At 61.5% G+C, this 227,747-nt stretch carries 220 protein-coding genes, 2 tRNA genes and 1 riboswitch (2 of these 223 running past the window's edge); of the genes, 104 read left to right on the top strand and 118 right to left on the bottom strand.

Features of this window, described 5'->3' with window-relative positions; all coding sequences use genetic code 11:
- Positions 1-477, bottom strand: the 5' portion of a protein-coding gene (gene pobA, locus RA25_RS16475) for a 4-hydroxybenzoate 3-monooxygenase (protein ID WP_052254279.1). It extends 705 nt beyond the left edge of the window; the window shows 477 of its 1,182 coding nt (coding positions 1-477); its start codon is at positions 475-477; its stop codon lies off the left edge, out of view.
- A 104-nt stretch (positions 478-581) separates the two neighbouring features.
- On the opposite strand from pobA, the gene RA25_RS16470 reads away from it, so the two are divergent.
- Positions 582-1,442 carry a helix-turn-helix domain-containing protein gene (locus RA25_RS16470; RefSeq protein WP_036762374.1) on the top strand — a complete coding sequence of 287 codons (861 nt, stop codon included), beginning with the start codon at positions 582-584 and terminating at the stop codon, positions 1,440-1,442.
- Positions 1,443-1,489: 47 nt separating this feature from the next.
- Complete coding sequence (locus RA25_RS16465; RefSeq protein WP_039173797.1) at positions 1,490-2,587, top strand: CaiB/BaiF CoA transferase family protein; 1,098 nt, start codon at positions 1,490-1,492, stop codon at positions 2,585-2,587.
- Positions 2,588-2,589: 2 nt separating this feature from the next.
- Here RA25_RS16465 and RA25_RS23040 read toward each other — a convergent pair whose 3' ends face one another.
- A complete protein-coding gene (locus RA25_RS23040) occupies positions 2,590-2,757 on the bottom strand; it encodes a hypothetical protein (RefSeq protein ID WP_019297169.1) in 168 nt (55 codons plus the stop codon).
- A 63-nt stretch (positions 2,758-2,820) separates the two neighbouring features.
- Positions 2,821-3,855 carry a uroporphyrinogen decarboxylase gene (hemE, locus tag RA25_RS16455; RefSeq protein ID WP_029204907.1) on the bottom strand — a complete coding sequence of 345 codons (1,035 nt, stop codon included), beginning with the start codon at positions 3,853-3,855 and terminating at the stop codon, positions 2,821-2,823.
- A 185-nt stretch (positions 3,856-4,040) separates the two neighbouring features.
- Here hemE and hemC point away from each other — a divergent pair, with 185 nt between their 5' ends.
- A complete protein-coding gene (gene hemC / locus RA25_RS16450) occupies positions 4,041-5,000 on the top strand; it encodes a hydroxymethylbilane synthase (protein WP_039173953.1) in 960 nt (319 codons plus the stop codon).
- Positions 5,001-5,128: 128 nt separating this feature from the next.
- Here the strand turns inward: hemC and RA25_RS16445 are convergent, their stop codons facing one another.
- The 5 genes from RA25_RS16445 to clpS all read right to left on the bottom strand — a co-directional run bounded on the left by RA25_RS16445 (position 5,129) and on the right by clpS (position 9,244).
- Positions 5,129-5,944, bottom strand: a complete 816-nt coding sequence (locus RA25_RS16445) for a glycoside hydrolase family 25 protein (protein WP_039173795.1) — start codon at positions 5,942-5,944, stop codon at positions 5,129-5,131.
- Positions 5,945-6,123: 179 nt separating this feature from the next.
- Positions 6,124-7,005: an oxygen-dependent coproporphyrinogen oxidase gene (gene hemF / locus RA25_RS16440; RefSeq protein ID WP_446720115.1), complete on the bottom strand. Its 882-nt coding sequence runs from the start codon at positions 7,003-7,005 to the stop codon at positions 6,124-6,126.
- Positions 7,006-7,029: 24 nt separating this feature from the next.
- Positions 7,030-7,833, bottom strand: coding sequence for an SDR family NAD(P)-dependent oxidoreductase (locus tag RA25_RS16435; RefSeq protein ID WP_019297174.1), 804 nt, complete (start codon positions 7,831-7,833; stop codon positions 7,030-7,032).
- A gap of 85 nt (positions 7,834-7,918) precedes the next feature.
- Complete coding sequence (locus RA25_RS16430; protein ID WP_039173793.1) at positions 7,919-8,908, bottom strand: methyltransferase; 990 nt, start codon at positions 8,906-8,908, stop codon at positions 7,919-7,921.
- Positions 8,909-8,920: 12 nt separating this feature from the next.
- Positions 8,921-9,244, bottom strand: a complete 324-nt coding sequence (clpS, locus tag RA25_RS16425) for an ATP-dependent Clp protease adapter ClpS (protein ID WP_036762377.1) — start codon at positions 9,242-9,244, stop codon at positions 8,921-8,923.
- Positions 9,245-9,350: 106 nt separating this feature from the next.
- On the opposite strand from clpS, the gene RA25_RS16420 reads away from it, so the two are divergent.
- The 3 genes from RA25_RS16420 to RA25_RS16410 all read left to right on the top strand — a co-directional run bounded on the left by RA25_RS16420 (position 9,351) and on the right by RA25_RS16410 (position 12,344).
- Complete coding sequence (locus tag RA25_RS16420) at positions 9,351-10,064, top strand: HAD family hydrolase (RefSeq protein ID WP_036762323.1); 714 nt, start codon at positions 9,351-9,353, stop codon at positions 10,062-10,064.
- Between the two features lie 43 nt (positions 10,065-10,107).
- Positions 10,108-10,434 carry a hypothetical protein gene (locus RA25_RS16415; protein WP_019297178.1) on the top strand — a complete coding sequence of 109 codons (327 nt, stop codon included), beginning with the start codon at positions 10,108-10,110 and terminating at the stop codon, positions 10,432-10,434.
- 260 nt (positions 10,435-10,694) lie between these two features.
- On the top strand, positions 10,695-12,344 hold the full coding sequence (locus tag RA25_RS16410; protein ID WP_039173791.1) for a D-alanyl-D-alanine carboxypeptidase family protein: 1,650 nt from the start codon (positions 10,695-10,697) through the stop codon (positions 12,342-12,344).
- Between the two features lie 91 nt (positions 12,345-12,435).
- On the opposite strand, the gene ccoS is transcribed toward RA25_RS16410, so the two are convergent.
- From ccoS to ccoG, 4 genes are read right to left on the bottom strand one after another with little or no spacing between them, the layout of a single operon-like run.
- The gene (ccoS, locus tag RA25_RS16405; protein WP_019297180.1) at positions 12,436-12,594 is read right to left on the bottom strand and encodes a cbb3-type cytochrome oxidase assembly protein CcoS; all 159 of its coding nucleotides are present in this window, start codon (positions 12,592-12,594) and stop codon (positions 12,436-12,438) included.
- Positions 12,595-12,624: 30 nt separating this feature from the next.
- A complete protein-coding gene (locus tag RA25_RS16400; protein WP_039173789.1) occupies positions 12,625-14,802 on the bottom strand; it encodes a heavy metal translocating P-type ATPase in 2,178 nt (725 codons plus the stop codon).
- A 5-nt stretch (positions 14,803-14,807) separates the two neighbouring features.
- Complete coding sequence (locus RA25_RS16395) at positions 14,808-15,272, bottom strand: FixH family protein (RefSeq protein ID WP_019297182.1); 465 nt, start codon at positions 15,270-15,272, stop codon at positions 14,808-14,810.
- 3 nt (positions 15,273-15,275) lie between these two features.
- Positions 15,276-16,706, bottom strand: a complete 1,431-nt coding sequence (ccoG, locus tag RA25_RS16390; RefSeq protein WP_039149432.1) for a cytochrome c oxidase accessory protein CcoG — start codon at positions 16,704-16,706, stop codon at positions 15,276-15,278.
- 409 nt (positions 16,707-17,115) lie between these two features.
- On the opposite strand from ccoG, the gene RA25_RS16385 reads away from it, so the two are divergent.
- A complete protein-coding gene (locus RA25_RS16385; protein ID WP_019297185.1) occupies positions 17,116-18,156 on the top strand; it encodes a radical SAM/SPASM domain-containing protein in 1,041 nt (346 codons plus the stop codon).
- 95 nt (positions 18,157-18,251) lie between these two features.
- On the opposite strand, the gene RA25_RS16380 is transcribed toward RA25_RS16385, so the two are convergent.
- The gene (locus tag RA25_RS16380; protein WP_039149437.1) at positions 18,252-19,049 is read right to left on the bottom strand and encodes a phytanoyl-CoA dioxygenase family protein; all 798 of its coding nucleotides are present in this window, start codon (positions 19,047-19,049) and stop codon (positions 18,252-18,254) included.
- 99 nt (positions 19,050-19,148) lie between these two features.
- Here RA25_RS16380 and RA25_RS16375 point away from each other — a divergent pair, with 99 nt between their 5' ends.
- Positions 19,149-20,081, top strand: coding sequence for a LysR family transcriptional regulator (locus RA25_RS16375; protein ID WP_039173788.1), 933 nt, complete (start codon positions 19,149-19,151; stop codon positions 20,079-20,081).
- On the opposite strand, the gene irrA is transcribed toward RA25_RS16375, so the two are convergent.
- Positions 20,046-20,462, bottom strand: coding sequence for an iron response transcriptional regulator IrrA (gene irrA, locus RA25_RS16370; protein ID WP_019297188.1), 417 nt, complete (start codon positions 20,460-20,462; stop codon positions 20,046-20,048). The two genes, RA25_RS16375 and irrA, sit on opposite strands and share 36 nt — an antisense overlap.
- Positions 20,463-20,677: 215 nt before the next feature.
- On the opposite strand from irrA, the gene fabA reads away from it, so the two are divergent.
- Genes fabA through RA25_RS16355 form a run of 3 tightly spaced genes read left to right on the top strand, consistent with a single transcriptional unit; the run spans position 20,678 to position 23,260 of the window.
- On the top strand, positions 20,678-21,187 hold the full coding sequence (gene fabA / locus RA25_RS16365; RefSeq protein WP_019297189.1) for a bifunctional 3-hydroxydecanoyl-ACP dehydratase/trans-2-decenoyl-ACP isomerase: 510 nt from the start codon (positions 20,678-20,680) through the stop codon (positions 21,185-21,187).
- Positions 21,188-21,232: 45 nt separating this feature from the next.
- Positions 21,233-22,462, top strand: coding sequence for a beta-ketoacyl-ACP synthase I (gene fabB / locus RA25_RS16360; protein ID WP_019297190.1), 1,230 nt, complete (start codon positions 21,233-21,235; stop codon positions 22,460-22,462).
- Positions 22,463-22,468: 6 nt separating this feature from the next.
- On the top strand, positions 22,469-23,260 hold the full coding sequence (locus RA25_RS16355; protein ID WP_019297191.1) for an enoyl-ACP reductase FabI: 792 nt from the start codon (positions 22,469-22,471) through the stop codon (positions 23,258-23,260).
- A gap of 89 nt (positions 23,261-23,349) precedes the next feature.
- On the opposite strand, the gene RA25_RS16350 is transcribed toward RA25_RS16355, so the two are convergent.
- A complete protein-coding gene (locus RA25_RS16350) occupies positions 23,350-23,778 on the bottom strand; it encodes an FKBP-type peptidyl-prolyl cis-trans isomerase (RefSeq protein WP_019297192.1) in 429 nt (142 codons plus the stop codon).
- 137 nt (positions 23,779-23,915) lie between these two features.
- Between RA25_RS16350 and RA25_RS16345 the strand changes: the two genes are divergently transcribed.
- The 9 genes from RA25_RS16345 (at position 23,916) to RA25_RS16305 (ending at position 32,349) form a co-directional block, all read left to right on the top strand.
- Positions 23,916-24,602 carry a haloacid dehalogenase type II gene (locus RA25_RS16345; protein WP_039149442.1) on the top strand — a complete coding sequence of 229 codons (687 nt, stop codon included), beginning with the start codon at positions 23,916-23,918 and terminating at the stop codon, positions 24,600-24,602.
- Positions 24,603-24,609: 7 nt separating this feature from the next.
- Positions 24,610-25,440, top strand: coding sequence for an alpha/beta fold hydrolase (locus RA25_RS16340; protein WP_039173787.1), 831 nt, complete (start codon positions 24,610-24,612; stop codon positions 25,438-25,440).
- Positions 25,437-26,414, top strand: a complete 978-nt coding sequence (locus RA25_RS16335; RefSeq protein ID WP_039173786.1) for a threonine ammonia-lyase — start codon at positions 25,437-25,439, stop codon at positions 26,412-26,414. The genes RA25_RS16340 and RA25_RS16335 overlap by 4 nt, the downstream gene beginning before the upstream one ends.
- Positions 26,415-26,459: 45 nt before the next feature.
- Positions 26,460-27,656: an endonuclease/exonuclease/phosphatase family protein gene (locus RA25_RS16330; RefSeq protein WP_039173785.1), complete on the top strand. Its 1,197-nt coding sequence runs from the start codon at positions 26,460-26,462 to the stop codon at positions 27,654-27,656.
- Positions 27,657-27,726: 70 nt separating this feature from the next.
- Entirely contained in the window at positions 27,727-28,518 is a 792-nt protein-coding gene (gene pcaD, locus RA25_RS16325; RefSeq protein ID WP_019297197.1) for a 3-oxoadipate enol-lactonase, read from the top strand.
- On the top strand, positions 28,511-29,221 hold the full coding sequence (locus tag RA25_RS16320; protein WP_019297198.1) for an alpha/beta fold hydrolase: 711 nt from the start codon (positions 28,511-28,513) through the stop codon (positions 29,219-29,221). Before pcaD ends, RA25_RS16320 begins: the two co-directional genes overlap by 8 nt.
- Positions 29,221-30,558, top strand: coding sequence for a lyase family protein (locus RA25_RS16315; RefSeq protein ID WP_039173783.1), 1,338 nt, complete (start codon positions 29,221-29,223; stop codon positions 30,556-30,558). The genes RA25_RS16320 and RA25_RS16315 overlap by 1 nt, the downstream gene beginning before the upstream one ends.
- A 124-nt stretch (positions 30,559-30,682) precedes the next feature.
- On the top strand, positions 30,683-31,789 hold the full coding sequence (locus RA25_RS16310; RefSeq protein WP_039173781.1) for a Zn-dependent alcohol dehydrogenase: 1,107 nt from the start codon (positions 30,683-30,685) through the stop codon (positions 31,787-31,789).
- 188 nt (positions 31,790-31,977) lie between these two features.
- Positions 31,978-32,349 (top strand): metalloregulator ArsR/SmtB family transcription factor, encoded by a 372-nt coding sequence (locus RA25_RS16305; protein WP_019297202.1) that lies wholly within the window; start codon positions 31,978-31,980, stop codon positions 32,347-32,349.
- A 76-nt stretch (positions 32,350-32,425) separates the two neighbouring features.
- On the opposite strand, the gene RA25_RS16300 is transcribed toward RA25_RS16305, so the two are convergent.
- Together RA25_RS16300 and RA25_RS16295 are read right to left on the bottom strand one after the other, a co-directional pair.
- Positions 32,426-33,277: a fumarylacetoacetate hydrolase family protein gene (locus RA25_RS16300; protein ID WP_019297203.1), complete on the bottom strand. Its 852-nt coding sequence runs from the start codon at positions 33,275-33,277 to the stop codon at positions 32,426-32,428.
- 23 nt (positions 33,278-33,300) lie between these two features.
- Positions 33,301-36,342, bottom strand: coding sequence for an ABC transporter transmembrane domain-containing protein (locus RA25_RS16295; protein ID WP_446720196.1), 3,042 nt, complete (start codon positions 36,340-36,342; stop codon positions 33,301-33,303).
- A 151-nt stretch (positions 36,343-36,493) separates the two neighbouring features.
- On the opposite strand from RA25_RS16295, the gene RA25_RS16290 reads away from it, so the two are divergent.
- Positions 36,494-36,886: a DUF3307 domain-containing protein gene (locus tag RA25_RS16290; RefSeq protein ID WP_039173779.1), complete on the top strand. Its 393-nt coding sequence runs from the start codon at positions 36,494-36,496 to the stop codon at positions 36,884-36,886.
- A 161-nt stretch (positions 36,887-37,047) separates the two neighbouring features.
- Here RA25_RS16290 and RA25_RS16285 read toward each other — a convergent pair whose 3' ends face one another.
- Positions 37,048-37,506 carry an Lrp/AsnC family transcriptional regulator gene (locus RA25_RS16285; protein ID WP_019297206.1) on the bottom strand — a complete coding sequence of 153 codons (459 nt, stop codon included), beginning with the start codon at positions 37,504-37,506 and terminating at the stop codon, positions 37,048-37,050.
- Between the two features lie 146 nt (positions 37,507-37,652).
- On the opposite strand from RA25_RS16285, the gene RA25_RS16280 reads away from it, so the two are divergent.
- Positions 37,653-41,075 carry an indolepyruvate ferredoxin oxidoreductase family protein gene (locus tag RA25_RS16280; protein WP_039173777.1) on the top strand — a complete coding sequence of 1,141 codons (3,423 nt, stop codon included), beginning with the start codon at positions 37,653-37,655 and terminating at the stop codon, positions 41,073-41,075.
- A 30-nt stretch (positions 41,076-41,105) separates the two neighbouring features.
- On the opposite strand, the gene RA25_RS16275 is transcribed toward RA25_RS16280, so the two are convergent.
- Positions 41,106-41,771: a TetR/AcrR family transcriptional regulator gene (locus tag RA25_RS16275; protein ID WP_019297208.1), complete on the bottom strand. Its 666-nt coding sequence runs from the start codon at positions 41,769-41,771 to the stop codon at positions 41,106-41,108.
- 423 nt (positions 41,772-42,194) lie between these two features.
- Between RA25_RS16275 and RA25_RS16270 the strand changes: the two genes are divergently transcribed.
- From RA25_RS16270 to RA25_RS16250, 5 genes are read left to right on the top strand one after another with little or no spacing between them, the layout of a single operon-like run.
- Complete coding sequence (locus tag RA25_RS16270; RefSeq protein WP_019297209.1) at positions 42,195-43,976, top strand: ABC transporter ATP-binding protein; 1,782 nt, start codon at positions 42,195-42,197, stop codon at positions 43,974-43,976.
- Complete coding sequence (locus tag RA25_RS16265; RefSeq protein WP_039173775.1) at positions 43,969-45,882, top strand: ABC transporter substrate-binding protein; 1,914 nt, start codon at positions 43,969-43,971, stop codon at positions 45,880-45,882. Before RA25_RS16270 ends, RA25_RS16265 begins: the two co-directional genes overlap by 8 nt.
- Positions 45,882-46,910, top strand: a complete 1,029-nt coding sequence (locus tag RA25_RS16260) for an ABC transporter permease (protein WP_039149464.1) — start codon at positions 45,882-45,884, stop codon at positions 46,908-46,910. Before RA25_RS16265 ends, RA25_RS16260 begins: the two co-directional genes overlap by 1 nt.
- A complete protein-coding gene (locus RA25_RS16255) occupies positions 46,907-48,061 on the top strand; it encodes an ABC transporter permease (RefSeq protein WP_019297212.1) in 1,155 nt (384 codons plus the stop codon). Before RA25_RS16260 ends, RA25_RS16255 begins: the two co-directional genes overlap by 4 nt.
- Positions 48,058-49,404, top strand: a complete 1,347-nt coding sequence (locus RA25_RS16250) for a CoA transferase (RefSeq protein ID WP_019297213.1) — start codon at positions 48,058-48,060, stop codon at positions 49,402-49,404. The genes RA25_RS16255 and RA25_RS16250 overlap by 4 nt, the downstream gene beginning before the upstream one ends.
- Positions 49,405-49,463: 59 nt before the next feature.
- Here RA25_RS16250 and RA25_RS16245 read toward each other — a convergent pair whose 3' ends face one another.
- Positions 49,464-51,941, bottom strand: a complete 2,478-nt coding sequence (locus tag RA25_RS16245; RefSeq protein ID WP_039173772.1) for a mechanosensitive ion channel family protein — start codon at positions 51,939-51,941, stop codon at positions 49,464-49,466.
- A gap of 390 nt (positions 51,942-52,331) precedes the next feature.
- Here RA25_RS16245 and RA25_RS16240 point away from each other — a divergent pair, with 390 nt between their 5' ends.
- The 7 genes from RA25_RS16240 to RA25_RS16210 are packed head-to-tail and all read left to right on the top strand — an operon-like array spanning position 52,332 to position 58,845.
- Positions 52,332-53,558, top strand: a complete 1,227-nt coding sequence (locus RA25_RS16240; protein ID WP_019297215.1) for a glycosyltransferase — start codon at positions 52,332-52,334, stop codon at positions 53,556-53,558.
- Positions 53,555-54,799 carry a glycosyltransferase gene (locus tag RA25_RS16235; protein WP_039173771.1) on the top strand — a complete coding sequence of 415 codons (1,245 nt, stop codon included), beginning with the start codon at positions 53,555-53,557 and terminating at the stop codon, positions 54,797-54,799. The genes RA25_RS16240 and RA25_RS16235 overlap by 4 nt, the downstream gene beginning before the upstream one ends.
- The gene (locus RA25_RS16230) at positions 54,799-55,893 is read left to right on the top strand and encodes a glycosyltransferase family 4 protein (RefSeq protein ID WP_039173770.1); all 1,095 of its coding nucleotides are present in this window, start codon (positions 54,799-54,801) and stop codon (positions 55,891-55,893) included. Before RA25_RS16235 ends, RA25_RS16230 begins: the two co-directional genes overlap by 1 nt.
- Positions 55,890-56,477: a histidine phosphatase family protein gene (locus RA25_RS16225; RefSeq protein WP_039173769.1), complete on the top strand. Its 588-nt coding sequence runs from the start codon at positions 55,890-55,892 to the stop codon at positions 56,475-56,477. Before RA25_RS16230 ends, RA25_RS16225 begins: the two co-directional genes overlap by 4 nt.
- Positions 56,474-57,610 (top strand): glycosyltransferase family protein, encoded by a 1,137-nt coding sequence (locus RA25_RS16220; protein WP_039173768.1) that lies wholly within the window; start codon positions 56,474-56,476, stop codon positions 57,608-57,610. Before RA25_RS16225 ends, RA25_RS16220 begins: the two co-directional genes overlap by 4 nt.
- Positions 57,607-58,365, top strand: coding sequence for a polysaccharide deacetylase family protein (locus tag RA25_RS16215; protein ID WP_039173767.1), 759 nt, complete (start codon positions 57,607-57,609; stop codon positions 58,363-58,365). Before RA25_RS16220 ends, RA25_RS16215 begins: the two co-directional genes overlap by 4 nt.
- Positions 58,366-58,845: a class I SAM-dependent methyltransferase gene (locus tag RA25_RS16210; protein WP_039149482.1), complete on the top strand. Its 480-nt coding sequence runs from the start codon at positions 58,366-58,368 to the stop codon at positions 58,843-58,845.
- 72 nt (positions 58,846-58,917) lie between these two features.
- Here RA25_RS16210 and RA25_RS16205 read toward each other — a convergent pair whose 3' ends face one another.
- On the bottom strand, positions 58,918-60,060 hold the full coding sequence (locus RA25_RS16205; protein ID WP_039149483.1) for an alpha-D-ribose 1-methylphosphonate 5-triphosphate diphosphatase: 1,143 nt from the start codon (positions 60,058-60,060) through the stop codon (positions 58,918-58,920).
- 50 nt (positions 60,061-60,110) lie between these two features.
- Between RA25_RS16205 and RA25_RS16200 the strand changes: the two genes are divergently transcribed.
- Positions 60,111-60,794 carry a DUF1045 domain-containing protein gene (locus RA25_RS16200; RefSeq protein ID WP_039149486.1) on the top strand — a complete coding sequence of 228 codons (684 nt, stop codon included), beginning with the start codon at positions 60,111-60,113 and terminating at the stop codon, positions 60,792-60,794.
- Here RA25_RS16200 and phnN read toward each other — a convergent pair.
- The 7 genes from phnN to phnG form a co-directional block, all read right to left on the bottom strand.
- A complete protein-coding gene (gene phnN, locus RA25_RS16195) occupies positions 60,776-61,336 on the bottom strand; it encodes a phosphonate metabolism protein/1,5-bisphosphokinase (PRPP-forming) PhnN (RefSeq protein ID WP_019297224.1) in 561 nt (186 codons plus the stop codon). The genes RA25_RS16200 and phnN overlap by 19 nt on opposite strands.
- Positions 61,333-62,016, bottom strand: coding sequence for a phosphonate C-P lyase system protein PhnL (gene phnL / locus RA25_RS16190; RefSeq protein ID WP_039173766.1), 684 nt, complete (start codon positions 62,014-62,016; stop codon positions 61,333-61,335). The genes phnN and phnL overlap by 4 nt, the downstream gene beginning before the upstream one ends.
- Before the next feature lie 10 nt (positions 62,017-62,026).
- Complete coding sequence (phnK, locus tag RA25_RS16185) at positions 62,027-62,797, bottom strand: phosphonate C-P lyase system protein PhnK (RefSeq protein WP_039173765.1); 771 nt, start codon at positions 62,795-62,797, stop codon at positions 62,027-62,029.
- Positions 62,797-63,654 carry an alpha-D-ribose 1-methylphosphonate 5-phosphate C-P-lyase PhnJ gene (locus RA25_RS16180; protein WP_039173951.1) on the bottom strand — a complete coding sequence of 286 codons (858 nt, stop codon included), beginning with the start codon at positions 63,652-63,654 and terminating at the stop codon, positions 62,797-62,799. The genes phnK and RA25_RS16180 overlap by 1 nt, the downstream gene beginning before the upstream one ends.
- A gap of 315 nt (positions 63,655-63,969) precedes the next feature.
- Positions 63,970-65,070, bottom strand: a complete 1,101-nt coding sequence (locus RA25_RS16175) for a carbon-phosphorus lyase complex subunit PhnI (RefSeq protein ID WP_039173763.1) — start codon at positions 65,068-65,070, stop codon at positions 63,970-63,972.
- 4 nt (positions 65,071-65,074) lie between these two features.
- A complete protein-coding gene (gene phnH / locus RA25_RS16170; RefSeq protein ID WP_039173762.1) occupies positions 65,075-65,659 on the bottom strand; it encodes a phosphonate C-P lyase system protein PhnH in 585 nt (194 codons plus the stop codon).
- Positions 65,659-66,111: a phosphonate C-P lyase system protein PhnG gene (gene phnG / locus RA25_RS16165; RefSeq protein WP_019297231.1), complete on the bottom strand. Its 453-nt coding sequence runs from the start codon at positions 66,109-66,111 to the stop codon at positions 65,659-65,661. The genes phnH and phnG overlap by 1 nt, the downstream gene beginning before the upstream one ends.
- Before the next feature lie 107 nt (positions 66,112-66,218).
- On the opposite strand from phnG, the gene phnF reads away from it, so the two are divergent.
- On the top strand, positions 66,219-66,932 hold the full coding sequence (phnF, locus tag RA25_RS16160) for a phosphonate metabolism transcriptional regulator PhnF (protein WP_039173760.1): 714 nt from the start codon (positions 66,219-66,221) through the stop codon (positions 66,930-66,932).
- A gap of 71 nt (positions 66,933-67,003) precedes the next feature.
- Here phnF and RA25_RS16155 read toward each other — a convergent pair whose 3' ends face one another.
- From RA25_RS16155 to RA25_RS16145, 3 genes are read right to left on the bottom strand one after another with little or no spacing between them, the layout of a single operon-like run.
- Complete coding sequence (locus RA25_RS16155) at positions 67,004-67,807, bottom strand: substrate-binding domain-containing protein (protein ID WP_039173758.1); 804 nt, start codon at positions 67,805-67,807, stop codon at positions 67,004-67,006.
- The gene (locus RA25_RS16150; RefSeq protein WP_019297234.1) at positions 67,804-68,514 is read right to left on the bottom strand and encodes an ATP-binding cassette domain-containing protein; all 711 of its coding nucleotides are present in this window, start codon (positions 68,512-68,514) and stop codon (positions 67,804-67,806) included. The genes RA25_RS16155 and RA25_RS16150 overlap by 4 nt, the downstream gene beginning before the upstream one ends.
- Positions 68,514-69,218, bottom strand: a complete 705-nt coding sequence (locus RA25_RS16145) for an ABC transporter permease (protein ID WP_039149502.1) — start codon at positions 69,216-69,218, stop codon at positions 68,514-68,516. Before RA25_RS16145 ends, RA25_RS16150 begins: the two co-directional genes overlap by 1 nt.
- Before the next feature lie 292 nt (positions 69,219-69,510).
- On the opposite strand from RA25_RS16145, the gene nadA reads away from it, so the two are divergent.
- The 3 genes from nadA to nadC are packed head-to-tail and all read left to right on the top strand — an operon-like array spanning position 69,511 to position 72,974.
- On the top strand, positions 69,511-70,563 hold the full coding sequence (nadA, locus tag RA25_RS16140; protein WP_019297236.1) for a quinolinate synthase NadA: 1,053 nt from the start codon (positions 69,511-69,513) through the stop codon (positions 70,561-70,563).
- A 3-nt stretch (positions 70,564-70,566) separates the two neighbouring features.
- On the top strand, positions 70,567-72,123 hold the full coding sequence (locus RA25_RS16135; protein ID WP_019297237.1) for an L-aspartate oxidase: 1,557 nt from the start codon (positions 70,567-70,569) through the stop codon (positions 72,121-72,123).
- Positions 72,120-72,974 carry a carboxylating nicotinate-nucleotide diphosphorylase gene (gene nadC / locus RA25_RS16130; protein ID WP_019297238.1) on the top strand — a complete coding sequence of 285 codons (855 nt, stop codon included), beginning with the start codon at positions 72,120-72,122 and terminating at the stop codon, positions 72,972-72,974. The genes RA25_RS16135 and nadC overlap by 4 nt, the downstream gene beginning before the upstream one ends.
- Before the next feature lie 64 nt (positions 72,975-73,038).
- Here the strand turns inward: nadC and RA25_RS16125 are convergent, their stop codons facing one another.
- From RA25_RS16125 to RA25_RS23130, 3 genes are all read right to left on the bottom strand, one after another.
- Positions 73,039-75,024, bottom strand: coding sequence for a CocE/NonD family hydrolase (locus RA25_RS16125; RefSeq protein WP_039173756.1), 1,986 nt, complete (start codon positions 75,022-75,024; stop codon positions 73,039-73,041).
- Positions 75,025-75,219: 195 nt separating this feature from the next.
- Complete coding sequence (locus RA25_RS16120) at positions 75,220-76,323, bottom strand: CaiB/BaiF CoA transferase family protein (protein ID WP_019297240.1); 1,104 nt, start codon at positions 76,321-76,323, stop codon at positions 75,220-75,222.
- A 10-nt stretch (positions 76,324-76,333) separates the two neighbouring features.
- Complete coding sequence (locus RA25_RS23130) at positions 76,334-76,621, bottom strand: hypothetical protein (protein ID WP_206539702.1); 288 nt, start codon at positions 76,619-76,621, stop codon at positions 76,334-76,336.
- Between RA25_RS23130 and zwf the strand changes: the two genes are divergently transcribed.
- The 3 genes from zwf to eda are packed head-to-tail and all read left to right on the top strand — an operon-like array spanning position 76,605 to position 80,576.
- Complete coding sequence (gene zwf, locus RA25_RS16115; RefSeq protein WP_039173754.1) at positions 76,605-78,065, top strand: glucose-6-phosphate dehydrogenase; 1,461 nt, start codon at positions 76,605-76,607, stop codon at positions 78,063-78,065. The two genes, RA25_RS23130 and zwf, sit on opposite strands and share 17 nt — an antisense overlap.
- Before the next feature lie 48 nt (positions 78,066-78,113).
- Positions 78,114-79,922 (top strand): phosphogluconate dehydratase, encoded by a 1,809-nt coding sequence (gene edd, locus RA25_RS16110; RefSeq protein ID WP_019297242.1) that lies wholly within the window; start codon positions 78,114-78,116, stop codon positions 79,920-79,922.
- A 3-nt stretch (positions 79,923-79,925) separates the two neighbouring features.
- Positions 79,926-80,576 (top strand): bifunctional 4-hydroxy-2-oxoglutarate aldolase/2-dehydro-3-deoxy-phosphogluconate aldolase, encoded by a 651-nt coding sequence (gene eda / locus RA25_RS16105; protein WP_039173949.1) that lies wholly within the window; start codon positions 79,926-79,928, stop codon positions 80,574-80,576.
- A gap of 37 nt (positions 80,577-80,613) precedes the next feature.
- Here the strand turns inward: eda and RA25_RS16100 are convergent, their stop codons facing one another.
- Entirely contained in the window at positions 80,614-81,672 is a 1,059-nt protein-coding gene (locus tag RA25_RS16100; protein WP_241477430.1) for a D-cysteine desulfhydrase family protein, read from the bottom strand.
- A 166-nt stretch (positions 81,673-81,838) separates the two neighbouring features.
- On the opposite strand from RA25_RS16100, the gene RA25_RS16095 reads away from it, so the two are divergent.
- On the top strand, positions 81,839-82,507 hold the full coding sequence (locus RA25_RS16095; protein ID WP_039173752.1) for a DsbA family oxidoreductase: 669 nt from the start codon (positions 81,839-81,841) through the stop codon (positions 82,505-82,507).
- Between the two features lie 46 nt (positions 82,508-82,553).
- Here RA25_RS16095 and RA25_RS16090 read toward each other — a convergent pair whose 3' ends face one another.
- Complete coding sequence (locus RA25_RS16090; RefSeq protein WP_039173751.1) at positions 82,554-83,882, bottom strand: aspartate aminotransferase family protein; 1,329 nt, start codon at positions 83,880-83,882, stop codon at positions 82,554-82,556.
- A gap of 2 nt (positions 83,883-83,884) precedes the next feature.
- Entirely contained in the window at positions 83,885-84,661 is a 777-nt protein-coding gene (locus RA25_RS16085) for a 3-keto-5-aminohexanoate cleavage protein (protein ID WP_152612222.1), read from the bottom strand.
- Between the two features lie 295 nt (positions 84,662-84,956).
- Between RA25_RS16085 and RA25_RS16080 the strand changes: the two genes are divergently transcribed.
- Entirely contained in the window at positions 84,957-86,354 is a 1,398-nt protein-coding gene (locus tag RA25_RS16080) for an aminotransferase family protein (protein WP_039173746.1), read from the top strand.
- 289 nt (positions 86,355-86,643) lie between these two features.
- Here the strand turns inward: RA25_RS16080 and RA25_RS16075 are convergent, their stop codons facing one another.
- The 3 genes from RA25_RS16075 to RA25_RS16065 all read right to left on the bottom strand — a co-directional run bounded on the left by RA25_RS16075 (position 86,644) and on the right by RA25_RS16065 (position 88,511).
- The gene (locus tag RA25_RS16075) at positions 86,644-87,675 is read right to left on the bottom strand and encodes a permease (RefSeq protein WP_019297249.1); all 1,032 of its coding nucleotides are present in this window, start codon (positions 87,673-87,675) and stop codon (positions 86,644-86,646) included.
- Entirely contained in the window at positions 87,668-87,979 is a 312-nt protein-coding gene (locus RA25_RS16070; protein WP_039173744.1) for an ArsR/SmtB family transcription factor, read from the bottom strand. The genes RA25_RS16075 and RA25_RS16070 overlap by 8 nt, the downstream gene beginning before the upstream one ends.
- Before the next feature lie 73 nt (positions 87,980-88,052).
- The gene (locus RA25_RS16065; protein WP_241477429.1) at positions 88,053-88,511 is read right to left on the bottom strand and encodes a hypothetical protein; all 459 of its coding nucleotides are present in this window, start codon (positions 88,509-88,511) and stop codon (positions 88,053-88,055) included.
- Positions 88,512-88,911: 400 nt separating this feature from the next.
- On the opposite strand from RA25_RS16065, the gene pdxR reads away from it, so the two are divergent.
- The 9 genes from pdxR (at position 88,912) to RA25_RS16020 (ending at position 100,258) form a co-directional block, all read left to right on the top strand.
- Positions 88,912-90,372 carry a MocR-like pyridoxine biosynthesis transcription factor PdxR gene (gene pdxR, locus RA25_RS16060; protein ID WP_019297252.1) on the top strand — a complete coding sequence of 487 codons (1,461 nt, stop codon included), beginning with the start codon at positions 88,912-88,914 and terminating at the stop codon, positions 90,370-90,372.
- Between the two features lie 266 nt (positions 90,373-90,638).
- Positions 90,639-92,411 carry a sulfoacetaldehyde acetyltransferase gene (gene xsc, locus RA25_RS16055; RefSeq protein WP_019297253.1) on the top strand — a complete coding sequence of 591 codons (1,773 nt, stop codon included), beginning with the start codon at positions 90,639-90,641 and terminating at the stop codon, positions 92,409-92,411.
- 4 nt (positions 92,412-92,415) lie between these two features.
- Positions 92,416-93,162 (top strand): sulfite exporter TauE/SafE family protein, encoded by a 747-nt coding sequence (locus RA25_RS16050; RefSeq protein ID WP_039149530.1) that lies wholly within the window; start codon positions 92,416-92,418, stop codon positions 93,160-93,162.
- A 43-nt stretch (positions 93,163-93,205) separates the two neighbouring features.
- Complete coding sequence (gene pta / locus RA25_RS16045; RefSeq protein ID WP_039173741.1) at positions 93,206-94,234, top strand: phosphate acetyltransferase; 1,029 nt, start codon at positions 93,206-93,208, stop codon at positions 94,232-94,234.
- 96 nt (positions 94,235-94,330) lie between these two features.
- A complete protein-coding gene (locus RA25_RS16040) occupies positions 94,331-97,153 on the top strand; it encodes a molybdopterin oxidoreductase family protein (protein WP_039173739.1) in 2,823 nt (940 codons plus the stop codon).
- A complete protein-coding gene (locus RA25_RS16035; RefSeq protein WP_039149537.1) occupies positions 97,150-97,914 on the top strand; it encodes a 4Fe-4S dicluster domain-containing protein in 765 nt (254 codons plus the stop codon). The genes RA25_RS16040 and RA25_RS16035 overlap by 4 nt, the downstream gene beginning before the upstream one ends.
- Positions 97,914-98,801: a dimethyl sulfoxide reductase anchor subunit family protein gene (locus tag RA25_RS16030; RefSeq protein WP_039173737.1), complete on the top strand. Its 888-nt coding sequence runs from the start codon at positions 97,914-97,916 to the stop codon at positions 98,799-98,801. The genes RA25_RS16035 and RA25_RS16030 overlap by 1 nt, the downstream gene beginning before the upstream one ends.
- 117 nt (positions 98,802-98,918) lie before the next feature.
- Entirely contained in the window at positions 98,919-99,380 is a 462-nt protein-coding gene (locus tag RA25_RS16025; protein ID WP_019297259.1) for a carboxymuconolactone decarboxylase family protein, read from the top strand.
- Entirely contained in the window at positions 99,377-100,258 is an 882-nt protein-coding gene (locus tag RA25_RS16020) for a sigma-70 family RNA polymerase sigma factor (protein WP_039173735.1), read from the top strand. The genes RA25_RS16025 and RA25_RS16020 overlap by 4 nt, the downstream gene beginning before the upstream one ends.
- Before the next feature lie 122 nt (positions 100,259-100,380).
- Here the strand turns inward: RA25_RS16020 and dapA are convergent, their stop codons facing one another.
- The gene (gene dapA, locus RA25_RS16015) at positions 100,381-101,253 is read right to left on the bottom strand and encodes a 4-hydroxy-tetrahydrodipicolinate synthase (protein ID WP_039173733.1); all 873 of its coding nucleotides are present in this window, start codon (positions 101,251-101,253) and stop codon (positions 100,381-100,383) included.
- Positions 101,254-101,392: 139 nt separating this feature from the next.
- Here dapA and RA25_RS16010 point away from each other — a divergent pair, with 139 nt between their 5' ends.
- A complete protein-coding gene (locus tag RA25_RS16010) occupies positions 101,393-103,351 on the top strand; it encodes a lytic transglycosylase domain-containing protein (protein WP_039173731.1) in 1,959 nt (652 codons plus the stop codon).
- Here the strand turns inward: RA25_RS16010 and RA25_RS16005 are convergent.
- Together RA25_RS16005 and mnmD are read right to left on the bottom strand one after the other, a co-directional pair.
- Positions 103,325-104,233: a DMT family transporter gene (locus RA25_RS16005; protein ID WP_039173729.1), complete on the bottom strand. Its 909-nt coding sequence runs from the start codon at positions 104,231-104,233 to the stop codon at positions 103,325-103,327. The genes RA25_RS16010 and RA25_RS16005 overlap by 27 nt on opposite strands.
- Entirely contained in the window at positions 104,230-104,898 is a 669-nt protein-coding gene (gene mnmD, locus RA25_RS16000) for a tRNA (5-methylaminomethyl-2-thiouridine)(34)-methyltransferase MnmD (RefSeq protein ID WP_039149552.1), read from the bottom strand. The genes RA25_RS16005 and mnmD overlap by 4 nt, the downstream gene beginning before the upstream one ends.
- Before the next feature lie 58 nt (positions 104,899-104,956).
- Between mnmD and RA25_RS15995 the strand changes: the two genes are divergently transcribed.
- The gene (locus RA25_RS15995; RefSeq protein ID WP_039173727.1) at positions 104,957-105,997 is read left to right on the top strand and encodes an NAD(P)/FAD-dependent oxidoreductase; all 1,041 of its coding nucleotides are present in this window, start codon (positions 104,957-104,959) and stop codon (positions 105,995-105,997) included.
- Between the two features lie 146 nt (positions 105,998-106,143).
- Here RA25_RS15995 and RA25_RS15990 read toward each other — a convergent pair whose 3' ends face one another.
- The 4 genes from RA25_RS15990 to RA25_RS15975 form a co-directional block, all read right to left on the bottom strand.
- Entirely contained in the window at positions 106,144-106,686 is a 543-nt protein-coding gene (locus RA25_RS15990) for an NADPH-dependent FMN reductase (RefSeq protein ID WP_039173725.1), read from the bottom strand.
- A 174-nt stretch (positions 106,687-106,860) separates the two neighbouring features.
- Positions 106,861-107,520 (bottom strand): OmpA family protein, encoded by a 660-nt coding sequence (locus tag RA25_RS15985; protein ID WP_019297267.1) that lies wholly within the window; start codon positions 107,518-107,520, stop codon positions 106,861-106,863.
- A gap of 138 nt (positions 107,521-107,658) precedes the next feature.
- Positions 107,659-108,348: a helix-turn-helix transcriptional regulator gene (locus RA25_RS15980; protein WP_019297268.1), complete on the bottom strand. Its 690-nt coding sequence runs from the start codon at positions 108,346-108,348 to the stop codon at positions 107,659-107,661.
- A gap of 270 nt (positions 108,349-108,618) precedes the next feature.
- The gene (locus tag RA25_RS15975) at positions 108,619-109,488 is read right to left on the bottom strand and encodes a methylated-DNA--[protein]-cysteine S-methyltransferase (protein ID WP_039173723.1); all 870 of its coding nucleotides are present in this window, start codon (positions 109,486-109,488) and stop codon (positions 108,619-108,621) included.
- A 157-nt stretch (positions 109,489-109,645) separates the two neighbouring features.
- Here RA25_RS15975 and nth point away from each other — a divergent pair, with 157 nt between their 5' ends.
- Positions 109,646-110,290 carry an endonuclease III gene (nth, locus tag RA25_RS15970; RefSeq protein WP_039173722.1) on the top strand — a complete coding sequence of 215 codons (645 nt, stop codon included), beginning with the start codon at positions 109,646-109,648 and terminating at the stop codon, positions 110,288-110,290.
- Between the two features lie 61 nt (positions 110,291-110,351).
- Entirely contained in the window at positions 110,352-111,344 is a 993-nt protein-coding gene (locus RA25_RS15965; protein WP_039149559.1) for an adenosine kinase, read from the top strand.
- 132 nt (positions 111,345-111,476) lie between these two features.
- Here the strand turns inward: RA25_RS15965 and RA25_RS15960 are convergent, their stop codons facing one another.
- Positions 111,477-111,962: a MarR family winged helix-turn-helix transcriptional regulator gene (locus RA25_RS15960; protein ID WP_019297272.1), complete on the bottom strand. Its 486-nt coding sequence runs from the start codon at positions 111,960-111,962 to the stop codon at positions 111,477-111,479.
- Between the two features lie 75 nt (positions 111,963-112,037).
- Here RA25_RS15960 and RA25_RS15955 point away from each other — a divergent pair, with 75 nt between their 5' ends.
- On the top strand, positions 112,038-112,907 hold the full coding sequence (locus RA25_RS15955) for an EamA family transporter (RefSeq protein ID WP_039173720.1): 870 nt from the start codon (positions 112,038-112,040) through the stop codon (positions 112,905-112,907).
- A 6-nt stretch (positions 112,908-112,913) separates the two neighbouring features.
- On the opposite strand, the gene RA25_RS15950 is transcribed toward RA25_RS15955, so the two are convergent.
- Positions 112,914-113,372 carry a hypothetical protein gene (locus RA25_RS15950; RefSeq protein WP_241477428.1) on the bottom strand — a complete coding sequence of 153 codons (459 nt, stop codon included), beginning with the start codon at positions 113,370-113,372 and terminating at the stop codon, positions 112,914-112,916.
- A 136-nt stretch (positions 113,373-113,508) separates the two neighbouring features.
- Positions 113,509-113,991, bottom strand: a complete 483-nt coding sequence (locus RA25_RS15945; protein WP_019297275.1) for an RNA pyrophosphohydrolase — start codon at positions 113,989-113,991, stop codon at positions 113,509-113,511.
- Between the two features lie 138 nt (positions 113,992-114,129).
- Between RA25_RS15945 and RA25_RS15940 the strand changes: the two genes are divergently transcribed.
- A complete protein-coding gene (locus tag RA25_RS15940) occupies positions 114,130-116,157 on the top strand; it encodes an NADPH-dependent 2,4-dienoyl-CoA reductase (protein ID WP_039149563.1) in 2,028 nt (675 codons plus the stop codon).
- Between the two features lie 136 nt (positions 116,158-116,293).
- Here RA25_RS15940 and RA25_RS15935 read toward each other — a convergent pair whose 3' ends face one another.
- The 3 genes from RA25_RS15935 to RA25_RS15925 form a co-directional block, all read right to left on the bottom strand.
- On the bottom strand, positions 116,294-116,638 hold the full coding sequence (locus RA25_RS15935; RefSeq protein WP_039173718.1) for an antibiotic biosynthesis monooxygenase family protein: 345 nt from the start codon (positions 116,636-116,638) through the stop codon (positions 116,294-116,296).
- Positions 116,635-116,970 carry an NIPSNAP family protein gene (locus tag RA25_RS15930; RefSeq protein ID WP_039149566.1) on the bottom strand — a complete coding sequence of 112 codons (336 nt, stop codon included), beginning with the start codon at positions 116,968-116,970 and terminating at the stop codon, positions 116,635-116,637. Before RA25_RS15930 ends, RA25_RS15935 begins: the two co-directional genes overlap by 4 nt.
- Positions 116,971-117,046: 76 nt before the next feature.
- Positions 117,047-117,490 (bottom strand): DUF4399 domain-containing protein, encoded by a 444-nt coding sequence (locus RA25_RS15925; protein WP_039149569.1) that lies wholly within the window; start codon positions 117,488-117,490, stop codon positions 117,047-117,049.
- A gap of 196 nt (positions 117,491-117,686) precedes the next feature.
- Here RA25_RS15925 and RA25_RS15920 point away from each other — a divergent pair, with 196 nt between their 5' ends.
- Together RA25_RS15920 and RA25_RS15915 are read left to right on the top strand one after the other, a co-directional pair.
- A complete protein-coding gene (locus RA25_RS15920) occupies positions 117,687-118,598 on the top strand; it encodes an AEC family transporter (protein WP_241477427.1) in 912 nt (303 codons plus the stop codon).
- 163 nt (positions 118,599-118,761) lie between these two features.
- Positions 118,762-119,673 carry a LysR family transcriptional regulator gene (locus RA25_RS15915; protein WP_019297281.1) on the top strand — a complete coding sequence of 304 codons (912 nt, stop codon included), beginning with the start codon at positions 118,762-118,764 and terminating at the stop codon, positions 119,671-119,673.
- A 286-nt stretch (positions 119,674-119,959) separates the two neighbouring features.
- On the opposite strand, the gene RA25_RS15910 is transcribed toward RA25_RS15915, so the two are convergent.
- Entirely contained in the window at positions 119,960-120,751 is a 792-nt protein-coding gene (locus RA25_RS15910; protein ID WP_019297282.1) for a class II aldolase/adducin family protein, read from the bottom strand.
- Between the two features lie 95 nt (positions 120,752-120,846).
- Between RA25_RS15910 and RA25_RS15905 the strand changes: the two genes are divergently transcribed.
- The gene (locus RA25_RS15905; protein ID WP_039173712.1) at positions 120,847-121,770 is read left to right on the top strand and encodes a GlxA family transcriptional regulator; all 924 of its coding nucleotides are present in this window, start codon (positions 120,847-120,849) and stop codon (positions 121,768-121,770) included.
- Between the two features lie 147 nt (positions 121,771-121,917).
- On the opposite strand, the gene RA25_RS15900 is transcribed toward RA25_RS15905, so the two are convergent.
- From RA25_RS15900 to RA25_RS15880, 5 genes are all read right to left on the bottom strand, one after another.
- Positions 121,918-122,841, bottom strand: coding sequence for an OmpA family protein (locus tag RA25_RS15900; protein WP_052254274.1), 924 nt, complete (start codon positions 122,839-122,841; stop codon positions 121,918-121,920).
- On the bottom strand, positions 122,832-123,404 hold the full coding sequence (locus tag RA25_RS15895; RefSeq protein WP_039173711.1) for a peroxidase-related enzyme: 573 nt from the start codon (positions 123,402-123,404) through the stop codon (positions 122,832-122,834). The genes RA25_RS15900 and RA25_RS15895 overlap by 10 nt, the downstream gene beginning before the upstream one ends.
- 5 nt (positions 123,405-123,409) lie before the next feature.
- Entirely contained in the window at positions 123,410-124,135 is a 726-nt protein-coding gene (locus RA25_RS15890; protein WP_039173709.1) for a GNAT family N-acetyltransferase, read from the bottom strand.
- Entirely contained in the window at positions 124,132-124,863 is a 732-nt protein-coding gene (locus tag RA25_RS15885) for a competence/damage-inducible protein A (RefSeq protein WP_019297287.1), read from the bottom strand. The genes RA25_RS15890 and RA25_RS15885 overlap by 4 nt, the downstream gene beginning before the upstream one ends.
- Before the next feature lie 64 nt (positions 124,864-124,927).
- Complete coding sequence (locus tag RA25_RS15880; RefSeq protein ID WP_039173942.1) at positions 124,928-125,464, bottom strand: TetR/AcrR family transcriptional regulator; 537 nt, start codon at positions 125,462-125,464, stop codon at positions 124,928-124,930.
- A gap of 97 nt (positions 125,465-125,561) precedes the next feature.
- Between RA25_RS15880 and RA25_RS15875 the strand changes: the two genes are divergently transcribed.
- Together RA25_RS15875 and sfsA are read left to right on the top strand one after the other, a co-directional pair.
- A complete protein-coding gene (locus RA25_RS15875; RefSeq protein WP_039173707.1) occupies positions 125,562-126,317 on the top strand; it encodes an SDR family NAD(P)-dependent oxidoreductase in 756 nt (251 codons plus the stop codon).
- A gap of 38 nt (positions 126,318-126,355) precedes the next feature.
- Positions 126,356-127,051: a DNA/RNA nuclease SfsA gene (gene sfsA / locus RA25_RS15870; protein ID WP_039173705.1), complete on the top strand. Its 696-nt coding sequence runs from the start codon at positions 126,356-126,358 to the stop codon at positions 127,049-127,051.
- A 27-nt stretch (positions 127,052-127,078) separates the two neighbouring features.
- Here sfsA and RA25_RS15865 read toward each other — a convergent pair whose 3' ends face one another.
- Positions 127,079-127,975 carry a mechanosensitive ion channel family protein gene (locus RA25_RS15865; RefSeq protein ID WP_039173703.1) on the bottom strand — a complete coding sequence of 299 codons (897 nt, stop codon included), beginning with the start codon at positions 127,973-127,975 and terminating at the stop codon, positions 127,079-127,081.
- Between the two features lie 144 nt (positions 127,976-128,119).
- Between RA25_RS15865 and map the strand changes: the two genes are divergently transcribed.
- On the top strand, positions 128,120-128,929 hold the full coding sequence (gene map, locus RA25_RS15860; protein WP_029204923.1) for a type I methionyl aminopeptidase: 810 nt from the start codon (positions 128,120-128,122) through the stop codon (positions 128,927-128,929).
- Between the two features lie 72 nt (positions 128,930-129,001).
- Here map and RA25_RS15855 read toward each other — a convergent pair whose 3' ends face one another.
- The 5 genes from RA25_RS15855 to RA25_RS15835 all read right to left on the bottom strand — a co-directional run bounded on the left by RA25_RS15855 (position 129,002) and on the right by RA25_RS15835 (position 132,253).
- On the bottom strand, positions 129,002-129,193 hold the full coding sequence (locus RA25_RS15855) for a hypothetical protein (RefSeq protein WP_019297293.1): 192 nt from the start codon (positions 129,191-129,193) through the stop codon (positions 129,002-129,004).
- A 24-nt stretch (positions 129,194-129,217) separates the two neighbouring features.
- Positions 129,218-129,880 carry an HAD family hydrolase gene (locus RA25_RS15850; RefSeq protein WP_019297294.1) on the bottom strand — a complete coding sequence of 221 codons (663 nt, stop codon included), beginning with the start codon at positions 129,878-129,880 and terminating at the stop codon, positions 129,218-129,220.
- Between the two features lie 154 nt (positions 129,881-130,034).
- A complete protein-coding gene (locus RA25_RS15845) occupies positions 130,035-130,361 on the bottom strand; it encodes a hypothetical protein (RefSeq protein WP_039173701.1) in 327 nt (108 codons plus the stop codon).
- Positions 130,362-130,478: 117 nt separating this feature from the next.
- Positions 130,479-131,045, bottom strand: coding sequence for a 16S rRNA (guanine(966)-N(2))-methyltransferase RsmD (gene rsmD / locus RA25_RS15840; RefSeq protein ID WP_039173699.1), 567 nt, complete (start codon positions 131,043-131,045; stop codon positions 130,479-130,481).
- Positions 131,042-132,253, bottom strand: a complete 1,212-nt coding sequence (locus tag RA25_RS15835; protein WP_039173697.1) for an NAD(P)/FAD-dependent oxidoreductase — start codon at positions 132,251-132,253, stop codon at positions 131,042-131,044. The genes rsmD and RA25_RS15835 overlap by 4 nt, the downstream gene beginning before the upstream one ends.
- A gap of 95 nt (positions 132,254-132,348) precedes the next feature.
- Between RA25_RS15835 and RA25_RS15830 the strand changes: the two genes are divergently transcribed.
- Together RA25_RS15830 and RA25_RS23125 are read left to right on the top strand one after the other, a co-directional pair.
- Positions 132,349-132,837 carry a peroxiredoxin gene (locus RA25_RS15830; RefSeq protein WP_039173696.1) on the top strand — a complete coding sequence of 163 codons (489 nt, stop codon included), beginning with the start codon at positions 132,349-132,351 and terminating at the stop codon, positions 132,835-132,837.
- 118 nt (positions 132,838-132,955) lie between these two features.
- Positions 132,956-133,288: a hypothetical protein gene (locus RA25_RS23125; protein ID WP_206539698.1), complete on the top strand. Its 333-nt coding sequence runs from the start codon at positions 132,956-132,958 to the stop codon at positions 133,286-133,288.
- Between the two features lie 23 nt (positions 133,289-133,311).
- Here RA25_RS23125 and RA25_RS15825 read toward each other — a convergent pair whose 3' ends face one another.
- The 6 genes from RA25_RS15825 to RA25_RS15800 form a co-directional block, all read right to left on the bottom strand.
- Positions 133,312-133,620, bottom strand: coding sequence for a 4a-hydroxytetrahydrobiopterin dehydratase (locus tag RA25_RS15825; RefSeq protein ID WP_019297299.1), 309 nt, complete (start codon positions 133,618-133,620; stop codon positions 133,312-133,314).
- The gene (locus RA25_RS15820; RefSeq protein WP_019297300.1) at positions 133,617-134,804 is read right to left on the bottom strand and encodes a GNAT family N-acetyltransferase; all 1,188 of its coding nucleotides are present in this window, start codon (positions 134,802-134,804) and stop codon (positions 133,617-133,619) included. The genes RA25_RS15825 and RA25_RS15820 overlap by 4 nt, the downstream gene beginning before the upstream one ends.
- Before the next feature lie 48 nt (positions 134,805-134,852).
- Complete coding sequence (locus RA25_RS15815) at positions 134,853-135,635, bottom strand: glycerophosphodiester phosphodiesterase family protein (RefSeq protein WP_039173694.1); 783 nt, start codon at positions 135,633-135,635, stop codon at positions 134,853-134,855.
- A complete protein-coding gene (locus RA25_RS15810) occupies positions 135,632-136,090 on the bottom strand; it encodes a RidA family protein (protein ID WP_019297302.1) in 459 nt (152 codons plus the stop codon). Before RA25_RS15810 ends, RA25_RS15815 begins: the two co-directional genes overlap by 4 nt.
- Before the next feature lie 103 nt (positions 136,091-136,193).
- Positions 136,194-137,498 (bottom strand): HlyD family type I secretion periplasmic adaptor subunit, encoded by a 1,305-nt coding sequence (locus RA25_RS15805; protein WP_039173692.1) that lies wholly within the window; start codon positions 137,496-137,498, stop codon positions 136,194-136,196.
- The gene (locus RA25_RS15800; RefSeq protein WP_039173690.1) at positions 137,495-139,228 is read right to left on the bottom strand and encodes a type I secretion system permease/ATPase; all 1,734 of its coding nucleotides are present in this window, start codon (positions 139,226-139,228) and stop codon (positions 137,495-137,497) included. Before RA25_RS15800 ends, RA25_RS15805 begins: the two co-directional genes overlap by 4 nt.
- A gap of 171 nt (positions 139,229-139,399) precedes the next feature.
- Between RA25_RS15800 and RA25_RS15795 the strand changes: the two genes are divergently transcribed.
- Both RA25_RS15795 and RA25_RS15790 read left to right on the top strand, forming a co-directional pair.
- Positions 139,400-140,152, top strand: coding sequence for an MlaA family lipoprotein (locus RA25_RS15795; protein ID WP_019297305.1), 753 nt, complete (start codon positions 139,400-139,402; stop codon positions 140,150-140,152).
- Positions 140,153-140,154: 2 nt separating this feature from the next.
- Positions 140,155-140,751 carry an MlaC/ttg2D family ABC transporter substrate-binding protein gene (locus RA25_RS15790; RefSeq protein ID WP_019297306.1) on the top strand — a complete coding sequence of 199 codons (597 nt, stop codon included), beginning with the start codon at positions 140,155-140,157 and terminating at the stop codon, positions 140,749-140,751.
- A gap of 259 nt (positions 140,752-141,010) precedes the next feature.
- On the opposite strand, the gene RA25_RS15785 is transcribed toward RA25_RS15790, so the two are convergent.
- Positions 141,011-143,221 (bottom strand): transglycosylase domain-containing protein, encoded by a 2,211-nt coding sequence (locus RA25_RS15785; protein ID WP_019297307.1) that lies wholly within the window; start codon positions 143,219-143,221, stop codon positions 141,011-141,013.
- Positions 143,222-143,491: 270 nt separating this feature from the next.
- Here RA25_RS15785 and RA25_RS15780 point away from each other — a divergent pair, with 270 nt between their 5' ends.
- Together RA25_RS15780 and RA25_RS15775 are read left to right on the top strand one after the other, a co-directional pair.
- A complete protein-coding gene (locus RA25_RS15780; RefSeq protein WP_029204925.1) occupies positions 143,492-143,830 on the top strand; it encodes a P-II family nitrogen regulator in 339 nt (112 codons plus the stop codon).
- Positions 143,831-143,856: 26 nt separating this feature from the next.
- On the top strand, positions 143,857-145,191 hold the full coding sequence (locus RA25_RS15775; protein WP_019297309.1) for an ammonium transporter: 1,335 nt from the start codon (positions 143,857-143,859) through the stop codon (positions 145,189-145,191).
- Positions 145,192-145,336: 145 nt separating this feature from the next.
- Here the strand turns inward: RA25_RS15775 and RA25_RS15770 are convergent, their stop codons facing one another.
- From RA25_RS15770 to sseA, 3 genes are all read right to left on the bottom strand, one after another.
- The gene (locus RA25_RS15770; RefSeq protein WP_019297310.1) at positions 145,337-145,594 is read right to left on the bottom strand and encodes a hypothetical protein; all 258 of its coding nucleotides are present in this window, start codon (positions 145,592-145,594) and stop codon (positions 145,337-145,339) included.
- Positions 145,595-145,825: 231 nt separating this feature from the next.
- Positions 145,826-147,010: an amino acid aminotransferase gene (locus tag RA25_RS15765; protein WP_039173688.1), complete on the bottom strand. Its 1,185-nt coding sequence runs from the start codon at positions 147,008-147,010 to the stop codon at positions 145,826-145,828.
- Positions 147,011-147,013: 3 nt separating this feature from the next.
- Positions 147,014-147,868 (bottom strand): 3-mercaptopyruvate sulfurtransferase, encoded by an 855-nt coding sequence (sseA, locus tag RA25_RS15760; RefSeq protein ID WP_039149617.1) that lies wholly within the window; start codon positions 147,866-147,868, stop codon positions 147,014-147,016.
- On the opposite strand from sseA, the gene RA25_RS15755 reads away from it, so the two are divergent.
- Positions 147,837-149,252 (top strand): leucine-rich repeat domain-containing protein, encoded by a 1,416-nt coding sequence (locus RA25_RS15755; protein WP_241477426.1) that lies wholly within the window; start codon positions 147,837-147,839, stop codon positions 149,250-149,252. The genes sseA and RA25_RS15755 overlap by 32 nt on opposite strands.
- Before the next feature lie 12 nt (positions 149,253-149,264).
- Here the strand turns inward: RA25_RS15755 and smpB are convergent, their stop codons facing one another.
- The 3 genes from smpB to RA25_RS15740 all read right to left on the bottom strand — a co-directional run bounded on the left by smpB (position 149,265) and on the right by RA25_RS15740 (position 151,285).
- Positions 149,265-149,747: an SsrA-binding protein SmpB gene (smpB, locus tag RA25_RS15750; RefSeq protein ID WP_039173684.1), complete on the bottom strand. Its 483-nt coding sequence runs from the start codon at positions 149,745-149,747 to the stop codon at positions 149,265-149,267.
- A gap of 44 nt (positions 149,748-149,791) precedes the next feature.
- Complete coding sequence (locus tag RA25_RS15745; RefSeq protein WP_039173682.1) at positions 149,792-150,646, bottom strand: DMT family transporter; 855 nt, start codon at positions 150,644-150,646, stop codon at positions 149,792-149,794.
- 78 nt (positions 150,647-150,724) lie between these two features.
- A complete protein-coding gene (locus RA25_RS15740) occupies positions 150,725-151,285 on the bottom strand; it encodes a helix-turn-helix domain-containing protein (RefSeq protein WP_039173680.1) in 561 nt (186 codons plus the stop codon).
- A 104-nt stretch (positions 151,286-151,389) separates the two neighbouring features.
- Between RA25_RS15740 and RA25_RS15735 the strand changes: the two genes are divergently transcribed.
- Both RA25_RS15735 and ilvD read left to right on the top strand, forming a co-directional pair.
- Positions 151,390-152,568: a benzoate/H(+) symporter BenE family transporter gene (locus RA25_RS15735; protein ID WP_039173678.1), complete on the top strand. Its 1,179-nt coding sequence runs from the start codon at positions 151,390-151,392 to the stop codon at positions 152,566-152,568.
- 133 nt (positions 152,569-152,701) lie between these two features.
- Positions 152,702-154,546, top strand: a complete 1,845-nt coding sequence (gene ilvD, locus RA25_RS15730) for a dihydroxy-acid dehydratase (protein WP_019297318.1) — start codon at positions 152,702-152,704, stop codon at positions 154,544-154,546.
- A 457-nt stretch (positions 154,547-155,003) separates the two neighbouring features.
- Here the strand turns inward: ilvD and RA25_RS15725 are convergent, their stop codons facing one another.
- Positions 155,004-155,351, bottom strand: coding sequence for a DUF6678 family protein (locus tag RA25_RS15725; protein WP_152612221.1), 348 nt, complete (start codon positions 155,349-155,351; stop codon positions 155,004-155,006).
- Between the two features lie 2 nt (positions 155,352-155,353).
- Complete coding sequence (locus RA25_RS15720; protein WP_019297320.1) at positions 155,354-156,172, bottom strand: sulfotransferase family protein; 819 nt, start codon at positions 156,170-156,172, stop codon at positions 155,354-155,356.
- Between the two features lie 142 nt (positions 156,173-156,314).
- Here RA25_RS15720 and RA25_RS15715 point away from each other — a divergent pair, with 142 nt between their 5' ends.
- Positions 156,315-157,892: a DUF5928 domain-containing protein gene (locus tag RA25_RS15715; protein ID WP_019297321.1), complete on the top strand. Its 1,578-nt coding sequence runs from the start codon at positions 156,315-156,317 to the stop codon at positions 157,890-157,892.
- Positions 157,893-157,933: 41 nt separating this feature from the next.
- Here RA25_RS15715 and rpiB read toward each other — a convergent pair whose 3' ends face one another.
- The 3 genes from rpiB to RA25_RS15700 all read right to left on the bottom strand — a co-directional run bounded on the left by rpiB (position 157,934) and on the right by RA25_RS15700 (position 160,849).
- A complete protein-coding gene (gene rpiB / locus RA25_RS15710) occupies positions 157,934-158,383 on the bottom strand; it encodes a ribose 5-phosphate isomerase B (protein WP_019297322.1) in 450 nt (149 codons plus the stop codon).
- Positions 158,384-158,523: 140 nt separating this feature from the next.
- Entirely contained in the window at positions 158,524-159,609 is a 1,086-nt protein-coding gene (locus RA25_RS15705) for a hybrid-cluster NAD(P)-dependent oxidoreductase (protein WP_039149637.1), read from the bottom strand.
- Positions 159,610-159,613: 4 nt separating this feature from the next.
- The gene (locus RA25_RS15700) at positions 159,614-160,849 is read right to left on the bottom strand and encodes an aromatic ring-hydroxylating oxygenase subunit alpha (protein WP_039173675.1); all 1,236 of its coding nucleotides are present in this window, start codon (positions 160,847-160,849) and stop codon (positions 159,614-159,616) included.
- A 107-nt stretch (positions 160,850-160,956) separates the two neighbouring features.
- A riboswitch (cobalamin riboswitch) is annotated at positions 160,957-161,155 on the bottom strand.
- 256 nt (positions 161,156-161,411) lie between these two features.
- Here RA25_RS15700 and RA25_RS15695 point away from each other — a divergent pair.
- Together RA25_RS15695 and RA25_RS15690 are read left to right on the top strand one after the other, a co-directional pair.
- Complete coding sequence (locus RA25_RS15695; RefSeq protein ID WP_241477425.1) at positions 161,412-161,963, top strand: dihydrofolate reductase family protein; 552 nt, start codon at positions 161,412-161,414, stop codon at positions 161,961-161,963.
- Positions 161,964-161,966: 3 nt separating this feature from the next.
- Positions 161,967-162,518: a TetR/AcrR family transcriptional regulator gene (locus RA25_RS15690; RefSeq protein WP_052254273.1), complete on the top strand. Its 552-nt coding sequence runs from the start codon at positions 161,967-161,969 to the stop codon at positions 162,516-162,518.
- A 73-nt stretch (positions 162,519-162,591) separates the two neighbouring features.
- Here the strand turns inward: RA25_RS15690 and RA25_RS15685 are convergent, their stop codons facing one another.
- The 12 genes from RA25_RS15685 to pssA all read right to left on the bottom strand — a co-directional run bounded on the left by RA25_RS15685 (position 162,592) and on the right by pssA (position 173,212).
- The gene (locus RA25_RS15685; protein WP_019297328.1) at positions 162,592-163,236 is read right to left on the bottom strand and encodes a DUF1523 family protein; all 645 of its coding nucleotides are present in this window, start codon (positions 163,234-163,236) and stop codon (positions 162,592-162,594) included.
- 11 nt (positions 163,237-163,247) lie between these two features.
- On the bottom strand, positions 163,248-163,514 hold the full coding sequence (locus tag RA25_RS15680) for a hypothetical protein (protein WP_019297329.1): 267 nt from the start codon (positions 163,512-163,514) through the stop codon (positions 163,248-163,250).
- Between the two features lie 174 nt (positions 163,515-163,688).
- Positions 163,689-165,050, bottom strand: a complete 1,362-nt coding sequence (locus tag RA25_RS15675) for a DUF6638 family protein (protein ID WP_039173671.1) — start codon at positions 165,048-165,050, stop codon at positions 163,689-163,691.
- Entirely contained in the window at positions 165,047-165,550 is a 504-nt protein-coding gene (locus tag RA25_RS15670; RefSeq protein ID WP_039173669.1) for a hypothetical protein, read from the bottom strand. The genes RA25_RS15675 and RA25_RS15670 overlap by 4 nt, the downstream gene beginning before the upstream one ends.
- A gap of 134 nt (positions 165,551-165,684) precedes the next feature.
- Complete coding sequence (locus RA25_RS22775; protein WP_152612220.1) at positions 165,685-166,050, bottom strand: hypothetical protein; 366 nt, start codon at positions 166,048-166,050, stop codon at positions 165,685-165,687.
- A 3-nt stretch (positions 166,051-166,053) separates the two neighbouring features.
- Positions 166,054-167,988, bottom strand: a complete 1,935-nt coding sequence (locus RA25_RS15665; protein ID WP_039173667.1) for an AAA family ATPase — start codon at positions 167,986-167,988, stop codon at positions 166,054-166,056.
- A gap of 462 nt (positions 167,989-168,450) precedes the next feature.
- Positions 168,451-169,572, bottom strand: a complete 1,122-nt coding sequence (locus tag RA25_RS15655; RefSeq protein WP_039173663.1) for a hypothetical protein — start codon at positions 169,570-169,572, stop codon at positions 168,451-168,453.
- A complete protein-coding gene (locus RA25_RS15650) occupies positions 169,569-170,033 on the bottom strand; it encodes a hypothetical protein (protein WP_039173661.1) in 465 nt (154 codons plus the stop codon). Before RA25_RS15650 ends, RA25_RS15655 begins: the two co-directional genes overlap by 4 nt.
- Positions 170,030-170,311 (bottom strand): hypothetical protein, encoded by a 282-nt coding sequence (locus tag RA25_RS15645; RefSeq protein ID WP_039173659.1) that lies wholly within the window; start codon positions 170,309-170,311, stop codon positions 170,030-170,032. Before RA25_RS15645 ends, RA25_RS15650 begins: the two co-directional genes overlap by 4 nt.
- Positions 170,312-170,560: 249 nt before the next feature.
- Positions 170,561-171,643: a hypothetical protein gene (locus RA25_RS15640; RefSeq protein WP_019297337.1), complete on the bottom strand. Its 1,083-nt coding sequence runs from the start codon at positions 171,641-171,643 to the stop codon at positions 170,561-170,563.
- Between the two features lie 173 nt (positions 171,644-171,816).
- The gene (locus RA25_RS15635; RefSeq protein WP_039173658.1) at positions 171,817-172,440 is read right to left on the bottom strand and encodes a class I SAM-dependent methyltransferase; all 624 of its coding nucleotides are present in this window, start codon (positions 172,438-172,440) and stop codon (positions 171,817-171,819) included.
- A gap of 25 nt (positions 172,441-172,465) precedes the next feature.
- Positions 172,466-173,212, bottom strand: a complete 747-nt coding sequence (gene pssA, locus RA25_RS15630; protein WP_019297339.1) for a CDP-diacylglycerol--serine O-phosphatidyltransferase — start codon at positions 173,210-173,212, stop codon at positions 172,466-172,468.
- Positions 173,213-173,533: 321 nt separating this feature from the next.
- Between pssA and RA25_RS15625 the strand changes: the two genes are divergently transcribed.
- Positions 173,534-174,763 carry a 50S ribosomal protein L11 methyltransferase gene (locus tag RA25_RS15625; RefSeq protein WP_039173656.1) on the top strand — a complete coding sequence of 410 codons (1,230 nt, stop codon included), beginning with the start codon at positions 173,534-173,536 and terminating at the stop codon, positions 174,761-174,763.
- 91 nt (positions 174,764-174,854) lie between these two features.
- Here the strand turns inward: RA25_RS15625 and RA25_RS15620 are convergent, their stop codons facing one another.
- Both RA25_RS15620 and RA25_RS15615 read right to left on the bottom strand, forming a co-directional pair.
- Complete coding sequence (locus RA25_RS15620) at positions 174,855-176,063, bottom strand: aminopeptidase P family protein (protein WP_019297341.1); 1,209 nt, start codon at positions 176,061-176,063, stop codon at positions 174,855-174,857.
- Between the two features lie 189 nt (positions 176,064-176,252).
- A complete protein-coding gene (locus RA25_RS15615; protein WP_039173654.1) occupies positions 176,253-177,038 on the bottom strand; it encodes an alpha/beta hydrolase in 786 nt (261 codons plus the stop codon).
- A gap of 181 nt (positions 177,039-177,219) precedes the next feature.
- On the opposite strand from RA25_RS15615, the gene RA25_RS15610 reads away from it, so the two are divergent.
- On the top strand, positions 177,220-178,692 hold the full coding sequence (locus RA25_RS15610; protein WP_039151248.1) for an NAD-dependent succinate-semialdehyde dehydrogenase: 1,473 nt from the start codon (positions 177,220-177,222) through the stop codon (positions 178,690-178,692).
- A 41-nt stretch (positions 178,693-178,733) separates the two neighbouring features.
- Here the strand turns inward: RA25_RS15610 and RA25_RS15605 are convergent, their stop codons facing one another.
- From RA25_RS15605 to RA25_RS15575, 7 genes are all read right to left on the bottom strand, one after another.
- Entirely contained in the window at positions 178,734-179,132 is a 399-nt protein-coding gene (locus tag RA25_RS15605) for a globin domain-containing protein (protein ID WP_019297344.1), read from the bottom strand.
- 209 nt (positions 179,133-179,341) lie between these two features.
- Complete coding sequence (locus tag RA25_RS15600) at positions 179,342-179,806, bottom strand: Hsp20 family protein (protein WP_019297345.1); 465 nt, start codon at positions 179,804-179,806, stop codon at positions 179,342-179,344.
- Positions 179,807-179,940: 134 nt separating this feature from the next.
- Positions 179,941-180,756, bottom strand: a complete 816-nt coding sequence (locus tag RA25_RS15595) for a trypsin-like serine peptidase (protein ID WP_039173652.1) — start codon at positions 180,754-180,756, stop codon at positions 179,941-179,943.
- A complete protein-coding gene (locus RA25_RS15590) occupies positions 180,753-181,511 on the bottom strand; it encodes a trypsin-like serine peptidase (RefSeq protein ID WP_152610586.1) in 759 nt (252 codons plus the stop codon). The genes RA25_RS15595 and RA25_RS15590 overlap by 4 nt, the downstream gene beginning before the upstream one ends.
- A 159-nt stretch (positions 181,512-181,670) precedes the next feature.
- Positions 181,671-182,993, bottom strand: coding sequence for a glycolate oxidase subunit GlcF (gene glcF / locus RA25_RS15585; RefSeq protein WP_039173649.1), 1,323 nt, complete (start codon positions 182,991-182,993; stop codon positions 181,671-181,673).
- 3 nt (positions 182,994-182,996) lie between these two features.
- Positions 182,997-184,124, bottom strand: coding sequence for an FAD-binding protein (locus tag RA25_RS15580; protein WP_082023087.1), 1,128 nt, complete (start codon positions 184,122-184,124; stop codon positions 182,997-182,999).
- 42 nt (positions 184,125-184,166) lie between these two features.
- Positions 184,167-185,615 carry an FAD-linked oxidase C-terminal domain-containing protein gene (locus RA25_RS15575; protein ID WP_039173647.1) on the bottom strand — a complete coding sequence of 483 codons (1,449 nt, stop codon included), beginning with the start codon at positions 185,613-185,615 and terminating at the stop codon, positions 184,167-184,169.
- A gap of 80 nt (positions 185,616-185,695) precedes the next feature.
- Here RA25_RS15575 and RA25_RS15570 point away from each other — a divergent pair, with 80 nt between their 5' ends.
- On the top strand, positions 185,696-186,418 hold the full coding sequence (locus tag RA25_RS15570; protein WP_039173645.1) for a DUF599 domain-containing protein: 723 nt from the start codon (positions 185,696-185,698) through the stop codon (positions 186,416-186,418).
- A gap of 35 nt (positions 186,419-186,453) precedes the next feature.
- Positions 186,454-186,810, top strand: a complete 357-nt coding sequence (locus RA25_RS15565; protein WP_039173644.1) for a hypothetical protein — start codon at positions 186,454-186,456, stop codon at positions 186,808-186,810.
- 85 nt (positions 186,811-186,895) lie between these two features.
- Here the strand turns inward: RA25_RS15565 and rlmH are convergent, their stop codons facing one another.
- The 3 genes from rlmH to RA25_RS15550 form a co-directional block, all read right to left on the bottom strand.
- Positions 186,896-187,366: a 23S rRNA (pseudouridine(1915)-N(3))-methyltransferase RlmH gene (gene rlmH, locus RA25_RS15560; RefSeq protein WP_019297353.1), complete on the bottom strand. Its 471-nt coding sequence runs from the start codon at positions 187,364-187,366 to the stop codon at positions 186,896-186,898.
- Between the two features lie 61 nt (positions 187,367-187,427).
- Complete coding sequence (gene rsfS, locus RA25_RS15555; RefSeq protein ID WP_039151226.1) at positions 187,428-187,799, bottom strand: ribosome silencing factor; 372 nt, start codon at positions 187,797-187,799, stop codon at positions 187,428-187,430.
- Positions 187,800-187,966: 167 nt separating this feature from the next.
- Positions 187,967-189,343: a mechanosensitive ion channel family protein gene (locus RA25_RS15550; RefSeq protein WP_029204929.1), complete on the bottom strand. Its 1,377-nt coding sequence runs from the start codon at positions 189,341-189,343 to the stop codon at positions 187,967-187,969.
- Between the two features lie 113 nt (positions 189,344-189,456).
- Here RA25_RS15550 and RA25_RS15545 point away from each other — a divergent pair, with 113 nt between their 5' ends.
- The 9 genes from RA25_RS15545 to RA25_RS15505 all read left to right on the top strand — a co-directional run bounded on the left by RA25_RS15545 (position 189,457) and on the right by RA25_RS15505 (position 196,769).
- Positions 189,457-189,951 (top strand): DUF3592 domain-containing protein, encoded by a 495-nt coding sequence (locus RA25_RS15545; protein WP_039151225.1) that lies wholly within the window; start codon positions 189,457-189,459, stop codon positions 189,949-189,951.
- An 84-nt stretch (positions 189,952-190,035) separates the two neighbouring features.
- Positions 190,036-190,134, top strand: a complete 99-nt coding sequence (locus RA25_RS15540; RefSeq protein ID WP_226429013.1) for an isopropylmalate isomerase — start codon at positions 190,036-190,038, stop codon at positions 190,132-190,134.
- A gap of 53 nt (positions 190,135-190,187) precedes the next feature.
- On the top strand, positions 190,188-191,591 hold the full coding sequence (leuC, locus tag RA25_RS15535; RefSeq protein ID WP_019297358.1) for a 3-isopropylmalate dehydratase large subunit: 1,404 nt from the start codon (positions 190,188-190,190) through the stop codon (positions 191,589-191,591).
- Positions 191,592-191,607: 16 nt separating this feature from the next.
- A complete protein-coding gene (locus tag RA25_RS22195; RefSeq protein ID WP_052254272.1) occupies positions 191,608-192,435 on the top strand; it encodes a hypothetical protein in 828 nt (275 codons plus the stop codon).
- Positions 192,435-193,040, top strand: a complete 606-nt coding sequence (leuD, locus tag RA25_RS15525; protein WP_019297360.1) for a 3-isopropylmalate dehydratase small subunit — start codon at positions 192,435-192,437, stop codon at positions 193,038-193,040. The genes RA25_RS22195 and leuD overlap by 1 nt, the downstream gene beginning before the upstream one ends.
- A gap of 373 nt (positions 193,041-193,413) precedes the next feature.
- Positions 193,414-194,250 (top strand): hypothetical protein, encoded by an 837-nt coding sequence (locus tag RA25_RS15520; protein WP_039173935.1) that lies wholly within the window; start codon positions 193,414-193,416, stop codon positions 194,248-194,250.
- Positions 194,247-195,290: an endonuclease/exonuclease/phosphatase family protein gene (locus tag RA25_RS15515; protein WP_039173642.1), complete on the top strand. Its 1,044-nt coding sequence runs from the start codon at positions 194,247-194,249 to the stop codon at positions 195,288-195,290. Before RA25_RS15520 ends, RA25_RS15515 begins: the two co-directional genes overlap by 4 nt.
- Before the next feature lie 125 nt (positions 195,291-195,415).
- Positions 195,416-196,519, top strand: coding sequence for a 3-isopropylmalate dehydrogenase (gene leuB / locus RA25_RS15510; protein ID WP_039151217.1), 1,104 nt, complete (start codon positions 195,416-195,418; stop codon positions 196,517-196,519).
- Between the two features lie 173 nt (positions 196,520-196,692).
- A tRNA-Pro gene (locus RA25_RS15505) sits at positions 196,693-196,769 on the top strand.
- Positions 196,770-196,862: 93 nt separating this feature from the next.
- Here the strand turns inward: RA25_RS15505 and RA25_RS22190 are convergent.
- The 7 genes from RA25_RS22190 to RA25_RS15470 form a co-directional block, all read right to left on the bottom strand.
- Entirely contained in the window at positions 196,863-198,068 is a 1,206-nt protein-coding gene (locus RA25_RS22190) for a PAS domain-containing sensor histidine kinase (protein ID WP_052254271.1), read from the bottom strand.
- 94 nt (positions 198,069-198,162) lie between these two features.
- Positions 198,163-199,083, bottom strand: coding sequence for a LysR family transcriptional regulator (locus RA25_RS15495; protein WP_019297365.1), 921 nt, complete (start codon positions 199,081-199,083; stop codon positions 198,163-198,165).
- 14 nt (positions 199,084-199,097) lie between these two features.
- Positions 199,098-200,141 carry an ABC transporter ATP-binding protein gene (locus RA25_RS15490; protein WP_019297366.1) on the bottom strand — a complete coding sequence of 348 codons (1,044 nt, stop codon included), beginning with the start codon at positions 200,139-200,141 and terminating at the stop codon, positions 199,098-199,100.
- Positions 200,138-201,133 (bottom strand): ABC transporter ATP-binding protein, encoded by a 996-nt coding sequence (locus RA25_RS15485; protein ID WP_029204931.1) that lies wholly within the window; start codon positions 201,131-201,133, stop codon positions 200,138-200,140. Before RA25_RS15485 ends, RA25_RS15490 begins: the two co-directional genes overlap by 4 nt.
- Positions 201,134-201,137: 4 nt before the next feature.
- Positions 201,138-202,088 carry an ABC transporter permease gene (locus RA25_RS15480; protein WP_019297368.1) on the bottom strand — a complete coding sequence of 317 codons (951 nt, stop codon included), beginning with the start codon at positions 202,086-202,088 and terminating at the stop codon, positions 201,138-201,140.
- Positions 202,085-203,065 carry an ABC transporter permease gene (locus RA25_RS15475; RefSeq protein ID WP_019297369.1) on the bottom strand — a complete coding sequence of 327 codons (981 nt, stop codon included), beginning with the start codon at positions 203,063-203,065 and terminating at the stop codon, positions 202,085-202,087. The genes RA25_RS15480 and RA25_RS15475 overlap by 4 nt, the downstream gene beginning before the upstream one ends.
- Before the next feature lie 145 nt (positions 203,066-203,210).
- The gene (locus tag RA25_RS15470) at positions 203,211-204,770 is read right to left on the bottom strand and encodes an ABC transporter substrate-binding protein (RefSeq protein ID WP_019297370.1); all 1,560 of its coding nucleotides are present in this window, start codon (positions 204,768-204,770) and stop codon (positions 203,211-203,213) included.
- A gap of 409 nt (positions 204,771-205,179) precedes the next feature.
- On the opposite strand from RA25_RS15470, the gene RA25_RS15465 reads away from it, so the two are divergent.
- The 4 genes from RA25_RS15465 (at position 205,180) to RA25_RS15450 (ending at position 209,874) form a co-directional block, all read left to right on the top strand.
- Positions 205,180-206,487, top strand: a complete 1,308-nt coding sequence (locus RA25_RS15465; RefSeq protein ID WP_039173639.1) for a hypothetical protein — start codon at positions 205,180-205,182, stop codon at positions 206,485-206,487.
- Positions 206,488-206,499: 12 nt separating this feature from the next.
- Entirely contained in the window at positions 206,500-207,624 is a 1,125-nt protein-coding gene (locus RA25_RS15460; protein ID WP_039173637.1) for a cytochrome-c peroxidase, read from the top strand.
- A complete protein-coding gene (locus tag RA25_RS22185; protein WP_052254270.1) occupies positions 207,624-208,364 on the top strand; it encodes an MbnP family protein in 741 nt (246 codons plus the stop codon). The genes RA25_RS15460 and RA25_RS22185 overlap by 1 nt, the downstream gene beginning before the upstream one ends.
- A gap of 280 nt (positions 208,365-208,644) precedes the next feature.
- Complete coding sequence (locus RA25_RS15450) at positions 208,645-209,874, top strand: tyrosine-type recombinase/integrase (protein WP_342586136.1); 1,230 nt, start codon at positions 208,645-208,647, stop codon at positions 209,872-209,874.
- 19 nt (positions 209,875-209,893) lie between these two features.
- Here RA25_RS15450 and RA25_RS15445 read toward each other — a convergent pair whose 3' ends face one another.
- Complete coding sequence (locus RA25_RS15445; RefSeq protein ID WP_039173636.1) at positions 209,894-212,482, bottom strand: DEAD/DEAH box helicase; 2,589 nt, start codon at positions 212,480-212,482, stop codon at positions 209,894-209,896.
- Between the two features lie 3 nt (positions 212,483-212,485).
- On the bottom strand, positions 212,486-214,615 hold the full coding sequence (locus RA25_RS15440) for a site-specific DNA-methyltransferase (protein WP_039173634.1): 2,130 nt from the start codon (positions 214,613-214,615) through the stop codon (positions 212,486-212,488).
- 199 nt (positions 214,616-214,814) lie between these two features.
- Between RA25_RS15440 and RA25_RS15435 the strand changes: the two genes are divergently transcribed.
- The 5 genes from RA25_RS15435 (at position 214,815) to RA25_RS15415 (ending at position 218,715) form a co-directional block, all read left to right on the top strand.
- Positions 214,815-216,038, top strand: a complete 1,224-nt coding sequence (locus RA25_RS15435; protein WP_039173633.1) for a hypothetical protein — start codon at positions 214,815-214,817, stop codon at positions 216,036-216,038.
- On the top strand, positions 216,035-216,847 hold the full coding sequence (locus RA25_RS15430) for a hypothetical protein (RefSeq protein WP_152612219.1): 813 nt from the start codon (positions 216,035-216,037) through the stop codon (positions 216,845-216,847). The genes RA25_RS15435 and RA25_RS15430 overlap by 4 nt, the downstream gene beginning before the upstream one ends.
- An 84-nt stretch (positions 216,848-216,931) precedes the next feature.
- Positions 216,932-217,147 (top strand): helix-turn-helix domain-containing protein, encoded by a 216-nt coding sequence (locus RA25_RS15425; protein WP_039173628.1) that lies wholly within the window; start codon positions 216,932-216,934, stop codon positions 217,145-217,147.
- Between the two features lie 7 nt (positions 217,148-217,154).
- Positions 217,155-217,571, top strand: a complete 417-nt coding sequence (locus RA25_RS15420; protein ID WP_052254268.1) for a helix-turn-helix domain-containing protein — start codon at positions 217,155-217,157, stop codon at positions 217,569-217,571.
- Positions 217,572-217,674: 103 nt separating this feature from the next.
- Positions 217,675-218,715, top strand: a complete 1,041-nt coding sequence (locus RA25_RS15415) for a tyrosine-type recombinase/integrase (protein ID WP_052254267.1) — start codon at positions 217,675-217,677, stop codon at positions 218,713-218,715.
- 103 nt (positions 218,716-218,818) lie between these two features.
- Here RA25_RS15415 and RA25_RS15410 read toward each other — a convergent pair.
- Positions 218,819-218,908 (bottom strand) — tRNA-Ser (locus tag RA25_RS15410).
- Positions 218,909-220,149: 1,241 nt separating this feature from the next.
- On the opposite strand from RA25_RS15410, the gene RA25_RS15405 reads away from it, so the two are divergent.
- The 5 genes from RA25_RS15405 (at position 220,150) to RA25_RS15390 (ending at position 227,500) form a co-directional block, all read left to right on the top strand.
- Complete coding sequence (locus RA25_RS15405; protein ID WP_152612218.1) at positions 220,150-220,563, top strand: hypothetical protein; 414 nt, start codon at positions 220,150-220,152, stop codon at positions 220,561-220,563.
- Between the two features lie 745 nt (positions 220,564-221,308).
- Positions 221,309-221,668, top strand: a complete 360-nt coding sequence (locus tag RA25_RS23120) for a hypothetical protein (RefSeq protein WP_206539696.1) — start codon at positions 221,309-221,311, stop codon at positions 221,666-221,668.
- 89 nt (positions 221,669-221,757) lie between these two features.
- On the top strand, positions 221,758-223,944 hold the full coding sequence (locus tag RA25_RS15400) for an efflux RND transporter periplasmic adaptor subunit (protein WP_036797408.1): 2,187 nt from the start codon (positions 221,758-221,760) through the stop codon (positions 223,942-223,944).
- The gene (locus RA25_RS15395; RefSeq protein WP_027236580.1) at positions 223,944-227,123 is read left to right on the top strand and encodes an efflux RND transporter permease subunit; all 3,180 of its coding nucleotides are present in this window, start codon (positions 223,944-223,946) and stop codon (positions 227,121-227,123) included. Before RA25_RS15400 ends, RA25_RS15395 begins: the two co-directional genes overlap by 1 nt.
- A 35-nt stretch (positions 227,124-227,158) precedes the next feature.
- Positions 227,159-227,500 carry a copper-binding protein gene (locus tag RA25_RS15390; protein WP_027236579.1) on the top strand — a complete coding sequence of 114 codons (342 nt, stop codon included), beginning with the start codon at positions 227,159-227,161 and terminating at the stop codon, positions 227,498-227,500.
- A gap of 204 nt (positions 227,501-227,704) precedes the next feature.
- On the opposite strand, the gene RA25_RS15385 is transcribed toward RA25_RS15390, so the two are convergent.
- Positions 227,705-227,747, bottom strand: partial view of a hypothetical protein gene (locus tag RA25_RS15385; protein ID WP_027236578.1) — the end only. It continues 641 nt past the right edge of the window; only the last 43 of its 684 coding nucleotides appear in the window; the start codon falls outside the window, past its right edge; it ends in the stop codon at positions 227,705-227,707.

The following is a 227,747-nucleotide window of genomic DNA, read 5'->3' as shown; positions in this document are numbered from 1 at the left end:
AACGATGAAATCGCACTCTGCCCGCTGCGCCTCTCCATTCTGCTCCCAAGTCACAAAGGGGCGCGCTTCGGTCAGGGCCTGCGGCTGCACATTCTGCGCCTCGTGAATGACCGCGCCGCCCATTGCGTCCCGCGCTTCATACAGGTCACGGGTCACTTCAGTCTGGCCGTAGACCACCACCGTGTCGCCGCCGGTGCGGCCTGCCAGGTCGATGCGGTCCAACTGTCCCTGATGGGCGATGAGAAAACCTTCGTGGATCTCCCCCTCGCGGTCCATGCGGGCGCCGCAGCCCGCCTCGCGCATGAGGTTGACGAAACCATGCTCCAGCACCCCTGCCCGGATGCGGCCCAGCACATGCTCCCGGGTATGCTTTTCCAGCACGATCGAGCCGATCCCCTTGCAGTGCAAGAGCTGCGACAGCAGCAGCCCCGAAGGCCCGCCGCCAATGATGACAACCTGCGTCTGATGCGTGGACATGCGCATTCCCCTGTTTGCTTTTTGCATTCGTGCACCAAAGATTATGCGATGGCCGCCCAGGCTTGCGAATGGACCAAGCGCGTCATTTCCTGTACATTTCGAACATGACGCCCAAACCTCGGATAGATAGCTACAACTTGTTCGGCGAAACAGCCGAACTGGCCGATGTGCTGCATATTGAGACGATCCGAGCCCGTTCAGAGCTGCACGACTGGGAATTGCGGCCGCACCGTCACGCGCGGCTGCATCAGCTTTTGCTTCTGAGCGAAGGCGGCGGCAGGGCTGAAATTGACGGAATCAGCCATTCCCTTGCCCCGCCTTGCCTGGTCAATGTGCCCCGCGGCGTGGTGCATGGCTTCAGTTTTGGCCCCTGCACCTCAGGCTGGGTCATGACCCTCGCTTCTGAGTTCCTGGATCAGAACCTGTTTCCAAGTGAGGGGCTACGCGCGCGGCTGGACCTGCCCGCTGTGCTGCCGCTGCCTGCCGGATTGCAAAACCTTGCAGAACAGCTCTACCGTGAATACGGCTGCCGGGACTTTGGCCACGCCCAGATGCTGCGCGGGCTGGCGCTTTCACTCACCGCTGCGGCGGCGCGCGCCATTGCCGACGATCAGGATGCAGCGTCACATTCGCTGGCCAGCCCCTTATTTGCACGCTTTGAGGCACTGGTGGAGCGCGATTTCCGCCAGCGCCGCACGCTTGCGGATTATGCCGGCGAACTGGCCGTTTCCGCCACCCATCTCAATCGCATTGCCCATCAGGCAACCGGGCAGTCCGCCTCTGCGCTGATCAAGGCCCGCGTTCTGCGCGAAGCGCGGCGGCTGCTGATCTACACAAACCTGACCGCCGCGCAGATCGCCTATGAGCTGGGCTTCAACGATCCCGCCCATTTCAGCCGGGTCTTTGCCAATGGTACCGGAATGCCGCCACGGAAATTCCGCCAGCAGCTTGCCCGAAACGCCTGAGCCGCCGCAGACTGGCCGGAACCGAACACCGCAAACAGGGGCACCATATGCTGCAAGGGATCCGCATTCTGGAAGTTGAAGGGCTGGGTCCTGGCCCTTTTGCCGCGATGACACTGGCGGACCTCGGGGCGGAGGTTATCTGCGTGCACCGGCCGTACACCGCCCGTACACCGGCCCGTGCACCGGGAATGCCTGAAACCTCGCTGCTGGACCGCGGCAAGCGGTCGGTAATGCTGGACCTGAAGGACCCGGACGGCGCCAAAACATTCCTGAAACTTGCCAAAAACGCACATGGGCTGATCGAGGGTTTCCGTCCTGGCGTGATGGAGCGGCTGGGGCTCGGGCCGGCAGAGTGCCATGCAGTGAACCCAGGCCTGGTCTATGGCCGGATGACGGGCTGGGGCCAGGACAGCCCGCAGGCCCATGCAGCGGGACATGACCTCAATTACATCTCGCTGTCCGGCGCGCTGTGGTACGCCTCGAACCCCGGCGATGCGCCGCTGACACCTGCCACGCTGGTGGGGGATATCGGCGGCGGCGCGATGTATCTGGTGGCGGGCATGCTGGCAGGTCTTCTCAAGGCTAAATCCACCGGCGAGGGCTGCGTGGTGGATGCCGCGATCTATGACGGGTCAGCCCATATGATGAACCTGCTGATGAGCATCCGCCAGGCCGGGAACTTTGGCGTCACACGTGGAGCAAACCTGCTAGACGGGCCGCATTGGTGCCGCACCTATGCCTGTGCCGATGGCGGCTATGTTTCCGTGCAATGCCTGGAGCCGAAGTTCTATGCGCTGTTTCTGGAGCAGCTGGGGCTGTCGAAGGATCCCGAGTTCCAGCAGCAGTTCAACAAGGTGCTTTGGCCCACGCTGACCGGCCGCCTGGCCGGACTCTTTGCCAGCCAGCCGCGTGATCATTGGGCGGCGCTGTTCGAGGGGTCAGATGCCTGTGTGGCCCCGGTGCTGAACCCGGAGGAGGCAATGGCGCATCCGATGAATGCACGCGGCACCTGGGTGGAGGCAGACGGTGTGCTGCAAGCCGCCCCTGCCCCGCGGTTTTCCAGCCAGCCGGAATGGACACCGCCGGAGATCCCCCGGCGCGGCCAGCACACGGAGAAAATCCTGGCAGAACTGGCCCGGACGTAGGGTCAGTCTTCTTTCTTGGCCTTTTCAGCCGCAGCTTTCATCCGCTTGAGCAGTTCGGTCTTGTCCGCCTGCTTGCCAAAAGGGTTCTTCTTGGTGCCCTTGGCGTTATGTTCCGCGTGGCGGGGCTTGTTGCTGCCCATGCGGGCGCCGCCCATTCTGCTGTAGTCCATCGTGAGACCTCTGGATGTATCCGAAGATGCGGCTATTGCCGCATCTTTCAGGCTAACACAAGATCAGCCGTTGCGGACGGTGTCGATCATCAGCTGCACGTTGTCCGGATTGGCATCCGGGGTGATGCCGTGGCCCAGGTTGAAGATGTGCGGGCCGTTCCTGAAGGCCTCGACGATGCGGCGGGTCTCGTCCACCAGTTCCTGCCCGCCGGTCACCATGTGGCGGGAGGCGAGGTTGCCCTGCACGCAGCCGTCCACCTGCAGATTGGCGGCAGCCCAGGCCGGATCAACCGCATTGTCGAGCGCCACGCAGTCGACGCCGGTCGCCTTGGCAAAACCCACGTATTTTTCACCCGCTTCGCGCGGGAAACCGATAACGGGGATGCCCGGGTGGCGCTCCTTCAGCGCTGCGGTGATCTGGCGGCAGGGTTCCAGCGCGTATTTCCGGAACGCCTCGCCCTTCAGCGAGCCGGCCCAGCTGTCGAATATCTTGACCACTTCGGCGCCGGCCTCGATCTGCTTGGAGAGGTAGTCGATGGTCGCCTCGGTAATGCGCGCCAGAAGTGCTTCGAACAGGGCGGTGTTTTCTTCACGCAAGGCGTGGGCGGGCCCCTGGTCCGGGGTGCCGCGGCCAGCGATCATGTAGGTTGCTACGGTCCAAGGTGCGCCGGCAAAGCCAATCAGCGTCGTTTCGGACGGCAGCTCGCGCGACAGGATGCGAATGGTTTCGTAAATCGGGTTCAGCGTCTCGTGGATGTCGGAGGCCGGACCCAGCTTGGCAAAATCCGCCTCGGTGGTGATGGTCGACAGCCGCGGGCCTTCGCCGGTCACGAACCACAGGTCGGCGCCTAGCGCCTGCGGGATCAGCAGGATGTCGGCAAACAGGATCGCCGCATCAAAGCCGTAGCGGCGGATCGGCTGCAGCGTTACTTCGGCAGCCAGATCGGAATTGTAGCAGAGCGACAGGAAATCCCCGGCCTCAGCCCGCGTGGCGCGGTATTCCGGCAGGTAGCGGCCCGCCTGGCGCATCATCCAGATCGGCGGCACATCCTGTTTCTCACCCGCCAATGCGCGCAGCAGCTTCTTTTGTCCGGCCATGGTCATCCTCTTTGTCAGCTGGCTCCTGAGGTCATGCCTGAGAGGCGGAATGTCAAGAGCAGGGGCGATGTGCCGCGCCCGGCGCGGTTGCGCCTTGTCCTATGTCAAGGCCCGCGCGCCCGGCCCGTGGGAGATGCGCAAAAACCGGTTTCCTCCGGGATGCAAACTGATTTATGGCTTTCTGCATGACACTGACCCTGCCCTCCCCCGCTTCGCCCCTGAAGATTGGCACCCGCGGATCGCCGCTGGCGCTGGCCCAGGCGTATGAGACCCGCGCGCGCCTGGCCGCGGCCTTTGATCTGCCGCTGGAGGCGTTCGAGATCGTGGTGATCAAGACCACCGGCGACAATCAGGCGCTGATTGCAGCGGACAAGCCGCTGAAGGAATTGGGCGGCAAGGGGCTGTTCACCAAGGAGATCGAAGAGGACCTGTTGTCGGGTGCCATCGACATCGCGGTGCATTCGATGAAGGACATGCCGGTCGCGCAGCCGGAGGGGCTGGCGCTGGACACCTATCTGCCGCGCGAGGACGTGCGGGATGCGTTTATTTCCCCTGCGCTGAAGTCCTTGCATGATCTGGCGGAGGGCGCGGTGGTCGGCACCTCATCGCTGCGCCGCCGGGCGCAGCTGCTCAATCGCCGCCCGGACCTGAAGGTGGTGGAGTTCCGCGGCAATGTGCAGACCCGCCTGCGCAAACTGTCCGAGGGCGTGGCGGAGTGCACCTTCCTGGCGATGGCGGGCCTGAACCGTCTGGCGATGGACGATGTGCCTGCCACCGCGATTGAGACCAGCGACATGCTGCCCGCGGTGGCGCAGGGCGCCATCGGCATCGAGCGGCGTTCGGATGACAGCCGCGCAGGCGACATGCTGGCGGCGATCCATGACCATGAGACGGGTCAGCGGCTGGCGGCGGAGCGCGCCTTTCTGGCCGCGCTTGATGGTTCCTGCGAGACGCCGATTGCGGGGCTGGCGGAGCTGGACGGCACCACCCTGCACCTGCGCGGCGAGGTGCTGCGGCCGGACGGGTCGGAGGCGATCAGTGACGACCAGACCTGTGCAGTCGAGGACGGTGCGGAGCTGGGCCGGGAGATGGCGGCCAAGCTGCTGGAGAAGGCCGGCAAGGGCTTCTTCGACTGGAAGGCCTGAAGCGAGGCGCTGCCTCGCGCTCCGGGGTAATTGGGGCCAGATGAATTAAGGATCCGCTCTTCATCCGGCTGAAAATATCCAGGGGGTGAGCGCCCAGGGCGCGAGGGGGCAAAGCCCCCTGCCCGGCGTCAGATCTGCCCGGACCACCTCAGCCAGCTTTCGGGGCTGCCGCGGAAGGTGTTGAGATCGACGTCGCCCGCAATCCCGGGCACCTCGCCAGTGCCAGAATACTGCCAGAAGCTCCAGGCCTTGCCCGGGTAGACCTTTTGCGGGTGGCCCGCGACGGAGCGCAGCCAGAACTCGGTGCCGCCAAGACTGCCGATGCCGGTGTCGCGGTAGAAATCCACCGTGGTGTAGACAACCGGGCGCTTGCCGTAGTGGCGTTCCAGGATGTTCAGGAACTTGCGCGCCTCCGCCCGCACTTTGGCACCGCCTGGCCGGGTGGTGCAGGTGCGGGAGCGGTGGTTCCACTCCATGTCCAGCACCGGCGGCAGCGCGTTTGCGTCCTTGGGCACATTGCGGATGAACCAGCGCGCCTGCTCCGCTGCCGGGCGGCAGAAGTAGTAATAGTGGTAGGCGCCGCGTTTCAGCCCCGCGGCACGCGCGCCGCGCCAGTTTTCGCGGAACTTGGCGTCTGTGTGGTCGCCGCCTTCGGTTGCCTTGATATAGGCAAAGGACACGCCTGAGCGGCGCACCTTGTTCCAGTCGATGGTACCCTGATAGCGCGAGACGTCGATGCCGTGCACCGGGTAGGACCAGGGTTTGCGCCCTTCCCAGTCATGCGGGTCGCGGTCGCCGAAGCGGGGATAGGTAGAGAGCCCGGCAAGCCGCGAATTGGCCGGTTCGGTGCGGGTGACTGCCGGGGTGCTGGTGTCCCTCTCCGGCGGCCCGCCGCAGCCCGCCGCCAATGCCAGTGCCAATGCCCCAAGAACCAGTCTGCGCATGTGATGTGCTCCCTGCCTCGCTGTGTGAATGCTGCTCTTTTCTTTGCCTGTTGCGTTTCATCTTAGCGCAGGGCGGCGCAATGTCGCGCCCCAAAGGGTTCGGATCAGCGTAAATCCGCCGCAAGAAAAATCGCGCCGCTTTTAAGCAGCGCGTTGTCAGCTTCAGGGCTGCCTGCGGTTCAGACCCATTTGGCCAGAGGCGGCAGGCTCATCAGAACCGCGTTGGCGTCATGGCCGGTTTCCAGACCGAACTTGGTCCCGCGGTCATAAACAAGGTTGTATTCCGCATAGAGGCCGCGGTGGATCAGCTGGGCGTCCTTGTCCGCCTCGTCAAAGTCCTGCACCCGGCGCTTTTCGACCAGCGGCACGAAGGCCGGCAGGAAGGCGCGGCCGATGTCCCGGGTCAGGGCAAAATCCGCGGCCCAGTCACCAGAGTTCTGGTCATCCATGAAGATGCCGCCCACCCCGCGGGCGCGCTTGCGGTGGGGGATGTAGAAATACTCATCCGCCCATTCTTTGAGCCGCGGGTAGAGCTCTGCGCCGTGCGGGTCTAAATGCTGTTTCTGGGCTCCATGAAAATGCGCTGTGTCTTCTGCGTATTCGATGCAAGGGTTCAGGTCCGAGCCGCCGCCGAACCACCAGGCGTGCGGGGTCCAGAACATGCGGGTGTTCATGTGCACGGCGGGCACATGCGGATTGCGCATATGGGCGACCAGCGAGATGCCGGAGGCCCAGAACCTAGGGTCGTCCCTCATGCCCGGAATGCCCTTGCGCGCCGCCATCGCGGCTTGGGCGCGTTCGCCCAGGATACCGTAGACCTCAGAGATGTTGACGCCGACCTTCTCGAACACCCGTCCGCCGCGCATCACGCTCATCAGCCCGCCGCCGGCGTCGGAACCGTCGTCCGAGGTCCGCTTGGTTTCCGTCACCTCGAACCGGCCCGGCTCCATATCCGCGAACGGGCCTTCGCTGTGGGTGTCCTCCAGCGCCTCAAAGGCCGCAACGATCTGGTCGCGCAATTCCCGGAACCAGGCAGCCGCCTGGGCCTTCTCGTCTTTCATTTCAGCAGTCACAGGTCTTTCCAATCAGTGCATCGGCGCGGACACCGGGTCCAGCAAAGTACGGCCGCCGTCCAGTGTCAGCACCTGCCCGGTCATGAAGCCGGAGGCGTCGGAGGCGAGATACTGGGCGGTCTGGGTGAGTTCGGTGGGAGAGGCGACCCGGCCCAACGGGGTGTGCGCCTCGATATCCTGCCGGAAGCTGCGGTTTTCCTTGAGTGTCGCCTGCATCGAGGCGCTCATCACGGACCCGAAGGCGATGGAGTTCACGCGGATCCGGTGCGGCGCCAGCGCTACAGCCAGGGAGCGGGTTGCCTGATCCAGTGCGGCAGAGGCCACGGAATAGGCCATCAGCTCCGGGTGGGTGCGGCGGGCGGCGATGGAAGAAAGGTTGATGATGCTGCCCAACGGGCCGTCACCCTCGCGTTCCTCCCCCTGCTTGATCATCCGTTTTGCCACCTGCTGCGACAGGCGCACCGACGGCAGCAGGCTTTGGTTCAAAAGCTGATCAAGGGTTTCATCCTGCGGGTCCAGCGCATCGGTTGCCACAACCTGGCGGGCGCCATTGACCAGAATGTCGATATCGTCAAAGGCGTCAATGGTGGCTGACAGCAGGTTGGCAATGGTCAGACGCTCGCGCAGATCGCCGGCAAAATAGCGGATGTTGCTCTCGTCGGCCTGTTCCCCCAGTTCATCGACCAGCTGAGCCTCATGCGTATCGGCAAACATCACATTGGCGCCGGCATCGGCAAACTGCTTGCCGATCGCAAGGCCGATGCCGCTGGCGGCGCCGGTCACAATGGCGGTTTTGCCGGAAATGGAAAAGGACATGAAAAGGGTACTCCCCTATAGCATTTGGCCTGCACGTTAGACCGCGCCTGCCGGTTTGGAAACCGCCATTGCGCCGGGTCCGCGGTTACTTGCGCCCGCGCTTCGGCTTGGCCGCATGCAGGATCTTGAAGCGGTTGTCGCCACCCTCCTCGCGTACCTGGGCGAACCGTTCGGCCAGTGCAGTCTCATAGGGCAGGTGCCGGTTTGCCACCATCCACAGGCTGCCGCTGGCGGCCAGCATGGAGGCCGCGGCGCCGATGAAGGCCTGCCCCAGCGACGGTTCTGCCGCGCGGCCGGTGTGGAACGGCGGGTTCATCACCACGGTGTTCACCACGCCCGGCGCCTTCCAGCTGCGGGCGTCAGACCAATGGAAATGCGCCCGCGGATCGGCGGCATTCAGGCGGGCGCAGGCCAGCGCGGCATGGTCTGCCTCCACCAGATGAAGTTCCTCGACGCCCTCGCGCTTCAGCACCTGCGCTGAGAGATAGCCCCAGCCCGCCCCCAGGTCGGCGACGCAGCGGCCCAGCTTTTGCGGCAGGGCTGCAGCCAGCATCCGGGAGGCCGGGTCGATGCCATCTGCGGAGAACACGCCGGGGGCGGTGATGAAGCCCTCAACCTGCTGCGGGCCATCGGGCAGCCAATCGGACAGATCAGTGCCGCCCTCGATCCAGAAAATCTTGCCATGCGCCTTGGAGACCGGCGCCGAGGGTGTGCAGCGCTTGCGCAGGTCCTTCAGGAGCGAATCAATGCCTTCGGTCTTGGCGCCGTCGATCAGCACCTGACCATGGGTCGCGGCAGCAGCCTGCGCCACCAGCATCCGGGCCAGCGCCTTGGCCCGCGGCAGGAAGACGACGGCAGCGGCATAGTCCGCGCCTGCCTCCAGAGACGGGGCGCAGGCGTAGCCTTGGGCGGCGAAGTGATCATGGTCCGGGCGGAACGGCTGGATGACCAAGACCTGATCCTTGGGCAGGGCCGACAGATCATGCTCGCTGCGCGGATGGAAGACGGCGATGCGGCCCTCAGGCGGAACAGCAAAGCCGCCCGATTGGGCGGCCAGTGACAAGCGTACAGACATCTAAGGGCCTCTTTATTCTTCTTTTTCCATGGTGCACTGCAGCGGGTGCTGGTGGCGGCGGGCGAAATCCATCACCTGGCCGACCTTGGTTTCCGCCACCTCATGGCTGAACACACCGACCACCGCAACGCCCTTCTTGTGCACCGTCAGCATGATTTCAAACGCCTGTGCATGGGTCATGCCAAAGAAGCGTTCCAGCACCATCACCACGAATTCCATCGGGGTGTAGTCGTCATTCAGCAGCAACACCTTGTAGCGCGGCGGGCGCTTGGTCTTGGGCCGTGTCTTGGTGAGGACGCCGGATTCCGTGTCGTCGTCTGAATGATCAGTCATCATCAAGGGCTGCAGCGGCATGAGCAATTTGATCCAGTGGTGCATGGAATTTCCTGTGACGCTTATATAGCCTCTTAGCTGTTCAGGAAAAGAGACTGAGACCCGCAGATTGACACCTAATTTGACAACAATCGGCTTTGATGCCGACGATACCCTCTGGCACAACGAACGGTTCTTCCGCGTCACGCAGGAACGGTTTGCCGAATTGCTGCAGGATCACACCCCCGCGGACATTGGGCCGGAGCAGCTGGAACGGCAGCTGCTGGACGCCGAAAAACGCAACCTCGGGCGCTATGGCTACGGGGTGAAGGGCTTCACCCTGTCGATGATCGAAACTGCGATCGAAGTGACCGGTGAGCGGGTGCCCGCGGCCGTGATCAAGGAGCTGATCACCGCGGGACAGATGATGCTGTCCTATCCGATCGAGCTGCTGCCGCATGCGCGGGAAGCGGTGGAGGCTGTGGCAGGGCGCTACAAGGTGGTGCTGATCACCAAGGGCGACCTGCTGGATCAGGAGCGCAAGCTGGCTCAGTCAGGCCTTGGGGAGCTGTTTGACGGGGTTGAGGTGGTGTCCGAGAAGACACCGGATGTGTACCGGGACATCTTCGCACGCCATGGCGACGGTGCAGATCGTGCGATGATGGTTGGTAACTCCATGCGCTCTGATGTGGTGGCGCCGATCGAGGCCGGAGGCTGGGGCACCTATGTGCCGCATGGGCTGGTCTGGGAGGTGGAGCATGCCGAAGCGCCAGCGCACAGCCCGCGATATACCGAAATCGCCGATCTGGGCGGGCTGGCAGATCTGGTGGACAGCCTGGGCTGAGCAGCGCTATCCCTTTGGCAAACGCCAAGGGAGCCCCGGACACATGCCGCACGCAGAACTGAAATTCTCCAGCGATCTGGATCTCGATGCAGAAGCCATTCTCGCTGAAATCGAAGCGGTGATACTGGAACACGACGGCGGTGCGGGTGCCTGCAAGGGCCGTGCCTACCCCACGGACCGGTATCACCACACCCATATCACCGTCAGCGTCGCCCTGCTGACCAAGCCGCACCGGGATGAGGCGTTTTCAAAGGCGCTGCTGGCGGATCTCGAATCCCGCATCAAGGCGCGGCTGCTTCAGCCCTGCGAATTCTCGCTTGGCCTGAGCTATTCCACCCCGTTTTATGTCACCAATTTTCACGCTGGTTGACCGGAAATCTGAACAGAAGGCCTGTCAACCCGGGCTTAAGCTGCCCGCGCCCCGATGCAACGGCAACTTTTTTTGATAACCTTTCGTTAGGACTTGCCGGATTTAGCGGTCAGGCAACGCCCACACACAACATGCCGGCACACTTCGGCCGAAGCGCCTGACTGCGTGCCGGCGCCGCTGTTTATTCCTCGTAAACCCTGTGTTACGCTTTTGCACACAGGCAAAAACGTCAGCCGGAAAACCGGCGGCACGAGGCAAACATGGCAGTGATCACGCAGGTCAAACCGGCGTCAGGCCGGTATTCCCGTACCCGGTTCCTATGGGCAGCCGCGGTCTTTCTCTTGGCAGTCTTTACGCTGGCGTTGCAGCCGCAGCGGGCCGCAGCCGCGCCCTATGCAGCGATGGTCATCGACGCCCGAACCGGCGAGGTATTGCATTCGCGCAATGCCGACACCCGGCTGCACCCGGCATCGCTGACCAAGATGATGACGCTCTACATTGCATTCGAAGCAGTGCGGAACGGCGAGATCACGCTGGATACCAAAGTCCGGATCAGCCGCAATGCAGCCGCCGAGCCGCCGTCGAAACTGGGGCTGAAGTCCGGTCAGAAAATTGCCTTCCGCTACCTGATCCGCGCCGCCGCGGTGAAATCCGCCAATGACGCGGCCACCGCCATCGGCGAGACCCTGTCGGGTTCCGAGGCCGCCTTTGCCCGCCGGATGAACCGCACCGCCAAGGCGCTGGGGATGAGCCGCACGACCTTCAAGAACGCCCATGGCCTGACCGCCAGCGGGCATCTGTCGACCGCCAGCGACATGACCACGCTGGGGCGGCACCTGCTGTACGATTATCCCGAGTACTACAACCTGTTCTCACGCCGTTCGACGCACGCCGGCATCCGTGAGGTCCCCAATACCAACCGCCGCCTGCTGGCGGCCTACCGCGGTGCCGACGGGATCAAGACCGGTTACACCCGAGCCGCCGGGTTCAACCTTGTGGCCTCAGCCAAGCGCGGCAACGAACGGATCATCGCAACCGTCTTTGGCGGCAAATCCACCGTGTCGCGCAATGCCAAGGTCGCGGAACTGCTGGACCTCGGCTTCCGCCGGGCGCCGTCGCGCGCCGCGCTGCGCAAGCCGCAACGGCCTGCCTATCAGGGTGCGGGCAATGTGGTAGTTGCCGACGCCGATGACGGCCCCTCGCACGGGGTGGCGGGCAAGACCATCCGGGTGAGCGGCCAGGTGAACACCAGCCTGCGTCCGAAAACCCGCCCGGGTGCCAGCGAGTCGCCGGTGCTGGTGGCGGCGCTGGAGGAAGCGCTGCAGACGCCGCCCGCGGAAAGAACCGCGTTGGAGGAGGCCGTTGCGCAGGCTGATGCGGCTGGCCCAGAAACCGCAGAGGCAGAGACCGCTGAGGAGCAGATCGAAAACGTGCAAACCGTCAGCGCGGACGGTGCCGTTGGCGGGGACGCGTTGCGGGAAAGCATAGCAGTTGCATTGGCGGAAGCGGAGGCGGAACCCCAGCCTGCAGTTGAGGACGCCGTTCCGGCCGTCATTGCTGCCGTGCAGAAGGTTCCCTTTACCGGATTGCGCCCGGTGGCCCGCCCGGCCAGCCTGACCGGTGCCGCACCTGAACCGGAGCCCGTCGTCGTGACCCGGCTGTCCACCTCCGGCGGGCGGTACTGGGGGGTCAACGTCGGTCTCTACACAAGCCGCTACCAGGCAGAGAAGGTTCTGCTGCGCACCGCGCTGGCGGAGCTGGAAACGCTGGACGGCACCCTGCGCAAGGTGGCCAAGACCCGCCGCGGGTTCGAGGCCAACTTCCTGGGCATGACCCAGGAGCAGGCAGAACTGGCCTGCCGCCGCCTGAACGCCCGCAACGTGACCTGCGCACCGATCGGCCCGTCTTGAGTCCGGCAACACCTCAAATCAGAAAAGGCGCCCGCGGAGGCGCCTTTTTCTTGCCCGGCTGATCCTTTCCAGCAGGCGTTCCCGCCCGTCGTCAGGGCTTGGGCTTGTCGTCCCACTCGTCATTCAGGATACGGCGGGCATCACCTTCGGGGTCGTCATACTGGTTGCTCCGCACCGTGTAGAAGAAGGCTGCAAGCCCCACCGAGCCGAGGATCAGGGAAATCGGGATCAGGTAGGCAAGGACACTCATAAGCTCAGTACCAGTATTGCGGGCGCGGGCTCAGCGCAGGCGCAGCGCGTTAAGGGAAACGGTTATCGAGGAAGTAGACATCGCCAGTGCAGCGATCAAGGGCGTTGCCAGTCCGGCGATCGCCAGCGGCACGGCAATCACGTTGTAGAGCGTGGCAATGCGGAAGTTTTCGCGGATGCGGCGGGTGGCCTTCTGGGCCACACCGCAGGCCTCGGCTATGGGCTCAAGATCCTGCCCCAGCAGCACGATGTCGGAGGCGACCCGCGCCGCGTCGAGCGCCGAGGCCGGAGAGATGGAGACATGCGCCGCCGCCAGTGCCGCGGTGTCGTTGAGGCCATCACCCACCATCAGCACCTTTTGACCCTGATCCGCCAGCAACTGGACCCGGGCGGATTTATCCGCAGGCAGCGCCTCCGCAACCCATTTGGAAATGTTCAGCCGGCCGGCCAGGTCCTCCACCGCGCCGGTGGTATCGCCGGAAATCAGCAGCACATCCTTGCCGGCCGCCTTCAGCGCCGCCACAGCCTCCGCCGCGCCGGGGCGCAGGGCATCAGTGTAGAGGAAGGGCCTGGGCTCCCCTGCCCCGGTCTCGAGCCATGCTGCTGTCTGGCTGCCCTGCGCGGCGCCGACCCAGGCCGCACGGCCCAGCCGGACGCGAGCACTGCGGTACAGGCCTTCGGCGCCATAGCCGGGCACCTCGGTGATGTCCTGCACCGCAGCAGGTTTGACCCCGGCCGCCCGCGCGGCGCGGGTGAGCGCAACTGACAGGGGGTGCGAGGAGGCTTCGGCCAGCGCTAGGGCAATCTCAATATCTGCGCGGGCATGGTCGCCCAGGTTGGTGACTTCCGGGGTGCCGGCGGTCAGCGTGCCGGTCTTGTCAAAGACCACTGTGTCCACTTCTGCCAGCCGCTCCAGCGCGGTGGCGTGTTTGATCAGCATGCCCTTTTTGAACAGCCGGCCCGAGGCAGCCGTGGTTACCGCAGGCACCGCGAGGCCAAGCGCGCAGGGGCAGGTGATGATCAGCACCGCAGCGGCAATGTTCAGCGCCGTGCGGATGTCGAAGGTGTAGAGGTACCAGCCGGCAAAGGCGAGCGCCGACAGGATGTGCACGCCGGGCGCATAGAGTTTGGCAGCACCGTCGGCGAGCGACGTGTAGCGGGAACGGCCGGATTCCGCGATGGCGACCAGATCGGCCATGCGGTGCAGCGAGGTGTCCTCCCCCACCGCGGTTGCGCGGATTGTCAGCGGGCCGGTGAGGTTCACTTCACCTGCGGAAACCGCGAGGCCGGGTTCCGCAAAGACCGGCAGGGTTTCCCCGGTCAGCAAGGAACGGTCAAGCTCCGACTGGCCGGAAACGATCTCGCCATCGACTGGCATCCGCCCGCCCGGGCGCACCAGGATCAGGTCGCCGATGGCCAGGTCCGCCACCGGCACCTCGTATTCATCACCGTCCAGCAGCCGGATCGCACGGGGCACCTCGAGCGCTGCCAGTTCCTCAGCCGCGGAGCGCGCCACCGCGCGGGTGCGGTAGTCGAGGTAGCGGCCCGCCAGCAGGAAGAACGTGAGCGTCAGCGCGGCGTCAAAATAGGCGTGCTCGCCCGAGAGGAAGGTCTCCCATAGCGATGTGACCAGCGCCAGCACCAGGGCAAGCACGATCGGCACATCCATGTTGAGACGCCTGACGCGCAGCGCGCTCCAGGCGTTGGCAAAGAAGGGCTGCGCAGAGAAGATGATGGCAGGGAAGGTGATCGCCGCGGAGATCCAGTGGAACATATCGCGGGTTGCATCCGACGCCCCGGACCAGACCGAGATCGACAGCAGCATCACGTTCATCGAGGCGAAGAAGGCCACAGCCAGCCGCATCAAGAGATCCCGCCCGGCCTTGTCGTTCTGAGTGGCCGCCAGCGCCGCCAGATCCAGTTCATGCGCCTCAAAGCCGGCCTTTTCCAGCACCGGGATCAGATCCGCCGCGCGCACGTCCGGGTCCGCCTCGATCAGCGCACGTTTCAGGGTCAGGTTAACCCGTGCCGTATGGATGCCCGGATGGGCGTTCAGCTCCCGCTCCACTGTCGAAATACAGGCCTGGCAGTGGATACCAGGCAGGGACAGCGCCAGCCGTGCCTCGGTTGGCGCCTGCTCTACCCCGTCATGCGGGGCGGCGACACAAGCTGGACAGGCGGCCAGCGAGGGGCGGAGCTGCGCGGTCATCGCGGTCAGCCTTTCACATGCAGGATCACCCGCTGGGTGAATTCGGTGCCATCCTTGGCCCGGGCCACCATGCGGATGTTCCAGTTGCCCGGTCCCAGGTCGGCCGGCGCCACATAGGCCTGGCCGTCAAAGATGAATTCCGGCTTCTGGTCGTCCTGCACATGGGTCGCCCGGCCCAGCGTTGCGCTCAGTTTGGCAACCTCCACCGGGGTACCGTCGGCGTCGGTGATCTCCAGCTTGACCTGATCGCCCTGCGAGGACGCATAGACCGACCAGCCCAGCGCCTCCTGTGCGGAACGGCGCTGGTCGAATTCCTGGCTGGCGACATAGGAGTTCTTTACCTCAAGCCCCGGAAAGGTTTTCACCGCATTGACCGCCAGAATGATGTTCACCCCGATGATCACTGCAAAGGCACCGCCGAACAGCAGGATGGCGTGTTTGCCGGTAAATTCGCGTTCGCGCTTGGCCATGGCTCAGTTCCCCTTGCCGTTAAAGCTGGTGTCCTTGTGGGCCCGTTCCCCGTTTATCAGATCCTCAACCCAGATGCGAACCGGAGTGCTGGAGGCCTGCGAAGGTGCCGAACCTTTGGCAGAGACGATATAGACCCGCTGCAGCAGCGCGGTATCCGCCGGCACGTTCACCGAATGATAGACGGTGCCTTCCAATTGCAAACGCATCGCCGGATCGCCCTTGATCGACAGTTTGAACACCCGGTCCTCGCCATGCTTGTTGCGCAGGCGCACGTCATAGGTGTTGCGGATCGAGCCGTCCGACAGCGTTACAAAGGTCGGGTTGCGTTCCGGTGCAACGGTCAGCTCAATATCGGAGCGGATGAACAGCGCAAACAGCAGGCCCACACCGACCAGCGACCACAGGCTGGTATACATAATGGTGCGCGGGCGCAGGATGTGCTTCCAGATATTCTTGGGCGGGTTACCGCTGCGCTCCAGCGTCTCGTCCGACAGCGCCATATAGTCAATCAGGCCGCGCGGCTTGCCGATCTTGGCCATCACGTCGTCGCAGGCGTCGATGCACAGCGCACAGGTGATGCATTCCATCTGCTGGCCGTCGCGGATGTCGATCCCCACCGGGCAGACGTTGACGCAGGCCATGCAGTCGATGCAGTCGCCCTGCCCTTCGGCCACCTGGCCCTTTTTCAGCTTGCCGCGCGGCTCGCCCCGCCATTCGCGGTAGCCGACGGTCAGCGTGTCCTCATCCATCATTGCCGCCTGGATGCGCGGCCAGGGGCAGGCATAAATGCAGATCTGCTCGCGCGCGAAGCCGCCAAACAGGAAGGTGGTCGCAGTTAGGATCAGCATGGTGGAATAGGCAATGGGGTGCGCGTTCAGCGTCACCAGGTCATAGGCCAGCGTCGGTGCATCGGCGAAGTAGAACACCCAGGCACCGCCGGTTGCGAGGCCGATCAGGAACCAAGCGGTCCATTTGGTGACCCGCAGGCGCGCCTTGCGGAAATCCATTTTCTTCTGCCGGTGCAGGCGCAGGCGGGCGTTACGGTCGCCCTCTATCCAGCGCTCTACCAGGATGAACAGGTCAGTCCAGACCGTCTGCGGGCAGGCATAGCCGCACCAGACCCGGCCCAGCGCCGAGGTGAACAGGAAAAGTCCAAGCCCGGCCATGATCAGAAGACCCGCCACGAAGTAGAACTCATGCGGCCATATCTCGATCCAGAAGAAGTAGAACCGGCGGTTTGCCAGGTCCAGAAGCACCGCCTGGTCCGGCAGTGAGGGGCCCCGGTCCCAGCGGATCCAAGGGGTCAGGTAGTAGATTCCCAGCGTCACCGCCATGATGTACCATTTCAGGTTGCGGAACTTACCGGACACGCGCCGCGGGAAGATCGGCTCTCTGGCGGCGTAAAGGCTGGGGGCCGGGTTGGAATCGCTCACGGACTCTCTCCGTCTTGTGGCAGTGTTGCCGCCCTTGTCACAGATGCAAAGTCTCGGAACTTTGACGTGGATCAAAAAGCGTATCACACAATCATGTTTTCCGGCCGGCTTTTGCACCACAGAACGGCAATCCGCCACCTATGCCTGCAGTACCAGCCTTGCCAGAGGCAAGTTGCCGCAGACGCCGTCCAGGGCGTCTGCGGCTGAGCGTGCCAGGCTGACCTTGAGGATCCTGGCGTGCACAACCGGCGTGTCTGAGCCGTCTTTTGAATAGGGCGGCGAAGCTGCCAAGTGCAGCCTCTGCATGAACTCTCACGCAATACTCACGGCTTGTGACCGGTCAAACGCTTGCCACCCAGCCCATGGTCTTTAAGGTTAACCGTGCACGCACAAAACCGGAGACAGCCCTATGCAAGATCTCACCCCCGCACCGGACCTCACTCCGGTCTCTGCGCAGCCGGACCTGCCGGAAAACCCGCCCGGTCTGCATGAGCGGGCCTTGCATTTTCTGGCCCGGTTCCTGCCGCTGGCCTATTTCCGGCGCCCGCCCAAGATCATCATCATCGACGCAACAAACAGCTGCAACCTGCGCTGTCCCGTCTGCCCGGTGACCTTTGCGATGAAGCGCAAGCGCGGCATGATGAAGCCTCATGTGTTCCGCAAGATCATTGATGACTTCAAGGATCAGCGCGAAAAGCCCGCGATCTACTTCAGCTTTTCGGGTGAACCCACGCTGCACAAGGATCTGCCGGATTTCATCGCCTATGCCCATGAAAACGGCCACGATACCTATCTGTCGACCAACGCGACCCGGCTGACGCCCGAAATGAGCGAACGGCTGATCCGGTCCGGCCTCGCCCGGGTGAACCTGTGCATGGACGGGTTTTCCAAGGAGGCGCAGGAGACCTACCGGGTCAATTCCGACTTTGATGACGTCAAAGCCAGCATTGAGGAATTCCTGAATATCAAGAAACAGATCGGCTCCAAGTCGCCTGTGACTGTGCTGCAGACCTTGCTGACCAGTTATTCCGAACCGCAGATGGAGGAAATGGAGGCCTGGGCGAAAGAGGCCGGTTTTGACCGGGTGCGGTTCAAGACCTTCTCGATCGGGTCTTACACCTCTGCCGACCAGAAACGCGAGTTTGCGCACTTCCTGCCGCGCCAGAAGGAGCTGCGCCGCCATCCGCGCCACACCAGCCATGCCATGTGCACGGTTCCGCTGTTCCAGTCGGTTGTGTTCTGGAATGGTGATCTGGGCCTGTGCTGCATTGACTACGACCAGGTGATTCAACTGCCCAACGTCGAACAGGACGGCTTCCTTGCCGCCTACCGCTCTGATGAGGCTGCCCGCGCCCGCAAGCGCGGCTTTCTCAAGCAGTTCGGCATTTGCAAGACCTGCTCCTTCTCGAACGCTGAGAACATGGGTATCCGCCGCGACCTGAAGAAATGAGCACGCAGCCAAGGCTGCACGCTACTGCTTCTTTCTGGTCTCAAATACCCTGGGGGTGAAGGTCGTCAGGCCGAGGGGGCAACGCCCCCTCCCCTTTAGCGTTGCAGCAGGATCGGGAACCAATCCTCGCGCAGACGCTGGCCGGGCTGCATATCGTGGCCCGGAAACGGCGGCGAAGTGCGGCCCGGGCGCTCCACATAGCGGGCATCGTCGCCCACCAGCCGCAGCGAGAAGGCGCGGCGGCGCGACGTGGAGGTATTGCCGCGGGCACCGTGCAGGATCTTGTAGTTAAAGGCCACCGCATCGCCGGGCTGCATCGGGTATTCCAGCACGGTCATACCTTCGGCATCCGGGTCCGGGACCGGCATGTACTGGCCCTCATCCGGAAAGAAGTCCTCTTCAGACACCCAGCGGGTCGGCAGCACTTCCTTCTCCCATTTGTGCGAACCGGCCACACAGCGAAGGGTCGCGTCCTTCACCTCGTCCAGCGGTGACCAGAAGCTGATGGTCTGCTCTCCCTCGACAAAGTAATAGGGGCCGTCCTGGTGCCAGGGGGTCGGCATGGAGGTGCCCGGTTCCTTGACCAGCACATGGTCATGGAACATCTGCACCGAGGTGGATTTCATCAGGTCGGCTGCGACTTCAGCCACGGGCGATTGTTCAATAGCTTGCTGGAACTCAGGAATACGGGTCCAGTTGCAGTAGTCGTCAAAGAACCGCCCGGTCTGTCCCGCCTTCTCGTTGTTCGAGGCATAGGGCCCGGGGTTTTCCATATTTGCAGCCACGCCAGCACGCAGCAGGTCAACCTGGTCTGCGAACAGCCCGCGGATCAGGACCACGCCGTCGCGCTGAAATTGTTCGACATGCTCCGGGGTGATGAGGGGGTGGACCATTGCTGCCTCCGCTGCTGAATGATGCAATTCTGATGCGCCATTCCTGCCGCGGCACAGGCATAGTTTCAAATCATATCTTTCTAAGATACCCTTCGTCTCATGTTATATTTAACTCTGCGCCACTACGAATACATCTGCGCCGTGGCCCGCCATGGCAGTCTGTCCGCCGCGGCGGAGGCGGTGCATGTCAGCCAGCCTGCGCTTTCCGCAGCGCTGAGCCGGATCGAGGAGCACTTGGGCCATCCCCTGTTCCTGCGCCGCCGCGGGGCGGCACTGACGATGACGCCGCAGGGCAGGCTGTTTGCTGAAAAGGCGCACGTGCTGCTGGAGCAGGCTGCCCTGCTGGAGGACCCCAAGGGCGCGGGCGCCGGGCAGCAGCGTCTGCTGCTGGTTTGCTTCTCCGATCTTGCCCCTTTCCTGCTGGCCCCCGCCCTGAAGGCGCTGCGTCTTGCCATGCCAGAGGTGGAAATCAGTCACCGGGCCTGCGGATTTGAGCCGCTGATTACTGCCCTGTCCGACGGTGAGGCTGATCTGGCGATCACCTATGACCTTGGGCTGGACGCGGGTTTCAGCCGGGCGGAATTGCAGCGGCTGTCACCGCATGCGCTGGTGCCACCGGACCATCCGCTGGCGGCACGCGCCGGTATTTCTCTTGCAGAGCTGGCAGAGCACCCGCTGGTTCTGTCGCAGGAGGGCCTGTCGGTGCAGCATATGCTGGGGTTGTTCAAGGCGCATGGACTGGTACCGCGGATTGCGCACCGGGCGGATTCGCTGGAGCTGTTGCGCAGCCTCGCGGCCAATGGCGAAGGCGCCGGCATCAGCTACAGTCTGCCGCCTGACAGCATGAGTTATGATGGCAAACCCTTGTGCGCTGTACGGGTCACCGATGCGGGAGCTGAAGAGCCGGTGATTCTGGCCGCACATGCAGAGCTGCCAGAGGCCTCTGCAGCCCATCAGGCCTATCGCATCCTGCAAAGGGAACTGGGCGCCGCCGGGTCAGACCTTGCGCAGACGGATCACCACATCGACTGAGGCAATCTCCATCCCTTCCGGCGCTTCCGGCAGCTTGTGAATCACCAGTTCCTGCGCCGGCGCATCGCTGACGCGTCCCTCATCCTCCCAGAAGAAATGGGGATGGTCGTGGGTATTGGTGTCGAAATAGCTTTTGGAGCCGTCCAGCGGGATTTCCTGCAGCACGCCGGCATCGCAGAAGGCACGCAGCGTGTTGTAGACGGTGGCCAAAGACACTGCAGCACCGTTTTTCTTGGCCGACTCGAACAGGCTTTCCGCAGTGATATGGCGGTGCTTGCCGTCGCCCACCAGCAATTCGGCAAGCGCGACCCGCTGCCGGGTGGGTCTCAGCCCGGCATCTGTCAGCCAGCGTGTGGCCACTTCTTCGGTGTTTGGCGTCATGAGCAGGTCCTGCGTCGCGTTGCTGACCGTATATATAGGAGCAACACCCCGGGTTTTTCAAATGAAATTCATTCGCAGCTGGAAGGCCTTTTCCGGGGCTTCCGGGGCACAATCAGTGCAGGAAGTGACGCTGGGTACCCTTGCAGGACCCTTTCACCGGGTGTTACAGGGATCCAGATATACATACACGAACCTCAGGCAGGAGATGCGCCCGGATGGCCGATTACCCCAGCAGCTTTGACAAGGACGATTTGCTGAAATGCGCGCGCGGTGAGCTGTTCGGGCCCGGCAACGCCCAGCTGCCGGCGCCGCCGATGCTGATGATGGACCGCATTACCGAAATTTCCGGTGATGGCGGCGAGCATGGCAAGGGCCATGTGATTGCTGAATTCGACATCACCCCGGACCTGTGGTTCTTTGACTGCCATTTCCCCGGCAACCCGATCATGCCGGGCTGCCTGGGCCTGGACGGCCTTTGGCAGCTGACCGGTTTCAACTTGGGCTGGCGCGGCTGGCTGGGCCGCGGCTATGCGCTGGGTGTGGGTGAAGTGAAACTCACTGGCATGGTACGCCCCGACCGCAAGATGCTGACCTACCGTGTCAACTTCACCAAGGCCGTGCAGACCCGCCGCCTGACCATGGGCGTCGCCGACGGTATCGTCGAAGCGGACGGCGAAGTGATTTATCAGGTCAAAGATATGAAAGTGGCCCTGTCCGAAAGCTGATACCCTTTCCGGCGGGACATAAGTCACAGAAACAGGAGTACGCACATGCGCCGTGTCGTCGTCACCGGTTTGGGGATTGTCTCCTCCATCGGGAACAATGCCGAGGAGGTCACCGCCTCGCTGAAAGCCGGGAAATCCGGCATCGTTGCCAGCCCAGAAATGGCTGAGCACGGCTTCCGCAGCCAGGTGGCCGGCACGCTGAAGATCGACGTGGCCGAGCATGTAGACAAGCGCACCCTGCGGTTCATGGGCCCGGGTGCGGCCTATGCCCACATCGCCATGAGCCAGGCGATTGCCGATGCGGGCCTGTCAGAGGATCAGGTGGTGAATGAGCGCACTGGCCTGGTGGCAGGCTCCGGCGGCCCGTCGACCTCTGCCATGCTGACCGCGCATCAAACCGTGCTGAAGTCCGGCGCAACCAAGCGGATCGGTCCGTTTGCGGTGCCGAAATGCATGTCCTCAACCATTTCCGCCAACTTGGCGACCGCGTTCAAGATCAAGGGCATCAACTACTCGATCACCTCGGCCTGCTCGACCTCCTTGCACTGCATCGGCAATGCTGCTGAACAGATCATGATGGGCAAGCAGGATGTGATGTTCGCCGGCGGCGGCGAGGAGCTGGACTGGACCCTCTCCTGCCTGTTCGACGCCATGGGCGCGATGTCCTCCAAGAAAAACGACGATCCGGAGAAAGCCTCCCGCGCCTTTGATCAAGACCGCGACGGTTTTGTGATCTCCGGCGGTGGCGGCATCGTGGTGCTGGAGGATCTGGAGCACGCGCTGGCCCGCGGCGCCAAGATCTATGCCGAAGTAACCGGATTTGCTGCAACTTCCGACGGCCACGACATGGTTGCACCGTCCGGTGAGGGCGGCGAGCGGGCGATGCGCCTGGCGCTGTCCACCCTGCCCGAAGGCCGCAAGGTGGATTACATCAACGCCCACGGCACCTCGACCCCGGTTGGCGATGTCGGCGAAGTCGAAGCCGCCCGCCGTGTCTTCGGCGAGGGCAGCGTTCCGCCGATTTCTTCGACCAAGTCAATGACCGGCCACGCGCAGGGTGCTGCCGGCGCGCTGGAGGCGATCTTCTGCCTGCTGATGCTGGACAACGACTTCATCACCCCGTCGATCAATGTCGACACCCTCGCCGAAGGCATCCTGCCGGGTGAGATTGCCACCAGCCTGGTGGAAAACGCCGGCCTCGACTCGGTGATGACCAACAGCTTCGGCTTTGGCGGCACCAACGGCTCGATGGTTCTGAGCAAGTACAAGGGATAAGTGACGATGGCGGGACTGCTGACGGGCAAACGCGGCCTGATTATGGGCGTGGCCAATGACCGCTCCATCGCCTGGGGCATTGCCAAGGCCATGGCGGAGGCCGGGGCTGAGCTGGCATTCACCTACCAGGGCGAAGCCTTTGGCAAGCGGCTGGAGCCGCTGGCGCAGAGCGTCGGATCGGATTTCATGGTCGATGTGGATGTGACCGATGATGCCTCGCTGGACGCGGCGTTTGAGCAGCTGGCAGGCCGCTGGCCCGCGATTGACTTCGTTGTCCACGCAATTGCCTATTCGGACAAGAACGAGCTGACTGGCCGTTTTCTGGACACCAGCCGGGCGAACTTCAAAAACTCGCTGGATATTTCCGCCTATTCCTTCATCGAGGTGGCGCGCCGCGCCTACCCGCTGATGAAGGACAACGGCGGCACCCTGCTGACGCTGACGTATCAAGGCTCGAACCAGGTGGTTCCGAACTACAACGTGATGGGCGTGGCCAAGGCGGCGCTGGAATCGGCGACCCGCTACCTGGCCAACGATCTGGGCCCGGAAGGCATCCGCGTGAATGCGATCTCTCCCGGACCGATGAAGACACTCGCTGGTGCCGCCATCGGCGGTGCGCGCAAGACCTTCAAGCACACCGCCCAGAACGCGCCGCTGCGTGACAACGCGACGCTGGAGGCTGTTGGCGGCACCGCTGTCTACTTGGCGTCCGATGCAGGCGCCTGCACCACTGGTGAGATCATCCGGGTCGATGGCGGCTTCCACATCCTAGGTATGCCGCAGCCGGATCACCTTTGATGTTTCGATCTATTTGAGCAAAAAGAAAAGGCGCCCTTTCGGGCGCCTTTGTTTTTTAGCAAACCTGTCCAGCTTTCCAGCCCTCTGGTTCAGTTCACCGAAACCAGCTCAATATCGAACACCAGATCCTTGCCAGCCAGGAAGTGATTGGCGTCGAGCGTCACGGTGTCGTCGCTGACTTCCACCACCGTCACCGGCAGCACTTGGCCATCGGGGCTTTGCATCTGCAATTGAGTGCCAAGGTCCAGCGGAATGTCCGCCGGGATGCCTTCACGCGGGATCTCCTGGCGGGCGGCAGGGTTGATCGGGCCGTAGGCCTCAGTGCAGGGAATTTCGAGGGTTTTCTTTTCACCCGCGGTCATGCCTTCGAGACCTGCATCCATGCCTGCGATCACCTGGCCGGTGCCGACCGTGAATTCCAACGGATCGCGCCCCTCGGAACTGTCGAAAACGGTGCCATCCGTCAGCTTGCCTGTGTAGTGAATGCGCACGGTGTCGCCGTTCTTTACCCCGGTCATGAGACCTCCAATCGGTTGCGGGTTGATAAAGGGGCGCAGCCTAGCGCCCGCGGACGTGATGTAAACCCGTATGGGTACAATTTCCCGCTTTGCCTGCTCTGCTGCTTCATGCAAGGCTCGCCGCAGGGGAGAGGACCATGCCGATTACCACCTGTATATTCGACGCCTACGGCACGCTATTCGATGTCGCTGCCGCTGCGCGGCAAGCCGCCAGCGAGGCGGAATTTCCGCACCTCCAGGACAGTTGGGCGGAGCTTGCCAGCCATTGGCGGCTGAAACAGCTGCAATACACCTGGCTGCGTGCCATCACCGATGCACATGCCGATTTCTGGGACGTCACACAGGACGGGCTGGACTGGGCAATGGAGGCAGCCGGGTTGAGCGGCGACGTGGCGCTGCGGCAGCGGCTGTTGGACCTGTACTGGGAATTGCAGGCTTATCCGGAAGTGCCTGCAATGCTGCAAGCACTGAAGGATGCAGGATTGAACACCGCGATCCTGTCTAACGGTTCTCCCGCGATGCTGGATGGCGCGGTGCAGTCGGCGGGGCTGGGGAGCGTTCTGGATGATGTGCTGTCGGTGGAAAGCGTCGGCATCTTCAAGCCGGACGCCCGGGTTTACGACCTGGTCGAAGAGCGGTTTGGCTGCGCCAGGGACGAGGTGCTGTTTGTCTCTTCAAATGGTTGGGACGCGGCCGGGGCCACGGGCTATGGTTTCGTGACTGCCTGGGTAAACAGGGCGGGAGAACCCGTGGACAGGCTGCCGTGGAAACCCGCGCATATCCTGCCGGACCTGACCACAATCCCGGACCTTGCCAAGGGCTGAACCGCAGATGCCATTCTTTGACACTTCGGACGGGCTGCGCCTGCACTACACAGATACCGGAAAAGGCCTGCCTCTGCTCTGTTTGGCGGGCCTGACCCGCGACAGCCGGGACTTCCGCTATTTTGCGCCGCATGCCGCGAATTTCCGGATGATCACCCTGGACGCGCGCGGACGCGGACAGTCGGATCACGATCCGGACTTCATGAACTACAACGTTCTGCGGGAGGCGCAGGATGTTCTTGAGCTGCTTGGCCACCTGGGCCTCGGCCAAGTTTCCATCCTTGGCACTTCGCGCGGCGGGCTGGTGGCAATGTCGCTGGCGGCCATGGCGAAAGACAGGCTGTCAGCAGTGATCCTGAATGACGTCGGCCCGGAAATCCCGCCCGGCGGCATTTCCCGGATCATGGAATATGTGGGCCGCCGTCCAGCGGCAAAGAGCTGGGACCAGGCCGCGGAGACGCTGGGCGCGCTGATGGCGCCTGCCTTTCCGGACGTCCCCCCTGCCCGCTGGCAGGAGGAGGTGGAAAGCTTCTACGATGAAACGCCCGAAGGGCTTTCTTTGCGCTATGACCCGCGCCTGCGCGATGCATTGCTGGCGCAAGCCGAAGCAGGTCCGCCACCGGATCTGTGGCCGCTGTTCCTGGCGCTGGACGGCCTGCCCTGCGGCGTGATCCGCGGCGCAAATTCCGACATTCTGAGCGCCGGAACTTTCGCTGAGATGCAACGCCGCTTGCCCGCCTTGCAGGCCCTTGAGATAGCCAACCGCGGCCATGTGCCCTTTCTGGACGAGCCGGAGGCGCTCGCCCTCATCCATTCAGTTCTGGACCGGATCAAATGACCTCAATTGCCATGATCAAAGCCGCGGCGGAGCGGCTGAAGGGCCATGCCCGCACGACCCCGCTGCTGTCCTCGCCGTTTCTGGACGAGATTGCCGGACGGCGCCTGCTGGTGAAGGCGGAATGCCTGCAGCACACCGGCTCCTTCAAGTTCCGCGGCGGCTGGTCGGCTGTCTCGGCACTGGGTGAAGAAGAACGCAAACGCGGGGTGATCGCCTATTCCAGCGGCAACCACGCGCAGGGGGTGGCCGCGGCAGCCAAGGCGCACGGCACGCCTGCGGTGATCGTGATGCCGGCTGACGCGCCGCAGCTGAAGATCCGGAACACCCGCGATCTGGGCGCGGAAGTAGTGCTTTACGACCGCGCAGGCGGGGAAAGCCGTGAGGCGGCAGGCGCCAAATACGCCGAGGAACGCGGGCTGACGCTGATCAAACCCTATGATGAACCTCTGGTGATTGCCGGCCAGGGCACCTGCGGGCTGGAGATTGCGGAGCAGGCCGCAACTGCGGGCATCGCCAAGGCGGAAGTGCTGGTCAACTGCGGCGGTGGTGGACTGTCGTCCGGCATTGCCCTGGCGCTGGAAGCTCGTGCGCCGGGCCTGCGGGTGCGGCCGGTGGAGCCGGAGGGGTTTGACGATGTGACCCGGTCGCTGGCGGCAGGCGAGATCCGGCAGAACCCCGGTTTGTCCGGCTCTATCTGCGATGCGATCCTGACACCGCAACCAGGCGAGATAACCTTCCCTATCCTCAGCCGCCTTTGCGGGCCGGGCATTGTGATCACTGAGGACGAAGCGATGCAGGCCATGGCGCTTGCTTTCTTGCGGCTGAAGATCGTGCTGGAGCCCGGAGGCGCGGCTTCCTTGGCGGCGGCCCTGTTCCATGCGGATCAGATCGATGGTGAGGCAGTGATTGCCGTCGCCACAGGCGGCAATGTGGATGCAGAGCTGTTCCGGGAGGCGCTCTCGCGCTATGCTTGAGCCCTGACCGCGTGATTGTCCGCGTGGCAGCCAAGGGGACACGTCATGACACGTTTCACCATCGCCTCGTTCAACGTCAAAAACCTGATCGGCCCGGAGCGGGAATACTACCGCTTTCAAACCTATACGCCGGAAGAATACGCTTGGAAGGCCGATTGGATGGCCGACCAGCTGCTGACGCTGAATGCGGATATTGTCGGGTTTCAGGAAGTTTTTGAGGAAGCGCCGCTGCGGCAGGTGATTGCGGAAACGGACCGCCGCGGGGCAGAGGCGAATGCGGCCAGTATTCCGGACACAACCAAACGCTATCACCGCAAGGCGATTTTCCGGAAGCTGGCCTATGGCTCCTATGCCGAGGCAGAGCTGGCTTTTGCCCCCAACCTCAATGACACGGACGAACCGGGCAGACGGCGCCCCGGTCTGGCGGTGCTGTCGCGTTTTGGTTTCGAGGGCGAGCCCGAAGTGATCCAGGATCTCGCGCAGCCGCTGGATATTCCGATGGCCTGCCTGGGCGAAGAAGAAGACGCGGGTTTCTATACCCTGCGCCGTTTGTCGCGCCCGATCCTCAAGGTGCGGGTGCCCGTTGGCGATCAGGTTATCAGCGTCTTCAACTGCCATCTGAAATCAAAACTGGGTGAATACATCAAACCTCAAGGCGCCCCCTACCCGCCCGAAACCGTGCTGACGGCCTATGATGCTGCCGGCCGGGCGATGGGTGCACTGCGCGCGGCCTTGCGGCGGATGGGAGAAGCCTGGGTGCTGCGCCGGGCGGTGCTGGACGAGCTGGAACAGGGTCGGCCGGTGATGGTGCTGGGGGATTTCAATGACGGCGAACATGCGGTCAGCAGCGAGGTCATCTCCGGTGAGGTGCCATTCAGGAACTACACCTGGATGCTGCGCCACGATGCACAGCACCCGGGCGACCGCTACAGCGAGGCCGAGGACGCGCAGATCCGCGAGGCCATCGACCGGGTGCGCTTGCGGTCAGCTGAAAAAATGTTCCTGAAAAAATCGTTGCGCGACGTGGTCTACACCACGGCCTTTGGCGGCGTGCATGAAAGCATTGACCAGATCTACATGTCCCGCCATTTCGACCCGGACTGGCGCGGGGCGGTCGGCAAGATGCACTATTACAGCGTCTTCAACGACCATCTGACCGATGGCAGCCACCCGGAGGCGCCGTACAACAAGCTGGCCTCGGACCATGGCCAAATCATGGCCCATATGGAGCTGCACGGCTGAGCCCTGCCGATTGCTTTACCTCCCTGCCCCGGCACAGGTAGACTGCGGCGGAGCAGAAACGAGGTACCCCATGCAGATTGCAGACCTGGGCGATGTCCAGCTTCACTACCGCGTTGACGGTGACGCAGGCGGCGCCCCCATCGTGTTTGCCAACTCGCTCGGCACGGACCTGAGGGTCTGGGATGCTGTGGTAAAGCGGCTTCCGTCAGGCCTGCGCATCATCCGGTATGACAAGCGCGGGCACGGACTGTCCTCCTGCCCATCTGCACCGTACTCGATGGGTGCGCTGGTGCGAGATGCGGAGCGGCTGATGGACCACCTGGAGGTGCGCGACTGCATGTTCGTGGGCCTGTCGATCGGCGGCATGATCGCGCAGGGACTGGCGGTGAAGCGGCTGGACCAGATCCGTGCGCTAGTGCTGTCAAACACCGCCGCCAAGATCGGCACCGCCGAGATGTGGAAAGAGCGCGTCCAGGCCGTTCAAAGAGACGGCATCGAGGCGCTGGCCGATGCAGTGATGGAGCGCTGGTTTGCCCGCGGTTTCCGTGCCACGCCTGAGCTGCAATTGTGGCGCAATATGCTGGTGCAGCAATCGCGCGACGGCTACGCAGGCTGCTGCGCGGCAATTGCGGGCACCGACTTCTATACGCCCACCAGCGGGCTGAGGCTGCCCTGCCTGGGCATCGCAGGATCAGAGGACGGCTCCACCCCGCCCGACCTGGTGCGCGAGACGGTGAACCTGATCCCAGGCAGCCAATTCCACCTGATCCGGCGCGCGGGCCACATTCCCTGTGTCGAGCAGCCGGATGAATACGCTGAGCGCCTGACGGCCTTCCTGAGGGAGACCGGACACATTGGCTGAGTTTCTTCTTGTTCATGGTTCCTGCCACGGCCCCTGGTGCTGGCGCGATGTGATCCCGGCGCTGGAGGCCCGCGGCCACACGGCCCGCACCACGAGCCTGCCCGGCCATGCCGACGGGCGCGATCCCGCAGGGGTCACATTGGCCGAAACGGCAGAGGCAATTGCCGCAGCCTCCACTCCTGACACCCTGATCGTCGGGCATTCCTGGGGCGGTTTTCCCATTTCTGCGGCCGCAGAGGCGCATCCAGAGCGATTGCGCGGGCTGATCTACCTTTGCGCCTATCTGCCGGTCAGCGGCATGTCCCTTATCGGCATGCGCAAGGCAGGGCCCCGGCAGACCCTGGAAGGCGCGACCCGCAAGAACGAGGCAGGCACCGCATACAGCCTGGTGCCGGAGACCACGCCGGACCTGTTCTATCACGACTGTCCGGCCGAAGCGGTGCGCTTTGCCATGGAAAACCTCTGTGCACAGCCAATCCTGCCGCAGGACACGCCGCTCCGCCTGAGCGAACGGTTCGAGGGCATGCCCAAAACCTACATCCGCTGCACCAAAGACCGGGTCATTCCGCCGGAATACCAGGCTCAGATGGCGGCCCGCCTGCCGCCCGGGCGGGCACATGATTTGAACACATCCCATTCGCCCTTCTTCGCCGACCCAGAAGGTCTGGCAGAGCTGATGGGGCAGATTGCAAAGGACTTCTGATGGCAGGTTCTGTCTTTGACAGCCAAATCTATAGCGGCCTATTCAGCAGCGGCGAAGCCAGCCGCCTGTTTTCAGACAGTGCCGAAGTACGCGCCATGCTGCTGGTGGAGGGTGCGCTGGCCAAGGCGCAAGGCGAGGCAGGTGTGATCCCGCAGGAAAGTGCCGCCGCGATCGGACGCGCTGTGGTCGAGATCGCCGTTGACCCGGGCGTGCTTAAACGGCCCGCGGGGCAGAACGGCGTGCCGGTGCCGGGGCTGGTGGCCGCGTTTCGCGAAGAAATGAAGGCGCCCGAGCATGCTCAGTACGTGCATTGGGGCGCGACCTCGCAAGACATCATGGATAGCGCCCTGATGCTACGGCTGCGTCAAGTTCTGGCGCTGGTCGAGGCGGACGTGAAGGCCGCGGTGCTATCGCTTGGCAAACTCGCCAAGATGCATGCGGAGCTGCCGATGGCCGCCCGCACCTACGGGCAGCATGCAACCCCTACCAGCTTCGGCGCGGTGGCGGCGGCTTGGGGCACCCCGCTGCTGAACCTGCTGGAAGAGCTGCCCGGATTGCGGCAATCCTGCCTGATGGTGTCCCTGTCCGGCGCGGCGGGCACGTCCAGCGCGCTGGGAATGAAGGCGGCAGAGGTACGCGCCGCCATGGCAAGGGGGCTGGCCTTGCAGGATCCGGGGCGCAGCTGGCACACCGACCGCACACCGGTGCTGCGCATCGCGGACTGGATGCTCCGCGTGACACTGGCCTTTGGCAAAATCGGCGAAGACTGCACTGCGCTGGCGCAAAGCGGGGTCCAGGAGATTTCGCTCGGTGGAGCCGGCACCTCTTCCACCATGCCGCAAAAGCAGAACCCGGTGTCCCCCTCGGTGCTGGCGGCGCTAGCCCGGCAGGGCAGCGGCTTGTTCTCTGTCCTTCAGGGCGCCTCAATGCAGCAGCATCAGCGCGACGGTGCGGCCTGGTTCACCGAATGGATGTGCCTGCCTCAGATCGTTCTGGGTGCGGCAGTTGCCGCAAGAACCGGAAAGGAGCTGTGCGCGAGCATTGCGCCGCGCGCGGAGGCCATGGCGGCCGCGCTGTCGTCCGGGCTGGGCCTGATCCACGCCGAAGCGCTGAGCTTTGTCCTGGCTGGACAAATGCCGCGGCCCGATGCCCAGGCGGCGGTCAAAACCTTGTGCCAGGAGGCTCAGGCCTCGCAAACCCCGCTGCGGGATCTTGTGGCGCGGGACTATCCGGACCTGGATTCGGATGCCTTGTTTGCCCCCGCCAGGCAGATGGGCCATGCCCCCTGGGAGGCCCTTCAGTTCAGCAAGAAAACCGGCAACCTGCGCAATCCCTGACTGGATTGTGCCCGGCAGCGCGCAGGGCGACTTCCGTGACGTTACAACGCGTCCCGCCCTGCACATTCCCGCTTGATGCAACCACCCCGGCGCGTCACCCTGACTGCAAACGGGGAGGATAATCATGCAAACCATCAAAGCCGCTGTCTGCCATGAATTCGGCGCCCCGCTGGTCATCGAGGACGTGCAGCTGGCGCCGCCCGGCACGGGTGAAGTCGAGGTCACGCTGGACGCGGTTGCAATCTGCCACAGTGACATTTCCTTTGCCGAAGGCGCCTGGGGCGGGCATCTGCCTGCGGTTTACGGCCACGAGGCCGCCGGGGTGATCTCCGGGGTCGGTGCAGGCGTGCAGGGTTTCAGCGCTGGCGATTCCGTGGTGGTCACACTGATCCGCAGCTGCGGCACCTGCCCTTCCTGCGCGGGCGGCAAGCCGGTGATCTGCGAAACCCCCTATGACACTGTGAACGGACCACTAAGAACGTCCAGCGGTGAACCGCTGGATCAAGCGATGGCTTGCGGCGCGTTTGCCGAGAAAGTTGTGGTGGACCAGCGTCAGATTGTGAAGATCCCCGCAGACATGAGCAAGGACGCGGCAGCGCTGATTTCCTGCGGGGTGATCACCGGTGTTGGGGCGGCAGTCAACGCCGCCGGGCTACGCGCAGGCCAGGACGTGGTTGTCATCGGCGCAGGCGGCGTCGGCCTCAATGCCATACAGGGTGCCCGGATCGCCGGCGCCCGCCGCATCGTCGCTGTAGACATGAACCCGGAAAAACTTGAGGCCGCAAAGGAATTCGGCGCGACACATGGGGTTCTTGCAACCGAAGACAAACCCTGGAAGGCCGCCTGGAAAGCTCTGGGCGGGCGCGGCGCGGATGCAGTGCTGGTCACCGTCGGCGCAATACCGGCCTACGACCAGGCGCTCCGCTACCTGGCTCGAGGCGGCAAGGCGGTGCTGATCGGAATGCCGCACTCGGGAGCGAAGGCCGTTTACGAACCCGTCGTGCTCGCCGCCTTGGGTCAGGGGCTGATCGGCTCCAAGATGGGCGACACAGTGATCCAGCGGGACATTCCCTGGATTGTGGATTTGTATCAGCAGGGGCGGCTGAAGCTGGATGAGCTGATTTCCGGCCGCTGGTCGTTGGACCAGATCAACGAAGCGATTGCCGACACGAAGACAGGAAGCGCAAAGCGCAATGTTGTTGTGTTCAGCCGTGGGAGCACCTCTGGCTGACCCTCCAGGATACGGCGGCAAAGCGCTGCAAAAGCCTTAGCACTGCAATTTGTAAGCCTTGCTTCTGCCACCTTGCCTCATTTTGCGGAGATCGCCTCGGATGGCTTTGCCATGCCGATTGCACGGATGTCACCGGTGGCTCTCCGCCGATCATGGCATGAAACGCAACTGCTGGATGACTTGACCACATGAAGGGGGCAAGCTGCGGGAAAATAATTGCAGGAAATGAAGCAGTGTCCCCGTCAAACAATACCGGCAGCCCGCCGGAAGCAAACATGCAGGAGAGTGCTGCCGCCGCAACGGCCTTCCTCAAGACTCTTGCACATGAAGGAAGGCTAATGATCCTGTGCTACTTGAGTGCAGGGGAAAAATCGGTCAGCGAACTGGAAGCGTTATTGAATATGCGCCAGGCGGCAGTGAGCCAGATGCTGGCCCGGCTGCGGGAAGACGGGCTGGTCAAGCCACGGCGCGAAGGCAAAGCGGTTTACTACTCATTGAACAACGGCAACACGGAAGAGATGATTGCATTGCTATACAAACAGTTCTGCAGCGATACCTAAGCGTAAACTACCGATCCCTATTGAGGCCAAGCGAACAACTCCGGATTTGGTTGGCCGGGAGGTGCCTCAACGCGGTCTACTCCTCGTCAGCTCTGACCCTTTGAATTTGCACTCCTAGCCCTTCGATCTCCAGGCGCATCACATCACCGGGTTTCAGATAGTCCGGTTCGGGCTTGGCCCCCATGCCGACGCCGGGCGGGGTTCCGGTTGCGATCACATCACCCGGATGCAGCGTCATCAGCTGGCTCAGATGCGAAATGATCTGTGCCACAGTGAACACCATTCGACTGGTGCTGCCAGTCTGGCGCCTTTCGCCGTTCACATCACACGTCAGCCACAGGTTCTGCGGGTCTGGCACTTCATCCCGTGTCACAAGCCAAGGGCCAATGGGGCCGAAGGTGTCGCAGCTTTTACCCTTGGTCCATTGCCCCGTCAGCTTGGTCTGGAAATCCCGCTCTGACACATCGTTGATCACACAATATCCAGCAACATGGTCCAGCGCCTGTTCCTCGGAAACGTACTTAGCTGCGGTGCCGATCACCACGCCCAGTTCCACTTCCCAATCCGCAGCAACTGAACCGCGTGGCAAGATCACATCGTCATTCGCCCCGGCTATCGAAGAGGCGGCCTTGAGGAAGAGGATCGGATGTTCGGGAAGCGCCATCCCCATTTCCTCTGCGTGGTCAGTATAATTAAGGCCGATACCAAGAAATTTTCCCACTTGCCCAACGCAAGACTCCAAGTCCGGTGTTCCTTCGACGACCGGCAGGGTTGCGCTGTCCAGCGCTGCCAGCCTGGCCAGTGTTGCGTCATCCAGCACAGGGCCGGTGATGTCCGGAATATGGGCTGACAGATCCCGGATGGCACCACTGCTGTCCAGAAGTCCTGGCCTTGTCCCTTCGCGCGACCGGTATCGCAGCAGCTTCATTTTTGCCTTCCTTGTTTTGAGGATCAGTTGGAGACGTAACCCGCCACCACCTGCAACAGCTTGAACGCCGTGGAGGCATCGTTTTCGACCACCGCCAGGAATTCTTCCTCACCGATCCGCAAGCAGCGCAAGTCAGTCGTTGCAGTCATGCTCAATGCCCGCGGCTCATGACGGATCAGTCCCAATTCGCCGACCAGTCTTCCCGGGCCCACGGTCGCAATCAGACGATCTTCTTCACCCTCCTGCGGCAAATGCAGCCCGGCTTCGCCCTCCAGGATCATGTAGGCGCCATCGGTTGCCTCGTCGTCTTTTAGAAAGACCACCTCGCCAGCCTTGGCCTCATACCAGCGTGCGCCGAAGGCAAGCAGGCGCAGCTGACGGCGGTTCAGGCCGGAAAACAGCTCTGTCTGCTCCAGCGCCCGCAGCTTGCGCGCCAGATCCTGGCTCGCTGCCCCGTCCGCTGTTGCGGCGGCTTGTGCTTCATCGCTGACCAGCCGGCCTTGGCGCAATTCGTAGAAGACGTCGAATACATCTGGGCTTTGGAAACTGGGTGCCAGGTAAATCAGAGTCGTGTCCGGCAATAGCTTGCGCAGGTTCTTATGAACCGCAACGCGGGTTTCCAGATCATAGCTGGCCATCGCGGAGTCGAGGATCAGGATATCCGGCCGTTTGATCGTTGCCCGGCAGAAAGCAAGCGGCTCGGCGAAACTGGCCGCCAGCCCCTGTCCGCCCACGGCGATCGGCATGTCAAAGATCAGTTCCACCACCTGGTCGCGCAAGTCCTCGCGGACCATCAGATCCGAAACAAGCTTGCGCACCTCGTCTGCCTTGGCCCCGGCCGCGTCGGAAATTTTGCCGAACAGCGCATTTTCAAGAACTGTCAGACTGGGGGCAAAGGTTTCTTCGCTGAAAGGCACGAACCCGGCGCCCAGCGCCTTGAGCAGGCTGTCGCCGTGGCTGCGGCGGAAGCCAAGGATGCGCTCCTTCATTCCGTCCTCGAAGGCCGGGCCGATCTGTTCTGCCGAGATTGTGAAAGGCACGATCAACAGTTGCGCCAATTCCTCCCGGCTGAGCTTGGCGGCATCAGTTGCACCGGGCTTATCAGCCAGCGCAAGTGCGGCCTCATAAGCGTCCACGTCCAGACCCAGCTTGCGGAACAGCGGGTGGCCGGTGCCGTCCATGCCGAAAATTTGCCGCAGCATTTCGACCACATCGCGGGTCAGCGCAACCAGCCCCTCATCCAGCCCCAGCTGTTTAAGCTGGTCCAGGAATTCTTCCTGCCGGTGCAGCATCTCACCCGTCATAGCTTCCTGCGAAGCTGCGAACAGAAGGTTTTCGGCAACCGGCAAAGCCGGGTTATAGCTTTCCTCGTCCAGGAAATGCACATGCACGTCCAGACCGGCTTCCACGACCGCTTTGCGCACCGCCGGGCGCAACTTGACCAGCTGCTCAGCCAGGTCCGGGTGCGCCGGCGCTTCGAAATACTGATCAATGCCGCGGCGGAACAGCGCGGTGTCCGAGCCAATGCCTTCGACGAGTTTCAGCCACCATCCGCGAAGCTCGTCCTCACTGGAGAACCCAGCCAGTTCGGGATCCAGCCATGGTGCATCAAATGGGTCCGGGCTGTTGCCGGCAAGCTTCGCGATTTCCAGCTCTTGAAGATTGCGTGCCTCACCCCGCGGGCGCATCCGCATCGGCATCATCACGTTGTCTCCAAAAGACCCCTGAAACAGAACCGGACGCGAGGTGGCGTAGCCGATGCGTGCTGCGACGGTTGCCTGGTGCAGCCCGGCGAGGCTTTCCTCTGCCACCGTCACGGTTCCGGAGGATGGCAGGATTTCACGGGTCAGCAATTCCGCCAGGGCACGCCGGTCTTCCTCGGAAGGCGCCGAGATGCCAACAACCTGCCCAGCGGGGAACGTGGCGCTCAGCTCTTCCAGAACCAGATTGCCGTCCGTGTCCCGGACACTGACAGAGTCAAGTTTCACATCGCCTTGCAGCCGGCCCAGTTCCTCGGGCTCACCGCTGAGCAGGTTTTCATCGACCATACCCTGAGGTGCAAAGCGCTCCAGAATCACCTCCCAGCGCAGGCTCATGTCCTGGGTCTGATTGTAATAGGCCAGTAGTTCCTTCCACGGCGATGCCAGATCCTTGTAGGCCGCCAGCGCCGCCACCAGCGCGCCCAGCGACACCTTGCCCTGCAAGACCAGATAGCCGCCGACCGCATAGAAGAAAAACGGGGTCAGCTGCGTGATGAAGTTGTTGAGAAACTTCATAAAGAACTTTTTCTGGTAGATCACGAAGCGGATCTCATAAAGCCGCCCCAGCCGGGCGGTGATGATCGCCATCCGGTAGCGCCAGCCGCCGTTGATCCTGAGTGTCGACGCCCCCGCAGCGCTTTCACCGATTTCCGTGGCCAATGCCCGCACCTGCTTGATGCGTTTTTTGTTCAGCAGGTTGATCTGCCGCTGCAGCATCGGGATCAGCCACCCCTGCAGCGGAATCAGCGCAATTGCCGCCATACCGAACCAGAAGTTCTGCAAAAACAGGAAAAACAGAATAGTCAGCATCTGGCCCGCCTGCAGCACCGGCTGGCTGACCGCATCCCCCATCAGACCGCCCATCGGTTCGGATTCCGATGTCACCATAGACACAAGCTCGCCCTGGCTGACCCGCTCAAAATAGGGCTGCGGGAAGCGCAACACACGGGCGATCAACTGATACCGGAAACGGCGCAGCATCCGCTCTGCCAGCACCCCCTTCATGGTATTGATCCGCATTTTCAGCAGGCCGTGGCACAGCACCGATAGCAGGAAAGCCCCGCAAAGGATCCAAAGGAAGGTCAGCTGATCGAAACTTTGCCCCAGCACTGTGATGGTTGAGCTTTCGGCGCCGATCGCGTCGTTGATGATCCGTTTGGGGAGTTCCAGCGTAAGGTAAAGCAGCGGAAACAAGCAGGCAGTCACGACAAGCAGTATCAGCTGGTCGCGTTTTGAGTATTTCCAGATGAAGCGGAATAGAGAGCGCTCGATGGGGAAAGCTCCGTAATTGGCGGCATCAGGCAAGGCTGTTCTATGGGTAGCGCGGTTTGACCGGCACAGGCAATGGGCAGAAACCGGCCTTGTCCCGTTACGGAACCTTGCAGCCGCAACATTTGCCAGACGCCAAAAAATCCGTAAGGTTCCAGCCAAGTATACTTTCAGGAGACTTATTGGTTTGCCGGAATATGTCGGATCCGTTCTGCTGCTGCTCTGCGCTTTGCAGGTGAAGCACCTGTTTGCCGACTTTTTCCTGCAGACTCCCAAGATGCTGTCTGGCCGCTGCGCTTATGCGCACATGGGCCGCGCGCAGCATGCCGGTGTTCATATCGTAGGATCCGCCTTGGTATTCCTTCTTTTCGGCGCACCAGTGATGTTCATCCTGGTGCTGGCCGCGCTGGAATGGGTAGTCCATTTCCACATCGACTTCGGCAAAGCCCGCTTTTCTGAGCGCAAGAAGCTAAACCCGCAGCAACCAATGTTTTGGCAAGCCATGGGATCGGACCAGGCGCTGCACCAGCTCACCTATATCGCCATGGCCTGGGCATGGGTGAAATACGCTGCAATGTGATAGAAACTCCAGTTTAGGGCCGTCCCCTGCCCTGGGGTCTTTTTGCAAAGAAGATGCCAAAAGAACGCTCTGGTGTTCTTCTTTGGAGAAACACTCCTGTCCCTCTTCTCGGCAGACGGCATATCCGCCGGGTGGATAACCATGCGCTGCTAGCGCTTTTTTCAAGGTACTATGGGCTTGTCCCGCTTGATCGTCCGCAGAACAACATTGGTCTGGGCGCTGGCGACCGCAGGCAGCCGGAACAGGAAGCTTTCCAGAAACCGGTTGTAGGCCTCCAGATCCGGGGCTAGCACCCTCAGATGATAGTCCGCCTGGCCAGTCGTGGCGTAGCATTCCTGCACCAACGGGCTGGTTTCCACCGCGCGGATGAACTCCACCAGCTTGTCCGGATCATGCCGTGTCAGATGCACATGCACGATAGCCTGGAATCCGAGCCCCATGGCTGGCGCGTTCACCACGGCACCGTAGCGTTCGATGATCCCTGCCTCTTCAAGCGCTCTCACCCGTCGCCAAAGGGCTGAAGGAGACATGCCAACGGCTTCAGCCAGGTCGGCGTTGGAAATGCGGGAATCTTCCTGAAGCAGCGTCAGAATCCGGCGGTCGCGGTCGTCGATTTTCATTTTCCGGTCATTTTTTCCACAAAGCAGACGATTTCTGGATAACGCAACCACAAGCGATTGCAAAACCAGTAAATCAGGCAAATCTTTTCAAGCATTGTGGATTACTTTTCCGGAAAATACATCTTCCGCGCAAGGATTCCGCCGCGATGACCGAGCTGAGCCACGATTTCCGCAGCTACAAGCTGAACGACCGTTACGAGATGACCAAGGGCCGGGTGTTCCTGACCGGCACCCAGGCGCTGGCCCGGGTGATGCTGGACCAGGCCCGCCGCGACAAGGAAGCAGGCCTGAACACTGCAGGCTTTGTCTCCGGCTACCGCGGCTCGCCGTTGGGCGGAGTCGACCTGGAGTTCTGGCGCGCCAAGAAACGGATGCAGGAGAACCGTATCAAGTTCATGCCCGCCGTGAACGAAGACCTGGGCGCTACTGCTGTCCTGGGTGCGCAGCAGGCCATTCTAGACCCGCACTGCGAGGTCGAGGGCGTGTTTTCCATGTGGTACGGAAAAGGGCCTGGGGTTGACCGCTCCGGCGATGCGTTGAAGCATGGCAACGCCTACGGATCGTCAGCCAAGGGCGGTGTCCTTGTTGTTGCCGGCGATGACCACGGCTGCGTCAGCTCCTCGATGCCACACCAATCAGACGTGGCCTTCATGTCCTGGTTCATGCCGGTACTGAACCCGGCAGATGTGTCCGAATACCTGACCTTTGGCGAATACGGCTTTGCCCTGTCCCGCTACTCAGGCACCTGGGTCGGCTTCAAGGCGGTGTCGGAAACCGTGGAGAGCGCGCGCTCGGTGGAGCTGCAGCCGGACCGAGAATTCATCTACCCGGAGCTGCCGGATTACCCAGGCGGTCTGCATATCCGCCGGGCCGACCTGCCCTCGCCTGAAATCGAAACCCGCATCCACGCCAAGCTGGACGCGGTGCGCGCCTTTGCCGAGGCCAACCCGATCGACAAACGGATCTATGACATCAAGGACGCCCGTTTCGGCTTTGTCTCCACCGGCAAGGGGCATCTGGACCTGATGGAGGCGCTGCGGCTTCTGGGTCTGGACGAGGCCGCCTGCCGCCGCCTGGGTATCGACATCTACAAGGTCGGCATGGTCTGGCCGCTGGACCGCACCGATGCGCTGAAGTTCGTGAAAGGCAAACAGGAAGTGCTGGTTGTCGAAGAAAAACGCGGCATCATCGAAAGCCAGTTCAAGGAAAACTTCTACGACTGGCCCGGCAGCAAGCCGGAGAAGATGGTCGGCAAATACGACAGCCAGGGCGAGCCGCTGATCCCGTGGACCGGTGAGCTGAGTCCGCTGCTGCTGGCGCCCATTGTGGCTGCACGCCTGGACAAGTTTTTTCCGGAAGAGAACCTGCCGGCCAAAGCCGCTGCGCTAACTGCTGAACCGCCGAAAGTGCTGAACGTTCCCGGCGCCACCCGCACGCCCTACTTCTGTTCCGGCTGTCCGCACAACACATCTACCAAGCTGCCGGAAGGATCCAAGGCTTTCTCGGGCATCGGCTGCCATGTAATGGCCAGCTGGATGGACCGCGAAACCGCCGGCTATGCCCAGATGGGCGGTGAAGGCGTGCCGTGGACCGTGGCGTCTCAGTTCAATGGAAACAAACATGTGTTTCAGAACCTCGGCGAGGGCACCTGGTATCACTCCGGCTCGCTGGCCATCCGCCAGGCGGTCGCGGCCGGCACCAACATCACCTACAAGATCCTGTATAACGACGCGGTGGCGATGACCGGCGGCCAGCCGGTGGACGGACCGGTCTCAGTCCATGGCATCGCCCAGACCTGCCGCGCAGAAGGCGTGCAGCGAATTGCCCTGATCTCAGACAACATCGGCAAGTTCAGCCAAGGGGATTTCCCGAGCGGCACCACCTTCCATGACCGTGCGGAACTGGACACGGTGCAGCGTGAGCTGCGCAACATCCCTGGCGTCACCGTACTGATCTACGAGCAGACCTGCGCCACCGAAAAACGCCGCCGCCGCAAGCGCGGCAAGATGGAGGACCCGAAACGGTTTGCCTTCATCAACGACTTGGTCTGTGAGGGTTGCGGCGATTGCTCGGTTGAATCCAACTGCCTGAGCGTGGAGCCAAAGGAGACGCCGTTCGGGCGCAAACGCAAGATCAACCTCTCCACCTGTAACAAGGATTTCTCTTGCCTCAACGGCTTCTGCCCCAGCTTCGTCACCGTCGAGGGCGCAACCCGGCGCAAGAAGAAGCCTGCCGGGCTGGACGCCGCCAAACTAGCGGCCCGGTTGCCCGCCCCGGACCTTCCCTCCCTGGCAGAGCCGTTTGATCTGCTCGTCACCGGGGTGGGCGGCACTGGCGTTGTCACGGTAGGGGCGCTGATCACCATGGCAGCGCATCTGGAGGGCAAGGGATCGAGCGTTCTGGACTTCACCGGGTTTGCGCAAAAATTCGGCACCGTGCTGAGCTACATCCGGCTGTCCAGTTCCCCGGACACGCTGAACCAGGTGCGGATTGATCAGGGCGGCGCGTCTGCCGTCATCGGCTGCGACGTTGTCGTCAGCTCTGCGCCCAAGGCTTCGGTCCACTACCGCCCCGGTACCAAGGTAGTGCTGAACCGGGCGGAAATGCCTACTGGTGATCTGGTTCTGCGCCGCGACGCCGACCTGATGGCTGGGGTCCGTGAAAAAACCATCGCAGAAGCAGTGGGGCCGCAGAACCTGTCTGGTTTCAATGCCAACGAAGCCGCTGAGGCAATGCTCGGAGACGCAGTTTTGGCCAATGTCATGATGCTTGGCTTTGCTTGGCAGAAGGGGCTGGTGCCAGTGAGCGCGGTCGCGCTGGATCAGGCAATTGAGCTGAATGGTGTAGCGATCGAAAAAAACCGCCTCGCCTTCGCCATCGGGCGTGCCATGGCAGCGGACCCGGCGCTGGTGGAGAGCATCTACAAGGAAGCTCCGGAACAGGACGAAACTCTAAAGGAGCTGGTTGACCGGCGCGCTGCCTTCCTGACCGGATATCAGGATACCGCATATGCGTCGCGGTATCAGGACACGCTGGCAAGGTTCCGCGACGCTTTGCCTGCTGAGGTAGAGGAGCAGCTGACGACAGCAGCGGCCCGGTCTTTGTTCAAATTAATGGCCTACAAAGACGAATTCGAAGTTGCGCGTCTGCTGACCAGCGAGAAGTTCCGTCATCAGATCGAAGGCGAATTCGAGGGCGACTTTAAGGTCAACTACCACCTCGCGCCGCCGCTTTTGAGCCGCAGGAAGGATACCCGCGGCCGACCGCTGAAGCGCTCATTCGGCCCCTGGCTGCGCCCAGCCCTGAACCTGCTGGTCAAAGCACGCCGCCTGCGCGGCACCGCTTTCAACGTCTTTGGCTATCATGAGGAAGCCCGCCTGCACCGTGACTTGCTGGGATGGTACGAAGAAGCCCTCCGCTCCGTTGCCACGCGCTACACCCCGAAGACGCATGACGCGTGCATGGAAATCCTGCAGGCACCGATGGAAATCCGCGGTTATGGCCCGGTACGCCTGGAGGCCGCCAAAAAGGTCCGCACAGCAGCAGATGAAGCGCTGCGCGGCCTGTAAGCAAGTCTGTCACAAGCCGGCGTTGGGCTATCAGATATCCCAGTGCTGGCGCGTGAACTCGGTAAAGGCATCCATTTCCTCAGCCAGCGGTTCCCGTCCTGTGAACACCTTAAGATATTCTGGCGTCACTTCCAGACGGTGGGCATGGCTTTCGTTCGGGTCCGCCATGTCGTAGCCCAGTTGCATGTAATACAGCACCTTTGCGCGGGTCATGGCCTCACGCTCTGGGTAGCCATAGCGGGCAAACATCGCTGTTAGCGCCTCAACCCGGCGCCGGTCGGACCGGTCCAGCAGGCTGCGCACCTTGCCGGAGCGGCGCGACCAGTCACGCACCGCAAAATCCAGCGCTGTATTGAACAAGTTGGGATTGGTGATGCAATGGAAAACGTTCAGAACCGCCCCGGTGATGGTCTTGGCCGGCGCCTCCGCCTGACGCACCATGCCCGCTGTATTGGTCTGCTCCCAGGTTTTCAGAAGCGCATCCAGAAGATCCTGGCGCGACTTGAAATACCAATAGAAGGACGACCGCGAAACCTGCATCCGCTCCGCCAGTGCCAGCACCTTGACCTGTTCCACCCCGTCAGAGATCAGCACATCCATCGCCACGTTCAGCCAATCGTTGCGGGTAACCTTGATATTACCGACCAGCGGCTCGGCCTCCGGGTCATCCCGGTGCAGAACAGGTTTTTGCGCCATGAGCGACCTTTCAGATCATTTGCGTTTCCGCCACTCTATGCCGGGCCGCCCGTCTGCGCCAACAGAGCAACCCGATATGCCTGAGCTTGCTACCAGGATTGAGTGGCTTCCGCGACACACGCAAAAGCGGCCGGGCTATCAGGCTGTACAGACGGCTCATGCCCGCCTGCACGCCATCGTGACAAATTTTGACCGGTCTCTGGCGCAGCACCCTGAATGCCTCCTCAATCGCTTTAAAAGCACGCCTCCAAGCTTGCCGGAGCCTGCAACGCTTTTTACAGCTTGGCAAAATTCCCCTTGCGAAGCCGGCGTCAGGCCAAATGGGGTTTGACTAAACGGCCTTTGGCGCGCGAAGGTGATGAAAAAAACAGGGGAAAACACGATCTCATGAGCGCCTTGAACCAGCTCGGCGGACAAATCTGAATGCGCCCGTTGCTGTCCGTCGAAAACCTCAGCATCGGTTTTGGCAAAGGAGACTCCGTTGTCAAAGACGTGAGCTTTGCTGTCCAGCCAGGGGAAACGCTTGCCCTGGTTGGGGAGAGCGGCTCCGGCAAGACAGTTTCCTGCCGCGCAGTGCTGCGCATACTCCCGAAGGTGGCGCAACTGCGGTCCGGACGGATCCTGCTGGAAACCCGCGGCAAAAAACTGGATTTGGCTTCGCTGGCTGAACGCGAGATGCGTGACGTGCGCGGCAATACCATATCGATGATTTTTCAGGAACCGATGCGGTCCTTGTCGCCTCTGCACCGGATCGGCAACCAGGTGTCCGAGGTTTTGTGGCTGCATGGGCGCAAATCCGAACGCGAGGCGCGTGATGTAGTCCTGGAGTGCTTTGAGCGGGTTGGCTTTCCAGAACCAGAACGCACCTACCGCTCCTATCCGTTTGAATTGTCCGGCGGCATGCGCCAGCGGGCAATGATCGCCATGGCAATGGTGGCCAAACCGGACCTGCTGATCGCCGACGAACCGACTACCGCGCTCGACGTGACCACGCAGGCTCAGGTTCTGGGTCTGATGAAGGACCTGCAGCGCGAAACCGGCATGGCGATGATCCTCGTGACCCATGATCTGGGTGTGGTTGCGAACATGGCCGAGCAGGTGGTGGTCATGCACAAGGGCCGGGTTATGGAGTCCGGGCGCGCCGAACCCATGCTGCGGGCACCTGCCCACCCCTACACCAAGGCATTGTTTGATGCCGCACCGGAAATTCCGGATGCCGAAGTCGTCGCAATTCCACCTTCACGTGAAGACCTGATTATGGAGATGAAATCCGTCTCCAAGACTTACACGCTGCGTGCAGGTAAGGGCTGGCAGGCGCCGACCCTGATCCATGCGTGCCGTGAAATTGATCTGCGGGTGACCCGCGGCGAGACACTGGCTATCGTCGGAGAGAGCGGGTCAGGCAAGACCACCGCCGCCCGCATAGCTTTAGGAGCAGAGCCGCCTGATCCCGGCGGTGAGGTGCTGTTCCGGCCCGACCCCAGCTTGCCGCCGGTTACAGTGCATGACATGAACCGGGAGACGCGGACTGCGTTCCAGAAACAGGCCCAGATGGTGTTCCAGGACCCGTACTCATCCCTGTCACCACGGATGCGCATTCAAGACACGCTGATGGAACCGCTGGATATCCATCGCATTGCTTCCCGGGCCGAGCGTCGCGACAAAGCTGCGGAAATGCTGCGCCTAGTAGGTCTGTCGCCCGATATGCTGAAGCGTTACCCGCATGCATTTTCCGGCGGTCAGCGCCAGCGCCTGTCGATTGCGCGCGCCTTGATGCTGGATCCTGCACTGATTGTTTGCGACGAACCGACGTCGGCACTGGATGTCTCTGTTCAGGAACAGATCCTGCGCCTGCTGGAAGAAATCCGTGACCAGCAAAATCTGTCCTATCTCTTCATCAGCCATGACCTTGCTGTCGTGGCACGTATCGCTGATGAGGTTGCGGTAATGCGGCGCGGGCTGATCGTGGAGCAGGCACCGCCGGAAACTTTGTTCTACAATCCTCAGCACCCCTATACCAAGGCGCTGATCGCCGCCCAGCCCGAGCCTGATATCGACCGGCCGATCGACCTGAAGCTGGTGGCTCAGGGGGCGGGCGCACCCGAACATTGGCCCGATGCATTCCGGTTCGACGGCGCTGAAGCCCCGCCCCTGGTGGGATTGAAACACCTGGAACCTGGCCACAAGGTGCGCTGCCATGCTTGATGCCCTGAAACCCGTGCTGGCTGCCGTCTTCTGCATTGCGCCATTGCCCGCGCTAGCGGACATCACGGTGCAGGAAAGCAGTTTCTGGCGCTCCGAGGTTAAGGCAGGGTACCTGCCGCCCGCCGCCAAACGACTGCCCGACGTGCCGCTGGTGGTGGATCTGGCTGCCAAGGGCCGGGAGTTCGGCATTCAGGGCGGAACGCTCAATACAATGGTCACGCGTTCCAAGGACATCCGGCAGATGGTGGTCTACGGATACGCGCGGCTGGCAGGCTACGACGAGAAATACCAGCTAAAGCCGGACATCCTTCTGGGATACGAAAACGAAGGGAACCGCCGCTACACGCTGAAGCTGCGGCCCGGGCATCGCTGGTCCAACGGCGACCCGTTCACTTCTGACGATTTCCGTTACTGGTGGGACGATGTTGCAAATAACGAGCTTTTGAGCCCTGCCGGCCCGCCGGATTTTCTGAGAGTGATGGGAAAGCTGCCGAGGGTGAGTTTCCCTGACGAAACAACGGTAGTTTATGAATGGGACGACCCGAACCCCAGCTTCCTGCATATGCTGGCGCAGGCCCGGCCGCCCTTTATCTACCGTCCGGCCAAGTACTTGAAGCAATTCCATGCGGACTATGCCGACCCAGCGATTCTGGAAGAAGAGGTCGATTACGCACGCGTAAAAAGCTGGGCTGCTCTGCACAACAAGTACGACAACATGTACAAGTTCGACAATCACGAGCTTCCGACGCTTCAACCCTGGATCAACGCCTCACCCGGCAAAAAGATCCGCCACCAGTTTGTGCGTAACCCCTATTACCACCGGATCGACAGCCACGGCGTCCAACTGCCCTACATTGACACTGTTGAGATGGAGATCGTCACCTCCGGGCTGGTAGCCGCCAAGTCGAATGCAGGGGAAGCGGATCTGCAGGCCCGCGGGCTGGACTTTCGCGACATTCCCATTCTGCGCAAGGGTGAAAAAGACAACTCCGGCTACAAGACATACCTCTGGGGTAACGGCGCTGCTTCGCAGATCGCCATTTACCCAAACCTGAACACCCGGGACCCTCTCTGGCGTGAAATTTTGCGCGATGTGCGGGTACGGCGCGCCTTGTCCCTTGCAATTAACCGCCGCGCTATCAACCGGGCACTTTACTTCAACTTGGCCAAGCCCGGCGCCATGACGGTGCTGGAACAAAGCGAGTTGTTCGACCCCGCGCTGCGCAATGCATGGGCCGAGTTTAATCCGGAGCAGGCAAACCGCCTGCTGGACGAAGCCGGGTTAACCGAAAAGGATGGTTATGGCATCCGCTATCTTCCCGACGGGCGCCTGATGGAATTGATCGTCGAAACTGCAGGCGAGCGGCAGGAGGTGGAGAACGCTCTGCAGATTATTGCTGATGACTGGCGTGATGTCGGGGTAAAACTCATCATGCGCCCGCTGGACCGCGACATTCTGAGAAACCGGGTCTTTTCCGGCAACTCCATGGCCTCTGCCTGGTTCGGCTGGGACAACGGCCTGCCCCAGTCCTACACGTCACCAGTGTACCTTGCCCCCACAGACCAGGTCTTTTTGTCATGGCCGAAGTGGGGTCAGTACTATCAGACCGGCGGCAGCGCAGGGGAGCCGCCAGACATGGAACCGGCACGGCAGCTGCTTTCCCTCCTGCAGGACTGGGACATGGCCACGACAAAGGATGAGCGCCTCGCAGCCTGGCGCGCCATGCTGCAGATCCACGCCGATCAAGTCTACGCCATCGGTGTGGTCGCCGCCGCACCTCAGCCGGTGGTCGTCAGCAAGCGGCTGCGCAACGTGCCGGAGCAGGCGATTTGGGCCTGGGATCCCGGCGCACATTTCGGCGTCTACCGGCCGGACGAGTTCTACTTCGAGGATGGCTTGGACTGATGGAAATAGTGCGATATGCCATCTACCGCTTTGGCACCATGCTGATGACACTCCTAGTGGTGTCGGTGCTGATTTTTGTCATCATCAACCTGCCGCCCGGCGACTACTTGTCGAACCAGATCGCCGAGTTGCAAGCGACCGGACAGTCCGCGGGCGTTGCCAAGGCGGAATTCCTGCGCAAGGAATATGCACTCGATAAGCCGCTTTGGCAGCAGTACATGATCTGGATGGGTTTCATGCCGGGGCCGCACGGGTTTTCCGGCATGATCCAGGGCAATTTCGGCTGGTCATTCGAATTTGACAGCCCGGTGGCTGATATCGTTGGCGACAGTTTGTGGCTGACGGTGCTGGTGAACCTGGCCGCGGTGGTCTTTGTCTATGCCGTTGCCTTGCCCCTGGGCGTTCTGGCGGCTGCCCGTGCCCGTACCTGGGTCGACTACACCACAGCCTTTGTCGGCTACCTCGGCCTCGCCACTCCGAACTTTCTGCTGGCCTTGATCCTGTTCTATTACGGACACCGGTGGTTTGACCTGCCGATCGGAGGGCTTATGGCCCCAGAATACGAGGGGATGCCCATGAACTGGGACAAGGTAAAATCCATTCTGGTGCACCTCATTGTTCCGACCTTCGTGATTGGTACTGCCGGCGCATCTGCGATGATGCAGCGGCTGCGCGCCAACATGCTGGATGAGCTGGGTAAGCCTTATGTGGAGACCGCAATTGCCAAGGGTATGGCGCCATCCCGCATGCTGGCAAAGTACCCGCTGCGGGTAGCCTTCAACCCCTTTGTTGCCGACATCGGCAATCTGCTGCCTTCCATGATCTCCGGTTCGGTCCTCGTTTCTGTGGTGCTGGGCCTGCAGACCATAGGCCCGACTCTGCTGACTGCGCTCAAGACCCAGGATATGTTCCTGTCTGGTTTCGTGCTGATGTTCGTCGCGCTGCTCACCCTGATCGGCACCATGATTTCGGATGTGCTGCTGGTGCTGCTTGATCCCAGAATCCGTTACGAAGGGCGCGACGCATGACACATCTGCCCGACGGACGTTTTGTCGATGACGAACCCTTCGACCCCCAGGCCTCGCTGCTGGAGCTGGAGCGCAAGGATCTGGACGCCCCGAACTGGCTGCTGGTCTGGCGCAAGTTCAAGACCCACAAGCTGGGTCTGATTTCCGGCATCTTCCTCTTTGTTGCTTATTTCCTGATCCCCTTTGCCGGCTTTATCGCGCCTTACGGACCCAACCAGCGGTTTTCAGAACACCTCTACTCACCGCCGCAATCGATCAAACTTTTCCACGAGGGCGAGTTTGTCGGCCCCTTCGTCTACCCGATGACCTCTGAGGCCAACCTCGAGACCTTCCAGTGGGAATTCAAGCCGGACACCTCGCGCCCGCTCAAGCTCAAGTTTTTCTGTGAAGGCAGCACCTATAACCTCGCAGGCTTCATAGAAAGCAACCGGCACCTGTTCTGCGCCAGCGAAGAGGCGACAATTTTCATTATGGGCTCCGACCGCCTGGGCCGCGACATCTTCAGCCGCGTTTCCTACGGCGCGCAATTATCCCTGACAGTTGGCCTGATCGGGATTACCGTATCTTTCGTTCTTGGTATCTTCTTCGGCAGTGTCGCCGGGTACTTCGGCGGCCGTGTCGACTGGGCTGTGAACCGGGTGATCGAGATCCTTAGATCGCTGCCTGAACTGCCCTTGTGGCTCGCCCTGTCCGCTGCGGTTCCCTCGAACTGGTCACCGGTTGCGGTGTTTTTCATCATCTCCATCATTCTCGGCATTCTCGACTGGCCTGGACTGGCCCGTTCCGTGCGTGCCAAATTCCTGTCGCTTCGGGAAGAGGAATACGTCCGTGCGGCGGAGATGATGGGTGCCTCTTCCGGGCGGGTGATCCGCAAGCATCTGCTTCCCAACTTCATGTCTCATCTGATCGCCTCGGCCACCTTATCGATCCCGGCAATGATCCTGGGCGAAACCGCATTGTCCTTTCTCGGGCTCGGCTTGCGTGCGCCGGCGGTCAGCTGGGGTGTGATGCTGAATGACGCCCAGAACCTCACTTCTGTCGAGATCTACCCCTGGCTGGCCATTCCGATGTTGCCTATTGTCGTTGTCGTGCTTGCTTTCAATTTCCTTGGCGACGGGCTGCGCGATAGCCTTGATCCCTATCAGCATTGAGCCTGCTAACTGCACTCCCCGCAGCGGACCAATTCCGCCTGACTGGCAGCGGCCAATGGCTCAGTGCCTTTGCGGTCACCGAACTGGCTAACGCCTCGATCGCGGCGGTTGGGCTGGAACTGGCCAGGCTGATAGAAGTGCTCAACCTTGCTCCGTCTGCGCCGGAAGTCACGGTTGATCAGCGCTTGGCCGCGCTCTGGTTCGGCTACAGTTTCCGGCCTGAGGGCTGGGAGCTGCCAAACCTTTGGGACGCAATAGCAGGCGTATACGAAACACAGGACGGTTGGATCCGCTTGCATACCAACTTGCCGCATCACCGCCAGGCCGCGCTGCAAGTGCTTGGCTGCGCAGGCACGCGGAAGGCCGTGACCGCTGCGGTTAGGCACTGGCAGGCTGACAGCCTGGAGAGCGCAACCGTGGCTGCAGGCGGCGTGGCCGCCGCAATGCGCAGCCGCTCGGAGTGGCGGCAACACCCTCAAGGCCGCGCCGTGGCGGCAGAGCCGCTGACTCACTGGATTTCCCCCCGGCCCATCCATCTGAGAGACCGGCCGCAGGCAACTGCAGAACGCCCGCTTGCCGGTTTGCGGTTGCTCGATCTGACGCGCGTTATTGCCGGGCCCGTCTCCACTCGAACTCTGGCCGGTTTTGGTGCTGATGTACTGCGCATCGACCCGCCCGGCTGGGACGAACCCGGTGTGATCACCGATGTTTCGCTAGGCAAACACATGGCCGCGCTTGACCTGACCAAAGGCGAAGACCGGCTGGTTTTCGAAACCTTGCTTGCGCAGGCTGATGTGATTGCGCACGGCTACAGGCCCGGCGCGCTGGACAACTTAGGATATGACGCAGACACACGCCGGCAGCTTGCACCCGGCGCAGTAGAGGTGTCACTGGATGCCTATGGATGGACCGGTCCTTGGTCCGCGCGGCGCGGATTTGACAGTCTGGTGCAAATGAGCGCTGGCATCGCCGATGCAGGCCGCGACTGGGCTGGGTCCGGCACCCCCCACCCTTTACCGGTACAGGCGCTGGACCATGCAACCGGATACCTTATGGCCGCTGCAGTGTTGTCCGCACTTACAGCCGCGGCGCGGGGTGCGGCAGTCCCTTCCGCCCGGCTGTCCCTTGCCCGGACGGCAGAATTGCTTGCAGGGATGGAAAAGTCTGCCAATGGCCCGGATATTGGCGGGCCGGGAGATGGAGATTATTCACAGCTTATTGAACGCAGCGGCTGGGGACCAGGACACCGGCTTGCAGCTCCGCTCAGCCTAAACGGAACGGCAATGAACTGGGACCTGCCCGCCGCCCGCTGCGGCAGCAGCCCTGCCTGCTGGCCTGACTAACAAGCTTACCGCATTGCGCGGCTGAAAGGGGGCACAAGGGCACACACGCGCACTGATGCTCAGCGGTCATCGCCGTCAGGTCCGCCCATGTCTTCCAGCATGTCTTCATCTATGGCGGCCTGCACAGCACCAAGCGCGGCGTCCTTCTGTTTAGGCGTCGCCCCTTCCGCCTGATCCGGGGCCAGACGCACCGTGACCTCACGGTGGGCAAACTTGACGCCTTCCCGCGCGAACAGCTCGCGGATTTCCTGGTACACCCGCTTGCGCACAATCCACTGATCCCCCGGCTTGGTCATGAATTTCACACGAATGATCATTGCCGAGTCTTGCATCTCGATCACACCCTGGGACTTCAGGGGCTGAATGAACGTATGCCCGACAACCGGATCATCCATTAGGGTCTGGCCCAGCTTCTTGATCAGCTTGCGGACCTTTTCCACGTCGGTGTCATAGGTAACCCGCAGCGGCAATTTCATCATCACCCAGTCACGGGAGTAATTGGTCAGAACCTTGATCTCTCCAAACGGAATTGTATGCAGCGCGCCAAGGTGATGGCGCAGCTGGAAGGAACGGACTGAAATTTTCTCAACAGTGCCTTTTACATCTCCGATGTCGATGTATTCGCCTTTGCGGAATGCATCATCGATGAGGAAAAAAGCACCGGAGAAAATGTCCCTCACAAGGGTCTGGGAACCAAAGCCTACCGCCAATCCGACCACGCCGGCACCTGCAAACAGCGGGCTGACATTGATTCCAAGTTCCAACAGCAGGATGAGCACGATGGAAACCAGAACCACGGCCAGAATTGCTCCGCGGAACAGAGGCAGCAATGTGGCCAACCGACTGGCGCCCCCCGCACCGCCTTCATCGCCGAGTTCGGCCACAGGAATGTCGCCAACCTCCTCATCAATCTTGCTGTCGATCCAAATCCGGAACAGGTGATAGACGATATACCCAATAAACAGAATGACGGTTACATCCACCATGCGCTCGGCAGCAGTAGTGCTCAGCCAGCTTGCATCAGGGCTCCAGACAATGAGCAGCGAGTAGGCACCGACAACAAAAGCCAGGATGCCCGCAACACGGCGAGCCAGGTCTTCGTAGGTAGCAATCGGGTGTACCACCTGCTCGGAGATCTCATCTTCGTTATCGAATCCACCAGACTCATCAGGTGCAGCATCCGGCATTGCCGCAACTCGTTCTGCTCCTTCGGCGCCAAGCGGGTCTGACTGCTCCGGCGATCCATCTTCAGCAGTTGCAATCACATCAGCCGGAGCTGCAGGTCCTGTTTCTAGAACGGCAGGCTCAGGTTGCTCAGCGGTTTCCAGGGCCTCTGACATGGCATGGGTCTGGTATGCTCGGCGAAAATACCGCTCGATCAGATAGTTTATCGCTCCGTAAACAACCAGAATTGTGGTCAGGACGAAATAGCTGCCTGCCATCAGAGGGATAGAAACCTCGTGTTCCAGCACAAGGTCAAAGGCCAGCTTGAGCCAGCCAAACACCATGTAGATCATTAATCCCGGCGCCCAGGCCACAGCAAGGAAGCGCACCAGCCAAGAGCAATCTTCAGGCATCCGGCCAGCCCGGATGGCATTGGAAATCGCACGCCCATTGACCAGAACCATCAAGAGGTTGCCCAGCGTCCCGACCAATGCAAGCACTCCATAAACAAGCGCATAAACGTTGTAGTTCAGCCCGAAATCCCCGACCCAGGTTGCAAAGAGCGTCGACGAAATGTCGTATGTCGCCAGCAAAGACGCCCAAATATACAGCCGCTTGGCGTCCCTGTCGGAGAAAACCGGGATGCGGTACTGCGCCAGAAAGGGTGAAAGAACCATCCGCCACAAGTCTGAGACGGTCCTGGCCAAAAAGTAGGCCGTGTAAATCGCTGTGACCGTGAACTCGATAGATGGATCACCTGAGGAACCAAAGACCAGATGCGAAATCAAAGCTGCGAAGATCATTGCAAAAGTCGTCGCGCCGATTCCCATCAGGAAGCGGAATACCAGAAAAGGCATCTTATCCTGGTAGCCTTCAGGAGTTGCTTGGATCCGAGCAACCACAAACCTTTTTGCAAAGCGTTTGCCGTAGATCTCCACCGACAGCCAGCGGCCAACCAGCAGGAACAGCACACTCCAGCCCAGCACCTCTACATATGTCATGATGCGCCCATCCGGGCTGGTCTGGCGCAGAATGTACTGCATTTCGAACACTGAGTAAGGCAGCGCTTCCAGGCGGCTGTTCAGTTCCGCACGAAAAGCCGCAACCCTGGACTGTGCTTTCATTAGCGCGGAAGGCTGCTCCATCACATCCGTGCTGGTTTCGCCGGTTTGCGGCCCCGCTTCCGGCGGCGCATTGAGCAACCGCCCGCTGCTGTCCAGAACCAGCACACTGACACCGTTTTCAGCGGCCTGCTCTATCGCCTGGGACAGTGCCTCAGCTCCGCTTGCGTCACTTTCCTGGGCGCTGGTGTGAGCCGTCAGCCCGAAACCCAGCAGCAAGCAGAGCAAAAATCGAAACAGGGCATGCAGCATCTCGGGCTATCCTTATGGAAACTTGAGCCAAATTAACCATCTGCCGGGCCGTTGCGCAAATGGCGCGCACGCAAATTACCGTGCGCCTTGCAACAATGCCGCACGATTGCATGCACCCCGGCTCCGGGCTATACAAATTCAGATATCTGCCCAACGGGCGGACAGCCGCAATGCCGCGGCCCCGGCAGCAACCAGTCTGGACCGGAAGCGGCTGAAGAAAATACTGACCACGCCCTGCTGTAAATGGACACCGGGCGTGCAAACTGAGGCGGAAGATGACCGAGCATGAAAGCACGCGCCCGGAGACGAGCGGCAGCAACGGTTGCCGTTTTTTCTCTGCCGCTGCTCCCTGGTGCCTGACCCTGTCCGGCAATCCTTTCAGGCAATGACATGACGGAAACAGGCATCCCCCATTCCCAGGCAGAATTCACCAGGCGCGGCCCCCGTATCATGTTCTATAGCCATGACACATTCGGGCTTGGACACCTGCGCCGGTCGCGGGCGCTGGCAGGTGCGATCACCTCAGCCGACCCTGACGCCTCGGCCCTGATCCTCACAGGCTCGCCGGTGGCAGGCCGGTTTTCCTTTCCGTCCAGGGTCGACCATGTACGTTTGCCCGGCGTAATCAAGCGTGCTGACGGCTCCTATGCGTCGCGCACAATGGGAATGAGCATCGAGGAAACTGCAGAGTTGCGCGCGGCCCTGATCCGTTCAACCGTGGAACAATATGATCCGGATGTGCTGGTCGCTGACAAAGAGCCGACAGGTTTTCGCGGCGAGCTGATGCCGGCACTCGATCTGCTGAAGACACGCGGCCGTTGCAGGATGGTTCTGGGCCTGCGGGATGTGCTTGACGAACCTGAAGTGCTGGCAGCCGAATGGGAGCGTAAGCACGCGGTAGAAGCCACACGTGATTTCTACGATGAGATCTGGGTCTACGGCCCTCGTTCCGTATACGATCCGACCGCAGGGCTGCCCTTCACGCCGGAAATGCAGGCACGCATGCATTGGACCGGCTATTTGCGCCGCGATCTTGGCCAGGTTGGGGAACCGCCCGAGCAACCCTACCTTTTAGTCACGCCCGGCGGCGGCGGTGATGGCGAAATGATGGTTGATCTGGTACTGTCTGCCTATGAGGCCGACCCGGACCTCTCTCCCCGTGCGGTTCTGGTTTACGGTCCTTTCTTGTCCGGAGAGACCCGTGAGGATTTCGAAGAACGCGTTGCCCGCCTGAATGGCCGCGTCACCGCAGTTGGTTTTGAATCCCAGATTGAAACCCTGTTTGCCGGCGCAAAGGGCGTTGTTTGCATGGGAGGGTACAACACCTTTTGCGAGGTTCTTTCTTTTGACAAGCCAGCAGTGATTGTGCCCCGTACGACACCACGGCTGGAGCAATGGATACGCGCCAGCCGGGCTGAAGAGATCGGCCTCACTACAATGCTGGACGAAACCCGTGATGGATGGACAGCACCAGCATTGGCCAAGGCGATCCGTGCGCTGGCAACACAGCCTCCTCCCTCTGCCGCCGGCTCTGAAGGCTTGCTGGACGGGCTGGACTATGTGACCCGGCGCGTTGCATCGCTGCTTCAGGACACCCGCAAAGAGGCCGCCGAATGAACACTGCCCGCCCGCCGCTTGCGGTGGTGGTCAAGGGCTGGCCGCGCCTGTCCGAGACCTTCATCGCGCAGGAGCTGGTTGCCCTTGAGGCAGCTGGCCATGACTTTGAAATCTGGTCGCTGCGCCACCCGACCGACATTAAGCGCCATCCCTTGCACAGGCAGCTGAAGGCCAGGGTGAACTACCTGCCAGAGTATCTGTACGAGGAACCGGATCGGGTCTGGCGCGCCCGTGCTGCCGCACAACAAATGGTGGGTTACGAAGAGGCATACCAGATCTGGCGCGCCGACCTGCGCCGGGATGCAACCCCCAACCGCATCCGCCGGTTTGGCCAAGCCTGTGTACTGGCAGCAGAGATGCCCGATGAGGTGCGTGGCCTGTATGCGCATTTCCTGCACACGCCTTCTTCTGTCGCCCGTTACGCAGCGATCATGCGCGGTCTGCCATGGAGTTTTTCGGCCCATGCCAAGGACATCTGGACCTCGCCAAACTGGGAGATCCGCGAAAAGCTTTCCCGGACCCATCATGGTGCCGCCTTCGGCGCCACTTGCACCGGATTTGGCGCCAGACACCTGCAGGCAATGGCTGACACACCTGACCGGGTCGATCTCGTATACCACGGGCTGGACCTTACACGCTTTCCCGCTCCACCGGAACGTCAGCCGCGCTTGCCCCAGGACCCGGTTCACTTCATGTCTGTCGGACGCCTGGTCGAGAAAAAAGGTTTCGACAGGCTGATCGCTGCGCTGGCCTTGCTGCCTTCAGGCCTTGACTGGCACTGGACCCACATCGGCGGCGGCGGGCTGGGCGACTTGCTGCAGGGCATGGCCGAAGACGAAGGCATTTCCGATCGCATTACTTGGCGTGGTGCTTGCGACCAACCTGAAGTGATAGAGGCCATGCGGTCCTCGGACCTGTTCATTCTGCCCAGCCGGGTAGCCGCAGACGGCGACCGCGACGGACTGCCCAATGTCCTGATGGAAGCGGCATCGCAGACCCTTCCGATCCTTTCGACCCCTGTGTCGGCGATTCCTGAGTTCATAGACCACGGCATCCACGGTCTGCTTAGCGAAGACAGTCCGGAGGCGCTTGCCGAAGCGATGCTCTATGCTGCCCGCCAGCCGCAGAAGCTTGCTGAGATGGCGGGTGCGGCCCTTGCACGCTTGCGCACAGATTTTGGCATGGACCCCGGCATTACGCAGCTTTCCAAGCGGCTGAATGCAATGCTGCAGTGCGATTGATGGCGGTGCTGCCCGGAACGGGAAAACGGGTTGCCCTTTACGCCCCGATGAAGCCGCCTCACCACCCTGTGCCCTCCGGTGATCGTGAAATTGCCCGCAATTTGATTGATCTCATGAGCTCGAGCGGCGCCGAAGTGCAACTGGTGTCAAACATTCGGACCTATGACAAACACGGCGATACCGAGCTGCAAAGCAATCTGCGCTCACAGGCAGCAATCGAATCCAGCCGCCTAATTGAAAAAATGCAGGAGGCGGACCTCTGGGTCACTTATCATAACTACTACAAAGCGCCCGACCTGATCGGTCCTGTCGTGGCGCATGCCCGCGGCATACCCTACGTGCAAATCGAGTCTACCCGCGCGAAAAAACGGCTGACTGGAGACTGGGAGCACTTCGCCAAGGCAGCCCATGCCGCAGCCGATGCGGCCGCCGCGATTTTCTATTTCACTGAACAGGACCGCTTCGCGCTGGAACGCGACCGGTTCGGGCATCAGACAGTGGCACCTCTTCCTCCCTTCCTGCCTCTTAGCGAACTGCCTGCTGCGTCCTCTCTGGACGGACCGATGCTAGTAGCAGGCATGATGCGCGCGGGCGATAAACTTGCCTCCTACAGCATTATTGCAGAAACGCTTGCCCATCTGCCGGGCGATTGGCGTTTGGACATTGCCGGCGACGGCCCGGCCCGGCCCGAAATCGAGGCGCTGATGTCTCCCTTTTTGGATAGAGTTCGCTTTCTTGGCCAGCTCAGCCGTGCAGAACTGACCAAGGCCTATGAAAATGCAAGCCTTTTTCTGTGGCCTGGCGTCAATGAGGCCTTTGGAATGGTTTTTCTTGAGGCGCAAGCCCATGGCTTGCCGATCGTTGCCCAGGACCGCCCTGGCGTTCGGGATGTATTGCTCCCTGGTCACTACCCAGCTGCCGAGGAGGGAGGAGAGGCTCTTGCGTCGTTTGCTGGCCAGCTGCTTGCAAACCGCTCTCTGCGCACTCAGACTGCCCTGAAAGCCCGCACGCATATTGCAAACAGGCATCTTGCGCCTGCCGCCGCCAAGCGGTTCTGGGATACCGTTCTGCCACTGATGGAGCCTTCTGAGTGATCCGTCTTGCCCTATTACGACATGGCCACACCGCCTGGAACCGCGCTGGCCGCATCCAGGGCCGCAGCGATATCCCGCTGGATGACGCGGCCCGGGCGGAGCTGCGCGGCTATGCTCTGCCCGCGGAGTGGAAGCAAGCAATGCTCTGGTCCAGCCCGCTGATGCGGGCAGCAGAAACCGCTCTGCTTGTCGCCGGACACCCTCCCCGCACCTCACCTGAGCTGACAGAAATGAACTGGGGCGATTGGGAAGGCCTTCGTGGCGCGGACTTGAAAGCAGACCCAAGCAGCGGTTTCCGCGATATCGAGAGCTGGGGCTGGGACTATCGCCCGCCCGGCGGGGAAACTCCAGAAGAGGTCTGGTCCAGGATCGCGCCCTGGCTTAGCGGGTTGACCCAGGACGCTCTTGCCGTCTGCCACATCGGTGTCATGCGGATGATTTTGGCGCGAGCGCATGGCTGGGACTTCAACGGCCCTGCCCCATTTCGCATTAAACGCAACCGCCTGTTCGTCGTGGAAGTTGACGAGACAAACCTCATACCTTGGGCAAACCCGGTGCGGCTGCTTCGCAAGGATGACTCATGAAAGTCCTGATTGCCGTCACGCACCTGCTGGGTACCGGCCACTTGTCCCGCGCGATGACATTGGCCCGGGCTTTCGACGCGGCAGGCCATAAAGTGCAGATTGCGTCTGGCGGGTTTCCTGCGCCGCAGCTGAGCGCCGAGGGAATCGAGCTGATCCAGCTGCCACCGCTGCGTTCGGATGGGTTGGATTTCACACGGCTTATGGCGGACGATGACGCGCAGGCAGATGAGGCATATCTGGCCCGCCGCCAATTGGCCCTTTGCACTGCGCTGCGAGACCTGCAGCCTGACGTCTTGCTCACAGAGCTCTACCCCTTTGGGCGCCGCTCCCTGCGCAGGGAGTTCCTCGCCCTCCTGGAGACCGCTCACGCGCAGCCACTGCGGCCAGTTATCCTGTCATCCATCCGCGATATCCTCGCGCCGCCCTCCAAACCGGAGAAAGCGGAAAGGGCAGATGCAGTCGTCGCAAAATATTATGATGCGGTGCTGGTCCATTCCGACCCCGCTGCCACCCGGCTCAAAGCCAGCTGGCCGGTCTCCGGTTCGCTTGCAGCCAAACTGCGCTACACCGGTTATGTGGCCCCTCCTGCCGCGGGCCCGCACCCGCAGCAGGCAGGAACTGGAGAAGTTTTGGTAAGCGCAGGCGGCGGCAATGTTGGCACACCGCTCTACCGTTGTGCCTTGGATGCTGCAAGGCTGATGCCGGACACCTCCTGGCGGCTGCTGGTAGGCGGATCAGATGCAGAGATGCGCATTGCGGAGTTTGCCAGGACCGGCTCCCCAGCCCTGCTGGAACCCGCCCGCAAAGATTTCCGCCAAATGCTTCGCCACGCGGCCGCCTCTGTCAGCATGTGCGGTTACAACACCACGCTAGATCTTTTGCAGGCAGGCACGCCTGCCGTCTTGGTGCCGTTCGACGCTGGAAACGAGACCGAACAGGGCCTGCGTGCTGCCAGCCTTGCTCCACTGGACGGCATCAAAGTACTCAAGACGGCAGAGCTCTCTCCCGAAACGCTATGCACTGCGGTCAAGGCGGCAATGCAGGCTCCGCCGCGGCTAGCAGGCGGTTTCAGGTTTGACGGAGCCGCCCGGAGCGTGGAGATTGCCGCAGAGCTTGCAGGAGGGCGAGTATGACGGCGGATTGGAGCAATCTGGACCGGGAGTTGGATCACTGGCAAGAAGCGGGAATGACGCTGCCCCTGTGGTGGCGGGACGACGATGCGATGTCACATTCCGCCGAGCTTGAACGGTTGGCAGCGCTCTCAGAAGACCTTGATCTGCCGGTGCATTTGGCCGTGATCCCGCATGGCGCTACACTTGATTTGGCCCGGTTTATCGCAGAGAACCCGTCGCTCATCCCGATCGTCCACGGCTGGGCGCACCAAAACCACGCGCCTGCAGGCGAAAAGAAGGCCGAGTTCGGTGCTCACCGCCCGCTGGAGGAGCTGCTGGACGACGCTGAGCGCGGCCTGACCGCATTGCAGAAGATGTTTGGCAGCAGCCTGCGGCCGATGTTCGTTCCACCGTGGAACCGGATTTCGCCGGACCTGCTGACTTGGCTGGCGGGTGCGGGTTTCACTGCGGTTTCGACGTTCACACCGCGCAAGGCTGCCAAACCCGCCTCTGGCCTCTTGCGGGTGAATGCACATCTGGATCCGGTTGACTGGAAAGGCGGCCGCGGTCTTCTGCCGCCTGAGCAACTGATCAAGCAGGTGGTTCGCCAGCTGCGTGACCGGCGCCTTGGTGATGCAGACAATGCGGAACCTTATGGGCTCCTCACCCACCATCAGGTGCATGATGAAGCTATCTGGTCTTTCATCAGCGCACTGGCTGGAAGACTGCTGGCTGGTCCGGGGGAGGCCTGGATTTATGACGAGAGGATGTCCTGAATGAGCCGTCTCGATTCCATGCTGCGCCGCCTGACCGCCCAGCGCGACGGCCTGAACTGGGCCGCGAAGCAAATCAGTGCGATGGATGGCGATGTTCTGGACATGGGGCTCGGCAATGGGCGCACCTATGACCACCTGTGCGAAATCCTTGACAGCCGAAGAATCTGGGTGATTGACCGGATTTTGCAATGCCACCCTTCCTGCGTGCCGCCAGAGAAGGATTTTCTGCAGGGCGAAGCAAGGCCGATGCTGGAGCGGCTCGCCACTGAAGGCCGCAAGATAGCCTTGGCGCATTATGATTTCGGTTTTGGCGTCAAGGAGAAAGACGTCGCCGAGGCCACAGCCCTGTCGCCAGCAATTGCCCGGGTCATGGTGCCGGGCGGAATCATCGTCTCAGGTCAGCCGCTATCCGGGTTCGAGAAACTAGGCGGCCCCGAAGGCATACCCGCGGGGCGCTATATGTTTTATCGCGTCAACTGACGCCAGCGCTGCCCGGCGCAGGGCCGGGAAACGCTGGGCACGCGCGCTTCAACCGCCCCTGGCGCAGTCCATTCAAGCTACCCGCAGGCCACGCGCCCAAACCCCGCGCAAAGCCGGAGTGCCTGATTTGAGGCCGAACCGGATCAGGTCGGCACGCTTGCCAGTCTCCAATCGTCCCCGGTCGTCTAGCCCAACCGCGGCGGCAGGTGCATGGGTCACGGTGCCCATCCCCCGCGCCATATCCCCCCACAAGCTGCCCAGCTTGGCTGCCGCCATCAGCAGCGCCGCAGGCACATAGTCAGACGATAGAATGTCCAGCAGTTCCAGCTCCGCCAGTTCCTGCGCTGCCACATTGCCGGAATGCGAGCCTCCGCGGACCAAGTTCGGTGCCCCCATCATGACCCTGATGCCAAAGGCGTGGCATGCTTGTGCGGCTTCTACCGTGGTCGGAAACTCGGCTAGGCGGATGCCATGTTCCGCAGAGACAGCCACCTGAGCCGCGGTGGTATCATCATGGCTTGCCAGCACAGCACCAAACCGCTTTGCAGCTTTAACAGCCTCCGCTTCGTGCAAGGCCCCATAAGTTTCTTGCAGCTCCATCAAATGCGCGATGTGGGCGTGGAATGCAGCGTCATCAAAGCCGTGTTTTCCCTTTACATACTGCTCCAGCTTGGAGAGGTCCCGGAACTGGCGCTGCCCCGGTGTGTGATCCATAAGCGAGACCAGCCCGACACGGTCGCCTTCTCCAAAAGCATTCAGCTCCTCCACCAGGGTATCAGTGCAAACCTCTGCCCGAAGATGCAGGAAGTGGGAGATTTTCAGCGCATCAGCAGCCCGCAGCTCCAGAAGCTCCGATGCCAGCTGCCGGGCATAAGCGCCATAACGGCTTTCGCGGCGGCTGATCGACCCGACGCGCATGGCGTCAAAAACTGTGGTGATGCCGGTACCAGCAAGCTCTGCGTCATGGGCAATAATTGCGCTGGCATGCGGCCAGCCCACCTTTGGGCGTGGCTGGATGTGGCGTTCCAGGTTGTCCGTGTGCAATTCCACCAAACCTGGACTGACGTAATCTCCTGCGCAGTCCACAGCACCAGCCGGCACCGACCGTCCTTCGGAAATGTCTGCAATCACACCACCAGCGATTTTCACACTGCCGGTTCGGATCTCACCCGGCAGTACCAAAGCAGCATTGGCAAGGATCATCTCTTCTGTCATCTGAACTTCACATCTTTCGAGCTATGGAAGGCCACGTTTAGGAGGCCAATGTGACATTCACGCGATACGCGATCTATTACGCCCCACCCGCGGAAATGGAGTGGAGCCGGTTTGCCGCCAGCTGGCTCGGCTGGGATATTGAATCGGGTGCTGAGCTGCCCCATCCGGCCGTGAATTATCTGGACATTGGCGAGATCACGGATGTGCCGCGCAAATACGGATTGCACGCAACGATGAAACCGCCGTTCCGTCTTGCCCCAGGCCAGTCCGCCGCTTCGCTGGAATCGGCTTGCGAAACCTTCGCCGCGGCTCAGAAACCTGTCATCCTTGATGGCCTTCATCTGGCCCGCCTTGGCCGTTTCCTGGCCTTGTGTCCAACCGGAGACCAAACGGCGCTGAAGGTCCTGGCCGCGGCCTGCGTCACGGAACTCGACGCGTTTCGAGCTCCCGCTTCCGAGGCCGAGCTGCAGCGCCGACGGGCTGCGGGCTTGACGCCCGTGCAGGACGAGAACCTCTCCCGATGGGGCTACCCTTATGTTCTGAACCAGTTCCGGTTTCACATCACCCTCACAGGTAAGCTGCCAAAACCAGAACTGCCTGCCGTCGAAACCGCGCTGGAGACGCATCTGCTTCCGTTGCTGCCTGCGCGCATTGTGATCCGCGATTTGGCGTTGGTCGGCGAGGCAAAGGACGGCAAGTTTCATCTGATCCACCGCTACGCCCTCTCTGGCTGAAGGGCTGCCAGCGCAGCGTTCACCGCAGCGCTCAGGGAACCGCTGTTGTCGATCTGATGGACACGGTTCAGTCCTGTCGGCAGCGGGCTGACGGCGCGGGCAAGACGCCGCTGCACTTCATCCCTGTCTTCCCGCCCGCGGGAAGCAAGCCGGTCTGCCAGCACCTCAGGGCGTGCGGTCACCGACAGCACAATAAAATCTCCAAATTTTTTCTGGGCCTCCAGCAGCACAGCCCGGGAAAGGTTCACCAGTACTCCGCCCGCGCCCTCACGCAAGCTTTCAATGTCGCGGGAAATGCCATAGTGCAGCCCATGCGCCCGCCAGTGCAGCGAAAAAACACTGTTTCCGGCCAGGGCGGAGAACTCTGCTTCTGATACCGCCTGATAATTCTCACCTCCCGCCTCCGGCGCACGGGTGATCACCCGGCGCATTAACCGTAGCTGTGGGCCAGAAACAGCAAGAGCGGACATAAGGCTGTCCTTGCCAACCCCCGACGGTCCTACCACAGCGATAACCGGGCCTTTCTTGGCTGATACGCTCATGCCGCTGCCCTGGGAGAAAATTCAGTGACGTCCACAAAGCGATCACAAACCTGTTCACGTGCTGCTTCATCGTGGAAGATCCCAATGATCGCCGCTCCGCGCGCTTTTGCTTCCTCAATCAGCGCCAGCACTGTGGCTCGGTTCCGGGTATCCAAACTAGCCGTTGGTTCATCCAGCAGCATTGCGGGATAGTCATAAGCAAATCCGCGCGCGATGTTCACCCTCTGCTGCTCACCGCCGGAAAACGTCGTCGGGCTCAACCCCCATAGCCGTTCCGCGATATTGAGCTGTGTGAGCAACGAAGCAGCCTTGCTGCGTGCCTGATCCACCGGTGTGCCAACGGACAGCAGCGGTTCTGCCACCACATCCAGAGCAGGTACCCGCGGCACTACCCGCAGGAACTGGCTGACATAGCCCAGCGTCTCACGCCGCAAGGCCAGGATTTCGCGAGGCTCGGCCTTGGCAACATCGACACAGCCGACCATGACACTGCCGGAAGCAGCAAGGTAGTTGCCGTAAATAACCCGCATCAGGGTTGACTTGCCGGCCCCGGACGCTCCGGTCAATCCGACACACTCTCCGGGTTTCACACTCAGCGTGGCGTTTTGCATCACTGGGATCAACGCGCTGCCTTGATTGTGCAGCGTGAAGCTCTTGCATACATTCTTCAGTTCAATCATCACCCTACCCTCAGACTTGAAGCACGCTGGAAACCAGCAGCTGGGTGTAGCCATGCTGGGGGTCGTCCAGCACTTGATCTGTCAGCCCGGTTTCCACCACATGGCCGTTCTTCATCACCATCAGACGGTCTGCCAGCAGGCGCACCACCGCTAGGTCGTGCGTCACGATGATCGCGCTCAACCCCATTTCCCGCACCAGGCCACGCAGCATATCCAACAGCCGCGCCTGAACCGAAACATCGAGGCCGCCGGTCGGCTCGTCCATGAAGACAAGCCGTGGGCCGGTCACGAGATTTCTGGCTATCTGCAGCCGCTGCTGCATACCTCCGGAGAAAGCCGAAGGTCTGTCGTCAATGCGGCTTTCAGAGATCTCTACCCGGCCCAACCAATCAGAGGCCTGTTCCCGGATCGTGGCGTAGTGGCGGTCCCCCACAGCCATCAGCCGCTCGCCGATGTTGCCGCCTGCACTGACTGACATCCGCAGCCCGTCACGGGCATGCTGATGCACAAACGCCCAGTCGGTGCGGGAAAGCATCCGCCGCTCCGGTTCGGACATGGTGACGGTATCCAGTGGCCCGTCAGCACGGGTGTTGAATATCACTTCACCCCGGTCTGGCGTTAGATGCCCCGCCAGGCAGTTCAGAAGGGTTGATTTACCGGATCCGCTTTCGCCAACGATGCCCATCACTTCGCCGGGGTGCAGATCAAAGCTCACATTTGCGCAACCGATCATTGCTCCGTAGTTTTTTGCAACGCCTTTTACTTGCAGCAAAGGTATCATCACGCTGCCTCCTCACCCAATTGGCCAACCTGACCCGCTTCGCGCCGCGAACGGCAATAGTCGGTGTCCGAGCAGACAAACATCCGGTTGCCCGCATCATCCAGGATGACCTCATCCAGATAGCTGTCTTCTGCCCCGCAGAGGCCGCATGGGTGATCTGCCTTGCTGGCCTGAAACGGATAATCCTCGAAATCCAGCGACACGACCTGCGTGTAAGGCGGAACTGCATAAATGCGTTGCTCCCGGCCGGCTCCGAACAGCTGGATTGCTGCCATCTCCATCTTGGGATTGTCGAACTTCGGGATCGGCGATGGATCCATCACGTAACGCCCCTCCACCTTCACCGGATAGGCATAGGCTGTGGCGATGGCACCATGTTGCGAGATGTCCTCATAGAGCTTCACATGCATCAGCCCGTATTCTTGCAAGGCATGCATTTTTCGGGTTTCAGTCTCACGCGGCTCCAGAAAGCGCAGCGGCTCCGGGATCGGCACCTGGTAGACCAGGATCTGATCCTCCGTCAGCTCCGCTTCCGGAATCCGGTGCCGGGTTTGAATGATGCTGGCTTTTTTCGTCTCCTCGGTGGTCGCAATCCCCGCCGTCTTTTCGAAAAACTTGCGGATAGACACCGCGTTCGTGGTGTCGTCCGCCCCCTGGTCGATCACCTTCAGCGTATCGTCCGGAGTCAGAGTCGCGGCAGAGACCTGCACACCGCCGGTGCCCCAGCCATAGGGCATCGGCATCTCGCGGCTGGCAAAGGGCACCTGATAGCCCGGCACCGCCAGCCCCTTGAGGATCGCCCGGCGGATCATCCGCTTCGTCTGTTCGTCAAGGTATGCAAAGTTGTAGTCAGACATCATGACCTCGAACTAGAATTTTGTGGCTCATGCCGGATAGGAGCGCTGAATTCCGATGGAAGACACTCTCGGTTATTTCTTGGCGGTTGGGCTTGGCGTCCTGATTTGGGCTCTCGTGCGCATTTTTCGCACTTTGCGCGCAGGCGGCTATGACCACGCGATGCGCCGCCCATCTGGACATAATCACACGAGTATTGACCCGGTTGATGCAAGCCTTGCGTCCTATGGCCCTGGCTCTGGCCGTCCTTGGGGCCAAGGCCACAACAGCGAAGGATTCGCCGGAGGTGACGCAGGCGGCGGTGGAGGCGACTAAGCTCATTCCGCTGCCTCCTTTGCCGCCAGCGTCTCAGCAAGCTCTGCCGCTTCCCGGCGCAGCTTACGGACCAGTTCCAGCTCGGATTGAAAATCCACATAATGGGGCAGCTTGATGTGTTCTAGAAAGCCGGTGGCCTGAATGTTATCGGCGTGGCTCAGGACAAATTCCTCATCCTGCGCAGGCGCGCCAGAATTGTCCTCGCCCAGTTCCTCCCAGCGCAGTGCACGGTCGACCAGCGCCATGGCGATCGACTTGCGCTCTGACTGACCAAAGACCAGACCATAGCCGCGGGTGAACTGCGGCGGCACCGTCTTGGAACCCTTGAATTGGTTCACCGTCTCGCATTCGGTCAGCTCCACTTCGCCGATTTCGATAGCAAACCCCAGTTCCGGGATTTCCATCTCGACAGGTACAGTGCCGATACGCAGTTCGCCGACAAACGCATGGTTGCGGGCATAGCCGCGCTGGGTGGAGTAAGCCATGCCGAGCAGGAACCCCTCGTCACCCCGGGTCAGCGACTGCAGCCGCACCGCCCGGCCCGCAGGGAAGGACATCGGTTCACGTGTCAGATCACCCGGCACCGCGTTTGAGGCGGGCTCCTGTTCAATAATGCCCTCACCCTGTAAGAACCCGGTGATATGCGGCGTGGCTTGTGTGCGAGTTTCCGCAACCGGCGCCTCCGCAACGTCGCCCTCTGCCGCTAATTTGAAGTCCAACAGACGGTGAGTGTAGTCGAATGTCGGTCCCAGAACCTGCCCTCCCGGCGCATCCTTAAAGGTCGCCGAAATCCGCCGGTCGCAAGACATCTCTCCGGTCTCCACCGGCTGCGAGCACCCAAACCGCGGCAGGGTGGTGCGGTAGGCCCGGATCAGAAAGATCGCTTCGATTAGATCCCCTCGTGCCTGCTTGATCGCCAGCGCAGCCAGATCAGGGTCAAATAAAGACCCTTCTGCCATCACCCGGTTCACCGCCAGGCTCAATTGCTCGCGGATCTGGGCAATCGACAGTTCGGACACATCCTTGTCACCGCGGCGCTCCTCGGCCAGCCAGGCATGGGCGTTTTCAATGGCGCGCTCACCGCCTTTGACTGCAACATACATGGGCTCAGGCCTCCGCAGCGACAAAGGTTGAGCGCGGCAGCCCTGCCACCTGCGAACCCGCAGTGAAGAAAAAGTCCATTCCCAGCGGGTAAAGAGCCGCATTGTTCTGGAACGCCGCCAGTTCTGGCAGTTGCATCCGGATGGCGCTCCTGATCCCGGGACCATTCAGCACCGCGTTGGGCATAGCAAAGCCAGGGGTTTCAACAATCAAAGTGGCTGAACGGTCAGGGTATTCCGGGGTGCCGATGCGGAAGCGGTTCAGCGGCAGCAGCGCGTCCCAGCTACCTAGCGCGAAATCCGCGTGCTCCGCCGGGACAACCGGCGCGCCCGTGTGAAACGTCAGCCAGCCGCGCAAGGCGTCCGTGTCTACGTCCGGCGCCAGATAGACGCCGGTTTCCGGATCGCAAAGTGTCAGCAGCAGACTGCCTGCCGCAATTGAGATCCCCTCGGGCGGTTCGGCACCAGTGATATCCTGAAGCTTACCGGGCCTGGCCATTGCATTCATCGCCGCGCGGAAGGCATGTGCCGCAGCCACCGGTGGATTGCTGAAACCGCCCGCATAGATGGCATTGTGGGATTGAAGGCTCATTAGTCCTCTCCCCGCACCATGGTGAAAAATTCGACCTTTGTCGCTGCCGCCTTGGCGGCGCGGGCGTCTTTCTGCGCCTGCCGTTCCGCGGCCAAGGGTGCCAGCACCGCTACGCGCAAGCTCGCCGCCGCATCGGTCTGCATCAGCGCATCGACCTTAGCGGCAATTTCTGCCTTGGCCTTGCTGCGGCCCTGCACGCAGCCGTGGCCAACGGTGCCGTCCTCCAGCGAAAGCGCGCAGCGAGTGACAGTCATCTCACCCAGGTTGAAGGGCGCGCCGGACCCGCCCATGCGGCCCCTCACCATAATGCCGCCGACCTCAGGCGCGCGCAGAAAAACGCAGTCGGGATCTGCCCCGCAGTCCCGCCATAGCTCAGTCAGTCGGACCTCGCTGGCAGAAGCCAGAAGGCTCATCCAGCCCTTTCGGTCCTCTGCAGAAAAAGTGGTCTTCATTTGTCCATGCCTCTTGGCTAGGTTGTCTATATTTCCTATACAACTAGACAAATGTTACCTGAGTCGCCCTGACCGGCGCAATCCAGGAGTTGTGAAAGTTCCGTGACATGGCCCGCACCCCCGTTTGGAAATCCATCGCCATTGCCCTGACCGACGACATTGCGCAGGGCCGTTATGAAACCGGTGGCAAGCTGCCTGCCGAGGCACAACTCGCAACCCGGTTCGGCGTGAACCGCCATACGGTTCGCCGGGCGCTGGCGGAGATGAGCGAACAGGGCCTCGTGCATTCCCGCCGCGGCGCGGGGGTGTTCGTGGCGGCGAAGCCGACCGATTACCCGATTGGCAGGCGTGTGCGGTTCCACCAGAACCTGACACGCGAGGGCCGCAGCCCAGCCAAGCAGATCCTGACGCTAGAAACCCGTGCGGCATCCGCCCGTGAGGCCAAGGCACTGCAACTGGACCCGGGCGCCGAGGTACATGTTTATGACGGGTTATCGCTGGCGGACGGTCAGCCCATTGCCCTGTTCCAAAGCATCTTTCCCGCAGACCGCTTTCCCGGCATTCTAGACGCCCTTCAGGAGCAGCGTTCGGTCACCGCGGCGCTGCAGAAATTCGGGGTTGAGGATTACACCCGGATCGAGACCCGGATCACCGCCAAGCTTGCCACGGCCACTCAGGCCCTGCACCTCAGGATCGCCGAAGGAAGCCCAATCCTGCGCACAACAGGCGTCAATGCAGATCCGCAAGGGCGGCCAGTCGAGTTCGGCCGCACCTGGTTCGCCGGTGACCGGGTGACCCTTACGGTAGGCGGCGAAAGCTGAGGGTGCGTTCCATCAGCACCGCGAAAAGCCCCAGCCTAGGCAGGGGCTCCGTTTATCCAGATCAGATCAAGTCACTGCTGAGCGTTAAAGACAAACAGTGTTTCCCCATTGATCTGGTAGCCGTTGATCAGCTCCCTGGCCTTGTCCGAAACCAGCCAAGCCTCCAGTTGCATTGCCAGGCCATTCTTCACATGGCCATGCTTCTCCGGGTTCACCGGGATATAGGCATACTGGTTAAACAGCACCGGGTCACCGGCGAACAGCAGCTTCAGACCGCCCTTGTTGCCGAAGTTCAGCCAGCTGGCGCGGTCCGACATGATATAGGCGTCCATGCCCGCAGCGGTGTTCAGCGCTGCCCCCATACCCGCGCCAACAGCACGGTACCACTCACCGAAACCTTCGGGTTCCAGCCCTGCGGCCTTCCAGAGGCTTAGCTCCTTCTTGTGCGTGCCGCTGTCGTCGCCGCGGCTGACAAAAGCCGCCTCTGTCCCGGCAATCCTTTGCAAAGCACCGGCTGCATTTTCGGTGCCAGTGATCCCTGCTGCATCGCCTTCAGGCCCGATGAAAACAAAATCATTATACATGATCTCGCGGCGGTGGGTGCCGTTTCCGCCCTCCAGGAAATTCTCCTCGGCCTTCTTTGAATGCACCAAGATCGCGTCGACGTCGCCCGCCTCCCCCAGGCGGATCGCCTGGCCGGTGCCGACGACCAGCAGCTGCACATCCAGCCCCAGGTCCTTCTTGATCTCCGGCAGAAGGATCTCAGCCAGCCCGGAATTGTGGAAAGAGGTGGTCACCGCCATCTTCACCTCTTCCGCCAGAGCCGCCGCAGCCCAGACCAAAGAGGCAACGGCGCCCAAAATCACTCGTTTCATTCGACAATATCTCCATTCAGAAATGCGCGCGCATGCGCTGTTTCAGGCCCGGCGAAAAACTCTGCTGCCGGGCTGAATTCGTGGATGCGGCCTTGCAGGACAAAAATCACTTCATCCGCCAGCCGCCGGGCCTGGCCCATGTTGTGGGTGGACATGATCAGCCGGGTGCCGCTGCCGGCGGCATGTGCCAGAATTTCTTCAATTTCGCGGGTGGCCCGGCCGTCCAACGCCGCGCAGGGTTCATCCAAGAACAACACCTGCGGCTCGCGTACCAGCGCGCGGGCCAGCGCCAGCTTTTGCCGCTCCCCGCCTGACAGCATGGTGGCCTGACGTTCGAGAATTTCGCCCAGGCCGACACGGACCGCCCAATCCGCAGCCCGCGAGCGGGCCTGGCGGCGGCTCAAGCCCGTCAGCCGAAGCGGGTAGGCGATATTGTCAATCACCGAACGCCGCATCATTACTGGGGTCTGAAAAACAAAGGCCTGATGCTTCTGCGCCTCGTCCAGCGGGCAAGCCCAATTCAGGCTGCCGCCATTCATCCGCACGATGCCATGCAGCATCTTGAGCAGCGTGGTCTTGCCTGCGCCATTCGGACCAATGATGATCGAGGTGCCCTGCCCGCCCAGCGTCAGGTCAACCGGGCCGACCAGCACCTTGCCGCGGCGGCGCACCTGGGCGCCTGTGGCCTTCAGCGGGAACATCTGCATCACCAGCGCCCCTCGCTCTCAGTGCGGCCCAGCCAGTGGATTGCCAGGTTGACCGCAATCGCCAGCGCAATCAGCACGAAGCCCAGCCCAAGCGCCATTGCAAATTCGCCCTTGCCGGTTTCCAGCGCAATCGCCGTGGTCAGCACCCGCGTTGCGTGGTCTATGTTTCCGCCGACCACCATGATCGCGCCCACTTCGCCGATCGCGCGGCCAAAGCCTGCCAGAGCCGCGGTCAGCAGCGCCCGCCGCCCATCCCACAACAGCGCCTGGATCCGTTGGAGCTGGGTCGCGTTCATCGAGATCAGCAGGTCGTGATAGTCACTCCACAGCTCGCGCAAGCTTTGATGCGCAACCGAAGCGACCAGCGGCACCACGATGATCACCTGGGCGATGATCATTGCAGTGGGGGTGAACAACAGGCCGAAGACACCGAACGGGCCGGCCCGGGACAGAAACACATACACGACCAGCCCGACCACAACAGGCGGCAGCCCCATCAGCGCATTCAGCACCGCAATCGTGGCGCGCCGCATCCTGAACCGGCGCACCGCAAGGAAGGCCGCCAGCGGCAGCGCAATGGCGCAGGCAATAGCCAGTGCGGTCAGCGTCACCCGCAAGGAGCGTAAGGTGATCTCCACCAGATCCGCGTCCAGCGTCACCAGCAGCCAAAAGGCCTGGCTTAGTCCTGCCCACAGATCATTCATCGCGTCCGGTCACTCACCCTTGGCCCTAAAGATACCGGCCCGGTTTAACATGGCTTTGCGCGGCTCCAAATCACAGGAGAGGACGCCGGGACAGCCAAAAACGGCAATCCGGCTGGAAAATCATGCTGCCAATACCCATCTGAGAAATAACGGCTTCCCTGAGATGCCGCCTGTTAGCGCCAAATCACCGCATTTGGCTCCGTTTCCGCTCACACGCGCTTGCGCGGATGATATGAACATGAAACAACCCCCGCCCAAAGTGTCACCCCAGACGCAACCTTGAGGATACGCCATGTTCGACCTGCAATCCATGCGGGATCAGCTCGCCAACCATTACGATCTGGCCCCCAACCCGGCCCTGGCCGAACAGATGGCAGATGTCTACGCCCGCATGGACCGCGTGGTGAACCCAATCGAATGGGCCACTCATGCACCTTATGTTGCGGCGATTCTTGAGCTGAAGAAACAGCGCAACGCGGTGATTCTGGCACATAACTACATGACGCCCGAAATCTATCACGGCATCTCGGACGTGGTCGGCGACAGCCTTCAATTGGCAATCGAAGCGACACGGGTCGAGGCTGACGTGATCGTGCAATGCGGTGTGCATTTCATGGCCGAGACCTCCAAGATCCTGAGCCCGGAGAAAACCGTGCTGATCCCGGATATGGAGGCAGGCTGTTCGCTGGCAGAAAGCATTACCGCCGAAGGTGTCGCGGAAATGCGCCGCCGCTATCCCGGCGCGCCGGTGGTCACCTATGTGAACACCACGGCTGAGGTGAAGGCCGCCTCGGATATCTGCTGCACCTCCTCCAACGCGGCGCAGATCGTTGCCGCGATGGAGGAAGACACCATCATCATGACGCCGGACCAGTACCTGGCCCAGAACATTGCCCAGCAGGTTCCGGAAAAGAACATCGTCTGGTGGGAGGGCTCCTGCATTGTGCATGAGCAGTACACCGCCAAGGATCTGCGGGATTTCCGCGAATGGAACCCGGGCACCCGGCTGATCGCCCACCCGGAATGCCCGCCGGACGTGGTGGCAGAGGCCGACTTCTCGGGCTCGACCAGTGGCATCGTCAAATACGTGACCGACGAGAAGCCGGAAAAGGCGCTCCTGATCACTGAATGCTCGATGGCCTCAAATATCGCGGACCAGCTGCCCGAAGTGGAGTTTGTCGGCCCCTGCAACATGTGCCCCTACATGAAGAAGATCACGCTGGAGAAAATCCTTTGGTCGCTGCACACCATGACCGAGCCGGTCGAAGTCGACCCGGAAGTGGCTGACAAGGCCCGTGTCGCAGTTCAGCGGATGATCGACCTTTCGCAAAAGCTAGGCATCTGATCCGTGATCGAAACCAGCCGTATCGTCATTGCCGGCGCAGGCCTTGGCGCACTTTATGCGGCACTTGAACTGGCACCGCGGCCGGTTCTGGTGATTTCCCCGGAACTGCTGGGGGAAGGCGCAAGCTCCGCTTGGGCCCAGGGCGGCGTTGCAGCTGCCATGGCCAGTCACGACACCCCAGAAGCGCACGCCGAAGACACCTTGCAAGCGGGGGCAGGCACGGTGGACCCTGAGGTGGCAGCAATGGTCACCAGGGTTGCACGCGAGCATATCATCGACCTCACCGAACTTGGCGCCCCCTTCGACCGCGACGCGCACGGTAACTACGTGATGAGCCGCGAAGCCGCACACTCCGCTGCCCGCGTGGTGCGGGTGAAGGGTGACCAGGCCGGCGGGCAAATCATGCAGACGCTGATCGCTGCCGTGCGGGCCGCTCCCTCTGTACAGGTTCTGGAAAATACTCAAGCCGTGCGCCTGGAAACCGACGGTGGTGCTGTCTCTGGCATCTGGATCAACCGTGCGGGCACGCCTTCCGCCCCAGTGCTGATCAAGGCCCCAGGCGTGCTTCTGGCGGGTGGCGGTTCAGGCGGTCTTTATGCCCACACGACCAACCCGCCCCGCATCCGCGGCCAAGTGATCGGCTTTGCCGCCCGCGCCGGCGCCAGCATTGCCGACCCTGAGTTTGTCCAGTTCCACCCCACCGCCTTTGACATCGGCGAGGACCCGGCGCCGCTGGCGACCGAAGCCCTGCGCGGCGAAGGCGCGGTGCTGGTCAATGCGGAGGGCGAGCGTTTCATGCTGTCGCAGCACCCGGATGCCGAACTGGCCCCTCGTGACATTGTCGCCCGCGCCATCTTTGCCGAAACACAAGCAGGCCGCCGCCCGATGCTCGACACCCGCGAGGCATTGGGCGCGGAGGTTCTGAGCCGCTTCCCGACGGTTGCGGAAACCTGCGCCCGCGCTGGCATCAACCCGGTGCAAGAGCCGATTCCCGTCGCCGTCGCCGCTCACTACCACATGGGCGGGGTCGATGCGGACATGAAGGGCCGCACGAGCCTGGCAAACCTCTGGGTTTGTGGTGAGGCATCTTCAACCGGGCTTCACGGTGCCAACCGGCTCGCTTCCAACGGCCTCTTGGAAGCTCTGGTCTATGCCCGCAATGCAGCCCGGGACATGGCGTCTATGTACACTCCTGCAGAGGCGGAAGAGGTCGTCCCCAGCTTCTCTGCAGGCGGCAAGGATCTGGACCCGGCCGCGCTGCAAGACTTGCGGGAAACAATGACCACCCATGCCGGCGTGCGCCGCACTGGCGATGGCCTGAAACAGGCGCTTGCCGCCATTGCCAGACTTGAGGCCGAACAGTCGGCGGACGAAAACTTCACCAACATGTGCGCAACCGCCACATTGATCGCCGCCGCCGCACTTCGGCGCGAGGAGAGCCGCGGCGGTCACTTCCGCGACGACTTTCCCGAAGCCGACCCCGAGCAGGCACACCGCACCCGCATTACCCTGAATGAGGCTCTTGCCATCCGCGCCAAGGCCGCAAAGGAGCTGTCATGAGCACTCAATTCGCCACTCTGCCCGACCTAATCCTGGAGCCGATAGTGCGCGCTGCGCTGATGGAGGACTTGGGCCAGAACGGCGATATTACCACCCGCGCGGTGATCCCGGCCTCTGCCAGCTATTCGGCCCGGCTGAACGCACGCGAGGACGGTGTGGTCTCCGGTATGCAGATTGCCCGAATCGCCTTTCACCTGGTGGATGCCGGGCTGAAGGTCGAAACGCTTCTGGCCGACGGCAGCCCTTGCCGGAAAGGCGACACGCTGATGACGATCGAAGGCTCTGCCGCCTCAATCCTGTCAGGAGAGCGTGTGGCGCTGAATTTTGCCGGCCGGCTGACGGGTATCGCCACCCTGACCGCGGCCTTTGCAGCGCAAACCAAGGGCACCGCCACCCGCATCACCTGCACTCGCAAGACCACCCCGGGCCTGCGTATTGCCGAAAAACAGGCGGTGTTGCACGGAGGCGGCTACAACCACCGCTTTGGCCTGTCAGACGCGATCCTGATCAAGGACAACCACATCGCTGCGGCGGGCGGGGTCAAGGCAGTGCTGGAAGCCGCCAAGGCCAGCGTCAGTCATATGATGAAAGTGGAAATTGAGGTCGACACCCTGGACCAGCTCTCTGAAGTGATCGCCACCGGCGGTGCCGATGTTGTGCTGCTCGACAACATGGACACGCCTACACTGGTCAAAGCAGTGGAAATGGCCAAGGATCACGTCGTGACCGAAGCTTCCGGCAACATGCGACTGGATCGCATCGCCGAGGTTGCCGCCACGGGTGTCGACTATATCTCCTCCGGCGCGCTCACTCACTCGGCACGCACGCTGGATCTGGGCCTCGATTTCTGAACGTCAGGCTTGCAGTGCAGGCGTTGCACCGCAAGCCCGCATTTGCCCCGCGGCCTGCCTGAGCCTAAAGCACTCCGCGGGGAATGACCTCACGCCATTCCTTGGTTACAACCTCTTCCTTTTTTGCACCTTCATAGGCGGTGACCCTGCGCCAAAGATAGAAATTTGCCCGGTCGCAGGTCATCCTGTTTTCGGTGTCAATTGAGACATGCCAGCCATTGCGTTCAAACTCGAAGCTCCAATCGCTGGCAAAGGCCGCTGTAGCAGGATCATCGGGATGCACCTCGTAGTGCATGGTTACATGGCTGCCCACGCACATGCCGTGATACGGGTCTACCGCCTTTCCGTAGTCGTCAAAGGTGTCCAGCACCAGCACACCATCCTCACGCGTCCAGGTTTTTGACGTGCCGGAAGCCTTGCGCTGCTGCTCCGCCTGCAACACCGGATAGTCCCGCGGCGCGCCGGGCTCTTGCGGGTCGATCTCCTCGGACACACGGCGTTCCGGCAGCACCAGCTGGCAGCCCTCAAGATGCAGGTTGACCTCCGCCGCTTCCGGCGCGGGCCAGACAATCGGCCAGTAAGACGTCGACAGCGCCAACCGCAGCTGATGCCCCGGTTTTAGGCGGTGGGCGCATTCATTCAGCTCGATCTCCGCCTCATAGCGTTTACCAGGCACCAGCTTCTCCGGCGCCTCAAAACCCTTGCGGCACGTGAGGTTCAGCGGCCGGAAACTGATCCGCTGCGAGACACCCTCTGGCGAGACATCGCAAAGCCGCGCCACCAGCTGCGCAACCGGCTTGTCAACACTGAACGCCACTTTAACCCGAGGACGGCCCAGCACTTCCAACGTCTCCTCCAAGGGCGCGGTGTCGAAACAGGCTGAAAGCTTGTCATCCTCCGCCTGATCCCCCGCCAGTTCGTTGTCAAACCGCATGCCCGGGCAGAAATAGCCGCCGGCCTGCCCCACGGTCGCCGGGCTGCGGACAGCCAAAGCTCCGCTTGCCGCCGCCTCTGCCAAAACGCCTGCGCCCAGATGCATCACCCGGTCCTGCACGTTGGGCGATGGCCACGCGGCCTCTGCCACCCAGCGCCCCTGCCGCGGCTTGTTCTGCATGGTGGGGTTGAAATGCTCCTGCATATAGACGCGATAGTCCGGCAACTCCTCCGCACCAGTCCCTTCGCCCTTCAGCCACTTACCAAACCAGCGCAGCACCTCACCGTGGAAGTCTGCCGGGTCCAGTTTGGCAATATGGGCATAGCGGTGCTCCCAGGGGCCTATCATTGCCTTGGCGGGCACCGTCAGGTTGGCCGCCAACGCCGGCGGTGCGTTTACATAGGCGTCGGCCCAGCCGGTAATCGCCAGCACCGGTGCCTGAATGGCGGACCATTCCTCACAGACCGAGCCGTGTTTCCAAAAATCTCCACGCACCTGCTGACGAAGCCATTCCGCCGCCATGAAGGGCATACCCTCGATACGTTTGATCCAGTCATCCCGCCAGTCCGACCGGAGCTCCGGATCCGCTGGGCGCGACTGGTAGGCAAACATCTGGCTGCCCCAGTTGGCATTGTCGCTCAGCAGGCACCCACCCATGTAATGAATGTCATCGGCATACCTGTCGACGGTAGAGGCAACGGAAACCACCGCCTTCAGCGCCGCCGGGCGGCGGAATGCCAGCTGAAGGCCATTGAAGCCGCCCCAGCTGATGCCGATCATGCCAATTTTGCCGTCACACCAGTCCTGCGATGCAATCCATTCAAGGAGTGTCTCGCCGTCGCTCAGTTCTTGTTCCGAATACTCATCATCGAAAACTCCCTCACTGTCTCCAGTACCCGCTATGTCCACCCGTACACATGCATAGCCCTCAGCAGCAAAGACCGTATGCGTTGTTTCATCCCGGGGGGCAGTGCCGTCACGCTTTCGGTAGGGAAGGTATTCCAGAATCGCCGGAAACGGCCCCTCGCCCTTCGGCAGCCACATACGAGCAGCGAGCTTGCGACCGTCGGGCAGAGTAATCCAATTGTTTTCAATGATGCGGTATGCACCCGGCATTGCGGTGTCCTTTAGCTTTTATTCGACGTCGGCCTTGCCTGCACATTCAACTAATCTGTAATTCCGGGAAAGTTAGCACGTGTTAGCATTTGCAAGCATATGTATGCGATCCTGCTTCAATTCGCGAAAGCTTCCACTGGTCAAGCCCAATGTTTGCAGCGCCGGCGTGCAGATGTGTGAGCGAAGATAACACCGCTATTTCGGTAATTTGGGTGCAGATTTCTCAAGAGCCAAGTCAGCACCGGAAAACTTCCATGGCCCCCGCACCCCTGGCACCCCTTCCGGGGCGATTTGCATCCCTCTATGCCTAATCTGCGGGTCTTCGAACGCTTGGCCAATTGTGTTGATCGGCCCGGCAGGCACAGTTGCCGCCTCCATTGCTTCCAATAGCCCCGCTTGCGTCCATTCGGCCAGCGACGCCTCAAGGATCAAAGTCAGCTCCCTGCGGTTTGCCACTCGCAGCTGATTTGTCTGGAACCGTGCATCTGCCTTAGCCTCAGCAAGCTTCAGCACATCGCACAACCGCTGAAACTGACCGTCATTGCCCACCGCCAGGATCACATGCCCATCGCTTACGGCCATCACCTGATAGGGTGCGATATTCGGGTGGTCGTTGCCGAGCCGGGTTGGGCTTTCCCCGGTCGTCAGATAGTTCATTGCCTGGTTCGCCAGCAAAGCCGTTGCGCAATCCAGCAGCGACATGTCCAGATGCTGCCCGCGGCCCGTGGTGTGACGCTGCTCAACTGCGGCCAGAATGCCGATGGTGCCGTACAGCCCCGTGACAATATCTGTGATCGCCACACCCACTTTTTGCGGCTGGCCATTCTGCTCTCCGGTGATCGACATCAGCCCCGACATCCCCTGAAGTAAAAAATCGTAGCCTGCCCGCGCCGCATAAGGCCCGTCCTGGCCAAAACCGGTGACTGAGCAGTAAATCAGCCGCGGATTGATCTTCGACAGGCTATCGTAGTCCAGCCCGAACTTCTTCAACCCGCCAACTTTGAAATTCTCGATCAGGATGTCCGCATCCTCTATCAATTCCAATACTGTCTGCTTGCCCTCTTCGGTGCGGAAATCTGCGGTCACGCAGTCCTTTCCCCGGTTAGCAGCATAGAAGTAGGCGGCCGTCTTCTCGCCGTCCCGCTCAATGAATGGAGGGCCCCATGTACGGGTGTCATCACCATCCGGGCTTTCCACCTTGACCACTTCTGCACCTAGATCTGCCAACGACTGACCTATCCAGGGGCCGGCAAGGATGCGGGCGAGTTCAACCACTTTCAGGCCTGCAAGCGGGGTCATGGAATCTCCTTCAGAGCAGAGGTTGCTTACTTATCGACATGCTTAGCTGCTGCCAGTTGATCCGGCAAGATTTGATCAAATTTCCAACCCAGTGAAGCCCCTCACCGGTCAAACATGCTGTCTGCGAATTCTGAAGATTTTTGTAGCTCTCCACCTTAAGCCATGTTAGCGATAACGCAACTTTAACCGGCCCAATTCCTGCGGCAGGAATTGAATTGCACTGTTCCAGGCGGCACAATGGTCTGGCTTTGCGGCCCCAATGGAACAGCGATGTAAAATCAATGGTTTCCCGCGTCATTCCAGTTGCCCCTTTTGACCTCGTGCTGTTTGGCGCGACTGGCGACCTGGCGCGCCGCAAAATTTTACCGGCCTTGTTCCACCGTTTTCAAATTGGTCAGTTCAGCAGCAATTGCCGGATTATCGGCAGTTCCCGCAGCGAGCTGACGGCAGAAGAGTTCCGCAACCAAACCGCAAATGCGATCCGCGAGTTCGGCCAGGATGTAGAAACCACACCAGACGAAATCGCTGCTTTCACGGCGCTTCTTGACTATGCCGCCGTGGATGCACGTGGCGACGCAGGCTGGGATGAGATTCACGAAAAACTACGCGACGATGCAGTGCGCGCTTTCTATCTGTCTGTTGGCCCGTCTCTGTTCACAGATATTGCTCGCCGCCTTAGCGAAACAGGTATTGCTTCGCCCGAAAGCCGCATTGTTCTGGAAAAGCCCTTCGGACACGACTTGGCCTCAGCCCAAGCTCTTAACGCCGCACTGAGGGAACACTTCGAGGAGCAGCAGATCTACCGGATCGACCATTACCTGGGCAAGGAGACAGTGCAGAACCTGATGGCGCTGCGCTTCGCAAACTCGCTGTTCGAGCCGCTCTGGAATTCCTCCCACATCGACCATGTGCAAATAACCGTGGCCGAAAGCATCGGCGTCGAAGGTCGCGGCGAGTACTATGATAAATCCGGGGCCATGCGGGACATGGTACAAAACCACCTGATGCAGCTTCTCTGCCTGACCGCAATGGAACCGCCGGCGCAGTTCACCCCCAACGCGGTGCGGGATGAGAAAGTCAAAGTGATCGAGGCGCTGCGCCCGGTGCCGCAGGAGAGCATTGCCCGCGGCCAGTACCGGTGCAGGAACGGCGGCAAAGACAGCGATGGATACCGCGACCATGCCGGCAACACTGCCAGCCGCACCGAAAGCTATATCGCGCTCAAGGTGGAGGTAGCGAACTGGCGCTGGGCCGGCACACCCTTCTATCTGCGTACCGGTAAACGCCTGCGCGAGCGCGTGAGCGAGATTGCCGTCTATTTCCGCGACCCGCCGCACAACATTTTCGAAGGCTCGGGAACAGTGCACGGCAACGTGCTGGTGATCCGGCTGCAGCCGGATGAGGGTATCACCCTGAAGACCACCATCAAGGATCCCGGCCCCGGCGGCATGCGGCTTACCGGTGCCAACCTGGACATGACCTTCGCCGACGAGCTGGCCGAATCGGGACGCCCACAAGATGCCTATGAACGCCTGATTATGGATGTGATCCGTGGGAATCAGACCCTGTTCATGCGCGGCGACGAGGTCGAGGCCGCCTGGGCCTGGGCCGACCCGATCATCGCCGGCTGGCAGGACACAGGCGACACCCCGCAATTCTATGACAGCGGCAGTTCAGGTCCCGATGACTCACTCTTGCTGATCCACCGTGACGGCCGCCGCTGGCGCAGCATCGGAGCGTAATATGGCCGCCCTCCCTTTCGCCACCGCAGTTTGCAGCAAAGGCACCACATGACCCTTCATTCCACACTGGCCGCCGTGACAGAGCGTATCATCCTCCGCAGCGAGGCGTCCCGCGCCGCCTATTTGGACAGGATGCGTGCGGCACAAGGCAAAGGCCCGGCCCGGGCCCATCTCAGCTGCTCCGGCCAGGCCCATGCCTACGCTGCCACTGGTGCGGACCAGCAGGCTTTGGCGGAAGCCTCAACTGGGCACCTGGGAATCGTCACCGCCTATAACGACATGCTGTCGGCGCATCAGCCGTTTGAGACCTATCCTGCGCTTATCCGCGACGCAGTGCGCAAGGCAGGCGGCACCGCGCAGGTGGCGGGCGGGGTGCCGGCGATGTGCGACGGTGTCACCCAGGGTGAGGCCGGCATGGAGCTGAGCCTGTTTTCCCGCGACACGATCGCCATGGCTGCGGGCGTCGCACTCAGCCACAATGTGTTCGACGCCGCGGTGTTCCTCGGTGTTTGCGACAAGATTGTGCCCGGCTTGGTTATCGGCGCCCAAGCCTTTGGCCATATCCCGGCGGTATTCCTGCCTGCAGGGCCGATGACCAGCGGCCTGGCCAATGACGAGAAGGCGCATATCCGACAGAAATTTGCCGCTGGGGAAGTCACCCGCGAGGAGCTGCTGAAGGCAGAGATGGCGGCCTACCACGGCCCCGGCACCTGCACTTTCTACGGCACTGCCAACACCAACCAGATGCTGATGGAGTTCATGGGGCTGCATCTGCCAGGATCGTCCTTCGTGAACCCCGGCACCCCCCTTCGTGAGGCCCTTACGGTTGAGGGCGCCAAGAGGGCGCTGTCGCTCAGCGCCCTTGGCAACAACTACACCCCGGTCTGCGAGGTTCTGGACGAGAAAGCTTATGCCAATGGCATCGTCGGGCTGATGGCAACCGGCGGCTCAACCAACCTGCTGATCCACCTGATCGCCATGGCGCGGGCGGGCGGCATCCTCCTCGACTGGCAGGACTTTGCGGATCTCTCGGAATCTGTGCCGCTGCTGGCCAAGGTTTATCCCAACGGGTTGGCCGACGTGAACCATTTCCACGCCGCAGGCGGACTTGGTTACATGATCGGCGAGCTGCTGAAGGCGGGCCTTCTGCACCCGGACACCAGGACGGTCGCAGGCGAAGGGCTGGAGCACTACACACAGGAGCCGTTCTTGTCAGGGGACGGGCTCACCTACCGCCAGGGCCCAGGGCAAAGCCTGAACGACGCGGTACTGCGCCCTGCCGAAGCGCCATTCCAGATGACCGGCGGGCTCAAGCGGCTGACCGGAAATCTGGGCACCTCTGTTATCAAAGTCTCGGCAGTCGCGAAAGAGCATCAGCTGGTCGAAGCTCCGGCCCGGGTCTTTCATGATCAGGAAGAGGCCAAAGCGGCGTTCAAAGCCGGTGAACTGACCAGCGACGTGATTGTGGTGGTGCGTTTCCAAGGCCCCAAGGCCAACGGCATGCCGGAGCTTCACAGCCTGACGCCGTTCCTTGGTATCCTGCAGGGCCGCGGCCAGAAGGTGGCGCTGGTTACTGACGGGCGGATGTCCGGAGCCTCCGGCAAAATCCCGGCGGCGATCCATGTGGTGCCCGAAGCCCTGGATGGCGGGCCGATTGCCCGGATCCGGGACGGCGACGTTCTGCGGCTCGATGCCGCTCGCGGCACGCTCGAAGTCCTGACAGAAGGCGCAATGGAACGCGAACCGGCCACTGCCGACCTCAGCGCATATCAGCACGGCACCGGCCGCGAGCTGTTTTCCCTATTCCGCCGCTCGGTTGCCTCAGCCGACGAAGGCGCCAGCGTATTTGGAGTTTGAATGATGCGGATTACCCCTCAGGACGCCAGCCTACGCACCTGCGAGATTTGCGCGATGGCGCCCGTGATGCCGGTGCTGGTGGTGGAGGACGCGGCCCATGCCCGCCCGCTTGCCGAAGCACTCGTGGCAGGCGGGCTGCCCGCACTGGAAGTCACCCTGCGCACCGGCGCGGCGCTAGAGGTGATCCGCGAAATGGCAAAGGTGAAAGGCGGCATTGTCGGTGCCGGCACGCTGATCACCCCCAAGGACGCCGAGGCCGCCAAGGAGGCCGGCGCCCAATTCGGTGTCTCGCCCGGCGCCACGGATTACCTTCTGGATGCCTGCGAATCCATCGGCCTGCCGCTCCTGCCCGGCGCTGCCACCGCAACTGAGGCAATGCGGCTGCTAGCCCGCGGCTACGGCATGCTGAAGTTCTTCCCGGCCGAAGCCTCCGGCGGCGCGCCCGCACTCAAGGCAATCGGCGCGCCCTTGCCGCAAATCTCCTTCTGCCCCACTGGCGGTATTACCCCCGCCAATGCCGAAAACTACCTGAGCCTGGGCAATGTAGTCTGTGCCGGCGGCAGCTGGGTTGCTCCCAGTGACCTGGTCCAGGCGCACAATTGGAGCGCGATTGAAGCCTTGGCTTGCGACGCGGCCACGCTGGGTCAAACGTGAACATTTTTCTCCCTGCGGCAGATCGCACGGGACAGGATCAGCAGGTGCTGCCGTGCCCGAACCCAAGCTCATTCTGATAGGCAAATAGCGCCGGTAGCCCTCCTGTGTGCAGCAGCAGCACTTTTTGCCCTTTGGCGATAGAACCCGTTTCCAGCAGCCCCAACAGCCCGGCAAACGTCTTGGCGGAGTAAACCGGATCCAGAAGGATTCCTTCTGCCATTGCCATGCGCTGTAACGCGGCGCGCGTGGCCGGCCCGGCCCGCCCATAACCGGGGGCGAGCGCACCATCCCAAGTGAGGATGTCCCCGCTTCCAAATGGGCGCGGTGCATTCATCAGATCTGCCAGATTTTGCGTCAATTGTTCGAGCCTGTCTTTTTGCAGCTGTGCATTTCTGCGAACACAGATGCCGTAAACCGGTGCGGTGATGCCGGCACGGCGTGTTCCTATCAGAAAGCCGGCATGGGTTGCGCCGCTTCCAGAAGGTACCACAGCCGCATCAAAGCTGCCGATCTGCGCAGCAAGTTCCTCTGCCGCCAGGACATAGCCCAAGGCGCCTAGGGGTGGATGCCCAAGACCCAGAGGAATGATGTAAGGATTGCAGCCCGCCTTGCGCAGCTCTTCTGCTTGCGCCTCCAGGGCTGCATCGGCTCCGGCTTCATTCTCGCCTTCCGGATAGCTAATGCTTTCCGCACCCAGAATGTCCGACAAATGAATATTGCCGGATCTGTAATAGAGTGGGTCCATCCCTGGCACCCGCTCTTCTCGCTGAAGAATGGCCCGCATCCCAAGTTTTGCAGCAGCCGCAGCAGCTGTCCGGCAAAAGTTCGACTGAACAGCGCCGGTAATCAGGATAGTATCCGCCTGGTCCGCTAGCGCTGCCCCCAGATAAAATTCCAGCTGGCGTGTTTTGTTTCCGCCGAAACTGAGCCCTGTCAGATCGTCCCGCTTGATCCAAAGATCGATTTCTAGCTCGTGCGACAACCGGTCCAGCCTTTCCAGCGGGGTCGGCTGAACCAACAGAGGGGCACGGGGAAAGGCCCGGAAGCAGTCCTTTGTCATGCTCATTTCGGATCCTTCACTATAGCCGTAGTTCACTGCTTCCAACAGTGAAGCCGTCACCGGTTCCGTCAATAATAAATGTTAGCACTGCGACTGAGCTCAGTTTCATCAGCTCTGACTGTTTCAGTTACTGAGACGGTTGCTTTGTCGTGTTTTGCTTCCCATGTGTTCTGAATGCACTGAATCCCCAAGGACCAGCCGGATGACAGAAACAAGTACAACACCAGTCCTTCGAGTCGATATTGTCTCGGATGTCGTCTGCCCTTGGTGTGCTGTCGGCTACAGCCAGCTCGCCTTTGCCGCCCGCCGCGCCGGGGTGGCATTGGATATCCATTGGCAGCCGTTTGAACTCAACCCGGACATGGCGACCGAGGGCGAGCACCTGCGCGAGCACTTGGCCGCAAAATACGGCAGCTCAGATGAACAATCCGCGCAAGTGCGCGCGAGTTTGACTGAAATGGGCGAAGCGCTGGGTTTCACCTTCCGCTTCTTTGACGGCATGCGGATCTACAACACCTTTCAGGCGCATCAGCTGATCGAATGGGCCGAGGGACAGGGCAACGGCCACGAGATGAAGCAGGCGCTGCTGAGCGCGTACTTCACTGATGGCAAGAATATCTCTGATCCAGAGGTATTGGTAATGACCGCCCAAAGCCTCGGCCTAAATGGCGCCGATGCGCGTGCGGCCCTGGAGAGCGGCAAACACGCGGACAGCGTGCGCCAGCGAGAGGCTTTCTGGGTGCAGCATGGCATCCGCGGCGTGCCTGCGATGGTGTTCGATAGCCGCCATCTGGTGACCGGAGCGCAAGGCGTCGAGAATTACGCCAATATCCTTGAGCAGCTCGGGCACACAGTGAACCCGTTCTCCTGACCGCGGTGCCCGGTCATCGGTCAGGCCGCTCCCTAGTGCTCAAAGATCAGCCCGCAGGAAGACACTGAGCAATCGCCGTTTCCACCTTGTCCACCACCTCAGTGATCTGTTCGCCGGTGATGATATAGGGCGGTGCAAGCAGGATGTGGTCGCCCTTCCGGCCGTCGCGGGTGCCGGACATCGGATAACAGATCAAGCCGGCCTGAAACGCTGCCTTTTTGATTTTCCCAGCCAAACCCAGCCCCGGATCAAAGGGAGCTTTGGTTTCGCGGTCAGCGACCAGCTCCACTCCGCGAAACAACCCGCGACCGCGGATGTCGCCCACGTTCGGGTGCTGGCCAAAGCGCTCCTCCAGCGAGGCTTGCAGCTTCTCTCCCATCTCGGCGCAACGCTGCACCAGCCCGCGCTCCAGCATTGCCTTGACCACAGCCAGACCCGCAGCGGTCGCCACCGGATGGCCGATGTAAGTGTGCCCGTGCTGGAAGAAGCCGGAACCGTGCTCAATCGCCTCGTAGATTCTCTTGGTGCAAAGCATGGCTCCGATCGGCTGGTAACCTGCGCCCAGACCTTTGGCGATACACAAGATATCGGGCGCCACACCGTCGGCCTCGCAGGCAAAGAGATGGCCGGTGCGGCCCATGCCGCACATCACTTCATCAAGAATCAGAAGCACACCATACTTGTCACAGATCTCGCGGATACGCTTGAAATAGCCCTCAACCGCCGGCACCGCGCCAGAGGTGGCGCCAACCACCGGCTCCGCCATGAAGGCCATAACGGTTTCCGGGCCGAGGCGGAGAATTTCCGCCTCCAGCTCATTGGCAACCCGCTGGCCATAGTCATAGCTGCTCTCGCCTTCCGCCTTGCCCACATATTCGTAGCAAGGCGAGATGTGGGAAATTTCGATCAAGAGCGGCGCAAACTGCGTGCGGCGCCACTCGTTGCCGCCTGCTGCCAAGGCACCGAGAGTGTTGCCGTGGTAGCTTTGCTTGCGGGCAATGATGTGGCGGCGCTGCGGCTCGCCGCGCTCCAGGTGGTACTGGCGGGCAAGTTTGATTGCCGCCTCGGTCGCCTCGGAACCGCCAGAGACGAAATAGACCCGATCGATATCTCCCGGCGCGTTGGCCACCAGCAAGTCCGCCAGCTCTTCCGCCGGTTCCGAGGTGAGGAAACCGGTATGGGCAAAGGCCAATTTGCCAACCTGCTCTTGCACTGCCTTGATCACATCGGCGTCGGAATGGCCCAGGCAGGAGACCGCCGCGCCACCGGAGCCGTCGAAATAGCGCTTGCCGCTGGCATCGATCAGGTAACAACCGTCGCCTGCAACAGCAGTGGGCAGGCTGGCTTTGGTGTGGCGGGGAAAGACATGACTCATGATCAGCACTCCTTGAGCGTATGGCCCTGGGCCTTTGCGGCCTGAACGAAGGCGGCGACCGAGGCTGCATTATCTGCAAGAAGCCCGCCCTCTGGTGTTTCGATGTTATTCTCAAATCCGATTCGCGCATCCCCGCCCGTAGCAATTGCAGCCAGCAGGCAGGCGCGTTCATGCCGGCCAAAAGCACAGACAGTCCAGTTGAGACGCATATCCGCCGCAGCGTCACGGAAGGCCGCGAGCCCCCTAGGCTGCGCCAGAACAGGCGGGCTGTACGTGCCCAGAACAAAGATCGCATCGCGCATGACACCCGGAACGGTGCCGTCCTGGTACCAGGCGCGCAGTTGGGCGATGCAGTCCGGACCGTACAGGATATGCTGCACTTCCGTGCCTGCTTCCGCGCACAGGGCATAGGCGCGCGCGGCAAGCTCCGCGTCCCGGGCCATTTCCCTCACCGAGACAGAGGCCGCTGCAGGGCGCAGCTTGTCCAGACAGGTGAACTGGTCCTCCACGTTGTAAAGCCCGGCGCTTTCCGTGGTGATCTGCACCGCCATTGCCGGCGCGCTTTCCCGCACCGCATCAAGGGCTTCACGGTAGCGGCCTGCGTCCAGTGAATGGCGCCCTTCAGCGTCCCGCACATGTAAATGCAAAGCCCTGGCCCCCTCGGAAAAACAAGCGGCGGCGGCCTGTGCTGTCTGTTCGGGCGTCACCGGCAGTTGCGGATGATCCGCACGTGTGCGCCGGGCGCCATTCGGTGCAACCATCAATTTGTACTCTGCCACTGTCTGCCTCCTATGCAGCAAGTCCTGCCGCGATGCAGGCCACGGCCGACGGAACCTTGGGCTATCAGCACAAGCAATCTCAACATCACAACTCCAGAACATTTGTTCTGAAGCAGAGCACATCCGGCGACGCCTTGCCGACGCAAGCTGAACATGCAACCTCTGGACCTAAGCAAGCACATGCTCTGGCCCTAACGAATTCTCGGAATCTGACGTTTCTGGTACATAATACGCCTCAGTAGCCCTGTAGGGTGCCAGGCAGCCTGATTCACTTCTAACGCCGAAAGGACATGTCATGGACGGCACGTTCAACGAAAACGATCTCTCCCGTGTGGTCGAGGCCGACAAGGCCCACATGTGGCACCACCTGTTCCAGCACAAGGCGCTGGAATCCTCCGACCCGCGCATCATTGTCGAGGGCAAGGGCATGCGCGTCTGGGATCAGAACGGCAAGGAATTCCTGGATGCTGTGTCCGGCGGGGTCTGGACCGTCAACGTCGGCTACGGCCGCGAGAACATCTGCAAGGCGGTATACGACCAGCTGATGAAGGTCTGCTATTTTGCGAACTCCGCGGGCTCCATCCCCGGCGCGCTGTTTGCAGAGAAACTGATCTCCAAGATGCCGGGCATGACCCGCGTCTACTACACCAACTCCGGATCCGAGGCCAACGAGAAGGCCTTCAAGATGGTCCGCCAGATCGCCCACAAGAAATATGGCGGCAAGAAAACCAAGATCCTGTACCGCGACCGCGATTACCACGGCTCCACCCTGGCAACTATGTCGGCAGGCGGCCAGGATGAGCGCAACGCTCAGTACGGCCCCTTTGCACCCGACTTTGTCCGCGTCCCGCACTGCATGGAATACCGCAAGCATGAGTTGGGCCTGGAGCATCTTTCGGGCCGCGAATTCGGCATCGCCGCTGCTGACGCCATCGAAGAAGTCATCCTGCGGGAAGGCCCGGAAACCGTTGGTGCCCTGTGCCTGGAGCCGGTGACCGCGGGCGGCGGCGTGATCGAAGCGCCGGAAGGCTATTGGGAGCGTGTGCAGGAGATCTGTAAGAAGTACGATGTGCTGCTGCATATCGACGAGGTTGTCTGCGGCGTTGGCCGTACCGGAAAATGGTTCGGCTATCAGCAGTACGGCATCAAGCCCGATTTCGTGACTATGGCCAAAGGTGTGGCCTCCGGTTATGCGGCGATTGCCTGTATGGTTACCACTGAGGAAGTCTTTGAGATGTTCAAGGACGACACCTCCGATCCGATGAACTACTTCCGCGACATTTCCACCTTCGGCGGCTGCACCGCGGGCCCCGCAGCGGCGCTGGTGAACATGCAGATCATCGAGGACGAAAACCTGCTGGATAACTGCGCAGCCATGGGCGAGCGGATGCTGGACAACCTGCACAAGCTGCAAGAGAAGCACGCCGTGATCGGCGATGTACGCGGCAAGGGTCTGTTCCTGGGTGCCGAGCTGGTGCAGGATCGCGATACCAAGGAGCCGGTGGACGAGAAGCTGGCCCAGCAGGTCGTCGCGGAATGCGGAGCGCAGGGTGTGATCATCGGCGTCACCAACCGCTCGCTCCCGGGCCGCAACAACACCCTGTGCTTCAGCCCGGCGCTGATCGCCACCGCGGACGACATCGATGCGATCTGCGATGCGGTCGACAAAGCTCTGACCAAAGTTTTCGGCTGACAACCTCTCCCTGTTGGACGAACAAACTGCGCCCCGGATTGTCCGGGGCGTTTTCTTATTTCGTGCCGCCGGTTTAGGGGGCGCGAGGTCCGGCTGCCAAACGGCCCATCCTTGACGCGATTTCTTCAAACAAAAATCGGGAGTGGCCTCTGGACGGCACCACAGTCCACCTCAGGCTATTGAGTAATGACTATCGGCGCCGCGCGAAAGCACGGCGCCTGGCCCAACGGGCAAACTGCAGTCTTCGATTGCTTCTCAGCAGGCGGGAGAGCCCTGCCCTCCGCGCACTTCAAACCAGCTGGAACAGAATACCCGACAGCACGGCACCGCTCACGCCCAGGCTCAGATAGGCTGCAAAAACCTTCGGTTTCACCAGCGACCAGACCGCCGCCATGGCGGGAACAGAGCTGACTGCACCCGCCACCATAAATGCCATGGCCGCACCTGCGCTCATTCCCTGCTCCATCAATCCCGCCAGCAGCGGTGGCGCGACATAGGAGTTAAGGTAGGCTGGCATGCCGACCAGTGCAGCAATGGCAATCGGCAGAACACCTTCACCTCCCACCAGCCCGGCGATCACATCGGCCGGAACATAGTGGACCAGAAGCGACTCCAGAACATAGGCCAGGGCCAGCCATTTCAGCAGGAACAGCCCATTGGAGACTAACTCTTCGCGGAACTTCACCCTGCGGTCGCCCTCGGTCCAAAAGCGCCAGCTCGGCTTGGAATCCGGCTTTGGCCCGCCGCAGCCGCAGCAGCTCTGGGTCTCCTGCTTGCGCAGCGGATTGGTGAATACACCCTGCCCCCGCAGCAGCTTGATGGCAAAGCCGCCAAACAGCCCCAACGCAACGGCAGCCACCGCCTTACCGATAGCGAAGGGCCAGCCCAAAGCCCCTGCGGTGATTAAAAGCGTCGGCGGGTCGATCAGCGGCGAGGACAGCCAAAAGGCCATTACCGCCGACAAGGGCGCGCCCAGCGCCAGCAGCCCGGCAATGAACGGGATCACTTCGCAAGAGCAAAACGGCGCCAGCCCGCCAAACAGCGCGGCGAGGAATATCATCCTAGTTTCACGGCCCTCAAAGGCACGGGCAACCATCATTTCTGCGCCCGTCGCCTTGAGATAGGCGAGCAGCAGCACAGCAAACAGGATGTAGCGGGCCGTACTGCCCAACGCTGTGAGGGCAAACTCCAGAACAGAACGGAAGTTGCCCGGATCAAGGACAGCAGCGCCTGCCAGCAGAGCAATGCTCAGAGCCCAGGGCGTCTTCAGCCCGTTGCCCAACAACTTCGCGCGGCGGGGGCTTTGAGTCAGATCAGCCATCGCTTGTCCCCTTTTTACCTTCATCCGCGCAGCATTCCTGCAAGATGAAGCCGGCCAGCGCTTCCAGCCGTTTGTAGTCGGCCCGGCAGGAGGTGCTGCGCCCCTCGCGCGCCTGTACCACCACACCTGCTGCAGCCAGGAACTTCAGATGATGCGCCAGCGTCGAGGGCGCAATGCCGGTGCGACTCTGGATTTCCCCAACAGTCAGCCCGTGATCGCCTGCGCGTATCAGGCATCGCAGCACTTGCAACCTTGCTTCGGACCCCATGGCCGCAAAGCCCTGTGCAGCCTCTTCCCATTCCATGAATCCAACCCCTATTTGATTCGATATAACTAGTTTTATAGTTATAAAAGCGCATTGCAAGAGGAGAACACCGCTAGCCTATCGAAAGCTGCAAATGGATGTGATCGTCATGCCGTGCTGCACGGCAGCCCTGAAAACGCAGCTTGCTGGAACGCAATCCCAGCCGCTCCTGCAGATGCGGTTCCAGAAAAACCTTCTCAACCCTGCCGTCTGCCATCAAAACCTGCAGCAGGCGGCGGGTGCGATCCGTGTCTATATACAATTCCCGCCACATCGGCTGCAGCACCTGAAGATCCCAGCGCAGAGTAAACCAGGCACCGGGACACTCCGACGGCCCCTGCTCAAAGGCAAAATAGCCGATCGGAGACCTGGTAGCCTTGGGCCTGAAACCGGATGCATCCGCATAGAAGAAAGCGAGATCCGCTTTGCGGCCATCATGGTGGGACAAGTGCGGAAGCAGCGGAAAGCCGGCAACGAACGGAAAATTCGCATCAAGAACCTGCGTGACAGTGCCCGGATAGTCTGCGTCCACCGCTGCTGCCGTGTCCTGCAGAACCTCCGCCAATTCCGGCGACACGTAGTTCCGGTTCATCGCGCAATAGAGCCAGGACTGCACTTGCAGGGAGCTATCTTCCCAGCAACTGAGGGCAACCCGCCCGAATTGCGGCGCAGCCCAAGTGGCGGACAGGCTGAGACCCGCGTAGAGCAAAACGAACGGCACCAGCCTGCGGCGGAACAAGAGTGCCCCAAGCCAGGCAATCCCCCCGAGCTGAGTGAGAAGTGTCAAAAGAACAACGATTGCCAGATGGCCAAGGAATTTAAACATGGCGGCACGCTGGCACCGCACGCCAGCCAGAGCAAGCTGCAGATTCCTCCAAACTGGCCCTAAGTCCAGATTGCGCCCCGTTTAGGTCCACCCTAAGGTGGCCTGCATGGCCATCTCAGTTGACACCTTCTTTCTGAACCCGGACGCCCAGGGAACCTTGCAGGCCCAGATCCAGGAAATGATTGCCGAAGGCATTCTGTCCGGCCGCTTCCGGGTTGGGGAGAAACTGCCGTCCTCGCGCAAGCTGGCAGCACACCTGGGCATCAGCCGGATCACTGTCACGCTGGCCTACACTGAATTGCTGGCCAATGACTACCTCACCTCACGCGGGCGGTCCGGGTATTTTGTCTCTGACAATGCACCGGTGCCGCCCTCCTATACGCCGCAGCAGAAAACTGGCGATACGCTTGACTGGGGCAAGGTGATGGCACGCAGCTTCACCGGCGGCGACACCCCGCGCAAACCGCAGGACTGGCGCGAATACCGTTATCCCTTCATCTATGGCCAGGCAGACGCCTCGCTTTTTGACCACGCCAACTGGCGGCTTTGCGCCCTGCGCGCATTGGGACAAAAAGACTTCTCTGCACTGGCCAATGACTATTTTGACCAGGACGACCCGCTGCTGATCGAATATATCGCCCGGCACACCCTGCCACGGCGCGGGATCACGGCACGTCCAGAAGAGATCCTGATCACGCTCGGCGCCCAAAATGCACTTTGGATCACCTGCCAATTGTTGCTGAACCGCGGCCGAAGGGCGGCGGTGGAAGACCCGGCCTACTACACTCTGCGCGACCAGGTAGTACAGACCCGATGCCAGGTCGATTGTATTCCAGTGGATGAGCGCGGCCTCCCTCCCGGAAGCATTCCCGACGATACAAACGTTATCTTCTGCACGCCCAGCCACCAGAGCCCGACCACCTTTACGATGCCGATGGAACGGCGCAAAGAACTGCTTCAGCGCGCCAGTGAAATTGATGCCGTTATCGTCGAGGACGATTACGAGTTTGAGATGTCCTTCCTTGGTGCACCCTCTCCATCACTTAAGTCTCTCGATACCGAAGGCCGGGTGATTTATGCGGGCAGTTTCTCCAAGTCGCTTTTTCCGGGTCTGCGGCTTGGCTATCTGGTCGGCTCGGAGCCTTTTATCCGCCAGGCCCGCGCCTTGCGGGCCAGCGTGCTCCGGCATCCGCCCGGACACGTCCAGCGTACCGTCGCATATTTCCTCTCTCTCGGCCATTACGACGCGCAGATCCGGCGCATAGCCAAGGTTTTGCACGACCGGCGCGCCGTTATAGAGGATGCGATCCGCAAGCATGGATTGACCATTGCCGGCGTCGGCAGCTTTGGCGGTTCGGCTTTGTGGATGCAGGCACCCGAGGATGTTGACGCCACTGCAGTGGCAGAGCGGCTGCGCGCGAAAAGTGTGATCATCGAACCCGGGGCCCCCTTCTTTTCTGCGGAGCACCGCAAGCAGAATTTTTACCGGCTTGGCTATTCCTCGATTCCTGCAACCAGAATTGAACCAGGTCTGGCATTGCTGGCCCAAGCGCTGAAACAGCGCTGAGCGGGTTCCCTCCCCTCGCGCACCCAAGGTAAAAAAATGATACCAGAAGTATCATCTGTCGATACCTGATATTTTTGAGCTCCAGCAGGCGTGACCGGCTGAACCTTATGTGAAAAAACCGTCCGGCTATTTTCATGAGTCCATATTTGGACCTATTCCAGTGGATCAACTGGCCCTAACCGGACACACCACTGCCCCCTAAACCAGAGTCAATTCCCGGCAGTCTGGCCCGGGCGGAATATGCGTCTCACTCAGGAGCAAAACCCATGAAAATGACCACCGAAGAAGCCTTCGTCAAAGTGCTTCAGATGCACGGCATCGAGCATGCCTTTGGTATTATCGGCTCGGCCATGATGCCGATCTCCGACATCTTCGAGCCGGCGGGCATCACCTTCTGGGATTGCGCCCACGAGGGATCCGGCGGCATGATGGCAGACGGTTATACCCGCGCCACCGGCAAGATGTCGATGATGATCGCGCAAAACGGCCCCGGCATCACCAACTTCGTCACCGCTGTCAAAACCGCTTACTGGAACCATACCCCGCTGCTGCTGGTTACCCCGCAAGCCGCAAACAAGACCATGGGTCAGGGCGGCTTCCAGGAAATGGAACAGATGCGCATGTTCGCCGACTGCGTCTGCTACCAGGAAGAAGTGCGCGACCCGTCCCGCATGGCAGAGGTCCTGAACCGCGTGATCATGCAAGCCAAGCGCAACTCTGCTCCGGCCCAGATCAACGTGCCGCGCGACTACTTCACCCAAGTCGTCGACATCGAGCTGCCGGCGGTTGTTGATTTTGAACGCCCCGCAGGCGGCACCGATGCGGTCAATGAGGCAGCCGAGCTGCTTTCGAACGCAAAGTTCCCGGTCATCCTGAACGGTGCCGGCGTTGTTATCGGCGGCGCGATCCCCTCCTCGATGGCCCTGGCCGAGCGCCTGGACGCCCCGGTCTGCGTTGGCTACCAGCACAACGACGCCTTCCCCGGCTCGCACCCGCTGTTCGCTGGCCCGCTGGGCTACAACGGCTCCAAGGCCGGCATGGAACTGATCTCCAAAGCCGACGTCGTTCTGGCCCTGGGCACCCGCCTGAACCCGTTCTCGACCCTGCCCGGCTACGGCATCGACTACTGGCCGACCGACGCGAAGATCATCCAGGTTGACATCAACCCGGACCGCATCGGCCTGACCAAGAAAGTCACCGTCGGCATCGTCGGCGACGCCAAGCAGGTTGCAGACACCATCCTGGGCAAACTGTCCGGCACCGCAGGCGACGAGGGCCGCGACGAGCGCAAGGCGCTGATCGCACACACCAAATCCTCCTGGGCGCAGGAACTGTCCTCGATGGACAGCGAGCAGGACGATCCCGGCACCACCTGGAACGAGCGTGCCCGCGCTGCCAAGCCTGACTGGCTGTCGCCGCGCCGTGCATGGCGTGCGATCCAGGCCGGGCTGCCGAAGGATGCGATCATCTCCTCCGACATCGGCAACAACTGCGCCATCGGCAACGCCTACCCGTCGTTTGAAGAAGGCCGCAAATACCTGGCCCCCGGCCTGTTCGGCCCCTGCGGCTATGGCCTGCCGGCGGTTGTCGGTGCGAAAATCGGCTGCCCAGACGTTCCGGTTGTCGGCTTCTCCGGCGACGGTGCCTTCGGTATCGCAGTGACCGAACTGACCGCAATCGGCCGCGAAGAATGGCCCGCCGTGACCCAGGTTGTCTTCCGCAACTACCAGTGGGGTGCTGAAAAGCGTAACTCCACCCTGTGGTTCGACGACAACTTTGTCGGCACCGAGCTGGACACCCAGGTGTCTTATGCCGGTATCGCCAATGCTTGCGGCCTGAAAGGTGTTGTTGCCCGCACTCAAGAAGAGTTGACCGACGCCCTGCGCCAGGCCTGCGAAGACCAGAAAAAGGGTATCACCACCCTGATTGAAGCGATGATCAACCAGGAACTGGGCGAGCCCTTCCGCCGCGACGCGATGAAGAAACCGGTTCAGGTTGCAGGCATCAGCAAGGACGACATGCGTCCGCAGAAAGTCTAAGACCATGGATTTGCCCTTTGACCTGTCCACCGGCCAAGGGGCATTTTTGGCCGCCGCGTTATTCGCGGCGGCCGTTATCCGGGGCTTCTCAGGTTTCGGATTTTCCGCGATTTTCATCATTTTGGCAGCCTTGACAACCAACCCGCTGCCGCTGATCCCGGTGGTGTTTTCCTGCGAAATTGCCATGACCGCCTTTCAGGCACGGGACATCCGCCCGCATATCGACTGGCACCGGGCCATTGCCCTGCTGGCAGGCGCCGCCATCGCCACCGTGCCCGCCATCGCTATCATGGCGCGGCTGGGGGAGCAGGAAGCCCGGCTGGCAATCTCGAGCCTGATCCTGGTCCTCAGCCTGGTTCTGCTGAGCGGCTGGCAACTGGAGCGCCCCGTGGGGCGCAACGGCAATGTAGGCGTAGGTGCCATTGCAGGCATTGCCAACAGTGCCGGCGTCGGTGGCCTGCCCGTGGCGGCCTTTCTAACCGCGCAGCCGGTTCCGCCTGCGGTGTTCCGGGCCACGATGATCGTGTTCCTGACCGGCATTGACCTGATGGCGCTTCCGGTTATGGCCGCAAACGGACTGGTCGGACCGGAAACCCTGACGGGCATCCTGCTGGCCTTTCCCATTCTGGGCCTCGGCATCTGGGCCGGGTCCCATAGTTTCAAGGCGGTCTCGCAAAGGCTGTTCCGCCGCGCGGTGGTTCTGATGCTGACCGCGCTTTCGCTGATCAATATCGCGCGGCTGGCGTTCTGATACCCGCCCTGCCCCGAAACCGTTGTTACAGGACCTGACCCTCGTGACCCAAACCTTGTCCCCGCTCGAACTGCTGAAGGCCGAAGCCCCGGCGACCCGTCCCGTTGTTGCGCTGAGCGAGGGCACTGACCCCCGTGTGGTTGCAGGCGCTCTGGCCGCGCATCAGGCCGGCATCGCCGATGTGATCCTGGTCGGCCCGCAAGCTGAAGTCGAAGCCGCGCTGCAAGCCGAGGGCGCCGAAGCCAGCGAAGGCGTCGCGATCCACGACCCGGCCGCCTCGGATCTGACTGCAAGCTTTGCGGCAGAGTACTATGATCTGCGCAAACACAAGGGCGTGGATGAGGCAAAAGCCCGAGCTGCAGCTGAAACCCCGCTGGTCTATGCCGCCATGCTGGTACGCTTGGGTCATGCTACCGGCACCGTCGGCGGTGCCGTGCATACAACCGGCGACGTGGTGCGCAGCGCGATCCAAGTAATCGGTATGGCGCCGGATGCAGGCATGGTCTCTTCCTTTTTCCTGATGTACCCGCCTGCAAGCGCGCCAGAGGATGCCCGCGCGATGCTCTATTCCGACTGCGGACTGGTGATTGACCCAAGTCCCAATGAAATGATGTCGATCGCCGCTGCCTCAGCACAGTCAGCCAGCACACTTATGCGGGTGGATCCTAAGCTGGCCTTTCTCAGCTTCTCCACCAAGGGCAGCGCCAAGCACCCGGCAGTGGACAAGGTGACTGAAGCCCTGGCGCTGTTCCAGGACACACACCCGGACCTGCCAGCCGATGGCGAACTGCAATTCGATGCCGCCTTCGTACCGTCGGTGGGTGAACGCAAGGCACCCGGCTCCGGCGTCGCAGGCCAGGCCAACGTGATGATCTTTCCCAACTTGGATGCCGGTAACATCGGTTACAAAATCACCCAACGGCTAGGCGGCTACTCCGCCATCGGCCCGGTTCTGCAGGGACTGGCCAAACCCGCCAACGACCTGTCGCGCGGCTGCAGTGCCGAGGATGTCACCCAGATCATCGCCGTCACCATCCTGCAGGCTACGGGCGCCAAGCGCCCGGAAATTTGAACAAATGTTCCAAAAGACTAAACCGTTGCAGAACACTATTCCCATATTGAGGCTTTCCGTCATACGGTCGCCCGAAACACCCAACAGGACCCGCCCATGACTCATCAGCAGCCAATCCTGAACACCTCGCCTAAGGTTTCGGATGAGATCCGGAAGACCACCTGCTACATGTGCGCCTGCCGCTGCGGCATTAATGTGCATATGAAGGACGGCAAGGCCGCCTACATCGAGGGCAACCGCGACCACCCGGTCAACAAGGGTGTTTTGTGCGCCAAAGGGTCTGCAGGCATCATGCAGGTCAACGCCCCCTCTCGGCTGAGGGCGCCAATGATGCGAACCGGGCCGCGGGGGTCGGGGCAATTCAAGGAAATCACCTGGGACGAGGCTCTGGCCATTGCCGTGGGCTGGCTGGAACCGATCCGCCATGAGGCACCGGAACAGCTGGCGTTTTTCACCGGGCGCGACCAGTCGCAAAGCTTCACCAGTTTCTGGGCGCAAAGCTATGGCACGCCGAACTATGCCGCGCATGGCGGCTTCTGCTCGGTCAATATGGCGACCGCTGGCATCTACACCATGGGCGGGGCGTTTTGGGAATTCGGCCAGCCCGACTGGGAACACACCAAGCTGTTCATGCTGTTCGGCGTGGCAGAGGACCACGACTCCAACCCGATCAAGATGGGCATCGGCAAGATCAAGAAGCGCGGTGCGCGGGTGATCGGCGTCAATCCGATCCGCTCCGGCTATAACGCGGTGGCGGATGACTGGGTCGGCATAACTCCCGGCACTGACGGCCTGTTTATCCTGTCGATGATCCACGTGCTGATGAAGGCCGGCAAGATCGACCTCGACTATCTCAGCCGCTTTACTAACGCGCCCGTGCTGATCAACGCGTCAGAGGGGCCGGACAAGGGCCTGTTCCTGCGCGACGATGATGGCAAGATGCTGGTCATCGACCGCAATACCGGCCAGCTGACCCCGTTTGACCAGCCCGGCGTGCGCCCGGACCTGTCGGCGGTCTACGAAAAAGACGGCGCCATCCATCGCCCGGTGTTCCACCTGATGGCCGAGCGCTACCTGGCGGATGAATACGCCCCTGAAGCGGTGGCAGACAAATGCGGCATCCCGGCGAAACGCATCCGCGCCATTGCCGGTGAACTGGCCCGCGTCGCCTTTGACGAGGCGTTTGAGCTGGATGTTGAATGGACCGATTTCCGCGGTGAGAAACACTCCAAGATGACGGGCCGCCCGGTCTCCATGCACTCGATGCGCGGGGTTTCGGCACACGCGAACGGCTTCCAGACCTGCCGCGCGCTGCATGTGCTGCAGATCCTCTTGGGCACCGTCGAGGTTCCCGGCGGCTTCCGCTTCAAACCGCCCTACCCCAAGCCGGTTGAGGCGCACCCGACACCGCACTGCAAATCTACGCCCGACACCCCTCTGGACGGCCCGCACCTGGGCTTTGTCCGCGGCCCGGAGCACCTGGCATTGAAGGAAGACGGCAGCCCCGCACGCATCGACAAGGCCTTCACCTGGGAAAACCCAATGTCGGCCCATGGCCTCATGCACATGGTGATCTCCAACGCGCATGCGGGCGATCCCTACAAAATCGACACGCTGTTCATGTACATGGCCAACATGTCGTGGAACTCCTCCATGAACACCAAGGGTGTAATGGAGATGCTGACCGACAAGGATGAAAACGGTGATTACAAGATCCCGCATATCATCTACTCGGATGCCTATTCGTCGGAGATGGTGGCCTTTGCCGATCTGATCCTGCCCGACACCACCTATCTGGAGCGCCACGACTGCATTTCGCTGCTGGACCGCCCGATCTGCGAAGCGGATGCAGCGGCAGATGCCATCCGCTGGCCGGTGATTGAGCCGGACCGGAATGTCCGCGGCTTCCAGACGGTGCTGATCCAGCTCGCCAACCGGATGAAGCTGCCGAACTTCACCAACGAGGACCGGACGCCCAAGTGGAAGGATTACGCCGACTACATCGTCAACCACGAGCGCAAGCCGGGTATCGGCCCGCTGGCAGGCTTCCGCGGTGAAAACGGCGACAAGGAAGGCCGCGGCGCAGTGAACCCTGAGCAGCTGGACAAATACATCGAAAACGGCGGTTTCTACGTCGCCCACATCCCGGACGGCGCGGACTACTACAAACCTTGGAACACCGCCTATCAGGACTGGGCGGTGGGCATGGGCATCTATGACAGCCCGCAGCCCTATCTGTTCCAGCTTTATGTGGAGCCGATGCGCAAGTTCCAGCTGGCTGCAGAGGGCCACGGCGAACGCCAGCCCCCCGAGCATCTGCGCCAGCGGGTGAAGGACGTCATGGACCCACTGCCAATCTGGTACGAGACCGACCAGCAAGGCAACGAGGGTTTTACAGTCAACGCGCTAACCCAGCGCCCGATGGCGATGTACCACTCCTGGGGCACCCAAAACGCCTGGCTGCGGCAGCTGCATGGACGCAATCCGCTATATGTCCCAACCAAGCTGATGCGCGAGCATGGGCTGCAGGACGGCGACTGGGCCAAGGTCACCTCGCCGCACGGGGAAATCACCGTGCCGGTGATGGAGATGGCGGCACTCAATGACAACACCGTCTGGACCTGGAACGCCATCGGCAAGCGCAAAGGCGCATGGGCACTGGAACAGGATGCGCCGGAGGCCACCAAGGGCTTCCTGCTCAATCACCTGATCCACGAATTGCTGCCCGCCAAGGGCGACGGCATGCGGTGGGCGAACTCAGACCCGATCACCGGCCAGGCGGCCTGGTTCGACCTCAAAGTCAAAATCGAAAAGGCCGCGACGCCTTCTGACCTGCAGGAAAGCCAGCCGGCCTTCCCGGCGCAAGAGTCCCCGGTCGGCACCGGCCCGAAAGAACTGAAGTGGAAAGTAGGCAAATGACCGAGCTCCCCAACTCCACAGAACGCAAGATGGGCCTGGTCATCGACCTGGACACCTGCGTCGGCTGCCATGCCTGCGTGATCTCCTGCAAAGGCTGGAACACGGAAAACTACGGCGCGCCGCTCAGTGATCAGAATCCCTATGGCGGCGATCCTTCAGGCACCTTCCTGAACCGGGTTCACTCCTATGAGGTGCAGCCCGCGGACGGCCATGCGCAGCTGATTCATTTCCCCAAGTCCTGCCTGCACTGCGAGGACGCGCCTTGCGTCACCGTCTGCCCCACCGGCGCCAGCTACAAGCGCGCCGAGGACGGCATCGTGCTGGTGAACGAGGACCACTGCATCGGCTGCGGCCTTTGCGCTTGGTCCTGCCCGTATGGCGCGCGGGAACTGGACTTGGCCGAGGGCGTGATGAAGAAATGCACACTCTGCGTTGACAGGATCTATAACGAGAACCTGCCGGAGGTGGACCGCATCCCCTCCTGCGTGCGCACCTGCCCCGCAGGCGCGCGGCATTTCGGCGATCTAGGCGACCCGGACAGTGATGTCTCTAAACTGGTGGCAGAGCGCGGCGGCATGGACCTGATGCCAGAAATGGGCACCAAACCGGTAAATAAATACCTGCCGCCCCGCCCCAAGGACCAGATAGAGGAGCAGATCGACATTCTCGCCCCGCTGCTTGCGCCGGTTGCTGAGGAGCCGCAGGGCTTCATGGGCTGGCTGGACAAGGCCCTCGACAAACTTCCGGGAGGAGCGAACTGATGCATCCTGCACCCTCAGTCATCATCTTTACCACCCTGTCGGGTCTGGGTTTTGGCCTGCTGTTCTTCCTCGGGCTCGGTCAGCCAGCTGTGACCGGCACAGTAGCCTTCGTGTTCTATGCCATTGCCTTTGGCCTGGCCTGCGGCGGCCTGTTGGCCTCGACCTTCCACCTGGGCCACCCGGAGCGCGCCTGGCGCGCCCTCACCCAGTGGAAAACCAGCTGGCTCAGCCGTGAAGGCGTCTGCGCGGTCGGAGCTCTGATCGTCATGGGTCTTTATGCGCTTGGCGCAGTCTTCATGGACAGCCAGTGGACTCTGCTGGGCTTGATCGGTGCGGCATTGAGCCTGGCCACCGTCTTCACCACCTCAATGATCTACACCCAATTGAAAACCATCCCGCGCTGGAACATGGAATTGACGCCTGCAATGTTTCTGTCTTTCAGCCTGGCAGGCGGCGCGCTGCTGGCCGGAGCGGAGTCGGTGGCGCCCTGGCTGCTGGCCATCGCAGGCGCGGTGCAGCTGGCCTATTGGACCAAGGGCGATAAGGCGCTTGAAAACTCTGGCACCAGTCTGGGCACCGCCACCGGCCTTGGCGACCGCGGCGCGGTCCGCGCCTTTGAACCGCCGCACACCGGCTCCAACTATCTCTTGCGCGAGTTTGTGCATGTGGTCGGCCGCAAGCACGCGCAGAAGCTGCGGATGATTGCCTTTATCCTCGGCTTTGCCCTGCCGCTGCTGCTGATCTTGACCCCGGTTCAGGGCATCGTGATCAAGCATGTGTTTGCCGCCCTCGCGGTGCTGTCACATCTCGCAGGCGTCGCCACCTCACGCTGGCTTTTCTTTGCCCAGGCCGAACATGTGGTTGGCCTCTACTACGGCAAACGCTGATATCTACCGGGGCGCCGAAGGGGCGCCTCAATTTTTTGAAGTATTTTTTACCGTAGGTGTCACAAACGCCCTGGCTGCCTCGTCCTGTTCCTGAAGCGATTAGAAAGGAACAGAACTATGACCCAACGCCTAGACTACTTCGCCATTGCTCCCGAACTGTTCCAGCCGATGCTGGAGCAGGAGAAGCTGTTCAAGGACAGCACGCTGGAGCACAGCCTGGTGGAACTGGTGAAACTGCGGGCCTCGCAGATCAACGGCTGCGCCTTCTGCATCCACATGCACAGCCACGACCTGCGCGCACATGGTGAAAGCGAGGACCGGATGCAACTGCTGAATGCATGGCGGGAATCCTCTCTCTACTCGAAGAGGGAACGTGCCGCGCTGGCCTGGTGCGAAGCGCTGACGCGGGTGGAAACAACCGGTGCCCCGGATGCGGATTACGAGGAAGCAACCAGGCTGTTCTCTCCACGTGAGCAAGTGGTGCTGACACTGTTGATCAGCGCCATCAACGCATGGAACCGCATTGCAATCGGCTTCCGCACCCCGCATCCTGCCGCTGAGGAGGCCAACGCCGCGTGACAGCTCAGGAAAGGGACGAAGGAACCGACGCGTTCCTGACAGCGCGGCCGCGATTGTTTGCGGCCGCCTACCGGATGCTGGGCACGGTCAGCGACGCCGAAGACATCCTGCAGGATGCGTTCCTGCGCTGGCAGACAGCACCCCGGAAGGACGTGCAGGACCCTACAGGCTACCTGATGCGGATCACCACCCGGCTGTGCCTGGACCAGCTGAAATCGGCCCGGGTGCGGCGCGAGACGTATCCCGGCGAATGGCTGCCGGAGCCTCTGCTGACCGAGGACGTGGCTGATCAGTTGGATCATGACGTCTCGATTGCCCTTCTGCTGGCACTGGAAACCCTTTCACCGCTGGAACGCGCTGCCTTCCTGTTGCATGACATCTTTGACAGCTCATACGGTGACATTGCCACCGCCCTCAACCGCACCCCTGACGCTTGCCGGCAGCTCGCTGCGCGGGCACGGCGCAAAGTGCAGAAGCTGCGGCCAGAGCGCCCCGCGGACCCGGATCAGGGGCGGGAATTGACCGAGGCCTTCTTTCGCGCGTCCAGAACCGGTGACACAGCAACGCTAACCCAGCTTCTGGCGCAGGATGTGCAGCTGATCTCTGACGGCGGCGGCAAGGCGATGGCCGCCCTCAATCCGATTTACGGCCGGGACAAAGTGCTGCGGCTCATGGAAGGTATCGCACGCAAGTTTGCCAACACGCTTCCGAAACGCTGGCGTTTTTGCCGCCTTAACGGCCTCCCGGCAGTGCTGAACCAAGCGGAGGAAGGTATCCTGCAGGCGACGTCTTTGGAAATCACAAATGGCAGGATCACAAAGATCTATGTGACCCGCAATCCGGATAAAACCCGGCATCTGGCTGGTGCTCTGGACTAAAGGGGGCAACCCCTCTTGTCCTAGTAGAGCAATTCAACCCGGAGTGTTTCAAACCAGAAAGAAGCAAAAAGGGCGGCACTCCAGTGGAGGCCGCCCTGACGGGTTCGATCTTTGGAGAGGAGTTACAGCAAGCCAGCGTGCAGCATGGCTGCATCAATCGCTGCTTTGGTGCTGTCTTCCAGCGTGGTCAGCGGCGAACGCACCTCTTCGCTGCACATGCCAAGCTTGGACAGACCGTATTTCGCCCCTGCAAGGCCTGGCTCGATGAAGATCGCTTCATGCAGCGGCATCAGCTTGTCCTGATACTCCAGCGCCGTGGCATAGTCGCCTGCCAGCGTGGCGGCCTGGAACTCAGCACAAAGTTTCGGCGCAACATTTGCGGTCACCGAGATACAGCCAATGCCGCCATGCGCGTTGAAGCCCAGCGCAGTGGCGTCTTCACCGGACAGCTGCACGAAGTCCTTACCACAGGCAGCGCGCTGCTGGCTGACTCGGGCCAAGTCGCCAGTGGCGTCCTTCACCCCGATGATGCGCGGCAGCTTGGCCAGCTCGCCCATGGTCGCAGGTGTCATGTCGACAACCGAACGGCCGGGAATGTTGTAAATGATGATCGGCAGCTCGGCGCAGTCATGGGCGGCCTGGAAGTGCTGCACCATGCCGCGCTGGGTCGGCTTGTTGTAATAAGGGGTCACAACCAGCGCCGCATCGGCACCGACCTTCTTGGCGAACTCGACAAAGCGAATCATCTCGACAGTGTTGTTTGAGCCTGCACCCGCGATTACCGGCACCCGGCCGGCTGCTGCCTTGACCGTTTCTGCGATGACCATCTCATGCTCGTCATGAGTCAGGGTCGGGCTTTCACCAGTGGTGCCGACAGGCACCAGTCCGGTAGAGCCTTCGGCAATCTGCCATTCCACCAGACGTTTGAGCGCATCCAGATCCAGCTCGCCGTTCGAAAACGGGGTAACGAGTGCTGGCATAGAGCCTTTGAACATGGGCACGCTCCCTTCGCTGCAAGTGCAGGCGGCAATCCGCCGCCGTCAAGATACGGAATGCCGGTGATTTGAGTTGATACCGGCACGCCAATGAGTAACGTTCAAGCCTCTATCCCCGGACCGTTGGAAAATGCAAGAGATGACACGCATCCTGGCCCTTATTCTGCTGATTGCGGCTGCCCTGCCTGGGGCATCTGCCCAGGCGCGCGACCTGGGCAAGGCGCTGGACCTGATGCGGTCGGAGAAGTGGGCAGGCGCAGCCCGCGAGGCAGGCAAGCCGAAAAGCGTGGCACACGATATCATTGAATGGCACCGGCTTCGGGCTGGGCTGGGTTCCGTCAGCGATGTGATGGCGTTTCTTCAGCGGCGCCCGGACTGGCCTGGACTGGACTACCTACGCCGCCAGAACGAGGACGCCATTGCCGCCACCGGGCGTGAAACTATTTTGGCCTTCTATGCCAAGCAGCGTCCGCAAACCGCCGAAGGTGCGCTGAGCTTGGGTAAGGCCCTTATAACAGACGGCCGCCACGGCGACGGTGAGGCGGAAATTGTGCTGGCTTGGCGCACCATGGCAATGGGCAGCGCTATTCAGGATCTCTATCTGCGGGACTTCAGCAAGTTGCTGAAGCCGCACCATGCCGCCCGGCTGGACCGGCTCTTGTGGGAGGATCATCTGGTCAGTTCCAAGCGGATGCTGCCGCTGGTGCCCGAGGGTGAGCGCAAACTGGCCGAAGCCCGCATTGCCTTACAGGAGCGTGCCGCCGGCGTGGATGCAAAAATCGAAGCCATTCCCGCCAGCCTGATGGGTTCAGCTGGACTTGCTTATGACCGTTTTTCTTGGCGCGACCGCAAGCGGCTGCAGGAGAGCGCGATAGAAATGCTGTTAGATCGCAGTACCAGTGCCGAAAACCTGGGGGAGCCGGAAAAATGGCTGCGCCGCCGCCGCGATCTGGCCCGCCAGGTGATGCGCGACGGCGAACATGAGCGCGCCTATCAGTTGGCGGCCTATCATTTCTCCACGCCCGATGACGGTTACGGCTATTCCGACTGTGAATGGCTGGCAGGTTACATCGCATTACAGAAACTGCACGACCCGGAACTGGCTGCGGTGCACTTCCAGCGTTTTCTTTCCTCCGTCGAGACCCCAATCTCGATCGGCCGCGGCGGCTATTGGCTGGGCCGGGCCTATGCGGCAATGGGAGAGGCCGACAAGGCACACGAGGCTTATGCGAGGGGTGCGGAATACCAGACGTCTTTCTACGGACTGCTGGCCGCCGAAAAACTGGGACGCCCCTTTGATCCTGCCCTGGTGACACCCGCCCCCATGCCGGACTGGCGCGAGGCGGCATTCATGCAGTCCTCGGTGGCAGAGGCCGGGTTGCAACTGCTGAAAGCTGGCGATCTGGCGCTGGCCGAGCGCTTTCTTACTCATCTGGTCGAAACCCTGCCACCGGTACAGGCGCGCCAGCTGGGACAGATGGCAGTGGACATGGACCAGCCGCATCTGGCGGTGATGATCTCCAAACGCGCAGCCCGTGGCGGAGTGGAGCTGGAGGGCGCCTACTACCCGCTGCACCCCGTTGCCGAGCGGCAGCTTCCCATGGCCGAAGAAATGACCTTGGCTATTGCGCGGCGGGAAAGCGAATTCGACCCGGCGGTCATCAGCCATGCCGGTGCGCGCGGACTGATGCAGGTAATGCCGGCAACGGCCAAGCTGGTGGCGACCGAGCTGGGCATCCTGGCAAACCACAAGACCTCCCGCCTGACCGCGGAGTGGGACTACAACGCCAGGCTGGGGGCCAATTACCTGGCAGGCCTAGCCGGCAAGTTCCGCGGCAACGTGGTGATGATGGCGGCCGGCTACAATGCCGGCCCGCACCGCCCCATTGCCTGGATGGAACGCTATGGCGATCCCCGGGACGGTGACCCCGATATCGTTGACTGGATCGAACACATCCCCTTCAACGAGACCCGGAACTACGTGATGCGTGTGACCGAAAGCCTGCCTGTCTACCGCGCGCGGCTGGGCAAGAAGCCGCTGCCGGTGCCGTTTTCAAAGGAGCTGAAGGGCTCAACCCTTCACGCGTTCGCGCCATAGGGTGAACAGGCCTGCCGCGATGATGATGCCCGCACCGATGGCGACGTTCGTTCGGATCACTTCACCGAACACCGCCATGCCCAGCATCGCCGCCCAGATCAGGTGAAAATAGGCAAATGGCTGCACTGCGCTGGCCTCGGCCATTTCATAACACTTGATCAGCAGCCAGTGGCCGGTCACGCCCGAAACGCACAGCAGCGCCATCCAGAACCAGTCGCCCTGGCTCATCGGCTCCCAGAACCAGATGCCGATTGCGGTCATGAAGACCATGCCGGCAACCCCGGTCCAGAAGAAACTGGTGGCGGTGCTGTCCTTGCGCGCGGCGTAGCGCGTCACCAGCCCGTAAACGGCAAACATCAGCGCCGAGATGAACGGTATCACCGCGGCCGGGTTGAACACGCCCATGCCCGGCTGCAGGATAACCAGCACCCCGATCAGGCCGACGCCGATCGCCGCCCAGCGCCGCCAGCCGACGCTCTCGCCTAGAACCGGGCCGCTCAGCGCTGCCACCAGCAGCGGATAGCAGATGAACACTGCCTGGCTCTCGATCAGGCCGAGCACGGTAAAGCCATAGACCGCCACGCAGATTTCCCCGACCAGCAAGACGCCGCGGAAGATTTGCAGCCACGGCTGATCCGTACGGGCTGCCTCCTTGATCCCGCCTTTGGCCCGTGCCGCAAGGAACACGACAAATGCGGCAAAGAACCAGTAGCGGACCATTACGACCATGTAGGTGTTGTAGGTGCCCGCCAGGTGGCGCGAGATACCGTCCTGCAGGGCAAAGACGATGGTGGCGCCGATCATCAGCAGAATACCCAGCGGCACGTTGTTCTGTTGCACCCGAGGCTGAGGCAGGCTTTTGGGCTGTGGAACCATGCTCATCGCAGTACCGCCTTTGTCATATGCCGCTTGCGCCCGTAGCCGGGGATGCGGGTCACTTCAAATCCTGCCGCTTCCAGCCCGCGGCGGACAAAACCTGCCGCCGTGTAGGTCGCCGCCGAGCCGCCGGGCGCGGTATGCGCCGCAACCTCCGCCATCAGCGACTCTTCCCACAGTTCGGGATTCTTGGCCGGAGAAAACCCGTCCAGAAACCAGGCATCCGCCTGCCCTGTCCACTCCGGCAGCGACATCCGCGCGTCACCCTGGATCACCTCCAGTTGCAGACTGCCCAGATCACAAGCCCCGGTGCCCTGCCACTTGGCCAGAAACCGCTGCGCCCAGGGGGCGACCGCAGGAAACGCCTCCAGTGCCTTGGCCATGTCGGCGGGCACCATCGGAAAGGCTTCGAAACTGGTAAAGCGCAATGGCTCTTCCTGCCCTGCCGCTTCCCAGGCACGCCAGGCCGCCAGCATGTTGAGGCCGGTGCCGAAGCCGAGCTCGGCGATATGAAAGCCCAGCGCAAACCGCGATGGCAAATCGTTACCGGCCAGGAACACATGCTCCGTCTCCGCCAGCCCGTCCTGGATCGAAAAATAGGGATCATCAAACTGATCCGACACTGGAACAGTGCCATCGCGCCAGCTGAGGCGGGCCTGCTGGTCTGCCATGTTATAATCCCCTAAGTGAGTGTTTGGAACGGCGCGACACTGGCGAAAGGATACCAAAATGGCAATGGCAGATGTAACGGTGCGAGGGGCGGGTATTTTCGGCCTGTCGATCGCCTGGCTCTGCGCCCGCCGCGGCGCGCATGTGCAGGTGGTGGACCCATTCGGCGCAGGTGCCGGCTCCAGCGGCGGCCTGGTCGGCGCCCTGGCTCCGCATGTGCCGGAGAACTGGAATCCCAAGAAACAATTCCAGCTAGAAAGCCTGCTGATGGCAGAAGGCTTCTGGCAGGAAGTTGAGGCCACCGGCGGTGTTTCTCCGGGCTATGGCCGCACCGGGCGCTTGCAACCCATCAACGACGAACGCTCACTAGAGCTAGCCCGCAACCGCGAAATATCTGCCCGCGACCTATGGAAAGATGAGGCCGAATGGACAGTCTGCAAGGCTGGCAGCCTCGGCCCCTGGGTGCCACCCAGCACTACAGGCTATGTCATCCATGACACCCTCAGCGCCCGCATGCACCCTCGCCGCGCCTGCGCTTCGCTGGTTTCTGCGCTCGCAGTGATGGGAGTTGAAGTGCAGGAGGAAGCAGCAGATCAGGGCAAGGTGGTACATGCCAAGGGCTACGCGGGCCTCTTGGAGCTGAACGAAAACTTCGGCAAAACTGTCGGCGGCGGCGTCAAGGGCCAAGCAGCACTGCTGCGCTTTCACGAGGGCGAGGTGCCGCAGCTTTATGCGGACAGCCTGCACATCATCCCGCATGCAGACGGCACCCTGGCGATCGGCTCCACCAGCGAGCGGGAATTTGACGACGGAAAAGCTACCGACGCTCAACTGGACGACGTGATTGAGCGCGCCCGCGCAGCGGTGCCGGTGCTGCACGGGGCTGAGGTGATCGAACGCTGGGCAGGTGTCCGCCCCCGTGCCAAGTCACGTGCCCCGATGCTCGGAGCCTGGCCTGGGCGGAACGGCCATTACATCGCCAATGGAGGTTTCAAGATCGGTTTTGGTATGGCTCCCAAGGCCGCCCATGTGATGGCGGACTTACTACTGGAGGAAAAAGACAGCATCCCAGAGGGCTTCCGGGTGGAAAACAACCTCTAACACCCGTTTTGACGAGTAAACCGGTTCCTTGAAAGGTTTTCAGCGGGCTCCCGGCGCCGCGCTGGCGGCGCCGCATCCAAGCCGCCAATCGGCCCCAAGGGAAGCTTCAATCGCGGGAGCACGCAACCTGCCTGCCCCCTTCACTTTCAACGAGACGCCTCGGCCCGCAGCTTCTGCATAAGCTTGGTTAGTGTGGCTTCATACTGCTCACTTGTCAGCCGCCCCTGTTCGTCGAATTGCTTTCCAGACGCCGCTAGGTGCACCTCTGGTCCGGTAATCAGCCTCGGCTGAAACGGCACCAGAAAACCGCGCAGGATCATCTGCGCCCGCTCGCCCCCGGCCCGGCCTGCCGCCGCCGACATCACTGCCACAGGTTTGTCCGCCCAGGGGCTGCCCTCGGTGCGGCTGACCCAATCGAGCGCATTCTTCAGTACTCCCGACGGCCCCTTGTTGTATTCCGGCGTAGAGATCGCCACCACATCCGCAGCCGCAATTTGATCCGCAAGAGCCTGCACCGCAGGCGGGATCCCCTCTGCCGCTTCCGCATCGCCATCATAGAGCGGCAAGTTCAGATCGGCTTCCACGACAATGGCCGGGCCGAACACCCGCGCCGCTTCAGCCAGTAGCCTGCGATTGGTGGCCTCTCGGCGCAGCGAGCCGGAAATGGTCAGCAGGACAGGGTCAGCCATGGGGAGTTCCTTCTGTTAGCGTCTCGTGTTGCCCCATCATGTAAGAGGCCGCCTCCAGCATGAAACAGCCATACCCGCGCAAGCAATGTGCAGCGTTGCGTAAAGCCGCTACACCGGAACGAAAACAGCCCATCCCTTGCGGGACGGGCTGCAATTCGTGCCGCAAGGGCCAGGTCAGGCGGCTTGCGGGATCACCACCACCTCGACGCGGCGGTTGCGGGCCTTGCCTTCCGGTGTCAGGTTCGAGGCCACCGGCTGTTCCTCGCCGCGGCCGATGATGCGCATGCGGTGATAAGGCACACCGCCAGCTGCAATTTCACTGGCGACTGCATTTGCCCGGCGCTCAGAAAGGCCCTGGTTGTAACCTGCATCACCATCGCTGTCGGTATGGCCGATAACCTGGATGGTGCTGTTGGGGTATCGCACGAGGCTGTTCGCCACGCGGCGCAAATCGCCCTGCACGGCCGGCGAAACCGCGGCACTGTCAGTGGCAAATGTCAGATCGTTCGGGAATGACAAGATCAGCCGATCGCCAGTATTGACGATGGTGATATCATCGTTCGACAGGTTCTGGCGCAGCTCGCGCTCCTGCGCATCGAGCTGATTGCCAATCACGCTGCCGGCGGTCGCACCAACCAGCGCACCGGTCACCGCACCTAGGCCGCGATCGGAATCATTGGCAATCGCACCAACGCCAGCGCCGATGATACCGCCAAGAACCGCACCCTTTTGAGTGTTGCTGCCCGGAGTGCCGACAGTTGCGGGATCGGTACAAGCGCCAAGTGTCAGGGTTGCGGCGACAATACCAGCCGTGGTGAGTTTCATCTGCATCATAAAATTGCCTTCTGCTTTCTAAGCTCCGGGCAGCGCCCGGCAGTCTGCTCGAATATCGGGATGTCGCGCCACGTTCTCAAGGCAAAGCGTTTTCATTTAGGCGGATTACCGCGCAAAAAACGAAAACCACATGCATTTTCAGGGCGCAAAAGCAAAGTTCCAGCCCTCCTGTTCCATCCACAGTTTACGCAAGGCAGCAGCCTCGGCGGCGAAATCCACTTCCCGCAATTCCGCGGCCAGCATCCGGTCAGTACGGAAATGCCTGAAACCGCCACGCAGCTCGCACCAGGCAGCCAGCATGGTGCACTCGATGTGATAAATCAGGGCAAGCGGCCGCAAGGTGCGGCGGCTTTCACCCCTTTCAGGGCTAAGATACGTCAGATGCAGTTTGCGGCTTTCCCGCACTGCCTGGCGCAGCAGGGCCTTGGAGACGCAACCCTGCTGCGGGTCATCCAGCGGTGCACCCCAAGGGGCAACCTGCAGCCAGTCGGCGGTCGCATGCACATCCTTGATCTTGTGGCTCACCCGCTCCGCTGCTTTCTGCAAGGCTCCATCGCCCGTGCGCATCAGCATCGCCAATCCCACATGCAGCGCCTCCAGCTCCTCCTCATCGAAATTGAGCGGCGGCAGATCATAGCCCTTGCGCAGCATGTAGCCGATCCCTGCTTCCCCCTCCACCGGAGTGCGCATTGCCTGGAGGGCAACGATGTCCCGGTAGATGGTGCGTTTGGACACTTCCAGCTGTGCCGCAAGATCCTCTGCCCGCACCGGTGCTGAGGCGGAACGCAGGATTTGGATGATCTCGAACAAACGGCCGGTGCGGGGCATTGGCGGGGCTCCAGTGACATTCTGCTGACACACTAACACACACCACTGACAACAGCATGTCAGCAGGGGTCTGATTTTCTGGCCACCGGAAAAGGAGGAACCCTATGCTGAGCTACGATTGGATTGTGATGATTACCCTGGGTCTAGACCGCTGGGACAGCAGGCAACGTGCTTTTTCTCCGCATGAGATTGAGCGTGAGGAAGCGCGAAAGCACCACGAAGCCCGACAGGCCTTTAAGCCCGCAGCACCTAGCCTGCTGCAGCGCCTATTCAGCCGGCAGCGCACATATCACCTGCCGCAGCCTCCTCATCCCGCGCAGCCTCAAAGGCGAGCATCGCGCGTTTGACCGGAAGCCCCCAGTGATAGCCGCCCAGTGCGCCGGATTTCCGCAAGGCGCGGTGACAGGGGATCAGCCAGCTGACAGGGTTGCGTCCGACTGCTGTGCCAACTGCGCGCACGGCCTTGGGGGCGCCGATGGCATGGGCCAGTTCTGAATAAGTGGTAACATGGCCTGACGGGATACGCAGCAGCGCCTCCCATACCTTGATCTGCAAAGGTGCACCGATCATGTGCAGCGCAGTTTCCCCCTTTTGGGCAAAGGCTGCCTCTGCCAGGGGCCGCAGGGCCGCGGGGTCCTCGATGAACTCTGCCTGCGGCCAGCGGGCGCGCATATCGGCCATGGCAGGTTCGGCGCCAGTCTCGGCAGCAAATGCCAGTCCGCAAATACCCTTTTCCGTACCCATCACCAGAGCAAGCCCAAAGGGGCTGTCAAACCAGCCCCAGAAAATCTGCAGGCCGTCCCCCTTGCGGGCATATTCGCCAGGGCTCATCGCCTCCCAGCGCAGAAACAGATCATGCAAGCGCCCGGAGCCAGACAGCCCTACTGCATGTGACGCCTCCAGCGTGGTGAACCGGTCCCGCAGTAGTGCTTTGGCATGGCCCAGCCGCAAGTATTGCTGATAACGCTTTGGGGAAACACCCACCCAGGCCGAAAACACCCGCTGAAAATGCGTGGGGCTCATATCCATGCGAACCGCCAGCTGCTCCAGTGTCAGATCCTCGCCGCCATCGTCGATCAGCTCAATCGCCCGGCGCATGACACCATAGTGATAGGAGTTTTCCCGCGCTTCGATATTCATCGGTCCAGCCTGTTTCGTGGTTGTGTATTCAACATACTCCGGCCCAACACTGCAATCGACCCGGAACTTGCGGGTTTTCCTACTAGGCAGGAGCCCGCAGCAGGAAAGGCGCAATTTCAATTGCTCTTTGACACCCGCTCTGTACATATGGCGCGCGATGGCAAAGCAACTCGATTATCATACGCTGCGCGAGATCTTCACGCGCTTTCAGGCAGCCGAGCCCGAACCCAAGGGTGAACTGGAACACGTCAACGCCTACACGCTGGTCGTTGCGGTTGCACTGTCGGCACAGGCAACCGATGCAGGGGTCAACAAGGCGACCCGTGAGCTGTTCAAGATTGCCGACACCCCGCAAAAGATGCTGGATCTGGGCGAGGAACGCCTGATCGAGTATATCAAAACAATTGGCCTCTACCGCAACAAGGCCAAGAATGTGATCAAGCTGTCCAGGATCCTGGTCGAGGACTACGGCGGCGAAGTCCCGAATTCCCGCGCTGCGTTGCAATCCTTGCCCGGCGTGGGGCGTAAAACGGCCAATGTTGTATTGAACATGTGGTGGAAACAGCCTGCGCAGGCGGTGGACACCCACATCTTCCGAGTCGGCAACCGCTCAGGCATTGCGCCGGGCAAGGATGTGGATGCCGTGGAACGCGCGGTGGAGGATAACATCCCCGCGGATTTCCAGCAGCATGCCCATCACTGGCTGATCCTGCACGGCCGCTATCACTGCAAGGCGCGAAAACCGATGTGCGGAACCTGCATCATCCGCGATCTCTGCATGTTTGAAGACAAGAACCTGTAAACTTTTTGAGCGGCATAGTCGCCTGAAATGACACCGCTTTGGAATTCCCCGAGGAGGGACCATGACCAAGACCTACCAGCTCGTCGGCATTGGCAATGCCGTGGTGGATGTGATTGCGCAATGCGAGGACAGCTTCCTGGCTGAACAAGGCATTGAAAAAGGCATCATGCAGCTGATCGAGCGCGACCGCTGCGAAGAGCTTTATGCGGCAATGGGCAACCGGGTTCTAACCCCTGGCGGCTCGGTCGCCAATACCATCGCCGGCGCCGGCGCGCTGGGGCTGCAGTCAGCCTTCATCGGCCGCGTCCGTGACGACGCGCTTGGAAAATTCTACGCCGATGCAATGAACAACGAGGGCGTCAGCTTTGTGAATGCGCCGGTAGCGGACGGCGAGATGCCGACCTCGCGGTCGATGATCTTTGTCTCGCCGGACGGTGAGCGTTCAATGAACACCTACCTTGGCATTTCGTCGGAACTGAGTTCCGACGACGTGCCCCAGGACGTGGCCGGCAACGCCCAGATCATGTTCCTGGAAGGCTATCTGTTCGACAAGGACAAGGGCAAGACCGCCTTTCTGGAAGCGGCCCGCGACTGCCGTGAGGGCGGCGGCAAAGTTGGCATTTCGATCTCCGACCCGTTCTGCGTCGAGCGCCACCGGGCCGACTTCCTGAACCTGATCAGCAACGAGCTGGATTTCGTGATCGGAAACCAGGACGAAATCTGCGCCCTGTTCGAAACCAGCGACCTGGAAGAAGCAATGGCCAGGACCGCCGCGATCTGCGCGCTGGTGGTTTGCACCCGTTCTGGCGACGGTGTGACTGTGTTGAATGACGGCGTGCGTGTCGACGTGCCGGTCGAAACGATCACACCGGTTGACGCGACTGGTGCAGGCGACCAGTTCGCTGCCGGTTTCCTGTTCGGTCTCGCCACCGGCCGCAGCATGGAAGTCTGCGCTCGAATGGGCTGCATCTGTGCGGGCGAAGTCATCCGCCATATCGGCCCGCGCCCTGAAACCAACGTGCGGCACCTGCTGGAAGAAGCCGGGCTGGTTTAATCCCGCCGGACACTCCCGCCCGCCGGAACTGCACCTCGCGGTGCATTTTCGGCCCTTGGGCGTAGCGCGGCGCGGCTTTGCCGCCCCGCGCAGCCTGCCTGCGGCAGGCACACGGGCCTACCGGTTCCAGCCTCAGCTGTCAGCCGACAGCTGCGCCTTGCTCAAAAGCACTTTGAAGGTCTCAACGTCCTGCCCGCTCATTGCGCTCAGCAACCGTGTCTGGGTCTCAACATGGGCTGTGACGGCCCGGTCGATCAGGGCAAAGCCTTCTTCTGTCAGCCCAACCAGAAAACTGCGGCTGTCCTCCGGGTTCACCTCGCGCTTGACCAGCCCGTCTGCCTCCAGCCGGTCGATGCGGTTGGTCATAGTGCCGGACGCCACCATTGTCGCCTTCAGCAGATCGCCTGGTGACAGCGTGTAAGGCGCACCCGACCGGCGCAAGGTGGCCAGCACGTCGAACTTGGCCGCATTCAGCCCGAACTCCGCGAAGGTTTTATGCATCTCACGCTGATAGGCCAGATACAGCCGCGCGACCCGGCCAATGATGCCCATAGCCGTCACATCCAGGTCCGGCCGCTCCTGCCCCCATTGCTGGGTAATAAAATCTACATGGTCCATGCCACCGGTGTAGGCACTTACATCTTGACGTCAAGATAAAATCCATTATCTCGATATCAAGATAAGGAGAAACACATGCCGATCCGGACCCTTCTGCTGACAGCGCTGGCCCCTGCCATCTGGGGCAGCAGCTACATTGTGACGACAACTTTTCTGCCCGGCCACTCACCGCTGGTGGTGGCGCTTCTCAGGGCGCTGCCCGCGGGCCTGCTGCTGCTGCTGCTGGTGCGCCAGTTGCCGCCGCTCAGCTGGCTGCCGCGGCTGATGGTGCTTGGAGCGCTGAATTTCTCGCTGTTCTGGGTGCTGTTGTTCCTCTCCGCCTACCGCCTGCCCGGCGGGGTCGCCGCGACGCTGGGCGCCGTGCAGCCGCTGATCGTGGTGTTCCTGTCCGCCTTGCTGCTGCAGACGCAGATCCGCCCTGCTGCCGTTGCCGCCGCGCTTCTGAGCATGGCAGGTGTTGCCTTGCTGGTGCTGACCCCGGCCGCCAAGCTGGACACGCTGGGTGTCCTGGCCGGTCTCGGCGGCGCCTTGTCGATGGCCGCCGGCGTTGTTCTGACCCGGAAGTGGCAACCGCCGGTGCCGCCGCTCACCTTCACCGCCTGGCAGCTGACCGCAGGCGGGCTGCTGCTGGTGCCTCTTGCGCTGTGGATGGTGCCGGAGATGCCGGTCTTCACGGCTGCCAATATCCTGGGCCTTGCCTACATGAGCCTCATCGGCGGTGCGCTGACTTATATCCTGTGGTTCCGCAGCCTCGCCCGGATCGACCCTTCGCAAGTCTCACTGCTCGGCGTCCTGAGCCCGCTGTCTGCCGTGATCCTGGGCTGGCTGCTGCTGGGGGAAACCCTGACGCCCAACCAGATGCTGGGCGCCACTCTGGCCCTGTTCAGCCTTTGGCTCGGCCAAGCGCGGCTGCGGTCCCGGCGCCCCGCAACTGCGGCTGAATAACTTGCATCACCGCGGCGCGGCCGGTTCACAGGCCTTGCCGCGGTGGCAATCCAGCACCTGCCGCCGCACTTTGGAGGTGTCGTCAAACGCAAACCCGCCGCAGGCGCTGGCCCGGACCACCAGCTCCTGACCGCGCTGTTCAGCAAAGACCACATAGTCTGCACCGGATTTCAGCCCGCCACACCAAGGACCCAAGCATTCCACTTCAATCATCGCAGGCACAGTGACCCGGCTGGAGAAGTACTTACCCTCCAGCAGCTTGCCCGACAGCTGCGCAGGAATGCGGGTCAGCGGCGGGCTATTGTTCGGATTGTCCGAATGGGACTGCGGCAAGAGGCTCTCGTCAAACTTCAGTTCGCCAGCAATGACGTTATAGACACTGTCCGAGTTCGCAGCTTGCAGATAGGCGTCGGCAGGGCCCCAAGGCAGGCAACTGAGTGCAAAAGCAGGGCCGGACAAAAACATCAGGAAGCTCACGGATAGGGCAGCGCCCGTTCCGCCGGGGAGGAAGCGAAGCGCCCGCCCCGTGGGGAGCGGGACGGGCGCTGCCCGGCCTATCAGCCGGGCGAAAACATTCAGCAGCCCTTCTGAAATCCACATCTCACAGATACTCCCGGAACTCTGCCACCACCCGCGCATAGACCTCGCGCTTGAACGGCACGATCTTCTCCACAAGGCTCTCCACCGGCTGCCAGCACCAGGCCGAGAACTCCGGATCATCCGTCTCGATATTGACCTGATCATCCGTGCCGAGAAATCGCATCAGATACCATTTCTGCTCCTGCCCGCGGTATTTACCGCCCCAGAAGCTGGGCACCACATCATGCGGCAGGTCATAGGGCAGCCAGCCGTTGCTTTCGGCGATGATCTCTACCAGATCAGGCGCCACACCGGTTTCTTCCTCCAGCTCGCGCAGCGCCGCAATCCGCGGGTCCTCGCCCGCGTCAATCCCGCCCTGCGGCATCTGCCAGGCATCCTTGTAGCGGTCCTTGCGCTGGCCGACGAACACCGCGCCCTCGGCATTGATCAGCATCACTCCGACGTTGGGGCGGTAGGGCAGCTTGGCAATCTCTTCCGGCGTCATCAGGCTCTCCTCAACATGGGTTTTCTCAACCTTAGACCGCTTGCCGCCGGGGCACGCAAGGGGGTGACGCGGCGTTTGGCCGTGACAAGGCGGCCCGCGCCCTTGATCCTAGGGCCAATTGCCAGGGAGAGTTTCAAGATGACTGCGTACCCCAACCTGCTTGCCCCGCTGGATCTGGGCTTTACCACGCTGAAGAACCGGGTGCTGATGGGCTCGATGCACACGGGGCTGGAGGAAACCGGCGACTGGAACCGCGTTGCTGAATTCTATGCCGCGCGCGCCCGCGGCGGCGTGGCGCTGATGGTGACTGGCGGGATCGGCCCGAACCTGGAGGGCTCGGTGCTGCCGGGCGCCTCGATGATGACCTCACCCAAAGACGTCGAAAACCACCGCGTGGTGACCGACCGTGTGCATGAGGCCGGCGGCCGGATCGCCATGCAGATCCTGCACGCAGGGCGCTATGCCTACGGCCCCAAATGCGTGGCCCCCAGCCCGGTGAAATCGCCGATCTCCCCCTTCCCCCCGCATGAACTGGAAGAGGACGGCATCGAAAAGCAGATTGCCGACATCGTGAACGCCGCCCGGCTGGCACAGGAGGCAGGCTATGACGGCGTCGAGATCATGGGCAGCGAGGGTTACTTCCTCAACCAGTTCCTAGTCACCCACACCAACAAGCGCTCCGACCGCTGGGGCGGTTCCTATGAAAACCGGATGCGGCTGCCGATTGAGGTGGTGCGCCGCACGCGCGAGGCCGTGGGCCGCGATTTCATCATCATCTACCGCCTGTCGATGATCGACCTGGTGCCCAATGGCTCCACCCACGAGGAGGTGGTGCAGCTGGCGCAGGAGATAGAGAAGGCCGGCGCCACAATTCTCAACACCGGCATCGGCTGGCACGAGGCACGCATTCCCACCATCGCTACCTCGGTTCCCCGCGCGGCTTTTGCCTGGGTGACCAAGAAGCTGATGGGCAAGGTCGGCATCCCGGTGATCACCTCCAACCGCATCAACACGCCTGAAGTGGCCGAGCAGGTGCTCTCCGACGGCTGCGCCGACATGGTGTCGATGGCCCGGCCGATGCTGGCAGACGCGGATTTCGTCGCCAAGGCCGAAGCAGGACAGGCGGACCAAATTGCCCCCTGCATCGCCTGCAACCAGGCTTGTCTCGACCATACCTTCAGCGGCAAGCTCACCACCTGTCTGGTCAACCCGCGCGCCTGCCACGAAACCGAACTGGTGATCGAACCTGCCTCAACTTCCAAGACTGTCGCCATCGTCGGCGCCGGTCCGGCGGGCCTTGCCACTGCCCTCACGGCTGCCCAGCGTGGCCACCAAGTGACGCTGTTTGACCGTGCCGATGAAATTGGCGGCCAGCTCAACATGGCCAAACAGGTGCCGGGCAAAGAGGAATTCTGGGGGCTGGTCGACTGGTACCGGACCATGGTTGCAGACGCCGGTGTAACCCTGGAGCTGGGTCGCGAAGTTGCAGCAGAGGATTTGACCGCCTTCGACGAGGTGGTGATTGCCACCGGCGTCACCCCGCGCGATCCCGCCATTCCCGGCCAGGACCAGGACAATGTGCTCAGCTACATCGACGTGCTGCGCCACAAGAAACCGGTGGGTCAGCGGGTCGCCGTGGTCGGTGCCGGCGGCATCGGCTTTGACGTCTCCGAATACCTGCTGGAAGAGGGCCACAGCCCCACCACCGATCTGCCCGCCTGGATGAAGGAATGGGGCGTCGCCGACCCGGCAGAGCACCGCGCGGGCCTTGCCCCCGAAGGCCCGCAGCCCGCCGCCCCTGCCCGGCAGGTTACCCTGCTGCAGCGCAAGGCCGAACGCCACGGCAAGCGGCTGGGCAAGACCACCGGCTGGATCCACCGGGCAACGCTCAAGATGAAGGAGGTGGAATTCGTCGGTGGCGTCAATTACGAGTGCATCGACGCGGAAGGCCTGCATGTGAGCTTTGGTGAGGCTCGCGAAAACCCGCGGTTGATCCCGGCGGACACCATCGTGCTCTGCGCGGGCCAGGTCTCTGAGCGGTCGCTGGCAGATCAGCTTGCGGAACGCGGTATCACCGCCCATGTGATCGGCGGTGCAGATGTGGCCGCGGAACTGGATGCCAAGCGTGCCATCAATCAGGGCACCCGGCTGGCCGCCAGCCTTTGAGAAGACATAGGCCTCCCGCCTGCGGCAGCCGGACTAGTCAGGCCCAGCCCGCTGTTGGACCCGGCACACTTTCAAGGCGCCGAAGCCGGGCTGCAGTGTCCCCGCGCGCCCTTCAGGCGCCGGGCCCGCAAAGCGCTCAGCCGTGGGCCGCAATACTGTCTGCCGGGGCCTCATGCCGCGCCATCATGCCATAATCCCGGATCACCCCAGCAACCCTCAGCCTGTAGTCGGCAAAGATTCCAGCCCGGCCCTTACCTTGTGCCACGCGGTGCTTCGCCAGATGACGCCAGCGCTGCACCGCCGCCTCATCCTGCCAAAAGGACAACGACAACAGCTTGTCCGGTGCGCTCAGGCTTTGAAACCGCTCAACGGAGATAAACCCCTCCATCTCCTCAAGCAGCCCCCGCAGCTCCGCTGCAATTTCCAGATAGGCATCCTTCCGCCCTGCGGCGATCTCCACCTCAAAAATAACGGCAATCATCTGCGCTCCCCTCCTCCGTTCCCATGCGGCGACGAAGCCAGCTTGAGCCATGTCCGGTCCTCGCGCAGCAGGAACCGCTCCTTCTGGGCGAACTCGTAATTTTCGCGCCCCAAGGGGTCTGCCGCCAGCCGCGTCCGGTAGGCCTCATACGCCGCCAGGCTGTCCACGTTGTAGATTCCGTAGGCCAGGGTCGAGGAGCCTTCATGCGGCGCATAGTAGCCGATCAGTTCAGCCCCGCAACGTGGGATCGCCTGGCCCCAATTGCGGGCGTATTGTTCGAACTGCGCCTTTTTGGCGGGATCAATGTGATAACGGATAATGCAGGTCAGCATGAGAGGCCCTTCGTTGGTTCAAGGCCTCCTGCCTAGCTTGCGCCAGCCAGCAAATGCTTCGCCGCAGACCGAACTGTCACTCGACGTTGATGGTGATTACTTCAGACACCACAGGCGATTCGTGCGGCACATGGCTGGCGTCGCCCAGCACCAGCTGAAGGGTGTGGCGGCCCGGAGGCAGCTCAATTGATGTCTCGGTTTGCCCGCCGCCAAAATGCACATGGTGCTCATCCGCAGGCAATCCGTACAGCAGCTCATCCGCGCCGTCTTCACCCTCGCCGATTGCTGGGCGGTCAATCAGCAGATGGTGATGGCCGGTGTGCTCCTTCTCCGTACCCGCCGGGGCAACCCCCATCGCCGAAAGGCCAAAGACCACAGTCACCGGAGACGTGACAGTATCGCCATCCTTCAGGTTGACAAAATAGACCTTGGCATCCGGGTGCGACGGCGTGCGCTCCTGAGCCCCAAGCGGAGCAGCCAGGCACAGGGCGGCGGCAGTGGCGGCAAGCAAAACTTTCATAGCGGGTCCTCCAGCAATTTGTTCAACAAACAAAGTAAAGCTAGGCGTCCGGCAAGCAGCAGCAAACCCTTCGGCCGCAGCAAACGCACAATTTTGCGTCATCTTCACAGAAGCCCACTGTGCCGGCCCCCATTCCTCTTGCCCGCGTTAACCGAGGGCGGCAGTGTCACACCTGAACCGCAAGACGAGGGCATACGTGGTATTTGCAGTTATCCTGATGGGCCTGACCCCCAGCTTCCTGATGGTGGCTCTTGGCGGGCTGGTTCGCAGGCGGCTGTCAGCGCAAGCTTGGCAAGGCCTGGACAAGTTGAACTTCGAGGTACTGTTTCCAGCGCTGCTGTTCTTTGCCGCCAGTGGCCGCCCCATTGCCATTGCAGACCTCGGCCGGATCGGGCCCGCAGTCTGGAGCATCCTCGCCCTGGCACTCGCCTTTGGTCTTCTGGCGCGCAGGGCCGGGCCGGAAAAATTCCTCGACTTTGCAGGCGCCTGGCAAACTGCCTGGCGTTTCAATACGGCCATTGCCTTTGTCGCCCTGCCTTCGATCGGCACGGAACTGACCGGCCAGATGGCGGTTGCCATCGGCATGGCCGTGCCAGTGGCCAATGTAATGGCTGTCTGCGCGCTGTCACGCGGCGGCAGCCTTTCGTTGCGCGAGACGGCAGTGAAAATCGCACTCAATCCCTTTCTGCTGGCCTCCGTTGCAGGTGTTTCTGTGGGACTTTCGGGTTACAAGATTCCTGCACCGATCCTGGCCCCAGCCGAGATGCTGGCCCATGCAGCGATCCCGATTGCGCTTCTGTCCATCGGCGCCACCATGAATTGGCGGGCGCTGGCGCGGCTCGACCTGTTCAACGGCTATCTCTGCCTGGTGCGTCTGGTGCTGGTGCCCGCCATTGTCCTGGCGGCTTGCCTGCTGCTGGGCAGCGATCCCGGCTTTGCCGCCGTGCTGGTGCTGTTTGCTGCCCTGCCCACCGCATCAGCGGCGCATGTGCTGGCCTCGGCCTTTGGTGCTGACCGCACACTGGCTGCCACACTTATTGCGCAATCCACCTTGCTCAGTGCGGTGACCCTGCCGCTATGGATTCTGACGATCAGGCTTGCCCTTTAAGGTTTCATTAACCCTCAGCCTTCGCCGCCCGCCGGCCAAGGGCAGCCGTTTCCACAGCGCAAACGATCCCGGCGAAACCTCGCAATTATCCCACCTCCGCCCCGATCTTGCCCGATTTCCCCGTCAGCTTCGGGGCAACACGGCTTTACGAGGATGGGTGAATATGGACCGACTGATGGAAATGGAGGCCTTTGCCAATGTGGTGGACCAAGGCGGCTTCACCGATGCGGCACGGAAAATGGGGATTTCCAAATCGGCCGTCTCCAAACATGTCTCCAGCCTGGAAGCCCGTCTCGGCGCGCGCCTGCTGAACCGCACCACGCGCCGGGTGTCGCCGACCGAGATCGGCCTTGCCTATTATGACCGTGCCCGCCGGGTTCTCAACGATGCAGGCGAGGCGGATGCGCTTGTCACCTCGATGCAATCGGCCCCCTCCGGTTTGCTGCGGATTTCCGTTGCCACCGACTTCGGCGTCAACCACCTGTCGCCGGTGCTGTCGGATTTCCTGCGCGACTTCCCGGATATCACTGTCAACATGGTTCTAAACAACCGCTATGTGGAGCTGATTTCCGAAGGCTTCGACATGGCCGTGCGGATCGGCGAGCTGGAGGACAGCTCTCTGCGGGCCCGCAAGCTGACAGAGACCACCAAGCGGATGATTGCCTCGCCGGAATACCTGGAAAAATACGGCCGCCCGCAGAAGATCGACGAGCTTAACAACCACAAACTGCTGCACTACTCCAGCCAGTCCAGCGGCAATGTCTGGAAGATCACCGCCCCGTCTGGTGAAAAGCGTCAGGTACGCACTTCCGGCTGGCTGTCGGTGAATGATGGGCAATCGCTGCTGAATGCCGCCATCTCCGGCCTCGGCATCGCCTATCTGCCCAGCTACCTTTACTCCGAGGCGCTGGAAGAAGGGCTGGTTGAGGACGTGATGCCCAGCCTGCCGGTTGAGACCCAGGGTATCTACGCGGTCTACCCGCCCGGTAAATTCACCCAGCCCAAGGTGCGGGCCTTCATCGATTTCCTGGTGGCAGCCTTTGCCGACCGCGACCCGTCCGAATGGAAAACCTGAACCGGTTCTAAGGAAAACCGGAACAAGACATCCCTCGAAGACCTGCCCCCGCGCCACTCGCGGGGGCTTTTTTAAGACCTGCACCTCAGGTCGGCCTGGCAGGATCAATCAGGCAGGCTCCCGCCCTTCCCGGATCAATCAAAGATTGATCTGCTCCCGTTGGGTCCAGCGCCGCTGCGCGTCGCACGCCGGACTCCAGCACGGCGCCGGACCGAAGGCTTGCTGAGGCATCTCTGATGTCGTGGCCAAGGCCCGGGAATCTCCGGACTGCAGCCCGTCGGCCCGTTCAGCCTTTGTAATGCGGCGCCTCCGCATCCAGGCGGCGCCGGATGGCATGCCATTCCAATTCTCCCTCATAACCGTACCAGTCGCTGGCCGCCATGTCACTCAGGTGGCGCTTCTGCTCGCTTTCCGGAATGGTGCGGATCTCAACCCCGGGGCAGGCTGCCGCCTGCTGCACCTCCAGCTGAACCGCACAGGCCTGATCCAGGTAAAAGGACCGGAAAAACGCCTCCCCTGCCGTCCCCCCGAACACAAAGGCACCGTGCCATGCCTCGACCACGGCCTTCTTGCCGCGGCCCGCATCCAGCAGCCCGGCCAGGAAATCATCAGTGCATTCGAATTCATAGTCGGTGTATCCCAGCACATCGCCGCCACCGATCATCAGATAGGCCTGGCTGTAAGGGCCGACGCCATCCCTCTGCGCCGACACACCCATAATCGCCTTGGTGTGGATGTGCATGATGCAGTTCTTTTCCGGCTCTGCCTCAAAAAACAGCTTGCCGATCTCTGTGGCCGAGGGGTTCGGCTCGCCATTTTCAGGATTATGGTTTTTCCGGTCAAAGCCGACCTTGATCAGATTGGAGGCGGTCACCTCCTCATGCATCCAGCCGTAATGGTGAGTGATCAGCGCGTCCTCGCCGGGCACCCGGATCGCGTGCCACTGATTGGTCTGATCCGTCAGCCGGTATTTCACCAGCGCATTGTAAATCGCAGCCAGCTCGCAACGGGCCTCCCATTCGGCATCCGAGCAATTGGCCGGACGGCCCTGCAACGGGGTCGGGGTCATAACGGTCATTGGCGTTTCCTTTCCTGTGACTGCAAGAACCCTAGCGGCCTGGACTTCACCCGATTTGCATGGAAACGCCTGATACTTGCATATAACCTCCTGAAATGCCGAAAGTGAGCTTCATCCTGTTTCCAGAGTTCCAGATGCTGGCCTATGTGCTGGCCTCCGAAACTCTGCGCATTGCCAACAAGAATGCCGGCCGCCGACTATACACATGGGAGACGCTCAGCGCCACTCAGACACCGGTGCCAGCCTCTAGCGGACGGCTGGCCGCGCCGGACCGCAGTGGATGGGACCTCGGCGATACGCCCGATCTTGTGCTGCTTTGCGCCGGCTACGATCCGTTGCGCCACCTGCCGCAGGGGCTGCGTGCCTATCTGGCACGGGCCGCGCGCGCCGGCGCCGTGCTGGGCGGCATCGATACCGGCACCGTTGTACTGGCCCAGCTGGGCTATCTGGACGGCCATGAGGCGGTGCTGCACCACGAGGCCGAAGCGGGGTTCCGCGAGCGCTGGCCCGAAATCGAGGTCAGCGACCGTATTTACTGCTACGGCCGCCGCAGGCTGAGCGCCGTGGGCGGAACCGCTACCGGCGACGCAATGCTTGCCTGGATCTCGGCCACAGGCCCGGAAGGGCTGGCGGCGTCGACCGCCGAAGACATGGCCCATGGCTCTATCCGCCCCCCGGATGTGCGCCAGCGGCTGCAGCCTTCAGCCGACCCGGTTCTGGGGCAGATGCATCAGATAATGCTGGAAAATCTGCAAGCTCCTTTGGCATTGACTGAGATTGCAGGGCGGCTCGGGCTCAGCCTGAAAGCGATGCGCCTGCGCTGCAAACGCGGGCTGGGCATGACACCGCAACAGGCCTATCTTCAGATTCGCCTGCAGCGGGCGCGCGAGCTGCTTCTAAGCACCGCAATGCCAGTCACAGAAGTGGCTCTGGCGACGGGGTTTGTCTCGCTGCCGGGGTTCTCGCGCCAGTTCAAGGCCATGTACCAGCGCAGCCCGCGCGGTATGCGCCGCTGCTGAGGCCCACCTGGACAATCCTCATTGCAACCGTTTTGCCAGCCGCCGGTGCAGAAAATCTGCGCCAAGCCTGCCCCCTCCAAGAAGGCTTGCAATCACTAAGACACCTGCGGGGGCGGGAGTGAATAGCAGCGTTCAGGGTACCGGCGCTCAATTGGCGAGAAGGACAGCCTCCACCCGCCGGTTGGCCTCTCGGCCCTCCGGGACCAGATTGCTGGCGATGGGGGCCAGATATCCGGCACCAGCCACGTCAATGCGCGCTCCATCAGCCTCATAGGCCTCAACCAGCCGCTCTTTCACAGACTGCGCCCGGCGTTCGGAAATGCGGGTGTTTTGCGCCAGCGAGCCCACCGAGTCAGTATGGCCCACCAGCAGCAGCCGATGCTGCGGATTCGCGGCCAGATAGCCAGCCAATTCCTTCAGGCTGCCATACTGCCCCTCGCGCAGACGGGTAGAACCGCTCTCGAATACCAGATCGGTCAGCACCGCATGGCCGCGCACTTCCAGCACCTTGGCCAATTCTACCGGCCGCACCGGATCCGGCTCCGCCGGCGCTTGGACCACGGGTTTCGACAGGACTGGCACTGCGTCCGGCGGCCGCACACTAATCATTTGAACAAAGGCCGCACCGCCTGCCCGCGACACGAGAACAGAAACCGCTTCTCTTCCCTTGGCGGCCGACAGGAAGTGAAAACGGGAAATATCCACCATCATATCCGGCGTTGGCACCACTTCGATCCCGAACCGGAAGCCAAAACCGCCGCAATCACGCGCCGCGCAGTCTAGCCGCACTTCATAACCCTGCTCCACCAGCTGCTCCCGCAGCGGCGCCAGGATCTGCAGCACCGTGCCGCTGCCTTCCACACGCCAGGTCCGGCGGGTAATCTGCCCCTCGAACCGCTCCGAAGGCACCTTGTCCGCGTCTTCCGGGCCAATGGGCAGCTGATAGACGCCAAGCGCAGTCGCCCGTTCAGAAATGGCAGTCGCATCAGCGGGCAAGGTGAGTTCCGCCGCATTCAGAATTCCGGGCAGGAACGCTGCTGCCGCCGCTGCAATCAGACGTCTTAACGGCACTGGCTGTGATATTCCGAATTGGGCGCCATCGCGGTAGCACTGGCCACCCGGTTCGACATGTTGAAAAAGCCCGCGACATTGGCGATATCCCAGATATCCCGGTCGCTAAATCCCGCATCCCGCAGGGTCTGGCGGTCCGCCTCCTCGATCTCCGCGCTCGCCGTCGTCATCCTGGCCGCAAAATCCAGCATCGCCCGCTGGCGCGCATCCAGCGGCGCCACCCGGTAGTTCATCACCAGCATCTCGCCCAGCTGCGGATCGCCGGACAACTGCCGCACGGCAGCGCCATGGGCCACTAGGCAATAGAAGCAGCGGTTGATCGCAGAGACCACCACCGCAATCATCTCCCGCTCCAGCTTGCTCAGGCCGCTGTCCGCCAGCATCAAATCGTTGTACATGGCGGTGAAGGCGTTGAGCTTGGCGATATCAAAGGCATTTGCCTTCAGCACATTCGGCACAAAGCCCAGTTTCTCGACGCAGATGTCAAAGTACTTCTGCGTTTCCGGCGGCAGCGGGTCCACTATCGGCAGGTCGAGGGCTGTGGGCTGGGTCTGGTCACTCATCGCGGTCAATCGCCTTGTTGCAAAATCCGGTAGTGGTACTGTCCAACACAGTCCATGCCGAGGGAAGCGTAAAGCCCGTTTGCACCCTCGTTACGTTTCGTACAGAGCACCGCCAATTCGCCAGCGCCGTTCTCCAATGCCCAGAACGCAGCTTGGCGCATCATCCAGGCGCCCATGCCAGCCCGGCGCTGATGCGGCAGTATTTCCAGCGCGTGAACCATCGCCACCCCGTCGTGAATGGCTACGAACCCTGCGCCCGCCGGTTTGTCCTTGTGGCGGCCCAGCAGCCCGGTTTTCGGACCTCGCACCCGCTGCATCACCGCCAGCCGCTCCGGCCCAATGCCGCCCTGCTCCCAAATCTCGCGCTGGATCGCCAGCGGTTCCCAGACGCAAAAGGCGGTAACACGCGGCACGGGGATATCCGTCAAGCGCTCCGCCGGGCAGGCCCACAGGTTAACCGGATCCTTCACCGCATAGCCGCGCGCCTCCAGTTGCGCGTCCAGCTCCGTCTCACCATCGCGGATCATGAACAGGCAGTCCTGACCCATAGCGCGCATCGCGTCCTCAGCCGCTGCAATCTCCACGTCAGACGCTGCACCGTTCACCGTCGTTGCCGACACACGGCTGCCGCCGCCCTGCCCTTCGCGCAGGGTGACAGGCCCAAGTTCGCGCAGCGATGCCGACGGCCATGTCGCCTCGGTCACGCCATAGTAACGGGGATCGGTGGTCACTGCTCCAGCTCCTTTGCCAGTTCGGTCATCGCCGCATCGACACGTGCGCCGTCAGTGCCGCGGATCACGACATTGGCGCCGAACGCGCCGTCCTTCTGGAACGGGTAGCAGCCCACCGATAGATCGCTATAGGCCTCTGCCAGAGAGCGCAGCGGAGCCGCGATTTCGCCCTCTCCCCGCAGCACTCGCAAGGTCTGCGACAGCATCGGTCGGCCGCCGGTCAGGGTCGGCATCACGCTTGCCACCATTGCCTGAAAGATCATCGGCACACCGGCCATCACATGCACATTGCCGATGGTGAACCCGGGCGCCGCCGAGACAGGGTTGTCAATCAGCACCGCACCGTCCGGAATGCGGGCCATCCGCAGCCGCGCCGCGTTCATCTCCAGCCCTTGGGTATCGTAATGCGCCTGCAGGATCGCGCGGGCATCGTCGCGCACATCCAGATGCGCTTCAAACGCCTTGGCAATGCAATCGGCGGTAATGTCATCATGGGTCGGCCCGATACCGCCGCTGGTGAACACATGGTCAAAAGCGCGCGACAGCGCCCGGACCGCGGCAATGATCGCCGCCTCATCGTCGCTCACCACCCGCACTTCCTTCAGATCGATGCCATGTTTGGTCAGCTCTCCCGCCAGGTAATGCATATTGGCATCGCGGGTGCGGCCGGACAGGATCTCATCGCCGATAACCAGCATGGCGGCAGTTGGGTTCGGCGTTGCAGGCATGAGCATCTCCCTTGGCTGAGTGCAAAAATACTCCGCCAGCAGAGCGGCACAAGGGCCAAAGCGACTAGGAAAGCCTCGCAACCGCAGCGTCGAACAGCGCCGCATCCTCCATGGCACGGGCCAGAATCATCGCGCCTTCCAGCGTGGCAATCATATGTGCCGCAGCCCGGTCCGCTACATCCCGCTGCAACCCTTGTCGCTGGTAGACCTGCCGCAGCCATTCCAGGTTGCGGGCGAAAAATGCCCGGGTCGCGCTTGCGACCGGCCGCGGCAAATCGGCAATCTCGGCCCCGAAAACACCGCACAGGCACATCAGCCCGTCCTGTTTCAGAGCCGTGCCATACGCTGCAACATAGCGCTTGAGCAACTCCGCAGGCTCCGCCCCCTGGGGATCACCCAAGGCTATGAAAAAATTGTCAGAATAGCGTTCAGCCAGAGCCTCCCCCAAGGCATCCTTGGTTGGAAAATGATAGTGGACAGAGGCTGATTTGATACCGATTTCCGCAGCGATTTCACGGAAGCTGAAGGCGTTGTAGCCACCTGTGCGCGCGGCCTTCTCCGCAATGTCCAGGATGCGTTCCGCTGTGTCCGGCTTTGCCATGCTCAACCCCTCGCTCATCTACCTACCTACAGATAGGTCTTGACGGAATGGAGCACAACTCACATCTATCTACCTACTGATAGATAGGAGAATCACAATGAGTACTGAGACCGCATTGATCATCGGCGGATCGTCGGGAATGGGTCTGGAAACTGCCCGCCAGCTGGTAGAGGCGGGACATCATGTCACCCTCTTGGGTTCGTCTGCTGCCAAGTTAGAAGCTGCCAAAGCAGAACTTGGCTCCCTCGCAGAAGTCCGGAAAGTTGATCTGATGGACTTCGCAGCCGTTCAGACGCTGGCAGACGAGCTTAAGGCCGGCAGCAACCATATCAGCAAACTGGTCAACGCCGCCGGTGTCTTTGCCCCAAAACCATTTTTGGAGCATGGCCCCGAAGATTATGACCGTTACATGGGCCTGAACCGCGCCACCTTCTTTCTGACACAAGCCGCCGCAACCAACATGTCACGCAACGGCGGCGGCGCCATTGTCAACATCGGCTCGATGTGGGCAAAACAAGCGATCAAGGCGACCCCCAGCTCAGCCTACTCCATGGCCAAGGCGGGCTTGCACGCCCTGACTCAGCACCTGGCGATGGAGCTGGCAGACCATGGCATCCGGGTGAACGCGGTGGCCCCTGCGGTGGTGGTCACTCCGATCTACGGCGCATTCATACCCCCCGCACAGATCGAGGACGCACTGACCAGCGGCTTTGACACCTTCCACCCGATTGGACGCGTTGGCCGCCCGGCTGACATAGCCGCAACCGTGGTGCACCTGCTGTCAAATCAGACTGCATGGGTGACCGGCGCCATCTGGGATGTCGACGGCGGCGTCATGGCCGGCCGCAACTAGGGCTTTGCCGCCGGGCGGGGCTGGGATAGTCATCTGGCATGAACTTTGCCCAGCCCCTGATCCCCGCCACCCTGATCCGCCGCTACAAACGCTTCCTCGCCGATTGCCGGCTGGTAGACGGGCAGGAAATCACCGCCCATTGCGCCAACCCCGGCAGCATGATGGGGCTGGCGGATCCGGGCATGAAGGTCTGGCTGGAGCCCAACGACGATCCGAAGAAGAAGCTGAAATACGGCTGGCGGCTGGTGGAACACGCAGACGGCCATTTCACCGGCGTCGACACCTCGGTTCCCAACCGCGCCCTGCGGGCGGCGCTGGAGGCTGGGGAGGTTGCGGAGCTCGCCGCTTACAAGACTGTGCGAGCCGAGGTGAAATACGGCGCAAACAGCCGCATCGATTTCCTGCTGCAACAGGACGGCCTGCCCGACTGCTATGTCGAGGTGAAAAGCGTGACCTTGTCGCGCCAGCCCGGCCTTGCTGAGTTTCCCGATAGCGTAACCGCCCGCGGCACCAAGCATCTGGGGGAGCTGGCAAACATGGTGGAACAGGGCCACCGGGCGGTTATGCTCTACCTGGTGCAGCGCACCGACTGCGAACGCTTCCAGCTGGCCGCCGATATCGACCCTGCCTACGCAGATGCCTTTGCCAGTGCCTATGCCGCCGGGGTGGAGAAGCTGGTTCTGGGTACCCGGATTACCCCGCAGGGTGTTGAGGTCGCCGGACCGCTCTCATGAGAGTAACGGCCCGGACCGGGCGGTCGCTCAGGCTGCCTGATCCACTTGCTTCGCGTTCCCGCCTTCCTGTTCCGCTTCGGCCTGAACGATGGTCCTTGTCGGGAACGGAATGTCGACTCCAGCCGCATCCAGTGCTTCCTTCACCTTGCGTTTCATGTCGGCCTGGTACTGGAAGTATTCCTCTGCATCGACCCAGACCCGCACCAGAAAGTCGACCGAACTGCTGTTCAGTGCATTCACCTGGATGAAGGGCTCAGGATCGTTGTGCGACCGGCTGTCACCCATGATGGCATCCCTGATTGCCTTTTCGGCGGTTGCCAGGTTCGCCCCGTAGCCAACGCCAAAAACCCATTCAGCCCGGCGTGTGTCGAAGGACGAGTAATTGGTGATCGTGTTACCCCAGACTTCCGAATTGGGAATGATCACCTTGAGGTTGGACAGGCTGGCAATCACGGTGTTGTTCAGAGTGATTTCATGCACCGTGCCCATTTCGCCGTCCACTTCGATGAAATCACCCAGTTTGAACGGGCGGAAAAGGATGATCATGACGCCGGCCGCCACATTGGACAGTGCGCCCTGCATGGCCAGACCGATTGCAAGGCCAGCCGCACCGATCGCTGCAACGATGGACGTGGTCTTGACGCCGAAGGTGTTCAGAACAAACAGCACGGCAAAGGCAAGGATGACGTAGCGGGCCAGGTTGCCCAGGAAATGGAACAAAGTCACATCCAGCTTGGCATTGCTGTCACCCAGCTGCACGATCCGCCGCTTGACCCAGCCCGCAACGATGAAGCCGGCCAGCAAAATGACCACTGCTGCCACCACACTGCCCAAAGCCTGCGCCAGAAATTCCAGCGTGACCAGATCCGCCAGCGACTTCCCGTCGTAAATTTCAGTTTGCATAAGGCTATTGACGCTGTCCATTCTGCTGCATTCCCCTCGTTGTCCAAGTAAAGGTTCAACTGAGAAAACGCATAGCTGCTGAAAAAGTTCCCGCACCCCCGGTCTGGCCCTTTCGCCCGGAACCCCTTACATAGCTACGCAACAAACGTGATGGAGCTCTGCGCGATGAGATCGAAAGACGGCCGCACCACCAAGGACGGCATCCGCATTCATGAACCCGGCGACTATGCCGGCATGCACAAAGCGGGGGCGCTTGCCGCGCGCATTCTGGACGATATCGCAGCCCATGTGTTCCCCGGCCAGAGCACCGGCGAAATCGACCGTCTCATTACCCAAATGGTCGAAGACGCAGGCGCCAAGTCCGCTACCATCGGCTACAAGGGCTATCAGCACGCCAGCTGCATCTCGGTGAACCATGTGGTCTGCCACGGCATCCCCGGCGACAAGAAACTGAAGGACGGCGATATCCTGAACATCGACGTGACCGTGATCGTCGACGGCTGGTTCGGCGACACTTCCCGGATGTTCGTTGCAGGCAAGCTCAGCCGTAAGGCAGAGCGGCTGATTCAGGTCACCCACGATTCGCTGATGAAGGGGATTGAGGCCGTGAAGCCCGGCAACACCTTCGGCGACATCGGCCATGCGATCCAGACCTATGCAGAGGCGCAGCGTATGAGCGTTGTGCGCGACTTCTGCGGCCATGGCCTGGGCACAGTGTTCCACGCCCCGCCCAATGTGCTGCACTACGGCCGCCCCGGCACCGGACCGGTGCTGGAGGAAGGCATGTTCTTCACCATCGAGCCAATGATCAACCTGGGCCGCCCGGAAACCAAGATCCTGGCGGATGAATGGACTGCAGTAACCCGCGACAAGTCTCTGTCGGCGCAGTTCGAGCATTCGATCGGCGTAACCGCAGACGGAGCCGAAATTTTCACCCTGTCGCCGGCCGGAAAATTTCACCCGACCTACGGCTGACCTGCCAAGACGCACCAGGGGCCGCCCCCCGGTGCTCCGGATTTCTTTCAGCCAGGTGCAGGACGGATACGGTCAGGACTTTGCGTCGTCCTGCCCATCAGCTTCCTGAAACCGCCAGAGCGCCAGCAATAACGTACCATCGCCAAACGGTGTCACCGCATCCTGAATGAACAGCGGTGCCCGCAGCGGTTTTGACGCAGGCAGTTTCTGCGTTTCCGCTTCTTTTGAATACCGCAGGAACGGTAGGCGCAAGGTCTGTTCCATGCGCGGAACAGTACCACAACGGCCTCAGATCGACAAAAGCGCAGGCACCTCTGCCATGTCGCGGAACACCTCTGCACCCAATGCTGCCAGTTTCCTGCCACTGTCCTGCGGCGCATATCCAAGACAGCGCATGCCTGCACGCACGGCTGCGGTCACACCGTTGCAGCTGTCCTCGATCACCAGGCAGTCGCGCGCTTGCACTCCGAAATGGCTGGCTGCCGCCAGAAACAGCCCCGGTTCGGGCTTGGCGACCCTCAAAGCATGCGCCGAGAATATTGCGTGCGGATGGAAGCGCCCCCAAAGACCGTTCTGGCCCAAGGTAACGCGCATTTTCTCCTCGCTGCCGTTGGAAGCCACACAGACTGGTATCTCCTGCGCATCCAGCCGCGCCAGCAATTCTGGAATGCCTGGCGTCAGCGGCACGCCCTGCCTCAGACGGGCAATGGTTTCCGCGTAGACTTCATCAATCCACCTGTCTGGCAGATCTGCACCCAGTCCGCGGGCCTTCTCCATAACTCCGGCCATGGTGCAGCCAACGAAGTGCGCCATCGACTGTTCCATCGTCAGTGCCAGCCCGTGGCACGCCAAATTGTCGATCAGCGCCTGGTTCGACGCCGGCTCGCTGTCCACCAGCACTCCGTCGCAATCAAAAATCACCAGTTTTGGGGTTGGAAATGTCTTGGGCATTTGTGCCGCCAATCGAGGGATGCATCCGGGTTACCCCGCAAGAGTTAGACAGCTTTCTCTGCCACCGCAATTACGCAGCGGCCAAGCACCTGCTCTCAAATGCAAAAATGCAGGGGATCCCCCCTGCATTATCCAATCAAAAATCTGGCAAGGCTCAGAACTTGCAGCGCTTCTTCTTTGCCAAAGCAACCAGAACCTCGTGGCGCTTGTTGGCCGCTTCCAGCGCCTCGTTGGCGTTGGCGTAGTTGCCGATCACCGCCGGCCAGAACAGGATCGCCGCGGCCACATTCGTGCCAGAGGCGGTCTTGCCTTTCTTGGCTTCAGCGCGAATCTCATCCAATTGACCCAACTGGGTTTTAATTTCCTCGCAAGTCAGCGAAGCGTCATCAACGTTGTTGGTGGTCACGACTTCCGGCGAAACACAACCGGACAGAAACAGAGAGCCTGCTGCCAGCAGGCTAAGAAACTTTGCAGTTTTCATATTGGGTCCTTTGAAACCGCCGGAATGGGCGGATATTTGCCTAAATCACAGGCTGGCTACGCTCCTAAAGTTGAGTTTGCAAATAGAAATTCAAACATTCGAAGAGCGGAGCGGAACTTACGCTGGACTGTTCTCCTGACGCCACAACAAGGTGACGTGGGTATCGCCATACTTCCGGCTGCTTTCCAGCTCAAACCCGTTTGGTGCGCTCATAGGTGCGCTTTCCTCCCAGACCACCAGCGCATCTTCCGCCAACCAGCCGCCAGCCACGGCAGCAGCCAGCGCCTTCTCTCCCAGCGCCTTTCCATAAGGCGGGTCGAGGAAGATCAGATCAAAAGGCGCATCCGGGTTCTGTCCCAGCTTCAGCGCGTCACGGCGCGCAAGGGTGCAGCGGTCTTCGGCCTTGCAGATCGTCATGTTCTTTTTAATCAGGCCGCCGGACACACGCCCATCATCGACAAACAAAACCTCCGCCGCACCGCGCGACAGCGCCTCCAGCCCCAGCGCGCCGGTGCCTGCAAACAGGTCAAGCACACGGGCACCGGGAATGGCGCCCGTGTGGGTCAGTACACTGAACAGGCTTTCCCGCACCCGGTCGGTGGTTGGGCGCAGATGGGCACCTGCATCCCCCTTGCCCACCGCGGCCAGTGCCCGGCCGCGGAAGTCTCCGGCGATGATCCTCACGCTTTCAGCAGCGGTTTCAGATCGGCAGCAGGGTCGGCGGCAACTGCCTTGTCCGCTGTCTTGCCTGCATCAATGAGCCGCTTGGCCACCATATAGGCGCGCGGGTCGTTCATCGCGTCCACCGCCACCAGCTGGTCCCCCTTGTAGTACCAGAAGGAAACCTGACTGCCCTCACCCTGGCGGGTGACCACATTGTCATAGCCGGTGTTGAGGCCCGCAATCTGCAGTTTGACGTCGTACTGATCCGACCAGAACCAAGGGGTCGCGATGTAGTCCTTGTCCGCGCCCAGCATGTTCTGCGCCACAACTTCGGCCTGGTCGATGGCATTGGGCACGCTTTCCAGGCGGATGCGGTTGCCCTGGAACGGGAAGGAGGCGCAATCGCCTGCCGCCCAGACCGACGCATCGGAGGTCCGGCCCTTGGCATCCACCTTGATGCCATTGTCCAGCTCCAGCCCGGCCATCTCCGCCAGTTGCGACGACGGGGTGATGCCCACGCCTACCACGACGAAATCCACGTCCAGCACCTCTCCGCCGCTCAGCACAGCGCGGGTGACCTTGCCGTCTTCGCCTTCCAGACGCTCCAGCCCAACGCCCTCGCGGATGTCCACGCCGTGGCCGCTGTGCAGATTGCGGAAGAAATCAGAGGTTTCCGGCGCCGCTACCCGCTGAAGGATACGATCAGCCATTTCCACCAGCTTCACCTGCACACCGCGCTTGGCGCAGACTGCAGCAGCCTCCAGCCCGATGTAGCCGCCGCCGACAATCAGCGCGCGCTTGCCCTCGGTCACGTTGGGCGCCATAGCGTCCACGTCGGTCAGCCCTCGCACCACGTAAACGCCGTCCAGATCACCGCCAATGGCGGCAGGCAGGCGGCGCGGGTCGGACCCAGTGGTCAGCGCCAGCTGGTCGTAGCTGATCACCTCATCCTCCAGCGACACCGTTTTGGCGGCCGGATCAATCGCGGTGACGCGCTGTCCCAGCTTCAGGGTGATGTTGTTTTCGGAGTAAAAACTCTCGGGCCGCAAGAACAGCCGTTCCAGCTCCATTTCCCCCAGCAGATAGGCCTTTGACAGAGGAGGCCGCTGATAGGGCAGCGCCTCCTCTGCGCCGATCAGGGTGATTTCCCCGTCAAACCCGTCCTTGCGCAGCTTTGCCACCAGCGAGGACCCCGCCTGCCCCGCTCCAATAACGACGATGTGGGACATATCCCCTTGCCTCCCGCAATAGTTCCCGTCACGCTTTCACCGGACCCTATATACCTGGGGCCCCAAAACGCAATCAGGAGAAAGAGGAACGTGCAATGATTTCTGTTGGAGACCAACTGCCGGACGCGACACTGACACGGATTGGGGACAATGGCCCAGAACAAGTGCAACTTGCCGACAAGCTGAAAGGGCGCAAGGTCGTGATCTTCGCGGTTCCGGGTGCCTTTACCAGCACCTGCCATTCCGCGCATGTGCCCAGCTTTATCCGCACCAAGGACCAGTTTGCCGCCAAAGGTGTCGATGAAATCATCTGTCTGGCCGGCAACGACCCTTTCGTGATGTCGATCTGGGGTGACAACACCGGCGCCACTGAGGCCGGGATCACCATGCTCTCGGACGCCGAATGCACATTCACCTCTGCAATCGAGATGCGGCTGGACGTGCCCTCTGCGGGCCTGATCGGCCGCTCGCTGCGCTATGCCATGCTGGTGGAAGACGGCGAGGTGAAGATCCTCAACAAGGAAGAGAACCCGGGCCAGTGTGAGCTGTCGGCCGGCGAGGGCCTGCTGGAAGCGATGGGCTGATTCTGGAACTGCAGTGGCCGCCAAGGCAGGCGGCCACCCTTCAACCTCTTAATAATTCGTAAAAAATTGGGTCAGAGTTTCTGTCCGAATGTTTCGCGCGCGAAACATTTAGACAACATTGCTGACCTATTCAGGTCAAGCTGAAAGACACAGTCCGCCAAGGCTGCAGGACAAGGAAAAAGCAATAACTTTCAAAATTTTAGAACTTTCGAGCGGCCGTCTCTCGCTAGAATTCAGCGCGTCTGACCTGACGGCTGTCAGAGAAGCTATCGAAAGCATCTACGGTGTACCGGAGATAACCGCGTATCCGGCCTGCGCGAGTGTAAAGTTTGCAGGCTGCATGTTCGTCTTTCAGAATGAGTGGAATGACCCTTGCCTCATTTCTCAGTCAGAGGAAGGCAATCGGATTCTGAAAGACCTTTTTGAATCCCTAAGGGCGGAAACCGGCTAGAGCCCGCCCGAATTTGCCTCTTGTCACTCCTGCGGTTCGCCAAACAGCCCGTCCATTTTACGCGCCAGCTTGGCGTCCTGGGCGCTGATCCCATCGACATCATGGGTGGTCAGAACCACCGTCACCCGGTTGTAGACATTGCTCCATTCCGGGTGGTGGTTCCACTTCTCGGCCCAGATCGCGGCGCGGGTCATCCAGCCGAAGGCATCAGCGAAATTGTTGAACTTGAAGGTCTTGGTGATGGCATCACGCCCATCCACCATCTCCCAGCCGGTGGCGAACAGCGGCTCCAGCAGCGGGCCGCGGGTGGCGTCGGACAGTTTCTCCGTCATTCTTGCTCCTCCACATGGGCTTTGCGGAACGGGCCGTAATCGGTCAGGATTTCAATCTCTTCCTCGGTGGCAGCCCGCTCAGCCTCGAGGTAGCGTCCGACGGCCCCGGCAAACCCGGGATCGCCGATCCAGTGCAAGCTGTGTGTCTGGCATGGCATGTAGCCACGCGCAAGCTTGTGTTCACCCTGTGCGCCGGCTTCCGCCCGGTCAAGTCCCAGGGCAATCGCCAGCTCTATAGCCTGATAATAGCACAGCTCGAAATGCAGGCAGGGGTGCTGTTCGACACAGCCCCAGTACCGGCCGTAAAGTGTTTCACGGCCAATGAAATTCAGCGCGCCCGCCACATAGCGCCCGTTGCGTTCCGCCAGAATCAGCGCCATGTCGTCCGCCATCGTGCGGTGCGCGATATCAAAGAACTGCCGGGTCAGATAAGGCGACCCCCACTTGCGCGCGCCAGTGTCCTGATAGAATTCCCAGAAGGCATCCCAATGTTCCGGGCGCAGGTCATCGCCCTGAACGACACGGATATCGCCGCCAAAGCATTGCGCCTGCATCCGTTCCTTGCGGATGTTCTTGCGCTTGCGCGATGACAGCGCCCGCATGAAGGTCTCGAAATCGGCGTAACCATCGTTCTGCCAGTGGAACTGCTGCGTTGTACGCAGCATCAGCCCCATCTCCTCACCCAGCCGCGCCTCGTCCTGGGTGCAAAACGTCACATGCAGGGATGACAGATTGTTGTCCGCCGCCAATTGCACGGCACCCTGCAACAACGCCGAATGGCCAATGCCGTCAAAACCCGGGCGAACCAGAAACCGGCGCCCGGTGGCCGGGGTAAAGGGCACCGCAATCTGCAGCTTGGGGTAATAATGCCCGCCCGCCTGCTCATAGGCGTGCGCCCAATTGTGGTCGAAGATGTATTCGCCCTGGCTGTGCCCCTTGGCATAAAGCGGCGCGCAGGCGATCAGGCGCCCCTCCTGATAGGCGGTCAGATACTGCGGCTGCCAGCCGGTACCCGGCCCGACAGAACCGCTGTCCTCCAGCGCGCTCAGGAACCTGTGGGTGGTGAACGGATCAAGCGCACGGCCGCCTGCCGCAGCCTCCGGGCAGGCGCAGGCGTCCCACTCGCCTGCCGTGATCTGCGACAGCGACGCCAGCACCCGGATTTCGATTCGCGCCTGAGACATGCAATTCCTCCGCACCGCTTCAAAGATGTGGGGTGCGGTCCAGAGCGATCAAGATGTTAGCGGCGAAAGGTACTGCTCAAATGTGACATTGTCAGCGATCGCCCGCGCAGCTTCTTCCTGGGCAAGCGATTTGATTGTCCAGCACAGCACCGGGACGCCTGCCTCTTTCAAACGGGCAACAGCAGGGTTGCCCAGATTGTGAGCCCCGTGGCTGATGAAGCTGGCGGCCACCCTGTCAAAATCTGCGATCTTCCGCAGGTGTTTGCGCTCTTCCGGCGTCAGCTCCGGCCAATTTTTAGGTTTAAAGGCGCCCGTTACCAGGCCAAGCGCCAAGTCGCTGCGGTGCTTGGCGAATTCCGCAACGGCATCCGGATTGAAGGACATCACCGCAACATCGCCTGAGTATCCTTCCAGGCACTGCGCAGCCGCTGCTTCAAGCCTGCCGCATCCGGTATCATCTGGCCGCCGGCTCCAAACCTGATCCTTGATCTCAACCAGCAGAGGCACCTTCCCCCCCACCAGCTCCAATACTTCCGCAAAGTCCGGAATGCCCTCCCCGTCGCCGCCTTTCAGCGGGATGGCGCGCAGGTCTTCGCGGGTCCGGTCCCTAACCAGACCGGAGCCTTCGGCCAGCCGGTCCAGGTCATAATCGTGAAACACCATGGCGCAGCCATCCTTCGACAGCTGCAAATCAATCTCGATCCCGTAGCCTGCCGCAATTGCTGCGCGGATGGCAGCGCGGCTGTTCTCCGGGCGCCCGTCCTCAACATCATGCAATGCGCGGTGGGCCAGAGGGACAGTCAGAAAGGCGGCAGGCAGGGACGGCGTCATTTGATCTGGAACACACCGTCGATTTCAACTGCGACGCCCAGCGGCAGCGAGGGCGAGCTGACTGCGGAACGCGCGTGGCGGCCAATGTCGCCCAGCGCTTCAACCAGGAAGTCGGAGGCGCCGTTCACCACCTGCGGCTGCTGGGTAAAATCCGCGGTCGAGTTGACAAAGGCGCCCAGTTTCACAACGCGGACCAGACGCTCCAGATCGCCGCCGCAGGCTGCCTTGAGCTGAGCCAGCAGCGCAATCGCGCAGCGCTTGGCCGCTGCCTGGCCTGCGTCGACATCCATGTCCGCGCCCAAGGTGCCGGTGATCAAGCCGTTTTCATCCGCCGAAATCTGGCCGGAAATATAGACCATGTCGCCTGCGACGACATAAGGCACATAGTTGGCCGCAGGTGCCGGCGCGTCAGGCAGGGTCACACCCAGCTCTTTCAGTTTTGCTTCGATGCTCATGGCGCATTCCTTCCGAGTCTTTGCTGGCCGGGACGCTACCCGCAGCAGCAGGTTTCGGAAAGAGAAAATGCGAAACCCCGGCGCGGGAATCCGCCCTCCGCAGTCAGCTTTCGCGGAAAGCCTTGTTGAAGTAGTCCGCCAGCGGCTTGACCAGATAGGCCAGCGGCGAACGGTCGGCGGTACGGATGTAGCTTTCCACCGGCATTCCTGGGATCAGCACCGTGCCCGCCGGCAGGCGGCCCTGCTCGCCCGGGTTCAGCTCGATCTCCGCCCGGTAATAGGATATGCCGCTGCCCTGGTCCTCAAACGCATCAGCCGAGACCTGGGTGACATGGCCGAAAAGTTCCGGCGTCGAGCGCTGATCCAGAGCCGAGAACCGCAGGGTGACCTCCTGACCGGTATAAAGCTGGTCAATGTCGGTCGGCGCCACTTGTGCCGCGATCACGAGCGGCCGGTCCTGCGGCACCAGATACAACACCGGGTCGGCCGGCCGGATCACCGAGCGCGGGGTCTGCACCTGCAGCCCGTAGACAATGCCCGAGACCGGCGCGGTGATATCCAGCCGCGCCAGCCGCCCCTGCAAGGACCGGCGGGTCTCAGCCAGTTCCAGCTCCTGATAGCGCAGATCGCGCAGGCGGGTAATCGCCTCTTCTCTCTGACCGCTGCCCAGTTTCAGGATTTCGATATCAATCTCGGTGATGCGGCCCTCAGCCTGCGCCTCCGACGCCACCAGCTCACCCAGCTGGCCGTCCAGGCTGGCCTGGGTGCGCCGCAAATTCAGCACCGTTGCCGCCTGCGCCAGGCCGCGGTCCAGCAGCGACTGCTGGTTGCCCAGTTCCTCACCGATCAAGTCCAGTTGCACCGACATGGATTTCTGCTGCGCCTGAATACCGCGAATCTGCTCCTCGATTTGCGCCCGGCGCTTCTCGAGCTGTTCGATCTCGCGCGCGGTGGAATCTCTCCGGGCCAAGAACAGGCGCCGCTGGCCCTCGACCAGATCCATGACATCCGGCTGGGCTTCCGCGGCCTGCAGCAATTCCGGGTCAAAGGTGACATCAGCCGCCTCGTCCCGTTCCGCCTCCAGCCGGCCGCGCCGCGCCATCAGCTCGAACAGCTGGCCTTCGGTGATCACCAATTGGGAGTTCAGCTCATTGGCGTCAAGCCGGATCAGCGTCGCGCCCTCAGCCACGGTGTCGCCTTCATCCACCAGGATCTCAGCAACGATGCCGCCGTCCAGATGCTGCACCACCTGCCGGTTGCGGTCGACCTCAATACGGCCCGTGGCCACCACCGCACCGGAAATCGAGGACAGCACCGACCAGGAGCCGAAGCCCCCCACCAGCACTGCAAGAGCAATCAGGCCGATAATCAGCGGGCGGCGCGCGGGCCAGTTGTTCTCCACACTCATCGCACACCTCCCGCGCCGGTCGCCTGGCGGATGTTCTGATGGTTGGCAACCATTTCCTGCAGCACCTTGTCCTTGGGGCCAAAGGCGGTCTGGGTGCCCTTGTCAATCACCAGCAGCGTGTCGCATTCCTGGATCGCCGCCGGGCGGTGCGCCATGATCAGCACCGAGCGGCCCTCAGCCTTGATCTGCTTGATCGCCTGGTTCAGTGCCATCGAGCCTTCATTATCGAGGTTCGAGTTCGGCTCATCCAGGATCACGATCACCGGATCGTCGAACAGTGCCCGGGCCAGCCCGACCCGCTGCATCTGCCCGCCCGACAGCCGTCCGCCGGTGGCGTTGACGCGCGTGTCATAGCCGTCGGGCAGTTTCAGGATCATCTCATGCGCTGCAGCCTTACGGGCGGCCTCCACCACCTTTTCGGCGTCGGGCTGCTGATTAAGGCGGGCGATGTTCTGGGCAATGGTGCCATCAAACACCTGCACCCGCTGCGGCAAGTAACCTATGTGGCCGCCCAGCACATCCGGTGCGTACTGATCCAGTGACGCACCGTCGAGCCGGACGGAACCGGCCGCAGGCCGCCAAACACCTGTCAGCGCCCGCGCGAGGGTTGACTTGCCGGATCCCGAAGGCCCGATCACGCCGATTGCCTGTCCCGGCTGCACCTTGAAGTTCACATTGCGCAAGAGCGGCGTATTGCTGCCAGGCGGCACCACCGCCAGCCCCTGGACCTCCAGCAGCGCCTTCGGCTTGGGCAGGGCGGTGCGTGTCTCTTCCTCCGGAACCTTGTCCAGCAGCTCCGCCAGATTGTGCCAGCCCTTCATCGCCCGCTGCACCAGCGCCCACTGCCCCAGCCCCAGTTCGATCGGCGCCAGGGCGCGGCCCATCAGGATGGAACCTGCGATCATCGCGCCTGGCGTCACCTCGTTTTGCAGCACCAGATATGCGCCCAAACCCAGCATCGCCGATTGCAGGAAAAGACGCAGCGTCTTGGTCAGCGTGGTGAACCCGCCGCCGGTGTCATTGGCCGTGACACTGTCGGTCAAGGCCGCGTCCCGGGCCTGTTTCCAGCGCTCGAAAGATGCCCCGCGCATGCCCATTGACTGGATCATTTCCGCTTCGTTGCGGATTTCCTCGGACATCAGATTGGCCTTGTGGCCGGTCATGCTTGCCTTCTGCTGCGGCAACCGGGTGAACATCTGGTTCAAGAACGCAATCAGCACCAATACCGCACCGCCGCCAAGGGCCAGCAGGCCCAGCCAGGGGTGGAACAGCGCAATGCCCGCCAGAAACACTGGCGTCCAGGGCAAGTCGAAAGCCGCGGTCAGCACCGGCGAGGCGATCAGCCGCTGCACCGACTCCAAGTCTGAGAGACCGGTCTGCGCTACCGGGTCCTGTGCCACCGCAGAACGGCGGATCATCGCGTCAAACACCCGCTTGTCCAGCGCCGCCTGCAGCCGGGCCCCAACCCGCGCCATGATCCGGCCGCGGGCATAGTCCAAGAGCCCCATCATCCCGTAGAGGAACACCACCAGCAGCGACAGCGCCAAAAGGGTCGCCTCTGACCGGCTGCCCAGCACCCGGTCGTAGACCTGCATCATGTATAAGGGACCGGTCAGCATCAGCAGGTTCACGAAAAAGCTGAAGATCCCGGTGAACCAGTACAGGCCGCGGCTCTGCCGCCGCACCTGGCGCAGTTCATCATACCCGTTTTTGTAAAGGCTTTTATTCATGGTCAGACTGCAATAGTGGTTCGTTGGCTTCAGGTCAGGGCTGGAATTGTACCAGTTGTGGCACAAGCCGGTAAAAAAATGTAATCAGACTGGAAATTGGCAAGAGAACACTTATTTGCCCCCCGACGCGCCCATTCCAGTACCAATTGGACACTTATCCGAATGCCCTTGATGTTGCGACCGCTTAAATTTGTACCTGCGCTGATTTTGGCCGCTTTTGCCGCTGGCTGCGCCACCCAGGACCCGGTTGCGCGCGCCTCCGGTGAGGTATTCGACCCCTATGAGCGGACCAACCGCACCATTCACGCCTTCAACCGCGGCGTTGACCGGCTGGCCTTCCGCCCCGCCTCCAAAGGCTACGTGGCAATTGTGCCGGCGCCGATGGTGACCAGTTTCTCCTATTTTGCTGAGAACCTGTCGATGCCCGGCCAGATGGTCAATGCACTGCTGCAGGGCGACCTGAAGACGGCCGGCAATGCGTTTTCGCGCTTCGTGATCAACTCGACCGTGGGATTTGCGGGCCTCGCAGACCCCGCAACTGAGTTCAAAGTGCCGCAGGTCGATACCGACTTCGGCGAGACATTGCATAAATGGGGCGTCGGCGAAGGCGCCTATGTCGAACTGCCACTGCTCGGCCCTTCCACCAGCCGTGACGCGGTGGGGGTTGCCGTCGACTTCTTCACCAACCCGCTGGGATATGCCGAGCAGAATACTGCCGACAACATCACCATCTACGCCGAGATCGTGCGCCGCATGGGTGATCGTGGCAACTATTCCGACACGATCGACTCGATTCTCTACGAGAGCGCCGACAGCTATGCGCAGTCGCGGCTGATCTACCTGCAGAACCGCCGGTTCGAGCTGGGGGATGGCGAAGAGATCCAGGAAATCGACCCGTTCGAACTGAACACTGAAGGATTTTGAATATGGACCGCCGCAATTTCGTGACTGGCCTGTGCGCCGGCGCCGCTGCTTTGGTTGCAGCTCCGCAAACCCTTTGGGCGCTGACCGAAAACAGCGCCAGCAAGCTGATCAACAGCCTGGTTGCCGACATCAACCGTGTGATCGACTCTGGCAAGGGTGAAAGCGCCATGTTCCGCGAGTTCGAGCGGATCTTCCAGCGCTACAGCGACACCTCGTATATCGCGGCCTATGCGCTCGGGGTGGATGGGCGCCGCGCCTCGGCCAGCCAGAAGAAGGCCTTCTCCAAGGCATTTCAGGGCTACATCTCGCGCAAGTACGGCAAACGCTTTCGCGAGTTCATCGGCGGCAAGCTGGAGGTGAAGGGCGTCAAGAAAGTCAAGAAATGGTATGAGGTGAGCACTATTGCCTACCTCAAGGGCCAGTCGCCGTTTGAAGTGACCTTCCTGGTGTCGGACCGCTCCGGCCGCGACCTGTTCTTCAACATGTTCATCGAAGGCGTGAACCTGCTGCTGACCGAACGCACCGAAATCGGCGCGATCCTGGACAGCAAGAAGGGCGACATTGACGCGCTGATTGCCGAGCTGGACCGGCTGAGCTGATCCGGTCTTTCCTGACGTAGACGAGCAAGGCTCCCTGCGGGGAGCCTTTTTCTTTGCCTGCTTCAGGCCACCCGCTTGCGGGGCAGAAGCCTCCCGCCCGTCGCCGCAGCATCCTGGATGCCGCGCGCCCGTTGGGCGTGGCGCCCCAGGCCCTGTGGGACAGGCGCGCGCCGCACCTTCAAGGTGCGGCGCCGGGCCCAACTGGCGATGCCTCCGCATGGAGGCCAGAGACGGGCGGGAGCACCGCCTATCCGTATTTTCAGTTGCCCAGAATATCCCGCAGGATGTTGTCCACCGCGCGGCCCAGTTCCTGGCCCAGTTTTGGCCCCTGACGGCGGCGCTCGCGGCGGGTTGGCTGCGGCGGCGGTGCGATCGGTGCCGGTTCCAGCATCGGCAGTGGCTTCGGTTCCAGCCCCTCATGAACCCGCACCATGGTCTCGCGCCAGATCTCGGCGGGCAGACCGCCGCCGGTCACACCGGACAGGGGCGTATTGTCGTCATATCCCATCCAGACGCCGGCCACGTAGTCAGCCGTGAAGCCGATAAACCAGGCATCCTTGGCGGCTGATGTGGTGCCGGATTTGCCCGCCGCCTGCCAGCCCGGGATCTGCGCCCGCTGGCCGGTGCCACCGGCAATCACTTTCTCCATCATCCAGACCAGCTGCTGCGCGGCCTCCGGGCGGATCACCCGCTCACCCATGCCGCCGCTGGCCCCCATCAGCGCCTCATTGTCCTCCACCAGCTTCAGCTCCGTTACACCATAAGGTGTCACTGAGGAGCCGCCGTTGAGGATACCCGCATAAGCGCCGGTCATTTCCAGCAGAGTGCTTTCCGACGCCCCCAGCGCTAGCGCCGGGCCCGCGGCCAGATCGCTGTCGATACCAAAGTCCTTGGCCACAAGGCTCACCTTGTCGCGGCCCACGGCCTCGGACACTTTCACCGCCGGCACGTTCAGCGAGTCGCGCAGCGCCCGCGCCAATGTCACTTCACCATAGAACTTGCGGGTGTAGTTATCCGGGCACCACTGGCCGGATCCTGGAATGTTCAGGCAGTATTTTGCATCCAGCACCCGGTCATAGGGCGAATAACCCAGCTCCAGCGCGGTGGCATAGACAAAGGGTTTGAACGCAGAACCGGTCTGCCGCTTGGCCTGGGTCGCCCGGTTGAAAACGCCCGAGACCTTGGTCTTGCGGCCGCCGACCATGGCGCGCACGGCGCCATCTGCGCTCATCACCACAATGGCGGCCTGCGCCTTGGAGCCCTGACGCACCTTGTTTTCGAAGATGTATTTCAGTGCTTCCTCAGCCGCGCGCTGCAAGCGCTGGTCCATGGTGGAGCGGATCACCACATCCTCTGTGGTCTGGTCGCCCAGGAAGTCCGGGATGCTGTCCATCACCCAATCGGCGAAATAGCCGCCGGCCCGCGCTGCCGCAGCCTCGCTCAGCTCTGCCGGGCTGTTCTGGTACTTTTGCATCTCCGCCGTGGTCAGGTAGCCCTGCTCCTGCATCAGCCGCAGCACGGTAGCTGCCCGGTCCTGCGAGCGCTGCAGGTTGTTTGTGGGGGCCAGCGTCGACGGCGCGGTCAGCAACCCCGCCAGCATCGCGCCCTCCGCCGGGTTCAGCTGGTTTGCGGATTTACCAAAATAGCGCTGCGCCGCGGCCTCTGCGCCATAGGCGCCGCCGCCCATATAGGCGCGGTTCATGTAGATCGAAAGGATCTCGTCCTTGGTGTACTTGGCCTCCATCGCCAAGGCAAAGATAGCCTCGGTCCCTTTGCGCCAGAGCGATCCCTTGCGGCAGTCGGCCTCATAGGCGCTTTCACTCTTCCATTCGGTGGGATCATAGACCTTGCCCAAGCACAGGAGTTTCGCTGCCTGCTGGGTGATGGTGGAGCCGCCATGGCCCGACAGCGGCCCGCGCCCTTCGCTCAGGTTGATGCGCACGGCGCTGGCTATGCCGCGCGGCGACAGGCCAAGGTGGCGGTAAAACCGCTTGTCTTCTGTCGCAACGATGGCGTTTTTCAGATGCGGCGACACCGTGTCCGCGGTCACCACGCCGCCGAACTGGTCGCCGCGCCAGGCAAAGACCTCACCCTCGCGGTCCAGAATGGTGACGGAGCCACGGGCGCGCCCGTCCAGGTAGGCAGAAACCTCCGGCAGTTTTGCATACTGGAACGCCACCGCCAGGCCGACCAGCCCGCAGACCACCATGCCAACCCGCCAGGTGAACCCCCAAGCCAGCCGGAACACAAAGGCAAACGGCGCCAGCAGCCAGCCGATGAGGCCGCGTTTCTTGCGTACCGGCCTGGCGCGGGACTTCTTGCGGCCAAACAGCCGTGCCAGCAGTCCAGGCTTTTTGGCCTTGGGCGCCGGCTTCCTGCGCGCAGGCTTCTTAGCGGGTGGTTTGCCCTTGCCGCCCGCGGAATAGCGTTTCTCTGCCACCAGAGGCTTGCGCCCGGATCCTTGTGCCATCGTCTGTTCCTGCCCGGTTTGCCCGTTGTCCGGCGACAATACCCTGCCGGCGCCGGATTGTAGAGGGGGCAGAATCCGGACCTTTCCCCTTTTCCAGATGGCCGGTTTTTAAGCGAAGCGATCAAAAGGCGCAAAATTATTGTGCGCTCGCAGAAAGACGCGCGGAAACTTGCTGCCCTTGGCTTTGCACGACTCGGGGCGGCGGCTTTGCTGCAGGTGCACAATGCATCGGCATGGGGCCGGGGCAGCGCGAAACAAAGGGATGCAAAGATGAAAATGATCGTTGCCGCCATCAAGCCCTTCAAGCTGGACGAGGTCCGCGAGGCGCTGACCGGTCTTGGCGTGAGCGGGCTGATGGTCACCGAAATCAAGGGCTTTGGCGCCCAGGCGGGCCACACCGAGATTTACCGCGGCGCCGAGTACGAAGTGAATTTCGTGCCCAAGTTGAAGCTGGAATTGGTTGTGCCTGCCGATCAGGCCGAACAGGCCGTCAGCGCAATTTCCGAGACCGCCCGCACCGGCAAGATCGGCGACGGCAAGATTTTTGTTTTGGATGTGGAACAGGCCCTGCGGGTGCGCACCGGCGAAACCAATCTCGAGGCGCTGTAAGCGCGCCCGGCATGGAGGAAAGACTTATGAAGACCCTGAAACTCCCCCTTGCGGCTCTGGCGCTGAGCGCGCTGCCGGGCCTGGCGCTGGCCCAGGACGGCCCGGCCCCGGGCGTGAACCCCGCAACCGACACCGTGTTCATCCTGAACTCGCTGCTGTTCCTGATCGGCGGCTGCCTGGTGTTCTGGATGGCAGCGGGTTTTGCCATGCTCGAGGCGGGCCTGGTCCGCTCCAAAAACGTTACTATGCAGCTGACCAAGAACATGGCGCTGTTCTCATTGGCAGCCGTGTTTTACTGGCTGATCGGCTACAACCTGATGTATCCGCTGGGCAACTGGGCCGTCGACGGCGTCCTGTCCGGCGTCTTTGGCCCCGGCGTGCTGGAGGCGGTTGGGATCACCGCGGAAGGCGCGGATGATTATTCCTATGCCGCCACCGGCTCGGACTTCTTCTTTCAGCTGATGTTCTGCGCCGCCACCGCCTCGATCGTGTCGGGTACACTGGCGGAACGCATCAAGCTGTGGCCCTTCCTGATCTTCACCATCATTCTGACTGCCGTGATCTACCCGTTCCAGGCCAGCTGGAAATGGGGCGGCGGCTTCCTCGAGGAGATGGGCTTCCTGGACTTCGCCGGCTCCACCGTGGTGCACTCCGTGGGCGGCTGGGCCGCACTGACCGGCGCGCTGATCCTCGGGCCCCGCATCGGCAAGTATAAGGACGGCAAGACCATTCCGATGCCCGGCTCCAACCTGGCGCTGGCAACCCTCGGCACCTTCATCCTGTGGATGGGCTGGTTCGGCTTCAACGGCGGCTCGCAGCTGGCGATGGGCTCGATCGGCGACGTGGCTGACATCAGCCGCATCTTCTCCAACACCAATGCTGCCGCGGCTGGCGGCGCGGTGGCAGCTCTGATCCTGACGCAGCTCCTGTTCAAGAAACCGGACCTGACCATGATCCTGAACGGCGCGCTGGCCGGCCTGGTGGCTATCACTGCCGAGCCGCTGACCCCGGGCCTGGGCCTGGCCACCCTGATCGGTGCCATCGGCGGTGTGATCGTAGTCTTCGCCGTGCCGTTCCTGGACAAGCTGCAGATCGACGACGTGGTTGGCGCCATCCCGGTGCACCTGCTCTGCGGCATCTGGGGCACTGTGGCCGTGGTGCTGTCGAACCCTGAAGCCAGCCTGCTGACTCAGCTGACCGGCATCGCCGTGGTGGGTGTGTTCACCGTTGCAGCCTCTGCCGTGGTCTGGATCATCCTGCGTGCCACCACTGGCATCCGGGTGGAGGAAGAGGATGAGGTCAACGGGCTCGACATGGCGGAGCTAGGCATGGAGGCGTACCCGGAGTTCTCGCCGAGCTAAGTCCAGCCCTGCTGACAAAATTACGCGGCGCCTGTTTCAGGCGCCGCGTTTGTGTTTCCGCGGAGGGCTCCCGCCAGTTGCAGGATCATCAAGAAATGACCCTTCGCTTTTGGGCCGGGCGCCGCTGGCGCGGGGCGGAACGGGGTCAGCCCTGCGGGACAACAATCACTTTGGGCGCCTTCTGGTCGCGGTAGTCGCGGCGGTCTTCGGCGCGGTCAAGATGATCCTCCACCACGTCCCAGACACCCGTGTCGACGGCTTCATCCCGGCGGTTCTCGCGGCGGTCGGCACGGTTTTCCACCCGGTCGATAACTTCGCCGTTTGCAGCAAAAGCCGGGGCGGCCAGCGGCAGGGCAACGGCCGCGGACAGGATCACGGCGAGGGCGGATTTTGCGAGGGTCATTTCGGTCTCCTAGGCTGTGTTGCGTATGACTTCCGCAAGCACAAACGCGAAGCCTTGGTGCTTCCGTCGCCCAATTGCAAATGACCCAACGTCAAGCGTCGTCCCGCCTTCGCAAAGCCGTCAATCACTGCCCCTGCGCGCAAAATTTTTCTGAAAAGTCTTAGGCGCCACCCCCCAAAAAAACGCGCCCCGCACAAGGGCGCGTTTCTAAAATTTCAAAGTGGCTCAGGCTCAGACGCCGGCGTCAACAATCGCCTTGGCCAGCACCGGCACGGTCTGCGCGTTAAGGCCCGCGATATTCAGGCGGCTGTCGCCAACCATGTAGATGCCGTTGTCGACCCGCATCTTCTCCACTAGCTCCGGCGTGGTTCCCAAGAGCGAGAACATGCCGCGGTGCTGGGCGATGAAGCTGAACCGGTCGGAGCCGGTCAGGCGCTGCAGTTCATCCGCGAGGCTCTGGCGCAGGCCCAGCATGCCAAGACGCACCTCTTCCAGCTCGGCCGCCCAGTCGGCGCGCAGAGCATCGTCGTTGAGGATCATGGTCACCAGACGCGCGCCGTGATCCGGCGGGAAGGAGTAGTTCTGCCGGTTCAAAAACGCCAGGGTGCCCTGGTTCAGCGCTTGTGCGCCCGCGTCGTTGGAGACAGCCATCAGCAGGCCGGTGCGCTCGCGGTAGATGCCGAAGTTCTTGGAGCAGCTGGCGGCAATCAGCGTCTCGGGGCAGCTGGAGGCCACAAGGCGCACGCCAAGCGCGTCTTCTTCCAGGCCGTCGCCAAAGCCCTGATAAGCAATGTCGATCATCGGGATCAGGCCGCGCTCGTTCAGCAGCGCAATGACCTCTTTCCACTGCACCTCGTTGAGGTTGGCGCCGGTCGGGTTGTGACAGCAGCCGTGCAGCAGCACCACGTCGCCCTTCTGCGCGCCTTTCAGGTCCTCCATCATGCCGTCGAAGTTCACACCGCGGGTGTCGCGGTCGAAATAGCGGTAAACGACGGTTTCGATGCCGACATAGTTCAGGATCGACACGTGGTTCGGCCAGGTCGGATCCGACACAAAGACGCGCGCCTTGGGGTTGGCCATCTTGATCAGCTCAAACGCCTGGCGCACCGCGCCGGTGCCGCCGGGCGTGGCCGCTGCCGCGATGTTCTCACGCGCAACCGCATCGCCCAGGATCAGCTTGATCATCGTATCCGAGTAAGCCGGATCGCCGGCCAGACCGACATAGGACTTGCTGGTCTGCTCTTCCCACAGCTTGTGCTCCGCCGCCTTGATCGCGCGCATCACCGGGGTGACGCCCTCGGCGTTCTTGTAGACGCCGACGCCAAGGTCGATCTTGTCCGCGCGCGGGTCGTCGCGGTACATCTGCATCAGCGCCAGGATCTTGTCGGCGGGCTGGGGTTTCAGGGTTTCGAACATTGCTCAGTTCTCTCCGGTAGCAACGGGAAGGGTCGGGAAGGCACCCCATTCCACCCAGGACCCGTCATAAAGCGAATGATCGGTCTTGCCGATGCGCTCCAGGGCGAGGCTGAGGATGGCAGCGGTAACGCCCGATCCGCAGGAAGTAATCGCAGGTTTGTTCAGGTCGACGCCAGCGGCCTCAAAGGCAGCGCGGATGCCATCGGCGTCTTTCATGGTGCCATCGGCCTTCAGCACCTGGCCAAAGGGCACATTGCGCGAGCCGGGAATGTGGCCCGCGCGCAGACCCTCGCGCGGCTCCGGCGCATCGCCGCGATAGCGCTCGGCGGAGCGGGCGTCGATGATTTCATGATCGCCTAGCTTGGCGGCGGCAGAGACCTGAGTCACATCGCGCACCATGTGGTTCTGCACCCGCACAGTCATATGGCGGTCGCGGATCACCGGCGGCAGGTCCTCCACCGGATGGCCCTCGGCCTGCCATTTCGGAAAGCCGCCATCCAGCACCGCAACATTGGTCTGCCCCATCAAGCGGAACAGCCACCAAACACGGGCCGCCGAGAACAGGCCGGCACCGTCATACACCACCACCTGATGGCCGTCGCCAACGCCCATGGCGCGCAGCTTGGACATGAATTTTTCCACCGGCGGCACCATATGCGGCAGGTCGGAGCGGTTGTCGGAAATCTCATCAATATCAAAGAACCGCGCGCCGGGGATATGGGCGGCGTCATACTCCGCCTTGGCGTCCCGCCCCTGCTGCGGCAGATACCAGGACGCGTCCAAAACCCGCAGATCCGGGTCCTTCAGATGGGCGGCAAGCCAGTCCGTGGAAACCAGCGTCTTCGGATCGTCCTGCATCAAAGCGTCTCCCTATCTGCATTTAGCGCCATGGGTACATCCCGTGGCAGGGCGGTGCAAGCTGTCCTGTCCCCCTCACAAGCCTTTACGGGACTTATGCGTGTGTTTTACGGAGCAGAAACATCTTGCCTGCATTATTGCGGCAGGTGTCGGAAAAGGTAATCACATGCCCGGTTTGCGCAGCTTTTTTGCATTCATCCTTCTGGCCGCCTGGCTGCCCCTGCCGTTTCCTGCGCAGGCCAGCTGTGCGGCCTTTGGAAGTACATGCATAAAAGACAATAACTTAGAGGCGAGCATCAGGCTTGGCGCAAGGCAGTCGGACTTGCAGGAACTTGTACAGTTTCAGCAATTAACCAGCCTGTCGCTGATAGCAGAACCAGGGTTTGATGACCCCGTAGACCTGTCACCGCTGGCTCAGCTTCCCAATCTGGAGAAACTGGCGCTAGTGGGGCTGAGCGCTTCCGGCCTGGAGCCTTTGACGCGGCTGCCGGAACTGCGGCGGCTGAGCCTTGATTCTGTCCGGACCCGCGATTTCACTCCGCTGGCGCAATTGACCCGGCTTGAGCATCTTTCCGTCTGGGGCATCAGGGAGCTGACAGATATCTCCTTTTTGCGCGGTTACAACCGTCTGCAAAGCCTCAATATTGCCGATTCAGGCGTCACGGACCTGGAACCGCTGGCGGGAATGGCCACGCTGGAAAATCTGCTGGCCTTCAACACCGGCATCTCCGATTTGGCACCGCTGGCCGCGGCGAACCTGCGCGTGGTCTGGATCTCCGGTTGCCCGGTCCAAAGCCTGGCACCGCTGGCGGCCTCCAGCAGTCTGGAAATGCTGCGCGCAGACGGAAGCCGCCTGCAAAGCCTGGAAGGGCTGCAGAATAAACCCGCCCTTCATACCGTGGTCCTGACAGGCAGCAGCGTTGCCGACCTGTCGCCCTTGGCAAGCGCAGGCAGACTGGCGGAACTGAACCTGGCACACACGCTTGTCCAAGACCTCGCGCCCCTGTCAAACCTTTCCGCGCTTCAAACTGTGGTATTGGACGGCACCGCTGTCAGCAGTCTTAAGCCGCTTGCAGGGCCAAGCCTCCGTGAGCTTTCAGCAATTGGCACTGCGGTGATCAGTCTGGCGCCTGTCCGGCAGATGCCAGGTCTGAAGGAACTTGGAATATCCGGCACAGCCGTCCGGGATCTGCAACCGCTCGAAGGCCTGAAAAACCTGTCTATCCTGCGGGCCATCGGCTTGCCTCAGGAAACTCTCCTGCCGCTGCTCAGAACCGAAAACCTCAAGATCCTCTACGCCGGCCCGGAAGGCGGGCCGCACAGGCGCCTGCTGGGGCGGAAGCAGATTGCCAGATACGTTACCGGCGCAAATCAGCAAGACTGATAGAACTGATGCCTACCGCGCGTCCTTCAGCAGGCGCTGCTTCTGGCGGCCCCAATCCCGCTTGGCCTGGGTTTCGCGCTTGTCATGCAATTTCTTGCCCTTGGCGATGCCCAGCTTGATCTTGGCGCGGCCCTTGTGGTTGAAATAGATCACCAACGGCACCAGGGTCATGCCCTTGCGCTGGGTGAGGTTCCACAGATCCGACAGTTCCTTGCGCGACACCAGCAGCTTGCGGCGTCGGCGTTCCTCATGCTTGAACACCTTGGCCTGCGCGTATGGCGGAATGTAGGAGTTCACCAGCCACAACTCGCTCTCTTCCACCGCAGCATAGCTGTCCGCGATATTGGTGCCGTTGCCGCGCAGCGCCTTGACCTCGGACCCCTCCAGCACGATGCCGCATTCGATATCGTCCTCGATTGCATAATCGAAACGTGCCCGCCGGTTCTCGGCGATCACCTTGTAGTTCGGGTCTGATGTCTGCTTCTTCTTGGCCATGGGCGGCAGATGTAAGGCCGCACCGCGGCGGGCGCAAGATACGGTTACGCTTTGCGGCTGCGCAGCAGCGTGAAAACACCACTGACGACGATCACCGCGCTGCCAATGAGGGTCAGCGTGTCGGGGCGCTCGCCGAACACCAGCACCCCCAGCACCATGGCAAAGACCAGCCTTGTGTAGCGGAACGGCGCAATGACGGAGATCTCCCCTGCCCGCATCGCGCCCGACAAAGCATTATAGGCAATCACTCCGATCACCGTGGCCGCAGCGATGTCCAGCCAATTACGCGGGGCAGGCCAGACCGCACCGCCAGTCCAGCCCAGCGCAATGATCCCGGCAACCACCAGCATGGCAAAGCCCAGGAACCCCAACTGGTTGTTGCTCATATCCTTGGGCGCCGCGCGGGTGGCCAGATCGCGGCCCGCGAACCCCAGCGTGCCTGCCACCGCAAACAGCGAGGCCGGTTCGAAACCGCTCAGCCCCGGCCGCAGGATCATGAGCACCCCGGCAAACCCCAGCCCGATCGCCAGCCAGCGCCGCCAGCCGACGGTCTCGCCAAAGAACACAACCGCCCCTGCAGCCACCACCAGCGGTGTCGCCTGCAAAATGGCCGAGGCCGAGGACAAAGGCGTCAGCGCAATTGCCAGGGTGAAGCACAGCCGCCCGACAACTTCCGCCATGGAGCGCCACAGCATCGGGCGCGTGCCAAAGCCCGGGTGCCAGGGGGCGTGACCCTGCGCACGCGCCATCGCGGCAAAGACCGCCATGCCGCCCAGCCCGAACAGGATCAGGATCTGCCCCACCGGCAGCGCAAGAGCCGCGGATTTGATGAACATGTCCTCCAGCGCAAAGGCGGCCATGGCCAGCACCATCAGAAGGCTTCCGCGCAGCGTGTCCATTCCCGGCTCCAAATCCTGAAAACTCAATCACTTGCGCAAGTGGTAGGCAGCCCCGAAAAAATACACAAGTGAAGCAGATCAATCCCGCTGCGTCAGAACCGCCTGCCGGTAGTGATGCATGTTGAGAAACGCCGCGCCGGTCTCAAGGCTGCGGTAGCCATGCGGCTGGTCGGCGGCAAAGCGCAGCCCCTGCCCCGGCTCCAGCGCCACCCATTCGCCATCCCGCAGCACCTCCATGGAGCCGTGCAGCACATAAACCTCCTCGGTCACACCGGTGTCATGGGGCTGCGACTGGTGGCTCTGCCCCGGCTGCAGCGTCACCTGAAAGGTCTCCGCCCCCAGCACCGGATCAAACGGAAAGACGATTTTCACCCCGATGCTGCCGGGAAACTGCACCGTTTCATAAACCCCGGTGGCGGCGCTCACTGGCCGTGCGGCCTCTCCCAAAAGGGCGGTCAGCGGCAGGTGGAACCCCTTGGCGATCTTCCAAAGGGTGGCAATTGTCGGGCTTGATTCGCCGCGCTCGATCTGTCCCAGCATCGCCTTGCTGACACCTGTGGCCTCCGCCGCCTTGCTGAGGCTTAGCCCCGCTGCCGCACGGATTTCACGCAGGTTCAGGGTGATGCCGTCATCGCTCATTGTCTCTGCCCGTCAAAAAAGTCTTGTGCGTTATAACGCACGGACTGTATTGTGCGCTATAACGCACGCCACCCTACCCTGCCCGGCCGCCAAGGAAAAGCCGCATGCTCAAAGATCTGAAGCTGTCGCACATCGTCTCCGGCGCGGTTGCTGTGCTGGTCGGCTACACAGGCTCGGTCGCTATCATTTTTCAGGCGATTGAGGCCGTCGGCGCCACTCAGGCTCAGGCCAATAGCTGGATGCTGGTGCTGGGGCTTGGCATGGGGATTACCTGCCTGATTCTGTCGCTGATGTACCGGATGCCGATCCTGACGGCCTGGTCGACACCCGGCGCGGCGCTGCTGGCGGTCAGCCTCAACGGCGTGCCGCTGGCAGAGGCGGTCGGCGCTTTCCTCCTTTGCGCGCTCCTGCTGACTCTCACCGGCATCACCGGCTGGTTCGCCGCCCTCTCCCGGCTGATCCCGGACAGCCTGGCCAGCGCTATGCTGGCGGGCATCCTGTTCCAGTTCGGGTTGTCCGCCTTCACCTCGCTGCAGACCGACACTGCATTGGTGGCCGTGATGGGCCTCACCTTCCTGGCCGGGCGCAAGCTGTACCCCCGCTACTGTATCCCCGCGGTGCTGGCCGCAGGCGTGGCATGGTGCGCGAGCACCGGTGCCTTCGGCAGCCTGGAGGCACTGGACCTTACGCTCGCCCGCCCCGAATTTGTCATACCCGCCTTCTCACTTCCGGTGCTGATCGGTATCGGCCTGCCGCTCTACATCGTCACCATGTCCTCGCAGAACATGCCTGGCGTGGTGGCGCTGAAGGCTTGCGGCTACGACACACCTGTTTCCGCCAGCCTGACCATCACCGGCCTGGCCTCGCTGATCCTCGCCCCCTTCGGCGGCTTTGCCTTCAACCTCGCCGCCATCACCGCCGCCATCTGCGCCGGCCCGGAAGCGGACGAGAACCCCGAAACCCGCTATCTGGCAGGCGTAATGACGGGCGTTGTCTACATCCTGGTGGGACTGGGCGGCGCCACTGTGATCAGCCTCTTTCTGATCGCCCCCAAGGCGCTGGTTGCCACCGTCGCAGGCCTGGCGCTGCTGGCCACCATCGGCAACAGCCTGTCTGCCGCGCTGGCTCAGCCGCAAGGGCGCGAGGCCGCGCTCATCACCTTCATGACCACGGTCTCCGGCATCAGTTTCTTTGGAATCGGCGCGCCGTTCTGGGCGCTGGTGCTGGGCCTTCTGGTGAATCACTGGCTGAAAAGCCCTGAACCGGCCCCTACCCGCGCCTGAGAAACAGCCCCAGAGACATTTCGCCACTGAAATCCGGCGCAATCTGCGCCAAAATTACCGAACAGCCCCCCGGCCGGTTGCCTTTATTGCGCAAATCGTGTCCCTGAGGGCAAAGACTAAGGGAACCAGCCTGATGCCAAAGTACCGATCCAGAACCTCCACCCATGGCCGCAACATGGCGGGCGCGCGCGGACTGTGGCGCGCGACCGGCATGAAGGACGATGATTTCGGCAAGCCGATCATCGCCATTGTCAACTCCTTCACCCAGTTCGTGCCCGGCCACGTCCACCTCAAGGACCTGGGCCAGATGGTCGCCCGCGAGGTCGAGGCGGCCGGCGGCGTCGCCAAGGAGTTCAACACCATCGCGGTGGATGATGGCATCGCTATGGGCCATGACGGCATGCTCTACTCGCTGCCCTCGCGCGAAGTGATTGCCGACAGCGTCGAATACATGGTCAACGCACACTGCGCGGATGCCATGGTTTGCATCTCCAACTGCGACAAGATCACGCCCGGCATGCTGATGGCCGCCATGCGCCTCAACATCCCGGCGATCTTTGTCTCCGGCGGCCCGATGGAAGCGGGCAAGATCGACATCGCCGATCTGGACATGAAAAAGATCGACCTGGTGGATGCCATGGTCGCGGCGGCGGATGACAAGTTCACCGACGACCAGGTGAAGCATATCGAGGAAAACGCCTGCCCGACCTGCGGGTCGTGCTCGGGCATGTTCACCGCCAACTCGATGAACTGCCTGGCCGAGGCGCTGGGCCTGGCGCTGCCGGGCAATGGCTCCACGCTGGCCACCCACGCCGACCGCAAGGGTCTGTTCCTGGAGGCCGGGCGCAAGATCGTCGAGATCACTAAGCGTCACTACCAGGACGAGGAAAAAGGCCTGCTGCCGCGCGAAATTGCCACGTTTGAGGCGTTTGAGAACGCAATGAGCCTGGATATCGCCATGGGCGGCTCCACCAACACTGTGCTGCACCTCCTGGCCATCGCCAACGAAGGCAAGGTGGATTTCAACATGTCCCACATGGACCAGTTGAGCCGCAAAGTGCCCTGCCTGTGCAAGGTCGCGCCGAACATCCACAACGTCCACATGGAGGACGTGCACCGCGCCGGCGGCATCTTCTCGATCCTGGGCGAGCTGAGCCGCGCAGGCCTTCTGCACAACGATTGCCACACCGTGCATTCCTCATCCATGGGCGAGGCGATTGCCAAATGGGACATCAAGGTCGCCAACAACCCGGAGGCCGAGGAGCTGTTCAAGGCCGCCCCTGGCGGCGTCCGCACCACCCAGGCCTTTTCCCAGGCCAACCGCTACAAGGAACTGGACACCGACCGTGAAAACGGCGTGATCCGCGCCAAGGAGCACGCCTTCAGCCAGGACGGCGGCCTTGCGGTGCTCTTCGGCAACATCGCTCTGGACGGCTGCATCGTGAAGACCGCGGGCGTGGATGAAAACATCCTGAAATTCACCGGCTCGGCCTATGTCTGCGAAAGCCAGGACGCGGCGGTGAACGACATCCTGACCGGCAAGGTCAAGGAAGGCGACGTGGTGGTGATCCGCTACGAGGGCCCGCGCGGCGGCCCGGGGATGCAGGAAATGCTTTACCCGACCTCCTACCTCAAGTCGAAGGGCCTCGGCAAAGCCTGCGCGCTTCTGACCGACGGCCGCTTCTCCGGCGGCACCTCCGGCCTGTCGATTGGCCATGTCTCGCCCGAGGCAGCCGAGGGCGGCACCATCGGCCTGGTGCGCCAGGGCGACAGGATCGAGATCGACATCCCAAACCGCTCGATCCATCTGGCTGTCTCCGACGAGGACCTGGCCGCGCGCCGCGAGGAACAGGACACCAAGGGCTGGAAACCCGCCGAACCGCGCAAGCGCAAGGTCTCTAAGGCGCTGAAGGCCTACGCGCTGCTGGCAACCTCCGCCGCCAAAGGCGCGGTGCGTGCGCTGCCCGACGAGGACTGATACCGCTCAGACTTGGAGCACACAGAACCCGCCGCCTCTACGCGGCGGGTTTTCTTTTGGCTCCCGCGCCTGAAGCCGGGTCAAGGGCCGCGCGAACGCGCGGCGGCGCAGCCGCTTGCCCTTGAGGCGGTTTCAGGTGCTTTACCATGGGGAAAGCGCGTTCAGGGCAGTCCTGTCCCTGAACCGCTTCTCAGAAAATTTTCTGCATCCGCCAATCTCTCCCGCCCCCGCTGCGGCCCTCTGGCTCACGCCAGTGCACCGAGCGGCGTTGGGCGTTGCGCCGTGCAGGCGCACGGCGCGCCTCCGGCGGGGGGTATTTTGAACCAGAAAGAAGCGGGACCACCGCGCTTTGAACGCAACCGCGCCGCGCCAGCGGCGCCCGGCCCAAGTCTTGTGCTGCTGCATCTATGATGCGGCGGCATGGCGCGGGAGCCCCTCGCTTCGGCACTCAAGAAATCTAGGCGAAGGACAGTTTCTCTGCTGTCTCGCCGCATGTCACAAAGCCAAAAATGCGCACTGCATTTCCTTCGGCTTTCCCAGCCAATCCAATCTGCGCAAGCCGTTTTTGAAATTCGGCATCAGCCAGGCAGCTGCCACGCAGTTCGACCCATTCCAGATCCGCAAAACCGCCGTCGCAGAAATGGTAAAACCACTCGCGTTCCCAACCACTCACGTTTCCGCTAGCAATACAACGGGACCGGAAGTCAGGCCTTTCATCCGCGCCCAGAGACAGAACCAGGGCCCTGAGTTCCATCCATTTGGTATGGTTGCAAACCGCATAGAAACCCTCATAGGCTCGCGCCACGGTCACTCCCCCAGCTTGGCGTGCACCTCGTCCAGGTCGATCTCGCCCACCGGCATCTTGTTGGCCGGGTTTTCGAAATCGTATTTGAACAGCTCGAAATCGCGCTTGTAGATCTCGTAGACCAGATGCATCGACAGGTCGTCGAAGTAATCCTCCACCGGATGGGCGCGTTTGGGGCCGTGGCCCTCGCTTTCATTGAAGCGCGGGATTGCGGTCAGGTCCACGGGATGCGGCGTCTCGATCGCGTCCAGCACCCCCTGCATCCCGTCATTGAACGCCTCGGTCCAGAAGATCTGGTTGTAGCGCCCGCCGTTCAGGATGAAAGTCGACACATGCCCCGACATCGCCGACCAGTGGATGTCCGGGTCCATCGGGCGGCGCCAGCGGATGGTGTCGCGGGCAAACAGCAGAAACCGGCGGAAGCTGGCGATCTGGTCGAACTCCTGCTTGCCGTCGTCGCCACCGACCTCGATCCCGTACTCATAGGCCAGCTTGGGCACCAGGTTGCCGCGGTAGCGCTTGCCGTTGCGCTGGATGCCGCAGATCTTGTCGAAGAACGATGACAGGATCCGGGTATAGGGGTTGCGCACACAGGTGAAAGCATAGGACCTCTGCCCCTGCACATTTCGCGTGATCGGCCCCTGGCTGTGCTCCAGCGCCCATTTGTGCAGACCGTCCTTGGCGTCGTGAATGTCACCGTCAAAGAACCGGCCATGGTCCGAATAATACAGAATCTGACCGATGGTCGAGCAGGCGCATTTCGGCACCACCCTGTAGACCACACTCTCACTTTCCGTCATCCAGGTGCCGGGAAACCCCATTTGCTGCCCTCTTGTCCGTCTTTGCCTGTTCCCAGCAGTAATCGCATATGTTTACCGAAACGGGAACTATCTGGTTTATTCGTGCGTACAGCGCGCTTATCAAGGTAAACAATCAGGCAGAACAAGGCAGTCCGTCCCCCCAATGGCAAAAATCGCATATATTCTGCTATGCCATAAAGACCCCGAGGCGATCATCCAGCAGGCTGAGCGGCTGACGGCGGCCGGCGACTGCATGGCGATCCACTTTGACGGGCGGGCAGCGCCGGAGGATTACCAGCTGATCCGGTCGGAGCTTGCAGACAACCCCAACGTTACCTTTGCCAAGAAGCGCATCAAATGCGGCTGGGGCGAGTGGTCGCTGGTCGAGGCGACGCTGCATGCGCTGCGCAGCGCCGTGGAGGAGTTTCCGCGCGCCACCCATTTCTACATGCTGTCGGGCGATTGCATGGCGGTGAAAACGGCGGAATACGCCCACCAGTTCCTGGATGCGCACGACAAGGATTTCATCGAGAGCTTCGACTTCTTCGAAAGCGACTGGATCAAGACCGGCATGAAGGAGGAGCGGCTGATCTACCGGCACTTCTTCAACGAGCGCAAGCACAAGCAGCTGTTTTACTGGAGCCACGGCCTGCAGAAGCGGCTGGGGCTGCAGCGGGAGATTCCCGCCGATATTCAGGTGCAGATCGGCAGCCAGTGGTGGTGCCTGCGCCGCCGCACGGTCGAATGGATCCTGGGTTTCATCCGCAAGCGCCGCGACGTGATGCGCTTTTTCCGCACCACATGGATTCCGGACGAGACCTTCTTTCAAACCCTGGTGCGCCACTTGATCCCGGAAGCGGAGATCGAAACCCGCACCCTCACCTTCCTGATGTTCACCGACTACGGGATGCCGGTGAACTTCTACAATGATCACTATGACCTGCTGCTCAGCCAGGACTTTCTGTTTGCCCGCAAAATCAGCCCCGAGGCCAAGGAGCTGAAGTCGCGGCTCGGGCGGCTCTATGCGGCGCAGGGGGTGGACTTCCAGATCTCCAACGAGGGCAGAAGCCTCTACAAGTTCCTGGCCCAGCGCGGGCGCGACGGTCGCCGCTTTGCGCCCAGGTTCTGGGAAACCGAAAGCACCCTGGGCCGTGAACGCGAGCTGCTGATCGTGGTCTGCAAGAAATGGCATGTCGCCAAGCGGCTGCTGGAACAGATCCGGCAGGTCACCAACATCCCGGCAATCGAATACCTGTTCAACGAGGAAGACACCCCGCTGCCCGACCTCGGCGGCATTCAGGCGGCGCTGATGAAACGCACCCGTCACCGCCGGGCGTTGATGCGGATGCTGTTCGAATACTATGAATCCGATCAGCTGATCATCTGCCTGGACCCCGGCGCCATCGACCTGATGAACGATTTCCATTCAGACCGGTCATCGACCCGCTTTCTGCACATCGAATGCGATTTCAGCGACGACTACCTGATCGGCCATGCCCGCCGGGTCGGACTGGCAGGCGAACGCACGCCGCAGCTGACGCTCGAACGGCTGCTGCCAACGATCCGCAACGACATCCTGCATGAAAACGACCGCATCCGCGATGCGGGCTTCGGCCAGCTCTACGAAATACGGGAGAGCAGCAGCGTGGAGGAAAACGCGGACCAGCTCAGCGGCTTTCTGAACCTGTCCGGCGATCAGTCCCGGCAAATTGCCGGGACCAGTTATCTTTTTGCAGACTGAGCGGGACGCGGCCCTGCGCTGCCGGGCGAGAGGGCCAGGTCTCAGTCTTCCAGCGCGTTGATCATGTCGACGCGGGTGCCGTGGCGGCCGCCTTCGAATTCCGTGCCCAGAAAGGCATCGACGATTTCCAGCGCCAGCCCTTCACCAACCACGCGGGCGCCGATCGACAGCATGTTGGCATTGTTATGGGCACGGATCATCTTGGCTGAAAACGTGTCGGAGCAGACACCGCAGCGGATGCCCTTCACCTTGTTCGCCGCCATCATGATGCCCTGGCCGGTGCCGCACAGGACAATGCCCAGAGTGCAGTCGCCAGAGGCCACCAGCTGTGCCGCGGCGGCGCCGTGCTTGGGATAATGGGTGCTCTCAGGGGTTTGCGGGCCGATGTCCTCGACCTCCCAGCCCTGCGCTTCGATATGGGCGGCAACGGCCTTGCGCAGCTCGATGGCGGCGTGGTCGCTGGAAAGGGCAATGCGTTTGCTGGCAGTCATGGTCTGATGGTCCTGTGTCGCAACGGGGGTATGAGGCTTGGCCCCGTGTTGACCAAGGGACGGGCGCGGCGTCAATCCCTTTATCGCCGCAGGCCCGGACCAGAAGGGAGCGGAGGGCCCGCGGGAGGCCCTCCGACAGATCAGATTTCCACTTCGACCCGGCCAATCGGGTTGGAGCAGCAGGCCAGGATATACCCTGCCTCCACGTCCTCTTCCGAGATGCCGCCGTTGTGGACCATATGCACGTCGCCTGCGGTCTTCTTGACCTTGCAGGTGCCGCAAATGCCGAAGGTGCATCCCGACGGGATGTTGAGGCCCGACGCCTTGGCCACTGCCAGCACGGTGTCGGTCTCGGTGCAGGTTGCGGTGACGCCCGACGCTGCAAAAGTGATCTCGGCGGCGGCGGTTTCTGCCGGAACAACATCGTCCAGCTCCGGCGCATCTGCCTCTGTCTCCACCGGCGCGCCAAAGCTTTCCTGGTTGTAGTTCTCCATGTCGAAGCCCAGACCGTTCAGCATGTCGCGCACCGCCTGCATGAACGGCTCCGGCCCGCAGCAATAGACCTCGCGCTCCAGGTAGTCACCGGCGATCAGGCCCAGCATGATCTGATTGAGCTGCCCGCGGTAGCCGGTCCAGACCTGATAGGGGTCGTCCTCCTCCACAACGAAGTGCAGCTTGATGCCCGGCACCCGCGCCGCCATGCCCTCAAGCTGGCGCCGGGCGATGATCTCGCTGGGGCGCTTGGCGCAGTTGATGAAACAGACGTCCGGCGATTGGCCGCGGTCGAACAGGTACTGGGTCATCGACAGGCTGGGTGTGATCCCGGAGCCTGCGGAGATGAACAGGAACTTGCCGTTCGGGCGCTTGGGCAGGGTGAACACGCCCGCCGGGCCGGAGGCCTTGAGGAACATGCCCGGTTTCAGGCTGTCCAGCATCCAGCGGGTGCCGATGCTGTCTCCTTGCGCCTTCACCGTCACTGAGATCGACAAGGGCCGCGACGGCGAGGAGCTGATCGTATAGGTCCGCCAGACTGTCTCCCCCGGCACCGGCAGCTCCAGGGTCAGGAACTGGCCCGGCTGGTATTTGAACCACGCGCCCGAAGGCGCGCGGAAGCTGAAGGTGGCGGTGTTCGGCGCTTCCGGCACGACAGAGACGCATTCCAGCATCTCGTCGTCCTTCCACGCCAGGGTTTCGTCCAGCGTCTCGAAGTTGGCCTGCAGTCCCATACGCTTACTCCGCCGCGATCAGGTGGCGGCCGGTCAGCGCGCGGGTCAGATGGTCGGCGTACCAGTTGGAGAACTGGATGACGCCGCTCTCCTGCACTTCCGAATAGGGACCGGGCTCATAAGCGGGCGAGTTGATGCCGCGCTGGTTGTCCTCTACCACGATGCGGTCCTCGTCGTTGGTGGCGACCCAGACCTCGGTCAGCCGCTTCAGGTCATAGTCCTGACCTTCCACCGCGTCCTTGTGCACCAGCCACTTGGTGGTGACTTCTGTCTCGGTCGGGCTGATCGGGGTCACCCGGAACACGATGGAATGATCTGGCAGGAAGTGGTTCCAGGTGGTCGGGTAATGGAACTTCAAGAGCGTGCCGGCATCGGCAAAGGGCACCCGGCCGAGTTTCTTGGCCACTGCCGCCTTGCCGTCCATGGTATAGCTCTCGGCGCCCTCGTTCAGTGGCATCCGCGCCACCCGGTACTGGCCGCGCGCATCGATCTGGAACTGTGCCGGCACGCCCGCCGCTTCGATCCGGTCGAAATGCTTTTGCAGATGCGGCGGGGTCTCACCGCCCTCGACGCCGGTCACCGACGGATCTTCCGGGAAGGTCCGGCACAGCGACGGGTGGTTGCCGCCGCAGTGGTAGCACTCGCGGTTGTTCTCCCAGACCAGCTTCCAGTTGCCGTTCTCGATGATTGAGCTTTCAAAGGCGACCTTGGCGTTGCCCAGGTCATGCGGCTCCAGATAGGGACGCGCAACCGCGGCGAAGGCATCGAAATCCGGCGCCTCATCCGCCAGGCAGATGTAGATCAGGCCGGCCAGGTCGCGGCAATGCACCGGCTTCAGCCCGTGTTTGGAGGCATCGAAATCCGGCCCCATGTCGCGCGCCCACAACAGCGAGCCGTCCAGCTCGTAGGTCCACTGGTGGTAGGGGCAGACCAGCTTGGGCGAATTGCCCTTCTTGGCCTTGCACACAACCGAACCGCGGTGGCGGCAGGCGTTGTGGAAGGCCCGCACCTCGCCATCGGTGCCGCGCACGATGATGACGTTATAGGTGCCGACTTGATGGGTCACGAAGTTGCCACCCTTCGGGATTTCGCAGGCCGGAATGGCAAACAGCCATTCGCGGTAGAAAATCTGGCGCATGTCCAGATCCAGCACGCCCGGATCGGTATAGAACGCCTGCTCCAGGGAATAGTTTTTCTGACGGGCGACCAGTTTGGCCAGAATTTCGCTGTCGTGAAGCATCTGCTTCTCTCCTTTGCCGCATCCCCGCGGCAGGTTGGCTTGGCTGCGGGCATGGATAGAGAGATTGCAGGCCACGCGCCTGCAACCGCCCCGCCGCCGCCCGCGGTTGACGTTTTCGGGGCAAGGCTGGTTTCCGGACTGTCCCGGGGCCATTCGGCGGCGGGGCCTGGCACCTTCCCGAAGCCGCTGCTTCAGTGGTTATTGCCATGCCTTGCCCGGGGTCACCGTTGCGGGGGCAGTGCCGGAATTTCACCAGCTTCCCAATTCTCCACCCCTAGGGGCGGCACCTTGCTGAAGCGGAAAATGCCCGAATCCCGCGCCGCCGGCGGAGACAAATCCGACCCGCCAAAACCGGAAAAAGACATGCATGTTTGCCATGCCTGCAGGGACAGGGATGTCCAGAATCTCAAACCGGCATCCGCCAGCCCGTTTGCGGCAAGCGCTTATCTTTCATGCGGTTAGGCGCTGCCAGCCGCTGCAGATCGATTCGCACGCAGCGAATCTTACGCTGGCCCCTTGGAACACGAATTGCATTTAACTATATGACGTATAGTTAAATGATATGCAGGAGAATCCGATGACCACCGGCCACGTCTTCATCGCCACCAGCCTCGACGGCTTCGTGGCCCGGCAGGACCATTCGCTGGACTGGCTGCTCAAACAGCCCGATGCCGAAGATGACGATGGCGGTTTTGCCGCCTTCATGGACAGCGTAGACGGGCTGGTCATGGGGACGGGCTCATTCCGCACCGTGCTGGGGTTCGGCCAATGGCCCTACACCAAACCGGTTGTGGTCCTCAGCAACAGCCTGAGTGAACAGGACATTCCCGAAGAGCTGAAGGACAAGGTGCGCCTCAGCACCGCCGCACCCGCAGACCTTATGCAGGAGCTGCAAGAGCAAGGCTGGACCCGCGCCTATGTCGACGGCGGCCGGATGGTGCAGTCCTTCCTGCGCCAGGGGCTGATCGCCGATCTGACCATCACAACGGTTCCGATCCTGATCGGCAGCGGCATCCCCCTGTTCGGCAGCCTGGACCGGGACATCGACCTCAAGGTGGCAAGCTCCCGCATCCTGCCCACCGGCATGGTCCAGACCACGTTCCAGGTGGCCTGACCAATGCCCCCGCGCATGGGTCGCCCGCCCAAGGGCAGCCGCACCCTCAGCAAGGATGATGTGCTGCAGAAAGCCTTGGAGCTGCTTGACGAAGGTGGCAGCAAGGCCCTCACGTTCAAGGCACTGGCTGCGGCGCTTGGCGTCACCCCTATGGCCGTTGCCCATCACGCCGGCACCAGGGACGAGATGATTGCATCCCTCGTCGCCATTGCATTTGAAGGCGCGGATGCACCGTCAGAAGCGGCAACGCCCAAATTGCGGCTGCGTGACCTGATGACCCGCTATTGCACCCAGGTGACCCGGCACCCGGAACTTGCGAAATGCATCCTGGAAAACCCGTCCCTGATCGGTCCTGCCCTGACCGGGCTGACCCGGCTGATCGAGGCGGAAATCACCGCCGCAGGCGTATCCGGCTCAGAGGCCCGCACCCTTCTCTGCCTGCTGGTGGATTACACACACGGCTTCGCCTTCGCTGCCACTGCGGCACCACGCGGGGCGCTTGCGGCTGACGATTTCACCCCGTCACTGGACTGGGTGCTGGACCGGATCGAATAAACAAACGCGGGCCGCTTCAGGCCCGCGCATCCGTTTGTGTCTTTCAGAGCCGCCCATCCGGCGGCCCCTCCCGTCACTTCGATTTCCAGGTATCCAGCCAGCGCCGGAACCGGCCCTTGCGCTCAGCAATGGCATCGCCTGCCGCATAGAGGCTGTCCTCGGCGCTTTCGATCATCGGGTCGATCCGCGCCTGACGGAACCGGCGCCAGCGCACATAGATGGCCCACAACAGCGCCGCGAGCAGCACCAGGAAGATGATCGAGAACCAGTTGGTTGGCTTATCTTCCGGCCCCGCCACCGGCTTGATTGTCACCGCATTGGGGAAGATCGACAGGAACTCGTTGCGCCAGCCGTAATGCATCACCGCCACCCACTCCGGGTTCGCCTTGGTCGAGATGCTGTCATTGGCGTCCGTATAGAGGTTCGCAGTGTCGAACTTGAAATAGGGCGGCCAGTTCCAGCCGGTGTCCTCGTTGCGGTAGACCATATTGCGGCCGTTGGCGCGCACTGCCTGGATGAACTGCACATCGCGGTTGATCAGCTGCGCCGACTGGTCGTCGGGCTTGGACCAGAAAACCCGCGTCCAGTCGTTCAGCTCCTGCCGCTCCTCGTAGGTGTTGACGATCCGCACCACGTCATACTGCGGCAGCGTGTAATGCAGAAAGGCGCCGAACAGCACCCAGAAGGTAATCAGGAAAGCCCATTTGATGAAACGCATGGGGGTGGACCTCACATGAAGTTAATGACGTAGATCAGGAGCGCCAGCGCCCCCAGCGGAATGATATAGACCAGAAGGATCAGCTTGCGCCGGAACGAGTTGTCGTATTGTTTCAGCCCCCGCTGGATGAAGGCCGCGCGGTCGCCGGTCAACCCCTTCTCTTTCCAGCGCCGCTTAAGCTTCAGCCGCCGCATCTCGCGCGAATAGAGCGACACTGCGGCATAGACCACGGTCAGCACCACCAAGAGGATCAGGATCAGGCGGATAAAGCCGAACATCACTGTTGCTCCTGGGTTTTCACATCCAACACAGGTTCGCGCCCCGTCCCGAGGGTGGGCGTTTCACGCCCGCCGTCGTGCTGAAAGCACGCCTCCGGCATGACGGGGGCGGGTCGGGCGCGAACCGGATCGCAAGCGATCCGGGAAGAATTAAGTTTCTCCAATAGGACCATCCTATCGCCCCCTCACCCGGTTCACCGCGCCCCAGGGGCCGACCCGGTCAACCACCGCCTTGCGCCGGTTCCGCGGCAGCCGGGGCATCCGCCCCTCCATGTCCGGCTCATGCCCAAAAAGTGCGGCGCGCGCGCCGGCCTTGTCCACCGCATATTCCCGCGCCAGGAACTCCGCAGCATAGGCCTTCTTGGTCTCCGGCCAGCCGCAGTACTGGCGGTAGAACTCTTCCTTGTGGCAGATGAACATCTGGCGGAAGTCATGCGGGCACAGCTCCGCCAGCAGCATGTTGACCAGATCGCGGCACGGCGTGTCCGATGCCCGCAAGGAATAAAAATAGGCCGGATGATCCGAGGTGATCTTCGGCCACTTGCCGCCGCCCTCGGCCCAGCGCACCAGCGCTGCCAGCCCCTCGAACTCCTCCGGCAGTTCCTCCGCATGCCGCGCCGCCAGCCGCCTCAGGTCCGACCGCGACAAGCCGGTCAGATCGCGGCCCTTCTCTGTCAAAACCGAAGCCGCCAGGAACCCCATCTTCTGCCGCAGGATCGCCGCGCCATCAACGCCGCGCGCCCGGACCACCGGCTCGGCCAGCCCGTTCAGCTCCAGAAACTTGGCAATGGCATTGCGCTGGGTCAGGTCAAACACATGGCGCAACGGTACGCCTTCGGGCTTTGCCCCGCTGGCAATCACCGCCGGATGCTCCACGTCCTGAAACACATAGAGGCCGCCGAAATGCGCGGTCCAGAAGTTGCCCTGCTCAAAGACCTCATGCTCCAGATGCACCGGATTGCGGGTCACATCGCCGGTCTTCTCTGCGGTCGCAATCATCTCTCCGATCAGACCGTCATCAAACCAGGCATCCTCCCCGGTCTTGAACCGCTCCACCAGCTCCGCCAGACGGTCCGCATGGCGCAGCGTACCCTTGGTAGTATCCGCCTCGATCCGCACCTGGCGGATGTCGAACAGCTTGCGCGGCTCGGAGACCTCAAACACCGAATTCACCAGTTCCCCCGCCACCGCATCCGTCGCGGTCAGCGCAAACAGCTGGCGTTCATTCACCTCGATGAACCGGCGCAGAATGTCCCGGCTCGTGGAGAATTTCACGTGAAGCAGCGGGCAGCGCTTCTGCTCGGTCGATAGCAGAATGAACTGCCGGTTCACGCCCGCATGGTTCAGATAGTGATCATCCCCCAGCTCATCGCCGATCTCCGGCGAAAAGCCCGAGATATCGACGTGGAAATCCGTCAGAGCCGTGGTCTTACCGGTCAGATGCTTCAGCGCGCGGTTGTAGCGCTCCACCAGCGCGGGCGAGGCCACATGGAAGAGATTGCCGAACATCAGGCCATGCTGGATGAGGCGTTTCATGCTGCGTCACTTTCGTAAGAAATTTCCGTGTCTCTCAGATCTTTTTTGAGTCGTTCCCACTCCTGTTTGAGAACCAGTCGGCTCACTTTAACAAGTTCATCTTGCTTTGCTTGTACATTGACAAGATTGTAGTCGCGAATACCCGCGACAACCTTCTCCAGCTCAGGAATGTAGGGGTTTTGAGGATTAACTCTCATTAGGATTCTAGAAAGAGCCGCATTAAACGCTATCGTATTCTCTGCTCCTGAATTTGGTGCTAGAGACAAAGAAGAAAGCAATGCCAGATCATTTCGAAGCTCGTTAATCCAGGCTTGCCTGTAGTCGCTTAATTTCAGCTCCCTATCCAACCCCCTACGCACAACCTGCGCTTTCTGCGTGATTTTGGTTGCACGAACGGACGCGAACCAAGCTACGATTGCCGATAGGAGAGGAACCCCAATCAAGGAGATCAGGTCTTTATGTTTGGAAGCAAAATCAGAAATTAATTGAACGTATTCCATCACTCCTGCCTCTTAAAATACCAACTTGATACTTCTCCGTCTCGTCAAACCGAAGGTTTGCCTCCGGCAAAACGAGCGGGCGCTCCGCTTCCGCCCACGGTCAAGCACTGCCCTTGTCTTTTGCCCAATACTCATCAGGTTTCCTTCTGCACACGTGCACGGATGAATGATCGCCTGCCCAGGAACCAAGCCGCACCAAAAACGAGCGCTGAGATTGGAACCAGCACAACACACGACGCTGCCGTTCCAGCTGCCGCGAACTTCACATACTCAAAGAAGCTAACTGGGTTCGGAGACAAGTCAGGCAAAAATGCAAATCCAGCAACTACATATGCAGCAAGGCAAATGATCCCGGCCGGCAATAGTGTAAAGCCTGCTGCCCGCCACAAAACCGTCTCCTTGTTCCCGACTCTGTCGCCGTTGACCCACGCGGCTGGAAGGGTAAAGAGGGCGGCAAAAACCGTGACCACAATTCCAAGATATAAGAGGGCAATCCCCAAAGGTTATTTCCCCTCCAGATACCGCCGCTTGGCCTCTTCCTGCCGCCCGAAATCGCGCACCATGTTTTCAATCGCCACCTCATCCGACTTGTCGGCATAGCGGAACTCAGAGTCGGCGTAGCGGTTGATCTCCTGCACCACCATGTCGACCGTGATGGGCACCCGCAGCTCACCAATCATCGCCGATTTGGTCTCGTAATCCTTGAACAGGAACAGCTCCGGGTTCTCCATCCATTCGTCCGGCAGCTCGAAATCCATCGCCCGCACTTTGACCGCATCGGTGATGTTCTTGATGGCGCGGCCGGTGAAACGTTCATCCGCAGCCTGGATCGCCTTCAGGTACGTCCCCAGCTTGGCCAGATCATCCAGTTCCCCGATCTGGTCGTGCACCCGGCCAAAGACCTCCATCAGCCCCGGCTCCTGCGGGCGGTTGTGCGCCTCAAACGAGCGCGCGACCGCCTTCTTGATCTCCTGCGCGCCATAGAGGTCGTGCTCTCCCAGCGGGATCGCATGGTTCTTGCCCATCAAGAGCGTCAGGATGTCGATGTAATCCTCCCGCGTCTGCGGCCCGTCCACCAGGAACCGCGCCCCGGCCCGCTGGCGCAGGGCATCGTCCACATTCTCCGGGTAGTTGGAGAACATGCCGAAGGTGCAGTTGCCGCGCACCACGGTGTTGGCGCCGGCAAAGGCCTCCATGAACACCGCCGTCACCTCCTGCTGGCCCGCGCTGGACTGCCGGTCGCCGCGCTTGCCCGCGATTTGGTCGATGTCGTCGATGGTGCCAAAGCCGATCACGCCCGGGTCGATCACGTTCTGGATGAACGACTTGGCGTTCTGCCCCGACTTGCCCTGATAGCTGTCGATATTGTCGATGCCGAAGTTCTGGTAGCGGAAGGCGTAGCCCGCATTCTGGCAGTAATCATGGATCAGCCCCGCCATCATCTGAATGAGGGTGGTCTTACCCGTCCCCGGCTTGCCGTCACCCATGAAGGTGAAGATGAAGCCGCCCATCTCGGCAAACGGGTTCAGGCGGCGGTCGAAGTCATAGGCCATCAGCATCTTGGACAGCCTCAAGGCCTGGTACTTGGCGATATGGTTGCCAACCACCTCATGCGGCTTCTTGAACGCCATGGTGAGCGTTGTGGACTTCGCCTTCGCCGCCGGTTCGAAACTGCTGATGGTCAGGTCATCCGCCTCGACCCGCCAGGCCGCAGCAGTGAACGCCTCCAGCCGCGGCGCAGTCTGGGCGCGCAAGGCCGCCTTTTCCATCAGCTGCTCGGCATAACCCGCCGCAGCCGCAATCAGATGCGCATCATCGGGCGCGTGCAGCGCCAGCTTCTGGTCCAGCTCCCACAGCGCCCCGTGCAGCGCCAGCGGTGCGTTGTCGGTCAGCAGCTCCTCCACCTCGCCCACCTCGGCCTGCGCCTCGGACCCGTGCGGCGCCAGCAGATAGGCCGCGGCATTGGCAAACACATGCGCCGCAATCAGCGCCTCAGCGGCCAGCAGTTCGGTGAACTCCCCCTTGCGCGCCGCATCCAGGGACCCGGCCAAATTGGCCCGCTTCAGATCCGCCAGCCCGGATACATCCGCATAAGCCTCCCCCATTGCCAAGGAGACCGCCAAGGCGCGGCGCAAGGCATGCTGCAGGGTCGCCTGCAGGGGTGAGGTCAGCGGATCATCCTCATCCGCCGCCTCGATGCGGGCAATCAGATGCACGCCTTCGGGCCGCGCAGTGGAGCGTGTGACCAGCCCGGGCGTGGTGGAGCGGAAGCGGCGGGTGCGGGCAATCCCGGGCGAACGTTCCGGCGCCTTGCCCTCCACAGCAGGCTTGGCAATGCGCGGGGTGTGGTCAAACCCCTCCAGCATCGCCGCCGCAGCCGCGTAATGCTTGCGGATATCCTCTTCCCGCAGCTCCATCTGATTGCCTGAAATGCTCATCTCTCTCTCCTTCAGAGGCCCGCGACCAACTGATAAATTTCAATTTCTTCTATCCGGCCTGCTTCTTCGCGGTAGCACACCCAACGATTGCCACCTCCCCAAAAGCCGTAAACCAGTGACTTCCGCATGCAATGCGGCAGTGGCACGGGCCGATGCGGAGTAGACCTGAAAGCCGGGCCGCTTTCTTTGAACCCGCGCCATCCGAGATCGCGCTGCAAGTCCTCAACGGTGCTCCCAACAGGATAGCGGCTCACAGTCTCCGCTTTGAACGCATTCAGATCCTGAGCCAGGTACCCGCTGCAACCTCCCGTCAAAGCTATCAGCATCAATACTCCCGCAATCCGCATTGGCCCTCCAACTTAAACAATCTTCATCTGGCTAAAAATATCCCCGTCCCGCTGCCCGGCAGGCGGCTTTGCCGCCGAGAGGGGAGGCTCCGCTGTAGGCAACACGCGCCGGCACTCAATACCGCAGCACCTGCCCGGCGTCGCTCACCACGAACTTCTGCACATCCGCAAATCCCGGCGGGTCCAGCTCTGCCAGCACCTGGAACGGGCGCTGCGGCAGGATGATCGCGCGCTGTGTCCGCGTTGCCCCGGTATCCGCGCCGCGCCCGCCAAAGGGGTCGAGCGCAAAGATCTCCCGCTCCACGGTGCCGAACCAGCCTGCGCGTTCCTCACGCACGTCTTCGCTTTCCAGCTCCTCCAGCGTCCAGGCCAGCGCCCAGTCCTGGCCCGCGGGCGCCTCCGCCTCCTCCAGCACCCGGTGCAGCGGGCCGGACTGCTCGGTATAGGCAGAGGAATACATCGGCCCGACGTGGTAGCGGCGCAGATACTTGGGGTGGAGGTCATCGAAATCCTCGTCAAACCCCTTGGCAATCGTCACCAGCTTCAGCCCCGCCAGCGCCTGGGCCATCAGATGCGCCTGCACTTCCGGCCAGCGCCGCTCGTCCTTGGGCAGCGCCACCTTGCCGCTGTCCTCCAACTCCATCAGGTAGATCACCGGCAGGTTCACCTGGCTGTCATAAGCCGCCCAATGCAGCAGAAAGCGCCGCCGCCTCTCGCCGATGTTTTCCAGCCATTCGCAGACCGGATCGTTCTGGGTCCAGAACAGCTCCCCCTTCACCAGCTCCTGATAATAAAGCCGCTGCGACAGGGCGAATTGCAGTTTCGAGGGCACCGTGCGGTCTGAGATGATGGTGCGCACCATATCGTCCTTCAACTGCGCCTCACTCGCCATATTGGCCAGATGCCGCTCCGCCTGCTGGGCGTCGTTGGCCATGGTCATGAGTTCCGCGGCAACCGGAAAGCCGCTGTCGCGCTTGTCCATCGCCAGGCTGCCAAAGAAGCGGCCCGTATCGCGCCCCGCCATCAGGTATTTCATCGACAGAGCGCGGAAGGTGAAGTTCAGCCGCATCAGGTAGGCCGTCAGCACCTTCACATCGGACTTCGAAAGCCGCCCCTCCGCCTGCATCGCCGCCGCCACCCGGGTCAGATGCCGGATGATGGTCTCAAACTTCTTGAAGTACCGGCGCGAGGCGAAGGTATCGCTGAGGCCCGCGTGGTCGTGCGAGGGATCGGTCATGCGCACGCCCTTCTCAGTTCAACAGACGATTTCGCATGCAAGAAACCCGCCAGAATGGCAAAGACCCAAAATCCCACAGCACCAACCCAGGGCAGCCATCCTGTGTGAAGCAATAGAAATCCTGTGAAAGACAAGCTGGCGACGACAAACCAATTCCGCTTGAAGAATTGCAGCCAAACCTCGCGCGACCGCATTGCATCGCTTGCTGACAAGCAGTGTTTCGGCTCCACAATTGGATCGAGTGAAACCGGAAACCTGGCTGCAAAAACCAGCAGCATCGGCGTCAGCATCCAAATCGCAGCGACAGCAACCCATGTATGCCCGGCCCAAATTCCATAGAAAAACAGCGCCATAAAAACACATGCCGCGAACAGCCGGACGAAGCGGTTTACACCTAGCTGTCTGCGGCGCGAGGTGAAGGTATCGCTGAGGCCGGCGTGGTCGTGCGAGGGATCGGTCATTGCTTAGGCTTCATGTAGTTTTCGCCAAATATGCGCTTGGCATGGTCCTCTCCGTACAGGTTTGCCGTGCCTTCCCCTAGGCCATAGTCGCGGAAAGAGTCCGCACAGGCCTGAATGAACCAAAGAAAGGCAATCACAATGCCGATAAAGGCAAAGACACTTGCCACCATCGCAAAGGCCGGAGCACCGAGGAGATAGGCCATTGCGCTGCACAGCGTGAACCCAGACAGCCCTATGCCAACCATAATTCTGAACATCCGTTTTTCGAACTTTGTCATGTGCACACCAGTGTTTACGGCTTTCTCCAGCCAGCGTTGTGGGCCGAGGTGTCTAACCAATCCGCTCCTTAGAAAGTTCCCAGGCAAAGATTGCGAACACTCCCGCTACTGTGGCCACAACCCAGCCTGCAAAAGGGCCTCCGACGGCGAAGTAGAGAACAGCCAAAGTTCCAAAAATAACCGCCAGCACGCTCCACCAGAACCAGTTCGGCGGACACGGGATATTCAGGAACTCAAGCCAATCCAAGCTCACCCCCCATACAGGTTCTTGTCGTGCTTCTCGACAATCGCCGCGAACCGGCGGGCAAAGCGTTCATCCGCCTTGGCCTTCTTCTCCAGCACGTCGCGGGCAAACACCATGTTGCCTTCATGCGCTTCCAGCATGTCGGCCATCTTCTGGTTGGTCGCGGTGCCGATCGCCGCCATTGCGGTCTGGGCTTCCTTGTCGGTCTGCACGCCGATCTCGTTGATCCGGTGCGCCACATCCTGCTGCTGCGCGGTCTTCAGCGATTTGGTCAGCGCATCATACAGCACCACCCGCTGCTGCGTGTCCGTCTGCAGCTTGTTGATCAGCACCATCTGCGTCGCCGCCTGGTTCTGCAGGCTGTCGACCCAGGTTTTGCCCTTCTCGATATAGCGCTCCAGCGTCTGGGACTTGGCAAGCTTCACCTGCTCCTCCTGCACCAGCGCGTTGTATTTGGCGTTGATGTCGGCCAGTTCGGTCTCCAGCTTGGTGCGTGCCGCCGCGTCTTGCTCGACCGCGATCTTGTTCTCCAGCTCGATGATCTGCGGGTCCAGCGCCACGATCTGGGCGCGCACGCCCTCCAGCTCCTGCACCGTGAACTCGCGGTCGTCCAGGGTTGCGGACAGATTGGTCTGCACCTTCTCGCGCTGTTCTTCCAGGGTGGCCAGCTGGCCTTCCAGCAGCTTCACGATCACATCCGACTTGGCAATCAGGTCCTGCAGCTTGTCGTCGATATTTGCCGTGCGCATCCGCTCCTGGCGCATCGAGTCCGACTTGCCGCGACTGAAGAAGCCGACAAAGCTCTCCCAGCCGGTCTTGTTGCGCATCTCGTCAAAATCCTTGGAAAACGCCGCCGTCACATCATCGAGCCCCATGATCAGCTCGGCAATATTGGCGTTCATCACCTCGGTATGCGCATGCACGTCTTCCAGGGTGGCGTTTTCGATGTCGATGCTGGCGTCCTCACCGGCCTCGATCTTGCTGCGCGCCGCTTCGATGCGCGAGGTCAGCGCCTCGATCCTGGACTGCGACTCGCGCACCTTGTCCTGGCTGTCCGCCACCATTTTCTCAAATTGGGACACACTCATCGCATCCGCTCCTTCCCTGTCAAATACCTGATCCTGATATGGGGATGTAAAAGGGTTTTACATCCCCTGAGGCGGCGCAATTCCACCCGTTTCAAATGCACTGTTGCAGACAGGCCGCACAAAGAAAAGCCCCGGAGGATCCCCCCGGGGCTGCATTGCGGAAACTGGCTGTTTCACATTGTCAGTTGCTTGCCCAGCACCAGGAATGTCATCATCCCGAAGGGCGGAATGCTTTCCTGCACCTCGACCTGCAGCCGGTCCTCCTGCAGCACCGTTTCCAGCGCAAAGTCCGAATGCCAGCCAATCACATTGGCCAGGGGGGCTGACAGCTTCTCCAGCGAGGCCCGCACCCCTTTGCCGCTCTTGAAATGGTTGGTGATCACGACCTTGCCGCCTGGTTTCAGAACCCGCGCAATCTCATGCATCACCTTGTCCGGGTCCGGCACCACCGACAGCACATGCATCGCCGCCACCGTGTCAAACGAGTTGTCCGGGAAATCCAGCTGCCGGGCATCCATCTGCCGCAGCGCCTCCACCTGTTTCAGCCCCAGCTCCTGCACCTTTCCTTGGGCCTTCTTCAGCATGTCATGGCTGAAATCGATCCCCGTCACCTGCAGATGCGGCGCGTAATGCTGCAGGGACAAGCCGGTGCCGACCCCGACCTCCAGCACACTGCCCTCGCGGGAATTGATGTAACGGGTCGCCCTGCGGCGGCCAGAGCGCGTCACCGCGCCAAATGTCCTGTCATACACCGGCGCCCAGCGCGCGTATGACTCCTCAACTGCTTTGATATCCAATTCGTCCCTCCCCGGACGTCTTGGGCTAGTCTTTTGGCTTGGAAACCAGCCCCCAAATCACCATCGCAACGTAGCCAAGGCATAGCACAACCAGCACGGTCCATGCATAGGTCAGTAATGCCGCAGCCATGAAGGCAAAGCCCACAAGCAGGTACTTAACATTCTCACGTGAAATTTTAACTGCTTTCGGCGACCAGGTCGGAATGTGGCTGATCATTGCCAGCCCCACCAGCACCATGGTGAGACAGATCAGCAGCTCATGCAGCACCGGTTCGCGGCTGCCATAGGCAAAGGAGGCAAACATCGGCAGCAGCGCCAGCAGCGCTCCGGCAGGCGAAGGGATGCCCTCAAAGTACCCCTTGCGCAGCTTCGGCGCGTCTTCCTCCGACTTGGCAGACACATTGAACCGCGCCAGCCGCACCACACAGCAGACCGAGAACACCAGCACTGAAATCCAGCCGATCCCGCGCATGTCCTGCAGCGCCCAGAAATAGATCACCAGTGGCGTCGCCACGCCGAAGTTCAGGAAGTCAGCCAGCGAATCCAGCTCCGCTCCCATCTTGCTGACGCTGCGCAGCGCCCGTGCCAGCCGCCCGTCCAGCCCGTCCAGCACCGCCGCCAGCAGGATCAGCATCACCGCCAGCCCGTAATTGCCGTAAACCGCAGACCGGATCGCCGACAGGCCCGCACAGATGGCACCGATGGTCATCAGGTTCGGCATCAGCTGGATCAGCGCAAATTCCGATTTCTTCTTTTCCGGGGCGTCATACATGGCGGTGGCTCTTTCTTCCTCGCGGCGGCATGCAACCGTGCTGCAGCAAGAGGGTATCATATCGGCGGGCTATTCGGCGGGCGATGCCGTGGCGCACATATGCCCCAAGACCCGCCCCGGCGCAACGTCCGTGCCCCCTTGCCGGAACAGCTCTCGCCCGGCCGGCAGATCTGCGGACCAGCCCCTCCGGCAGCCTTGGCACCGGTATTCTCAGAAGCGCCGGCAGAAACGTCCCGCAGCACGTGCCTTTCCTTCATCATTTATTAGATAGGCATGAGGGATAAGCAGGTCAGTGGCATTTGCAATAAATGAGGACAAAATTTGCCTGGAAGTCATTCGCCTGCCCCTTCGCAAAAACACCAGAACCAGCCTGCACAGGACGCAGAATCCCTCTTACAATCCGCAAAATCTGAACCCCTGACCGACGGCGGCATCCGGACTTCGCAGCTCTTATCAGAGGCTCTCAGGATTGACCCCGGCCACCACGAGGTGCAGATCCTGCAGGAACGGCTGCATCAGACATTTGTGCCCCGCTGGCACTTCCCGATGCTGTCGGACACCGCCCGCAACAAGGCCTATGCCAAGGCCATCGCAGCCAAGGTGAAGCCCGGCGACGTGGTTCTGGACATCGGCTGCGGCGCTGGTTTGACCGCCATGCTGGCGGCACGTGCGGGCGCGAAACATGTCTACACTTGCGAACAGCAGCCCCTGATCGCCCAGGCTGCGAAGCAGGTCATCGCGGACAACGGTCTCAGCAGCCGCATCACCGTCATCCCGAAATGGTCGCACGACATCGTGGTCGGTGAAGACATTCCAGAGCAGGCAGATGTCGTGATCTCGGAAATCGTCGATACGGTTCTGCTTGGCGAAGGTGCGCTTGCAACTCTCACCCACGCCATGGCCGCACTTGCCAAGCCGGATGCCCGCGCGATCCCCGAACGCGGAACGCTCATGGCGCAGCCGGTCGAAAGCGATGGGCTTCTGAACCTCTGGCGCCCGCATGAGGCAGAAGGTTTCGACCTCAGCGCCTTTCACAATTTTGCCCGCGTGGCGCAGCTCACACCGAACGACTTTGAGGCCTGCAGCCTGCGGCCCCTTGGCCCGGCAACAGATCTGTTCGAATTCGACTTCACCCGGCCAAACATCAATCCGGCGCGCGCTGCAAAAGACCTCGCCTGTTCCGAAACGGGCCGCATTCACGCAGTGCTTGTCAGCTTCAAAATGGACCTGGCCCCGGGGGTGCAAGTGGCAAACGGGCTGAAATCCGGCGGCCATTGGGGCCGCACCGCCTTTCTGCTCGACCAACCGGAAACGGCCAAGGCCGGGGACCGCCTGAGCGTAACCGCGCAGCACGACGCGTCTCAGCTGAGCCTGTCGGTGCGGGAACTCTTGCAAGCTGAGGAACAACCTGCTGCTGCGCTGTGGATGACCCAAGGTTGGAACGGGCACCGCCAGCTGCTGGCCGCCAGCGGTCCGTCGGTTCCGCAGACCCCGGTTTTCCCGCCGTCAGAGGCCGCGCGCACCCAGTCTCTGGGGCAAGCGCATTACTAGGATCAAGTCCGCCTGACGCCCTCCCCGGTGCACAGGCGGTGCACAGGGGGTGCACACATGGCACCCCCTGAATTTTCGCGTTCAGTCCGCCTCAGCCGACGACGTTGAACTCCGGCCCATAGGGGTATTTGGTGATGTTCTCGTTGCCATCCTCGTGGATGATCAGAATGTCATGCTCACGGTAGCCGCCGGCACCCGGCTGGCCATCGGCGATGGTCAGCATCGGCTCCATCGAGATCACCATTCCCGGCTCCAGCACCGTATCGATGTCCTCGCGCAGTTCCAGCCCCGCCTCGCGGCCATAGTAGTGCGACAGAACGCCGAACGAGTGGCCGTAGCCAAAGGTGCGGTACTGCAGCAGATCCTGCTCTTCAAAGAAGGCGTTGATCTTATGGGTGATTTCCGCGCAGCTCGCGCCCGGCTTCAGCAGCGAGATACCCAGCTCATGGGCCGCCACATTGGCCTCCCAGATGCGCAGGGAGTCGGCATCCACTTCCTTCACGAACATGGTCCGCTCCAGCGCGGTGTAATACCCTGAAATCATGGGGAAAGTATTCAGGGACAGGATGTCGCCGCGCTGCAGGGTGCGGCCCGTCACCGGGTTGTGGGCGCCGTCAGTGTTGATGCCCGACTGGAACCAGACCCAAGTGTCGCGGTACTCCGCATCCGGAAACCGCTTGGCAATCTCCAGCTCCATCGCATCACGGCCGGCCATCGCCACATCAATCTCCCGCGCGCCTTCCTTGACCGCGTCGCGGATCGCAAAGCCGCCCACATCGGCAACGGCGGCACCGGCCCGGATCATGTCCAGTTCAGCGGCGGATTTGCCCATCCGCTGGCGCATGGTCGGTTCATACAGGTCAACCAGCTGCGAGGGCTTCAGGAACCCCTCCAGCTTGGCCTTCTGCAGCAGCGTCAGGTGATCGCTCTCATAGCCGACCACCGCGCCCTCGCCCGATACCGACTTGATTGCACGCCAGAAATTGTCGCGCTGCCAGTCGGTGTAGGTGATGTTGTCGCAGAAAGAGCGGCGCCAGGGCTGGCCCGCGTCGATGCCGGCCGAGATGGTCACGGCTTCGCTTGCGGTCACCACCAGGCCGTAAGGGCGGCCAAAGGCGCAGTAGGTGAAGCCCGAGTAGTAGGAGATGTTGTGCATCGAGGTGAAGACAGCAGCGCTCACCCCTGTTTCAGCCATGATTTTGCGCAGGCCCGCGATCCGCGCCTCGTACTCGGAGACAGCAAATTGCAGCGGCGCCTTCTCACCATTGTGAAAACGGTACATTTCAGGACGTGCAGTCATATCAGACCCTTCCTTCTTACAAGAAAGGTCCCGGCGTTCAGGACAGTTTTGGAATGCGGGGGCTGGCATGTATTCCATGCGGCGACGCCATCGCCTGGCCCTTGAGCCGGAAGATGCGGCGGAAAGGGGATTCTGGCAAGAACTATTTTCGCCCTGTTCAGAGAGGGCGTTTCTGCCCCCTCCAAGCCCTCAATTCACGATCAGCGCCACCAGATCGCTGTCCGGGTCGGCCAGCGGGTCGATCACGTTGAAATGATGCTTGCCAAAGGCAATCACATGATCCGCACCCCAGGCCTCCACCAGCCAGACCGCCTGATCCAGAAACGCCGGGCGTTCCTCGCCGCCGACCCAGACGGTGACCTCTGCCTCATAGCGGTCTTGCATCTCCACCGGGCTTTCTGCCACCGCAGCAGCCGAATCCATCTTGAACTTCTGGTTCATCGTGGTGCGCAACAAGGGCAGCAGATCCGACAGCGGCGAGATTGGGATCACTGTTTTGATCCGCGCGCCCACATCCGCCGGCAGCAGCGCCTTGTCCAGCATCCGCGCTACAAGGTGACCACCCGCCGAATGGCCAGCCAGCGCAATCGGGCCCTCCACTTCCTCCGCAACCCGCGTCACCGCGGCCGCAATTTGCCGGGTGATATCGGCAATCCGCACCTCCGGGCACAGGTCGTAGGACGGCATCGCCACCGCCCATCCGTGCGACAGGGCGCCGCGCGCCAGATGCGACCAGGAACTTTTATCGAAAGCCAGCCAATAGCCGCCGTGGACAAAGACAAACAGTCCCTTGGCGGCGCCTTCAGGCAGGAACAGGTCAAAGGTCTGCCGCTCCCCCTCGCCATAAGGAATGTTCAGCCGGGCGCGCTCATGCAGGCTGTTGCGGAAATCCTCCGCCGAGGCCGCCCAGCGCGGCGGGTACTTGTCGGCATTCTCGATATAGGCCCCGTTGGCATAGGCATCATCCAATTCCATGCCCAATCTCCCCTGTTCTTATTCTTTGCGGCTACCAGACAGTCTGGCACAGCACATGTCAAATTGCTTGGCTCAAAATCTTTGCCCGGAATTTGATCAAATTCTGGACTCATCAATCCTTCTGGACATATCAAGGCACAACTGCTTTGCATTCCGCAACAGAACACCCGGGAGGCCCGCCATGCTTGACGCAACCACTGACCTGAAATCCCTTCTCAAAGACCCCAGCCTGCTGGAAACCCGCGCTTATATCGGCGGCCAGTTTACCGACGGCGAAGGCACCTTTGACGTATCCAACCCGGCCCGCGGCGACGTGATCGCCCAGGTCGCCGACACCAGCCGCGCGCAGGTTGCCGGTGCCATTACCCAGGCCGATGCCGCGCAAAAGGACTGGGCCAAGTGGACCGGCAAGGAGCGCGCCAATGTGATGCGCAAGTGGTTCGAGCTGATGATGGAAAACCAGGAGGATCTGGCAGTGATCCTGACCGCCGAGATGGGCAAGCCGCTGGCGGAATCCCGCGGCGAGATCGCCTATGGCGCATCTTTCATCGAGTTCTTCGCGGAAGAGGCCAAGCGGATCTACGGCGAGACCATCCCCGGCCACCAGCGCGACAAGCGCATCACCGTGCTGAAGCAGCCGATTGGTGTTGCCGCCTCGATCACTCCCTGGAACTTCCCCAACGCGATGATCACCCGCAAGGCAGGCCCGGCGCTGGCCGCCGGCTGTTCCTTTGTCGCCCGTCCCGCCGCGGAAACCCCGCTGTCGGCGATTGTGCTGGCAGTTCTGGCCGACCGGGCCGGCATTCCGGCGGGCGTGTTCAGCGTTGTGCCGTCGTCGCGCGCTTCCGACATCGGCAAGGAGTTCTGCGAGAACGACGCGGTGCGCAAGCTGACCTTCACCGGCTCCACCGAGGTCGGCCGCATCCTGCTGCGCCAGGCAGCAGACACGGTGATGAAATGCTCGATGGAGCTGGGCGGCAACGCGCCGTTCATCGTGTTTGACGACGCCGATCTGGACGCCGCCGTCGAAGGCGCCATCATGTGCAAGTTCCGCAACAACGGCCAGACCTGCGTCTGCGCCAACCGGATCTATGTGCAGGCTGGCGTTTACGATGCCTTTGCGGAGAAGCTGAAAGCCGCGGTCGAGAAAATGAACGTCGGCGACGGTCTCAAGGACGGCATCCACTTCGGCCCGCTGATCAACAAGGAAGCGGTCGAGAAGGTGCAGGAGCATATCGCCGATGCTACCTCCAAGGGCGGCGAAGTGATCCTGGGCGGCAACCCGTCGGAACTGGGCGGCAGCTTCTTCCAGCCGACCATCGTCAAGGGCGCAACCCAGGAGATGGCCTTTGCCACCGACGAGACCTTTGGCCCGCTGGCCCCGCTGTTCAAGTTCGAGGACGAGGATGAGGTGATCGCTATGGCCAATGACACCATCTTTGGCCTTGCGTCCTATTTCTACGCCAAGGACCTCTCCCGTGTATACAAGGTGGCCGAGGCGCTGGAATACGGGATCGTCGGGGTCAACACCGGCATCATCTCCACCGAGGTGGCCCCATTCGGCGGCGTCAAGCAGTCCGGCCTGGGCCGCGAAGGCAGCCACCACGGCATCGAAGATTACCTGGAGATGAAATACATCTGCATGGCGGTCTGAACCGCCCCGCGGATCAGGGCAGCCGGATGGTCAGTGCCAGCTCAGTGCCGGGTCAGCGTCCCGGCCACCCGGCTGATGGCACTGGCCCAGGCAAACTCGGTCTCCGGGTCCAGTTCCGCCCCCAGAACATCGCGCAAAGCGGCGATCAGCGCCCGCTTTGCCGCCTCCGCCTCCCGCGGGCCAAGGTCCAGATGGGCGTGTTCCTGCGCCAGCTGCACGCCGATGTCCTCCAGCGTGCGCGGGTCATCCAAATTGCGCACACAGGACGTGATCATCGCCGTCAGCATCGTTTTCTGCTTCACGAAATTGCCGCGGAACATCCCCCGCGCCTCCGGCAGTCGGGTGAAGAGATGCACATAGAACCGTTCTGCCAGATCCGCCTTGCGGGCAAATATGCCTGCGAAGCTCTGCTGAACATGCTGTATCTCTTGTGGTCCCATATGGTTCACCCTGACCGCGTATTGGCAGCACCGGCGGGCGGTCGGACACCGGCGCAACAACCATTCACCACCTCAGTGTGGCGCCAAAATCCTAACATCTGATTGCGCCGCACAACCCTGGGCTGTCCCCGCGGGGACAGCCCGGCAAAACAAAAAAGCCCCCTGGCAAAGCCAGGGGGCGTCTTGTGCGCGAACCGGGAACCGAAGGATCAGTTGACCGCTTTGGCCTCGATCTCCGGTCGGTTCGGGCGGGAGGAGGAGATTTCGATCCGGCGCGGTTTCAGCGCCTCCGGCACCTCGCGGTGCAGATCGATATGCAGCATGCCGTTTTCATGGCTGGCGCCGGTCACGTGGACGTGGTCGGCCAGGGTGAAACGGCGTTCGAAGGCCCGGGTGGCAATACCGCGGTGCAGGAAGGTGCGGCCGTCGCCGTCCTCTGCTTTCTTCGCGGACACGACCAGCGCGTTTTCCTTCACTTCGACGTTCAGGTCTTCGTCAGAGAAACCGGCAACAGCGATTGAGATGCGGTAGCTGTCAGCATCGGTCTTCTCAATGTTGTAGGGCGGGTAGCTGGACTGGGCCGCGTCAGCGCTCAGGGCGCGGTCCATCAGGCTGGCGATCTGGTCAAAACCGATGGTGGCACGGTGCAGCGGTGCAAAATCAAAAGTACGCATTTTCCATCCTCATTCATGAGCGATTTCAGGATGCCTTCCCCGCAGGGACAGGCTGATTTTTCTCCGGGCCCCAATCAGCGGCTGCCCGGACAATCCTGAGATAGGAAGCGGAAATTGCGGCTTCAAGAGGTCTGTCAGTCGCCCACGCTGACAAATTTTGCACCACCTGCGGAAGCACCGCTGCCAACCCGGATCCGCTTGATCCGCCGGTCAGGTGCTGCCACCGGATTGCGGCGCAGCTGCGCCTTCAGCTCTGCAACCCGCTGGGGCAGCTTCATGCCGAATGCGATCTTCTTGCCCTGATAACTGCCGCCGCCCGAAACCAGCGCCAGGATGCGTCCACGGCCGCCAACCTGTGAGAACACCGGCGCCCCGGAAGAGCCGAAGGTGACATTGCAATCGATCATCAGCACGTCCCCATGCTCCCCCATCAGGTTGCATTCACGCTGGCGCGACAGCGCCTCAGCCCGGCCCATGCCGTAAGAGGTTACCGAAATGTTAACGCCGTAATCCTGGCCAGAATGCAGCGCAAAGGCATCTGCCTGACCGCTGAGGACCGGCTCCGCCAACCGGATCAGCGCCACATCGTGGCGGATATTCTCCAAGGTCAGGCGTTGGCGCGGATCGTAGCCGGGATGCGCCGCGATCTGCAGCGCCTGCCGCTCGGCAATCGCCACCCCGTCCCGCAATCCGGCCCGGAACCGGATCTGCTCTGCCGGGCGCTGATCCCCGTTGCGGTCATAGACGCAATGCGCCGCCGTCAGCACCAGTTCCGGGGCAATCAATGTGCCGGTGCAGAAGCCCTGCCCGTTCAGCTCCAGCCGGCCCACGGCCTCCCAGCCGAACAGATCATCGCGGTCGGTTAGCCGCCGCAGGCCAGTTTCCTGAGCCGCCGCACCGCCGGCATAGGCCAGAACCGCAGCCGCCAGTATCAGCGCCCGCCGGATCATTGCTTGATGAACTTTGCACCGGAGGAGCTGGCGCGCTCCCCCGCCTTCACCCGGCCCACGCCAGGGGGCAGCTGGCCGCCGGTCGCAACCGCAGTCAGCTGCGCCTGCAGCAGAGTCAGTTCCTCGGCCAGGGCAGATCCCAGCGACACCTGCTTACCGCTCACCTCTGCCTTGGCAGAAACCACCGAGACGATGCGCGGCACGCCACCGTCAAAGGAAAACACCGGCGCACCGGAGGAGCCGAAATCCACGTCACAGGACATTACCAGCACCCCCTGCTGCCGCGCCATCACCGCGCAGACCTCTTGCAGGGACGGCGCCTCAGACCGGTCATGGGCATAAGAGACGACACCGATCTTGGCTCCTTTGCGCGGGCGCGCTTCGGTTTCAAACGGCGTGACCTTGGTATTGCGGATCGGGCGCTGCAATTGCAGCAGAGCGATGTCATTGCGCACCCGGCCGGTCGAAAGCTCCCCGTCATAGACATAAGAGGGATGCTGCACCGCCCGGCGCACAGAGCGGTAGGCAGAGGCGCGGCCGTTGCGCCAGCCGGCCAGGAATTCGATGGTGGCGGGGTCGATCGGCGCCTTGGTGCGGCTGTCATAGAGGCAATGCGCGGCCGTCAACACCAGGTCAGGAGCAATCAGCGCACCGGTGCAGAACCCCTCGCCATTCACGTCGAGCCGCCCGACAGCTTCCCACTTGCGGCCCGCATCCAGGGTATCCATCCGCTGTAGTCTGCTGTCCTGCGCCATTGCTGCGGCTGGCAGCAGCAGCGCTGCAACCGCAAGAATCCACTGCCTCACATGCGTCTCCTCTTATCCACCGGGTGGGAGATTATTTGTCTGTTCAGGCAAAATTACGGCAAATGCGCGGTTTGTGCAGCCCGATTCTTTCCGCTTTTCAAACACCGTTCAGCGCAAGATGGGTACCTCCGGCGCGCGTATGCCCGGTGCCGTCAGCGCAGGCGGCTGCGGGCCGCCCGTGGCCCAGTCCAGCAGCTCGACCGTATGCACGATGGGCAATTCGGTGCCCCCGCCGATCTGCATCATGCAGCCGATATTGCCAGCAGCGATCAGATCGGGCTCTTTGGCCTCCAGCGTCTTGACCTTGCGCGCCTTCAGCTGGGCCGAGATTTCCGGCTGCATCAAATTGTAGGTACCGGCCGATCCGCAGCAGAGATGGCTGTCGGCAGGCTCCACCACCGTGAAACCGGCCTGTTTCAGCAGCGTCTTGGGGTGGGTCTTGATTTGCTGGCCGTGCTGCAGCGAGCAGGCGGCGTGATAAGCCACTGTCAGCCCCTTGTCCTCCCCCTCAGGCAGATCCAGCTGCATCAGCAATTCGGAGATATCCATCGCAATGCCTGACACCCGCGCCGCATCCGCCGCCAGTTCGCTGTTTCGGAACACATGCCCGTAGTCCTTGACCGTGGTGCCGCAGCCGGAGGTATTGATGACAATCGCATCCAACCCCTGCCCGTCGATCTCTGCCGCCCAGGCGCGGATGTTTTTTGCCGCCGCAGTGCGGCTCTCATCCTCGCGCCCCATGTGGTGGGTCAGCGCCCCGCAGCAGCCCGCCCCCCTGGCGACCACCACTTCGCAGCCGAGCCGGGTCAGCAGGCGGATGGTGGCGTCGTTGATATCGGTGTTCAGCGCCTTCTGGGCGCAGCCGGTCATCAGCGCCACGCGTTTCCTGCGGGGAACCTCGGGCGCAAAGCTCTGCGGATCGTCATTGCGGCTGACTGGCGGAATGGTTTTCGGCGCCATATCCAGCATCGCGCGCAGCCGGGGATCCGGCAGCAGACCCTTGAACGGTTTCGCCAGCTTGGCCCCCAGCAGCGCCAGCCGGAACCGGCCCGGATAAGGCAGGATCCGCGCTAGGAGCCAGCGCAGGGCCTTATCGCTCCATGGCCTGTCGTAGTGCTTTTCGATATAGGCGCGGGCATGGTCCACCAGATGCATGTAGTGCACGCCTGACGGACAGGTGGTCATGCAGGCCAGGCACGACAGGCAGCGGTCGATGTGCTTGACGGTCTTTTCGTCCGGCACCCGTTCGTTTTCCAGCATGTCCTTGATCAGGTAGATCCGACCGCGCGGTGAATCCAGCTCATCGCCCAGCACCTGATAGGTCGGGCACGTCGCGGTGCAAAACCCGCAGTGGACGCAAGAGCGCAGGATTTCATTCGCGCGTTTGGTGCCGGGGTCCTGCAGCTGTTTTTCGGTGAATGTGGTCTGCATGTGTTACCCCATCAGCCCCGGATTGAGGATGCCGCGCGGGTCGAACTGCCACCGCAGACCTTCGGAGATGGCTGCCAGCGGTGCGGGCTGCGGCTGGAATACGCCGATCCGCGCGCGGGTGTCTGCACTGGCCCGCACCAGCGTGGCATGGCCCGGCACATTTGCCAGTTTCTGCCTTAAATCCTCCCCTTCCGGCACAAGGCTCCAGATCAACCCGCCGCCCCAATCGACAACATGCTCGAAATCCCTCTGCCCTGTTACTTTAAGCATGTCAGTCGGCTTTACCGAGGTTCGCCACACGTCTCCGGCTTTGCCGTGAAACGGTTCTGCGTCGCGCAAGGACTGCCAAATTTGGGCATTTTCTTCTGCGTCGATGTTCAGCTCATCAGGTTTCAAATCTGAAAAGAGCCTCCGCAGTTCTGTCAGGCGGTATTTGACGGAATCTTCGAACCCCTCCACCCGAATGTACGTCATCGATTTTCCAGCGGCACCCTGCGGAACCCTGCCTGCACCAGTCACGTCATAGGGTGACTTCAAAGCTTCACAGAAGACTTTCAGCGACGCGACCCATCCAAGCCCGTGCCAGACCAACGTGCCACTGCACTCAGGCTTTGGCAGCACTTTCAAAGACACCTCCGTCAGCACTCCCAAGGTGCCGTGGGCGCCGCACATCAGCTTGACCAGATCATAGCCGGTCACATTCTTCATCACCCGGCCGCCGTTCTTCACCGCTTGGCCGGACCCATCCACTAACCGCACCCCCAACAGGTGATCGCGCGCCGCCCCCGCCTGGATTCGCCGGGGGCCGGAGACATTGGCGGCAATCACTCCGCCAACGGTCGGCTCGCCATCGGTGCCCAGCAGGCCGCGGTGATCCATCGGTTCAAACGCTAGCCGCTGGTTTTCCGCGGCCAGCAGCGCCTCCACCTCCGCCACTGGGGTGCCCGACTTGACCACCAGCGTCAGCGCGCCGGGCTCATAGAGTTCAATACCGGATAGCCCGCGCGTGCTCAGCACGTCCCCTTCCACACCCAGCCCGCGGCTGCCGCCGCCCTGAATGCACAGCGGCCCGCTTGCGCCTGCAATGGCCTCGGCCAGCTCTGCCTCGCTCCCTGGTGTCATCATATTCATCTTTCCCGAAAATACTCTGGGGGTTTGGGGGCTAGCCCCCAATCATTCAGCAGCCAGCGCCACGGCCCGGCGGCTTTCAGTTACAGACAGCGGGAACACCTTGGCCGGGTTCAAAAGCCATTTGGGATCAAACACATCCTTAACTTTCAGCTGCGCTTCCAGATCCGCCGCGCTGTACTGATGAAGCATCAGGTCGCGTTTCTCGATCCCGACCCCATGCTCGCCGGTCAGGCAGCCGCCCGCCTCGACACAGAGCTTCAGGATCTCGGCACCAAAGGCCTCGCAGGTTTCCAGATCGCCCGGTTTGTTGGCATCGAACAGGATCAGCGGGTGCATGTTGCCGTCGCCCGCGTGGAACACATTGGCCACATCCAGCCCGAATTCCTTGCTCATCTCACCGATGCGGCGCAGCACGAAGGGAAGTGAGGACACCGGGATCGTTCCGTCCAGGCACATGTAATCGTTGATCTGCCCCATGGCGCCAAAGGCCGACTTGCGGCCCAGCCAGATGCGGGCGGCCTCATCCGCATCCCCCGCCTCGCGCAGCTCCACCGGGTTGTGGGAGCGGGCAATCTCTGTGATCAGCCCCAGCTGGTGCGCGATCTCGGCCTCGCTGCCCTCGACCTCGATGATCAGCAGCGCCTCGCACATCGGATAGCCCGCCTTGGCAAATGCCTCGCAAGCCTCGATGCAGGGGCGATCCATGAATTCGATGGCCACCGGCAGCACACCCGCCTTGATGATGTCGCTGACGCAGGCGCCGGCCACCTCGTTGCTGTCATAGCCGATCAGAACCGGGCGGGCGCCCTCAGGCTTGCGCAGGATCCGCAGGGTGGCCTCAGTCACCACCCCCAGCTGCCCTTCGCTGCCGCAGATCACGCCCAAGAGGTCCAGCCCGCCCGCATCCAGATGCGCACCGCCGATTTCCGCCACGGTGCCATCCATCATCACCATGGTGACACCCAGCAGATTGTTGGTGGTCACCCCGTATTTCAGGCAATGCGCCCCGCCGGAATTCATCGCGATATTGCCGGCAATAGCGCAGGCCAGCTGCGAAGACGGGTCGGGGGCGTAGAAGAAATCCTCTTCCTCCACCGCGCCGGAGACGCTGAGATTGGTGCGCCCGGTCTGCACCCGGATAATGCGGTTGTCGTAATCGGTCTCCAGCACCTCATTCATCCGCGCCACGCCCAGGATCACGCAATCTGCCGTCGGAAGCGCCCCGCCCGCCAGCGAGGTTCCTGCACCGCGCGGCACCACCGGCACGCCTTCCTCGTGGCAGATCCGCAGCACGGCTGAGACCTCTTGCGTGCTCCGCGGCAGCACCGCCAGCAGCGGCGGGCATCTGTAGGCAGTGAGCGCATCGCATTCATAGGCGCGGGTTTCCGCCTCGTCCTGGATCACCGCATCCGCGGGCAGCACGGCACGCAGGCGCTCGGCAAGCCGCGCCTTGCGGGCCAGAATGGCGGGGTTCGGGGATGGCATGTCCATCGGGCTCTCCTATTTGGTAAAATGATATTACCAATTCTTCCCGTCTGGCAAGGGACGGATTGCCACGCTACGGTCAGGCCATGATCTGGACCACCCGCCTTGCGCAATTCACCCTCTTTGACCTCGCCGCACTGACCCTGCTGATCGCAGGCTGGCTGTGGATCGGCTGGAGGATTGAGAATCCGCCTGCCGGGCGGCCCTCTGTCTCACTGCTGATGGAGGATTTCCGGCGCGACTGGATGAAACGGATGGTGGAACGCGACCCGCGGATATTTGACGCGCAGCTGGCCGGCAACCTGCGGCAGGCCACCGCCTTTTTTGCTTCTGCTGCGATGATTGCGATCGGCGGCGGGCTGGCACTGATCGGCAATACTGAACAGCTGGCGGGGGTTGCAGAAGACCTGATCCAGGACAGCGCTCCGGCCTTTGTCTGGGAAGTGAAGATCCTTGTTGTGCTGCTGCTTCTGTCCAATGCGTTTTTGAAGTTTGTCTGGTCGCACCGGCTGTTCGGCTATTGCGCGGTGCTGATGGCGGCGGTGCCGAATGATCCGGCCCATGAGCTTGCCTATCCGCGCGCCGCACAGGCGGCCGAAATCAGCATCACTGCCGCGCGCAGTTTCAACCGCGGCATGCGGTCGACCTATTTCGCGCTGGCCGCCGTGGCCTGGCTGGCGGGCGCCCTGCCGCTGGGCGGGGCCGCGTTGATTACTGTTGCGGTGCTGTACCGGCGCGAATTTGTCTCGCACTCCCGCCGGATCCTGCTGCGCATCCCGTCTGATAGCAAAGGGGACACGGTTTCGTGACTGCACAGCGGGCTCCCCAAGGCTAAGGTGCGGGCATGAAACACTTGCTTCTGACCTGTGCGCTCAGCGCCGCCGCCCTGCCCGCCCTTGCAGATGAACCGGTGATCGAGGACGCCACCGCCCGCGCCTCTGGCGGCAGCTGGTCCTTCAGCGTCACCTTGTCCCACCCGGACACCGGCTGGGAGCATTACGCCGACGGCTGGCGAGTGCTGGATATGGACGGAAACGAACTGGGCCTGCGGGTGCTGGCGCATCCGCACGAGCACGAGCAGCCCTTTACCCGGTCACTTAGCGGTGTGCAGATCCCGGAGGGAATAACCAGGGTGCAGATTCAGGCCCGCTGCCTGGTGGATGGCTGGGGCAAGGAAACTTACGTGCTCACCCTGCCCTGATCTTCTTCTGGCTAAAAAATTCCCGTCCCGCTGCCCGGCAGGCGGCTATGCCGCCGGGAGGGGAGGCATGCGCCCCAAGGCACCTTCACACCCGGTGGTACGGGCTGCCCGCCAGAATGGTTGCGGCGCGGTAGATCTGCTCCGCCAGCATTACCCGCACCAGCATATGCGGCCAGACCATCTTACCGAAGGAAATGGAGAAATCGGCCTCGGCCCGCAAGGAAGGGTCGATCCCGTCCGCGCCGCCGATGATTAGCGCCAGGTCCTGGCGGCCGCTGTCGCGCCAGCCAGCCAGCCTGTCCGCAAAATCGGGGGAAGACATCACCTTGCCGCGCTCATCCAGGGTGCAGATCACCGCGCCCTTGGGCAGCGCCTTGCGCAGCAGCGCAGCCTCCGCCGCCATGCCTGCGTTTTTCTTATCCTCAATCTCCACTACCCGCGCAGGACCCAGACCCAGAGCGCGGCCAGTCCGGTCGAACCGGGTGAGATAATCGTCGATGAGGGATTTTTCCGGGCCAGAGCGAAGACGCCCGGCCGCACAGATATGCAGACGCATGAATTTCCTGCAGCAATCCGGCCCGCACGCCTGTGCGGGCCTGCCTCAAATCAGCCTTGGATCAGCCCTCGGCGGCCGGTGCTGCCGGGGTGCCTGCGGGCATCCACATCTTCTCAAGCTGGTAGAACTCGCGCACTTCCGGGCGGAAGATATGGACGATCACATCACCGGAGTCGATCAGCACCCAGTCGCCGGCATCCTTGCCTTCGACCTTACAGGTGATCCGGTACTCCTGCTTGAGCCGGTCGGTCAGCTTTTCTGCCATCGCAGCGACCTGACGGGTGGAGCGGCCGGAGGCCAGCACCATGTAATCGCCGATCGACGTCTTGCCGCGCAGGTCGATCTGCACAACATCTTCGGCTTTGTCATCGCTGAGTGAGGAGAGAATCCGCTCCAGCAGCTGTTCGCTGGTGGGCTGGGACTGGGCGGCCATCACGGCTGCCCCATTAACAGCGGCATCTGCCGCTTGAGGTACGGGTGACAGGACATAGTCCTCCTTGCAACGCGCCGCCAAGCCCCGGCGCCGGGCCTGTTAATAATGTAGCAACCGGAGGGTAACTTTTCAATAAAACCACGCCCCGGCGATGCAAGCCCTGTGCTTTATCCGTCATTGTCCGAAGGTGCAACCCTGACCGGCAAAGGGTCGTTCAGCATCCGGACTTCGCGCTGCGGGAACGGGATCGAAATGTCTTCTTCCTGGAACGCGTCCCACAGCGCCAGATAGACGTTGCCGCGGATGTTGGTGAGGCCGCCGGTGGGGTCGTCGATCCAAAACCGCAACACATAATCAACGCTGCTGTCGCCAAAACCGGTGATATGGCAAACCGGCTTCTTGCTGCCGTACTGCAGCACCCGCTTGACGCCACAGGCGGCCTCAATCGCGATCTTGCGCACCTTGTGGGGATCGTCGCCGTAGCCGGTGCCGAAATGCAGGTCCAGCCGCACGTATTTGTCGGAATGCGACCAATTCACCACCTGGGTGGTGATCAGATCTTCGTTCGGAATCAGGTATTCCCGCCCGTCGCGGGTCACGACTGAGACATACCGCGCGCCCAGCGCATTGATCCAGCCGAAGGTGTCGCCCAGCGAGATCACATCGCCCGGTTTGATTGATTTGTCCAACAGGATGATCAGGCCCGACACCAGGTTCGACACAACCTTCTGCAGGCCAAAACCCAGGCCCACGCCGATGGCGCCGGACAGCACCGCCAGGCCGGTCAGGTCGATGCCGATCGCCTTGAGCCCGATAAAGAATGCACCGCCGAACAGCAGGATCTGCGCCAGTTTGGCCCCCAGAACCTGCATCGACGGGGAAATATCGGAATTGGCACGGATCCGGTTGGCCGCCACCGAGGAGATCACCCGCGCCAGCGTCAGCATCACGCCCAGGATCACAACCGCCTGCACCACCAGGAACAGCGAGATCCTGAGATCGCCGAAATTGATGGCGACGCCGTCCAGCAGATGTATCGCGTCTTCGGTGATGCCCAGGATGCGCAAGGTGATCCAGGCCCAAGCGCCGTATTTCACGAGGTTCCGGAGCAGCGGATTGCCCACCAGCCGGGTGGCAAAGGAGACAATCAGCCAGGCCAGCGACAGGTTGGCGATGACGGTCAGCAGGCGGGACCGGCTGGGCCAGGTCATTTCCTGCATGATCAGGACCACCATCCAGATCAGCAGCACAAACAAGATGCCGCGGATCCGCTTGTGCACCACCAGCCCGGCCCGGATCCGCCAGCGCGGCCAGCCCTCGCGCGCCCGAAGCCAGTTGTGGAATGCGTTCTTCAGCGGACGAGCAATCAAGGTTGCCAGCACAAAGACCGCAACAACGATCCCGGCCTGGTACGCGTTCCAGGGCCGCAGCAGCAGCTCGAGCCCTTCTGATGCCAGTTCCCACAGCCGCTGGCCAAGCTCCAGCGCCTCGGCGGTGCTTTCGGCAATCGCGTCCCTGGGTGGTGTCTGCTCTTCCGGCTCCATTGCGCCCCCGTTTTCTGCCACTGTGCCGTTCCGCTGGGTTTCGATCAAGCCAATGCGAAGTTCTCGCCACCATTGCCGCCGTTTGCTAGGCTGCCGGAAAACCGGAGGGGCAGATGGCAGAAACCGTAAAACAACCGCTGTGGATGCGTTTTCTGATGTTTCTGGTGCCGGGGATTTTCATTCTGTTCGGCCTCATAGCCTTTCTCGACAACTGGCGGTTTGTGCGCCATGCGCAGCCCGCGGAAGCAGAAATTCTGTCAATTCGCTATGTTCACGGGACCCGCACGGATTCCGTCACCAAACGCACGGTCGACGACGGCGACTACTACCCCACAGTGCGCTACAGGGATGCGGCCGGCGATTGGTGGCAAGCGGAAACTTTTCTGCCAGTGTTCTTCACGCCGGAGGTGGGCCAGAAATTCGAGATCCTCTACCACGAGGAAAACCGCGGCTGGGTGCAGGAGCGGCATGGGTTCTTCACCACCTGGATGATGCCGCTGGTCATGGCCGGGCTGGGCATCGCCGGCGCCTTTGGCATGCGGTTTGCCCTGCGATCGATGTCGCGGGCAGACACAAGACGGCTGGCACAGAAGAACAGCACCGGCTGATGACTGCTTTGACGCAGGACAGGCTTGGGCCGCCGTCTGCGAACGAAGCTTGATTGCCGGCCTTTGCGGATGTATCTGACAGCCATGACCCTCGTATTGGCGCAAAAGATCGAACTGCAAGACCGCGCGCGGCTGCGCGAACGGTTCTTTGGCGCCGCCCGCACGGTCCTGGCGCGCCTATAAGGTGCTTGCCCAGCCCAAAGCCAGCATACCCAATACATCACGGGAGAGGACCCATGTCCCCCAAGACACTCTATGACAAGATCTGGGATGCGCATGTAGCGCATGAAGCAGAGGACGGCACCAGCCTGCTCTATATCGACCGCCACCTGGTCCACGAAGTGACCAGCCCGCAGGCGTTTGAAGGCCTGCGCATGGCCGGCCGCAAGGTGCACGCGCCCGAAAAGACCATCGCGGTGCCGGACCACAACGTGCCGACCACACTCGACCGCGCCAAAGGCATCGAGAACGAGGAAAGCCGCATTCAGGTCGAGGCGCTCGACAAGAACGCCAAGGAATTCGGCGTGCATTACTACCCGGTGGATGACGTCCGCCAGGGCATCGTGCACATCGTCGGCCCGGAACAGGGCTGGACCCTGCCCGGCATGACCGTGGTTTGCGGCGACAGCCACACCGCCACCCACGGCGCCTTCGGCGCGCTGGCGCATGGCATCGGCACCTCCGAAGTGGAGCACGTGCTGGCCACCCAGACGCTGATCCAGAAGAAGTCCAAGAACATGAAGGTGGAGATCACCGGCAAGCTGAAGCCGGGCGTCACCGCCAAGGACATCACCCTGGCCGTGATCGGCGAGACCGGCACCGCCGGCGGCACCGGTTATGTCATCGAATACTGCGGCGAAGCAATCCGCGATCTGTCGATGGAAGGCCGCATGACCGTCTGCAACATGGCGATCGAAGGCGGCGCCCGCGCGGGCCTGATTGCGCCGGACGAGACCACCTTTGAATACGTCAAAGGCCGCCCGCACGCCCCGAAAGGCGCCCAATGGGAAGCCGCGTTGAACTGGTGGAAGACCCTCTACACCGACGAGGGAGCGCATTTCGACAAGGTCGTCACCCTGAAGGGCGAGGAGATTGAGCCGGTCGTGACCTGGGGCACCTCCCCTGAGGACGTGCTGCCGATCACCGGTGTGGTGCCAAACCCCGAGGACTTCTCCGGCGGCAAGGTCGAAGCGGCCCGCCGCTCGATCGAGTACATGGGCCTGACCCCCGGCCAGAAGCTCACCGACATCGAGATCGATACCGTGTTCATCGGCTCCTGCACCAACGGCCGTATCGAAGACCTGCGCGCCGTGGCAGACGTGGTGAAGGGCAAGAAGATCAAGGACGGCATGCGCGCCATGATCGTTCCGGGCTCCGGCCTGGTCCGCGCCCAGGCTGAGGAAGAAGGCCTGGCCGAGATCTTTGAGGCCGCCGGTTTCGAATGGCGCCTTGCGGGCTGCTCGATGTGCCTGGCGATGAACCCCGACCAGCTGGCCCCGGAAGAGCGCTGCGCCGCAACCTCGAACCGGAACTTCGAAGGCCGTCAGGGCTACAAGGGCCGCACCCATCTGGTGTCGCCTGCCATGGCCGCCGCCGCCGCGCTGACCGGGCGGCTGACGGATGTGCGTGAGCTGATCTGAACCTGAGGGGCCAACGATGCCGTCCAGCCCTTCCCTTCCCGCGGTCGCAAGCCTGTGGATCGGTGACAGCCTGAACTGGCTGCACGAACTGTCCTTGGCCAGTTTCGTGCAGCGCGGCCATGAGGTTGTGCTGTTCCACACCGGGCCTGCGGCACCGCCGGTTCCTGCAGGTGTCCGCACCTGCCCGGCGGCGGAAATCTGGGACCCTGCCAAGGCAGGGCACGGGGAGGCACCAGCCTCGATGCTGTCGGATCTGTTCCGTCTTTACCTGCTGAAGCAGACGGACATGATCTGGATCGACACCGATATGCTCTGCTGCCGGCCGTTGCCGGACGCGGACTATCACGTCGGCTATGAGCCGACACGGTCGATCAATGGCGCAGTCCTGCGGCTGCCGAAAGGCTCCGCAACGCTGAACCATCTGCTGGACTGGTTCGAGGACCCCGGGTTCGTGCCGCCCTGGCTGGGCCGCAGGATCCGCAAGGAAGTGGAAGCCGCGCCGCCCGGCAAGCGCCTGCTGACAGCCTTTGAGCTGCAGCGCCCGTCGCTTGGCCCCCGGGCGCTGGACTACACGCTGAACCTGACCGGTGAGGTCGAGCACGTGCGCGAGCCGGACGTGTTCTACCCGATCCGCGGGGTTCTGACCGATGTGCTGTTCAGCGGCAGCTGCCAGGAAGACGGCTGGCTTACGGACAACACACTGGCCGTTCATCTTTATGCATCCATGGTGCGCCGCTACCACAAGGCGCACCGGCCCGAAAAACACAGCTTCATCGCACGCCACGCGCAGGAGATCGGCTTCGATCTCAGCGGTTTGAAGCACCAGAAACAAGGAAACGAGTAATGGAAAAGTTCCAGAAACTGCAGGGTATCGCCGCCCCGATGCCGCTGGTGAACATCGACACCGACATGATCATCCCCAAGGTGTTCCTGAAATCCATCCAGCGCACCGGCTTTGGCAAGAACCTGTTTGACGAGATGCGCTATAACCGCGACGGCACCGAGATCGAGGATTTCGTGCTGAACAAGCCGCAGTACCGCAACGCAGAAATCCTGGTGGCGGGCGACAACTTCGGCTGCGGCTCCAGCCGTGAGCACGCGCCCTGGGCAATCGCCGACTTTGGCATCAAGTGCATCGTGTCGACCTCTTTCGCCGACATCTTCTTCAACAACAGCTTCAAGAACGGCATCCTGCCGATCGTGCTGCCGCAGGAGCAGGTCGATGTGCTGATGGCCGACGCGGAAAAGGGCCAAAATGCCCGCATGACCGTGGACCTGGAAGCGCAGGAGATCACCACCTCCGACGGTGAAGTGATCCCGTTCGAAGTGGACGCATTCAAGAAGCACTGCCTGCTGAACGGTCTCGATGACATCGGCCTGACCATGGAAAAGGCCGACTCGATCAAGTCGTTCGAGGACAAGGCCGCGCAGGAACGCCCCTGGGTCTGATCCTGCAGCCGCAGCTGAAACACCTGGAAACCGCCCTGTCCCTGGGCGGTTTTCTTTTTGCCCGCCAGATTCGCGCCGCATTTCCGCCGCAATTGCCTGTTGGCGGCCCGCTTGTGCGCCGTACGCGCAGCAACACAGCATCTGGTAGCGCGCCCGCCAAGACCCTCAATTTCCACCAAAACCCTGATGCAATCCGGCATCAGTGCAGTTACGAAAGTGGCCCAACACCTGCTGCGGCCTCTTGAGCGGAAAGCTGCCTGCCTGCCACAATGGGGCAAAAATGAGGCAGAGCACCCCGGAGCACTTCGCGGGGGGCTTCAAATCCGGACCCAAGAGGCAAAACGCCCGCGCCGGTTTGAAGGGAATGAATAACGTGTTTGCACGCATCACAGGCGCGGCGTTCCGCGGCATACTGGTGGCCATGCTGTTTGCGATGCCGACGCTGATTCTGCCGGCAGCCGCCACCCAGTCGCCGGAGATCATCCTGTTCATCGCGCTTCTGGGCTCAGCCTTGGCGTTCAGCGAATACGCCTCGCATTTCCCCAGCTTCGTCGAATTCCGCAATGCCCCGCCCATCAACCGGATGCGTTTTGCAGCGGCAGCGGCCACCGTTGGCGCGCTCAGCCTGCTGGCGGCCCATCCGCAGGCCCCGACCGGACTGACGGCGCTGGTGCAGCGGCTGGGCAGCTGGCTCGGCGGCCAGCTCGACTTTGCCTATTCCCCGGTGCAGCTGACAGTGCTGATGATGCCGCCGCAAGTGCCGGAGGCCGTGGTGCTGATGGTGCGGGATGCCGCTGGGTTGGCCAGCGCGGTTGCGGCAACTGCCATCGTTCTCTTTGTGCTGGTGATCCGGGTCGGTCACTGGCCGGTCGGCAGCGGCGCCTTCAACGTCTGGGTCAACCTGCCGCTGTTCGATCCCACTACCGGCGGCGACGTGGTGCAGCGGCTGCAGCGCGACGGCCGCGTCAACATCATCGGCGGCGTGCTGCTGCCCTTTGCCTTGCCTGCGGCGGTCAAGCTGGCCTCTGGCCTGGTGGACCCTGGCATGCTGGCCGCGCCGCATATGCTTATCTGGGTGATCAGCGCCTGGGCGCTGGTGCCTGCCTCAATGATCATGCGCGGCATGGCGATGCTGCGGATCGCCGGGCTGATCGCACAGAAGCGGCGTGCTGCCTGCGCTGATCCCGACGAGGCGCTGCAGACCGCATGAGGCGGCTGGCGGCGGGTCTCCTCCTGATCCTTGCCGCCGGGACGGGCTGGGCAGACACCCTGCGCATTGCCACCTTCAACACGGAACTGTCGCGCGACGGGCCGGGCCTGCTGCTGCGCGACATCCTTCGCGGCAGCGACCCTCAGGTTGCTGCGGTGGTGGAGGTCATCACCGCAGCACAGCCGGATGTGCTGGCGCTGCAAGGCATTGACTGGGACTACGAAGGCCAGGCGCTGGCGGCGCTGGCGGCGCGGCTGGCGGATCATGGGCTGGATTACCCCTACCGCATTGCACTGCAGCCTAATTCCGGCCTGCCGCCCTCTGCCCCGCTGGACATGGATGGCAACGGCAAGGCTGGTGAACCGCGCGACAATCAGGGCTATGGCCGATTCCGCGGCCAAGGAGGCATTGCGCTGCTGTCCCGGCTGCCGGTAAATCATGACGGCATCCGCGACTTTTCTTCTCTGCTGTGGAAGGATCTGGCGGGTGCCCTGCTGCCGCAGCATCCGGATGGCAGCCCCTTTCCCTCCGCCGAGGCGCAGGCCGTGCAACGATTGTCCGCTACTGGTCATTGGCTGGTGCCGCTGATACCACCGGATGGCTCCCGCCTGAATGTGATGACTTTCCACGCCACCCCGCCGCTGTTCGATGGGCCGGAAGACCGCAACGGGCTGCGCAACCGCGATGAAATCCGCCTATGGCAACTGCTGCTGGATGGCCAGCTTGGGCCGGCGCCAGACGGTGCTTTTGTCATTGCAGGCGACGCCAATCTCGACCCCGGGCGCGGGGAAGGCCGCAGAGACGCGATCCGCAGCCTGCTGTCGGATCCGCGCCTGCAGGATCCGCTCCCGCAGAGCCCGGAAGCAGGCACAGACACCGTCGAATGGCAAAACGCGGGCCGCATGCGGGTCGACTATGTGCTGCCTTCTGCCGGTCTGACCGTGACCGCCAGCGGTGTGGTGTGGCCAGACGGTCCGGATGACCCCGCAGCAGCCGCCAGCCGCCACCGGCTGGTCTGGGTGGATTTACTGCTGGACTGATCCCCCCGCGACAACATCATTACGCGGGCAAATCCCCTTCTTTCCCCTTTATTACCAAGGGCTGTTATTGACCCTGCCCCGCTGTCCCGCTACGCCCTTGCCAGCTGTTATTTTGGAGGATCCCCATGCCCAACCCATCGATTCTGATTCTGCCCGGCGACGGCATCGGCCCAGAGGTCATGGCCGAAGTGCGCAAGATCATCTCCTGGTTCGGAGACAAGCGCGGCCTGCAGTTCGATGTGAGCGAGGATCTGGTCGGCGGCGCGGCTTATGACAAGCACGGCAAGCCGCTGGCGGATGAGACCATGGCCAAGGCGCAGGACGTCGACGCAGTGCTGCTCGGCGCGGTGGGCGGCCCGGCCTATGACGATCTGGACTTCTCCGTGAAACCCGAGCGCGGCCTGCTGCGCTTGCGCAAGGAGATGGACCTTTACTCCAACCTGCGCCCGGCGCAGTGCTTTGACGCGCTGGCGGATTTCTCCTCGCTGAAGAAGGACATCGTTGCCGGTCTGGACATCATGATCGTGCGCGAGCTGACCTCCGGCGTTTACTTCGGCGAGCCGCGCGGCATCTTCGAAGAGGGCAACGAGCGCGTCGGCATCAACACCCAGCGCTACACCGAGAGCGAGATCGAGCGCGCCGCCCGTTCCGCGTTCGAACTGGCGATGCGGCGCAACAAGAAGGTCTGCTCGATGGAGAAGGCCAACGTGATGGAATCCGGCATCCTGTGGCGCGAGGTTGTGACCCGCGTGGCAGCTGATTACCCCGAGGTCGAGCTGTCCCACATGTACGCCGACAACGGTGCAATGCAGCTGGTGCGTGCACCCAAGCAGTTCGACGTCATCCTGACCGACAACCTGTTCGGCGATATCCTGTCCGACTGCGCCGCGATGCTGACCGGCTCGCTGGGCATGCTGCCCTCCGCCAGCTTGGGCGCGCCTATGGAAAACGGCCGCCCCAAGGCACTTTATGAACCCGTGCACGGCTCTGCGCCCGACATCGCAGGCCAAGGCAAGGCCAACCCGATCGCCTGCATCCTGAGCTTTGCCATGGCGCTGCGCTACAGCTTCGACCAAGGCGCCGAGGCCGACCGGCTGGAAGCCGCGGTCGAGAAGGTTCTGGCCGACGGCGTGCGCACCGCGGACCTGCTGGCAAGCGAAGGCGTGGAGCCGGTCTCCACTAGCCAGATGGGCGACGCAGTGATCGCAGCGCTGGACGCAAGCCTCTGATTTCCAGTCGCTAATCCGGAACTAACAAAGCCCCGCCCGGCCGCCGGCGCGGGGCTTTTTCGTGCCTGTGGAGCCGCAGCCTGCAGTGCCAAAAAGAATTCCCGAAAACCGCATCTTTCTGTGGAATCGCCCTTGTCAAACCCCGCGCCCTGAGCTATTTCGCCCTCCACGGTCGGAGTGTAGCTCAGCCTGGTAGAGCACTGTCTTCGGGAGGCAGGGGTCGGAGGTTCGAATCCTCTCACTCCGACCAATAAAACAAGGCGCCTTCGGGCGCCTTTTTTGTTGGCCGGCTCTCTTGGCCGCAAGGGACAATCAGGCTCAGCACGGATGCCAGCCCAAGCAGTCAGCCTGCTGCCATGCCACTATCCGGTTCGGGCAGTTGCAACCGGATGCCCAGGCTGAACCCATCGGGCGGATTTTTCAGAATGGCGATGCTGCCACCCATAAGCTCCGCCAATTCGTCGCAGATCGACAGGCCCAGGCCGGACCCGCCCTTGTGCTGGGAAACCGCATTTTCGAGCTGAGTGAACCGCTCGAAAGCCCTGCCGCTGTCCTCTGCCGCTATGCCGGGACCAGTGTCGAGCACAGTGATGCTGATCGGACAGGCCGCCGCATTGTCACGCTCCAGCGCTATGGAGACGCTCCCCTTGGGAGTGAATTTCACCGCATTGTCGATCAGGTTGTTCACGATCTGGGTGACCTTCGGGAGATCAAGAAGCAGCTGGTCCGGCACATTAGCTGCCGTAGACACCCAGGTGCGCAACGGCTTGCCGTAACGGCTGGCGCTGGCTTCAAGCGCGTCCTGCCATTGGACAACCAGACCCGCTGTTTCCACAGGTTTTGGACTGAATTCCACCGCATCGGAATCAATCCGTGCGGTCTCCAGCACGTTGACCAGCTGAGTCATCAGCATCTCAGCAGCCCGGTGCCCGACATCCGCCCGCTCCCGGGTCTTGTCCGAGGCGGTTTCATCGCTCTTGATCAGGTGCAGCAGACCAAGGATCACATTCAGCGGTGTGCGGATCTCGTGGCTCATCGTAGCCAGAAAGGCAGTGCGGGCTTCGACGGCAGAATTTGCACGCGTCACCTCCGCAGCCAAGCCGGTAATGGCCGCCGCCAGCTCGGCTTCCCGCGCCTTCAGCTCTGTCAAATCGTTGTGCGCCCCGAGCATCCGCACCGGCCGTCCGTTTTCATCCCTGATTGCCAGGCCGCGGCAGCGCACCGTAACCATATGGCCATCGGCATGGCGGTAGCGGACGATCTGGTCATAGGGGTGTTCCGGGTCCTCCAGGTGCTTGTGGAAATTCTCAAGCGCCAGCACCAGATCGTCGGGGTGAATCAGATCCTGCCACTCTGACGCAAAGTGCTGCTTTGTCTGCGGGTCCAGCCCGAACAGGCGCCAGAATTCCGGGCTCATCCATTCGTGTTCCGGCTTTTCCAGGTCCCAGTACCAGAGGCCGTCCAGCGACCCAATTTGAAGGAAGTCAAAGATGGCATCATCGCTTTTAACCAGATCATACAGCTCACGCTTGAGATAATGCATATCCATCTGCCTTTGCTCGTGTCCGGCCCGCAACTAGCAATGTCAGATTTACTGCACGACGGCCAGCGCAATCAACGGGCGACTGCCTTCTGCTGGCCGCTCAGGCCGCTTTCATCGCCGAGCGCTTCAGCTGCTTCCACAGCACATCCAGCGTCTGCTTGGTGCTGCGCGGATCGCGGTAAAGGCGGATCTCCAGGTCGGTGCCCAGCCGTTCATCCACAATGGCAAAGCGGCCGGAGGCGATTTCTTCGCGGCACAGGCTCAGCGGCAGCCAGCCGATGCCGAACCCCTCCTGGATCATCGCCTTGACGCTGTTGGCCAGTGCGTTCTGGTTGACGACAAACACTTTCTGCCCGGGCAATAGCTGGGTCAGGGCAAATTCCTGCACAGAGCGCAGCGCTGACACCGCACCATAAGAGAGCAGAGGCACTGCGTCCTTGCTGCCGGGTTTGAAAGCGAACTCCGCCGCGCCGTCCGTGGCTGTGCGGGACACCGGCACATAACGGTCGGTCGAGAGCGTCAGATATTCGAAATTGGCGACTTCCAATGGCCCCAGAAAATCCATTGACGGGTGCCAGTAGGTCAGGATCACATCGCAATAGCCCTGCTGCAGCGCGCTGACGAACTGGTCGGCGGCCCAAGAGGTGGAGTTGAGATCGGTATCCACCCCGCCCTCGCTGGCCAAGGGCGCAATCAGGGTCTTGTAGTGGGTCATGTAGAGCGACTGCGAGGCGGCGAAGCGGATCACGTTTTCGCCGGCCGCGTCGATGGTCTGGCAGCGCTCTATGGTTTCCTCATAGGTGCGCAGCATGATGCGGGACTGCGACAGGAACACCTCGCCGGCCGGGGTCAGCGTCAGCGGCAGCGTCTCGCGGTTGATCAGCCGCACGCCGATCTCATTCTCCAGTGCCCGGATCCGGCGCGAAAAGGCCGGCTGGCTGACATTACGTTCTTCGGCCGCGCGCGAGAAATTCTTGCACGCGACCAAAGCCTCGAAGTCCTTGAGCCAGATGATATCCAACTGGGCGTCCCGTCTTAACCGGCGGCCACCGCATCCAGCCTGTCTTCTTCGACGGCATGGCACGCAACCATGCTGCCGTCGGGCTGGTGAATGGCCTTGGGCTTTTCACTCTTGCATCGTGCGTCCGCAAAGGCGCAGCGGCTTTGGAACGGGCAGCCTGTGGGCAGGTTGATCGGCGTCGGAATCTCACCCTTGAGGCGGATGTGGTTCGGCCGGTCGTCCTTCAGCTGCGGCACCGCGGACAGCAAGGCCCGAGTATAGGGGTGTTTGGGGCTGGAGAACAATGTCCGGGTGTCGGCAACCTCGCAAACAGACCCAAGGTAAAGAACCGCAACACGGGTGCCGAAATGCTCCACCACGCTCAGATCGTGGGTGATGAACAGATAGGTGAGGCCGCGGCTTTCCTTGGCTTCCAGCATCAGGTTCAGCACCTGCGCCTGGATCGACACGTCCAGCGCGCTGATCGGCTCATCGGCGATGATGAATTCCGGGTCCACCGTCAGGGCGCGGGCAATGGCGATCCGCTGGCGCTGGCCGCCGGAAAATTCATGCGGGTAACGCTTGGCCCAGCTGGGGTCGACGCCGACCGACAGCATCACCTCGGTCACCTTGTCGCGCACCTCCGCTGCCGAGGCGTTGGGGTAATGGTGGCGCACCGGTTCTTCCAGCGCCTGCCGGATTGTCATGCGCGGGTTCAGCGAGGCATAGGGGTTCTGGAAGATCATCTGGATCTTCTTGCGCAGCGGCTGCATGCCGGCCCGCGACAGATTGTCGATACGCTGGCCGCCATAGTGGATCTCACCTGCGGATGGAGTCAGCAGGCCGGCGACCAGCCTCGCCACGGTGGATTTACCGCAGCCGGACTCGCCCACCACGCACAGCGCCTCGCCCTTGCGGGCCTCCAGCGAGATGTTGTTTACGGCATGGACAGACCGGCTCTCGCGCACGATCTTGCCCTGCTTGAACTTGAGGGTTTCCAGAAAGCCCTGATCGAGATCGAACCGTTTTTCCAGGTTCTTGATCTCCAAGAGCGGGCGGTCAGTATTTGCGTCGCTCATGCCCGTGCCTCCTGACGGTCTTCATCGCTGTTCAGGCGCTGCACCTCGTGGCAGGCCACTTCGACCTCGCCATAGTGCACGATTTCCGGAACCCGGCTGCGGCAGAGATCAGTGGCGTATTTGCAGCGCGGATTGAAGGCGCAGCCGGCGGGGATGCTGGCCAGCCCCGGCATGTTGCCCGGTATCTGTTTCAGCCGCTGGCCCGGCAGTGTCTGCTGCGGCAGCGCGTTGATCAAACCTTGGGTATAGGGGTGCTGCGGGTCGTTGATGATCTCGCGGGTGCGGCCCGCTTCGATGATCCGGCCGGCATACATTACCAGCGTGCGCTCAGTCATCTGGCTGACCACGCCCAGGTCGTGGGTGATCAGGATCAGACCCACCTGGTTGGACTGGCACAGCTCCAGCATCAGCTCCATGATGTCAGCCTGGATGGTCACGTCCAGCGCGGTGGTCGGCTCATCCGCAATGATCAGCTGCGGGTCCAGCAACAGCGCAATCGCAATGATGATCCGCTGGCGCATGCCGCCCGACAGCTCGTGCGGATATTGCTCCAGACGTTCCTCCGGCGAGGGGATATAGACCTCGCGCAGCTTGACGATTGCAATCTGGCGGGCTTCCTCATGGCTCAGCTTTCGGTGCGCCATCAGGGTCTCGATCATTTGCTGGCCAATCGTCAGCACCGGATTGAGCGTCACCATCGGATCCTGGAAAATCATCGCCATCCGGTTGCCGCGCAGGTTGCGCAAGCGCTTGTCGTTCATCTGAACGACATCCTCGCCCTCAAACAGGATCTTGCCGGTGTCGATATAGCCCGGGCGGCTAAGGAGGTTCATCAGCGAGAACCCGGTGATCGATTTGCCGGCGCCGCTTTCGCCGACGATGCCCAGACGTTCGCCTTTGGCCAGGTCGAAGGAAATGCCGTTGAGGGCGGTGACCGTCTGATCGCGCATGGCGAATTTGACGGTGAGGTCGCGAACGGAAAGAAGGCTCATCGCGTTACCCCTTGTAGAGTTTCGGGTTCAGGACGTCGCGCATCCAGTCGCCCAGCAGGTTGATGACAAGAACCAGCACCACCAGCACCACGCCGGGAATGGCGGTGATCCACCAGCTGCCGGAGAAGATGTAGTCGAAGCCGGAAGAGATCAGCGAGCCCAGCGACGGCTGGCTCGGCGGCATGCCCAGGCCCAGGAAGCTGAGCGAGGCCTCGGAGATGATCGCGTTGGCGACCTGCACGGTGGAGATCACAAAGATCGGCGACAGCGAGTTCGGCAGGATGTGCCGCACCATGATCCGCATGGGGCCGAAACCCAGCACCCGGGCGCTGTCGACATATTCCTTCTTCTTTTCGGCCAGCACAGTGGCGCGGACAGTGCGGGCGTATTGCGGCCACTCCGCCACCCCGATCACTGCGATCAGGAACACCACCGCATATTTGTTGAAGGTGTCGGTTCCGAACATCGCCTGCGTCACCGCCAGGAAGATGATCGCCACCATCAGGGTCGAGAACGACAGCTGGATATCAGCAAGCCGCATCAGCAGGCTGTCCAGGCGGCCGCCCACGTAACCAGCGATCAGACCGATGGAGATGCCCAGGAAGGCTTGCAGCGCGACTGCGCAGATGCCGATCAGCAGCGACAGGCGGGTCCCGTAGAGGATAGTCGACCACAGGTCGCGGCCCTGGTCGTCGGTGCCCAGCACAAACTCCGGCAGCGAGCCGCTGACCCAGGCAGGCGGGTATTCCGAGTTCATGATGTCGATCTGCGCTGGATCATAAGGGTCATAGGGCGCGATCACCGGCGCCAGGAAGGACGCAATGGCGATCAGCAGGAACACGATCATGCTCACCACCGCCACCGGATTGCGGCGGAAGCTGTAGCCCATGTTGGAGTTCCAGATCTTGGACCAGCGCGAGGGTTCGGATTTCGGGTTCAGCGTTTCGGTGCTCATGCGCCCATCCTCGCAATATTCACGGTCGGGTTCACCAGGCCATAGATCAGGTCGACGATGGTATTGGTGACCACGAAGATGAAGCCGACAACAATCAGATAGGCCACGATCAGCGGGGTATCGACGCGGTTCACCGCCTCAAGGAACATGAAGCCCATGCCCGGCCACTGAAACACCGTCTCAGTCAGGATGGTGTAGGCGACCATGGTGCCGATCTGCACACCGCCCACGGTGATCACCGGCAGAAGCGTGTTCTTCAGCGCGTGCACAAAGTAGATGCGCCAGGGATTGATGCCCTTGGCCTTGGCGTATTTCACGTATTCAGATTGCAGCACTTCCATCATCTCGGCACGGATCAGGCGGACAAACAGCGGCAGCATGATGGAGGCCAGCGCAATCGAAGGCAGGATGATGTGCAGCCAGCCATCGGCAGTGGCGAAATTCGTCTGCCAATACCCCCAGACCTGCACGGTGTCGCCGCGCCCGTAGGAAGGGAACCAGCCGTATTCCACCGAGAATACAAAGATCATCAGGATGGCGGTCAGGAACACCGGGATTGAGATGCCGACAATCGACAGGCCCATGATGATGCGGCTCAGGATGCTGTCAGGCTTGATCGCGGTGTAGACGCCCAGCGGCACCGAGAAGCCGACGATGATCAGCGTTGCGCCGAATACCAGCTCCAGCGTCGCGGGCAGCTTCTTCAGGATCACGTCCAGTGCCGGCTCCTTGAAGAAATAGGAGGTGCCCAGGTCGCCCTGCAGCGCATTGCCCGCAAACCGCAGGTACTGCGTCACGAAGCTGTCGTTCAGCCCCATCTCGTCGCGCAACTGCTGGCGCACTTCTTCGGAAACCGACTGCCCGACCAATTCGCGCAGCGGATCGCCCAGGTTGCCCTGGATGGCAAAGGCAATCAGCGAGATGACGAACATCACGGCAACCGCCTGAATCACTCGCTTGGCGAGATAGGCAAACATCGTCCTGACCTTTGTAGAGTTTGGTTACAGCGCAGGTCGCAGTGTCCGATGGAACCGCGGGTCCTGCAAGCACAGCCTTGGCGGCCGCTTGTTGTTGAAAAGGTCCGGGCCGGCCGGGGGAGACCGGCCCGGAAGTATTCAGTGATTAGCTGCCGGTTTCGACAACCAGGTCACCGAAGTAGGGGAAGTTCAGCGCGTTCACGATGTCGGCCGAGTTCATGCCGGACTTGGAGCCCCATGCCAGGTTCTGCCAGTGCAGCGGGATGAAGGCGGCCTCGTCGTACAAGATGCCTTCCAGCTTCTGCAGCATTTCCGCACGTTTGGCCGGATCGGTTTCCGCGTTGGCGGCATCCATCAGCGCATCGGCTTCCTCGTTGCAGTAGTTGCCCGAGTTGTACTGGCCGTTGCCGTTGTCCGGGTTCGGGCAGGCGGTCAGGAACTGGTGGAAGTTGGCAGAATCCTCGGTGTCCGCATGCCAGCCGATCATCATCATGTCTGCTGCGCGCTCGTCAAAGGTCGGCCAGTACTGCGCCTTGGGCATGGTCTGCAGGTCAACCTTGATGTTGATCTGTGCCAGCATCGAAGCCACGGCTTGCGCGATCTTGTCGTCGTTCACATAGCGGTTGTTCGGCGCCATCATGGTGATCGAGAAGCCGTCGGCATAGCCTGCCTCAGCCATCAGGGCCTTGGCTTTCTCCAGGTCAAAGCGCGGTGCCAGGGCTTCGTTGTAACCCAGGTAACCAGCCGGGCTGGCCTGCGCGCCCACGGTGCCGAAGCCGCGCATGATACGGTCAACGATGCCTGCGTTGTTGACAGCATAGTCGATTGCCTGGCGGACACGGGCGTCCTTGAAGGCCTCGACACGGTTCTGATTCATCTGGAAGGTGATGATACGGGTGCCGGGCATGGTGATCAGGTCAACGCCCTCAGCCTCTTCCACACGCTTCAGGTCGGTCGGCGGAACCGGCGCGATGAAGTCCACGTCGCCGGACAGCAGGGCTGCCACGCGGGTCGGGTCTTCTTTGATCGGGGTCAGAACGATCTTGTCGACATTACCCGCATCAGCGTCCCAGTAGCCGTCGAAGCGGTCAAACACGACGCGCACGCCCTGCTCACGCTCGGAAACCACAAACGGGCCGGTGCCGGAAACGTTGCGCGAAGCAAAGCTGTCACCGTGCTTGACGATTTCGCCCTTGTCTTTGCCGTCATCGGTGGTGCCGGTGTAATACGCGCTGTCCATCGGGAAGATGTAAGTCGCGGTATGCAGCACCAGCGGATAGGGCTCAGAGGTCTTGAGGTCGAAGGTCATGTCGTCGACGACTTCGACATCGGTGAATGGGGCGAAAATCGCCTTGAAGTCGTCGCTCGCCTTCAGGCGGTCAAAGGTCCAGTCGACGTCCTTGGCGGTCAGCGCATTGCCGCTGTGGAAGGTAACACCGCTGCGCAGCTTAAAGCGCATGGTGGTTTCGTCGATCTGTTCCCAGCTTTCGGCCAGGCGCGGTTCGAACTGCAGGTCCTTGGTCCAGCGCACCAGCGGGTCAAAGACCATGTGCGACAGCTGCAGCGTGCCGCCGGACAGCTGTTCATGCGGATCCAGCGAAACCGGGTCAGCGTCATAGGCAACGCGCACGGTGGTTTCGGCATAGGCAACCGGTGCCATCGCCACCACCGCAGCAGCCGCCAGGCTTCTGACAAATTTCGTCATTAGGCATACTCCCCTGTGATTATGCCGCAAACGCTATCCTGCGCTGCGCAAACTGTGAAATGCCGATATCGCATAGGGTATGCAGGATGCACATCGGAGCTATGCGATTATTGAATATCTCTTTACTGCTATAGACTTAGGTGCCTGCAACTTTGCTCAGCCTCACCCGCCTCTTTTGCATGAAGCACCCAAAACTGCCCCTCGTTTAGTTACTCAGCGGACCGCCGGAGGCACGGGTCAACCTGGCAGCAAGTGCTTCGCCGAAGGCTTTCTCCGACTGTTTATTAGCGGCGGACAATGGGGAGGCGCTGCAGCTTGGGGGGTAAGCCCTGATGTGGTATTGTTCGTCAGAAGTTACGTTGAGGCTGGCTCGAGCAGGGTCATTTTCTCGGGAGGGGACGTAGCTGCCATGAAGGTTAATAACGAGTTCAAGGGCCTGTTGCCCGCATTGTTTACTGCTGCACTCATTTCAATGCTGCCGGCTCAACCTGGCGCCCAAGTGCGCGAGGAAAGCCACGGAGTTGTTCTCCTGCGAGGGCTGCCAACGCTGGAAACGGCTCACAGCATCGCCATCGTCGAGCTGGATCCAGAGCAGGAAAATTTCGGTGAAATCCTGAGCGAAGTCACGCAACCGGACATGACGCATCCGCTGCATCACCTGTATTACAGCCCAGCCGGGCGGCTGTATGCAACCGGTTTGGACCCGGTCTGCAGCCTGGCGGAGATCGGCCTGGAGCGGGACGCAACCGGAGCGCCGCAGGTCACCGGTTTCGAATGCCTCGACACCCAAGGCCAGATGGTGGGCGAAGACATCATGTGGCATTCCTCCAATGGCACGGAGTACATGTTTGTCACCTTCATGGGCGGCACCGGCGGCGATGACGGCGGAACGCTGGGCGTGTTCGACCCGCAAACAAACGCGGTTGTAAAAGTCATCGAAGCGCGGCCAAGCGAAGTCGGCGCGGACAAGCCCTACATCATGTATCCACATGGCATCTCCGCCTATCAGGACCGGATGATCATCACTTCCACGGTGCACCCCGACCTGGCCACGGGTGTGGGAAATGCGCTGACCGTGATTGACCTCAACACGCTGGAGCCCATCCAGAACATTGTCGTGGAAAACGAAAAGCCGCTGGGTTTCCCGTCGTCACCTGTGGAAGTCCTGTTTGCACGGCCGTCCATGAACGAAAACATCAAACCGGCCGTGCTGGTGAACACGATGTTCGGGTTCGAAACCTGGAAAGTGCCTTATGACGAAGCCTCCAAGACATTCGGAGATCCCGAGGTGCTCTATAGCGGTGCCGAAAACAATACCGCTGTGCCGCTGGAGTTCTATGGCACCGATACCGAACTGTTCATCAGCCATGCCCTGCCCGGCGTGGTGAAGCGCTACGATCTCGCCAAGCTGCCCGACCTGGTGTCTTCCGGGCCGGATATTCAGGCAGCGCCCGGCGCGCACCACATGATCTTCTTCACATCCAAGTCCGGCCGTGACCTGATCGCGGTCCAGAACAACCTGCTGAACCTTGGCAACGCAGCTGATAATGACCCGACAGATGTGGATTTCATCGCCGCGCTGAACGCCCACACGATCACCGTGCATGATCTCGCCACCGGCGAGCAGCTGGGATCAGTGAACTTCAGGGAAAAGTACAGCAAGGGCGTAGACAACCTGGAAGGGCTGTTCGGGTCCGGGTTTGTGCATCACCACTGAGGAAGCAGCAGGATGGCTCGCCAGCGCTGGATCGCAACCGCCGCTGCGGTGGTGGCCATCGGTACGGGAGCGTCCTTCGTCATCAGGGCGCTGCCACCCGATCCGACGCCGGTTGCGGATTTTTCCGCCCCTTTTGTATTCGGGCGCTTCTCTGTCCCGCAGGACAATCCCCTGACCGAAGAGGCGTTCGCCCTCGGGCGGAGGCTGTTTTACGATCCCGCCCTATCCGGCGGCAATGACCGGTCCTGCGCGACCTGCCATATCCAGCGGCTGGCTTTCACCGACGGCCTGCCAACTGCTGCCGGGCTGAATGGGGAAAGCCTGGAATTCAGCAGTATGAGTCTGGTGAATCTTCTGTGGGGGCAGGAGCGGTTTTTCTGGGACGGCCGGGCCCTGTCCCTTGAGCAGCAGGCCCTGCTCCCGATCGAGAACCCCCAGGAAATGGCACAGGATCTGGAAGAGCTGGTCCGCGAACTGAAAGGGTCCCGGCAGTACCGGCGCATGTTCCGGCAGGCCTATGGCGAAGTGTCATCCGAGAATATCGCGCGGGCGCTGGCCACGTTCATGCGCATGCTCATCTCTGCTGGTTCCAAGTATGACCGTTTCCTGCGCGGCGAGGCGGTGCTGACCGAGCAGGAGGAACTGGGCCGCAAGCTCTTCATGGCCCACCCGGACACCAAGGTCTCTTTGCGCGGCGGCAACTGCATTGATTGCCACAGCCAGTTTCTGACCTCAGGCTTCCGGGATGGGCTGGACGGGTTTTCCAACAACGGGCTGGACAAGGACGAGGATTTGCCCGCGGGTCTCATGGCTGTAACAGGCAACCCGGCACACAAGGGCTTCTTCAAAGTGCCAACGCTGCGCAACATCGCCGTCACGGCCCCTTACATGCATGACGGGCGCCTGCAGACGCTGGAAGACGTGATGGACCACTACAACGGCGGAGTGGCGGTCAGCGCCACTTTGAGCCCGCTCATACTTGAAGCTGACAACGCCGCCTCACCTCCCGGTTCCTTTGTTGGATTACGTCTGACGGACAGCGAGAAAGCCGCAATCATCGCATTTCTGCACACCCTGACGGATGAAGCATTCCTGTCGGATGCCCGATTTTCCAATCCTCTTGAAGGAGAGTTGTGATGTCAGGAATGAAGCCGATCCACATCAATGTCTTGCTGGCCTTCCTGCTGGCGCTTACCGTTTGGCACGCGTTCCGGAAAACGGATCCACCCGCCAGCCGGCTGCGCCTCGTCTTCCAGGCAGAGGCCAATGGGCAGAAGCTGGTTTTTGACCAGTTCCATTACAAGAACCCAAACGGTCCCGGGCAGTTCAGGGTACAGAATTTTCGTTTCTACATCAGCAATATCAAACTGTCGGGCGAAGATGGCACCTATTTGGAGCCGGACAGCTACCATCTGGTCCGGTTCGGTGCTGGAAATGAGAGTTTTGCAGTAGAACTGAACAACATACCGCTGAGGTCCTATTCCGGCCTCTCCTTTTCAATCGGCATAGACGAGCAGGCGAACGCTTCCATCGAACCGCGCGGCGATCTGGACCCGAACAGCCAAATGGCCTGGAACTGGGAAGTGGGCTACAAGTTTGTCGTGTTCGAAGGCAGCCTGAGTTTGGATGATGCCATCCTGCCCCTGGTCTATCACCTGGGCTTTGATGAGAACCGGCGCGACTTACAGTTCTCTTTGCCCGCCGAAGAACAATTGAGCAGCACGAGCGCAAAAAACTTCAAAGTTGACGTCATGGAACTGTTCAGCGGCGCATCTGCATTCAACATGGCACAAACCCAGTCAGTGAAATTTGACCGTCAGGACGCCCGGAGGCTGGCGGAAAACTACGCCGGAATGATCTCAGTCGCAGGTAACTGATTGCACAGGGGCGAATGCGCTCGTTTTCCAGAACGCAACAGCCGCGACCAACAGATCCACTCTCCGGCACATCTGCGAAGGCCACGCAGGCAACCGGGCTGCAGCCGCACGCAATCTGAAACGATCAATTACCAATGTATGATGGCGGAGACGATGTCCGTATAACCCACATTCTCCCGCGCTCGTCATTGTCCGCAAGCATTCGGCAAGTACATTACTTTTCAAAGATAAAAATTCACACCATGCCATTGTCGTTCGCAAGCATCCGTCTTAAATCGTGATGAAGTGTGGGAACAAATGTGGGAACGCTATGCCGCTCAGTGCGCGAAAAGTGGAAACGGCAACACCCGGACGGCACGGCGATGGGCGGGGACTTTTCCTGTACGTCAAGCCTTCCGGTGCGCGCTCTTGGGTTCTGCGCTACCAGGTGCAGGGGCGGCGTCGGGATTTGGGTCTTGGTCCTTATCCAGACGTAAGTCTCGCCATGGCGCGCACCCGCGCAGCGGAGGCGCGACGCCTCATTGCCGAAGGCGAAGACCCCATTACGAAGAAGCAACAAGCCAAACCCAAGACATTCCGCGAGGCCGCGCTAGAACTCATCGAAAGCAAACGCCCCGGCTGGAAAAACGCCAAACACGCCTCGCAATGGACCGCAACGCTAGACGCTTACGTCTTTCCAAAGCTTGGCGCGGTTCAAGTCGCCAAGATCGAGACGGCGGACGTGATTTCGACGCTCACCCCGATCTGGACGGAGAAGCCCGAAACCGCAAGCCGGGTTCGTCAACGGATCGAAGCGGTAATCGACTATGCCTCAGCGCTTGGTATCCGCAGCGGAGATAACCCGGCGCGCTGGCGCGGGCACCTCGATCACCTTTTGCCTAAGCCAAAGAAAGTGCGCGCGGTCAAACACCACCCGGCGCTGCCTCATGCTCAGATGGCTAACTTCATGGCCGACCTTGCCAAACGAGAAGGTGTTGCTGCGCGGGCGCTCGCCTTCACCATCCTTACGGCGGCACGCTCAGGCGAAACGCGCGGCATGACTTGGGGCGAAGTCGATCTGGAGGCAAAAGTCTGGACCATCCCGGCGGGACGAATGAAGGCTGCAAAGGAACATCGCGTGCCGCTAACAGAAGCCGCTGTCGCACTACTCGGACAATGCGACGAAGGCGTGCCCAAAGAAGCTTTGATCTTTGGTAGCGAGGCGAAACCCGGCAAGCTGATTTCCGACATGAGCATGACCGCCGTTCTCCGTCGCATGGAGCGTGCCGACATCACCGTCCATGGCTTCCGCTCAACCTTCCGCGATTGGGCAGGCGAAACCACCGGCTTCCCTCGCGAAGTGATCGAAGCGGCGTTGGCACATGGCATCAAGGACAAGGCCGAAGCAGCATATGCCCGGTCAGACCTTTTCGACAAACGGCGGAAATTGATGGAGGCTTGGGCAAGCGTCGCCGCCGCCCGAGCACCTGCCGCAAATGTCGTAAGTCTGAACTCAGGAAAATCTGCGTAGCAGCTTTCCCAGCATACCGTCAGCTTGGGTACGGTTTGGCCTTCGGCCCTCCAAACAATGCCTTCGCGCTAGGACCTAGTTTAATTGCCTCGCGGACCTCAGCATCTTTCAAGTCGAGGTATCGGAAAGCGCCGCCCGCCTTCGAGACTGATACAATGCGTGTGTACAAATTTGCGTGTGTCTCGGCGTAATTTGCCAAACCCACAAGTTTAGGCAAGGAGTCCGCAAGGTGATCTCCGTGTGGGTCAACTATGTTCACCTGAACGGTCCCGTCTTCACCTTTAGTGAAGAAGATGAAATCAGGGCGCATGATACTTTCATTGCCGTCAATTGGGTAAATTACCCCCAGAGACTCGGGGCTTGCGGATGACGGGTTGCGATACCATGCAATGAAACCATCGCGATTGGCCTCTTGTGATAGGACTTCCAATTCCCAATCATTCAAGCGGATTTTCACAGGGAAAAATCCAGACTCGTCGCAAAGAAGGTGATCTTTATAGGCGGGCAACGCTACTTCCGTCCCGTCTTCCATGACTTCGATAGTCGGCTGCAAACTGTTGCGCGGCATCGCAAGCGATACGTCCAGAGGGTTGGCGCTCAGTTCCCGCAGTTCGCGGTAAACGTCCTGCCGCTCGTCGGTCAGGGTCTTGATTTCTTCCTCGTGGGTGGTCAGCCATTGGTTTGCCAAGACCTCGGCAGCCGCTTCCAGGTCATCCTGTATCGCAGGGACCAAGCCGATTGCGGCCACGTCCGTATGGGCTTCAATCAGGGCGTCTTCTTCATCCTCAGCGTCCGCGTTCTTCGCGGCCAAGTATTCGCTGTAAGTTTTTGCCACATCGGGCGAGATCATTCGGGCAGCTCGCTTGTAGGCGTCTTCGATCACGGCCAGGTCGGCGTCTTCAACGAAATCGTCAAACGTCATTTCAGTGCTGCCCACCGCCGCGCGGCCCGTCTTGCCTTCGACCGTCAAAACCGCCTGCCGTGCCTTCTCGATTGCGTCGGCATAGTTGGTCTGGGCCTCGTCCAAGAGGGCGTGCAAATGCGCATGGGCTATCTTGCCTGCATCGGGCAGGATAGCCTCGGCAGCCAATTCATGTGCAAGCCCGGTGAGCCGCTTGATGGGCCGCGCCTGCTTTTTCGGCAGTCTCTTCGAGGGCAGCGACAACAGCTTGTCCCAGACTTCTTTCGGCACCGCCGGGTTGGGCGACATTTCCTTGGGATTTATGAGAACGCGGCGACCGTCCCGCGTTTCACCCGGGTCGTCGCCAGTCATCAGCGCTTGAACAACCGCCTGCACCGTCGCCTGATTGAAGTTCGGCAACAGGCAGTCGACTGCGTTCAACCGCTCATTACCTGGGATGCGCCGCGCAAGTGGGGTCCGCACCATGCGGCCCAGCAATTGCGTGATGTGGGTCTGATCGCTTGCCGCCCGGAAGGACACCATCACCTCTGCACGAGGGCAATCCCAGCCGGTGCTGATCGCTTCCTTGGCCAGAAGAATGCGCACATGCTCGCTTTCCTGCACCCTCTCTGGCGCGATGTAGGGAACGGAGTAACCGCCGAAGTTCTCGGTCTTCTTCTCGCCAAACACGTTGTAGACGCTATCGGTCGGTAGTTCCGGCCAGGTATCAAAGATCGTTTGCAGCCATGTTCCAATTTCTGCGGCACTGGGTGTGTTGGGCACCTGCAATACCATCAGCGGCGTCACCTTGCCGCTTTCGCCCTGTTCCGCTGCGTAGGCATCCCAAGCCTTCGTGATGTCGCGCAGTTTCCCGGTTCCGCGCCGCAATAGCACCGTTGCAAAGTCGCCCGTCTCATCTGGCACGTCCAGATTGATCGTGTCCTTCAACAGACCGGAATCCTGCACCAGCTTGGAATTCACCACTACATTGGGCAGTGCCGTCCGATCCTGCATCGACTTAACGGCTTCGTCGAACCGTTGCACCGTGGCGGAAATCCCCCAGACCACAGGCACACCTGGCACACCACCCTGACCGTTGATCAGCCGCGTCACCAGTGTCCTGGTGCTTTTGGCAGCATCCTGCATCCCCCGGTGCGCTTCGTCCAGCACCAGATACAGCGTCAGATCGGGGTCTTCGATGGTGTTGCGGATCGTGTCCCAGATTGTGTGCGACCGCGCATCGGGCATGAGCGGTAGCCCGTTCACCACTTCCACCCCGTTATCCTCGGGGTCATGCCCGCGCACCAGAAGGCTGGTCTTGCTCAGTTTCTGTGTGTTGAGGAAATAAATCTTGCCCGCTTCGAACCTCTCGCGTGCGAAAGTGTTTTCCACCGTGACAAGGTCAGAAACCGTCAGCTTGTCCGCAGCTTCCATCAGCCGGAACTTGGATTGTTCGTTCAGCGACGGGTCATCGGAAAACCAGATCACCACCGCGCCGGGATCGGCCTCAAACTCGTAATCATCAGAGCCAAAGAACAGCGCCTCGAACACCGCAGCGGCCATGACTGTTTTACCCGCACCCGTAGTCGCGGTCAGGGAAAAGGCGTTCATTTCCTGGTCTTCGTGCCAGCGTTTGCGCGCCTTCTTAAGGCGGTCCAGAACCTGCGCAACGGCGTCGTCCTGATAGTCTTTCAGCGTGAATTTCATGTCTCAGCGCCCCATCGCGAAGCGGAAATTGGTTAGGTAGGATTCATAGAGCCGCACGGCCTCTACCCCTTCAGGCAGGTGCTGGGCGACGGATTGAAAGCGCCTGTCATCGTCGGTGACGATATAGGCGACACGAATGCCGCCTGCGGCCTCTACCGCGTCCACAAAGGGCGCGGCGGCATCCAGATCGGTCAAGAGGCCATAGGTATCGGCCACGGCCCATCCGGCACCCGGCAGCGCGTCTATTCGCCGCCCCTCGCTGCCCGCCCGCATCCAGAGAAGCGGAGCAATGCGTTCAAAGGCGCGATTATGACTTACTCCGATACGCGTTTCATAGGTCAACGTGAAGAACTCGGCGTTTTCTTCGAACCCTTCGGTCATCGGGAATTCGTCGGTGAACTTGTAATCCCCCTTGATCGGATCACCGTCCGGGGTCTGGCCGGTGATCGCGGCGCGGATGCGCGGCTTGGTGATGTAGTCGCAAATCCCCCACTTTTCCCAATCGGGATCACCGGGGCGAAGGCCCGCTTCTGTCAGGGCCTTTTGTTCATCAGCAGCAACTTCATTGTTGGTGACAGAAATGCACTGGCGTCGACCGCCGTCTTGCCGGTTAAGCCTCATAACGGCATGTGCTGTCGTCCCAGAACCAGAGAAGAAGTCTAGGATGGTTGCGCAAGGGTTGTTGGCCACGAAAAATCGAAGGGCATCTTCTACTGCATACAGGCTCTTTGGGAACGGGAATTTCCGGCCTGGGATTAGGAATTTCTGGAGGTTAGTCCCGCCTTGCTCGGCATTATGCGACGCAATGCGCCATTGAGTGCCCGGAACAAAAGTTGGCTGGTATGCGGCGTCATCAACAATGATCGAATTGTCTTGGCGACGGCCCAAGATCGGGAAGATTCCATCCTCAACCTTATTTTGCTCACCTCGCTTGAGGTATGTGATCGCGGTCTTGCCTTCTCGCCAACGGCCCAGCTTTGCATAACCCTTTTCAATGAGTGATCTGAGGCTTTCTGCGCTATTCTGCCAGTTTCCCTCGCTATCGTCCGAACGGATGGGCCATACAGCAAAGCAACCTTCTGGTGCTTGCACGGCTTGCCAGTCCTCGCCAAAGTAGGCTTCGCCCACGGAATCAAACTCCGGGCCATTGGCTCCCAGCCGAACAAAAACAGGATAGAACTGGTTTGGGCTATCCTCTCTTCTCGTGTTGGAACCAGAGCGCAACAACTCAGCCCAACGAAGTCGCGCGGCCCGACGATCTTCGACAATCTTCCATTCATTGGTCAATGCCACGGCGTTTGGGGCTGCCTCACCAAGCATGACAAAGAAAAGGTATTCGTCTGTCCTGCCAAATGCCGACTGCCGAGTCGCGCCTTTGGGATTGATCACACTCGACACCATTTGCATTCGAGCATCAGGGAATGTCTGCTCAATCAGCAAGCCAAGCCGCAGATATTCTTTTTCGTCGATAGTGACGATCAGGCAGGAGCTTGAAGGGTTCAACAACTCCTTGGCAATCTTTAACCGCCGCTCCATGAACGCCAGCCATTTGGAATGCCGGTAGAGATCGTCCCCCTCAACGTAATCGTTGTTGTATTTCCAGTCCTTCGCCCCGGTGTTGTAGGGCGGATCTATATAGATCACGTCCACTTTTCCCCGATGGGTGAAGGTCAGCGCCTCTAGCGCGTGGAAGTTTTCCCCGTTGATCACGGTATGAAACGGTTTGTCGCCGCCGCGCTCCACCTTCCCGGTGCTGACAAGGCCGGGGTAGATGTAGTCGCGGAACTCGGCCACCACGATCAGGTCTTCCACCGGCACGGCCTGCGTCTCGGACGCTTCCGCCCCGATCAGGTCAAGCTGCGCCACCCGCTTGCCATCGGCTTTGGTAGTGCCCGTCACCTTCCACAACCGCTTGTCGCCCTTGTCGGTGCTGCCACGGGACGGAAGCACCCGCACCTTGTCGCCCTTGCGGATGGGCCTGCCTGGCAGTTCCACCGTCTCCGGCGTATGCCGTTCAAAGTTCAACCCGAAGGACCGGCGACTGGCCAGTGCCTTGAACTCCCGCTCCAATTCCAGGCCCAACTTGTCATCCTTGAACTTTGCCTGGGCAATGAGGTCGGTCAGACGGGACATTCAAATGGCTCCTCGGCGGGCGAAACATTAAATCGGCATACCCGCTATGGCGCATCAAACCGAAGCGGATCGGGCGCAAGACAGCACGGGCGGCAATTTGAAACAAGCGTTATGCCAATACAGCCGCGAACACAAACAGCTTGATCCGAATTCTAGCGGACCCCATATTTGCGCAAGGTAAACCAAACAGGCGCTAGATATGGCTTCTTACAGCGGGTTACTTCGCAAGGCTCCAGCCGGAAGGTTGCAGGCGTTTCTTGCGACACGTCAGGTGCACGCGCCCGACGATTTTGATTGGAACAGTGAAGGACGCGGCACAAAATTCGTCCGTGAAATTGAAGACCTTCTTGGCGGTCTGCCAGATCGCCAGCAAGACGCGGTCAAAGCAGAACTCGACCACCTCCACACCCTTGCCGATGCCAACGGATTAACAGCAGCGGAAAGGATTTGCGCTGGGCAGGGTATTGACCTTGAAGGGCTGGAAGGGGTTCAGGACGTCCTCCTTATGTTGGCAGTTTCCCACCCCCAAATCATTGACCGTGTCTCAGCAGATACGTCGCTTATGCGACGCACCGGCGGGAAAGGTTGGGCAGCATTCCAGTTCGATGATGACGGCAAGCCATGGGCGCTCGACGATGCCGAAGCGCGTAATGCCTTCCTGCGGGATGTTTTGAACATCCTGGACGTAGCGGAACACCGTAGAAGCGAGGCTGATTGGTTCAGGTCGATCCGAGTTCACCCGATCACTCGCGAGGAATCCGAGATTACTCAAGCGACGATCTACGTTGAAGACCGGGCAGCAAGCGAATTGGCTTTTGGGTCATCAGAAACGCTGGAGCGCCACTTGGTCCAGAAGGTTTTGGAGGTTGGCTTGGCTTGTGATCCGCAATCGAGGATTGTGGAAATAGCTGCGCGTGGCACGAAAAAAGTCCGGGACCAATACGCTGCTTCATTCGCCAAGCATTTTGCGCCCAACTCCGCCGCGCCTGTTGAAGCACCGCGCCGCGACGTCCAGCTTGAAATATTGCGTACCCCTGTAGAATTCGTGACGGAACCGGCAGACGGGATCACGCGGATAGAAGTCTCTTCGCTGGACTTCTTTTCGGTTGGCGGTGCGTTTGCCCGGTTTGAAAAGCGCGGCGAGGACGAAACAATCTACCAGTTCCTTGAGCGAAGGTTCGGCGCAATGTCTCCACTGCGGACGGGGGGATGGACGATTTTCGCGGCAACCCTGCGAATTTCTCTGGAGGCCCGCGACGGAAAACGGCCCCGCACGCTGACTGTCACCTTACGCACGCCCAACACCACCACGCTACCGAACAAGACAGAAGCCGACCGCCATTTCGTGTTTGCTCTTCTGGAGCGTTGGGGGCTGCTTACGCAACCACAAAAGGATTTCGATCTATTTGAGGACGTCAGTTGAGCGCCATTGAATTGCTTTGCTCCGTTATTGGAGAAGGGGCGAAAGTTCCCGTCGTATCACTGCGTTATCATCAAGATTTCCTCTCCTTACTAGCTTGTGGCTTGCTGCGCGAAGCCGGTCTGGTGACTGGCATTGCCTGTATCGAGTGCGGTGAGCCACATTCTGCAGAAGTTATTTTTAACGCGAACGAATATGGGTATTTCTGCCCAGACTTGGGTTTTGTCCGCGTCTCGCGCCGAGAGATTTCCGGTATAGAACCTGACCTGCCCTACCTGGTCGCACACCTTGCCGATACCTTCGCCTGCACGCGGCGCAAGGATAAACCCATCCACGGTAACACCTGGCGGATCGGAGCGGTGAAGACTGACCATGGTGAAATCACTGTCTACTTTCATCCACATCTTCGGGACGAAAGAGATGCGCGTGCATTGGCAGATGCGCTTTCCCGCGAAGTGGCTTCTACGTGGCGCGTCGTTGTCACCGCTGGTGGGCAGTTGCCCGTTTCCGACGCGACGACCGTGACCCTCAGCGAGTTGGTGGAGTTTTCTCCGAATGAGAAGAGCTTTACCCCGATGCTCGATCTTCGTGCCATCGTCGGCGTCCCGACATCGCCGAAGACCGGCGCGCCCAATCGCTTTGGCGAAAAGTGCATGGCTCTGATCAGATCACGGATAGCATCTGGAACCGCTTTAGCGGGGCGAAATGAAGAGGCGAAGGCCGTGCGCGCAATGCTCCAGATAGACCAGGAATCGGAAGTCCCATCATTGCCGACCGTAAGAGCTTACGTCACCAAAGCCCGATCTGGATAAGAACTGGATAGAAACCAACACGCTATTCGTATCCAGTCCACGTCCGCCAACGTCCGCTCGCACCCCAGCAAAGGAGTATGGGCCATGACGGACGCAATCGAAATTATCAATCAGGCTACGCAGATCATAGCGGTATCCCCCAATGAGGCCGCGCGGCTGTGTAGCATTGGGCGCACCACCCTTTATGCCGCGCTGTCGTCAGGCGATCTTAAGAGCACCAAGATTGGGACGCGTCGCCTGATCACTCTGGACGCCCTGCGCGACTGGTTGAAGCGCAACGAGATCGAAGCGGGCGAGTGAGGCGCGGATGCCGAAGCAAGCACGCCTGAGCGGGATCAAGTCGTTCCGCTGCTACACCATCGAAGAGGCGGCGGAGATTTCCGGCGTCTCCCCCCGCACGGTCCGCAATTGGGCTTCGGACGGGTTGCGCGTCATGGACGTCACGCGGCCCGCGCTGATCCGGGGTGACGATCTTCGCGACTACATCAGGTCCAAGCGCGAGAGCAGGGCCACCAAGACCAAGACAGACACATTCTACTGTTTCCGCTGCCGGAAGGAGCGTCACGCGGCGGAAGGACTGGCTGATTGCGAAATTAAGGAAGGGCGCGCCAAGCTGACAGCCCTTTGCGCTGTCTGCGAGACAGTCGTGTCCAAGCCTGTTGCAGTAGGCTGCGTCTCCGAAATCGCCCGGATACTCGACCTCAGAATTACGCGGCAACAGTGAACACTAAGGTGGTGGACTGTGCCCCCCGTGTTTTTCCACTTCCCGGCAACTCGCGTGTTGCACCGACATCGCACACTTCAAAGGTACCCGAAAGGAGGCCAACATGCCCAAGCTACCTAATGAGAAGAATGAGCGCCTGAAGCGCCGATTTGTAGACTACCGCAAATATGCGCGCCAGCTTTCCGATAAGACGCTTGACCGCGAATTGGCCGCGTTGGAGCGGTTCGACGCCTGGAATGGGCGCAAGGATTTCGAGAAGTTCCACATCGAATGGGCGATGGGGTTCCGCTCCCATCTGGAACAAGCAAAGGGTGCAACCGGCAAGTCTCTGAGCAAATCTACTGCACGTGCGATCATGGCCACGCTGCGTGAATTCACGCTATGGCTGTCGCAGCAAGACGGATTCCGTAGCCGTATCAGGGCGTCGGACGCCGAATATTTCAACCTGTCCCGACGCGACGAAGCCGAAGCCCGCGCCGCGCCAGCTCGCCCAGCACCCAGCATTAAGCAGGCGATGCGCGCATTCGAGATGATGCCCGCGAGCACCCCGCGCGAGATGCGCGACAAGGCGATCTTTGGTTTGCTCTGCCTTACAGGCATCCGTATCGCGGCGCTGATCACTCTTCGCCTCAAACACGTAGATTTGTACGACAAGTCCGTAACCCAAAACCCGCGTGAGGTAGCAACGAAATTCGGCAAGTCCATGCACACATTCTTTGCCAAGGGCTTCCCTGAGGCCGAAGCGGCCTTGCGCGCGTGGATCATCTACTTGGAAGACAAAGCGCTCTATGGTCCCGACGACCCGCTCTTTCCGGCGACAGCCATCGCGCCGCAGGCCAACACCGGCTTCAAAGCCGAAGGGTTCACGCGCCGCCCGTGGAAAAGCACCGAACCCGCCCGCAAGATCGTCAACGGGGCTTTTATCGCAGCGAATTTACCCACCTTCGGGCCGCACGCATTCCGCCACATGTTGGCGCGCCATGCGGCTAAAAACTGCACATCCGTTGCGGAAATCGTGGCCACATCTCAAAATCTCGGTCACACGGATGTTTTGACCACCCTGCGCAGCTACGGCCAAATCGACCGAGACCGGATGCGCGAACTGATCACCGGCGAGTCTGAAGGGGGGCTGTTCGAGGACTGAGCGATGGCTATCGAAACCGTGCCATGATGTGGGAACAAGTGTGGGAACGCACATCTGTAGACAAATTTTATCTCATTAAAATCAGATCGTTATGCTGATTTAATGGCGGAGACGATGGGATTCGAACCCACGAGACGGTTTCCCGCCTACTCCCTTAGCAGGGGAGCGCCTTCGACCACTCGGCCACGTCTCCGCTGACCCGTATATGTGCCGCAACCCAGAGAAACAAGGCGTTTTTTCAATTTTTTTCCGCGCCAGCAAAACAGGGAGTTTCCCCGGTTTTCAGGGAACCTTTGCGGAACTGCACGTGATTCACGTGCAAAATCCGTGCAGCCGTGTTCGCGCAATGTTCACGGCAATCGATCTAAATTTGATTCCCTCCCCTGCTCCGGTCGCAATGAGAGTCGCCAAATCACCAAACCGCATTCCAAAGGCCGCACATGGAGACGAAAGACTATCCCCTGGCGATAGTGGAAACCGCAGGCCATCGCTGCAAGCGCTTCGGCAGATAGGTACTTGCGCCTGGACCATGTAATGCACGCCTATTGCGCTTCGCTGACGCCATTGCAGCCGACAGCATCAAAGTATGCTGTACCGCCTCACCGGGCCTCCGCTTCCGGGAAGGCGACCCGGGAATGCCGCGTCTGCAGCAGTGTGCGCTTGGTACGGATGACAGAAGAACTGCCTTCCGTCGTCTTGGGAAACATCCGCAATCCCCTCTGTGCATGAAGGGCGGTGATTTGGTCGCCACGGTACAGCGGGAAGCTACCCCCGCGTTACATATCAGGGGTTACGTTCATGTTTATCGAGCTGGAGCGTTACGGACCGCCTCAATAATTTCAATGGCTTAGACTAAGCGTAACGCCGTAACGCCTGTAACGGCGGGGGAGAGTGTATACCTCTTACTCTCTCCGGCAGGATATCTCTTTCTCTCTTTATATATATAACTATTTATTTGTTACATACATAGACATACATACAAACTTCCAGTATTTTCAATAACTTAACCCCGTAACAGGCGTGTAACGCTCAGCGTAACACCGTTACATCGTTGATTTTAAATGACTTTTTTCAGAGCCACTGCCCCCGCCTGCGGTAGGAACATCGCATTTTCAAGCTCCTCGGTGTATGGCGGCCAATGAAATAAAGACAATCACCAAATGTTTTCAAAGATGTAACGGAACCTGCATGCTAATCGAGCCCTGATGCCTGTGTTGAACAGAAGGGAAAGCGCCATCTGGGGGCAATGGCCGGCTTGAAAGGCAGCCTGCCCTGGTCTTGCCGCAACAGCAGCAGGTCTCGGCGCGGGATCCTCGAAGGTTAACGGGGGCTGCGGTTCATGTCTCCCGTGACTTGTGGAGAACTGACAAATGCCTCTTTGGATTTTCGACCTCATCGCCCACATTACTCCCAAGTCTAAATTCAGGATGAAAGGTGAACCACCAGATGAACGAAAACCTTGTCCGCATCATGCGCGCGGAAAATCTTCTCCACCTGGTCTGCGAGGAAGCACTCTCTGAATACGTATGGGAGTGCGGTAGCCGTGAATCTGCCATCGCCAGGCTGTCCACCCAGTTCCTGTTTGTCGATAAAATCGTACAAGCAGACAGCGATGGTGATATGGAGGTGAACTGGGGTGTCTCGATTTCTTCAGACATTGCCGAAAATGACCAGCATTATATGACCCGTTACAATGCCGCCGAGAGCCCTGAAGCTTTTGAGATACTCTTGGACGCAGTGCAGGATCCCGACAACCTGAGCTCGTTGGTGCAATTTGTTGCAGACGATTGGGACGATGAAGAGCACTTTCGGGTTTTCTGCGAAACCCAGACCGAAGCGGAACTCTGAAAAGCGGAATGGGAAGTAGACAGTGCCACGTTGTGAACGGTGGCTGAACCAGCGCAATACTTGGAGCCGCATCAACGCGCAACAGGTCATGGGGGAGAAAGCAGCGGTGCGAAAGCCTGCCAGGGCAGCGAATCCATGGCCTTGCTGCGGGCGGCGTACAAACTGGCGAGTTTTGGCCCGATTTGGTTCGAAGGAGAGCGGAAACATGGTCGTCGCAGCCGCGAGGTGTTTGCGCAGCTCCAGCATGCACCGAGAGTGTCCACAGAGCGAAATCAAACCCGAAACACCTGTACCACGAGCGGATAGATCCATACGAGGAGATTACACCCCGTTCCACCCACACATCGTTAAGGCCACGTAGTTTCAGCACGAAACGACGGCAAACCCAAAAGGCATAGAAAATCACGGATCGCGCAAACCGAAATCCTAAAAGCGGGCACCCGATGCTTTGTTCGTAACAATGAAAGGACTCTTGCCTCGACGCCCAGCTTCCAAAATCTGACCGAGCTTCCCGGTACGTTCCTTGCGCGGCCTCTTCTCACTCTAACTCACGCCAGGTTCCCCAGCAGCTCCAACTCACGAAACACATCCCATTGGAAGAGCGCGAAGTGAACTGCCGCTCGGTTTGTGACAGCGGTCGGCACTCTGGGAGACAGGATCCTTAGCGGGACAGCTTGGCAACCAGACAAAGCGCAGCTATATGCAGACAGTGGGCAGAAGATTCTTGATATGTCTGGCACGGCGCGTGACCATCATTCTCGTCGCACTGGCTTTCTCCTTTGCGGCGAATTTTACGTCAGCGATGGCCATGCACATGCCGCACCAGGAAAGCCTCGCGGAAGAAGCCAGTCCCTCATCACATTCCGGGTCCGGTCATTCCCTGCACCTGGCGGCTCCATCGCAAAGTCTTGACCTTGCATGCTGTGCAAACGATCAGGTTTCTTCCCGTTGCATCGGCAGCTCATGCTTCAGCTCCGACTTGCCGTCCGCGGCCATCCCGTCTGCAGCCCAGACAGCCTCCTCGCTCCACCTGAAAGCTGGTGCGGGTAATTTCGGTGTTCACCTGGAAACACCGCCGCCGGTCCGGCCTCCAAAGCACGTTTGACAAATTTCGCTTCCGGCGGAGCTCATGAGACGCGCCGGTAATTTGTCAACTATGTAGGCTGCTTCGGGAAGATCAGCCTGGAGGATATCATGCGCGGACGTTACACAGCGCTCAGCATCCTTGCCCTTGCCGCAGGAACGGTGGGCGGGGTTCTTCTGGAACGGACATATCTCAACCTCACTGAAAGCCCGACCTCGGGCGACCCGGAGATCCTGTACTGGGTTGCTCCGATGGATCCGAACTACCGGCGCGACGAGCCCGGGAAATCGCCGATGGGCATGGACCTGATCCCTGTCTATGCCGGCCATGAGCCCGCAGGTGATCCCGCTGAAGTGTCGCTCTCACCGGCCGAGGTCAACGCAATCGGTGTACGCACCGCTGTTTCACGGATGTCGGACATATCGTCGAGGATAGAGACCGTCGGCTTCGTGCGGTACGACGAGCATCGCACGAGCCATGTCCATACCCGTGCAGACGGGTGGATTGAGAAACTAAAAACCCGAGCCATCGGCGATCGCGTGCTCAAAGGCGATGTCCTGTTCGAGATGTTCTCGCCAGTGATCAGCGCGGCGACCGGAGATTTGGTCCGCGCGGTCAAGGCCGGAGACGCCAGGATCCTCGACGCCGCCCGGAACAAGCTTCTTAGCCACGGCATGTCGGAGGCTCAGATTGCGGAGATCGAAGCTAGCGGCGAGCTTGCACGGACTATCAGGATCGAAGCTCCGCAAGACGGCGTCGTGATCTCGCTTTCGGCTGCCGATGGCATGTACCTTCAGCCGGGAACGCTTGCAGTTTCACTTAGCGACTTGAAAACTGTCTGGCTGATCGTTGACGTATTCGAGCGGGACATCGCGCGGCTCAGCGAAGACATGCGCGCGGTCGCCCGCTTCGAGCATCTGGCCGGGCGCACGTTCGAAGGCGAAATCGATTATATCTATCCCGAACTCGACCCCAAAACCCGCACGCTGCCGGTTCGGCTAAAGTTCGACAACTCTGCGGGGCTTTTGCGGCCCAACATGTTTGGAACCGTCAGTCTTGTTCCGTCCCGGACACGAACAGCGCTGACCGTGCCGTCCGAGGCGGTCATCCGGACCGGTTCGGCCGAGCGCGTGATTCTGAAGACCGGTGAAGGAACCTTCAAACCGCGGCTGGTTACATCCGGCCTGCGCGACAGTTTCGGTGAGGGCGGCCGGACTGAAATCGTACAAGGGCTCGCGCCGGGTGAGGAAGTCGTCGCGTCGGCGCAGTTCCTGATTGACAGCGAAAGCGCGCTCAGCGCCGGTCTAATGCGCATGGCGCCAACAGACGAAGAGCCCGCGCACGGCGCTGGCAGGCTTGTCACGCTGGACCACGAAACCCGGCTGGCGACGATCAAGCACGGCCCCCTCGACAGCCTCGACTGGCCGGCAATGACCTCCGTTTTCCCAGTGCGGGCAGATGTGCCGCTTGATCATCTGGCCGAAGATTCCGGGATCGCTTTCACGGTTGCCCGGGGCGCGGATAACCTTCTTGCACTGATAGAGATCGGTGCCGATGACGGGATTGCCGCCACGGGGACTGGCACGATCCACGAGGTGAACCCGGACGGCACACTGACCGTGTCGCACGATCCGATTCCGGCGCTTGGCTGGCCCGAAATGGAAATGGAGTTCGAGGTGGCCGGGCTGGATCCCGAGGCGGTCGTTCTGGACAGACCAGTCGAGTTCGATCTGGCCAAGAACGACGCGGGCATGTTCAGCATTATCGCGGTCCGGGAAAAAGCTGCCACTGCGGCGCCGGCGTCCGGGAAAACCGAGATGGCGGCAGCGGCACCAATCGTCGTCAGCGGCACCATCGACGCCGTCGACCCCGCTGAACGCACGGCGACGATAAGCCATGCCCCGATGACCGAACTCGGGATGCCCGGCATGACGATGGACTTTCCCATCTCCGAGGAGCTGGAACCGGCGGCATTGGCCACTGGGACCGAGATGACCCTAACCTTTGCCCGACCCGACGGGATGACGCTGGTGCTGGCGAATGCCGAACCTGTCATCGCCCCGATGAAAGTCGCAGGCACCATCAACTCGGCGGATCCGGAGCGGGGCATGGTGAACATCACCCATGACGCCATGACCGAGATCGGGATGCCGGGAATGACCATGGATTTCGCGGTGGATGAGACCCTGGATCAGGCAACCCTGCCGATCGGCGAGAGAGTAGGCCTTCTGTTCCGCCGTAACCCCGATTTCTCGCTGACGCTGGTCGGCATCACAGCTGTGCCGGAGGTGAGCTAATGATACCCGCTATCATCCGTCTTTCCCTGGTCAACCGGTTCATGATCCTTGCGCTTGCTGTGATGATCGGAATTGCCGGGGTATGGGCGATCCGAGAAACCCCGGTGGATGCCATCCCCGACCTTTCGGACGTCCAAGTGATCATCCGCACCCCATACCCTGGGCAAGCGCCGCAGGTTGTCGAGGACCAGATCACCTACCCGCTTGCCACCGCGATGCTTGCCGTCCCTGGCGCTAGCGATGTGCGCGGCTTCTCGTTCTTCGGCGACAGCTATGTCTACATTGTCTTCGAGGACGGCACCGACCTTTACTGGGCGCGGACCCGCGTCCTGGAATACCTCGGGCAAATCGCATCCCGCCTGCCTGAAGAAGTGTCTCCGCAGCTGGGCCCCGACGCGACCGGCGTTGGCTGGATCTACCAGTACGCACTGATCGACCGGAGCGGAAACCACGATCTGGCACAGCTCCGGACCTTGCAAGATTGGTTTTTGAAGTACGAACTGCAGACCGTCGATGGCGTGTCAGAAGTCGCCACCATCGGCGGTATGGTCCGTCAGTACCAAGTCGTGGTCGACCCGGACAAGCTGCGTGCCTACGACATCACACTTCCGCAACTGCGGGGCGCCATTCAGGCAGCGAACCGGGAAACCGGCGGCAGTGTCATTGAAATGGGCGAAGCCGAGTTCATGGTGCGCTCGACCGGTTATGTCGATGAACTGGCGGATCTCGCTCGCGCACCTCTAATGGTGAACGAGCGAGGCGCGGCAGTCACACTTGGAGATGTCGCCGATATCCGCTTTGGCCCAGAGCTTCGCCGCGGCGTTGGCGAATTCGGCGGAGAAGGCGACGCCGTGGGGGGCGTCGTGATCCTGCGCTGGGGCGGCAACGCGCTTGCCACGATCAAAAACGTCGAGGAGCGGATTGAGCAGATCCGCCCGAACCTGCCTGAAGGCGTCGAGTTGGTGACTACCTACAGCCGCGCTGGCGTCATCGAGCGCGCTATTGACAACCTGCAGGACAAGCTGACCGAGGAGTTCATCGTCGTCGTGCTCGTTTGTGCGGCGTTCCTGCTGCACTTGCGCTCGGCGCTGGTGATCCTGCTGTCTCTGCCTCTCGGGATCTTCGCGGCCTTCATTGTCATGAAACTGCAGGGCGTTAATGCCAACATCATGTCTCTGGGCGGCATAGCCATTGCCATCGGCGCCATGGTGGACGCAGCGATCGTGATGATCGAGGCAATGCACCGCAGGCTGGAACGGGAAAAGCTGACCGATCAGAACCGATGGCGAATCGTCGGCGAATGCGCGTCCGAAGTGGGGCCTGCACTGTTCTATTCTCTGGCGATCATCACTGTAAGCTTCCTCCCGGTCTTCGTGCTGGAAAGCCAGGAAGGCAGGCTTTTCAAACCGCTGGCCTTTACCAAGACCTACGCTATGGCCGCGGCGGCGATCCTGTCGATTACTCTGGTTCCGGTCCTGATGGGGTACTTCGTGCGCGGGCGGATTATGCCGGAACACAAAAACCCGCTTAACCGCATGGTGATCTGGGCCTATCGCCCGTTTCTCGACGCCGCGGTTGCCTGGCCCTGGGCAACAACGCTGCTGTCGGTGGCGCTGGTCGCCTCGATGTGGTGGCCGCTTCAGCGGATAGGCACCGAATTCATGCCGGAACTCAACGAGGGCGACTTCCTCTATATGCCGTCTCTGTATCCGGGCGTGTCCATCGGCAAGGCGCGCGAGATCCTGCAGCAGACAGACCGGCTGATCGCAACGGTGCCCGAGGTGAAGACGGTCCACGGCAAGCTGGGCCGCGCCGAGTCGGCGACCGATCCCGCGCCCCTGACAATGATCGAGACAACAATCCAGTTGAAGCCGGAGTCCGAATGGCGGCCGGGAATGACGATGGAACGGATCCGCGAGGAACTCGACCGCACGGTTCAGGTGCCGGGGGTGACAAACGTTTGGATTCAGCCGATCAAGAACCGGATCGACATGCTGGCGACCGGTATCAAGACCCCTGTGGGGGTGAAGATATCGGGTGCGGATCTCTCTGTCATCGAAGGGATCGGGGTTGAAATCGAACGTGCCGTGACCGGGATCGAGGGCACGGCATCGGCCTATGCCGAACGGCCCGTGGGCGGGCGTTTCATCGAAATCGATGTCAACCGCGAAGCCGCCGCGCGTTACCTGATGAGCGTGCGTGACGTTCAGGATGTCGTGCAGACAGCGATCGGGGGCATGCAGGTCTCGGAAACGGTCGAGGGCCTCGAACGCTTCCCGATCAACCTGCGCTATCCGCAGGAATGGCGAAACAGCCCTGAACGCCTTCAGGGTCTGCCGGTTGTGACTCCCTCGGGGGCGCACATCCCCCTTGGTGCCCTTGCCGAGGTCCGCATCGTTGACGGCCCGGGCATGATCCGGTCCGAAAACGCCCGGCGCACCGGCTTCGTCTTCATCGACATCGCTGGCCGAGACCTTGGCAGCTACGTGACTGAGGCACGCGCCCGCGTCGCGGATGAGGTAGCGCTCCCGCCAGGTTACTCTATCACCTGGTCGGGCCAGTACGAATACATTCAGCGGATGCAAGAGCGGTTGACACTGGTGGCACCTGCCACACTTCTGCTCATCACGCTGATGCTGTTCCTGGCATTCAACCGCGTGATCGAGGTGGGCATCATCCTTGCCGCGCTGCCAGTGGCTCTGGCAGGCGGGGTCTGGTTCCTGTGGTACCTCAGCTTCGACATTTCAGTCGCCGTGCTGGTGGGTTTCATTGCGCTGGCCGGTGTCGCCGTCGAAACTGCGATCGTGATGCTCCTGTATCTCAACCTGGCTTGGGAAAAGAGGAAGAAACTTGCGATCTCGGAAAACCGAAGCCTGACGCCATTCGACATCGAGGAGTCCGTGTTCGAAGGGGCACTGCTGCGCGTCCGTCCCAAGGTGATGACGGTTGCGACGATTTTCGCCGGCCTGATCCCGATCATGTACGGCCACGGCACCGGATCGGAAATCATGCAGCGCATTGCGGCGCCGATGGTCGGAGGCATGGTCACGGCGACGCTGCTGACGCTCTTCGTCATCCCCGCAATCTTCGTCATCTGGAAGCGGTTGGCCTTGCGGCGCGTCAATCGTGAGATCAGCGCCCCTCCAGCAGCAGACGAAGCGGCCGTTCCGGCCGAATGAAACGCACCAAATTCTGACCCATGAGAGGAAAACCAATGAAGAACCTCACCTTCTCCAGCATTGTCCTGGCCTTCTGCGCCAGCGGTGCTTTCGCGCAAACAACCCACGGCATGGATCACTCCGGCATGCACATGAGCGAGAGCCAGATCGAGGGTGCAGTACACGCCACCGCCGTCCTCAACGCGATCAGCGAGGGTTCCGCAAATGTCAGCCACGACCCGATTCCCGAAATCGGCTGGCCCGGCATGACGATGGACCTGCCACTGCAGGCCGGCGCGCAGATCATGGGAGACGTCGCACCCGGCGACAAAGTCACCCTTATGCTGTTCAAGGGCGCTGACGGAATGTACGCAATCGGTGCCATCATGCCGAATTGACCGGCGCGGCATTGAAGCCGCGCCAGAAGCCCCGAAATTCCGGTTTCGGGGCATGAACGCCGCGCCGCTGATCCGCTGCCACAGGCAAACTCGGGGCGGGTCACTCATCAAGCGCGGCGTTCACATTTGCGGCGGCGCTGCCAGCCGTTGCAGTATTGCCCGCCCCCGCCCGGGCCCGCCCCGCCCGCCATAGCGCCACGGGTCTCATCCGCTGCAGATCCAAACCGATTGCAGATTCATGATCACC

The organism is Leisingera sp. ANG-S5 (genome assembly GCF_000813925.1).
Classification (GTDB): domain Bacteria; phylum Pseudomonadota; class Alphaproteobacteria; order Rhodobacterales; family Rhodobacteraceae; genus Leisingera.
The sequence above is the reverse complement of the archived record's forward strand: the minus strand, read 5'-3'. Positions and strand labels throughout refer to the sequence as shown.

Coding starts and splice junctions, on each gene's coding strand:
- RA25_RS16470 (WP_036762374.1), top strand. CDS start 582: ATGACGCCCAAACCTCGGATAGATAGCTACAACTTGTTCGGCGAAACA.
- RA25_RS16465 (WP_039173797.1), top strand. CDS start 1,490: ATGCTGCAAGGGATCCGCATTCTGGAAGTTGAAGGGCTGGGTCCTGGC.
- RA25_RS23040 (WP_019297169.1), bottom strand. CDS start 2,757: ATGGACTACAGCAGAATGGGCGGCGCCCGCATGGGCAGCAACAAGCCC.
- hemE (WP_029204907.1), bottom strand. CDS start 3,855: ATGGCCGGACAAAAGAAGCTGCTGCGCGCATTGGCGGGTGAGAAACAG.
- hemC (WP_039173953.1), top strand. CDS start 4,041: ATGACACTGACCCTGCCCTCCCCCGCTTCGCCCCTGAAGATTGGCACC.
- RA25_RS16445 (WP_039173795.1), bottom strand. CDS start 5,944: ATGCGCAGACTGGTTCTTGGGGCATTGGCACTGGCATTGGCGGCGGGC.
- hemF (WP_446720115.1), bottom strand. CDS start 7,005: ATGAAAGACGAGAAGGCCCAGGCGGCTGCCTGGTTCCGGGAATTGCGC.
- RA25_RS16435 (WP_019297174.1), bottom strand. CDS start 7,833: ATGTCCTTTTCCATTTCCGGCAAAACCGCCATTGTGACCGGCGCCGCC.
- RA25_RS16430 (WP_039173793.1), bottom strand. CDS start 8,908: ATGTCTGTACGCTTGTCACTGGCCGCCCAATCGGGCGGCTTTGCTGTT.
- clpS (WP_036762377.1), bottom strand. CDS start 9,244: ATGATGACTGATCATTCAGACGACGACACGGAATCCGGCGTCCTCACC.
- RA25_RS16415 (WP_019297178.1), top strand. CDS start 10,108: ATGCCGCACGCAGAACTGAAATTCTCCAGCGATCTGGATCTCGATGCA.
- RA25_RS16410 (WP_039173791.1), top strand. CDS start 10,695: ATGGCAGTGATCACGCAGGTCAAACCGGCGTCAGGCCGGTATTCCCGT.
- ccoS (WP_019297180.1), bottom strand. CDS start 12,594: ATGAGTGTCCTTGCCTACCTGATCCCGATTTCCCTGATCCTCGGCTCG.
- RA25_RS16400 (WP_039173789.1), bottom strand. CDS start 14,802: ATGACCGCGCAGCTCCGCCCCTCGCTGGCCGCCTGTCCAGCTTGTGTC.
- RA25_RS16395 (WP_019297182.1), bottom strand. CDS start 15,272: ATGGCCAAGCGCGAACGCGAATTTACCGGCAAACACGCCATCCTGCTG.
- RA25_RS16385 (WP_019297185.1), top strand. CDS start 17,116: ATGCAAGATCTCACCCCCGCACCGGACCTCACTCCGGTCTCTGCGCAG.
- RA25_RS16380 (WP_039149437.1), bottom strand. CDS start 19,049: ATGGTCCACCCCCTCATCACCCCGGAGCATGTCGAACAATTTCAGCGC.
- RA25_RS16375 (WP_039173788.1), top strand. CDS start 19,149: ATGTTATATTTAACTCTGCGCCACTACGAATACATCTGCGCCGTGGCC.
- irrA (WP_019297188.1), bottom strand. CDS start 20,462: ATGACGCCAAACACCGAAGAAGTGGCCACACGCTGGCTGACAGATGCC.
- fabA (WP_019297189.1), top strand. CDS start 20,678: ATGGCCGATTACCCCAGCAGCTTTGACAAGGACGATTTGCTGAAATGC.
- fabB (WP_019297190.1), top strand. CDS start 21,233: ATGCGCCGTGTCGTCGTCACCGGTTTGGGGATTGTCTCCTCCATCGGG.
- RA25_RS16355 (WP_019297191.1), top strand. CDS start 22,469: ATGGCGGGACTGCTGACGGGCAAACGCGGCCTGATTATGGGCGTGGCC.
- RA25_RS16350 (WP_019297192.1), bottom strand. CDS start 23,778: ATGACCGGGGTAAAGAACGGCGACACCGTGCGCATTCACTACACAGGC.
- RA25_RS16345 (WP_039149442.1), top strand. CDS start 23,916: ATGCCGATTACCACCTGTATATTCGACGCCTACGGCACGCTATTCGAT.
- RA25_RS16340 (WP_039173787.1), top strand. CDS start 24,610: ATGCCATTCTTTGACACTTCGGACGGGCTGCGCCTGCACTACACAGAT.
- RA25_RS16335 (WP_039173786.1), top strand. CDS start 25,437: ATGACCTCAATTGCCATGATCAAAGCCGCGGCGGAGCGGCTGAAGGGC.
- RA25_RS16330 (WP_039173785.1), top strand. CDS start 26,460: ATGACACGTTTCACCATCGCCTCGTTCAACGTCAAAAACCTGATCGGC.
- pcaD (WP_019297197.1), top strand. CDS start 27,727: ATGCAGATTGCAGACCTGGGCGATGTCCAGCTTCACTACCGCGTTGAC.
- RA25_RS16315 (WP_039173783.1), top strand. CDS start 29,221: ATGGCAGGTTCTGTCTTTGACAGCCAAATCTATAGCGGCCTATTCAGC.
- RA25_RS16310 (WP_039173781.1), top strand. CDS start 30,683: ATGCAAACCATCAAAGCCGCTGTCTGCCATGAATTCGGCGCCCCGCTG.
- RA25_RS16305 (WP_019297202.1), top strand. CDS start 31,978: ATGAAGGGGGCAAGCTGCGGGAAAATAATTGCAGGAAATGAAGCAGTG.
- RA25_RS16300 (WP_019297203.1), bottom strand. CDS start 33,277: ATGAAGCTGCTGCGATACCGGTCGCGCGAAGGGACAAGGCCAGGACTT.
- RA25_RS16285 (WP_019297206.1), bottom strand. CDS start 37,506: ATGAAAATCGACGACCGCGACCGCCGGATTCTGACGCTGCTTCAGGAA.
- RA25_RS16280 (WP_039173777.1), top strand. CDS start 37,653: ATGACCGAGCTGAGCCACGATTTCCGCAGCTACAAGCTGAACGACCGT.
- RA25_RS16275 (WP_019297208.1), bottom strand. CDS start 41,771: ATGGCGCAAAAACCTGTTCTGCACCGGGATGACCCGGAGGCCGAGCCG.
- RA25_RS16270 (WP_019297209.1), top strand. CDS start 42,195: ATGCGCCCGTTGCTGTCCGTCGAAAACCTCAGCATCGGTTTTGGCAAA.
- RA25_RS16265 (WP_039173775.1), top strand. CDS start 43,969: ATGCTTGATGCCCTGAAACCCGTGCTGGCTGCCGTCTTCTGCATTGCG.
- RA25_RS16260 (WP_039149464.1), top strand. CDS start 45,882: ATGGAAATAGTGCGATATGCCATCTACCGCTTTGGCACCATGCTGATG.
- RA25_RS16255 (WP_019297212.1), top strand. CDS start 46,907: ATGACACATCTGCCCGACGGACGTTTTGTCGATGACGAACCCTTCGAC.
- RA25_RS16245 (WP_039173772.1), bottom strand. CDS start 51,941: ATGCTGCATGCCCTGTTTCGATTTTTGCTCTGCTTGCTGCTGGGTTTC.
- RA25_RS16240 (WP_019297215.1), top strand. CDS start 52,332: ATGACGGAAACAGGCATCCCCCATTCCCAGGCAGAATTCACCAGGCGC.
- RA25_RS16235 (WP_039173771.1), top strand. CDS start 53,555: ATGAACACTGCCCGCCCGCCGCTTGCGGTGGTGGTCAAGGGCTGGCCG.
- RA25_RS16230 (WP_039173770.1), top strand. CDS start 54,799: ATGGCGGTGCTGCCCGGAACGGGAAAACGGGTTGCCCTTTACGCCCCG.
- RA25_RS16220 (WP_039173768.1), top strand. CDS start 56,474: ATGAAAGTCCTGATTGCCGTCACGCACCTGCTGGGTACCGGCCACTTG.
- RA25_RS16215 (WP_039173767.1), top strand. CDS start 57,607: ATGACGGCGGATTGGAGCAATCTGGACCGGGAGTTGGATCACTGGCAA.
- RA25_RS16210 (WP_039149482.1), top strand. CDS start 58,366: ATGAGCCGTCTCGATTCCATGCTGCGCCGCCTGACCGCCCAGCGCGAC.
- RA25_RS16205 (WP_039149483.1), bottom strand. CDS start 60,060: ATGACAGAAGAGATGATCCTTGCCAATGCTGCTTTGGTACTGCCGGGT.
- phnN (WP_019297224.1), bottom strand. CDS start 61,336: ATGAGCGTATCAGCCAAGAAAGGCCCGGTTATCGCTGTGGTAGGACCG.
- phnL (WP_039173766.1), bottom strand. CDS start 62,016: ATGATTGAACTGAAGAATGTATGCAAGAGCTTCACGCTGCACAATCAA.
- phnK (WP_039173765.1), bottom strand. CDS start 62,797: ATGATACCTTTGCTGCAAGTAAAAGGCGTTGCAAAAAACTACGGAGCA.
- RA25_RS16180 (WP_039173951.1), bottom strand. CDS start 63,654: ATGTCTGACTACAACTTTGCATACCTTGACGAACAGACGAAGCGGATG.
- RA25_RS16175 (WP_039173763.1), bottom strand. CDS start 65,070: ATGTATGTTGCAGTCAAAGGCGGTGAGCGCGCCATTGAAAACGCCCAT.
- phnH (WP_039173762.1), bottom strand. CDS start 65,659: ATGAGCCTTCAATCCCACAATGCCATCTATGCGGGCGGTTTCAGCAAT.
- phnG (WP_019297231.1), bottom strand. CDS start 66,111: ATGAAGACCACTTTTTCTGCAGAGGACCGAAAGGGCTGGATGAGCCTT.
- phnF (WP_039173760.1), top strand. CDS start 66,219: ATGGCCCGCACCCCCGTTTGGAAATCCATCGCCATTGCCCTGACCGAC.
- RA25_RS16155 (WP_039173758.1), bottom strand. CDS start 67,807: ATGAAACGAGTGATTTTGGGCGCCGTTGCCTCTTTGGTCTGGGCTGCG.
- RA25_RS16150 (WP_019297234.1), bottom strand. CDS start 68,514: ATGCAGATGTTCCCGCTGAAGGCCACAGGCGCCCAGGTGCGCCGCCGC.
- RA25_RS16145 (WP_039149502.1), bottom strand. CDS start 69,218: ATGAATGATCTGTGGGCAGGACTAAGCCAGGCCTTTTGGCTGCTGGTG.
- nadA (WP_019297236.1), top strand. CDS start 69,511: ATGTTCGACCTGCAATCCATGCGGGATCAGCTCGCCAACCATTACGAT.
- nadC (WP_019297238.1), top strand. CDS start 72,120: ATGAGCACTCAATTCGCCACTCTGCCCGACCTAATCCTGGAGCCGATA.
- RA25_RS16125 (WP_039173756.1), bottom strand. CDS start 75,024: ATGCCGGGTGCATACCGCATCATTGAAAACAATTGGATTACTCTGCCC.
- RA25_RS16120 (WP_019297240.1), bottom strand. CDS start 76,323: ATGACCCCGCTTGCAGGCCTGAAAGTGGTTGAACTCGCCCGCATCCTT.
- zwf (WP_039173754.1), top strand. CDS start 76,605: ATGGTTTCCCGCGTCATTCCAGTTGCCCCTTTTGACCTCGTGCTGTTT.
- RA25_RS23130 (WP_206539702.1), bottom strand. CDS start 76,621: ATGACGCGGGAAACCATTGATTTTACATCGCTGTTCCATTGGGGCCGC.
- edd (WP_019297242.1), top strand. CDS start 78,114: ATGACCCTTCATTCCACACTGGCCGCCGTGACAGAGCGTATCATCCTC.
- eda (WP_039173949.1), top strand. CDS start 79,926: ATGCGGATTACCCCTCAGGACGCCAGCCTACGCACCTGCGAGATTTGC.
- RA25_RS16095 (WP_039173752.1), top strand. CDS start 81,839: ATGACAGAAACAAGTACAACACCAGTCCTTCGAGTCGATATTGTCTCG.
- RA25_RS16090 (WP_039173751.1), bottom strand. CDS start 83,882: ATGAGTCATGTCTTTCCCCGCCACACCAAAGCCAGCCTGCCCACTGCT.
- RA25_RS16080 (WP_039173746.1), top strand. CDS start 84,957: ATGGACGGCACGTTCAACGAAAACGATCTCTCCCGTGTGGTCGAGGCC.
- RA25_RS16075 (WP_019297249.1), bottom strand. CDS start 87,675: ATGGCTGATCTGACTCAAAGCCCCCGCCGCGCGAAGTTGTTGGGCAAC.
- RA25_RS16070 (WP_039173744.1), bottom strand. CDS start 87,979: ATGGAATGGGAAGAGGCTGCACAGGGCTTTGCGGCCATGGGGTCCGAA.
- pdxR (WP_019297252.1), top strand. CDS start 88,912: ATGGCCATCTCAGTTGACACCTTCTTTCTGAACCCGGACGCCCAGGGA.
- xsc (WP_019297253.1), top strand. CDS start 90,639: ATGAAAATGACCACCGAAGAAGCCTTCGTCAAAGTGCTTCAGATGCAC.
- RA25_RS16050 (WP_039149530.1), top strand. CDS start 92,416: ATGGATTTGCCCTTTGACCTGTCCACCGGCCAAGGGGCATTTTTGGCC.
- RA25_RS16040 (WP_039173739.1), top strand. CDS start 94,331: ATGACTCATCAGCAGCCAATCCTGAACACCTCGCCTAAGGTTTCGGAT.
- RA25_RS16035 (WP_039149537.1), top strand. CDS start 97,150: ATGACCGAGCTCCCCAACTCCACAGAACGCAAGATGGGCCTGGTCATC.
- RA25_RS16030 (WP_039173737.1), top strand. CDS start 97,914: ATGCATCCTGCACCCTCAGTCATCATCTTTACCACCCTGTCGGGTCTG.
- RA25_RS16025 (WP_019297259.1), top strand. CDS start 98,919: ATGACCCAACGCCTAGACTACTTCGCCATTGCTCCCGAACTGTTCCAG.
- dapA (WP_039173733.1), bottom strand. CDS start 101,253: ATGTTCAAAGGCTCTATGCCAGCACTCGTTACCCCGTTTTCGAACGGC.
- RA25_RS16010 (WP_039173731.1), top strand. CDS start 101,393: ATGACACGCATCCTGGCCCTTATTCTGCTGATTGCGGCTGCCCTGCCT.
- RA25_RS16005 (WP_039173729.1), bottom strand. CDS start 104,233: ATGAGCATGGTTCCACAGCCCAAAAGCCTGCCTCAGCCTCGGGTGCAA.
- mnmD (WP_039149552.1), bottom strand. CDS start 104,898: ATGGCAGACCAGCAGGCCCGCCTCAGCTGGCGCGATGGCACTGTTCCA.
- RA25_RS15995 (WP_039173727.1), top strand. CDS start 104,957: ATGGCAATGGCAGATGTAACGGTGCGAGGGGCGGGTATTTTCGGCCTG.
- RA25_RS15990 (WP_039173725.1), bottom strand. CDS start 106,686: ATGGCTGACCCTGTCCTGCTGACCATTTCCGGCTCGCTGCGCCGAGAG.
- RA25_RS15985 (WP_019297267.1), bottom strand. CDS start 107,520: ATGATGCAGATGAAACTCACCACGGCTGGTATTGTCGCCGCAACCCTG.
- RA25_RS15980 (WP_019297268.1), bottom strand. CDS start 108,348: ATGCCCCGCACCGGCCGTTTGTTCGAGATCATCCAAATCCTGCGTTCC.
- RA25_RS15975 (WP_039173723.1), bottom strand. CDS start 109,488: ATGAATATCGAAGCGCGGGAAAACTCCTATCACTATGGTGTCATGCGC.
- nth (WP_039173722.1), top strand. CDS start 109,646: ATGGCAAAGCAACTCGATTATCATACGCTGCGCGAGATCTTCACGCGC.
- RA25_RS15965 (WP_039149559.1), top strand. CDS start 110,352: ATGACCAAGACCTACCAGCTCGTCGGCATTGGCAATGCCGTGGTGGAT.
- RA25_RS15960 (WP_019297272.1), bottom strand. CDS start 111,962: ATGGACCATGTAGATTTTATTACCCAGCAATGGGGGCAGGAGCGGCCG.
- RA25_RS15955 (WP_039173720.1), top strand. CDS start 112,038: ATGCCGATCCGGACCCTTCTGCTGACAGCGCTGGCCCCTGCCATCTGG.
- RA25_RS15950 (WP_241477428.1), bottom strand. CDS start 113,372: ATGTTTTTGTCCGGCCCTGCTTTTGCACTCAGTTGCCTGCCTTGGGGC.
- RA25_RS15945 (WP_019297275.1), bottom strand. CDS start 113,991: ATGACGCCGGAAGAGATTGCCAAGCTGCCCTACCGCCCCAACGTCGGA.
- RA25_RS15940 (WP_039149563.1), top strand. CDS start 114,130: ATGACTGCGTACCCCAACCTGCTTGCCCCGCTGGATCTGGGCTTTACC.
- RA25_RS15935 (WP_039173718.1), bottom strand. CDS start 116,638: ATGATTGCCGTTATTTTTGAGGTGGAGATCGCCGCAGGGCGGAAGGAT.
- RA25_RS15930 (WP_039149566.1), bottom strand. CDS start 116,970: ATGCTGACCTGCATTATCCGTTATCACATTGATCCCGCCAAAAAGGCG.
- RA25_RS15925 (WP_039149569.1), bottom strand. CDS start 117,490: ATGAAAGTTTTGCTTGCCGCCACTGCCGCCGCCCTGTGCCTGGCTGCT.
- RA25_RS15915 (WP_019297281.1), top strand. CDS start 118,762: ATGGACCGACTGATGGAAATGGAGGCCTTTGCCAATGTGGTGGACCAA.
- RA25_RS15910 (WP_019297282.1), bottom strand. CDS start 120,751: ATGACCGTTATGACCCCGACCCCGTTGCAGGGCCGTCCGGCCAATTGC.
- RA25_RS15905 (WP_039173712.1), top strand. CDS start 120,847: ATGCCGAAAGTGAGCTTCATCCTGTTTCCAGAGTTCCAGATGCTGGCC.
- RA25_RS15895 (WP_039173711.1), bottom strand. CDS start 123,404: ATGAGTGACCAGACCCAGCCCACAGCCCTCGACCTGCCGATAGTGGAC.
- RA25_RS15885 (WP_019297287.1), bottom strand. CDS start 124,863: ATGCCTGCAACGCCGAACCCAACTGCCGCCATGCTGGTTATCGGCGAT.
- RA25_RS15880 (WP_039173942.1), bottom strand. CDS start 125,464: ATGGCAAAGCCGGACACAGCGGAACGCATCCTGGACATTGCGGAGAAG.
- RA25_RS15875 (WP_039173707.1), top strand. CDS start 125,562: ATGAGTACTGAGACCGCATTGATCATCGGCGGATCGTCGGGAATGGGT.
- sfsA (WP_039173705.1), top strand. CDS start 126,356: ATGAACTTTGCCCAGCCCCTGATCCCCGCCACCCTGATCCGCCGCTAC.
- RA25_RS15865 (WP_039173703.1), bottom strand. CDS start 127,975: ATGGACAGCGTCAATAGCCTTATGCAAACTGAAATTTACGACGGGAAG.
- map (WP_029204923.1), top strand. CDS start 128,120: ATGAGATCGAAAGACGGCCGCACCACCAAGGACGGCATCCGCATTCAT.
- RA25_RS15855 (WP_019297293.1), bottom strand. CDS start 129,193: ATGGAACAGACCTTGCGCCTACCGTTCCTGCGGTATTCAAAAGAAGCG.
- RA25_RS15850 (WP_019297294.1), bottom strand. CDS start 129,880: ATGCCCAAGACATTTCCAACCCCAAAACTGGTGATTTTTGATTGCGAC.
- RA25_RS15845 (WP_039173701.1), bottom strand. CDS start 130,361: ATGAAAACTGCAAAGTTTCTTAGCCTGCTGGCAGCAGGCTCTCTGTTT.
- RA25_RS15835 (WP_039173697.1), bottom strand. CDS start 132,253: ATGTCCCACATCGTCGTTATTGGAGCGGGGCAGGCGGGGTCCTCGCTG.
- RA25_RS15830 (WP_039173696.1), top strand. CDS start 132,349: ATGATTTCTGTTGGAGACCAACTGCCGGACGCGACACTGACACGGATT.
- RA25_RS15825 (WP_019297299.1), bottom strand. CDS start 133,620: ATGACGGAGAAACTGTCCGACGCCACCCGCGGCCCGCTGCTGGAGCCG.
- RA25_RS15820 (WP_019297300.1), bottom strand. CDS start 134,804: ATGTCTCAGGCGCGAATCGAAATCCGGGTGCTGGCGTCGCTGTCGCAG.
- RA25_RS15815 (WP_039173694.1), bottom strand. CDS start 135,635: ATGACGCCGTCCCTGCCTGCCGCCTTTCTGACTGTCCCTCTGGCCCAC.
- RA25_RS15810 (WP_019297302.1), bottom strand. CDS start 136,090: ATGAGCATCGAAGCAAAACTGAAAGAGCTGGGTGTGACCCTGCCTGAC.
- RA25_RS15805 (WP_039173692.1), bottom strand. CDS start 137,498: ATGAGTGTGGAGAACAACTGGCCCGCGCGCCGCCCGCTGATTATCGGC.
- RA25_RS15800 (WP_039173690.1), bottom strand. CDS start 139,228: ATGAATAAAAGCCTTTACAAAAACGGGTATGATGAACTGCGCCAGGTG.
- RA25_RS15795 (WP_019297305.1), top strand. CDS start 139,400: ATGTTGCGACCGCTTAAATTTGTACCTGCGCTGATTTTGGCCGCTTTT.
- RA25_RS15790 (WP_019297306.1), top strand. CDS start 140,155: ATGGACCGCCGCAATTTCGTGACTGGCCTGTGCGCCGGCGCCGCTGCT.
- RA25_RS15785 (WP_019297307.1), bottom strand. CDS start 143,221: ATGGCACAAGGATCCGGGCGCAAGCCTCTGGTGGCAGAGAAACGCTAT.
- RA25_RS15780 (WP_029204925.1), top strand. CDS start 143,492: ATGAAAATGATCGTTGCCGCCATCAAGCCCTTCAAGCTGGACGAGGTC.
- RA25_RS15775 (WP_019297309.1), top strand. CDS start 143,857: ATGAAGACCCTGAAACTCCCCCTTGCGGCTCTGGCGCTGAGCGCGCTG.
- RA25_RS15770 (WP_019297310.1), bottom strand. CDS start 145,594: ATGACCCTCGCAAAATCCGCCCTCGCCGTGATCCTGTCCGCGGCCGTT.
- RA25_RS15765 (WP_039173688.1), bottom strand. CDS start 147,010: ATGTTCGAAACCCTGAAACCCCAGCCCGCCGACAAGATCCTGGCGCTG.
- sseA (WP_039149617.1), bottom strand. CDS start 147,868: ATGCAGGACGATCCGAAGACGCTGGTTTCCACGGACTGGCTTGCCGCC.
- smpB (WP_039173684.1), bottom strand. CDS start 149,747: ATGGCCAAGAAGAAGCAGACATCAGACCCGAACTACAAGGTGATCGCC.
- RA25_RS15745 (WP_039173682.1), bottom strand. CDS start 150,646: ATGGACACGCTGCGCGGAAGCCTTCTGATGGTGCTGGCCATGGCCGCC.
- RA25_RS15740 (WP_039173680.1), bottom strand. CDS start 151,285: ATGAGCGATGACGGCATCACCCTGAACCTGCGTGAAATCCGTGCGGCA.
- RA25_RS15735 (WP_039173678.1), top strand. CDS start 151,390: ATGCTCAAAGATCTGAAGCTGTCGCACATCGTCTCCGGCGCGGTTGCT.
- ilvD (WP_019297318.1), top strand. CDS start 152,702: ATGCCAAAGTACCGATCCAGAACCTCCACCCATGGCCGCAACATGGCG.
- RA25_RS15720 (WP_019297320.1), bottom strand. CDS start 156,172: ATGGGGTTTCCCGGCACCTGGATGACGGAAAGTGAGAGTGTGGTCTAC.
- RA25_RS15715 (WP_019297321.1), top strand. CDS start 156,315: ATGGCAAAAATCGCATATATTCTGCTATGCCATAAAGACCCCGAGGCG.
- rpiB (WP_019297322.1), bottom strand. CDS start 158,383: ATGACTGCCAGCAAACGCATTGCCCTTTCCAGCGACCACGCCGCCATC.
- RA25_RS15705 (WP_039149637.1), bottom strand. CDS start 159,609: ATGGGACTGCAGGCCAACTTCGAGACGCTGGACGAAACCCTGGCGTGG.
- RA25_RS15700 (WP_039173675.1), bottom strand. CDS start 160,849: ATGCTTCACGACAGCGAAATTCTGGCCAAACTGGTCGCCCGTCAGAAA.
- RA25_RS15695 (WP_241477425.1), top strand. CDS start 161,412: ATGCAGGAGAATCCGATGACCACCGGCCACGTCTTCATCGCCACCAGC.
- RA25_RS15690 (WP_052254273.1), top strand. CDS start 161,967: ATGCCCCCGCGCATGGGTCGCCCGCCCAAGGGCAGCCGCACCCTCAGC.
- RA25_RS15685 (WP_019297328.1), bottom strand. CDS start 163,236: ATGCGTTTCATCAAATGGGCTTTCCTGATTACCTTCTGGGTGCTGTTC.
- RA25_RS15680 (WP_019297329.1), bottom strand. CDS start 163,514: ATGTTCGGCTTTATCCGCCTGATCCTGATCCTCTTGGTGGTGCTGACC.
- RA25_RS15675 (WP_039173671.1), bottom strand. CDS start 165,050: ATGAAACGCCTCATCCAGCATGGCCTGATGTTCGGCAATCTCTTCCAT.
- RA25_RS15670 (WP_039173669.1), bottom strand. CDS start 165,550: ATGGAATACGTTCAATTAATTTCTGATTTTGCTTCCAAACATAAAGAC.
- RA25_RS15665 (WP_039173667.1), bottom strand. CDS start 167,988: ATGAGCATTTCAGGCAATCAGATGGAGCTGCGGGAAGAGGATATCCGC.
- RA25_RS15655 (WP_039173663.1), bottom strand. CDS start 169,572: ATGACCGATCCCTCGCACGACCACGCGGGCCTCAGCGATACCTTCGCC.
- RA25_RS15650 (WP_039173661.1), bottom strand. CDS start 170,033: ATGACCGATCCCTCGCACGACCACGCCGGCCTCAGCGATACCTTCACC.
- RA25_RS15645 (WP_039173659.1), bottom strand. CDS start 170,311: ATGACAAAGTTCGAAAAACGGATGTTCAGAATTATGGTTGGCATAGGG.
- RA25_RS15640 (WP_019297337.1), bottom strand. CDS start 171,643: ATGAGTGTGTCCCAATTTGAGAAAATGGTGGCGGACAGCCAGGACAAG.
- pssA (WP_019297339.1), bottom strand. CDS start 173,212: ATGTATGACGCCCCGGAAAAGAAGAAATCGGAATTTGCGCTGATCCAG.
- RA25_RS15620 (WP_019297341.1), bottom strand. CDS start 176,063: ATGACTGCACGTCCTGAAATGTACCGTTTTCACAATGGTGAGAAGGCG.
- RA25_RS15615 (WP_039173654.1), bottom strand. CDS start 177,038: ATGGAATTGGATGATGCCTATGCCAACGGGGCCTATATCGAGAATGCC.
- RA25_RS15610 (WP_039151248.1), top strand. CDS start 177,220: ATGCTTGACGCAACCACTGACCTGAAATCCCTTCTCAAAGACCCCAGC.
- RA25_RS15605 (WP_019297344.1), bottom strand. CDS start 179,132: ATGGGACCACAAGAGATACAGCATGTTCAGCAGAGCTTCGCAGGCATA.
- RA25_RS15600 (WP_019297345.1), bottom strand. CDS start 179,806: ATGCGTACTTTTGATTTTGCACCGCTGCACCGTGCCACCATCGGTTTT.
- RA25_RS15595 (WP_039173652.1), bottom strand. CDS start 180,756: ATGATCCGGCGGGCGCTGATACTGGCGGCTGCGGTTCTGGCCTATGCC.
- RA25_RS15590 (WP_152610586.1), bottom strand. CDS start 181,511: ATGGCGCAGGACAGCAGACTACAGCGGATGGATACCCTGGATGCGGGC.
- glcF (WP_039173649.1), bottom strand. CDS start 182,993: ATGCAGACCACATTCACCGAAAAACAGCTGCAGGACCCCGGCACCAAA.
- RA25_RS15580 (WP_082023087.1), bottom strand. CDS start 184,124: ATGAATATGATGACACCAGGGAGCGAGGCAGAGCTGGCCGAGGCCATT.
- RA25_RS15575 (WP_039173647.1), bottom strand. CDS start 185,615: ATGGACATGCCATCCCCGAACCCCGCCATTCTGGCCCGCAAGGCGCGG.
- RA25_RS15570 (WP_039173645.1), top strand. CDS start 185,696: ATGATCTGGACCACCCGCCTTGCGCAATTCACCCTCTTTGACCTCGCC.
- RA25_RS15565 (WP_039173644.1), top strand. CDS start 186,454: ATGAAACACTTGCTTCTGACCTGTGCGCTCAGCGCCGCCGCCCTGCCC.
- rlmH (WP_019297353.1), bottom strand. CDS start 187,366: ATGCGTCTGCATATCTGTGCGGCCGGGCGTCTTCGCTCTGGCCCGGAA.
- rsfS (WP_039151226.1), bottom strand. CDS start 187,799: ATGGCCGCCCAGTCCCAGCCCACCAGCGAACAGCTGCTGGAGCGGATT.
- RA25_RS15550 (WP_029204929.1), bottom strand. CDS start 189,343: ATGGAGCCGGAAGAGCAGACACCACCCAGGGACGCGATTGCCGAAAGC.
- RA25_RS15545 (WP_039151225.1), top strand. CDS start 189,457: ATGGCAGAAACCGTAAAACAACCGCTGTGGATGCGTTTTCTGATGTTT.
- RA25_RS15540 (WP_226429013.1), top strand. CDS start 190,036: ATGACCCTCGTATTGGCGCAAAAGATCGAACTGCAAGACCGCGCGCGG.
- leuC (WP_019297358.1), top strand. CDS start 190,188: ATGTCCCCCAAGACACTCTATGACAAGATCTGGGATGCGCATGTAGCG.
- RA25_RS22195 (WP_052254272.1), top strand. CDS start 191,608: ATGCCGTCCAGCCCTTCCCTTCCCGCGGTCGCAAGCCTGTGGATCGGT.
- leuD (WP_019297360.1), top strand. CDS start 192,435: ATGGAAAAGTTCCAGAAACTGCAGGGTATCGCCGCCCCGATGCCGCTG.
- RA25_RS15515 (WP_039173642.1), top strand. CDS start 194,247: ATGAGGCGGCTGGCGGCGGGTCTCCTCCTGATCCTTGCCGCCGGGACG.
- leuB (WP_039151217.1), top strand. CDS start 195,416: ATGCCCAACCCATCGATTCTGATTCTGCCCGGCGACGGCATCGGCCCA.
- RA25_RS22190 (WP_052254271.1), bottom strand. CDS start 198,068: ATGGATATGCATTATCTCAAGCGTGAGCTGTATGATCTGGTTAAAAGC.
- RA25_RS15490 (WP_019297366.1), bottom strand. CDS start 200,141: ATGAGCGACGCAAATACTGACCGCCCGCTCTTGGAGATCAAGAACCTG.
- RA25_RS15485 (WP_029204931.1), bottom strand. CDS start 201,133: ATGAGCCTTCTTTCCGTTCGCGACCTCACCGTCAAATTCGCCATGCGC.
- RA25_RS15480 (WP_019297368.1), bottom strand. CDS start 202,088: ATGAGCACCGAAACGCTGAACCCGAAATCCGAACCCTCGCGCTGGTCC.
- RA25_RS15475 (WP_019297369.1), bottom strand. CDS start 203,065: ATGTTTGCCTATCTCGCCAAGCGAGTGATTCAGGCGGTTGCCGTGATG.
- RA25_RS15470 (WP_019297370.1), bottom strand. CDS start 204,770: ATGACGAAATTTGTCAGAAGCCTGGCGGCTGCTGCGGTGGTGGCGATG.
- RA25_RS15465 (WP_039173639.1), top strand. CDS start 205,180: ATGAAGGTTAATAACGAGTTCAAGGGCCTGTTGCCCGCATTGTTTACT.
- RA25_RS15460 (WP_039173637.1), top strand. CDS start 206,500: ATGGCTCGCCAGCGCTGGATCGCAACCGCCGCTGCGGTGGTGGCCATC.
- RA25_RS22185 (WP_052254270.1), top strand. CDS start 207,624: ATGTCAGGAATGAAGCCGATCCACATCAATGTCTTGCTGGCCTTCCTG.
- RA25_RS15450 (WP_342586136.1), top strand. CDS start 208,645: ATGAAGTGTGGGAACAAATGTGGGAACGCTATGCCGCTCAGTGCGCGA.
- RA25_RS15445 (WP_039173636.1), bottom strand. CDS start 212,482: ATGAAATTCACGCTGAAAGACTATCAGGACGACGCCGTTGCGCAGGTT.
- RA25_RS15440 (WP_039173634.1), bottom strand. CDS start 214,615: ATGTCCCGTCTGACCGACCTCATTGCCCAGGCAAAGTTCAAGGATGAC.
- RA25_RS15435 (WP_039173633.1), top strand. CDS start 214,815: ATGGCTTCTTACAGCGGGTTACTTCGCAAGGCTCCAGCCGGAAGGTTG.
- RA25_RS15425 (WP_039173628.1), top strand. CDS start 216,932: ATGACGGACGCAATCGAAATTATCAATCAGGCTACGCAGATCATAGCG.
- RA25_RS15420 (WP_052254268.1), top strand. CDS start 217,155: ATGCCGAAGCAAGCACGCCTGAGCGGGATCAAGTCGTTCCGCTGCTAC.
- RA25_RS15415 (WP_052254267.1), top strand. CDS start 217,675: ATGCCCAAGCTACCTAATGAGAAGAATGAGCGCCTGAAGCGCCGATTT.
- RA25_RS15400 (WP_036797408.1), top strand. CDS start 221,758: ATGCGCGGACGTTACACAGCGCTCAGCATCCTTGCCCTTGCCGCAGGA.
- RA25_RS15395 (WP_027236580.1), top strand. CDS start 223,944: ATGATACCCGCTATCATCCGTCTTTCCCTGGTCAACCGGTTCATGATC.
- RA25_RS15390 (WP_027236579.1), top strand. CDS start 227,159: ATGAAGAACCTCACCTTCTCCAGCATTGTCCTGGCCTTCTGCGCCAGC.